Origin of the sequence: Paenibacillus hunanensis (assembly GCF_034055775.1) — a bacterium.
In the GTDB taxonomy this organism is placed as follows: Bacteria; Bacillota; Bacilli; order Paenibacillales; family Paenibacillaceae; genus Saccharibacillus; species Saccharibacillus hunanensis.
The window spans coordinates 4,338,402-4,569,087 of the sequence record NZ_CP139194.1; the positions used below are offsets into that span (position 1 = coordinate 4,338,402).

Below are 230,686 nucleotides of genomic sequence, written 5' to 3' on the forward strand. Positions count from 1 at the left end.
CTGATTGAATAACAGCTGCCTGACTCCATAATCGACTGCGTACCTCACGGAATAGGATCGTTCCTTTTTTACGAATCGTGCGCCGACTGCGATAATTGCGCGCCACAAAATAGTAGATGATAAAGCCTAGAAATGGCACACAGTACGAAATGAACAACCAGGCTACTGCCTTGGTGGGCGAACGGAACTCTAGCAGTAGTATAATGCCACACTGGCTAATAAACAGAATACATAACAATAACAACCAGACCATGCTCAGGGTTCCTTCCTTTCTTACGTTTACCTGTTCGATCGATAGGATCTCTATGCCAACAATATCATATCAGAAATGCTGCTGAATCGGAGGGTTATTTGGCAATAGCTTATCATTAACATATAACCAACTTGGCGAGCTTGTGATACAGGGGGTGGGATTTGTATTGTTTGAGCGTTGGAATGAAATTGAAAATTTGTGTTTTGGAGGGGCACCACTCCGGGAAGGAATAAGGGGACGGACTCCCGTCTCGCACAGGAATCTACGGAGTAGGAGTCAAATGTAGATTCCCGTGCTCAAAAGGTTTCCTTTCCCCTTATTTCCTTCCCTCCGTTCCGTGCTGTTTTCAAACATAAGTATTCATATATACATCATTCCAGTTGTTATATGAATAATTGCTAAATGAAAAAAGCATCAGCTCCCATTTAAGGGAAGGCTGATGCCTTTGAATGATATTTTGCATTTAGAATCGCACACACGGTATAGAATAAGCGGTTGACATACTGCTGTGAATGAGCGTTATTATCGATGTCTAAGCTTATAACCTATACGTGCAGTTGTTGATTGATATATCGCTTCTCCTATCGATCACACTACCAATTCAGATACAACTTCAAACCGATATTCATTTCATAGCGGATCGATGATCATGCTATTCCATTCATATCTGGGCTGTGTGTCGGAGTGCTTTTTACGATTACTGCTGTACGGTTTCCTCGGTAGGCTGCATGCTGTCTTTTTCCAGCATGATGGATTGGCCTTCAGTGGTTACGGATTGACCGAAGAATTGCTTCAGCCATTTCAGAGCTGGGCGTTCTGTGCCGTTGCTATTCAGCAGATGGGTGTTTGGCTCCCATGTTTGGTTCTGGATATAGCCCCACAGGGTTACACCTTTTACAGAAGGGTGATTCCACAGAACTGGGAATTTTTCTTTGTAGCGTGCCAGCTGAGTCGCATCGTCACCGGACATATCCAGCTCGGATACGTAGATTGGCAAGCCTGTTGCACCGAGCTTGTTCAGCACGGTTGTCATGGTGCTTGTGGATACGGTATTCATATTGAAGTGGTGGCATTGGATACCAATACCATCAATCAAGCCGCGGCTTTTCAAAATGTTAATGATATTCACGTAACGATCTGCCAGCGCTGGATCACCGATTACGCCATACTCGTTAATTAACAGCTTGGAGTTCGGGAATTGCTGTCTCGCCTGCTGGAAGGACCAGATGATCCAATCCCAGCCTGTCGCACCGTCTCCGCCGATCGCATTGCTATAGGATGGCTTAGCATGAAATGGCTCGTTAACTACATCAACAAACGCGGATTTGCCATATTTTTGACCTGCCAGCTGAATCCATTGGGTTACCTCAGCCTTCTGTTCGGCTGCGGACAGATTTTTCACCCAGCTCGGCTCCTGACTTCCCCAGACCAATGTATGAAATTTGAATGGATAGCCTTTGCTCTGTGCATAGTTATATGCCATATCTGCCTGGCCCCAGTTCATCGAATTGCGATTGCCTTCAACGGCTCCCCATTTGGTGGAGTTCTCTGGAGTCACCTGATTCCAGTATGTACCGTAGCTGGACGGGACACTGCCGGCAATAATGTTACCTAGAAACTTACTGCCATTCGTGAGACTCGCATAGCTATACTCCGACATGAATGTGGTGCAGAGCACACCTGTCATCGCTACCGTTCCGATAACCTTCCACAGCTTTGATTGTTTAGACACTTTATTTCCTCCTCTTGGGTATGCTGATATTGGTTTGTCCACTCAGCAACAATTACCAAAATATGAGATAAGCGCTTACATTTGCAATATTAGCATCTCAGTACGCAGATTTCGCTATAAACATAACGACATATGTTGGGCTATTTGATGTTTATCATCGAGGAAATGGGGTTGTGGGATTTTTGTTGTGGATTGGATAATATGGAAGACTGTTTTTCGTAGAAGGCGGAGGTAAATTGGGGGTGATGGATTGAAGTTATTTTTCCGGAACAAAAAGCACTCGATCTGGCTTGTTCGTTTTATAGTATCGCATCTGTAAACATAGACATGTTGGAATTAGATGATCAGCAGCAAGGTTGATGGGTACTTTACCGTGAGGACTGGCGAGACTGAGCTATAAAAATAGTGAAGCATTATCAGCGTTTATTGACGTGCTGAATGATGGGTATTTTATATAATAAAATGAAAAAGTCACTCTGTATTAAAACGTAAGAGTGACTTGTTATTGAACATGTATGGGGCACCTCGGTATACAATTTGAGTACATGGACATGATGTGTAGATATCCTAACAGCTAATGACGAGACGAAACAGAGCGTGAGCGTAGCTTACGGTTTTGAGCACTAAGACGACTAATGCCGTAGATAAATAAAATCCAGATGAACACATACGAGATGATGAAAGCGAGACGAACCTGCCATAGCAACTGTGCAGTTATACCCATAACCATGCTTGGGATCAAGACCAAACCGACGATAATTAGCGTCCTCTTCATGCGATTATTACGTTGAATTATCGAATCAATATCTGAATAAATTTCCGGACGTGATTCAGGCTTATTCGCCTCGTACGGCTTACGCCACAGATACCAGCTATGTTTGCCGTTATTCAAAGGCTCCCAGCCCGCATCCTCGTATAGCATGATATAATCGTCATTCACTTCTGTCTGGTAATCAAACACATAACGAATCGTACGCGGCTCGCCCTTTTGAAAATAAAACCGCATCAGATTCGGCTTCACCTCCATCAGATGCCAGCCCTGCCGCTCCTGCTCCTCCAACCACTCCTCGATCTTCTCCGACTGCCAGATCCACCACCAGCGAAATACGCTTTTAGTGCTGCTCATCATTGATCCCCTCCATTTGCATTGCATTGTGATACTGCTCGCTAATTCGAGCAATCTCCTCGCGCAGTAACTCGCTACCAAGTTCTGTAGCGATATACGACTTACGCCGATTCTCTTCACCTACCACCTTGATCAGACCATCCTTTTCCATTCGGGACAGACTGCCATAGATCGTGCCTGCACCGAGCTTGATTCGTCCCTTGGTCAAGCTCTCCACGTCCTGCATAATGCCGTAGCCGTAACGAACCTTTTGCAACGTTAGTAAAATGTAAAAGGCGGTTTCCGTCATTGGCAAATAGCTTCGTATTTTATCGTTCATCCTGTCACCACTTTCATTCGCCCAACTATATCGTGGCGCGATATAGTGTATAGACTTACTATATCACGACGCGATATAGTTGAACAAGCTATATAGTGATAGATAGGGAATTGAATATTGTAAATGATCGTTGTGATGTAATCGTGAGCAGGTAAGTATATGTAGTATCAAGGTAGTGAAGCATGAGGGTAGTATGAGATGGAGGTAGTACGGATAGAGACAGTATGGATAAAGGTAGTGTGACAACAAAGGAGTACGGCACGAAGATGCTATACATCATAATCACACCAAAAAGCCTTCTGCATAAGAAACAGAAGGCTTTTCATTCATCCGTAACCGACAGCCGCCATCTATATGGACAACTTTATCGTACAGGTGAGCTTTATAACCTTGAACATGGATGACTATTTATTTCAGGATATCTGTGCCTATGCTATCGGGTCAGATGAGATTAAAGGCAATACGTATAGCAGTATGACCTATCTACTCGCTACACAAGGGCTCATATTGTCGTCACATCACCTGCCCAATCATCCCTTATTGATTAGACGACTACGCCATCATGCACGAACATCTCGTTTTGAGAACGAAACCCAGGAAATGAGTGCGAAGATAACGAAGTATACTGCCATAATAAATAGCGACCAGCCTACAGAGGTTACACCAAAGTTCCCTGTTGGATTGGAGAAATACTGTGTTAGATCGAGATTCGTGAACAGCAAATATTTCGTAATCCAGTAATCCTCCGGTTTTAAAAATGCGCGTAAAAGCCCCTTCGTAATGGTGCCGGAAAAATAGAGCAGCATCGATAATGTGATCGCTACAGCTGCGGAGCGGAACAAGGCAGACAGCATAAATGCAAATGTCGCTAAGATCAGCGCACGAATAAAGGAGTAAGCGATCAGCAGCAATAGATTATCTTCTAGTGAAGTTGCTGCCCCATACGGCAAGCTGGTCACGTTGCTCGAAAACAACATATACGATATCGCCAGATTAATCAGGGAGAAGAGCAGCGTTAAAATAAACAGGAAAATGGCCATCGCCAGAAACTTCGAGCATAGAATCTTCCATCGTTGCCATGGACGAATAAGCAATAGCTTGATCGTACCGCTCGTAAACTCACTTGCTACCGATTCTGAGGCAACGATGAGCATGAATAGTACCACCAGGAAAAACATCGCAAACGAGTCTTGAAACGCCATTAATGCAGGACTCGGATAATCGCCAAGCTTAAATAACAATAAGAGTGACGGTGACAAAACAAGCAGTAAAATGAGCATGACCCAGTTAGAGATGCGCAGTACAATTTTCAGCATTTCATTCCAGATGAGCTGGATAAAGTTAGTCATGGCGCACACCACCTTCGCGTGTCATCGCCAGGAATTGATCCTCCAGCGTCTGACGCATCGGCACGATGCCATATACGGCGATGCCTTGCTGCACAAGCTGTGCGTTCAAGCGAGCAATATCGGAGCGTGTCGCGCGGGCAACACAGCTAGTACCCTCGACATAACTACCTGGAATGAGGGCATGTACCTGCTCAGGCTGATCGGTATCAAAACGGACGGTGATGAGCTCCTCCGTAGCAGCTGCTCCAGCTCCTGTAGTCTGTCCGTGCAAATGACGCACATCCACCAATCGACCTCCATTAATGACCGCGACGGTATCACACATCAGCTCCATCTCAGATAGCAGGTGACTGGATACGAAAACAGTCGTTCCCTGCTCACGACTGAGCGCACGCAGATAATCCCGTAGTTCACGAATCCCCTGTGGATCAAGACCATTGGTCGGCTCATCCAGCACGAGCAGCCGTGGACGATGCAGCAATGCCTGTGCAACGCCCAGACGTTGTCTCATCCCGAGCGAATATGTGCTTACCCGATCGCGCACACGTCCACCAAGTCCGACAAAATCGACTACCTCGGCGATCCGTTCCTTTGTCACGCCTGGTGACATTCGTGCATAATGCATAAGATTCTGGTATCCGGTCATATACTTGTACATTTCAGGATTCTCGACGATCGCACCAACTTTGCTAATCGCTTGTTCAAAATGTGTGCGGATGCTTTGCCCTTCAATGCGAATATCACCTGAGGTCGGAGACATCAACCCAACGAGCATACGGATGGTCGTCGTCTTGCCTGAGCCGTTCGGTCCCAGAAAGCCAAATACACAGCCTGCTGGTACATCCAGCGTGAGATTATCAATGATCGTCTTTGAGCCTATTTTTTTCGTTACACCGCGAAATTGAACAACAGGCGCTGCAAGATGATCGATCGTGCTACCTGCTGTCGAATGGCTTGCTGTCGTTGCATCTGTACCACCAGCACCAGGCGCCGACTGGACAGATTGCGCTGGCGATCGCTGCTCACCTGCGGTGCGAGTTGCTTCGTTCCCATTCTTTTGCTGCATGGAGGAATGGCCTTCAGGTCTACCATCGGGTAACTGACATAAAGACCGTGGTTGCTTTGCCTGTATCGTCATCATCTAGCCCCTTTCAAATGCGTACTGTAGACTCGTCACAGCAAGAGTACGTATGTACATCAATGGTTTAACTCCTAATTCTCTTGCTACATCGACTGCCTTTCTATTCACCCTTTAGCTAAAACGCCACACGATCTAATGGTGCATCACGCACAGCAAGCCCTAATGCACGCCGACTACTCTACTCTCCCCTGCTGTAGGCTTCATTCGACCTCTCTCCTATTGCTCTACTACACTGTAGCGCCTTCATTGTAACACACCCTCCCCTTGATACAAAAAAGAACCCGTCCCTACGCAGCAGCTATCCCGATGATAGCCACCGCATAGAGCGGGTTCTAAATTAAATCAGCATTCATGATTAAATCATTAGCAATGGCGTCATCAACACTATTCAAATACTTCAAACAGTGCTAGTAACATCCCCAGGGCTTGCAGTAGATTACGCACCGGAGCGTGCCAGTTCACGCATATTGGCCTCGAAAGCTGCGAGCAGTGCTGCCTCGCCAGTCAGACCTTTTTCGTGAACTTTGCGGATTTGCTCGAGCATCCGTTTGTAGTCTTTCGGAATGACGCGAACGAAATCCTTCGATTGGTGTTCCCAATCTTCCAACACACGCTTACCTGCTTCACTACCTGTATAGGCTACATGCTGTTCGATCAAAGCCCGCAGCTCAGCGAGCTCGTCTGCGTCCTCGATATCTTCCAGCAGCACCATTTCCAGATTGCAACGACCGACGAAATCGTGACTTGGATCAAGCACATACGCGATACCGCCCGACATCCCTGCGGCAAAGTTACGTCCAGTCGAGCCAAGTACAACGACACGCCCACCGGTCATATATTCACAGCCGTGGTCACCCACGCCTTCAACAACGACCTTCGCACCGGAGTTACGTACGGCAAAGCGCTCACCAGCGATACCGCTAATATAGGCTTCACCACTTGTTGCTCCATACAGCGCTGTGTTACCGATAATGATATTGTCCTCCGCAGCGAATGTAGCCGCCGCGTCAGGCTTCACGATAATTTTACCACCGGACAGACCTTTACCAACATAGTCATTACAGTCGCCTTCGACACGAAGTGTAATCCCCTTCGGTACGAACGCACCCAGACTTTGTCCAGCCGAGCCCTTGAATGTAAACGAGATCGTATCATCCGGTAGACCCGCCGCACCATATTTGAGTGTGACTTCACTACCTAGAATCGTACCTACCGCACGGTCGACGTTACAGATATCCAGTTCAGCCTGAACTGCTGTACCATTTTCGAGTGCAGGGGCTGCGAGTGGTAGCAATTGACGCAGATCCAGCGTTTCCTCCAGCAGATGGTTCTGCTGCTGTACGTTGAAGCGCTCGCTGCCTTCTGGAAGTTGTGGCTGGTGCAGCAATACGGACAGATCCAGACCTTTCTTCTTCCAGTGCACATCGGCTGCGGTAGCATCCAGACAATCCAGACGACCAACCATTTCCTTCACGGTACGGAAACCAAGCTCTGCCATAATCTCACGCAGATCCTGTGCTACGAACTTCATAAAGTTCACGACATGCTGAGGATCACCGGTGAAGTTTTTACGCAGCTCCGGGTTCTGTGTAGCTACGCCGACTGGACAGGTGTCCATCTGGCAAACACGCATCATAATACAGCCGATCGAAACGAGTGGTGCGGTTGAGAAGCCATACTCCTCAGCGCCAAGCAATGCAGCAACCGCAAGGTCACGACCGCTCAACATTTTGCCGTCTGTTTCCAGTACGACACGGTCACGCAGATTGTTCATAATGAGCGTTTGCTGCGTTTCCGCCAGTCCAAGCTCCCATGGCAGACCCGCATGACGGATCGAGCCCTGTGGAGATGCACCTGTACCGCCATCATAACCACTCACCAGAATAACATCGGCACGGCCTTTAGCCACACCAGCAGCGATTGTACCTACGCCTACCTCGGACACGAGCTTCACGTTGATACGCGCACGACGATTCGCATTTTTCAGGTCATAGATCAGTTCTGCCAGATCCTCGATCGAATAGATATCGTGATGCGGAGGCGGCGAGATCAGACCTACACCTGGTGTAGAGTGACGAACCTCTGCTACCCATGGATATACTTTACGGCCAGGCAGCTGTCCACCTTCACCAGGCTTCGCGCCCTGTGCCATTTTAATTTGAATTTCGTCTGCATTGACCAGATAGTTCGACGTAACGCCGAAACGACCGGAAGCGACCTGCTTGATCGCACTACGACGAGAATCACCATTCGCATCTGGAATAAAGCGTGCAGGGTCTTCGCCACCCTCACCGCTGTTACTCTTACCGCCAATACGGTTCATCGCAATCGCCAGGCTCTCATGCGCTTCCTTACTAATCGAGCCGAATGACATAGCGCCTGTTTTGAAGCGTTTCATGATCGATTCAATGGGCTCTACTTCTTCCAGTGGCACCGGAGCACCATTAGGCTTCAGCTTGAGCAGGGAACGCAGTGTCAGATGCTTCTCGTTCTCGCCATCGACCAGCGCAGCGTACTTTTTGTACAGCTTGTAGTCGCCTGTGCGTACCGAATGCTGGAGCAGGTGGATCGTTTGCGGATTGAACATATGCTCTTCTCCATCATTACGCCACTGGTAGTCACCGCCGGAATCCAGCACACGGTCATTACCGTCCTTGTCTGTAAATGCACGATTATGCTGAGTCAGTGCTTCTACCGCTACTTCCTCCAGACCAATCCCGCCAATACGAGATGGTGTCCAGGTGAAGTATTGATCGATGAATTCCTGTTTCAGACCTACCGCTTCGAAAATCTGTGCACCACGGTACGATTGGATCGTGGAAATACCCATTTTGGACAGGATTTTCACAACGCCCTTGGTCACAGCCTTGATGTAATTCTTCACGGCTTTGTCATGCGAAATGCCGCGCAGCATACCTTGCTTGATCATATCCTGCATCGTTTCGAATACGAGATACGGGTTCACTGCACTGATACCGTAACCGAGCAGCAATGCGAAATGGTGAATATCGCGTGGCTCACCAGATTCCAGCAGCAGACTGACACGGGTACGTGTACCCTGACGGATCAAGTGGTGATGCAGACAGGCAACCGCCAGCAAAGCTGGAATAGCTGCATTTTCCTTATCCATGCCACGGTCGGACAGGATGAGGAAGTTGTGACCTTTGGCGATAACACGGTCTGCCGCTTCGCACAGGTTCACCAGTGCAGCTTGCAATCCCTCTGCACCTTTTGCTGCTTCAAAGAAGATCGGAATCGTCATGGCCTTAAAGCCCGGACGACGTACATGACGAACCTTGGCAAATTCCTCGTTTGATAAAATCGGTGTATTCAAAATAATCTGACGACAGCTCTCTGGCTGCGGATCAAGCAGGTTGCCCTCCGGTCCGAGCGATGTTGCCGTCGAAGTAACAATCTCCTCACGAATCGCATCGATTGGTGGGTTGGTTACCTGTGCAAATAGCTGTTTAAAGTAGTTATACAGACGTTGCGGCTGCTCAGACAATACAGCCAGTGGTGCATCGTAGCCCATAGAAGCCAGTGCTTCTGCACCTGTCGATGCCATCGGCTCGATAACCTTACGCAGCTCCTCAAACGTATAACCAAATGCCAGCTGTAGCTGCTGCACATTATCGTGATCCGGCTGAATCGCTTCAGGCGCTTCTGGAACATCCTCCAGATTCACGAGATGCTCTTCCAGCCATTCTGCATACGGATGCTCGGAAGCGATCTGTTCCTTGATCTCTTCGTCGGAAATAATGCGACCTTCCTGCGTATCGATCAGCAGCATACGGCCTGGACGCAGACGATCCTTATATAGTACATTTTCCGGTGCAATATCGAGTACGCCGACTTCGGAGGACAGAATAATACGGTCATCCTTCGTTACATAATAACGTGCCGGACGCAGTCCATTACGATCCAGAATCGCGCCGATCTGGATACCATCGGTGAACGCCATTGCGGCAGGGCCATCCCATGGTTCCATCAGGCAGCTATGGTATTGGTAAAATGCTTTTTTCTTCTCATCCATCGTATCGTGGTTACTCCACGGCTCGGGCACCATCATCATCGCCACATGTGGCAGAGAGCGTCCATTCAGGTACAGGAATTCAAGCGTGTTATCAAACATCGCTGTATCCGAACCATCTGGATTAATAACTGGACGAACCTTATCGAGATCACTACCAAATACATCGCTCTCAAACAGAGATTGACGTGCATGCATCCAGTTCACATTACCGCGCATCGTATTGATCTCACCATTGTGGATCATAAAGCGATACGGGTGGGCACGATCCCAGCTTGGGAAAGTGTTCGTACTGAAGCGGGAGTGAACAAGTGCCATTGCCGATTCAAATGCATCGTCGCGCAGATCAAGATAGAACTCGCCTACCTGAATCGTCGTGAGCATGCCTTTGTATACGACCTTACGACAGGACAGACTTGGTACATAAAACGTTTCGCCACCCGCTGCTTCCGCATAACGAATCTGACGCTCTGCTACTCTGCGAATCACATATAGCTTGCGTTCAAAAGCAAGCTCATCTGCATTACGCAGCCCTTCCCCACGGCCGATAAAAAATTGACGTACGACAGGCTTTGCCGCCTTTGCGGATTTGCCCAGTGTGCTATCATCTGTCGGCACGGTACGAGCACCGAGGAAAACTTGACCTTCCTGCTCGACAATGTCCTTCAGCAACGCTTCATGACGCTCACGCAGTTCCTCATCACGGGACAGGAACACCATCGCTACGCCATACTGACCTTTTTCAGGGAGTTCAAATCCATTAGCCTTGGCTTCCTTTACAAAGAAGGAATGCGGAATCTGTACCATAATGCCGGCTCCGTCACCGGAATTCGGTTCGCTTCCCTGGCCGCCGCGATGCTCCATGTTTTCGAGCATGGTCAGTGCTTGACTGACAATCTGGTGACTAGGTATGCCTTTGATATGCGCGGTAAATCCCATACCGCAAGCATCTTTTTCAAACTGCGGATCATAAAGACCCTGCTTCGGAGGTAAACCTGTAATGTTCATAATACGCAACCTTTCTATTATGAAGTGACTGTCAAGAGATGAGCCAGAGGACGGCCGGACGAAGATACATGCTTCTAAGGGTAGGGTATACAAAACAGACTGCTCATTCCATACAGTATCATCTACAATATTTGTACATATTGTACAGGACGGTGACGGAAGCAGCCTATGTTTGGATATAGGTTAGAAGTAACAGGCGAAGAATAAATATCCACTTTGATGAGATTCAAGCAACTTATTTAGCTATGTGATATTGCTGTAACCTTCGTTAGTTTTATACATTTTAACACTGACCTTACATGATGGCAATTCAAACTTTTTATATATGCGATAAATTATTATTTTGCGTCAAAGCATTAGTGTGATAACGCAACGCATTACATATAGTGTATGATTATACATTAAAATTAATAAATAATTCAATAGGTTAATGTAGCTTAAAGTACAGCATTCATCCAAATGGAGCAAATCAAACTAGTCTCTATATCCAAAACAAAAACGGACAGCCCTGTAAAGGACTGTCCGTTGCTGTATAAACTACGCTCAAAATAAATGAAGCACAAACGCATAGCATTCGCTCGCTGCATTCATAGACCCTAATGCGTTTTCATTACATGCCTATTCTAGCGATGACTTAATCAAACTTGATCAAGCACGATCTTTGCTTACTTTTGGAATGGAATGGTGAAAGCTTATCGTTAGTTGAATGATCGTTACTACAAGAGCATTCCAACTCGCTTCTACCACTCTTCACCCCATTCGCTTACAGCTCGACGCTTTCGCCTACTTTTAATGCGGTTCCCTTGATGCCCTTCGCTTCCAGTGCAGCGACGAATGCATCGCCATCCTGCTCGATCGGCGGGAATGTATTATAGTGTACCGGAATGATATGTTTTGCTTGTACCCATTCAGCTGCGTACAGTGCATCCTCAGGTCCCATTGTGAAAAAGTCACCGATTGGCAATGCCGCCACGTCGATGCTATTCATTTCACCGATCAGCTTCATATCCCCGAATAATGCAGTATCGCCTGCATGGTACAGCGTTTTGCCGCCCATTGTTAGCAAAATGCCTGCTGGCTCGCCAAGGTATACATTTTGTCCATCCAGCTCATTAGATGAGGAATGGAATGCCAGCGTGTATTTTACCTTGAATCCATCGAATTGCTTGGAGCCGCCCAGGTTCATACCGACCGTGTCTGCCGCGCCCTTCGCTGCTGCATATTGCGCCAGCTCCACAACTGCGATCACCGGGCAATTATTATTTTGTGCGATCTCTACCGTATCGCCAAAATGGTCACCGTGTCCATGCGTCAAGATGACCGCGTCCACTTGAATATCTTTTACATCAACATCGACTTGCGGATTGCCGGACAGAAAAGGATCGATAATCACCTTTTTACCGCCTTCTTCCACAAGCAGACAGGATTGTCCATAGTACGTAATCTTCATCGTTAAAGCACCTCCGCAATAAAATGAATAGTGTAGCCACCGTTTATTTTATCACCAAAATCGATAGATTTGTAACTTTGCAGGTGCCAGGTTGCTTATCGCTATACCAATTGCGCAAATTCGAACATAGCTGAAATGACTAGCTATAACAGGATCGAGGCTGAACGGGTGACTATCAAAGATCGCCTTCAACGCTATTAGCTTCATGCTGCGTAGCCTATACTTGCACTAGCGCTATCTGTATATGCGCCTAGCATAGCTATCTCAGAGAGCCTGCATACGCGAAGTTTCGAATCCTAGCGCTATCCGTATACATGTGCGACTAGCATAGCGATCTGTAAGAACATTCGACTAGCTCCTACACTTGTTAAATAATGATATTATTTGTAAAACGTATGATGTCCAATTTTCTTCACGACCGTCTGTGAATTTGGAATCGCAAAATCAGTCGCCAGTGATAGCGACACAAAATAATACGTATTATCAGGTACTTCCTTGTGTCCCTGTAGTGCTTCACGGACAGCTTTAACCGAGTCGGCATTAGGCGTCACGCGCTCAAAGCGACCATTGGATACAGGTGAAAATTGATATTTTTGATACAGTACACCTTTAATCGTGTCGGGGAAATTAGCGGACCGTAGCCGGTTCAAGACAACATTGGCAACTGCCACTTTGCCTTCGTACGGTTCACCTTCAGCTTCTGCCATAACAATTCGTTCCAGCATTAGCCGTTCTTTATCTGACAATGCGTAGGTCCAGGTTGCCTGAGCATGGCTATCCTGAGAAAGCAGCTTTGTCCGAGTAAAGTATAGTTTGGTGGGGGTGGTATTGCCGATCGCTGCATCTGCCGTGACCGCTGCGGCTTTATTAGCCTTCGCTTGTGCGGCTTGTGTGCGCTGTTGTTTGGCTGTTGCAGCCTGTTGCTGCTTAGCCAGTGTAGCTTTGTTCGCTTTTGCCTGTTGAATCAGGTTACGTGTATGCTTCTCATTCCAATCCATAAACGTACCTTCCGTACTGCTCCTGTCTTTTTGTGCATACGAAACAACACCTGCCGGCTGCGCACCCCACGCGGGCAGCTTAGTAAAGGATTGACTGTGTGTCGTATGTTGATTAGCCATCCAAAACGGAAGGCACATAACAAATATAAAAAGCACGCCGAGCAGAGGCGTAATCCACTGATTGCGTCTAATAAACTCCATGTTTTTCCTCCAATAACGTTGGCATACTCCAGTTCCTATGTAATCGTTAGACCTTCCATTTGAATACACCAACATCCAAATTTTGAATCATAAGCAAATTACATGAATTCTCGGACACACCCCGTATCCGAAAAAAAGAGCCAACTTGATAATCGATATCCGATCAACGGATACCCGGACAAGCATGACTGTCCGTGATGTAAAATTCGTATCGTTTCCCCTAAAAGAACACTGCCTTTTGCAGCACGAAGTATATTATTATAGTTCCATTGCTTTTGTCAAATTGACAAAAACAAGTTTTTAGAGTAGCTCGTCTCCTGTAAGCGGAAAACAACCTGCTAACTCATACATGGGAATCTGCCCCATTCGGGTGCAATATAAAGCGACCTGATCTACCTCCCAGGCAGCTGTCTGTCGCTGTAGATCCTCCATTGCAGGGGCTTGAAATGGTTCTGTTCCGGCATATTTTCGAGCGACTGTAATATGTGGATGATACGGTCGATTCTCCGCCTTATAGCCGATGACTTCACAGGCATGTACGATATTCTGCTGTAAGGCGCTGAGTGCTGAACGATCACCCTCCGGGTCAATCCACCATACACGCGGACGCTCTGGCAGACCAAAGTATCCTGCGTCACCTAACTGTAGCTGAAATGGTGAATGTGCTGCTACTGCGGCTGCAAGCGTCTGTGACAGCTCAGGCAATCGAGCACGATCCACATCCCCATAAAATTGGAGTGTAATATGAAAGTCAGCTGCGGCTGTCCATTTGCGAAATGTATAATGCTGCTGCATCCAAAGACTCCATGCTGTCAGGCGCTCCTGCGCCTCCCCTTTTACAGCAATCGCAGCAAATACTCGCTCTTGATCGATACCGGTTGCCACCTTCGACACTCCTTTCAACACAACTCATCATTGTTATTCGTCAGCCCTGCTGCTAATTAGCAAGCACATGAAGCTACGCTATCACTGGCTTGATTGGTGTAATTCTATATTATCCGAACACACGTTCTTGACGAATGCAAATAGTATACACCAATCTGACGCGAAGTGCAAAGTTTAACCAGAGCCTAAAATGGTTTAATACAAGCCCAAATTGGTGTAATCCATTCTGTTTGGTTCGGTTAGCCAAATTTGATATCATTTAAAGGGTAGCCGATTGTACGTACGGTTAGACGCATGAATCGATAACGTTCCTAATACGAGGAGGAGATTGTCCGATGTCCAAGATCGTTTTCCTGCAACATTTGAGCGAAAAACAAAAGCAGCAAATTGAGGCAGCCGCTCCCCATGATGAGATTGTCGCTATCCCTGTTAAGGAAGCAACCGAGCAGGATCTGGCAGATGCTGAGATCATTGTCGGCTGGTCACGAAAATTCCAAGATTTTATTTTATCACCGGATTGTGCGGTAAAATGGGTGCAGGCATGGTCTGCTGGAGTCGACAAAATGCCGCTGACAGAGCTGGAGCAAAAGCAAGTGCTGCTCACCAGCGCGAACGGGGTGCATACAATTCCGATTTCCGAGCAAATCTTTGCCTATATGCTAGCATTCAGCCGCAATCTGCATCAAGCGATTCGCAATCAGAGTCGGGCGCGCTGGGATGAGAGCGGGCGCTTTGGCGAGCTTCACGGCAAAACGATCGCGATTGTCGGTGCAGGTAATATCGGTATCGGTACGGCTCGTCTGGCTCGGGCATTTGGCATGAAGACGGTTGGTGTACGCCGTTCCGGTCAGCCGCTCGATGAATTTGATACGATGTATAGCATGGAGCAGCTGGACGAAGCACTTGGGGTTGCCGATGTAGTGGTGAATATTTTGCCACTGACAGAGCAGACACGGGGTTTATTTGATCAAGGACGATTTGCTGCGATGAAGCCGGAAGCTCTATTTATCAACGTTGGACGTGGTACGACAGTGCGCACAGACGATCTAGTAGCTGCCTTGCAGAACGGTACGATTGCTGGTGCAGGTTTGGACGTGTTCGATCCTGAACCATTGCCAGAGGATCATCCACTATGGTCGATGGAGCAGGTTATTATTACCCCGCATATTGCCGGTAGTAATGAGCATTATACCGACCGTGTGCTGGATATTTTCCTGACCAACCTGAAGGCTTATCAGCAGGGTGAGAAGCTGCCTGTTAATCTGGTGGATTATTCCAGTGGGTATTAAGCGATAGATGAACTTTTATCCTCTGCTGCATAGCTGCATCCAGAGTGGATAGCGATGGCAGGATACAATACGAATATAAAAAAGGCTCAATTCCTTTATATGGAAGAGAGCCTTTTTTTATTCACTTTTTTGTTTAAATGAAGCGAAGGAATAGCTAAGCGATCGAACTAATTCCAGGATATTGTATTCCCTTCCACTGAAATAGATCGTCTAACACAAAAGTAAATCTCTTTTGTTAGATTGCTCGCTATGACAGCTAGGATAAGCTTCCGCTTGCTCTCACCATCCGACCTCGGGAAAAGGTAGACTAGCGCTTTGTCATTCCATTCACAGAAATTAAAGCAGCTGGATCGCCATTCATTCTGCTGCATAAATATGACTTGCCAGTACGATTCATTTCTAATAGTAGATACCAGGTCAAAAAGCACTGTATTCGCCATAGCTTCTCGTAAAAATTCGATAGCTGGACATCACAAATTTGCTACCGTAGCCATATAAAAACAGTTCATTCTAACTGTCCAAGCTTGCATATATTCGCAAATCTTTTCTGTTCCATTATTACTTTTTCTACTCCACTATTACGAATGAAGCATGATGCGATATCTGCTCTATTCATGAAGCGACGGCATCGCCGATAACCATCTGGCAGCATGCTCGTATACATACATGCGCTCATCGTAGCGATCCAATGGACAGATCAAAAGTAGCTCATCTGCATCATATTCCTTCAATAATTGTTGCATCCGCTCTGGCAATGTATCCGGTCCACCTACAATCGGCTCAGGCATCTCTTCACCGATGGCGGCGAGTCCAGCCGGCGATTGCTTCCATTTTAGATACAGCTCCTGTGCTTGCTGTTCCGTTGCAGCGGCGATCACCTTCGTCGCCAGTATCACCCTTGCTTCGGTTTGAGATGGAGTGGACTGGAACTGTTCACGATACTGTGCAATTGAAGCTTGTCCATCGCTTGCACTCATAAAGTGACCAAACACATAGCCTGCACTATGCTCGGCTGCCAGCGTTGCGCTTTTCCGATTTGTACCCAGCAGCCATAGCTGCGGTGAATACTTGGCGACAGGACGTGCGATTACAGGCGCTCCTTCTACAGTATAGCGATCATCCAGTAAGTTGCGCAGATCACGTACACGCTCTGGCATCTCGGCAACATGAGCGAGATAATTACCGCTTAGTCCAATGGTGGCATGCGCTGAGCCACCCGGCGCTCGGCCAATACCAAGATCGATACGATCCGGGTACAACGCCGACAACATACGAAACGTCTCAGCTACCTTCATCGCACTATAATGGGGCAATAGCACTGCTCCCGAGCCAAGCCGAATCGATGAGGTGCGTACACCGATATGTGCAATCAGCACTTCCGGTGCTGTACAGGCAAGCTGTGTCATATCATGATGCTCTGATAACCAGAAGCGATGATAGCCCCACTGCTCAGCTGCAATCGCCAGCTGCACGGAACGCTCCAGCGCTTCCTCTGCCGAAGCCTGTTCTAATAGCGGCGACATATCCAGTATGCCCAGCGGAATGGGCTTATGATGATTCATGCTGCTTCCTCCTTCCGCTGCCGGTCCACCTTCAATCCACATCATAGATCGAGCCGACCTTCAGACCGTACAGCTCGTTATAAATTTTCTCAGCAAATGCATCCGTCATACCAGCGATATAATCAATGATCATCCGTTCCCATGTCCATACCGGATGATCGCTTGCCTGATCCTGCTCGAATCGTTGCAACCAATCCGATGGCATAATCGCCATAGACGTTTCCTGATCGATAAAGGCTTTCCATAGACGGCGAATAATCCATTCACTGCGTTTTTGCAGACGCTGTACGCGTAGATCGCGAATCATCGTCACCCAGGCGAAGCTTTTCAATACACTTACCGTACGTAGCATATCGTCATCCTCACGACCATTGCTAACGAACGTAATCTTTTTCCAATCGGCTTCATTAATTACGCCAAGCTGGCTTACAAAATGATTTACCCAGTATGCCTTAACCTCACGCCGGGTACGCGAATAATCATTCCCACAGGTCGGCAGCTTCTCGCGCCATACACGCAGGTAGGCAGTAAGCACCTCTTCTACTTTCAAGGCGATCCCATCATATTCCCAGTCCTTCCAGAACCAGTCCTCCAGCGTCATAATTTTCTCAATAATCAGCTTATGAATATGCGGATCATTCATAAAGTGCTCATGCACTTCAATCTTGCCTGCTTTGATGCCATCCTCCAGGTCATGTGCGGAATAAGCGATATCATCACACAGATCCATTAGCTGTGCTTCCAGCGTTGTTTTGCCATCTGGAATGCCCCAGCGATGACGGATATCGCGAATATATTCCCACTCACGCTCATATAGTCCCTTTTTATTATCTATACCTGAATACGGATACTTATTGATCCCAAGTAGCACAGCATCGCATAGATTCAACCCATCCAGATTCTCACGTTTTTCCAAAAACATGATCAGACGGAAATTATGAGCATTGCCTTCAAAATGCTCGTACTTCGCGCGCATCTCTCCATGAATACGCTCATACTCCTGTTCGGTCACCGATTTGCCGCGTAGCGCCTCCGTCGTTTTACTGGCGATCCAATCATCCAGAATGCTTGCCAGCACCTCTTCTCCTTTATGACCGAAAGGCGGATGACCAAAATCATGCGCGATCGAGGCACACTCTACCACTTCGGGGTGGATAATCAAGCCCGGATTGTCCGCCTGTTCCTCTCGAATCTCAGGATGGCGAGTCAGTAGACTTTTCGCTGCCTGCCGAGCGATCTGAGCGACCTCTAGAGAATGTGTCAGGCGTGTACGATAATAATCGCCTGTTCCCGCACCGAACACCTGCGATTTCCCCTGCAAACGGCGAAAGGTTGGCGAATGAATGAGTCGTGAATAGTCACGTTCATAGGCTTCACGCGAAGCCTCATGTTTATCTTCAGCATATTGACGATGCTCTCGCAGCGTCTTGAGTTGTGCAAATTTGTCCATGGCATTGTTCTCCTGTCAGTTCGGCATCCTATTTGTTCATAGTTGGAGTGATTATACACGCTTTTTGCATTGGCGAAAAGATTAATAAGCAAATCCGTCGCTGGATGAGATGTGTAAGCCTTCTCTTTTTAGTAATGAAAGCGATGGAATGGAGCGCGAAGGATCAGTATGGTAGATAAAGGCATCATTCCGTAGCTTACTTGTAATCCATATCTTTGGCGCACCTGTCTTCAAGAGATGGATGATGCTTAAAATGTATCATGGGCGAGCTGAAGCTGGTCGAACATGCAGGCTCATATTGTATTGAAAATAAAAGCCCTTTTCGTGCATGAAGTGCGTTCTATTTTTGCGTCTATATTTGAGCCTATATTATAGAAGAAAAAAATCCGGACCCATAGGCCCGGATGCTAGAAAATGATCGTATAGGAGCAAATTGACTCGGCATCGAAATGCTCTTGGAGCCGTCTAGCCGGGTACTATAATAGCAGAACATCAGACTGTATGTGCTTGCTTCGTCATGATTGTAACGTTACAATATCCTGCTAGCCAGCCATTGCGCCATCCGCCCATGATAGCGAAGATCAGCGATTTTTCAGCTTCGGATCGAAGGTATCGCGAAGTCCGTCACCCATCAGATTGAAGCCCAGCGAGGTGAGTAGAATACATACACCCGGGAAAATAACTGTCCATGGTGCCGTCTGGATAAATTGACGTGAATCGGACAGCATTTTACCCCATTCTGGCTCTGGCGGTTGTGCACCCAGACCAAGGAAGCCCAGACCTGCCGCTTCGATAATAGCTGTCGCTACGCCCAGTGTACCCTGTACAATAAGCGGCGTCAGACTGTTCGGTAAAATATGCCGGAACAGCAAACGCGCATCTCGCACACCGATTGCCCGTGCTGCAGTAATAAACTCCTCCTGCCGTAATGACAATACACGTGCCCGTACAAGTCTACCGTAAGTCGGTATATTAACGATCGCAATCGCATACAGTGCATTTTGCAGCGATGGTCCGAGAATGGCAACAATCGCAATCGCCAGTAGAATACCCGGAAAAGCGAGCAAAATATCAAATACGCGCGAGATAATCATATCGACCCATTTACCATAAAAACCAGCTACGATTCCAAGCAGCGTACCGATCACAATCGAGCCGATCACCGATAAAAAGCCGACCCATAAGGAGATACGTGCGCCATAGATCGTACGGGTGAAAATATCCCGTCCCAGATCGTCTGTACCGAACCAGTGCTTAGCGGATGGAGGCTGAAGCCGATCTGCTAGCACCTGTGCGGTATACTCGTATCCGGTAATCCACGGCGCGATCAATGCAAGGACAATAAACAATAGTACGATGATCAGCCCAACTACAGCGGTACGGTTGCGCATAAATAGGCGAATACCGTCGCGCCATGGGCCAGAGCGAACCATTTTGGCAGGTCTGTCTGATCCTGTACCCAGCGAAGCCTGTGTCATGGAATCACCTCTACTTGTACTGGATACGCGGATCAAACCATGCGTACAGAAGATCCACCAGCAGATTAATAAGAACGAAGATAAGCGCGATAATCAAAATACCCGATTGAATGACCGGATAGTCCCGATTACTGATCGCTTCATAAATATAGCGTCCGACCCCAGGCCAGGCGAAAATCGTCTCGGTCAATACCGCACCGCCTAGCAGCGAGCCTGTCTGAATACCGATAACTGTTAGCACCGGAATAAAAGCATTTTTCAGACCGTGTCGATAAATGACCAGAAATTGTGAGATGCCCTTCGCTTTGGCGGTACGGATATAGTCCGATTGCATGACCTCTAGCATACTGGAGCGTGTCATTCGTGCAATGACTGCCATCGGAATAGTTCCCAGTGCGATAGAAGGTAAAATCAGATGCTTGAGCACTGTCCATAGCTGCGACCATTGACCGGACAGCATCGCATCAATGACATAAAAGCCAGTAATGCTCTCCAGCGGATCACGCTGGTTCATCCGACCGATGGACGGTAGCCAGTGCAGCTTATTCGCAAAAATCCACTGCTCCATCAGACCAAGCCAGAAGATTGGCATGGATACACCTACGAGCGCAATCAGCATACAGACATAATCGAACCACGAGCGATGCTTCCATGCGCTAACAATACCGGCATTGACACCGATAATGATCGCAAACAGCATACTCGCAAATGTTAATTCAATCGTCGCTGCTAGATAGGGCCCGATCTCTTCTGTAATCGGCGCTCTTGTCCGAATCGAGCGTCCCAGATCACCTGTGATCAGATCACCCAGATACGCTGTGTATTGCTCTAACCATGGACGATCCAGTCCAAGCTGCTCACGAAGCGCTTGCTTGGACTGTTCCGTTGCCTTTTCACCTAAAATGGTATCTGCCGGATCACCCGGAATCGCATGGATGATCGAGAAAACGATCAGCGTCATTCCAAATAGTACCGGAATCAGCACCAGTAGTCTTTTTACAATGTAGGAACCCATATGGATGCTCACCCGCTTTGTGTTCGTTATACGCCCTGTCTAGCTGACGGAGCCGTGATTATTGCTCCATGTACACATCGGCATAAGGCTCAGAGCCGGTAGGCGATGGCGTATAGCCTTTCACCTTGGCGCTTGCAGCTAGCAGCGGTGTGGAGTGAACAAGCGGAATCCACGGTGCATCTTCTTTGACAATCACCTGTGCCTGCTCATACAGCTTGGCACGTGCATCCTGATCGGTTTCACGCTGTGCTTCAACAAGCAGCTTGTGGAATGGCTCGCTAGCATATTGACTGTAGTTGTTCCCACCGATTGAATCTTTATCCAGCAGTGGGTAGAAGAAGTTATCTGGATCACCGTTATCGCCTGTCCAGCCGATCATGTACAGATCGTCCTTCTCCCCTTTACTCAGATCATCCAGATAGGTTGCCCACTCTGGCGATTGAATATTCACCTTCACACCAATCTGAGCAAAGCTCGCTTGAATAACCTCAGCGACCTTTTTACCATCTGGCATGTATGGGCGAGATACTGGCATCGCATAGAAGGTCAGCTCCTGATCAATTCCGTTCGGGAAGCCTGCTTCAGCGAGTAATTGCTTGGCTTTTGCCAGATCATAGTCGTAGTCTTTTACATTGGAATTGTAGCCCCATAGCGTTGGCGGAATCGGGTTAATGGCCGCTTCTGCCTGTCCTGCATAAAAGGCATCGATGATACTTTTCTTATCGACCGCATGGTTAAGTGCTACACGTACCTTCGCATTATCAAACGGCTTCTTCGTCAGGTTAAAGCCGATATAAGCAACGTTAAATGGAGGGCGGTTGAACTTTTGCAGCTCAGAATTGCCTTCCAGTGTAGCCAGATCGTCCGGGCTCAGATCCTCCATCAGGTCGATCTCGCCATTTTGTAATGCATTGAAGCGAGCGGTGTTGTCTGGAATAGAGCGGATAATGACCTGATCCATTTTCGGCAGACCCTGCTGCCAGTAGTTCGGGTTCTTTTCCAGTGTAATCGAATCACTGCGTTTCCATTCCTTGAATACGAATGGTCCTGTGCCTACTGGATTGGACTTAAACTCAGCGCCTTCTTTTTCAATTGCGGTTGGGCTTGCAATCGAGAATGGAGGCATCGCGAGATTTTGCAGAAATGGTGCCTGTGGATGGTTAAGCTTGAACTCTACCGTAGAAGCATCAACCGCTTTCACACTTGCAATGATACGTGCATTTTCAGGGCCAAACATCGAATCATAGTAATCAAACGAGTCGCCCTCAAATTTATATTTACTCTTCGGATCGTTCCAGCGTTCAAAGTTGAAGACGACCGCTTCCGCGTTAAAGTCTGTTCCATCATGGAACTTCACACCCTGACGCAGCTTAAATGTATACGTTAAGCCATCTTCAGAGATTTGCCAGCTTTCTGCGAGTGCTGGTTCTACCTCTGTCGTACCGGACTTATAAGCAAGCAAAGGATCAAATACCTGCTGTGCGATCTTAATCGATTCGCCATCGGTTACGATTGCCGGGTCAAGAGCTGCCGAGTCACCGCCACGCCCCACAATAAGGGTGCCGCCAGCGCTTGCAGTCTCTCCCCCCTCTCCAGATGCTGCAGGTTCAGATGATGTGCTGCCGCCTCCACCACTGCAACCGGCAACGATCAAAGCAAAGGACAACATGAACACGACGACAAAGATTCCGTATTTTCTCAAATTCCTTTTCCCCTTTCAGCATGTAGATCTAAGTCTACCCTCCACAGATATACAATTTTTATGAATCATTATGTAATATTGTATGAATTCCAAATGGATGGAATAGACCGTAAGTGAATACAATGTACATTACATATCTTCTTTTGGCAACATATTTTACAACACTTCGTTTTATTTATACTTACTTGACTTCAAACGTCATATTATAACAGTAATTACCTAAATTATTCTATTTTAGATATAATATTTTGGATGTTGTGTTGTAATTTATACTCTCTTCTAGGTCATACATGGGGTGACATGGTGCGTATATTAAATTTTAATCATTATTTTTATGTATTTTATTCCATATATAGTGCTCCTAATCAATTTTTTTACATACTAAACCAATAAATCTATTCCCAGCGTTAATATAAAGCTGATAGAATGAATAAGAATTGATTCAAAAGGAGGCTTATTTTACTTATGTTCAAAGGCAAAACGGTTTTTGCACTCGCCATGTCAGCATTTATGACTTTCAATGCGGCAAGCCTAGTAAGCGCGGCAGCTCCCGCTACATTGACAGTAGACGGAATTAAGCAGCAAATGCAGCAGGATGCTGGCACAGGCACACATATTACACTGTTACATACGAACGACGTCCATGCTCATGCGGTGGAAGAATCTCCATCCATGGGTCTGGCGAAAATTGCAGGGCTGGCTGATCTGTACCGTGCCGCTAACCCGAATACACTGCTACTTGATGATGGCGATGCCGTACATGGTACTTCCTTCGCTACACTCGTACGCGGTGAGAGCATGATTCAGGTCATGAACAAAATGGGCTATGCTGCCATGGAGCCTGGTAACCATGAATTCGATTATGGCTACGAGCGCCTGCTGGAGCTTGCTAAAATGGCAAACTTCCCAGTAATCTCCTCCAATATTATTCAAAAGGATACGGGGAAAGCTCCATTTGAGCCGTATATTATCCGTGAAGTGGATGGCGTGAAGGTAGGTATCTTCGGTCTGGAAACACCGGAGACAGCGTACAAAACGAATCCGAACAACGTAAAAAATGTTGAATTCACCGATCCAACCGAAGCCGCTCGCAAAATGGTCACTGAGCTGAAAGGCAAGGTTGATGTGATCGTGGCACTCGGTCATATCGGTATGGATCAATCAACAGAGCAAACGAGCATCGATATCGTGAAGGCTGTACCTGGCATCGACGTATTCATCGACGGTCATAGCCATACGCTGCTCACAAATGGGCAGACGGAAAATGGTACACTGATCGCCAGCACAGGTGAATATGGCGAGCATCTGGGCGTCGTTGATCTGTGGGTTGACAAAGGCGCAGTGACTAAAAAAGAAGCGTACACGGTCGATGAGAAAGCCGCTGCCAATGTGACTCCTAATGCAGAGGTAGCGAGCCTGATCGATTCCATCAAAGCATCCCAGGAGCCGATCCTGAATGAGGTGGTTGCTCAATCTCCAGTTGCGCTTGAAGGCGCACGCGAAAAGGTACGCGCTGGTGAAACGAATCTGGGTGACCTGATCACCGATGCGATGCGTTCCATCTCTGGTGCAGATGCAGCGATTACGAATGGCGGCGGTATCCGCGCATCTATCGATGCAGGCCCGGTGACGAAGGGCGAGATCGTAACAGTGCTTCCATTTGGTAATCTGGTCATTTCCATTCAAGTTACAGGTAAAGATATTCTGGCAGCCCTTGAAAATGGTGCAACCGACTATCCAACACCAAAAGGCGCATTTTCCCATGTGTCTGGCATTACGTACAAAATCGATCCTTCCAAGCCTGCGGGCAGCCGTGTACATTCCGTAACGGTTGGCGGTAAAGCACTGGATCTCAACAAAACGTATAATCTCGCAACGAACGACTTCATGGTCGCTGGTGGAGACGAATACAAAATGTTCGTTGGTAAGCAGCAAACCGGTACGTACGGTACACTGGATGAAGCGCTGATCGAATACATGCAGAAAAATGGTAGTAAAAGTCTCACTTCTGGCAAACGCATTGTAGAAGCAGCGACGCCAGCAACAACACCGGCTACAGGCACACCAACACCAGGTAAGCCTGCAACGACACCAGCTAAACCAGCAACGCCTGCGAAGCCACCTGTCGTAGCCGATCCGATCAAGCCTGTACCTGCACCACCCGTATCCGGTGATAGCGATGTGTATGTAGTAAAAAGCGGGGATACACTGTATTCCATTGCTAAAAATCACGGTACAACATGGAAAGTATTGCGCGATCTGAACGACCTGAAAAATCCACACTGGATCTATCCAGGTCAGAAGCTGGAGCTACCAGCTGCATCGTAATGGGATGTAGATCGAGAAATGAAGATAAAATGGAAGAGTATGGGGAAGTGCATTGGAATAGTGAGTTTGAATATGAAGAAACGTATAGCTAGTTCTAGGCGCGACTGTATTCACTAAACTGAACGCGAATGCAACAAAAAGGCGATCCTGAGCTTTTCTGATGGATAGAGTTTCTATGGTAAGCGAGCAGCAGGTTCCTGTGACAGGAGTATATGCTGGTAGCCATGCCAAAGAGCGCTATCCCATTCGAAGAGCGCGGATCGCCTTTTATTTATAGTTGCTTCGTGCTTCGTGCTTCGTGCTTCGTGCTTCGTGCTTCGTGCTTCGTGCTTCGTGCTTCGTGCTTCGTGCTTCGTGCTTCGTGCTTCGTGCTTCGTGCTTCGTGCTTCGTGCTTCGTGCTTCGTGCTTCGTGCTTCGTGCTTCGTGCTTCGTGCTTCGTGCTTCGTGCTTCGTGCTTCGTGCTTCGTGCTTCGTGCTTCGTGCTTCGTGCTTCGTGCTTCGTGCTTCGTGCTTCGTGCTTCGTGCTTCGTGCTTCGTGCTTCGTGCTTCGTGCTTCGTGCTTCGTGCTTCGTGCTTCGTGCTTCGTGCTTCGTGCTTCGTGCTTCGTGCTTCGTGCTTCGTGCTTCGTGCTTCGCAAGGATTGTATTTGCCTTACATGCATAATGCAACGACTAATCTAGTTGCTTAACCCTGGCGAGTCATTCCATTTTTCGGATTGAAGGCTAGCTCAAACAGACCTGTTGCAGCAAGCCCTGCCAGACCACCGGACCATAGACGAGGGACAAGCGTCAGCTCCGTAAATGGATACGCTACCGCTCCAATCACAAGCCCTACGACAAGCCCGATCAAGGGCACCATATTTTTGGGCACATTAACGGTCGTCTTTACCAGCTGTACCAGTGCAAGCACCACTACGGCCAGTGTCGATGCAAAGGCAAGCACACTATTCAGCAGATCATTTGTCATGTTGTGATCCTCCTTGAACTTTTTGTTGGTTTATTTAGATCAGACCTTTACGGTCAAGCACTGTCAATAGGCGGTAAAAGTCGTAGCTTCCACCATCGCTTTCTTGAATGAGTCCAGCTGCTTCTGCCTTTTGAACGGCTTCGCTCGCCCAGGCTGGAATAGGCATCGCATGACTTTGCTCTACCTTTTGCAGACGCTGATCCACACCAGAAATGCTTGTTTTCAAAAGATCACGGCTATCTGTCAATGAAGCAATACGGTCGGATTGTGCTTTGACCATCGCTTGCAATGCAGCAAATGCTTGCTTCTCCTCTGTCGTCATCGGATTGTCACCTCCCTGCTGTCCTCCAGTAGCTGTCGTATAACGTGCCTTTAATTCATCCAGTGTTCCGCGATACACATTCACATCGACACCACCACGAATACCGTCCACCTGACCTGAATCTGTATATTGCCAGAAATGCCATGTCTTCCACGCTGGCGCATCGTCTGGAACACGTGTATTGCTGTAACGAGCGATCCATAGATCGTAGCCGCTGAGCGCAGAGCTGAAATTTTGAGCAAACGCATTACCTGTGTACACGATCGGCTTGCGCCCACTTAACCGCTCGACCTCCTGCAAAAAAGCAAGTGCAATCGTATCGATCGCACTTCGGCTCAGATTACCCGGATTATTTTCATAGTCCATCACCGGAGGCAGCTCAAAACGACTAGCCCCACCCGCAACCTGCAAGCGACTAACAAAATTAGCAGCCTCCAGCTTCGCATCCGCTACCGTCACTGCATTCACAAAATGGTAGGCTCCTACGAGCATCCCTGCCAGACGTGCCCCATTCACATTGCTCAAAAATTCCTGATCCCGGTAGCTCTTGCCTTCGGTCGCTTTGATAAACACAAACCGCTTACCGGATGCCTTCACCCGGCTCCAATCGATGCTACCCTGCCAGTGGGATACGTCGATTCCTTGTACCTGATTATCATTTCTCCCCTGCATACCGGCCTCTCCTCCCTTCCCAACTTACATCCTAATGATTGTAATTAACCTGCTATCCCATTGCGGTGGCAGGAAAGAAGACTTGTTCTTCCCTGCTGCATCATATTAAGATCGCTCTGATTCGTGATCACTCCGCTGTGTCTGATTCTGCTCTGACACCAATGGAACAAGCTCAGAGCTATCATTCGCAGCACTGGATTCACTTACTTCCGTAGGAGGCGGTGGCTCCTCCGATATAGCTGCCTCTTCCTCCTTCACTTTGACCGCTTCTGGCTGAGCTTCCTCGATCAGGTTTGGATTTTCCTGCGGTGTTTTTTTGGATTCAAAAATCTGCACCGCATTCCGTAAAATATCTGGCATCGGAAGCCCCATTTTGCCCATATTTTCAATGACGGATAATAGCTCGTTCGCCAAATAAAAAAAGACCACTGCATCCTGGAAGTAACGCAAGCTTCCAAGTGCCTGATCAATAAAATGGGCAATCGCTACAACGACAAAAATCGTAACCTTGCGGATGATTCCTTTAAAGCCAACACGGCTCTTCAGCTCTCCACGCATCCATGCGGCTGCCCACCCGGACAACCAATCTACAACGACAAGTAACAATAACAGATTGATCAACACATCCCAACCCCCAAACAGGTAGCCCGCAGCACCGCCAAACGCTGTCGAGACTATCTTGATGATTTGCGGCCAAGGCTCCCCCATCCCCTTCCTTCTCCTTTCGGTGTTTTATTTTAAAATTTATCCTCCAAATGCATATGCACTTGAACGTACAGTTATAGTTACAGTTCCGCTCGTATAAAACACAAAGCGAACCCCTCCAGATGGATCAAACCCTCCATAGGAAGAGGTTTTCCAGCTTCCTGTATCGCCTGCACTTCCCGTAGACTCATATGAAAAAACTCCAGCGCCATTAGTAAATGCTTGAAGCCCAGTAATATTAAAATATTGAATCGAGCGACTTGTATTAGAAAAATTAATAATATCTGTTCTTCTGCCTGCAGAATCAATTGCAGCTAATACAGCTGATGATGCGCCACCTCCTACTTGAATTGCAGCTATCCAGTGATAACCTTCATCGATCGATTTAGGTGCGACAGTAACTTTATTATAAAAGCCACCTGGTATTGTTAAAAATGTAGCCGCATTAGAAGATACAGACACATCTACTTCTTTGTATCTATAATTTGCGATACTTCTCAACTTAGAAATTAAAACGGACATGTCTTCACTTGTTGACGCACTACCTCCATTGGCATTAATCGCGTCAACAAGCTCCTGCTTCCGATTAACGCCAGATTGCTTTAAATTATTAATCTCATCCTTCAAAATTTTTGCAGATCCATCATTGTCATAATACTTAAAAGTCCCATTATGAAGAGCAGCTGCTTTACTTCCATTCGAGAAAAAGTCAACCCCACCATCAGCAAACCAATTCAAACCTGTATCACTGTCACCAACACTCAGAGTAAGGCTAGGTGCGCCTCCAAAGTTAGTCTGTGCATTCAACCACGTCTTATTGTTATAAACAATCAAGTCGCCGCCTTCGATGCCATTCTTCACATTGATTCGTCCTGTATCCGCATTGACCGCCATTCCTTTATCAAAATCCCAGTCAGCAGCATCTACTGTTTTGGACGGAGACAGATGCAATCGACCTCCAGTATTACCAGAGCTAGATGGTGCCTCCAAATGAGAGATCCAGCGCTTATTACCGGGACGATGCAGCGAAAGTGGAACGGCATTCGGATCGCTAATATTGATCGATCCTGTAACTGTACCTCCAGTCTTAGGTAATGCGGTATCCGAGACGGTTTTCAGCGCTTTGGCTGTAGGTGCAAGCGTTTCGCTCGTACTATTGGTTGCATTCGTTAGCTGTACAATCCCGGCTTGCGTGGTGCTAGCTGGAGGAACACTTACACTGTCCAGCTCATCCTGCACATGTTTAACAGCTGTATCGATCTTATCCCAGTTATCATTCAGCATCGTTTGGATATTGAATGTATCATTACCATCCGTTACCGGATCTTTTTTAAGCAAATTAAGATTTGGCGTATTGCTAGCCATTACACAGCACCTCCTGCAAATTTGGACAATGGGATGCTCTCCATGTCACTTAATGTTTTTACGAGATGAATCTCTTTGATTAATAGATAACTGAATTTGTATTCTACAGATAAATGAGCAGGCTTCAGTTCTTCGATAGCTTGCTTCAAATCATTCAAATTTGGCGGAATCCCATGTGTATCCACAAATTGAATCGTAAAGTTCCAGCGCTCAGGCTGAAAGCTCACCTGAACACGTCCGCCATCGTAAGCCTCCGCTACATTTTTCACCTGCGCGCCTGAGAACTTTCCTCCACCACGTAATTTCGATTCCACCACTGCACGACGCTGCTCCAAAGGCTTCGTTTCATCCGGTACAATCCCCAACTCCTGCTCCCAAAGATCGATTCCCCAGGTCGCCGTACGAACAAAAAACTGCTGGAACGTCTCATCCAGCGCATCATATAGCGCGTCCATTTCCGTACCTTTACGATCCATATCCAGACGCATGATGCGGGAACGTTCGTAATAAGCAGGCAAGTACGAGAATAGCTCCGCTCCCTTTACACTCGCAAAGGAAGCCGTACTCGGATCAAGTACCCTATTCGTGGTAATTTCCACATCAGCCATTGACCGTCACCGTCCCCAGCACAGCCACCTGGCTTGCGCCAATTTCGATATTTTTGTCGCTGATACCGTTGACGGTCAGGTTGGAGTAATCGATGATCGGCGGAATATCCAGTAAAATCGCTGCGATTCGTGTATAACGCACCAGCGAATCAGTAAACGCGAGCTGCTTGAGATAGCTCGTCACCCCTTTTTGGATCAATGCCTTTACACCTTCGAGGGTTGCATCACTTGCCAGTGTAAGCTGCACGCTAATATTGATCGCAACCTCCTCCGCTGGCATCACCGTGACGATCGGCCCTGCTGGTGCTGTGCCTTCACCCTGTCCATCCTGTGTAGGGTCGATATACTTTTGCACATTCGATACAATCTCTGCATTGGCTGCACGCTTATCTGTATCCAGCACATACATGCCGACCGTGCCTGGCCCCTTCCATAACGGAATCACCCGACTGGCACCGACACCTGCAATCTCACTTGCCCACTGCATATATTGCGCTTTGTTTCCACTGGTGCCCTGGTTACGTACCTTGGCATAGAAACGCTCTAGCAAAGAAATATCGCTCTCCACATCTGCACCGCCTGTAATGGCAGCAGGATTGGTCACTCCAGTTACACCATTGACCGCAGTCGATAAAATGGTAATCGTCCCCGTAGCGACATTACCTGCTTTACCAGCAACGAGTGCACGAATCGGTACGTCATCTGTACCCGATGCGTTCAGCACTACAGCAGCAGTCGTTTCGTATTCCTGCGAAGCCTCATCAGATACGTCATCAGCAGGCGTAGCAACCACTGTACCTGCTGGTATCGTTTTGCCTGGCTCACCTGCAAAGCGGATCGTTCCGGAAGCAGAGACTGCTGCGCGTCGAGTGACGCCATGCTCAGCAGCACGCAAGTCCAGCTCCTCCGAGCGATAGCTATCGTCCGTGCTCGCTGTGGTACTGGCAAAGCCGCGGCGCAGCAGCTCCTGCGCCCAGATCGCTGCCTCAGATAGCATAAAGGCGACCGGCGCTCCAGCGTCCCAAATAAAAGAACCTTCGGATTTGTCGATATCCGAAGGCACTTTGTCCAGCATACGCTGCATAATCTGTTCTTCTGTTTGTCCATCCAGATAATAAGGGAAATCTGCCAATTCAGATCACCTCGCTTTCCAAAATTTCAACATCGTCCTGTACACTCGTAATACGACAGGTCATCTGGCAATGATCTTCCGCCCAGCTAAAGGTAAACTGGTCTACTGAAGCTGTACGCGCATCGACCAGCAACGCTTCGGTCACCATACGTGTCAGTTCACTTTCCAGTACTGCACGTCCCTGACCTGTACCGATCAGCGTATCCAGCTCACTCCCGTAATCACGCGAATAGATCACATGCCGATAACGCGGCGTGAGCAATGCCTTATGGCACCACTGTACCCATGCTTCTTTGCCATCGGCAACAGCGACGCGTCCACTCGGTGTCATTACAAAATCACCTGCATCATAGTCATACCGCCAGCTACGTCCAAACTCAATATCATTACGATCAGCCGCCGCTACCGCCTCTTCATCGCCCCAGATAAAATCATCTGTGCTCGGAAATAAATTAGCCACCTGCACTCACCACCTTGCATACGATAACCACATCATTGCCGCTGTTCACACGCATGGCCAGCACACGGTCACCTGGCTTCAAGCCTTGCTGTACATGTAGCACCGTATCCTCCACCTCGGATTCATCAAATGCATAATCGCTTAGCGTAGCGCCTCCATGAAACGTACCCTGCCCTTGCGGATGCACACTACCTGTATAGATGCGTTGTGGCATTTGCAATAGACCTGGCAGCTCGGCGACCATATAATCCTGAATTTCATGCTTGAAGTCGTCCAGCTTCACACCCGATGCGGTCATTGTACCTAATACCGCACCCAGACCACTCACTGCCTGCTGGGTATGCTTGGACATTGTGGAACGCATCACATCAGCAAAATGTCCGTATGGATCTTTTTTACTCAAGATAATACCTCCTTCTGACATAATCGCGAGTTGCCAGCTCTAATGTCATGGTGCCAGGATTGCCCAGATCATGACTCACCGTCATCACGATCAGATTCATGCCGCTTAGTATGACCGCATCACCAGCGCGGATCGTATTGATATCCGGTGCGGTTACGTTAAATGTCTGCTGTATGCCCGTGAGCATGTTTTTGGCGTACTTTTTAGCAGCATCTGCGGTTTTGATCTGGTCATCGTTGACGAGCTTTTGTAGCGTACCAAACGTAGCGGTGTCTTTCGATTCTACAGCCAGTACTTTAGAGGGGACCTCTTTGCCATTAACAGCTTCATTGGCAGCAAGCACCTTTACTTTGGTGATCGCTCCTTCCAGTGTACGCATCTGAGTAAGATCAATAAGACGATCTAGCTCAATCACCTCACTATTGCTACCCAGCTCAAATAGCTCCAGCCCTCGGCTCGTCATACGGGGATGGAACATGGGACCACCGGATTTAGCAGTTTCTTTGAGATCAGCAAACATCATCGAGAAGATCGTTTGTGCCCGATAAACGGCTTTACCAAGCTTGGTTTTTGTATCTGGAATAGCACCAAGTGATATATTCCAGTCCTTCGCATACGTTTTGAGTCTCTGGGTCGCTGTCTGATCTTTAGGCAATAAATATTCATCTTCAGACTTTTCTAAATAAATCATGCGATCATAGATCGTCATATTTAATCGCTTACTACCACTATTCGCACTCTCGATCTCCCAGATCACACCAGGATGAAGAAGTGGATGAAGCGTCTTACTACCGAATGGAATGCCGCTAATACGAATTTCCATTCCTGGTGCTAATGCGGGCAAGCCCGAATTATTACGCACAACAAGTCGAACACTTGCCTGATACGCAATCTGGTCGATCGAATCACGCAAGCTAATCGTCTCAACAAGCGGCGTCACATCATATTTATCTTTGACGATAACTTTGTAGCTCATGAGGGCATCACCAGCTTTTGACCGGGCTTGATCATATTCGGATTACCACCGATTATTTTCGTATTTAGCTTATAGATCGCATTCCATTTGGAGCTATCTCCCAGCTCAAGCTTGGCAATTTTAGAAAGGGAGTCTCCAGTTTTAACTGTATAGTTTTTACCTGTTTGCTTGAGATCAGTACGAGTGCTAGATTGTCCGGTCTTTTTGCTAGAAGAAGCTTTCTTGGATTGCACCTTGGCGTCGCGCCATGTACGGAAGGTTAGATCAAAGTAGATATCGTCTGGCTCGCCGCCACGGAAGGTTGTATTGTAGGTAATGACATATACCGGGACGTTCACGCCTGTACCTGTAATCACAAGCTGTGCAGGACTTTTGGAAACGAGAAAACGATTCAGTTGGTTCGTCGCTGCCTGCGGGGTTGGCAAATTGCTATATCGGCAATAGGATGGATCATAATCTTTCGGAAAAAAGGAAGAAAACGTGATCTCCTTAATTTTATCGCCGAGCGTAAAATCAAACTCGCCATATTCTAGCATGTTGATCGTCTCATAGCCCTTGGAGCGAGAGATTGTCATTTCCTCTGGATTGACGGGGAAATGGAAAAAATTCCGCGTACCGTCGATCAAGTAGATGTCCATGGTGTTCCTCCTTTCATGGATAGATGATAGATTACGCCATGATTGGCTTCGCGGTTGTTCCACCTGAAGAATCTGGCTTGCGATTCTGAAGCGATTTTCTTAGCTCGCTTGCTACTCTTTGACCTACTTGCATAGCCAAAGCATCATAATCAAGCTCATTTTCTTTGACTGTAAGCTGTACAGCACCTGGTGGAATGGTAATCGAGACTGCATTCGTCACTTCTGCTTTAAAATCTTTTAACGAGCTTGAGATCGCACTCATCTGATTGGCATCAATTTGGATCGGCTGTGTCTTTCCTGTGGCATTTTGTACGGTAGCACTATTTACTGGTACTGCTGGCGCAGTTGCAGCTGTCATTGCTGTACTCGTTGCCGCAATTGCTGATGCTGCTACAGGAGCTTTAGGTACCACTGGAGCTGCTGCGGAAGCTTTTTTGTTATCAAACCAGCCACCAATTTTGCCTCCTAGCCATTCTCCTGCCGAACTAAGCAACATTCCACCAGCGATACTGCCTGCTGCGGTTCCAGCGACAGGAACGACAGAACCAAGCAATCCGCCGCCTACACTACCAAGCGCACCAGCGATCATTGAGCCAATTGCTGCCCCTCTTTCTTTGCCATTACTTGCTGTAGCAATATCTGCAATATCCATAATGGCACCAAGTGGACGAAATATTTTGCCTGCACCCTTTGCCAGACCTTTGCCTGCTTTCTCGGTAAAGCCTTTCAGACCATCCCAAGCTTTATTCATCTTAGGATTCTGAACTAAGCCTTTTAATTTATCCAAACCACCTGCAAAAATCCCTTTTTTATCTGTGCCATTACCGCCAAGAAATTCTTTGGCTTTTTTCCAGCCCGCGGTAGCGCCACCAGCAATTTTACCACCGAGATTTTTCAAACCTCCAAGTCCTTTAGATAATAAACCCTCTCTGTTATTACCAGCAGCATCACGTCCTCTACCAAAAAAACCTCCAACTCGCTCTCCAATACGACCTAAAAACCCGCCTAATCTACCGCCTCTTCCACCACGGCCACCGCCGCGATTACCGCCTCTTCCATTACCATTGCCGCCATTATTGCGTCCATTTCGATTGTTTCCGTTATTACCATTGTTTCTGCCATTGCCACCGCGACCATTTCTGGAATTGCGTCTACCATCATTGCCGCCACGATTGGAACCGCCACCGTTCCCTCCGTTACAACAACAGCAGCATTTCTTATTGCCATTTGCGGCGCGACCTGCATTGGAATCACCTGAACCTGATTCTCCACCTGAATCCTTATTTCGGAACATATTGAATAACTCCGCAATATTTTTACCAGCATCTACTATTTTATTGAAGCTATCGATGTACTCGACAATTTTCTTAAAAATATCGTCAACCGTTCCCCAGAATCCTTTAGGTCCATCTTTTGTACCCGATCCTGATCCTCCTGTTGCTGTAGCAGAAGCAGAACTCGAACTGGAGACGGCTAACAGGCTAGGATTGATAGTAATTGTTGCTGGTGGACTTGGAGGGATTTTCAAGCCCTTGATAAAGACGTCTAGTTTCTGTCTGACTGTATAATGTCCCGAAGCATGAATCGCTTCGTCGCGTATACTGCGCAGCTTACGTAATAGTCGCTCTATCGCTGGAGTTGCTTTATCATTTAACGTAACCGTTGGCATAAGGCGCAATCGGCTTAATTTAAGCGCAATCCGATACACATTGTCAAAATATCTGATAGTAAATCGTAATTCATTATTGAGCTTCATGATATTTTGGTACTGTATTCGACCTAATCGTTCACTGGCACGCTGAATCTGATCAAAATAACGTACAGTGGCTCTTAGCTCGCGATTACTTTTACCAAGATCTGTGATATCTATTGCCATCGTCTCACCTCCTGTAATTCATCTTCAGATTTCACTAGATATCGAATTATTTATAGGACTGTGCAATTTCATACATTTCCTCTTGTGCAAAAGCTACCAATAGCAGTCGTTCCCCACGAGGTAGCTTCCAAAATTCACCCGGTCGAAGATGATGACGCACCCACATGTGATACATCATCGTGGTAACTCCACCGGTATGAATTAGTTTTTTAAGTCTTCCAGCTCCACACCAAAGCCAGACAGTTCCAGTACCTTATCACCAACCGCATCCAGCTCCCCAGCCAGTAGCATACGACGTACCGCTTGCTCACCACCGGATAGTTTCAAACGACTCGTAATTCGAGGATCGCCCCAGCCGCTAAGCTCCAATTCTTTCACTTTCAATTGAGCAGTCGCTTCAGAGATCAACAGCGCATTGAAGGTTTCCATATCCACCTTCTCCTCCGTACGCCCCTTCACCGTCTTCCGCACCGTACAACGCTCCCGAATGCTATCCACCTTACTCGAAGTCAATCCACGCAGCGTCATCAGCATATCCAAACGCTGAATACGTACTGTTTCCTCTGGCAGTTTATCTGCTGCTTCAAACAGACTGTCCAAAATTTGTTCCTCTGACATATTTTCATTCAAGCTCATAAGTAAATGCCTCCCGTAAAATAATAGATATTGTATTAGCACAGCAGCCTATCCACTGGCAAGATAAAGAAAAGGCACAGCGATACATGGCAAATCCGCTTAGCTTAGCCGATCTGCTCTATCGTGTGCCATACCTTTTTCTCTATACATTGCTGTCGCGATCATACGCTACTGCCTATTCGACCGCGACTTTTTTCCTGCCCACTACAAGCTCCAATCAGTTCGCTACGATCGGATCAAGCAGCTCGTAGCCTTCAAATGTAAACGTGGTTTCCTCCGGTACTTCCTCGCCAGCTGTCCAGTTGGCAAGCTGGATTTTATCCGCCATGCAGCGGATCAGGCGTACGCGCTCGTGACCGTAGGATTCGGGATCGTCCAGCTTGGAGATGATGTCGAACTTCTGGAAGCCACGTTGAATCATATCGGACGTTACTTTGTAACCAGTCATCGTGCCAGTGCCTTTTTTCACGCCATTTTTGTGTACTTTCCAATCATTACCGACCAGATTCAGCTCGCGCTTTTCAATCTCCACGCTTGCTTCCAGCTTGTTAATATGTGTTTGCCACACACCATCGATGTGCAGTTGTCCATGTGTACCGAGAATTACTCTTGAAGCGTCCAGCATAGTTTGTTCCTCCTCAGGAATCGTTAGTATGGTTGTTGGGTATTGCTTTTATTGCGTAGATTCAATCGCCAGCTGTCACTGATTACTGCACGTAAAATGTGCCAAACAGCTGCTCCATCACATCCGTCAGCTTCACATTCCATTGCAGGAATACTTGATCTGCCTCTGGCTTCTGGACTGGCGCATCGCCATAGTAAGCTGGGTCAAGAATCACATCAAAGCCAGACGCTTCGATCACACTGCTCTGCGCCAGCAGACCGAGATAGTCCTTCATCGCACCGATCAGCGCGAGGCGACCTTCTTCTGTATTGTTTACCTTACCGATATAGGAGTCTTCGGCTGCACGCTGCAAGTCGCTGTTAATCGCATCCATTACGCGAATAGAGCGAATTTTCTTCCAGGCATTGTTCTGACCTGCACCTGGAATGACGAGACTGTTCACACCGCGCAGTGCCTTCACCTGACGACCATCATGGAAGAAGATGAATACACCATTTTTCACAGCCTGCTCCTGCTCAGAGCGTGTCCAGCGGCGAGTCACATCGTCGAATGGAGCGACATGATAGGTCGTCGATTCGTTCAGACGTTGACCAGCGATCAGACCTGCCACATAGGCGCTCGTTTGGGCAGAGCTATAATCAGTTGTACCAATTCGTACACCTGTACCAACGTTGATCACACCTTCATGGTTCAGCGCGAGCGAGCGTGTTGCTGCGGTTGTCGCTGCTTTGGAGGATACATCGTCCGCTACACTACCGCCTACCACCATCGTGATGCCTTTGCCTTCGCTACGTACACGTTTTACCCATGCCGAGAAGCTTTGCAGCAGTGCAGAATCCGCCGCAAAATCCAGTGCGAGTACGTCAAAATTTTCTGCTTCCAATGCTTCTTGAGCTGCAATGTAGTCCGCATTGATCAGACCTGCGTTACCGCTCACGCCACCTGCAAATGCAGCTGTTGCTACATTCGACAGCACGCCACCCGCACCCAGCACAGATGCAATCACATAGGCGTTATCAGTGTCGCCATTGATCTGTGAAGCAAAATCTGCTGCTGTACCGGAAGCCGATACATACGAGCGAAGCAGACGTGTGCCTTCATACAGGCGCAGCTCCTGCTTTGTGCTGTCCGCAATGCTTGGCTGTACAGTGATGCTAAAGCCATTACCGCGTGTACCGGTATATTTGGCCTCCAGCTTCAATACAGCTGTCGTATCTGCATTCAGACTGATGCTTGCAGCCTTTGCTGTATCGTCTGCCAGACGGTAAGCGAGCAGCTTTTTCGGGCCACCCAGCAGTGCCAGATAGAGCGAACCATATGCGGTTGCACCATTATCGCTGTCACCTGAGAATGTGGTCGTAATCGCTGTTTCACTACCAATTTCAACAAATTGCTTTTCCGGGCCCCAGTTGCCTTTGACCAGAACAACTACCGTACCACGGTCGCCGCCCTGAATAGCTGAAGCTGCTGCCGCCTGAAAATTCATATACAAACCCGGTAATACCGGTCGATTCGTGCTTTCCCAAGTTCCGCCTGCCATATTACTCCACCTTCGCTTTCATAAATTGTTGGATGTTTGTGTGTACTTCTTCAATCGTAAATGTGCGATCTGCTGCATCATGGAATACACCATGCATGACTTCCGGTTTGACGCCAAATGTCGTTTGCGCATACGGTAGCAGCTCCTGTAGCGAATAACGCGCCTGCTGCTTAGCCGATACCTCGGTCGTTACCGTCATGGAATCAACCTCATTTCTGTTCATAATCTCAAAAAGATGCTGCGGGTGCTGAGCAGGCACACGATCACGTTGTTTTGCGTCAATACGAATCCATCCGCGTGCACGCTGCCATAAACGATGGAGCATCGTATCCTTACTCATCCAGCACCGGATTCTGATGCACTTCGCGAATAAGCGGTGCATTTGGCAAATCACGAGATGTACGCCGGAAGAGGGTCAAACGAATTTGCCCATTCAAAAAAGCATCCGCCTGTAAATCCGCAGATGCCTCACCTACCGTCACATAACGGCGCTCTTCCTTATTTAGCGGCAGTTTTACCACTGCATTCAGCCGCTCTACCAGCTCGCCAGCGATACGCTTGTTCTGTTGCTCGCTGGTGCCATACACATGGCCAACCCACTGCTTACGCAGCTCAAAGGCAGATGTGCCTGCTGCTGTACTGCTCACCCCGGTCAACCGCCACAAAATCGATGGCGCTACATAACCGGATGGCCAGGCATCGTTATATAATGTCCAGCCTGTGCCCAGCTGCTCACTTGTCCAGCGATTAAGCGCCTCCAGCCAAGCATCGGTAGGTTCGTTCTGCTCGATTAACGATGTAGCTGTCGTTGTTTCTGTAACCGTAGTTGTATTTGACTCCGCTGCTGTCACCCTATCTTCTTCGCCTATTGGCTCTGGTACATACACACCAAAGCGGATCGGTCTTGTTAGCAGCGCGCCAGCCAGATCGAGATGATCGCTATCCGCTGCTCCTAGATATACACAGGTAAAGGCAGCTCCAGTATCGTCGACCAATCTTGTCTGATGTAGCTTACGAATCAATACATCACACCAGGCTTCCACCTGCTCCATCCCACCTGCTGTCGGTGCAGCGTATGGCCATATCTTCACAATCCGTCGGTAGCCTGCCCAGGATGACTTTTGCACTTCCTCAGCAAAGGTAATCACTGCACAGGGACCAGCGAGTACTGCCGTAACCGGTGGAATATCCAGTACCTTGCCCTGCCATGCTGGAATGAGCTCAGCCAGCTTCGCCTTCAGCGTTGCTCTGATCTTCGGAATCCTGCTCACCTCCTTTCTTGCAGATTCAAGCTTATACCACAAAACAGAAATGAAGCACAGTCGCAGCGTACCGCATTAAAAAGGACCAGCTCAATTGGCTGGCCCTGTACATTAGCGTATGTGCTTTCGGTGATGTGCTCCTTTGCTTCATTTCCGATAATATAATAATACACCGGTTCTCTCCTAATGGAGACGGTGTATAGGACGGAAAAAAGACGATTATCAGTGGAAGTATGCGAGATTATGGAGTGGGATTAGTGGGAAAAAGTAGCTGCTAGAACGACACGAAGTTACTGCTGATTTTGGGTACAAAAAAAGAGCTTCCAGCGCGTACGCCAGAAGCTCTTTCGGTGCATTTCAGTGTAATTAAGTCACATCCAATATCGAATATGCTAATAAGTATAACTATGGGGATAGATACATTCGGATCTGCTGATTATCCTTGAGTTAGATAGCCATCGTTTCATCTGATTGTGTAGCTAACGATGGAGCAGCAGCTTTAATCTGTTCATACGCCGCTCGCAGTTCTACTGGAACCGAATCCTCGGATCGGCGCCCTGCCTGCACAAGCGTCCAGTATACTTCGGCAAATTTCATTTTTGTACTATCCAAATCACTGACCTCCTTGAGCGATGAGCATCTCATATAATGATGCGATCAGCTCTTTATTATCCAGATCAGATTGCTCCAAGCGAGCGATTTTCTGCTCTGGTGTTTCGGATGCTACAGGCTGAAGGGCAGCGATATCTTCGGCAGACATACCTTCTGTCCAAGTAGCTTGGTCGAAGTCCCAGCGTGGTCGATATAGACCTGGTGGGACTGGTGTAGCAATAATGGCTCCTTTATTGTCTAATAAACAGACACCTGTAAAAGAATCTTCAACCAGTGTATCTTCGATGAAGTGACCTTGTTCGTCTACAAGCGGTGTAGCTTTCATAGTTGTAACCTCCTTAAGTTATACTAAAATTGATCCCAGCAAACGATACATATGATTTCGCGCCTTGACCCAATACGACATCTCCGTTAATGCGGGTTATAATCTCCACCAGTCCAAATGTTCCATCAGAAATTTTGTAAGTATAACTTGAAAAATGATTTTCTTGCTTCGGTCTATAACCATTGGGTAGTTTGAAAATAATAGTTCCAACCGACGTTACACCGTTCAAAGCCACACCCGTTAAACTAATCATATTATCTTTTTTTCGATATGCTATAGGATTCGTTGAATCTACACCCCACGAGTTTAATAGCGTAGGAGAAATCCAAGAAGGTAAAGAATCCTTTTCTACTTTTCTAGATTCAACAACAGAAATACGTCTTTTTGTACGTTGCATATCGCGAATAAGACCATCAATAATCGCACGTTCATTAATAGCCGTTGATCCGACAAAAGAAGTTGCAGCATAAGACTGGAGAGGTAAATAAGAAACCGAATACGTAGCATTGGAATCATACCGATCCATTGAGATTTGGGCCTGCTGCAATCCAAGTAAGTTAATAAAATTATTTGTAGGTAAATAGTTCCACGAATCGGGGCGTCCATCGCGATAGATTTGAAGGAAACTACGCACTCTATTTTTTAAAATGCTAGGTGTAATTGCGCCATTGATCCAAAAGGATGAACTACTTGGTTGAGGATTTGCAGTCTCTCGAATAACTAAGCCTGAACCAATCTCAATGATGTTAGTTCCCTGAATGAAGCTCATCGCGCCCTCTGATGCCAAAGGCTCGCTGATTACTGATGAGCGTTTGTAGATTAATTCATAAGGAGTTGTAATTTTAGAGACTCGATATCCATTTGGTATCACGACACTAGGAATATCCCCAGGTAAAACTGATACATTACCAGAGTAAGTTGACCCATCAAAACTCGCCAGCGGTGTCCATCTTTTGTTAGCTGCATTCGATCCGTTATAAACACCTAATCCATCGCTAGAGTTAGTAGAGGCATCATACATTTTCCAGCCGAAAAAATAGGCTTTAATTTCCGCAACACTTGGTGAATAATTATCTCCCCAACCGCTATCTGTATTGGAAATGGTTACAATAAAACTATTAGGGGTACTATCGTTGGCATCTAAAACGACTTGCTGATCCATCTTACTTGGAGATAGACCTTGATTTACACGCGCCAAAATAGAACCATCATATTTAAGCATATAACCTGTATCTTTTACAGGAGCTACTGGTAATCGTAGTCGAATCCATTTATAACCAGTGAAATCCGCACTCGTTATAATATTAATTTCTTCTCCTAAAAGAGGATAACGATAATAGAGAGAGTTTTTTACATACTGCCCATCCACACCTTGTTCCAACCGATCGCGTTCCACATCATTAGCTGGTACAGGCGACGCAAGTAGCTCTGTATCAAACGCTAGCATCGCAGCTACATCCGTTTTACTAGAAGATGTCCACCGAATCGTATACGGATTCTTTACGCCAGCTAACCCTTCAGTATATGGATACTGGGCTGCAACTTCATCTGCGGACAATGAAGACAAGCGCATATACTCTTCATTCGAGATTTCATAGACAGCCACTTCGTCAAAGTAAGCATATTGTCCACTTTGACCTTTTACTGCCATATAAGCCGAGATCGTATTATGTTTGGACTTCGTTCCATCATAAAGAGCAAAACAATTCACAAACCGATCTGTACTTTTAATTAAAGGACTGTTTTCTGCATAAGCTACAGTATCAGTAATCTGAAGATAAGCACCATCGCCAGATAAATTACCATTTTTAATCGCACCTCTAATTAAATATTTAGCTCCGTTCACACCTAGTTTAGGATTATAAATAGGAAGTCCTGCATAGCCTATTTCATTATTATTAATTGTTAGTTTTAATCCGTTAGTTCCAGAAACCTTATTTGTAGTATCCAGCGATCCTGTTGTACTGAAAAAAAACTTGGGTAATTGCTCAAAACCACCTTCTCGTCCAAGTAAATTCAATAGCATCCGCCCGGAAATCCCTGATAAATGAAACGGCGTATCTCGTTCCACCTGAATCGTCTGCGTACCTGGCTGCAATACCAGTTTACTCGTGGCTGGCGTGTCCAGACGTTGATGCAGATCGCCGAGCCCTGCTTCGATACGGTTCATATCCTGCTCGGTGACTGTATCATTATAGGTCCAATTGGTTTTTGCCTGATAATCCATGTTTAGGCTCCTTTCACTTCTACATATTGTTTGATAACCGTATCCGCTGCTAGGGGGATGAACACCTCGCTGCTGCCCAGCACTTCATTCGTCGCTGAACGCAGCTCTAGCAGGGTGACAGAGGTAATGTCTGCCGCTGGGATCAGATACTCCAGCTCGACGCGTTGATCTGTGACCCGTTTCACGGTAAAGGTGGTAATATCGTATTGCCCGTTCAGCGTTACTTTCGCAATTCGCTTATTCGTATAGCCCGCAATTTCTTGCAAATATCCAGTCTGTATCATATAATCTGCTGCTCCTCTCCCAGCCTGATAAATGGCGTACTGCCCAGCTTCCAGCTTGTGGATAGACGCGTCACACGTTCACTGGCGTATCGGTATGCCGTTTCCTGCAATGTGATGCGATCCTGCAGTGAGGTCTGCTGCACATATTTCAGATTCGCTGGCTTGATCGTTTGAACGGTATAATTGACCTCTTTGAAAATGGCTGCGTCGGTCAGGCTTGCCGTAATCGTCAATAGAAATTGCTGGATATCGACATGAGCGACTGCTTTTCCCTCACCAAGCAACTGATCCAGCTTTTGCTGTAGATAGCGAATCGTGAAGGGCGGCTTAGTCGTGTAGCGATTTACGATTCGGCGACGACGGAACTCCAGCGTTTCCAGTTGAGGATCCGCCTGAATCTGGAGTTGCTGCTCACGACGACGGAGTGCCTGCTCACTGGACGTCATGACGAACTGATCGGCGAGCAGCTTCAAGCGACTGGCCTCCAGTTCATCCAGCTCAAGCTCTTCTGTATCCAGCAAAGCGATAAACTCACGCACCGTATGGTAATAGTCTGGTTCATATTGCATTAGCCGATTACTCAAGGCTACCCACTCCTCCCCAGACAGCGATCTGCTCTGCTCCAAGTGTGATATTGCCTGCTTTTCCGTTGATTGTCGTATTGCTCACATCTGCAATTCCTTTGACACCTAGAATACGGGCATCCAGCTGACTTACACGAATGATGATCTGCTCCTGATTACGCCAATCTGCTGTGAGCGACTTGATGTAGCTGGACAACACCTCGTTCACATCCGCCTGAACCTGTCCGATCGTCGTGCCAGATACCAGCGTAAGCTTCGCACTAACCGAAATAACCACCTCTTCGACACCAGCGATCGTTACGCGATGGCCGATCGGTGCTAATCCCAGTCCCTGACCCTTATTCACCTCTGGATCTATCGCTGTCTGGATACGAGTGATCAATTCATTGGATGGCTTGCGACCATCGCTGGAAATAATCGTACATTTGACCGTTCCACCACCCTGCCACGCTGGAAATACCTTTACCCCACCAACGCCCTCCATGGCGTTAATCGTCTGCTTATAATCTGCAATATTCCCACCAAAAGGCTGTTCATTAATCGCCTGCAAATAGCGGCTACGCAGCGCTTCGTCATTTTCAGCATCTTCACCCGGTACCAGCACAGCATCCAGTGTAGCCACCGCTAAGCCAGCAATATAATCGAGCGGTAGCAGTGTGCCTACTGCGGTATTGCCAACCTCGCCCTTTGTTTCGCATTCCAGTGCATATTCACCTGCAGCCAGCCGTCCGGTCACTTTATAGATCAGCTCACCATTGGCAAGTCGACTTCCTACTGGAACCTCTGCTTTGGAGCCATCTGCTGTATAAAAGAGCCCCTTGCGCACTGCCACAGATGCTGCCTGCCGCTGTACCCCATACTCTGCTGTCCGACGTTCCAAATATTCGCCTGTCGCTGTATCCGCAAACGACAGGTTCGTCTGCACATCCAGCTCCGCATACATCTGAGCCAGCTCAATCGCCGCTGGCGCCAGTGCATCGTAAATGATGCTGCCTTCGCGCTTATCCATCTGATCGGATACACGAGCCAGCATTCGTTCCAATAATGCTTCATAGGTTTGAGTCTCATACATATGCTTAGCTCACCTCCTTCTCGATCTGAAATGATCCATACAGCGTCTGCACGGTAAAGCTAACCCGGATCTCATCTAATGATGCCCAGCTCGTACGAAAATCCAGAATTGCTTCAATGCGATCGTCCTGTAGCAGTGCCTCCGTAATGAGTCTACGAATCTCCGCACGCACGTACAGATGATCCTTACCTAAAATCGACTTCCATTCGATACCGTAGTCATTGCTATAAATGAGATGCTGATAGCGCTCTGTGCTGAGAATTTTGAGCACGGCCTGCTTAACTGCTTCCAGACCATCCACTTTGCCAGCGATGATGCCCCCATCCCAATCCAGACTATACGTGAGCCCAGGCATAACCGAAGTGGTGGTATCGATATCCTGATCGGGCAGCAATTGCATTCCTGTTGGAATCATGAGCCATTCACCAGCCGATCCAGTACTACATAGCTTTGTCCACCCTGCACGCGCAGCATCAATACACGATCATTGAGCTGCAAGCCCGTTTGGGTACCATTTTCCGTTTCTGTGCTTAACTTACTGATTGTCTCGGGAATGACGAGCACCGATGCAGGCAAAGTAAATCGCTGATCGATGTTCACTTCAAGCGGCTCTATACTGAGCACCGTGCCGTATACCACAGCCATCGGATTTGTATTGGATACTGCACCAAGACTCGCTTTGCGAATAATATCTAGCATCGTTACACCACCTTCACATCCAAGGACATCGTATGCTCTGCCCCTGAAAATTTATGAGTACATTCTTCAATCAGGTACACCTGCGTATCGAACTCCTCCAGCAAAATATAAGCAAATCGTCCCGCTCGCACCTTTACATCACCGATTGCATCGACGGATAAGGTTACTTGCTCACGGTTATACAGAGCCAATCTGCGATCAATTGCTTCTTTAAGCTGCGCTTCATTCCAATCATCTTCGGCTTTTTCGTACTTTTGCAGCAATCCCCATGCGCCGATATTGTTGCTATCTTTGCGGATAAACACATCCCGGTGTCCAGTTTCTTTATTATCCCGGTAAAACTTGATCTGGTTATATGTCTCAGAATCAATACTTTTCTTAATCGAATAATCGTATAGAAAGTGTCCCTTGCCCAGAATAACGGCTGGTTCGGTCTTCAAAATATCCTGTAATCGTAATTGCCCAAAATCATCGTAAAAGATGAGCAGTTGTGATTTGTAGGCGAGTGTTCGATCCAGCGCACCCATAATGATATCGAGCAGCTTTTTGTTGTCCTCCAGCATCGAAGGAATCGTATATGCTCCCTGATCTAGCTTGCCCACCTTGAGGTTATTTTTCACAGCAATCTGGCGGACGACTTCATCTGCCGTCACCTTGGTGAACACCAACGTATCGTTACCAAGCAGATAGCGTACCTGATCATATGCGGTAATTTTCAGTTGCTTATCTGTACCTGTGCTGATCGTGAAAATGTAACCATAAAAAAGGTTCGCTCCCTTATACGTGAAGCGAACCACATAGCCATTTTGCACCTCAAAATCCTTCCATTGATACAGCCCATCGCCAACGAGTGTAAATTCAAGCGAAGCGGGCTTGCCGATCCGACTCGTTTTCCATGTAATATCGGTGACGATCCCAGACAGATCCCACAGCTTGCCCTGCTTGTTATCGATATGCAGCCCGATCATGACGCCGCCTCTTTCTGCGGTAGCTTGATGACCAGACCGATCGGTAGCTTGCGTAGCTCGCTATCCTTGATGCCATTCAGCTTCTGAATCTCCTTGTATCGGCTACCATCGCCTAGATGCTTCTTAGCAATTTTCCAGAGCGAATCACCTGCGACGAGCTTGTAGGTTTTGGGCGTTTCCTTCGTATCCGTTCTCTTTTTGGTGACCGTGGTTGTCTTGCTATCCGTCTTCACCTTGACCTTGAGCGCACGGTAAAATACGTACTCCTTCAGCGATAGCTTGAATTGAATATCACCGGAGTCACCTGCCGCTATACTCCAGTCGAATTTCTCAATACTAACCGCCATATTGATCGCCATGAACGTTTCCTCCGAGTTGAAGCGCTCTAGCTCAAGCTTCGAGTTAGGTGCTAGCATGCTGGACAATGCCCGTTCTGGCAATTGTAACGCAGAAAAAACAAAACGGATGGGACGCTTCGTCTCCATCCATTTACGGATCATCTCGATATAGTAATAAGGCGTATGCAGCGTCTCTCCAACGACAAACGGATAGCGCTGTCCTGGGAAAAAGCTTTCCAGCGTGATCTCGCGTAGCTTATTCGGCTGAATCGAGTTGATCTCACCGAGATCGATAATCGTATAGCTTTTCCCATCTCCGCTGCTGTTGATTTCCAGCTTTTCCGGATTCACGGGCAAGCGCAGCACGTCCGCCTGGTTGTTATACGCCAGAAAAAAACCATATTCCTCCATCTTACGTGTACACCCCCTGTGCCGTCGAAACGAATTCCTCTTCCAGCTTACGCCCAATATGCCCAACGATCGTATCTAGATCGGCGCCGCTGTTAATATCACCCGTCGTCATCTGCACCGTTGGAGTGAGCGTGACGAAATGCTGGATCGCCTGCATTTCAGCGAGGTCGCGCATCATTTTAAGGTCTTCGCTGGAGATGTCGACCGTATCGTCAACGGAACCAAGACTGTTCACGTGATTAACGGTATCAACATTACCATTGTTAGTATTTACGTTATTGGATGGAGCATAAGCACTTCCACCAGTCATTGCACCCACATTCGCTGTTGGTGACTTGATCTTATCTCCATTCGTGACAGCTGAGCCTGTATAATTACTCAGCTTATCCTTCATTCCGTTCGTACCCTGAGTGAACTTGTTCGCAAAGCCACTACCTGCATTATATCCCGCTTTTCCTGCACCGGCTAAGTCAGGGTTGATATCTGGTACTTCCATCTGGAAACGTTGCTTCATTTCTTTGGGAGCTTGCTTTTCCAGCTCACCCATCATTTTGGCTATACCATCACTTGTACTATGGAAGTCTGTTCCTTCTAGCAGATTGATCGAGCCCCAATTTGTACCGAAAAGTTTATTAAAGTACGGCAGCACCGAGTTAATCCCTTTAATGACGCTATTCATCGCATTTGCAACAAGTGAAGTAAAGCCATTCGCAAACGACTCTACACCTTTCACGAGCGAGAGCAGCATATTCAAAAAGCCCATTCTAAAATCGAATACTTTTTGCTGTACCAGGAAGAGCGCATCATACCATAGGTTCACAAAAAAGTTGACGACTGTAGCGACAGCGACCCAGATCGCCATAAAAGCTATTCGGAATGCTTCACCTACTACGTATACCGCGCCAACGAGTGCGCCCATCATTTCAGCACCTGTCACGCCCATTTGCTGCAAAATATAAATGACGATCGCGATAACAGCTACAACTAGCAAAATAGGCCATGTCATAATTAACCACTCTGCTACGACAAGACCGAGCTGAATAATGATGGCTGCCAGCAGAACAAAAGCAATCGCACTAAGTATAGGCGCAATAATGTTCCAGTTTTGTTGAATGATCGTTGCCAGATAGAGTAAACCATCCACCAGCATGGCAATCACATTCGCGACGATAAAGAACCCATTCGCCATCGCTTGAATGATGACCTGAAATTGATCAGAGGCAAAGGCAGCATTTAAAGCATCCAGTGCGGGAGCCAGGGCAGCAAGTGCTTGTGTCCCCATTGTAGCCAACACATTATTATAATTATTCGTTAGCTGCGTCCACTTGGCGATTGGAGAATCCATCATCGTCTCGAACGCTTGCTGTGTATAGCCCTGCTTATCCATCAACATATCGAGCGATTGAATATAGCCGTCGATATCACCGGATTTACCTTTTTCAGCCAGTCCTGCCTGATCCATGCCTGTTCCAGATATGCCAAATGTGCTATTTAACGCCCCCGTATCTCCGCTCATGCCACTCATCAAAGCTTGGACAGAATCACCGTAACTTTTACCAGATATTTTTTGCAATCTTCCAGCCATTTCATTTAGCTTATCAATCTGACTTTCACCTGCGGATTGCTTTAGAAAAGATAAGGAGCCGTTTAATACTTCAGTCGGATCCATACCAGAAGCGAGCGCACCCTTTTTGTACTTTTCAAACAAGTCTGTGCCTGTCTTGCCGCTACCTGTAGTCACAACAAATTTGCGCCGCATATCATCATCCTCGGCTGCGCCAGCCAGAGAATCCTTCGCCAGACTAAAGCCTGACGACATCAACTGATTCGCCATATCAGCTGCCTGTTTAACATGCTTTTTGATTGTTTCCCATTTCTTAGCTTGTTCGCCGGCGACCTTTGTTGTATCTTCGGTTTCCGATTTTAACTTATCTTGCGCATTGGTCGTATCCTTCACTTCATCTGTAACTTTTTGCTGTGCAACCTGAGTCATGTGAAGCGTGGTATTGTAATTATTTTGCGTAACATTCAGTTGGTTCAGCGTATTGTTCACCGTTTGAACCGTATGATTCACCTGTGAAAAAGAGTTGCTAATATTATAAACAGGCATATTAATCGTAATATTGTTCAACGCCAGACTGATCTGCCTTGAAATACTTACTGATAAGCTATTGCTAAAATTCCCGAGAAACTGCGCCATTACATTCGCCATACGTTCACCTCCTCTTCCTCTTATCCTTTGCGTGATGATCGGGCCTTCCGCTCCGCCTTCTTCTCCGCCTCTACCCGAATTGAGATCATCGCGTAAATCGCTGCGCGTTCGCGAGTCGACATGTTCATCAGTTCGTGCGGAAGGATGTGTAATTCGTGGAGGGCGTAGTAAGCAAGGTTGGCCTCACTATCGCCCCCGTTGATTAGTTTTTTACTTCATTGACCAGTTCGTTCATATCACGGTTGAAGCCGTTCAGCTCCTGCACGCGCTCGCCGAGAGCGGCGAATTCGCCTGGCAGTAGCATTTTACGAAGCAGCGATTCAGCCCCCATTACACCATACGATTTTTGCAGCTCGGCATTTTTCAGATCTGGATAGACCACGCTGGCACTCATCAGCTTTGCCATGTATTCATTGGGCTCGATTTCTGGCGTGTACATCCCATTTTTGCCTTTAACTTTACGTGTTGCTGCTTTGCGGCATTCCTGGTTCTCATCCTCCGTCATGCTGCGTAGCTGCCATGCTACAGGTGCACCATCTGCATCTTTAAAACGTGCCGATACGATAAAATCCTCTGTTACATCTGAAGCTACATTTTGTGCAAAAAACAAACTCAATTCACTCATGGGTAATTGCCTCCTGATTTATGTTTTAGATAAAAGTAAATAACATAGCGGATATGCTGCTGATTCTCATGACATTGCACGGATCAGAGCATATTCGCTATATCTAACAATCTATATCTTTTAATGTTTTTATTATGTTGTTAAAAGAATTTAATTTCTGTTCATAACCCAAGCTTAGTGGTGACTTCATCTTATGTCACTGGGTTGTCTACAGCTTTCAATTGCCACAGGCTATTACCTCTGAACAAACTTCGCGAACATATACGTCCACTTCATCGAATCAAGCGGAATCTATCCCGTAGCATCAGAACACCGAGATTCAACCCACTCTTACTGCACCGGAGCATTAAACGCCTGGTTAATATCCACACCATCAAAGGTGAAGGCAACCTCTTCTTCCAGCGCGTCGGACTCTGTATCCAGTGAAGCCATGATCACGCTATCCAGATTGACATCGCGCAGGATGATCGTCTGGTAGCCAATGCTGGACGTTGGATCTTCGTTCGTTACCTCGATATCGAAGTACGTGTCGACACCTGTTTTCATATAATCGAGCATCATCTGACGGAAGCGAGACGTCATATAGAAAATGGTCATCGTACCGGAGCCAGACCAGCCCGTTGCTTTATGCTGTACACCGCGGCGACCGAGTGTTTTCACTTCTGCTTTTTGCTTTTCCACGGTAGCTTCCAGTGTTTTGATATAAAACATTTCCTCTACCTGATTGTTAATCGTTGCAAATGCGCGGCCTTCCTGACCGGAAATAGTGTCTTTTGCCTTCAAAAATGTCATCTTAAACCACCTTCACTTTCATGTATACTTTTTCCACGGAATCGACCGGCTGTACATTCAGCTCAACCACAATGCTGTCGCTCTCATTACCTGCGGTTACCGTAATATCCGATTGAGCATCAAAGTTTTGCACAGCACCGATATTTTGCAGATCATTCAGATACGCCACACATTGCGAACGGAACAGGCTACGTCCATCGGTATTATTGTTCACCTTGCCGATAAAGTATGATTCGAAAATACGCTTCATATCGTTAGCGATGCTATCCAGCACGCGAACGACACGGTTTTTGGCAAAATGACGTGCCTTTTCCGGTGTGTACGATACGAGTGTATTGATATCCTGCTCCACCACTGCACGGTCATTGCCAGCGGTAAATACGAACTCACCCTTTTGCAACGCTGCTTCAGTTTCGGAATGAGTCAGCTTGCCGTTCACATCGATTGCATCATCATATGCAGTATAGGTCAGTGATGCATTCACAGCTGCGCCAGCTGTAGCGCCGGTTACCCATGCTACCGTTTGCTTGGCATCCAGCACCGTACCATCGCTCAGTACAACACCATTTTTGACACTGATCACGCCTTCTTGATCCGCATTCGGATAGTTGGCGAGCACCGCCTGTACCTTTTTACCTTCCGTATTACGAAGACGTTTGATATACGCTGCATAGACCGATTTCAGCGAAGCATCATCGGAGATCAGGCCTACCGTCTGAAATTCGAGTGCTTCCAGCTGTGCGAGATAAGCAGTATGATCCGCATTCGTTGCTACCGTGCTGATACCGCCAGTGAGTGGTGCACCTGCTGTAGCGACCAGCTTGCCTTTACCAGAAAAATTCACATACGCATTGGCAGTAAGCTGCTCCACATCGCCAACAATTTGCGTATCCACCGCTGCACCATCCAGCAGAGTGATCACATCGAATAGATCCTCATCGTTGATGTTCTGCTGTACAACGATTGCCAGCTGATTACCACGTACACCACCATAACGAGCGGTCGCCGTAAGCGGCGCAACTGTAGCAGCTGCCGCTGTACCATCGTTCAGACGGTAGACGATCAGCTTGTTCGCACGCTTGAGTGCTTCACGGATCAGCAGCATTTGCGGTGCAGTGTAGTCATAACCGAGTGTTTGCAGCGTATTATCGCCAGCTACAATCGTAATCGGCTTTTTAGACACGCCCCAATCCAGATTCAGCGCCAGACTTGCTGTACCACGCTCACCAAGCGTACCTGGCAATTGTCCTTCTGATACAAAATTGATATAGACACCCGGTCGAATTTTGTTTTGTGTTGTATATGTTCCTCCAGCCATTTAGTTGGCCTCCTTATTCATAAATTGCTCCAGCAGATGCTGTGCTTGCTCCATCGTATACATCTCGTCTGTCTCCAGCAGTCCAGCCAGCACGTCCTTTTCCAGACGTGTGAATCGGTCTGCCGTCAGAAATTGCTCTTTGCGGTATGCTACCGCCTGTTCTTGTTCACTCATCATGCTCAAGCTCCTTTACTTACATTGTCGTGTAATAGCCCATTCGATTAACGTACAGACGAAGCATGCAGATGCTGATCCATTGTGCCCATCAGCACACCTGATGCAGCTGGCTGTACAGTTCGCACAGGATATGAAATGCGCATACGCGGCACACCATCATCGGTATCCCAGCGAAGCTCGCTTGCACGACATAATGTCTCGCCGCTCCCGATCGTTTCCAGCGCTTCAAATAAGCCCTCGATCTGTTCATCCGCATACCGATGATTCAGCGGCACATAACGAATCTCCAGCGTGTACACACGCACAAATCGATCGCTACGCTCTCTTGTAAAATCAACCGACACCAATCGATATTCCAATCGTGGCTGCTCCGATTCCTTTTGCTCCGCACGATTAAATGGAACATCCGGAAACCGTGTCGCTAGCGACGCTTGCACCAGCGTAATGAGTTGCTGTGCAGTCATAGCAGATTCCTCCTTTATGGGGAAGGATGGCACCTCACCTCCTTCAACCAAATTTGTCGAAAAGCGAGTGCTGATCGCCTGCGTTCCTTTACTCCACCCAGACACCAACCTCCATCCCTATGAATAAGATGATGTGTCTGTATCATGAGGAATACGGTGTTGCTCGTTTTCCGATACTACAATCTTATCCTGTTTTTCCCCTAACGGAGACGGTGTACCGGACGGAAAAAGGACGATTATCGGCGAATATACGCGAGATAAAAGAGATCATAGGTTGCCAAAAAGCAGGTGCTACCATGCTCTGCCTGCTTTTTTGTAGAAAAGAAAAAAGAGCCTTCGGTAAAGGCACCGAAAGCTCTTTTAATATAAAGCTGTTGTAATATATGGCTAGCTACACTTCATTCTTCCAGCTACACCGCCGCTGGCGCCTGACTCAAAAACAAGCTCGAATACAAATAAGAGATCATCCCAAAAATCGGAATACACCATAGCACCATCGGCGACTCAAACGCATCGGGTAATGGCAGTGCGCTCATAACAATTCGTGTTAGCAGCAATGCCGCTATATTAAATAGAAGAAACTGAAGCAATACACGCCGAATATTGGAACGAATCCAGCTGTTCAGCGGTGCAAGCACGATCAGACCGTAGCTTACAATCGGAATAAAGAAAAGCAAAAACAGCATCAGCTGCTCTCGCAAACTAACCGTCTCCAGCACCATCGTCTGCTGCAAGGCAAAATTCAAATAGATCGCTCCAAACAATCCGACCAGTAGCGACACAATCGTACTATCAAACAGCCAGGCACGACGGACATATGTGGACCAGGTGCGTTCTGATCCAGATGGGGTAGTGGCAGGCAATTCACTTCTCACAGAACAATAACTCCTATCTATACATAATTATGTAGATTGTACAATGTATTTTTACCATAAAATAACATAAATTAACGAAATATGCTATCCATTCTCCGATTATGGTGACTTTTTACCCGTACAGTATCTTTCTCTCTATGTGTACATAACCGGAGCATACATGCTTCGAATCAGATAAATAAAAAGACTGCCCGGCTTCTGGGCAGTCTTTCCACTTCTGCAAACAGAGTATTCTATTATAACGAGCTGCAACTCATATCCGTACGGCGCGCACGCTTCTTCGCTGGTGCCAGTTCATCCAGACGAATCATACTGCTATCGGCAAAAGCAAGTGCCAGCTTATAAAAGGCTTTGCTACGAATTTTTACGTAGGTGTCCTTGCTGATCGGTGGATCAAACAGATGACTGTACACTTTGTAATCAAATACATCATCCTGCTTCAAATACCGTTCACGAATGAGTAGCTGCTCCCGCTCACTCAGGCGAGCCACAATCGCCTCCACACGTTCGCAATAGGCACGTCGTGCCGCAGGTGTATCTACATTATAAATGGCTGCGCCAGCGGTCGGATCACTGGTGACATTGGTTGGGCCATGCATTCTCGCTTCGTAAGAAGCAGTAAGGGATGTTTCACGAATTTCAAATGTGATTGTTTTATAAATACGATATTTTTCAAATACAGCCTCCACAGCAGTACGGGTCTGACGGCGGTCTAGCTCGGGTAGGGAAATCATCGGGTTCATTGTACAACACTCCTTTGGTGTGATAAGTGGGGCTAGCATAAAGGAACGGTCAGAGATAATGGATACTAACGATATCTAACTTTGCCTTTTGGCAACAAAAACACAATAGCTTGGTGGACGATAGACGTTTTAAAGCTTAGTTTCCATCATCTCAATTCCATTTTTTTGGTAGTGTTCGTATTTTGTTCGCATTTCGTATATTTAAGATATCATGTCTATTCATTTTCGTAAACCGCCAAATTCAGCAGTTTTTCCCATTCAATCCTTCATTTACTCTCTTTTCCTCACTCGATTATGCCTTTTGGCAAAGAGTACATTTCCAATGTTTACCTAATGGCAATAATGGGGTATAGTTAAAGAAGGAAGATATACGGAGCTGGAACGGATCATTTGTCATATACAGCTTCGATATTGCAGTCTACGGTGCAAGAGGCCGGGAGAAAGGATGTTTTGTCAGTGGAGCAATCTTCATTTGGACTATATTTGAAGCATATGCGTGAACAGAAAAAATGGAGCATTAACCAGCTGGCAGATGCAGCCGGTATTAGCACCTCCCAAATCTCGCGCATCGAAAATGGAAAGCGCGGTGTTCCTAAGCCACAAACGATTGAAAAGATCGCTGGTGCGCTGGGCATCTCGTATGCCGAAATGATGGATCATGCCGGATATTTGCGTCCCGAAGAGCATACACAGATTCCGGAGTGGGCAAGCTCTCGCGATAAGCGTGATTTTAAAAAGATGCTGGAAGAAGACGGAGAATTAATGTTCGATGGCGTTCCACTGGATGAAGAAGACAGACAGCGGATCAAGGATGTGCTGACCGGACTATTCTGGGAAGCCAAGCATATGAACAAGCGTAAGCCGGTAACCCCTGCTCCCAAGGAAAGGCGTGGCTCCTGATCAGGCAAGTGATGTGCTTCTGTCATCATCCTGTCCACACTACTCCCTACCGGATGCTTTAATCCTAATGCTTAATCGAGGTGAATGATACCGATGGATGATATCGCAGCCAGGCTCGTACATCAATACAAGACCAATTGCCCTTTCGAGATTGCTACCGCGCTCGGCATACATATTCGCTACATGGACCTCGGCAAATCCACCAAAGGGCTGTACTACGCCAAGCTGAGACGACGCTTTATCGTCATTAATCAGGGACTGTCCGAGCAATGGCAGCGCTTCGTATGTGCTCACGAATTAGGACATGACCGTCTGCACAAGGGACTTAGCCGCTTCTTTTTAGAAGAGCACTCTTATTTCTGGCCGGGCAAGCTGGAGCGGCAGGCGAACTCATTTGCGATTACGCTTCTAACGACAGGTCGCGAGCAGCGTGATGATGAGACGCTGGAGGCATTTGCTATGCGTACTGGCATTCCACAGGAAATGCTATATTTTTTTGATGTTTGATCGAACATATGTTCTTTTATTAAGGAATAACCCTGCTTTTCTACTCGTAGTCTGCTGTGCAGATGCGTTGTAGAAGGGCAGGGTTTGCTCGTTTGGTTACGCCTGTTATGCTGCTGTCTTGAGGTTTGTAGCGGTTAATCGAATTACATGTATAGTGCTTTTATAATGTCATATGCTATGAACAGCAACCATTTTTAGAAGAAATAAAAGACCTTCTCCTTGTTAAAAACCTTGTTAAAAAGGTATAATCCCTTCCCTCTTCAGCCACCTGTTAACTTCGGTAGAAACACCAATCCCGTAATAATAATCGTCAGCAGGATGCAGACATTTTCTACGGCAGAGCCTTTACGGGTGCCGGTGCTCATCAGGTTGAAGCGTAGTCGCCATTTGAGCGGTGGCAGCAGTCGCACGCCGCGGTTGGTGAGTGAGTCGGCTAGCAGGTGAAGCAGATACGATACGCCGCCAGCAAACCAGATGCTATTGCCAGTATGGGCGGTGGTGCCATATAGTAGGGCAGTCCAGGCTGCGGTTCCGTAAACTGTGTGGGTTAAGCCGCGATGTGGTAAAAAGGTACAAATGATCAGCAGGCTTCCACCCATGTAATTCCATGGTGAAATCTCTCGTCCATATATCATAATGCCAACTCCGATCAGGCACATGACAACCTTGCGTAGAGATCGAAGCGGCAAAAAGGCGACAAATACTACAGCAACCGCGATGCCAAGATCCCATGGCATACCGAACAGACCTTTCCACAAAATCCAGACCACTGCTCCCAGCATAATCGTCTGAAGGATGCGCAAAATCGGCTCAGACAATGTTTTGGAAACGAGAATTGAATTAGGCTCGTCGATATCGGGTAATAATGAACTGACGGCAGCGGCAACAACGGCAGCGGATGTAACGGGAACGCCTGCCATTGTCATAATCGAGACAGTTAAGCCTGTACTAATGATGAAGTGGGATTTACCCATCATGATGCGATATTCTTCCCTTCTGTACTTTTGTAAATCCGCTGTTTTCATTCCATTAACGTTGTGTTAAATTTTGGAAAATGGTATAGCTAACGCTTTGCTTTGTAGTATCGTTAATCTATACCCGGATGATTCCCAACATTGATCCGGATTCACTACATGACCGGGCACACAGTCCGGCACATAAGGAGAGCTTTTTATGAATCCATTACAGCATTGGCGACGCATCATACCGGTTATGATCGTATCTTCACTATTACTCAGCGGCTGTAGCCTTTTAGGCACGCATTCGGTAGCTGAACAGAATCCACTGACACGCAAAGGCGGAGATCATCTGTCGATGATCAAGCTATCGCAGCCGAATATAACTCATGCCAGAGCTGCACAGGAATATCCACTTCCGCCTGAACAGCTGATTAACAATATCAAAGATGGTAACTACGAGCTGATCTACTCTCAAACTTCCGATCAATTTAAGCGCGAAGTAAGCTGGGATGCTTTTTTAGATACATTACAAGCGTTTACCGGAGATGGATCTATGTATACATTGTCTTACAGTAAGCAAGAACAAAGCAAACTTCGCCAGCTCTGGACGAATACACAGCATCAAAAGGGAATTGTTGTCGTATTCGCTGAGCATCATCCGAAGTATCCGAATCATACAATACTAAACATGCGTGTAGGGAAACTGACGCCAGCAGGCGATAATATTCAATAGTTCATCCTATTCCATCTGGATCTGTATGATCTTCATAGCGTATCATATCAAACGATTCCTACTCTTACTCGTTCATCTGGCAGGCAGGGACATACCTGATCGATTGAACCTCCGCAGCGCGCGACGACTGCGAAACACATAGATGGATCATGATATGTAGAAAGCTAGCGAACAGCTATTCGTATTATAGCACATACGTTCGCTTTTGTGAAAAAGAAAACGCCGATTTTTGCACATCCATGCAAAATCGGCGTTTTTTCTACTTTCTATACGTTGCAGCTGCCATTTAGCCTTCCAGAGCAGCAGGACTATCCAGCTCACGCAAGCGCTCCATAATACGGCGCTTACGATACAGCATGCGACCTGCCTCTGCAATGCCATCCAGTGAATTTTTATTAACGACTGAGCCGAACAGAATACCTGCAACCGGAACCGCCTGAAATAGCTTGCGCCAGCCAAAATTATCACGGTATGTCGTTACGACCTCACGCCAGCCCTGAATTTGCGAAAATACCTCTTTACCTGTATCCGCCTTTTCAAAGTTTGCTAGCTCCTGTAGTACAGCTTTTTTGCCTACCACATCTGAGGAAGCGAACTGCAAGCATTTGAGAATAAACAGACGCTCCTGCGGATCAGCAGGATAGTAGCCGTAACAAAGCGCAATTTCCTGTAGCACCTTTAACGAAATACCGATCATGGCTGGAATATCCGCAGCAATGGTGAAAATTCCACCGATCCCCGAAGCAGCTCCCTCGATCGCTGCCAGATTAGCACGGCTGCGAGATAGATCGAGCGCTGTATCATCCATTACCCGAAGCGGCAGACGAGCTACATCCTTAGGCTTGAGCTCCGCATCCGGCTGTCCGCTCGCCTTGGCAAGCTTTTTCATCATCGCTTTCGGAGAGATCAGATAGGAACCGCCTGATTGGATAAAGCGTCCAATTTCATTCAGAGCAACCCCCAGCTTATCACGAATAAATTTGGGAGTTAAGCGATCCAGCACAGCAAATGGAATACGTCCGATTCGATCCAGCCATGATGAACCGTTCTGTTCCTTCTCCCATTTGGCTATCTGCTGTAGCTCCTGCTCCAGTTGTTCCCGTGTCTCCTGTATCTCCATATCTGATCCCTCCAGCTTTCTCAATTCATAGTCTATGCTAGCTTGCCCTATTCGAGCTTTTTATGACTATTATACTCAAGCTGGCGACTTGAAACACGTGCTTGACCCTGCGAGATGCTATTTTATTTAGATAACTATACGTAACCATTCCATGCATACAAAAAAGACACAGTGCCATAAGCCTGCGTCTTGCGTGTTATTGGTATGATACTGCCATAGAGCGGCAGAAGTATAAAAGATCATCGTATGCCGCCGATTAAGCAGTTGGCGCAGTCGGTTCCTGGTCAATCAAAGATGCAGTTGTTTCATGATCACGAACAGGTGCGTAGGTTACGCTGTCGATCACAAGGCCTTTACCTACAGGCTCGCCGTTTACGGTAATCATGACTTTTTTGAAGTTCGATTCAAAGTTTGTTTGATGCATAGTGTGTCACTCCTTGCTGTTATGGTTGTTTTTGTTGTTGGGAATGGATCATCGTTATTTTCTACGAACGATCCGACTGTATATAGTGTCGTTGATCCTGTAACCACAGGAATCAAAAATAGGAAAAGTAATGTGTGAATCGCAACGCATGGACGAGAGCTATTCACATTGTTGTTCAGGACAAATAGCTATTACCCTGTCTTATTCCACTTTAAACATAGGCACGCTAGCTATAGATCATTATGCCATCTAATCTGACCTCAGCGGGCCAATCGATAACAGATGCCATCGATACATGTAATCCCAATGATAGAAAAGATGACTGCATGGAAGATTTGGTCTACTTTACTCTAAAATTTGGTTATTGTCAACGTTCTATTTGGTATTTTTTTGATAAAAGTTTCAAATTCGGCACCTTTTCTGTGTTTATTACGTATATAATGACGGTAATTCAAAACAGATATGCCTTTCATTTGATTATCCTTTGTTTCCTGTACGACGTCTTCTTGTACTACGCCCGATTCTTATTAGCCATAACTACTATACAAATGAAATGTCGTGCTAGGCGATTCTGCATCCTGTATTGATCTGAACGTAATATTGATAGAAGGATGCCCTACAGCAGCTTGACTACTTTTTACTACTGATCGCTACGATATGACTGTATAGCTTATTCTTACTACTTACTGTACAGCTTATTTTTACTATTTTACTGTACGGCTTGATGAACCTATCCGCATCGCCCTATATTCATGCACTACACACCGAAGGAGGAACGACCACACGAATGAAATATAAACGCCTGATGCTGTCCGCCCTCATTACATTGATGCTGACAAGCACCGGTATACTGCTGGATCAGTCCACAGCTCATGCCGGTTGGTGGGAAGATTATAAAAATGGAATCCAGAGCTTCACCGAGCTACCTCAGGAAGTGAATCAGCTCAAGCAGAATTATGATCAAGCGATGACGCAGTTAGATGAAGCCAAGCAAAACATGCAGGCATTTCGCGATGAAAATACACGTCTCGCCGAGCAAAATGAATTACTCGCCCAGACGGTTAAGCAATTGCAGCAAGCGGAAGCCGAACGTGCAGCAAGTGCCCGCTTCTGGAAAACGCTGCTGTTCTCCGCCATCGGCCTTGTGCTACTCTGGTTCGTTTTCACCCGCCTTGTCCGCTTCGGACTACGCCGCCGTTAATGCTACGGCGGTTTTTTGCGCGGTGCTACTGCCGATTGGGTAGATAAATAACAATAGATGATCCATTCATTACTCTCATTCAATCCATGTATTGTATTTCAAGGAGGTTAGTCCGATGCAACTGGAATGGCAGCAATCTGCAACACTCCCACATGGCGGTCAGGCGATGATCGTAAAGCTAGCTGAAGCCGAAAAGCTGCATATGCTGCATCCGGGTCAGATTATTGCTTATGAAGGACCTTCCGCAGGGCGCAATGATCGCCTGATGGATGTGAAAGGCATGTATCGCAAACGCAATCTGATTCGCGCCGACTTTACCGGGCCTTGCCGCTTTGTCAGCTCGTTACCACCGGGCTTTAATCTCGTCCCGATTCGCATCGATGCTGGTAGTGATCTACTGTATGATTTTCGTCATTTGTTCTACTATACCGCTGGGATTACGATGCAAACCCGTCTGCTCAAGCTAAAAAATATATTGATCACACGCGATATTATTAAAGTAAAGTTCGGCGGCGAGGGCGAGATTGGCCTGCTCACTCGCGGTGCAGTCGTCGAGCTGGAGCTACATCCTAACCAGCCGATCTATGTCGACTCACGTAGCCTGCTCGCTTATCCCGAAAATGCTGATCTGCGACTTAGCGTCTATGGTAATCATCTTGCCAGTCAGCATATGCATTATCAGTGGGCGATTACGGGTAGTGGCTCTGTTCTGCTGCATAGTGGTCACGATCATGGTGAACTGGAGGAGCATCTGGAGGATAATAGTCTGTTCAAGCGCATTTTACGTGAGGTGATTCCATTTGGTGGCATTTTCATTAAATGAAGTTTTCCGAAACTATGAAGTTTTGCTAAACCATTTCTGAGTTGTTGCTGAAGCTTTGATGATTCTGCACTTTATTCGCTGTCGATGCTCTATAATCTTCTTATACCTGACATGAACCATACACAATAGCGGTTCCTTCTATTCTCATATGCAACCATGTTGTTAATGAGCTGTCAGGAACGAATGGCTGGAGTGATCCAAGCAGTCATACCAAGCCTATATTGTTTCGCTTCATGGCAGGTTCCAATCCTATACTATACACAGCCTGGAGGAGATAGAGATGACTTCGATTAAACAGCTTTCATTGTATACGGCCGAGCTTGACCGGATGCTAGCATTTTATACGAATATGCTTGGTGCGCAGCATGTGCATGAGCAAGCAGATGCGTTTACGATCCAGCTAGGAGCATCACAGATTCAATTTCGTGCAGCAGCTGATGAAACAAAGCCCTTTTACCATATTGCTATCAATATCGCGGCAAACCATTTTCAAGAGGGAAAAGCCTGGCTCAGCGGCTTTGGTGAATTGCTAACGGAAAATGGTGAAGATCAGGCATACTTTCCTTTCTTTGACGCGTACTCCTGCTATGTAGAAGACCCGTCTGGTAATATTATTGAACTAATCTCGCGTCAGCAAGCTGCACCTGTACTGGATAAGCCCTTCTCAGCGGATCAGCTACTAAGCATCGGTGAGATCAATATAACAACCAGCGATGTAGAGCAAGCTGCAACGCGATTAAAGCAAGCAGAACTGCCTGTACAGCTAGACCAGATTGAGCCAGCAGGCTTAAATTTTGTCGGTGATCAGGATTTGTTCCTGCTACTGGGTCCTCCAGGACGACGCTGGTTATTTTCAGAACGCGTAGCCGTGATCTATCCGTTACAGATGGAGCTGGATAACGGCGCCAGTCTGGCGATTACAGAGACAGGTGAACTGGTGATCTAACTCACTTATCACTCGCTGTCCATCAGCAATCGCTCCTATGGATCATATAGATGTAAAAAGCCGAGCTTCGTAGCTGAACCATTACAGGTTGTACGCACGAAGCTCGGCTTTTCTATACAGATCACTCTAGCTTTTACACTTTTACATATCCTTTTACATAGCATCCATCATATCTGCTTGTAACTAACACGATACCGTATCTACTCCAGATCAGAGCAATCCAGCATTTACTTTTTCATCGTCCATACATTAAACTTCGGATCGACAAGCTTGTTGAGCAGCTTGAACTGCGTCTGGTCAATATACGCAATTAGCAAATGCTGTCCCAGCGCCATATACACAAATTCACGCTCTCCACCACGCTGGCGATCCAGCTGAATAATACGATCAAAAAACGATTTGTCGACCCATTCGCTGTAATACTGCACGTCCCATTCTACACGCTCACCGCCATGCAGGAAGCTGAATAGCACGCGTTCCTGCTCATGGTCAAGGCAGCTACGAACATGGCTTATATCCAGTTGTCCGCCTGTCATCGCCACCATACGCTCAGCAAGCTGGCTATACAGATCGGTATTTTCTACAGCTTGCAGATCGACGTACCACAGCTGGTCGCTTGGATAGGCACAGTCTGGATCTGCATCTTCTTTACACACCTTTTCGCCAAGCGAAATTAGCAGGTGCGTATACGGCTTTTCCTCATACCAGGACAGCGAATTGCCAGCTACAACCTGCTCCATGTCCATATCTGCCTGGAGATGAATTCCTGCTTCCTGTAGCTTACTCCATTGCTCAGCTAACGGAATCGTTTTATTGCGAAAAAAACTGATCATTACTAATCTCCTCTCTGGACAATCTATCAGATTGGCATTCTTTAACGTCCCTTTTCGTCGCGCTTCCACTATTCCAGTGGTACTAAGGTGCCGTACCACTCGTTCGCATCTATTGTGTTGTTCGCCAAATGTTTGAAGTCATGGATATCTACACCACTGTAATATAGCACCCCTGTGCATCCATCGATTCGATTTGCCTCTACCCTATATGGGCCTTCGTTATCATAACCGATAGGAGAATACGAATACAAGCCAATCATTCAGATGCTTCCTTGTCCCCATAGGAAGCTCGTTTTGCCTCATCGCTTCTCATTTTATTAGAGTGTCCCTTTTGCGTATCATCCAGGTATTACTAAATATACAGGGCATAGGCTATAAAATCCTGAGTCTAAAGACTCCATGCTTCAAATTTTGAGGATATTTGTCATAATGTAGCTACACACAAATGCAAGTGCTAGTCATATATACCCACGATATTTTCAATTGAAAAGCTAAAAAAGCCCGTAATACAGCATTTTTTTGAAACATAATATCTTTTAAACGTCGATAATTAATTTAAAAGTAAGCTGTTACATCGTTGTTTCTCTGCTATTGCTAAGTAAGGTAATCAAACCTTTAGACTCATGTCTTTATACCCTATTATTAATGTGAGCATGCATAGGTAATGAATATGTAAATGGTAATATAAATAGCTGCTTCGCTGTACATACAACGAAAGCAGCTACGGTAGGGTTTAACTGTTGTCGGATTCATCCGATGAAGAACGATAATCCTTCGGCTTATGCTCTTCTGGCCCCGTGTACACTTCCCAGATTGCCTCGATAATACGGTCAAATTCATCGTCATCTTCCTCGATGATCTGCTCCACCGCTTCAATCTCTTCTTCCTTGCCGGACTCGTTTAGAAAATGCAGGCTGTAATCCCAATCATGTCCACGCTTGGAGAACAGGGTCAGCTCATACGGCTGTGTATGTCCTTCTACCTCAAGCTCTACCCGTCCAAGAAAGCCCTTTTCCGGCTCTTCCAATCGTTCTAACTTCGGCTGACGAATATGAATAGTTGCCATTTCGCTTCCGCCTTTCTGTATGGTTGTATAGTTGTTAGTTATAAGAAATATCGTCTTATATGTTTTTACACAGAAAAAATCTGTCGATTCTCCTATGTCAGTGTACTCTAGAAAGGTGATATGGGCAATCGGTATAGAATTTTACGATGCAGAGCAAATTTAAACAAACACAAAACATATTCAATCAATCTATCTCTATAAATAAACTTTAAACAGAATGTTCTGTGATTTTCTATTAGCATTTAAATATTGGTTCGTTCTACTTCATACCATTTTAATGTAAACAATTCCTTTGGTACATTAGTAGAAAGAAAGAAATGATAATCTAAATATCTACGAAGTTGTCCAAAAATCCGATCCCCATATTCAGTTAATTGCACTTTCCAATGAGCGCTAGCATAAGCTTTTCCTTGTTGCACACCGTCTACTACCTCTTCCCAGCTATAACATATTCCTACTTCAATATGTCTCGAAATAAAATCACAATATTTCTTTGTAATTCTAGGATCGGGATCTTTCCAAGTCTCTGTATCATATAATAATTCAAAGAAAATCCCTTCAATTTCATTTTCAAGAATAATATTCACAAAATCTTCTGTAACTAAAGTAGTATATATTGATTCAGGAATACGAAAAATATGGGGTTGACCTGAAAGCATCCATCGATTCTGATCAAACACATATACTTCGTAATATCTTAATAAATCCAGAATTTCGTTTCGTTCTGATATAGATTGACCATGATTAATAACATCTACTATGTTCAATATATTAATTACATAATAATCATACTTTAAATGTTGTACAGGAAGAATTTGTACCTGATGACCGATTAAAGGCATGACTAGATCAACAATATCTTTTCTCCATAAGGAAGACCCACCCGTAAAACTCGCAAAACCTGTATGTTTACCTTCTGTTTCAGTTTCCACCTCAAATGATTTCCAGTCATTTATAGGTTCTCCTTTGAGAAGTTCATCATCCAGCTCATCTCCATAGCTTTCATGCTTTAAAAACTGCATAATCGATACTTCACCTAGGTACATTTTATAAAATTTCACCAATATTTACTCCTTAATTCATATTCAACATATGTCTGAAAATCACATAAACACAATAATTATTCAAACCTATTTGCTGTTCTTAGATAATATAATTCTCAAGCCGTTCATACAGACTCACATATTCCACAAATTTCATGTAGCAATTTCTTTCCATTTAAGATCAAGCAAAATAGGAGGAATATACAGCGGTTCTACAAAATCATATGTTAAATCGTCATTCAAACTTCCTAGCAAAAGATTCTGATTAGCATCATATCGAATCTTCCAGCGGTCACTGATTAAGCTTTTGCCCTGTTCCAGACGCTCCACTGCTTCCGACCAGCTTAAAATTAATTGTGGATCTTTGTTAATACTAAGAATAGTTTCGTTATAGGCTAATTCAACTTGTTCGTAATCAACTTCAGAATCCCAAATGAGCTTAAAATTAGGACCGCTTATAGAATGGCTTTCAAGAAATTCCTTAAATTGATCTGTAGCAAAACAGATTTTATTGGATATATCTGAAACCTTAAAAATTTTCAATTCTGATTCTATATCAAATATACGCTCATTAAATATAATTTTATCGTAATCAATAAACGTGCCTCGCTTGGAATATTTACGACTTGATTTTTCTTCATCTATGCAATTTACAATATTTAATACATTACAAATATAGAATGTAGTATTGTCTTTGGGATCAGACGGCTGGTAATCTAATGGAAGAAACTCTACTTGATCTCTTAAAAAAGGTTCTAGCAATGCTTTGGTTTTACCACTAACTACTGGAGCTTTTAATAAAAAAACAGCAAAATCTTTTTTCTTTCGCTTTCCTCCCTCAATTTCTACTGGTATAGGAGTCCATGAGTCTACTAATGATCTACCATCAATTTCATCTAATATAGCTGGAAACTCTTCTCCTATAGTCACTAAACCTAAATTATCTTCATTATTCCATAATTCCCAAATACGCATAATCAGACACCTCACCCTTCATATGTAATGTCTTCCTTCACCAACTTATCTACCAACCATATCACTACGTACATCGGTTATTTTTCATCAAGTTATTAACTTCTACCTATTCCCCTCTAAATTCCGACTTTCACCTTCCATCTGCACGCAAATATGCTATACTGGTTAAGCGGTTTTTCAAAGCCGCATCCTGAACAGAAGAAAGTCCGTCGTTGCTTCTATTAGCTTCTATCTAATATAGAGACAATGCGGGAGAGGTTCGCGAACTCCCTCTATAAAAAACTAAAACCGCCTTGGACGGTATAAGCTGGCGAAATGGCATGGTCATTTTTCGGCTGTACAGGCAAGGTCTGTTTTTGCATTTCTGTTTTACGTGCTTGAAATGCCTATAGACAAGGTTCATGAATCTCTCGCTTCCCGAAGGACGACAGAGATAGTTAATGGAAGATACTGTTACCGTGCAGGCGATCCGTTCGCATCATAACAGGGATTGCAGATGGTCAATGCCGATCTGCAATTAATCACCACGGCTCTATATCGAGTCTTCTTCCGTGCTATGCTCACCGATACCCTTTTAAGGAAATGGAGAGATTTTTTTATGCTTAAAAATGAAAAAGCGGTTGTCGTATTTAGCGGCGGCCAGGATAGTACAACATGCCTGTTCTGGGCGAAAAAGCAGTTTGCTGAGGTTGAGCTGGTCACCTTTAACTACGGTCAGCGTCATAGCGCAGAGATCGAGGTTGCCCAGCAGATTGCGGAGGAGCAAGGCATGCAGCACACGATTCTCGATATGAGTCTGCTGAATCAACTGGCACCGAATGCACTGACTCGCTCGGATATCGAAATTACGCATGAGGAAGGCGAGCTCCCAAGTACATTTGTCGATGGACGCAATCTGTTGTTCCTGAGCTTCGCTTCCATTCTTGCCAAGCAAAAGGGCGCGCGCCATATCGTAACCGGTGTGTGTGAAACCGACTTTAGTGGTTATCCAGATTGCCGTGATATTTTCGTCAAATCACTGAATGTGACACTAAATCTGTCGATGGATCATCAGTTTGTTATTCATACACCACTGATGTGGATCGACAAAGCCGAAACGTGGAAAATGGCCGATGAGCTGGGCGCATTCCAATACATTCGCGAGCGTACGCTCACATGCTATAACGGCATTATTGGCGATGGCTGTGGCGAATGTCCGGCGTGTAAGCTACGCAAGGCAGGTCTGGATAAATATCTGCAAGAGCGTGCAGCCGCGGCTCCCTTCAAACGTGCCTCGATTGAGCTGGACGATTCGGATGCATCCACATCGGGAGGGTCTGCACGATGAGTCAGCCTGGCCCATTTCGCATTGTTGAGAAGCTACAGCAGTATGGCACAGACATTACGCATGAGCAGCTACGCTACCATCGTAAACGCGTGCTCGTTAATAAGGAATTCACGTTCGATGCGGCGCATCATCTGCATGCTTATGAAGGCAAATGCATGAACCTGCATGGACATACGTATAAAGTTATTTTTGGCATTAGTGGTATTCCGTCTGCCAATGGCATTGTCGTCGATTTTGGCGATATCAAAACGATCTGGAAAGAGCGGATCGAGCCGTATCTAGATCACCGTTATTTGAATGAAACGTTACCACCAATGAATACGACTGCTGAAAATATGGTCGTATGGCTGTTCCAGCAAATGGAGCAAGCGTTACAGAGCGAGCCTTATGCTGGACAGGTCGAAGGTGGACGCACGGAATTTGTACAATTGTATGAAACACCAACAAGCTATGCCGAAGCAAGACGGGAGTGGATGTACGAATGAGTAAAGTATGGGAAGAACCACGTCCAATCGCTGATTGTACAGAACGATCGGTTTCGGAAAAGGAGTCGGATCTAGCTACGCATTCAACCGCTACCGTTATCCATGAGAACGATCCTACTGTCGATACTTCGACTGAACGTAACCACCCGTCTATGACAGAGGGTCGTGCTGCTCGTCCAGCTAAAGCTTCTGCTGCTACCTCTATCCCGGTACTGGAGATTTTCGGACCGACGGTACAGGGTGAGGGCATGGTGATCGGACAAAAAACAATGTTTGTGCGTACGGCTGGCTGTGACTACCGTTGTAGCTGGTGTGATTCCGCATTTACGTGGGATGGCAGTGCCAAAGACCAGATTCGCAAACTGAGTGCGCAGCAGGTCTGGGAAGAGCTGCAAGCGATCGGTGGCGATCGTTTTAGCCATGTAACGATTTCTGGGGGCAATCCCGCATTGCTCGGTTCGATTGGTGAACTGGTACGCCTGCTGCGTGCCAATGGTATTCGTACCGCTGTAGAAACGCAAGGCTCGCGCTGGCAGGATTGGCTGCTCGGTATCGACGATGTCACGATCTCGCCGAAGCCGCCAAGCTCAGGTATGAACACGGACTTTACCGTGCTGGACGATATCATTAGTCGCCTGAGCCGTAGCCCGGTTGAATCGATGATGCAGCAGATTATGTTTGCTGACGATGACGAGGATAGCGGTGAGCTACGCGCCTTGAATCAGCAGGTCAGTCTGAAGGTTGTCATTTTCGATAAAGCCGATCTGGACTATGCCGAGCAGGTGCATTTGCGCTATCCTTCGCTTCCTTTTTATATGCAAACAGGGAATCCCGATGTGCTGCGTGAGGAAGATGATATGGCGGCATCGCTACTGCGTCGCTATGAGTGGCTGATCGATCAGGCAATGGAGCGTCGTTCGTTTAACGATGCGCGTATTTTACCACAGCTGCATACGCTCGTGTGGGGCAATAAACGCGGCGTATAGATAATTGACATACAAAGGAGCTTTTAACGATGACAGGAAGACAGCAAGATGAGATGAAAGACCTGACACTGCTTGGCAATCAGGGAACAACATATACCTTTTCGTACGATCCGAGTGTGCTGGAGAGCTTTGATAACAAGCATCCATATCGCGATTATTTTGTAAAATTCAATTGCCCGGAGTTCACCAGTCTGTGCCCGATCACAGGCCAGCCGGACTTTGCTACGATCTATATTAGCTATATTCCCGATGTGAAAATGGTGGAAAGCAAGTCGCTCAAGCTGTATCTGTTCAGCTTCCGCAATCATGGGGATTTCCACGAGGATTGCATGAATATTATTTTGAACGATCTGGTGAAGCTGATGGAGCCGCGTTATATTGAGGTTTGGGGTAAATTTACGCCGCGTGGTGGGATTTCCATCGATCCGTATACGAATTATGGTAAGCCGGGCACGAAATATGAGCAAATGGCAGAGCATCGGATGATGAATCATGATATGTATCCGGAGACTGTGGATAATCGTTGATTACTTTGGTTTTGGGCTTTGAATTGGCATGTGTGATGTGAATAGATTGGGATGAATGATGAGAACCACTGCTCTTGAATGGAAGAGTGGTGGTTTTTGTTTTGCCATGATAGTGAGGGGGAATGTGAGGGCGGTGGTTGGGTGTGGGATGGATTGTGGTCGGTTGGGATGAGGATCACTCCGGCAAGGAATAAGGGGACAGGCTCCCGTCTCGCACAGGAATCTACGGAGTAGGAGTAAATGGTAGATTCCCGTGCTCAAAAGTCGCCTTTTCCCCTTATTTCCTTGCCTTCGTTCTGTGCGGATTTCAACTTAAACATTACGTTCTAAACCTGAACTAAAATTTATATCAAATTCATCTTCACATTCAAACTCACATTTTCATATTTACCTTCACATTTACATCCACATCCGTACTCGTATTTAAGAGTCCAAGACTGCATCTGGAAGTTCAAAATTACATTTAAATTTCCAAAATCACTTTTAAAGCTTATAAACCTACATCTACCTATATGCAAGAATTTAAAACTAAGTATGAAAAGTTAAACTTGCTTGCCAGAGTTCAAGCTTGTGGGTAAACCATATGGTTGCATCTCTTGTTAGTAATATCCTTAATAGCACAAATAGTATAAATAACATAAACAGCATTGATATTCATGTTGGAATATTGCAATTTCATGTAAGGATGATGATTAGCAATTCTGGTCTAGTTTGAAGTTAAACGGCATTGTTACTCATAATGTATACGCGTTATGATTTACCCTTTTCTCTTATCATTTTAGGGTTGATTGTACGCTATCGTACGATTGTAAAATTACATATTTTGTATTTCACCTCTACTTTTGAGCTGGAAATTATGTTCGCTATCTCTCTTAGTTTCTTCTACTTTTATAAACCTCTCTTTTCTAATTATCTATCAAAATCGGTCATATACATTCAAAAACGATCATATTAACGTGTTTATTCAAGATTAATATTAAATTTTGAACATATGATATCTATTTTATCTCTATCCTCTTTTTGTTATCGCTTCCAGTTAATATTTCAAATTTTAAGTGTTGATTTTACTTTTTATGGTAATAAAATAGAAATGTACTCTTTTCCATATTTACATGTAAATACAGAAAAAGAATTTCGGATGGGAAAGTCCTGATCGCAGGAAAAGACAAATGAAAGAGGAGATGGAGAGGTTGAGTACAAAGACAGCAAGTGTGAACAAACATGAGGTATCTACAGAACAGGCGGTATCGCCATCCGGTATGGCAGGAGCGACAGCGAACGCTACATCGGTATCTTCGGCATCCGCTTCGGTTGCTGGAGTAGCTACTGCTGAAGAAACAGGTAAAGGTAATTTACACATGCCCAATGAGCATCAAGCGAATATCGCTGCTGCTGCGCCAGCGGTACAACAGCACACGACAGGTGCAGATATGGTTGTAGATACGTTGATCGCACAGGGTGTGGAATATGTATTTGGGATTCCGGGCGCTAAGATTGACCCGGTTTTTGATGTGCTGCAAGAGCGTGGGCCGCAGTTGATCGTATGTCGTCATGAGCAGAATGCAGCCTTTATGGCGGCGGCTGTAGGTCGACTGACAGGCAAGCCGGGCGTATGTCTGGTGACTTCGGGGCCAGGCGCTTCGAATCTCGTTACGGGACTGGTAACTGCCAATTCAGAAAGTGATCCGGTTGTGGCGCTTGCTGGTGCGGTGCCGCGTAGCTCCAGTCTGAAGCGTACCCACCAATCGATGGATAATGCCGGGCTATTCGCTCCGGTTACTAAATATAGCGTTGAAGTTGGTCACCCGGACAATGTTGCCGAGGCGATCACCAATGCCTTTCGTGAAGCTTCCGCTTCGCAGCCAGGTGCAGCTTTTGTGAGTCTGCCTACGGATGTGCTGCTCAGTGAAGCGAAGCCATTTCATTTTCAATCTTCACCTATGCCACAGCTTGGCACTGCTCCGGCTGTGCTCATTGATGAAGTATGTCAGCAGATTCGTCATGCCAAGCTGCCTGTACTGCTGCTCGGCATGAAGGCAAGCGCGCCTGAGGTGACAGAGGCGGTTCGTGATCTGATTCGTCATACGGATCTGCCTGTCGTTGAAACGTTCCAGGCAGCGGGGGCCATCTCGCGTGAGCTGGTCGATCATTTCTACGGACGTGTCGGTCTGTTCAGCAATCAGCCAGGCGACCTGTTGCTACAGCAAGCCGATCTGGTGCTGACGATTGGCTATGATCCGATCGAGTATGATCCTTTCCAATGGAACAAGGATGGTCAGCGCCGCGTCTACCATCTGGACAATCGCAAAGCCGATATTGATCAGGATTATCAGCCACAACTGGAGCTGATCGGTAATATTGCGATGAACGTAAAGGAATTAACACCGAAGCTGCACGGCCTGCGACTGGGTGCAGAAGCACAGGCGATCCTGTCTCCACTGCAAAATCGACTGAATCAGGATGATCTGAGCTATACCTCTTCCGGCGATAATCGTGTACATCCACTGTTCTTCATTCAGACGCTGCGTAAGCTGATCGGTGATGATGTGACGGTTACGTGTGATGTAGGCTCGCACTATATCTGGATGGCGCGCTACTTCCGCTCCTACGAGCCGCGCCGCCTGCTGTTCAGTAACGGTATGCAGACGCTCGGTGTAGCATTGCCATGGGCAATCTCTGCTGGACTGGTGAATCCGCACGAGAAGGTCGTTTCCATTTCCGGTGACGGTGGCTTCCTCTTCTCCTCGATGGAGCTGGAAACAGCTGTCCGCCTGCAAACACCAATGGTGCATATCGTCTGGAACGATGGAACGTATGATATGGTTGCCTTCCAGCAGGAAATGAAATACGGACGTACCTCCGGTGTTCATTTTGGCGAGGTGGATATCGTGAAATACGCTGAAAGCTTTGGCGCGAAAGGCATGCGCGTATATGAGCCAGGCGAGCTGGAATCCGTACTGCGTGAAGCACTACAGCAGCAAGGCCCTGTCGTGATCGATGTACCAATTGATTACAAAGACAACATTAAGCTCGGACAGAAGCTACTGCCAGGTACAACGAACTAAATTAACGAAGTTAGCCTGATCTCTTATGTGGAGGTCAGGCTAACGACCGTATTCGATCAAGGATCTGTAACTAAAAAAGGAGCGAATCAACATGAGTAACCATACCGTATATCAAGCATCTACCATGGTCGCGCTACTAAGCGGACTGTATGATGGCGCGATTACGTTTGATAAATTACAGCAATATGGCGATTTTGGAATCGGTACCTTTCATCAGCTGGATGGAGAGATGATTGCCTTTGATGGTGATTACTATCATCTGTATCCGAACGGAACCGCGCGGAAGGTGGAATTGCAGGAGTCTACACCTTTTTCAACCGTGACCTTTTTCGAGTCAGAGCAGACGTTTGAGCTGAATGGAACTTTTACACGTCAGCAGCTGGAGCAAATATTGAATGATCGTATCTCCAGCCCGAATATTTTCCATGCGATTCGGATTGAAGGTACATTCCGTGAGGTGAATACGCGCACGGTCACTCATCAGAGCAAGCCCTACAAGCCATTTGTTGAAGTGACCAAATCCCAATCCGCCTTCCACTTTGAACGGACAAACGGTGTGATTGCAGGCTTCTGGACACCCGCGTTCGCGCAGGGAATTGGGGTCGCTGGATACCATTTGCATTTTATTAATGAACAGCGTAATGGCGGCGGTCATGTGCTTGATTTTGTCGTGGAAAAATGTAAAATTTCCATTTGCAGCAGTGAGCAATTCAATCTGCTGCTGCCTGATGATGAAAATTATCTCAAGGCCGATCTGCATACGCCGGATCTGGAGCAAGCGATTCTGACCGCAGAAGGTGCTGGCGTAGGCGTTTGAGTGTGGTAAGAGCTGTAATAAGAATGTGTGCGTCCTGATAGTAAGATAACGATAAATAGACGAAGCCCCTCTGTGATGATGCGGAAAGGGGCTTCGTCTATTATTTTTCGCCGTGTACTGTTTACTGTTTAATGTTTACTTTTTGCTTTTTACCTTTTGTTGTTCATATTTCAATGATTGCTTTTAGCCTTTGGATTTGTTGCTTTTTGACTCCTTGTGTTCGTTGAATTGAACTCCTACGTGAGCCTTTGCGCCTGTCTACCTCATCACGGTGCGATCTCTGCTGCTTGCTCCTTCGTGATACCAATCTGCTGTCCCATCGGCTCGCCTACGATGCCAAGCTCCCTCGTATACACGACACGTCCACGGCTGATCGTCTGCTCCACCCGGCAATGCAGCTCGCGCCCGATATACGGACTATGCTTATGACGATAATACAGCTGCTCCTGCTCAATTCGGTAATTGGTCTGTAAATCAACCAGCACCAGATCAGCATCTGCACCGATACGAATTTCACCCTTTTGTGGTAACAGTCCAAAGCGACGTGCTGGCTCCCATGATAGCAGACGAGTCAGCAATGTCAGCGGTAGATCACGACGTAGATGTCCTTCTTCCAGCATCAGCTCCAGCGAATGCTGAGCGCCAGAGATCCCACCCCATGCGTCGAAGATGTTACTTGCTTCGGTTTTCAGGGCAGATGGACATGGAGAGTGATCAGAGGTGATCATATCGATCTCGCCGCTGGCAATACATTGCCATAGCTGCTCCTGCTGCGCTGCACTTCGTAAGGGTGGCGCACATTTGGCAGCAGCGCCGATCTGTTCCAGATCGTGGTCGGTTAATGCAAGATAATGCGGGCACGTTTCCAACGTGACATCCATACCTTCTGCGCGTGCTTGCTGGATCATGTGAACAGCCTCTGCACTGCTAATATGTACAAAATGCAGTCTACAGCCTGTCTCCTGGGCATAGCCCAGTGCCTGCTGCACAGCTGCCACCTCAGCAGCGATCGGACGCGAAGCTGTATAATCGGCAGGTGAAAGGCGCTGCTCTTCCAGACATGCCATAGTAAGCTGCGATACGATCGGCTCATATTCTGCATGTAAGGCAAGCACCTGTCCGGTGCGAGCAATACGCCGCATGCCTTCTAACAGCGTCTCGTCATCCACATTACGAAATGCTTCTTCATCCGGATCACCAGGTGCGGACATGAATGCCTTGAATCCGCATACGCCTGCCTCGGCAAGCGGCTCCAAATGCTCTAGCTTGCCCGGCACCAATCCACCCCAGCAGGCATAATCGATATAGGTCGCATTCGCTGCTGCGCTGATCTTTTGCTGTAACGCATCCACAGTGACGGTGGGCGGAATACCGTTAAGCGGCATATCTAAAAAGGTCGTACAGCCGCCTGCTGCCAGTGCACTGGAACCTGTCATAAACCCTTCCCAATCTCCAAGCCCCGGTTCATTCAAATGGACATGCGCATCGATCATGCCTGCCATCACATGCAGTCCAGTCGCATCAATGATCTGCTCTGCCTGTACTCCGTCATCCGAATCGAATGCTCCAATATAAACGATTTTGCCCTGACGAATACCAATATCACAGCGCTGAATCGTCTCCAGAAACACAACCGTTCCACCTACAATGATCGTATCCAATCTTTTCATATCCAGCACGCTCCCATCTATCATTTATATTGTGTCCCTGCTGTAGTTGTGGATAAAATAGACGAATTGCCACTTGCCATATGACTTGCTTATACGCCCATTTGAATGTTTAGCAGACTGACCGCATGTAGCAGCATACTATGTACATCAATGCGTTTTTGATTCGATGAATAGATGATTAGAAAAGAAAGCGATGCCGTAGCATCAGCATCGCTTCCTTCTCCTTCATCAGGATATCCTCATTTATTTCGATATCCATACATTCAATATCCGTTATGGTTATGTCCATCCGGTGGATCGCTGTCACTTCCATTAAAATCGCTTAGCATCGAATCGTTTATAGCTTCGATCATACGCTAGCTCATACGATTCTAGCTCTTCCCTTTACAACGGATTATTTAAATTCCGCTTTGATCAGCGAAGGATCGACTTCCTTCAACAGACTCAGATCATGGTACGATGCTGGCGCCGGAATCGAAGTGATGTTACCAACAGACAACAGATAGTTACCAACTGCTGCACCATTGCTTCCATTTACATACGAATCATCCACGTCCATCGAATACACATTACGCTTCATGATCTCTGTCAATTCGGCTTCGGACAAATGCAGCTCTGGTGCCAAAATTTTGATTGCGTCCGCACGATTCTCATTGATGTACTTGGTCGCTTTTTCCAGTGCACGCAGAATCGCTTTGATCGTATTCGGATTTTCCTGCAAATACTTGTCGGTTACCTGCATGGTCGTATGTACGCTCATCCAGTTCACATCGCCTTTTTTGTCAGGAAGCTCGCTCTTGGTACCACTGAACAAAAACTTGCCGCCACCCTGAATCGCTTTGGTGATAAAAGGTTCCCATGCTGCCATCGCATCGATCGAGCCATTTTGCAGCGCAGCTACCGCGTCGCTTGGTGCCAGATTAACGAATTTGATTTTGCTAACGTCTACGCCGAGCTCCTTGCCCATATTATCGATAGCAATCTTCACATCGGCTCCATTCGGGATACCGATCGTTTTGCCTTCCAGATCCTTCGCGGAATTAAGCTGGAGCTTCGCCGAGCCTACGACTGCCTGTGTACCTGCGATCTGTGCCAGTGGCGCTACGATTTTTACATCGATGTTGTTGGATTTTAAAATAATATCCATAAAGTTCGTTTGCACGCTCACCGGTGCGCTACCACCCGATACCATCGGGCCAATATCCGGGCCGCTCTCGATCAGCTTGCTTTCTACATTCAAGCCTTCTTCTTTAAAATAGCCCAGCTTGTCTGCGATAATCTGCTGGGAGGAAATCTGCGCATCCCGTACACCGACGAGCGTTACATCCGTTTGCTCCAAACCGCTGCTTGCGGAAGCAGATGGGTTCGCTCCTGCATCCTTATTACTTGCTCCGCCGCCTGAACATGCTGTGGCTACAAGTGCCACCATCGCTACCCCTGTTATCATTTTGAACCAGTTTGTTTTCATATCCTTACCCCTTCCAAATGGTTATATGTGTACATTTATATGGATACCGGCTGGGTGGTTGGTGCGTTCTGTGGTGAGGTGGTATGCATTTTGAATTTGAGTGTGCAAGTACAGATGTAATCAAGTAGACGCATGTATATTGGATATCGATAATCTGTTGTTAGAACCACAATGTATATGTTTGTATACATCTTTCACTTGCTATCATTTACTTAAATGCTCTTCGATGCTTATTTAACCTCGTGTAGGTTTAGCCTTTTCGACGGCTTGTCCCATGCCGCCTTTGCGCCAGCCGAGGACACGGCGTTCCAGGAGTTTGAGTAGCATAGCGAAGATGCTGTATTCGATGCCGATCAGGATGATCGCGACGAACATGTTGGTCACTTTAAAGTAGTTGCGGGCATCGACGATCATGTAGCCAAGACCGGAGTCGGCGCCCATCATTTCGGATACGATCAGGGCGGAGAAGGATAGACCTAGACTGATTTGCGCGCCGATGAGTAGATTCGGTACTGCGGACGGGATCATGACTCTGGTAAATACCTGGCGCTGGGAGGCACCAAGGCTAAGCGCCGAACGGATCAGTGTGGACGGTACGGATTTGAAGCCATCTACAGTGTTAACGAGTACCGGGACGAATGTTGTCCATGCGATAAGCATAATTTTCGGAAATTCGCCGATGCCGAACCAGATAATGAACAGGGGCAACAGTGCGAGCGAAGGGATTGGACTGATGAGTGTCAAAATCGGTGATACCCAGCGCTCTAATGTAGCGAATTTGCTAATAAGTACGGCTAGCATAACAGCTGCAACGGAGCCGATCGCAAAGCCTGCAAGAATGCGGCCCGAGCTCGCCATGATGCTATCGAGAATAACGCCTGTTTTCGCAAGTGCCCAGCCATCATGGACAAGTGTAGATGGTGCAGGTAGAAATAACGGATTGAACATTTCGATCCGCATATTCAAGCGGGAGAAGGCTTCCCAGACGACGAAGAATAGCACGTAAGGCAATGCGCTTTTCAGGAATGACCAGTCGGCTTTTTTACTACTCTTGGATGTAGAGAGCAGTGTCGCGCCTGTAGCTGGCTTCGTTTTGGTTAACACGTTCGGTACTTCATTCATACTAATGCCTCCTCTTCGTCTTCCATTAGCAGTCGTTCGATCTTTGCCATCATTTCGCCAAAGCCTGGTGTCTCAAAGGTACGTGGATGCTGTAATCCCACTTCGAATATCTCCGCAATCACCCCATGCTTCATGACAACAATCCGATCTGCCAGATAGACAGCCTCGCTAATGCTATGGGTAACAAATAGAATCGTCGTTTTCAGCTTTTCATAAATGCGTCTCAGCTCACGCTGCATTAGATCACGAGTGAGAATATCCAGCGCCCCGAACGGCTCATCCATCAGCAGCACTTCTGGATGACTGGCAAGTGCACGAGCGATCCCGACACGCTGCTTCATACCACCGGACAGATCGGCTGGATAATGAGCGGCATACGCATCCAACCCTACCATTTTCAAAAAGTCCATCGCCATCTCGCGTGCCTGTGCTTTCGGTGTACCCTGTACCTCTGGCCCGAAGGATACATTTTCCAGCACTGTACACCACGGAAACAGTGCATGATCCTGAAATACCATCCCGCGTTCTTTGGCAGGCCCCTCGATCGCCTGTCCATTCATTTCGATGATTCCTGAATCGGGAAACATGTAGCCAGCGACCATATTCAGTAGGGTCGACTTGCCACAACCACTATGACCGAGAATACAGATAAATTCATTATCATGAACCGTCAAATGAATATCCTTCAAAATCGTCCGTTCACCAAAGCTTTTCTGCACATTATTTACTGTTAATTTCATCTCTTCACCTCTTATAGATGTGGTATGCTTCCATACTGTGCATCGATTGGCGACAATATGGCATCCAAGATTGTATACAATGTTGTGCACAATGGTACTGATGAGCCTATGCTCTTGATTGCTTTGTCATTGTCCATCTATCGTAGAATCAGCTACTCCCTACACCGCTGCGTCCACTTGCAAATATATCCGTTAAGGAGAGCGGTCGTTCATACTGCTCCTCGAAGCGAAGCGCCTGCTCGATCTCATTCAGATGCTCCAGCATCAGCTGTTCAGCCCTATTCACATTGCCTTGCCGAATCGCATTTAAAATAAGCTGATGATCATCACAGCATTTCGTCTTCTGTTCTCCATAGAGCGCGATAATGACATACGATAGTGAAACGAGTTCCTCCAGATAACGATAGTAATAGCTATTGCCCGAAGCCTCTGCTAATCGGAGATGAAAATCGCCTGTAATCCGAATCGCTTCAAAGATTCGTCCACCATGCTGTGCCTCATGCTCCTCTTGAATAAGACTTGCCAGCAGCTGGTACTGTTCATCCGTTAGACTGGCACACACCTTGTGTACGATCGCCACCTCAATCACTCGTCTCATTTCGAACACTTGCCTCGCTTCGTGGATCGTAGGACAGGAGACAAAGGCTCCTTTATATGGAATGATCGTGACCAGCTTCTCTGCCGCCAGTCTGCGTACCACATTGCGAACCGGTGTCCGACTCACTCCAAATGATTCTGCCAAGGCTTCTTCGACAAGCTGCATATTCGGACGCATCTTCTGCTCCATGATCGCCTGCTTGATTGCTTGATACATTTCTTGTTCTTGTTGACTGGCCATATCGTATCCCTCACGATCCGGGTTGCATGTAGTTGTGATTTAATGTTTGGTTTTATTACATGGATTATAGGTCGATGTCATTTTATAAGTCAATATAGTTCACATATATAATCGTTATTTTCTATAATCATGCACTATGGAAACGGATTTGTTTTGTTTATTTGCTAAAAATAATGATTATGTAAGGTATTTTTACTTTAGTTCCGTATGATGAATAGGTTTGTTTTGAGGAATAAACGGATATTTGAAGGAATAGCGTAGTCATGAAAAGGGAAGAGAGTTCACTCGTATTTTGTTTTTTATGTTAGGTAATATTACATATATAATGATATGCACTTGAGATGACCTACACTTAAATAATTTACATCGAATATTATTCTCATCTTGCATAATAAATCGCTCGTCTATGCGCTCGTCCATAACATAACTTGCCTTTAATCCATAAGATAACTCGCCTGTAGCTTATTCGTTCAAGTGTTCTTTTAGGCTCCGAGCCTATCATTTCTTCTAGTGTCTCCTTCTTTTCTTCGTCAGTTATTCATCCCCTTTTAGCTAGAACAATAACAACGGATTGACTGTATAGGCCATCTGCCACTATTTTCTCCAGAATCATGTATGTAAAAATATGCTTATTTTTCTTGTTCTAAATCTGCGAATTTTCATTTAAATCCAAACTATTTTTGATATACTAGAAGCTAATTTCTGGTTGTTGTTACCACTTTTCGCCCTATTACATACTATAAAAATACAAAAGGAGTCCTGTACGTGTCTTCAAGCAGTTTGCCCAAAACGAGTACGACACCGCCATCCGCGTCAGCCTCGGATGCGAAGCGCACGATTTTTAGTGTGCTGCTGGCAATCTCACTGGTTCATTTGTTCAATGATTCGATGCAGTCTGTTATTCCAGCCATTTTTCCGATTTTAAAGGAGACGATGCAGCTAAGCTATACGCAGATTGGGTGGATCGCCTTTACGATTAACTTTACCGCTTCCATTATGCAGCCGTTTGTTGGATTGTTTTCAGATAAACGTCCTACGCCTGCCCTGCTTCCGCTCGGTATGGCATTTACGTTTACCGGAATGCTGCTGCTTGCACTGGCACCTAGCTATACAGCGGTGCTTGTCGCTGTTGTGTTTGTTGGACTTGGTTCCGCTGCCTTTCACCCGGAAGGCTCGAAGGTATCCAATCTGGCAGCAGGGAACCGCCGTGGGCTTGCCCAGTCTATCTTTCAGGTAGGCGGTAATGCCGGGCAGTCGCTGGCACCGCTGCTTACTTCGCTGATCTTTGTACCGTTTGGACAATTTGGTGCCATTGGGTTTACCGGGGTTGCTGCGGCAGGGATTATCGTACAGATTTTCATTGCGAGATGGTATAACGGAACACTGAAAAGTGGGGCTTTAAGCAAAAAAGCTCGTGTAGCGAGAGCGATCAAGCCGGAGCTGAAGCAGCGAATTCGCTTTGCTATGGTTGTACTTATTCTGCTCGTCTTTATTCGTTCATGGTATGTATCATCGGTCGGTAGCTATTATAGCTTCCTGCTGATTGATCAATTCAAGGTGGGCGTAGGTGAAGCGCAACTGTATGTGTTCCTGTTCCTCGCTGCTGGTGCAGTTGGAACCTTCTTCGGTGGGCCACTTGCTGACCGCTTTGGTAAACGTAATCTGATCTTTATCTCGATGGCAGCAGCTGCACCACTTGCATTGCTTCTGCCTTATGCGAATCTATTATGGACAGGCATATTGCTTGCCTGTGTAGGCTTTATCGTAACCTCCAGCTTCTCCGTTACGGTGGTATATGCGCAAATGCTGGTGCCCGGACGTATCGGTATGGTATCCGGTCTGATCACAGGGCTTGCCTTTGGTCTTGGCGGGATCGGCGCACTGGTGCTGGGCAATATGATCGATGCTATTGGCATCTCGCCTGTTATGCAGATTTGTAGCTTCCTGCCTATTCTTGGTCTGCTCACCTTCATGCTTCCTTCAGATCAGAAGCTGAGTGAATGGACGGATGGCGCGTCGGATTGATGAACGATTAAGAAGTTATAATAGAATAGCTGTCATTCTAAAGCTATGATAATGAATATTACAGTGATGGATATTGAAAGGTGTATGCTTAGCCTGAGAAAACACGCTCGATCTAAACCCATCCTATACTGTATCTATATCTTGGCTAACATGAATACCAAAATCGCTAATATCAGCATGAAAAAGCCCCCGTTCCTAGGAACAGGGGCTTTTCGCTATTCTATCTCGTAACGCTAGAGTTCGATCGATTCCTTCATACTGAAGTGACCCGTCTTGCCCAGCATTCATCGATTATTGTTGTGCAGAAGCAGCAGATGCGCTAGAAGCGGAGCTGTTCGCGATATAGCCTTTGCTCATCGCGTCTACTTTTGCTTTTTGTACATAATACTGCATGCTTGTCAGCTCAGCTTTTGCTTGGGTAGCATCCACTTGATACTGATATTTTTGCAGGTCGTACTTCGTTACAACACCAGCGTTGTAGCGGATTTGCATATTCACGCCATCTACCGCTGTATCCTGTGCTTCACGTTGTGCAGTTTGTACGGCTTTGTACGCTGTATCCATATCTTGCAGGTTCGACTGGATTGCTTTCGCATAGGTTACTTTACCTTGCTCCAGTTGTTGTGCTGCGATATCGGTTGTTGCTTTGTTCGCTTGCTCCTGGAAGCTGTTGTCGGTGATCGCTTTTTCTTCGTCCTCACGAGCTTTGTTCAGGCTGTTGCCAAGCGATTGGATCTGGTACGATTTGCCGAGCAGTGTGTCTGCATCAACCGTTGGTACTGGATCAAGCTTCACTTCCAGCGGCTTGAGCTGGATGTTAGGATCGTACACGATACCCAGATCGTAGCACAGTGTGGACAGTGTTTCCTGGTACGAGTCTTTCAGCTTGGTCAGGTTATCCTGTTCAGCTTGTAGAGCACGATTCGCTTTGTCGATATCCTCCTGTGTGCCGGAGCCAAGGCTTTGCAGAGTTTGTGCACGCTGTACGTCGCGTGTCAGCACCTGAATGTATTCCTCAGACAGAGCGATTTGTTTTTGAGTCGACAGCAGCTGTACATATTGTCCAGTCATTGCCAGACGTGTACCTTCTTTGGCTTCGTCCACTTGAAGCTGTGTGTTCAGCTTCTGGTTGTCCAGATCACGAATATTGCTGTCCAGTGTCTGTCCTGTTTGGGAGCTTTGAGCCAGAGATACTTCATTGCTGCGATTCGTCGTTACATATCTTAGACCTGGTGATGCGTTCAGGTAGTCAACATAGTTCAGACCGAGGCTGGCATTTTGTTGATCCAGTACACGGTATTTCAGTTGCAGCAATTGCAGATTGTACGAATCATTGATCGCCAGATCGATGACTTTATCAAGGTCAAGGCTATCGACTTTTTTCGGTGTACGCACACCGGAGATTTGAGATTGTGGCGTCTCTACTCCTGTAGCGTTAGCAGCAGGTGCTGCTGGATCTGTAGTAGCAGGCGCAGTAGTTGTTGTTGTAGGAGTTGCAGTTGTAATTGTGCTATCCGCAGCATGTACGAGTGCAGGCTGTGTTGCAGCCAGCATAACAGCGAATACGGATGCACCGACCATTGCTTTTTTCATTGTACAAATTCCTTCCTTCATGTATTTCAGCGAACCGATTACCGACAAATGATACGATCCTCAAAAACAGTTAGTAATACTAATAAAATTAATTTAGCATTCCTAACAAAATAAATCAACCTCTAACCGCACACTCTTCCAAATTAAAACAAAATAAAAAGGTAGCTTATTGTGCCACCTTCCATTATATAGAAGTATAATGTATAGAACCAGGTTTCATTGTATAATATTGGTAGCTAATCCTGCATCCTATGCACAAGATGCTAGATAGCATCGTACTGGACAGCTCATCATCTTCATGTTCTTGCTTGTACAATTCCTTTCACCATTGCCACTCAATTAACAGCACGGCTGTCACAACAAGCACAATAGCGGCTACAAGTAGCTGGGTACGCTCACTGGATATGGACGGCTTGACGGCAAAATCTCTCGGCTGATGTGTCTCTGCATACATTCCTTCCGGATCATGGTGCGGATCATCGCCCGTTTTCATTAGTCATCCCCTTCTTTCCATATTCTGTATACCAATTATACACGAATTTCTGCTGACGTTCACAATCTTTTCACAAAATAATCCTGCCTTTTTCTGGAATGCTTTTCTATCCGTCTTACTCATCTACATTTTCTGCATACATCACTTTTCTACATATATAAATGTATGATCGTTTACTACGCCAACATACCTGTATCGAAATTCAGATGAAGAGGTTGCGAGCACTTCCTTAAATGGCTATGCGTATTTTATTTTTCCAATTAATTCCTTTGCCTCCGTTCCAAGACTGATTTGTTAGATGAACAATCTCAACCCATGGATTGAGTACACTTTAAGTAAGGATTGATACAATTGACAAGTAGTCTGGATTAATTCTATAATTCAGCCATGAACTAGAGAGTATAAAAAAAACTGGAGAGTTTAGAGGGGGAACCTGTAACATGAAAAGAAGTTGGCCTCTGGCCATTACAGCAATGTTGCTTGCTGGAAGTCTGACGGCATGTTCAACAGCAAATAATGCTGCTGTCGAGCCGGCAACGACGACCGTTGAAGTGACAACGGTCAAGGAACAACCGCTTGATGCGGTCTATGACCTGTCCGGCACACTTGCTGCATATGATCAAACACCAGTATCCTTCCGCATCAACGGAACCGTCGCTTCGGTGAGAGCTGATGTTGGGGATCGCGTCAATAAAGGAGCTACGCTGGCAACACTGGACACTGCCGATCTGCAGCTTCAGGTTGAAAATGCTAATCAATCGGTTGCCGCTGCAGCAGCGTCCCTGTCGAGTGCCAAGGCATCGATGACCAATGCACGAGCAGGCCAACAAGCTGCCGCTGCGGGTGTCGCGTCTGCAAGTGCACAGCTCGAAAGTGCAAAAGCAAGTCAGCAAGGCGTACTTGATGGTGCACGTCCACAGGAACGCGCTCAAGCACAAAATGCAGTCAACAAAGCTCAGATCGCCTATGATCAAGCTAAAACTGCTGCCACCCGCGCACAAACTCTTTTCGATAATGGTCTTCTTACTCAACAAGAAAAGGAACAAGCAGAAACGACACTGGAAAATGCTCAAGCTGGTCTCAAGGATGCTCAGGAGCAGCTCTCCCTCACCCTCGCTGGTGCGAAAAACTCCGATCGTGCTTCTGCTGCCGCTGCGGTCAAGCAAGCACAGGTAGGGATTGAAAATGCACAGGCTAGTGTCGCTCAAGCGAATGCCGCAGTCGAGCAGGCGAACGCTGGGGTCGAACAAGCGCAGGCTAGCTATGACCAAGCAGTCATTTCTCGTGATACGGCACAGCTTAATTTGACTCGTGCTGCTATGCAGGCTCCGGCTTCCGGTACGATTTTGACCAAAGCGATTTCGGAGGGACAAACGGTAAGCGCAGGTACAGAGATGTATACGATCGGTGAGATCAATCGCCTGAAAGTACTGCTGCCTGTACCGGATAGCGAGATTAATGAGTGGCGTGTAGGTCAGCAGGTTAGCATTAGCCTGTATGACGCCGTTCGCACAGGTAAAGTAACTCGTCTATATCCACAAACGAACGAAAATACAGGCTCGATCAGCGTTGAAGTTGCGATCAGCAATCCGAATCTGGACTGGAAACCAGGTCAGGTCGTGAATGCGTCTCGTCAGGCTTCTTCCGAAACAGGGCTGCTCGTTCCTGCTCAAGCTGTCGTTAGCTCCGGTAGTGAGCCTTATGTATTCAAGGTTGTGAATAAGAAGGCTGTAAAAACGACTGTGAAGCTGGGCAATCTGTACAATAATAACTATGAAGTGACCAGCGGTCTGAAAGTGGGCGACAAAATCGTAACACGTGGTGCCGACCGTCTCTTCAATGGTGATGATCTGAAGGTAAGTGAAGCTGCGACAACAAACGCTAAGGGTACGAACGGTAATGCCCAGTCGGGTGCAGCTTCAACCGATGCAAACGGTGAGGCAAGCGCCAATGATTAAGTATTTCGTTCAGAAACGTAAAATCACATTATTGTTCTTTGTGATGCTCATTCTGTTCGGACTGGTACAGCTTGGTCAGATGCCGAAGCAGCTGATGCCGGATATCGTGATCAAAACTGCAATTGTTACCACTACGTATGCAGGCGCCAGTCCAGAGCTGATGGAGCAGACCGTTACCGAGGTGCTGGAGCAAAAGATCAAGGAGGTCACCAACCTCAAAACGATCTCCTCCACCTCAAGCAACGGCGTTTCCTCTATTACAGTTCAAGCGGAGGATAATGCCAATGCCAAGGATACATGGAATGAGCTACGCCGTAAGGTGGAGGATGCACAGGCAGAGCTACCTGCCGATGCAGACAAGCCGACGGTTAATGATAATCTGACACAGACCTTTGTCCAATCGTTCGCGATTTATGGCAAAACAAAGCAGGATATCTATGCACTGAGCGATCTGATGAACACATGGCGTGATCAGCTTCGTTCTGTACCTGGTATTACAAATGTAGATATTCAGGGTATTCCAGATCAGCAGGTACGTATCGATGCGAATATGTCGAAGCTACAGCAATACGGCATTTCGTGGGAAACGGTAAGACAGGCGATCCAATCGGAGAATAACCGTGTACCTACCGGTAATATCACCTATCAGGATCGTAACTATCAATTGACCGTTGATAAAGCTACCGACTATAACACATTAAAAAATATCGTTGTTTCTCAGACTGATGCCGGTATTCCTGTCTACCTGAAGGATGTTGCCGATGTCGAGCTGACCAAAGAAACCGAATCGTACTTGAGCTATTACAATGGCGTTCCTTCGATCTCACTGGACGTAAGTAGCCAGACTGGCTCTGACGTACCGACGATGAACGAGCGTCTGACCGCGAAGATGAATGTTTTGAAAAAGACATTGCCTTCTAATGTCACCATGGTATCGCTATTCGCACAAAATGATGAGGTTAACCGGATTTTCGGTGATCTGATTCGTGAAATGCTTATCGCTATCGCTGCGGTTATCCTGATCTGTACGCTCGGTATGAACTGGCTGACAGCAGGCTTTGTTGCACTGGCGATTCCGATCTCGATTGCGCTGGGCTTGATCTTCTTGCCTGGTCTGGGCATTACACTCAATCAGATTACGATTGTCGGTCTCATTATCGTACTCGGGATACTGGTCGATGACGCGGTCGTCGTCAATGACAATATCGAGCGAAGGCTATCCACGCTCGGTGAAAGCCCGACCGATGCCGCTTTAAAAGGAACAAAGGAAGTCGCTATATCGATCATCACAGCGACACTGGCAACGATCTCTGCCTTCCTGCCGCTCATGGTATTGCAGGGTGATATGGGTGCATTTATTCGTCCGATTCCGACGATTATCTCGCTCTGTATGCTCGCCTCCATGATCATGTCGCTGACGATTATTCCTATTTTCCGTGAATGGTATGAAAATCGTCAGATCGAGCGTGGACGTCGTCGTAAAGATCGTCCGGCTGGTCTGCTCGGTAGACAAATTCAGGCAGTCAGCAATGGCTATGCGCATCGTCTGATGCCAAAAGTATTGAAGCGTCCAATGATCGTCGCGCTGATCGGTCTGGTCGTGAGTACATTTGCATATGGACTGGCAGCCTTCACACCGATCGAACTGTTCCCAACCTCGGAAGATCCGCAGATTACAGTCAATGTGCGTATGCCTTCCGGTACATCGCTGGAGGAAACCGATAAGGTCGTCCACAATATGGCGGAATGGCTGAAAAAGCAGCCTGAGGTTGAAAACATGGCATATGCTTCGGGTGGTGCGGCACCACAATTGTTCACTAACCTGAGCGTACTGTCCGGTAGTGGCTCCAGTGTCGGTCAGATTCTAATCACTGGACAGCATGGCATGAATGTAAAGCAAACGACAGACCGCTGGGCAGATCAGCTGGATAAGGACTATCCAGGTATCCAGACGACTGTAAGTGGTACAGCAGTCGGCGTATCGGTTGGTAAAGCGGTATCGATCCGCGTACTGGGTGATGATATCGAGGAAGTTCGTTCTCTGTCTAACCAGATTAAGCAAATTATTGGCGATACTCCAGGCACTTACGGCATTAGCGATAGCATGGGCATCGATAACTATGCACTCGACTTTGTCGTGAACAAGCAGGCGATGGATCGCTACAAGGTAACCTATTCTAACCTGACGCAAACGCTGCTCATGATGGGTAGCGGGATGAACGTAGGTAACTTCGATAATGGCGAAGACCTGATTGATATGAAGCTGTATATGAAAGGCTCTCAGACGGTTAGCCCAACCACATTGCTGCAACAGGTCAATGTGACTAACTCGGCAGGTACACAGATTCCACTGTCACAGATCGTTAGCCTGAAGCCAACATTTTCAATTCAACAGATCGGTCGCTACAATCTACAGCGTGTGAATACGATTGAAGCGGATGTGAATGGTCGTACCGCTACTGAGGTTATGCAGGATATTACACCGAAGCTGCAACAGATGAATTTCCCGGAAGGCTATACGTATGAGATTGGCGGCGAAACGTCCGACCAGGCGGATACATTCGGCGATCTGGGTAAACTGTTCGTTGTCGCGGTGTTCCTGATCTTCATTCTGATCGTCATTCAGTTCTACTCGCTCTCGATTCCGCTCATCATTATGACGACGGTCTATCTCGCAGCAGCAGGCGGTATTCTTGGTCTGTTCCTGACACGTACACCGATCGGCTTTATGTCCGTCATGGGGATCATTGCGCTTGCGGGGATCGTCGTACGGAACGGTATCGTATTGATCGAGTTTATCGAGGATGCGCGTCATGAAGGCATGGAGCTCAAAGAAGCTGTAATTCAAGCCGCTTCTGCTCGTTTCCGTCCGATCCTGCTCACCTCGCTAACTGCGATTGTTGGTATGATCCCGATTGCTACGATCGGTGAGCTGCTGTTCCGTCCACTCGGCGTTGTTATTATCTTCGGTCTGATCTTCTCGACCATCCTGACACTGTTCGTCGTGCCATCCCTGTATATGGTTGTCGCACGCTGGAAAGAGAAACGTCAGGTACGTAAGACAGAGCGTAAGCAAAGAAGACTGGAAAAGCTAAACGCTTCTCCAAAAGTGTAATTAAATAATCGATCGTGCTCCATCTACCCGCATTTCTCATTCACGGATTGCATCCGTGGCAAGCAGCATGCATAATACGGAGTAATGATCATTTAGCGAGCAAACGGACAGATTCATGTCCGTTTGCTCCATTTTCATCACCAAAATCAAACGAACGAGCATCTCATCTCGATGCAGATTCATATCGTAGAAAGCCAGGAGGAAGCGCCCTTGAAAACAAAGGAACAGGATATTATTGAAGCGGCGGTTCGGCTTTTCTCTGAAAAAGGATATACCGCAACCTCAGTCGATGAGATTGCCAAGGAAAGTGGCATGGCAAAGGCTTCGTTTTATAAGTTTTTCCAGAGTAAGGAAGATGTGCTCATTGCAACGGTCAAGGAGCATGGACGAACGATTAGTGAAACGATTGAACGACTGTATGCGGCAACCGATCAACCACCAGAGAAAAGACTCGCCAGCTTTATCGATCTACAGCTCAACAGCGTATTAGAAAGTAAAATTCATTCCATCATGGTTTCGCTCCATGATAAAAGCATTTTGCAAAATGAGAAGCTACTGCATGCTTGCCTGTATATTGAATATCAAACCAATCAGTGGTGCACCGATTGCTTGAATCAGATTTATGGGCCGAAGGTTGATCCATTTGTATACGATATTATTTTCATGGTACGAGCGATGCTCATGCAATTTATGTTTTTGCCGATCATCGGTATTCGACCACAGGTTCCGATTCGTGAATTGAGCGATATGCTCACCAAGCTGGTCGATCATATGGTTCACAATATGATTCAGACTGATTATAAGCCGGTATGGGATTGGTCAAGTGTGGACATGTCTCCGGATCAGATTGAGAAAAGCCCGGTGTTTCAAGGTATTCTGATTCATGAGGTACTGATCGCGATGAAGCGTACCCTGCACAGTATTGAGGTTGACGAGCAGGAGCGAGCTGAATTGTGGCAGGTGCTCGGTTCACTGGAGCAAGAGATCACACGGATGGAGCGACGCTCCGGTATGATTCGGGCATTGCTTGAGTTTCTCAAGGGGTATGCCGCGCTGGAGGAATATACGTTGAAGCTACAACGTGTGCTTTCATTGCGTGAAACGTAGGATTGTCGAGCACTGGATTGATGATGGATGGCTAGCGTATGTACTCTAATGATAAGTAATTTTTCTAACGTGCAGGACGATAAATAGGACGACGTTCTCCTTGTGATTGAGGGGAAAGTCGTCCTGTTTTTGATTATTGTTAGATTGTACCTTGTCGTATAGAAGCTAGAGGATACTGTCATGCTATTGTTCAGTGTATAGATGCAATGCAGCTGGCATCGCGTCACTGATACCTAATCGCTACCGTTCATTGCTCTCTATCATTCATTGCTCGCTATCGGGTAGACATCATTCGATATTTAGTCAGTACTTCTGGTTTATCATTTAGCGTTCATAGTTCACAGCTTATCATTATATAGCCTGGTTCAATAATTACTATTATTGTCACCGCACTGCTGCTCGTCCAGACGCGCTTTCATTTGAGCAATCGTACGCTCCAGACTGGTGATCGCCTCGGTAACGACAGCGCGATCTACGCCATTTTCAAGCGCACGAGCACGCGCGAATGCACGCTCCTGCTCGGCTGCGGCACGCTCGCGTTCCAGAGACGCCCGTTCCTTCTCGTAGGTCTGACGACGCTGTAGTTCATTATATTTATCCAGCAGATCGGTAATGATTTTGTAAAAGCGTTCATAATCCTGAATAACATCATCGAGGAAATAGTCGACCTCTTCCTGCGAATAGCCTCGCATTTTGGTCGGAAAATCCTTTTCATGAATCGTAAGCGCATCAAATTGGATGCCTAGCTGCTTGAATAGACGCTTCTGCTCTTCCAGCTTGCGCTGATAATTCTCATCTACAGCCATTTTCATCAATCCCCTCATTCCTGTTCGCGTGCCTTGAGCCGCTACTTTATCTGCTTATTAATGTATCACAAACGATGCGTTTGGCAAAATGTCCATACTTGCCTGATACTGCTCTTTTCATTAGCACTTGTTTGCGGCAAAATAAAAGCGGACACTGTAGTCCTTAATGATACAATGATGTAGTCCCTAATTGAAGCGAATACGAAGGATGTGCGATAGTATGTTTTTGAAAAAACAATCCGTACAGCGTGACGGGCGAATCTATACATATTATAGATTGGTAGAATCGTACCGTGATGCCGATGGCAATGCACGCCACAGGATAATCCGCTATCTGGGAAAGCTAGCGGATGAACAAATTATGCTCATCCGTGAGCAATTGAAAAAGCAGAATATCGACCAAGCGATTATCGATCAGATCCTACAGGGGGAGTATACTACATTAGAAGCTAGTACAACGCATGTGAACGATACGGATGATCATCATACATCTACATGGAGCACTTCCATTACATCCACCTCTCTCCCCCTCTGGATTCCAGTGTCGTTTACAAGTTTGCATTTTGATGCGGTGAACGGGCAGGAATGGAATGTAGCTGATGGAGATACCTTATTTTTTGTACATCAAGGTCAGGCTGATGTAACTATTCGTGGGCGTAAAATGGTCATGACATCGCAGCAGGTATTATCTTGCCCGGATCAAACTGGCGTGCATATCGGCAGCTTGGATAATCAGCCGCTGATGCTTCAGCGACTTGTTTTTCGTTCGAATGTTACAGCCACAACCGGGTTGTTCCCTATAGATAAGACGCTGAGTGATTCGCAGAGCACACCGATCATGCTACAGATTCAGTCCCCCGCTGAGATGCTACGATTGTGCAATGAGCTGGAAAATTATAATGTGAATATGACTTCCCACCATGCTCAGCAGCCTATCACAATGCTCGCTATGTATCGCTGCTTTTATGAGCTATTGCATCTGATTGCGCTGGAGACAGCGGGGGCAAAGCATGACGAACATTTATCCTTTCAGCAAATGCTTCAATATGTACGAACTCATTTCCGTGATGATCTGCGGCGAGATGAGCTAGCACGCAAGATGGGCATGACACCAGAGCACTTTTCACGGGTATTTCGCAGTCGTCAGGGATGTTCATTCAGCGATTATTTATCCCGGCTACGACTGCATCAGGCACGGCTGGAGTTGCAATTATCACAGACCAGTCTGGAGGAGATTGCTCGGCGTTGTGGATATAGTGATGTGCACTATTTTAGCCGTAAATTCAGGCAGCGCTTCGGGATGCCACCACGACAGTATATTACTGCGCCCAAGCAATATGTAAGCTGGAATATGCCACTAACTGCGATGCTGCTACAGCTAGGCATCGTGCCTATTGCCGGACAGATCGATATGGAGGTGCTACGCCATTTCCCAGAGCTGGTGAAGCTTGTCGAGCATGCAGTATTGCAGCAAGCGGAGGATGAGCATACGCAGACAGATAAGCAAGCGAATGTAGCAAGTGCAACGAACGTGGACAATAAGACGCATGTTCTCCTTCCTGCTCCTTCACTTGTTCTATTGCAGCAGCGGCAGCCTGATCTTGTCTTTGCCTATGACGATGATCCGCAAAGTGAGCAGCTACATATCTATGCACCAGTACAACGGCTAGACATCCAGCATTATAACTGGCGGCAACAATGGCTCTGGCTGGCAGAGCGAGTGCAGCGCAGTCCGCAGGCGCAACAATGGCTACAGCAATGGGATACGAAGCTACGAGAAGCAAGACAACAGATGCAGAGCTGGTTGGAGCGACGTGAAACGGTAGGCATCTACAAGATCGTATCAGAGAAAGTATATGTATATGGTAATTTACGTAGTATGGGCGGATCTCTTATCTATGATGGGCTCCACTGTGAACCTCCAGTACAAGTACGTCAGCAACTGATTGATACAGGGCGTCTGAATATAGAAGTATCACTGGAACAATTGCACCATTATGCGGCTGATCATATGATTGTGATTTATTATCCGATGGAGCATCAGAATGCAGCACAGTATGGAACACAGCGACAGACAGAGGTTCCAGTTATGACATCTCCACTATGGCAACAATTACCGGCTGTTCAATCAGGACAGGTGCATATGATGGATCGACATCTCTTTTACGGATTCGATCCACTTTCTCAGCAATTGCAGCTCCAGGCATGGATGGATAGCATCGCATCATATTTGTGATTGTAAGTTATCATCATTGTCCATAGACGTTCCTGCAACAGGTTGATATGATTCTATTTGATAATCATTATCAATTAGTAAATAGGAGGAATGAATATGAATAATCGGCTGTTTTCCCAATCAGCCTGTATGATAGCGTTAACGGTGATGCTATGCATGCTGCTCGCTGCCTGTGGAGCTCAAAACACTCCGGCATCATCTGATTCGGCTGCGACTACATCATCCAATGCAGCATCGACTGACACTTCCGCTACGCGAACGATTGATACGGCAAAGGGAAAGATTACGATCCCAGCACATCCGCAGCGCATCGTATCTACATACTATCATGGTACATTGATCGCGCTTGGTCTGAAGCCTGTTGGTGCTAACAAAGAATGGTGGATGGGCAGTCCGTTCTTGAAAGAACAGGAACAAGGGATCGAAGACGTTGGGGCACCTACATCAATGGAAAAGGTAATCGCGCTCCATCCCGATCTGATCGTTATCAACGACTTTGATGTGAAAGCCTATGATGAACTGAGCAAAATCGCACCTACGCTATATGTTCCGTACACTGCCTACAAAAATCCAAAAGAAGAAATCGAATTGTTCGGCAAGCTACTTGGACGTGAACAACAGGCTGAGGCATGGCTCAAGCAATACGATGAAACCGCTACGGCTGCACGTGCCAAAATTAAAAATGTCGTCAAACCTGGCGAAACTGCGGTGTTAATCAATGTACGTGAGAAGGATGTTGCTATTCTTGGCGATAACTATGGACGCGGTGGGTATGCATTGTATGATGGTATACAATTCAAACCACTGGACAATGTAAAAAAAGAAGTGATCGACAGCGGCAAGCAGATCTTACAGATTCAGCTTGAAAGTTTGCCGGAATATGCAAATGCCGATCATATCTTTATCTGCTTTAACGACGGCACGACCGAAGCACAGAAAAACACGATCCTAAATAGCTCAATCTGGAAAAACTTGCCCGCTGTGAAAAGTGGTCAGGTGTACGATCTGCCGTATGATACGTTCTCTTACTACGATCCAGAATCAATCGTAGGTCAGATGGGATTACTTGCAGATATGATTGTAGCTAAAAGTAAATAATGTTGCCGGCTAACAAGATTGCATAATTGGATAATGAACGCCTGTATCGTGTACTGACTATACTTTGTTTTGTATGATGTATTACGTATAGCTTATAACGGAATAGCCTGATCCTACGCATGCATAGAGGCGTTGGAATCAGGCTATTTTTAGGTCATCACTATGATTTATAGTAATAATCTGCGCACAAACTGCATGTATATCTACCTCAGTTGCTTGCTCTTCAATCTTATCCTTTAATTCCACCAATCGTTAACCCTTTAACAAAATACTTCTGGAAAAATGGATACGCGCATAGGATCGGTGTTAGCACGATCACGAGAATTGCCATCCGTGCGCCTTCGGCTGGAATCTGGGCAAGCAGCATATTGTTCGTTGCTGAGGTGGCGTTATTCGTGACAAAGTCGATATTCGATTGTAGCTTCATCAGCATGTATTGCAGGCTGACTAGCTTCGGATTCGTAATATAGAGTTGTCCGAGAAACCAGTCATTCCAGTACGTGACGAGTGTGAATAAGCCGACCGTAGCCAGTCCTGGCTTGGATAGTGGCAGGACGATCCGTCCGAAAATATACCATTCTCCTGCCCCATCAATCCGTGCTGCCTCCAGAATAGCTGTCTCAATTGACTGCTGCATAAACGTACGTAAAATAATCACATTAAACGCACTGAGCGAATACGGCAAAATCAAAATCCAGAATGTATCCGCCAGATGCAACACATTCGTATTCACAATATACGAGGGCACCAATCCACCATTGAATAGCATTGTGAAAAAGAGTAAAAATGCCATAATATTACGATAACGAAAATCACGACGGGACAGCACATAAGCGAACAGCGAAGTTACAATCAGGCTAAATAGCGTCCCCATAGCGGTGACGCCAATCGTCACATAAGCCGACTGCACAATCTGCTCGCCATTACGGAAAATATAGCGATATGCATCCAGACTCCACTGCGAAGGCCAGAACTGATAGCCTTTTGCCGACAGGCTGGCTTCACTCGTAAAGGAAATGGCATACACGAGTATAATTGGAATGATGCAAATCACCGCCAGTACGGTCAGAAGCGTATGAAATACCATATTCCAGCTACGTGGAAGCTGGTTGAATCGATTGGATGTGTGCTCCATGCTACAACCCTCCTTTTAGAACAATGCGCTGTCACGATCGACTTTTTTGACAATCCAGTTCGTGAGAATGACAAGTACAAAGCCGACAAACGACTGATACAGCCCTGCCGCCGCGGTCATTCCATAGTTGCCCATCGTAACGAGTCCGTTGTAGACATACGTATCGATCACCTGCGTCACTGGATAGAGCGCACCGGAGTTATACGTTACCTGATAAAAGAGTCCAAAATCTGCATAGAAGATTTTGCCGATGCTCAAGATCGTCATGATGATAATGATCGGGCGCAGACACGGTAGCGTAATGTAGCGAATCTGTTGCCATTTATTCGCTCCATCAATGGTCGCTGCTTCGTAATAGTCGGGCGAGATGCCTGTTACCGAAGCAAGGTAAATGATGCTGTTATAGCCGACACTTTTCCAGAAAAAGACGAAGATAAGGATATACGGCCAATATGTCATATCCGTATAGAAGTTGATCGGATGAAAGCCCATATAAGAGAGCAGCTGATTCACAATACCTTTATCTGCACTCAAAAAGGCGTAGAAAATAAGCGCAACAATCGTCCACGACAGAAAATACGGCATGATGAGAATCGTCTGATAGGTCTTCGATAAAAAGCGGCTACGAATCTCATCCAGTATAATCGCCAGCGCTACCGATAGAATCAGTCCAATGACGATAAAGACCAGATTATACAGCAGCGTATTGCGTGTAATCAGCCAGGCATCGCCTTTGAACAGGTACTTAAAATTATCGAACCCGACCCATGGACTGCCTAAAATCCCGTCATAAAAGTTATAGTTTTTGAATGCGAGAATAACGCCGAACATCGGCATATAGTTGAATAGCACCAGCAGGATCAGCGCAGGCAATGCCATGACGAATAGCGCCCCGTGCTTGCGTAGCTCATACAGAAATGTCATCGTCTATCCTCCCTGTAATCGTAGATGTTGGTAGGTTGAAGCTCGCCCGTTGATCGATCTGTCCTTAGCTGTACGGTTACGGTTACGGTTACGGTTACGGTTACGGTTACGGTTACGGTTACGGTTACTGGCGATTTTGAAAGTAATACTGGCGGCAAAAGCAAGGATAGAACGAGCCCTTCTGCTCTATGTCGCTTTTTACTTCCTAACAGCATAAGGGGCGGAAGGTTTGCTTCCGCCCCGCATTGCCATGGATGGCTCAATTTCGCCTATGACTTCGTCTGCTCGGACTTCCACTGATCGTACTGGGATTGCATTTCACTAATAAGCTCGTCCACACCAGCATCCTTGAGCTTCTGGATGAACATCGGTAAATACTGATCAGGATTCACAGTTCCCCTGACAAGCGGCGGGTAAAATTGACTGATCACATTATTGATCGCTGCAATCTGCGTCTGTACCGGTGTCGTATCAAAGTTAAAGCCGAGCGCTGGCGATGGTGTATTATTGTCCTCGAACACCTTGAATTGCTCTAATGTATCCTTCGGATACGACTGATCATAATAGAAAATATTCACATTGCCCCACATCCAGCCATAGCCATAATCATAGTCCGGGTTGAGCGGATCAACGCCCTCGGCAGGCTTGATAAACGTTTTATCGACCTTGACGTAATCCTGTCCTTCGATCCCATGTACAAACATATTGGCTAACACCGGATCGGTGTACAGCAGATTGAGGAACATCATCGCACGCTCTGGATTTTTGGATGAGCGTGGAATCGCAAAGCCGCCGCCCTGCACGTCACTCGTCTCGATGACACCTTTACCGAGATTTTGGTATACGAGTGGATATCCAAGCTGTGCGCTACGCTTGTACACATAGTTCGGCGCATACAGCAGCGAGCCCGCGAATACCTTGCCTGCCTTCCAATCGCCTTCACTCTGATACTCGACATCCTTAGGCGTGTAGCCCGCTTGATTCCAGCGATAGGCTGTCTCTACGAACTCCTTGAACTCCGGCGTTTCGTATTGATCGAATATCTTATCATCAGAGCGCTTGTAGTATGGCTGATCGCCTACATTGATCACGCCAGGCAGATTCCAATCACCCGACATATGCTGAACAGGAATGGAGCGATACATGCCTTCCGAGCCATCCAGCGGCAGGATACTCGGATCCTTCTCATGCACTGTTTTTAGAATCGGCTCCATGTCCTTCCACGACTTGATGCTATTGGTATCGATTTTGTATTTTTCCACCATGTCCTTCCGCATCAGCACGCCTACCTGGTGGCCTACTTCCTTGTAGCTTGGTACAGCGTAAATTTCATTTTTAACGGTCATCCCTTTCCAGAGGGTATCCGGTATGGTCTTTTTTAAGTCCTGACCGTATTTGTCCATCAGGGAGCTGAGCGGGGTGAAGGCTTGCTTGGACACGTTGGACAGATAGTTATTCGTCCATGAGCTGGTGAAGACGATATCCATCGGCTGTCCTGAAGCGAGCATGACCGGAACCTTCGTCTCAAAGTCACTGCCTTCCATCGTGACCACCTTGACCGTAGCATTGATCTTTTCTTTTAAATATTTGTTGATCGCCTGCATGACGCGCTCCTGACCCTTCATCGGTGTCGCGTAGTTATAGAAAACTAGCTCTACAGGTGCCAGTTCACCATTAGCTCCTGTTGCCGAGCTGCTATCACTGGAGCCTCCACATGCAGACAATACAACGGACAATAACAGGATTACCGCCAGGCTCAGACACCAGGCTTTTGACTTGTGCAGCATTGCTTCATCCCCTTTTCGTCATATCCAAAGCTTGATCCCATGCCTTGCGTAATCCATCACTTCCATCGTTTGACCCATAGCTTATCCAGTATGATCGGGAGCAGGCTATGCTGCGCTCGTATCCAGATTCTCGCTCAATCTATGCCCATTATCGCTTCCATCAGATCGCTAATAGATTACTAATTCGTTGTTTGTAGAATCGTAATCTGTATAGGTGATCGCAAACATAGATATGAATAGAGCAGAGCGGACGAATGCTAGAGATATCATATGCTCTGTTCATCGTTTATCCGCTCCGCGCTATATCACCAAGCTTGAACGTTAACTGGACGTTGATCCGTGCTTGATTCATCGGAAGTGATGTGCTGGTTGTGTGTATTGCTCTTAGCTTTATTATCATGTACCTGCCGTGATAGAGGTAGCGTACTTTTTTTAGATAAGGTGTATATTTTTTAGGTAAGCGTTATCTTCTATCTTTTAGTGGAAGTGTAATGATAGCTTTCATCACTTCATTTACATATTCAAAATGTAATCCATAGCGTGCATCGGCATAATGCAGGCGGATACGCTGATGCACATTGCTAATGCCAATCCCATCTGAGCTGGGCAGGCTGTCCTGCTGCTGATTTAAATAGTCGTTGAGCTGGCTGATATTGCCACCGGGCCCATTGTCCTCAACGATTAACAGCACTACAAGCGGTGCTTTACTCGCTGTAGATAGAGTTGCTAGAGTCGGTAGAGCAGCTATATCCATATCGGTTACTGGAGGAACGAGCATCGTAGCCGCTGGTGAAGCTAGTTCTTGATCTTTTGTTTGCTCTTGTGTTTGTGTTTGTGTTTGTTCTTCCTCTGACACAATCCTTGCCCGCAACGTGATTTGTCCCTGTCCAGCTTGTCGCTCCGTACCGTGCTGAATCGCATTTTCAATCAATGGCTGAATGATAAACTTGGGCACACGATACAGATGCAGCCGCGGATCAATATCGTAGGCGATATCAAAATTATTGCCATACCGCATTTGCTGAATACTCACATAATTGCGCACATGATCGATCTCCTGCTCCAGCGGCACCTGCTCGCCTGGCTCACGGATGCTATAGCGCAAAATTGCCGCTAAGGAAGATACCATCGTAGCGATATCATCCTCGCCACGAGTGAGCGCCATCCAGTTGACTGAATCCAGTGTGTTGTAAATAAAATGCGGATTAATCTGCGCCTGTAATGCCTTTAGCTCTGCCTGCTTTTCCCGCTCTCCACTACGCATCACATCATCCACCAGATCGTTAATCCGTTGCATCAGATTGTTAAATTGGCGGTATAACACGCCCACCTCATTCGTCTCTGGCGGCTCAATAAACACATCGATTGTCGATTCATCCTTGATGCCCTTCATTACTCGTGCCAAGCGAATAATCGGACGTGCAATGCTATTAGAGACGAGTAGTGTCAGGATCGCGCTGACGATAATCACGAGCGCTGTAATGCCAACAATCATATAGCGAATAACGGATAACTTCTCCGTCACTTCACTGTAGGGAATTAACGCAACCAGATTCCAGCCCCATTTGAGTGGATACAGATCGGCAATATAACGAATCCCGTTGTAACGCAGATCGGTGCTGCCTCCTACATCGGTATATTCCAGCAGCGGCGCAAGCTGTCCTCCCTCGGTAATCTGCACGCCAGGCCATGAGCGATCATTGCTATACAGCACCCGATTGGTCTGATCCACCAGCAGCATCCGTGTGCCTGTGGTGAGCTGCGAGCTTTCAATCTGACGACCAAATTCATTTTTATCGATAGCGATCACGACAACGCCCATCTCGTTATTGCTATTCATAACGAGCGGATTACGTACCTGCTTCGCTACATACACATGCTCCTGATCGCCTGCCGCGTAGAAAATATTGAGCGTACCCTGTAGCTCTACCGTCCGCTTGTACCATGCTTCGGTCTTCGCCAGCTCCGGACTGAAAAAGCGATTCCCTCCACCCATATCAGGTAGACTGCTCAATAGCTGCAAGCCCGTCACAGGCAAGGTATTTACTACCGGCGAACGACCGCTGACAAAGAAAAGCGCTGAGTACGAGTTCACCACGCTACTCAGCGGCACATCCAGATATTTGATAAACTGCTGATTCATAATATTCAAATTCCGATAGCGCTCAATCTCATCTGTAGCCGATTCGTTTAAAATATCGGCAATCGTTTTGTCAGTCGAAAAGTAATAGGTCGCCTGATCAATGCTCGTCTCCACTGTCTGAATGTTGTTGCGGCTTTGCAGCATGATATTTTGCTGATCCTCTAATAGCTGCTCACGCATAATACCAGTGAACACCATATAGAGAATGCCACTGGATAATAGCGCCGATAGCGTGATCACACCGATAAAAAGAACTGCAATTTTTCCGCGAATGCCTCTGCGATCAAGCCAGCCGAGCATGCGACTGCGCAGCCTCATGGACGTCCACCACTAATCGGCGCTCCATTCAGATATAGATTCCGATATTCCGATGGGGTCATGCCTTCCTGCTTTTTGAACACTCTGGCAAAATAATGGGCATCCTGAAAACCGAGCTGCTCGGACACCATATAGACAGGTATGGCTGGATGCAGCAGCAAGCGACGCGCCTGCTCCATTCGAATGCTCGTAATATAGCTGCCCAGCTTCATACCTGTGCTCTGACTGAATACAGCACTCACATAAGCAGGAGAGCGGTTCAACTGATCTGCAATGCTAGCGAGTGATAGATCCGGATCACTCATATGCTCCTGCACATGACGCTTCACATAATCCACGAGCACATGCTGCCGATCATCTCGCTTTTCGCTGGCATGCACCAGCATGCTCTCACATTGCTGACAGATCCATGCGATCATCTCTGCCGGTGTTTTCAGCTCCAGCAGACGATGCAACTGCCCATCCAGCTCGCCAAAGGCACGCTGATGCCCCTGATCAATACGTTCACCAAACTCAAACAATAGATTAAGCACCCGTACACAGAGCGCCTTAATCTCTGCTGGTGGCAATTCCGCCGCTAGCTGATGATCGAAAAGCTGCCTAAAAAAAGGCATGTCGCCCGTTTGCAACGCTTCAATGCAGCACTGCTCCAGCTCTCGTCCAAACAGTGATGTATAGTGATCATGCTGCTGATGCTTACGCTCAGACAGACCGCGGATATACTCGGTAAGCTGTTCAATATCAGTGCGTGTGATCGGCTTGACGATATAGCGCTGCACGCCATACTGCATCGCCTGACGAGCATACTCAAAATCCTCATGTGCACTGAGTAGCACAATCGCGGTATCGATCTGTTGTTCATGAATCTGGCGGCACAGCTCCAGCCCGTCCATGATAGGCATCTTAATATCTGTAATAATCAGATCAGGATGATGATTCTGCGCAATCTCAAGCGCTTCGCTTCCGTTACGCGCTTCTCCAACAATATGAGCGTTCAATTGCTGCCAGGGAATTATCTGGCGCAAGCCTTTTGTTACAATGATATCGTCGTCCACTAGCAATACTCTCATGAGGGTCACCTTCTGTCGAATATGGGTTAGTTGTCAGACATGGGCAATGGGTTGGAAATGAATTGTTCATATTTTAGCGCTTTTTGGCGAATGATGGCAATAGTTCTGACATCCTTGATTATGTTTTACGACATCTAAATTATCTTTGATCGGGATATGTTAGTTGATGTGGAAGATAGACACCACTCCGAGAAGGAATAAGGGGCGGACTCCGGTCTCGCACAGGAATCTACGGAGTAAAATCATAATGTAGATTCCCGTGCTCAAAGGTCGTCCTTCCCCCTATTTCCTTCCCTCCGTTCCGTGCGACTCGCATTCAATTGCTTATATTTGACAGTTCACGTCCATGTATTTCCAACTATAAGATTTGGCTCCTCAACTTTAAAATCTTACGAACTTCAATTCAAAATCTGATCTATTGCATCTCACGAAAAATGTAACCGTCTTATAAAATAAGTGACTCTGATATATAACAGCAATATTCACATTTAGAGTAGTTGGTTTAACGTGGTCAGTTTATTAATAGTTTCATAACTTGAATGCGATTTATTTGAGTTATGAGGCTAGTTATAGTTCTTCACAGCAGAGAGAAGTGGTAGCAGCATATCTCCTAAGAAACGATATTTTATGTGTGCCATGTACATGTACTCATTTATTGATTAGGATGCTGGTTGTTGATTGCTCTGATTCTTAGATCGAAATGGTAGGCATGACGATAAACAAAAAATCAGCCTGTGTTCAGGCTGATTTGGGATTGGTGGGTGGGAGGATTTTTGCTGATTTGTATTTAATAATGAGCAAGTGATTGCATATATTGCATATGCTTGGATTATTCTTTTACTTTTTGGCTTTGTTGATCTTCATGCTCAGCTTGTATGCAAACGGAATACATGTGCGATGGGTGCTTTGTTTTCATTTACAGCTGTTGTTGGCAGGTCTACCTCGATTCCTTGTTCTGTCTGGCGGAAGGTCAGGTTGGTTAGCACTTCTTCGCCTAGCAGGTCGATGGATTGGATTTGGGCTTGATAAGGAATTAGGTGTATGGAGGGTACGGGTGTATCTTCGTTTGAATACAGGTAACTGGCGTATACACGTTGCTCGGCAGCGCGTTCGGTGAATGCCCAGTTGTCTGTATAGACGGGCTCGCAGCTGCGCGTTTCATAGACGGCTTCGCCATAGGTGTTCAGCCAGGCGCCGAGTCCTTTGATGCGTGCGATAGCTCCGGCGGGTAAGCGTCCGTCGGGTTGGGGGCCTACGTTTAGGGCGAGGTTGCCGCCTTTGGATACGATCTCCATGAGCATGTGGACGAGCTCGCGTACCGATTTGTACTCGTCCTCATAGCGGAAGGAGAAGGAGGTCCCCATCGTGACGCAGCTTTCCCATGGAATCGACATCGCATGCTCCGGTACGGTCTGCTCAGGGGTGACAATATTCTCGTACGCACCGCCTACGGTACGGTCGGCAGCGAGTAGCCATGGTTGGTGCTCGCGCATTCGGTCGACAATTTCGCCGAGTCGAATGTCCTGCCCGCCTTTGCCTGGACGAACCCAGCCAGCATCCAGCCATAACACATCAACGCGTCCGTATCGGGTCAGCAGCTCTTCGATCTGCTGATGGGTAAATTGTACAAACTCCTCCCACAGCCACGGATATTGATGCGGATCATAGCTCGGTCCGCGCCAGCTATGATCGCCGCGCTCCATGCCATCTGTCCAGTAATAAGGAGTATGCCAGTCTGCTTTGGAAAAATAAGCCGAGATCGCCAGCCCCTGCTGACGGAAGGCTTCGAACAGATGTCCGACGATATCCGCATACCGATGCTGATGAAACGGCGTCTCCTTGCCCGTAATCCGATAATCGGTCGTATATGTATCCCACATACAGAAGCCATCATGGTGCTTGGTCGTAAAATTTAGATAGCGAAAGCCGCCTTCCTTCGCGAGCTCAGCCCATACATCGGGCTGGAAGCGAATTGGGTTAAAGGTACGATTCAAGCCGAAGTATTCACGCTTGAGCTGCTGAGGGTCAGGCTGCCAGTCGATACCATCACGTGACCAGTCTCCATCGTCATCGCTCAGTGCCCACGATTCAACGACACCAAGCTGTGAATAAGGCCCCCAGTGCATCATCAGCCCCAGCTTCTGATCTTTGAACCATTCCAGACGCTCCAGTATATACGGGTCTTCTGGCTTCACCCATGATTCTTCACTGCTATAATTATGAACGCCACCCTGTACCTCCAATAGCTTGTCGAGCTGCTGCTGTTCCTTCTCCGTCATCTGCTGTTCACTCATCGTATGACCTCCCTATTCTTGTTCATCCAATAGCTGTTATACAAGGATTACAGACTATGCACTTATTTCCTTCGGGAACATTTTGCGATTAGGTGGAATATTTTTGGATACCTGCTTTTATGTCTACGATTATGTGTCGAGCAGTCCCTTTTTCATTGCTGTATAGACCAGATTGGAAAATAAGCTATTCGACCATGCAAACCACGGCCTTGTAAACGTATGCGGATCATCTGCATGAAAGCCCTCATGCATATAGCCGGTATCTGCATCCGTTGCTTCCAGCATATCGATCATCGCCAGCATTTCCTCATCCGTGGATGCAGTTAATCCCTGCATCGACAACCCCATATGCCATACATAGTCCGGTGGAGTGTGCGGACTTCCCATTCCGCTTGCCGCTTCACCTTCAAAATAAAAGGGATTTTCCGTACTCAAAATAAACTGACGGGTTCGCAGATAGGTCGGATCATCCGGCGCACAGTAGCCCAAGTAGGGCATCGACAGCAAACTTGGCGTTCCTGCATCGTCCATCAGACAGTAGTTACCAAAGCCATCCGTTTCATACGCATAGATCAGTCCATGCTGTGGATGACGGTACATGCCATACAGCTCAATCCCATGCTGTACCTCTTCCTCCATCACAGCCAGCTCCTCAGCAAACGCCATATCCCGATAGACGAAGCGTACCATCTCCTGCATCTGGCGCAGACAGACGACAACAAACATATTTGCTGGAATATTGTAATGCAGCTCACACGCATCATCGCTTGGACGAAAGCCTGACCAGATCATACCGGTATAGCTTACCGGCATGCCCATGCCGCGATTACGAATCGTATCAATCGCCGGACAATTGCGGCGGGTAAAACGATACGGCGATTCCTCCATATGACGCTGCTCTGTCCGCCACAACTCATAGATCGTACGCAGACCTTGCTTAAAGCCACTATCAAACAGCTCGGTGCTGCCGCTTGCCTTCCAGTAATGATAGGCAAGCCTTATCGTAAAGCAGAGCGAATCCAGCTCGAATTTGCGCTCCCATACCCAGGGGCCCATCTCCGTCTCATCCGCCGGATCCCAGTGCCAGTCATTGGCGGTCTCGTTAAAGGCATTCGCATATGGATCGATCGATAAATAAAACATATGCCGCCGAATCAAGCCGCTAATAATACCCTGTAGCTTCTCATCCTCACCACATAACGGCACATAATGCATCAATTGCTCCACTGAATCACGTAGCCATAGCGCTGGAATATCTCCTGTGATCACAAAGGTTGTGCCATCGTCCAGTAGCTTGGTTGTCGTTTCCAATGTGTTAGGAAAGCAATTACGAAATTGCTTCGCCAGCTTCGGACGATGCTGAAGGCGGCGATCCGCTTCCTCCAGCACCGCCTTCACCGCATCTGGTAATTCAAACGATGTCATCGTAATATGAGCCATATTCTGCGTCATGGGTTATTCACTGCCTTTCCATTTCAGCGTTTTGATCTCGTATGGTTTGAAGGTTAACTCTAATCGACCCGCCTGTGTTTCCAAACGTTGCTGCTCGTCTTCCAGCAGATTGGTCAGTAGCCAGTACCCTATTCCGGTATGCCCATTCGAATTAGCAGATGGCATCGTCAATACTGCTTTGCTCCGACTACCGGAAGATTCGTACAAACGGAAAATCGTACCCTCACCATCCTCGGCAGGCTTGATCGTATCGAGTACGACGTGCTTGCTGTTGAAATGCAGCAGGGAAACACCTGCTGGTTTCGGATGTGATTGGTTAGCATGCGATTCAAATGGTATCGATGCAGGTGGAACTGCTGATGCTTTCGCAGTCGTAGATGATTGGAAAGGTGTTGCGTTTGGTATGCCACCGATCGATTCCGTATCACGATTAGAGATGTTTGAACGAGCATGTACATCCGATACAGAAGATGGTGTCTGATCGCTTTCACTGGTATGAACCGGGGCAAGCAGGCGTACAGGCACCTGCTGATTCAGTTCAGCGGCTGCACGCACGATATGCGCCTCGCGCCAGTTCCCACCATGTGGCAATAATGAATACGTGAATTCATGCTGTCCGATATCTGCTGCATGATCCGGCCATTTTGGAGCGCGAAGCAGCGATAATCGCATATGTCCATCCTTGATGTCATAGCCGTATTTGCAATCATTCAGCAGACTTACGCCGTAATCACCCTCAGATACATCTGCCCAGCGATGCCCGCATACCTCGAATTGCGCGCGCTCCCATGATGTGTTGTTATTCATCGTCCGCTCCAGCGCGCCAAACGGAATCTCATATGTCGCCTGCTCGGCAATCAGATCAACCGGAAAGCTGACCTTGAGTAGCTTATGACTTTCCTGCCAGTCTACAGTCGTCTTAAAATCAATTCGCCGATGCGCCGTGTACAGATATAGATCCTGCGTAATCGTGGAGCCGCCAATTTCCCAACGGAAACGTAAAATATCTCCCGTGCTTCCACGCATCACAACCTGAGAAAAAAGTAGGTTCGCACGTCCTGCCGATTGCGCTGCAAACTGTGGATCGATATCCCAAGCATCCCAAAGCGTTGGACGGTCATGATAATAGCCAAATACATTTCCAGCATGCTCTGGCTTGAGCACCTCGCGCTCATATTCCTTGTCATAGAGCGAAGCTACCTCACCCTGCTCATTAAAACGGATCGAATAATACGGTGTCTCCCATACGGCAGGCACCTCTGCACCAAGCACGATATCTGCTGGGCTGCGCACCTCATCCTCATGCTCGTATTCGTGCAGAACGGATGCACTCGTTTCAGCCACCTGCTCGGCTTCGCGCAGCCAGATCGTGGTATAACCAAAGGCTGGAATCGACGGCACATGAATACGCAAAATAAACTTTGCTGTCGCTGACTGCTCGCTTTTAGATGGAGGGGTCGCTGTAGACTGCTCCAGTCCTTGCGATTCTGCTGGTTGCTGCACGTCTCCATTGGCATGATGTATTTGCGCTTGTGCCGAAAGAGCTTCCGAAGGTGCTGTCGCTTTGGATGTTAACGCCTGTTGCACTCTTTGCATAGGAACAAGTCCGGGTAGCTTTTCACGTGCTACGCTAAAGCGAGCAGGTGGTGCTTCTACAGGCTGTGGCTCCGGTTCAGCCAGCTCCAATACGACAACGTCGCAGGATAACCTTTGTCCCTGCTCATCAAAGGCAGCTAATCCGTGCAGTTCATCCCCACCCGCAATCTCAATCCAGTCGCTGCGTTCCCAGCCTAGACTGTTGAATACGACATAGGAGATACCTGTTTGTGCAGGTTGGTCTGTGCTTGTCGCTGTATCGGTTATTGCATCTGCCGCTTTATCTATATTCGTGCTGATTTCTGCGTTCGTAGGGCTTGCCGAATCAGTAGCTATATGGCGATTACGATCATTTTGCAAAATCGACTGTGTCCACATATCGAGTGCCTGATCAAGCGCCGTCTGCCCGATACGCAAAATCTCCTCATACTCCACATCCGATGTGCGATACACCTCATGGATCGCCGACCCCGGCACAATATCGTGAAATTGATTTAGCATAATGCCCAGCCAGCCCTGCTTGAACAACGCAGCAGTGATCGGCTGTTGATCCACATCATCGCCGCGATGTAGCAATAACGGACTTACCGAATACGTAGCAGCTTCGGCATCATGCGCTGCTGCCTGACCGGAGACAGTATAGGGCTGCGTAGATGAATTAGGCTGAATTTCACTCTGTCCAGTACGTTCTGCTCCATGATGATCCGTATCGCCTGTCGCCAGACTGCTTGTGCCAAGTCGCAGCATCGCCAGTCGCTCCCATATTTCTGCTTCACGATATAAAATCTCCGCTTTGCGATTGTAGCGCTTGTTCCAAGCCTGCGTCGTATACGTGCCACGATGCAGCTCCAGATACAGATCGCCTCGCCATACAGGCAGTTCCGGCTCCTGCTGGCTAATATGTTCAAAAAATTCCTTTGCCGTGCCAAACTCTGCCTTCGGTTGACCGATCATCCACTCGGCATGCTGTACGTATTCGACCATCGGCTCGGTCACACCGCCACCGCCATCACCATGTCCATACAGCAGCATTTGCTCTGGATGCACATCCTTTTGCCGAAACGATTGCCAGTGCTCATCGATATCCTTGACTGTCGTCGATTCATTCACACCATGGTTTAGATAGGACAATACTGGCGTGCCATCGATCCCGACCCATTGAAACAGATCATAAGGGAACACATTCGTATCATTCCAATTCAGCTTGGTCGTCATAAAGTAATCGATCTCTGCCTGCCTTAGCAGCTGAGGTAACGAAGCGGCATAGCCGAATGTATCGGGCAGCCATTCAATCGATGAGGTCTGTCCAAACTCCTCCCGATAAAAGCGTTGCCCATACAGCAGCTGGCGTGCCAGCGATTCGCCGCTCGGAATATTCAGATCTGGCTCAAGCCACATGCCTCCAACTAGCTCCCAGCGTCCTTCGGCAACGTATTGCTTGATTTTGACGTACAGCTCCGGATAATGATCCTTTACATAAGCGAATAGCTGAGGCTGACTCTGGGTGTAGACAAACTCTGGATATTGCTCCAATAGCGTACACATCGTTGAAAACGTACGACTCGTCTTGCGCACTGTCTCCCGTACCGGCCATAGCCATGCCAGATCGATATGCGATTGCCCGACCATAATCATCCGGCCATTCGTCTCCGTATCCGGCGCATACTTGCCTACACGCTCACGCAGCAATTGCTGTAGCTGCTCCCATGGCTGGGACATATGCCATGATTCCTCCGGTAAGTCATAGGCAATCTGCATGCATTCCTCTAATGCTTGCTGAATCTCATTACGGCGTAGCTCGCCTTCTGGTAAACGCTGTGCCGCATCCCTGGCTATTCGAATACTGTGCATCAGACTGCGTAGTCCGGCATTGATCTGCACAATACTGGAGGTAAAGCCATGTAATGGCGCGACGAACTCCGGTTGTCCATTCAGCGGATCATGCGGCTCAGGAATCGGATCATATAGCTCGATCTCGATATGCAGCGGCTGACCGATATGACTGGCACGAAGCGGAACAAAGGTGTGATTTTTGTCCAGTCCATGGTAATGCTCGCCGTTGATTTTTAGCAGCCCTTCTCCACCTCCTGCGTCAAACAGAAGTGCGGCAGGCTGTTCTTGCCATTCGGCTGGAACGTTGATGTTGGTTTCCAGCATATACGTTATGCCATGTGTGCTTTTGAGCGTCCCATCACTTGTCGTGCGTGGGGATAGCTGCTCATATTGCCCTGCGGTCACATAGCGTACCTCTTCAATCGTCCATTGCTTCAGTTCCACTTGCTCCAACCACTGTACCTCCGCGAGATGCTTGAGAAATCGTTCAATCCGATGCATACGAAACGAGCCTCCTGTGTACCTGATATCAGGTGTATTCGTAGTGTGTTGTGGTGATGAATGGGATGACTATTTTGCTCTGATCGGGCAGGCGATCGTTTGCCTGAGTCGATCGGTAAACTTAACGGCATTATGCTATAGCGTGGGTGAGGGGTGCAATATGTGAGATATGATGGCATATGTTTAATATGCGCATTTTGGAGTTGGGGGTACATCACTTCGGGAAGGAATAAGGGAACGGACTCGGGTGGAGCCGCGGGAATCTTTTGGATTGGGGAAGGAATGAAGATTCCCGCCCCTCCAAAGGAGTCCTTTTCCCTTATTTCCTTCCCTTCGTTCCGTGCGACTTGCAACATCCGAAATGCGGGCGGGCTAGCAGGATAGTTTTTGATTGATTAATTACATGCTCCAAGATTGCAGAGATTAGAGATACAGTTAGTTTGGATATTTGATTGAATAGTATTGGGTTGGAATAGGATTGTTAGGTTCATTTTTTGCTCTGTGTCTGTGTCTGTGTCTGTGTCTGTGTCTGTGTCTGTGTCTGTGTCTGTGTCTGTGTCTGTGTCTGTGTCTGTGTCTGTGTCTGTGTCTGTGTCTGTGTCTGTGTCTGTGTCTCAAAAATTATAGTGGCTATTATCATGGTGTGACGGTGAATGTTATTGTTTTTCCTTCTGCGGAGTTGGGGCCTAGTTGGATTCGGAAGGTGCCGGGTTCGATGGTTCGGTTTAGGGCTTGGTTTACCATTTCCAGATGTTCGGCGGTGATTGGGAAGGTGATGTGTTGGGATTCGCCGGGGTGGAGATGGATTTTTTGGAATGCTTTTAGTTGTTTGGCTGGGCGTGTGGTGGATGCGACGACGTCGGTGATGTAGAGTTGGACGACTTCGTGTCCTGCTCGTTGTCCACTGTTGGTGATCTGGATGCTGACGGTGGTTAGTATAGCTTGATCAGCCTGTGTAGCTGAGTTGGTAATGCTGGACAGGGCGATGGTTGCTGATTCGATGGCAGGCTCGCCGTACTCGAAATGGGTGTAGCTCAGTCCGTAGCCGAATGGGTAGGCTGGAGTCAGATCCATTTCCAGATAGCGCTTGCCTCTTGTGGCGCGTGCGTTGTAATAGACGGGCAGCTGACCGACATGGCGTGGGATGGACAGGGTAAGACGACCGGATGGATTCACGTCTCCAAATAAAATTTCCGCCAGTGCATGTCCGCCCTCTTGGCCCGGATACCAGGCTTCGATGATCGCATCGGCTTGCTCATCGATATGCGGCTCGGCTACAGGGCGACCGTTGATATAAACGACGATAAGTGGCTTGCCCAGTCCCTGCAATTGACGGAACAGCTCCAGCTGTGCGCCTGCCAGTGTCAGGTCTACACGGTCGATGCCTTCGCCGCTCTCCATATCGCTTTCCTCGGATTCGTGTACAAGCGATTGTCCGGTACGCAGGTCAATCGTGCCTTCGCCAAAATCACGCGCACTCGATCCGCCCAGTACGAGTACGATCGTCTCGGCTTGCGCCGCCACCTCAAGCGCATACGCAATTCCTTCCAGCGAGCCGTCCTTGATGCGGCAGCCCGGTGCATACAGCACATCCTCCTCAGCTAGATACGCACGAATGCCCTCCAGCGGCGTGACGATTTTGCCCGCTGGCTGCGGGGAAGTGTAATCGCCGAGCTGGTTATAGGGTTTATTCGCATTCGGCCCGATCACAGCGATACGTCCAACTGCTGTAGCATCGAGTGGCAATCGCTGTGCATCATTTTTCAGCAAAATAATGCCTTCGCGCGCCACCTCGCGTGCCAGCTCGATATGGCTCGGCGAATGAATAACGTCTGCTGCCACCTGTGGATCGACATACGGACGGTCAAATAAACCGAGCTTGAATTTCATTTCCAGCACACGTCCTGCCGCCTGATCGAGCTGCTCCGTGCTCACCAGACCCTGCTCTAACGCGGCAGGCAAATAACGGCTGAACATATAGCCGGACATCTCCAGATCAATCCCGGCAGCAAGTGAAATCGCCGTTGCCTGCTCGCCGGTCTCGACCACATTATGCCCATGATCCTGCATCAGCATATTCATCGCACTGGCATCGGTAATGACAAATCCATCAAAGCCCCACTGCTTGCGCAGCACCTCATCCAGCAAATAATCATTCGATGTACATGGTATACCGTCGATCTCGTTATATGCTGTCATGACAGAAGCGGCACCTGCCTCGACTGCCTTGCGAAATGGGTGCAAATCGACTTCATGTAGTTCACGCAAGCCCATATGTACCGGAGCGCCATTGCGTCCACCCTCGGATGCACCATATCCAGCAAAATGCTTTAGCGTAGCAATCACCCGATCCGGTGCTGCCAGTGACTTGCCCTGCAAGCCGCGCACCGCAGCAACAGCCAGCTCGGCTGCCAGATGCGGGTCTTCGCCATATGTTTCCTCAGTTCGTCCCCAGCGTGGATCACGCACGATGTCCAGTACAGGTGAATACGTTGCAACTCCGCCCTGGCTACGTGTTTCCAGCGCTACTGCTGCACACATACGCTCATATAGCTCCGGGTTCCATGTGCTCGCCGCCAGTAGCGGCACCGGATATACGGTCGCTCCAATCGCCATATGGCCATGCGAGCATTCCTCGCCAAACATGATCGGAATCCCCAGTCGGGAATGCTCGATCGCATATCGTTGGATCGTATTCAAGGCTTCCGCACCTTCACGCGGAGATAGCCCGGTTTCCAATGTGACCTCTGTCCACGGATCGGCACGAAGCGCTGCATAGAGCGCACCAATTCGTCCTTCACGTACATCCTGCTTAAACGCCTCGGTTAGTGTGATACTGCCATCTTCATTTTTCGTAAACATCTTCCAGCCAAATGGCTGTACCAGTTGCCCGATCTTTTCCTCCGTCGTCATCTGTGCCAGCAGGCTCTGAACACGAGCCTGTAGCGGAAGTGTTGCGTCCTTATAGCTCATCAATGAAGTCACCTTTTCCCTTTCGTGGCGCGATGCACCAAAATGTACAGGCGGTTGGGCTCGGAATGAATACTCTCTCCAGCCCTCCGTCACAGTGTAGTAGTTCGTTTCCGTGCCACGGATACCTGTTCGAAAATGATTAAAAATTTTATTGCTATTCATAAAAATAATTTTCAATATTCTTAAGAAAAGAAGAAAAATTTACACATATATCTCCTTATATAGATAATAATTTATTTTTATGGGATGAAAAGGGGTTTATTATGGAGTTTTATTTCGCTTTTTAGCTATATGATGCAATTTCAAAGAACTACTTTTCGCAAATTCTTTCATTCCTTTTCTCAAAATCACCGAAAAAAATTTTATTTTATAACATTTTTTATTCGTATAGGACGTGCAAAGGAAAAATATAAACAACAAAAGAATACGAAGACAGCGCATAAAAAAAGAAGCTGCGTATCCGAGGATCGCAGCTCCTTTCTCATCCAATGACTTCTATTTTCAAGCGGTTTCTATTTCACTCGCTTAATACGCCCAGTTACCTTTACGGAATACAGCCTCTATCGTACCATCCGGCAGCTCTCCATCGATATCCAGCTCTGCCGATCCGACCATAAAGTCCACATGCGTTAGGCTCACATTAGCGCCATGTGCCAGCAATTGTTCCTTGCTCATCTCCGTACCGCCCTCCAGATTGGTCGGGTACGAGCTGCCTAGCGCAAAGTGACAGGATGCATTCTCATCGATGCCTGTGTTATAGAAAATACGGTTCAGGTTTGAGATCGGGGAGTCATGCGGAACGAGCGCAATTTCGCCCAGATGCATCGCACCTTCATCCGTCTCCAGCAGTGAGGTCAGATGCTCCAGACCGGATACCGCGTCATATGCGGTCACTTTACCTTCACTAAAGGTGAGCTGGATGCCTTCCACTAAGCGACCGTTCAGATTGAGCGGCATCGTGCTCGTTACTGTACCATTTACGCCATTACGATGAGGCATTGAATAGACTTCCTCGGTTGGCATGTTAGCGATAAAATACGTACCGCTCGCATTCGAACCGCCTGCACTTTTCCACAGATGTCCTTCCGGTAGCTCCACACGCAGATCAGTGCCTGGCGCACGGTAATGCAAGCTTTTATAGCGTTTGCTGTTCAGACGCTCTTCTACCTTTTCCAGCTGCGCTACATGCTCCTTCCATGCAGCGACCGGATCATTATCCGGGGTTACGCGATTCATCATGAAGATCGCATCCCACATCGCGTCTACACGCTCGCTCTCTGGCAGATCCGCATACACTTTGTTTGCCCATGCTACGGTTGGTGCTTTCACAAGTGCCCAGCTAATACGGCTATTGCGCGTGTAGTCGCTATAGTTCTCATTCGCGATCGCGGCTGCCTTGACTGATTTGGACACTTTCCATGATTCAATACCGTTAAAGAGCTCTGGATTCGGCACCTTAATACGTAGAATCGCCCCGCCTTCAGCAGCGAACTTCTCCATCATATCGGCATGCCACTGAGGATAATAATCGAATGTATCGTCACCTGCATGTTCATAACGAATACGAGTGATCGCTTCATCATCCCAATCCACCATGACATATTTGGCTCCAGCATCATATGCTTCTGCAACGATACGACGCGTCAGCTCAGCCGTTTCCAGTGGAGCGTTAACGATAAGTACCTGCCCGGGTTGAATATTTACTCCAATCTGGACGACCAGACGGGCATATTTTTCAAGCATTTGTGTAAATGAGTTCATTACGATTCTCCTTTGGTGTCAGTGTATTCGCTCCGCACTCTTCTTAATTTCGCACAATCTAATGACTCACTAAAAAAATGTTCGCAATTAAAGTTTCATCATTAGTATTTCAGTTTATAAGCTAATGTGCGATCCCAATATGTAGTTCTTCAGGTCAGTCGGAGGATCAAGCCCTACTATTATACTCCTCTCGATCAGATAGCACTATCCCGCATTATATGTTTTCACTCCCATTGCTACACAAACCTACCACTAAAGGAGTCCACCCCACGCATGTACGAAAAAAATAAAGTGATGAATTGGCTTTGCCTGGTTACTGTTGCCCTGTCGTTTCTCGTTTTTGGTTTGCATCAATTCACTACGATCATCCCTATGCCCATGACGATGAACATGACAGAACCGATGAATCATATGGCAACGAGCAGTTTGAACACGCTACGCTATATATTACTGGTATTACCTTTGGCTTTGCTTGCTATCTCTCTTCTTCTATTTTCGCGTAATCGCGTTTCAGCGGCACTTCCAGTAATGAATACGTTGATCCTCACACTGAGTAGTATTGCATTGATTGCGGTAGGGGATGGACTGGTTGAATATCATTTTTCCGTCTTCATGGTCGTCGCCTTTGTCGCCTTTTATGATTCACTGGCACTTGTGCTGCTAACAACGGCAATCTTTGCGATTCATCATGTAGCAGGCTTTTTTCTATTTCCAGAGCTGCTCTGTGGACAACATGCGTATTCGTTCTCACTGCTGCTCATTCATGCCGTGTTTCTACTATTGACGAGTGCTGCGGTCAGTCTACTCATCGTCGCCAAGCAACGTCATACCCGAGCATTACAAAAACAAAAGGAGCAAGCAGATATATGGAATCGCACGGCGCTAGGCAACCTGACTCAAAGTGGGCAATATATGGATGAATCTGCTTCCACCCTACAAAGGAGCTCCAGTGCACTTGTTCATCTATCTGAAAATATCGCTAGCTCCATGCTATCTATTCGCACCAATGCAACCGACGAGCTATTACCTTCTCAGCAAAGAAGCGAGCAGCGACTTCAAGCGATCACAGCCGCTATTCACGAAGTAGCAAGCTCACTGGAACAGCTGCACGAAGCTTCCGACACTACCATTCGCCGTGCCCAGCTAGGAAATGAATCACTTGGCGAAATCACCGCGCATATGTCGGCGTTACAGCAGGATGTGAGCCAGATGGCACGTGGTATCCATGAAGTCGATGACAAGGCAAGCCAGATTAGCAGCTTCATCGATATTATCGCTCACCTCGCTGCCGAGACGAATCTGCTGGCATTGAACGCCTCGATTGAAGCGGCTCGTGCAGGGCAGCATGGACAGAGCTTCGCCGTCGTCGCTCAACAGGTGAAGAAGCTCTCCGTTGAGACGACCGGGGCGCTGGCACGCATGTCCTCCATCATGCAAGAGTTTAATGGCGCAACGACCAGCGCACTGGCGTCTTCCGAGCATGGCACACAGCGAGTTCAGCGTACGCTAACAGAGATTGAGCATATCCAGCAAGCGTTTCAGGAGATTGTGATCGCTACTGAGCTAAATGGTGAACAGACAGAACGCATTACACAGCGGATGCTGGAGCTAAATGAGCATGCCATTCATGTAAACGAAGCGACTCATTATGTGACGCAGATGATCGAGCAATCGCTGGATCAGCATGCAGCAGTGGATCATATTTTACATCAGCAATTAGAGCACAGCTCTGCCGTATATCAACAAGCGGAGCGTCTGAATAGTATGAGTGAGGAGCTACGTACACTGGTAGAACAGTTCAGTCAGCGTCAACAGGAGCAGGGTCAGTTGATGGAGCATGGCAACGCTACAGAGGATAGCTCTTCAACAGAGCTTGCTGAGATAATTTCATTGCCGCCACAGGGCGTTGCTTCTTGAGCGCGTTAGTATGAATAGAATAAATAGTTGAGCAATATTATAAAAAGCAGTGCGTTCTGTAGGAAGAAACGCATCTGCTTTTTATTTGCTTTATTATGATGTTTCACATTCGTTTTCCGACTGACTCCTACTCAATCCGAATTTGTCGCCTGAAGCTGTATCCACCTATTCACCAATCTCCGTAATGCCAGTATTTATAAACGGAGGCACCTTCTGCCCGTCCGTAATCGCAAGCAACGTGTTCATAATCGACTCGCCCCAGTGCTGTTCATTTTGAGAAATGATGCGTGTAATCTGTCCGTTGATAAGTGATTCTTGAACCGTGGGTGTTAAGCCGAGTGCGATATTGTACTGCTTCAAGCCTTTCGCCTTCCAGACGAGAATCGAGCTGGAGCTAGACACGGGATCGAGATTAATCAATGCGCTAAAATGCGGATGCGCACTGATCATGGCTTCTAATTGCTGTGTAGCATCTTCCTCTGTCCCATCATTGTTACGAACCTCTAACATATCGATACTTGTATGACTTGATAAATACTGCTTCAGCCCTTCTAATCGCTGACTCAGTCCGAGCATATGAGGCATGCCAGACTCTACAATGACCATGCCTTTACCATCGAGTAGCTTGCTGACCGATCGCCCTATCGTTATACCAGTTTGAACATTGTCGGCACCGATAAAAGCGAGTCGCTTACTATCTGGAGCATCGGACTCAAAGCAAATGACCGGTATGTCCTTGGCAACCGCTTTATCAATAACCTCTACGAGTGCCGCAGAATCGACCGGGTCGATCGCAATACCGTCTACGCCCTGCTTAATCATCATTTCCATAATACGAATTTGCTGTTCCAGATTGGCTTCATCTGGTGCTTGAACGATCAGCTTCACCGCATGATCGACACTAGCTGTTTTTAGATTTTCCGTAATAATCTCATACGTTGGATTCACCGTTGGATAAATAATGCCGAACACCAGCGGAGCACGATCGTTATCGGTAGCAGAAGGTGCAGTCTGCTTCGCTGTACTCGGCTGGCTCAAGGAGGTGCTGACACCCGTATTTCTTTCACAGCCGCTCAGTGATAACAGCATAAGCAGGCAGCCTAGCATAACAAGCAATAACACTCGATTCATAGGCGGTTTTCCCCTTTGCTCACTGGCACCTCCTGGTCGATCGAGCTATGCTTTCTGTATTCTGTAGGGGTGAGGCCTGTCACTTTTTTGAATAAATTTGAAAAGTAATGTGGGTCTTTGTAGCCCACCTGAAATGCAATTTCAAAGGTTTTATATCGGGTGAGCTTTAGCAGCTCCTTCGCTTTATTGATACGAATCAGGGTTAAATAATCCGTCATCGTTTGTCCGGTTTCCTGACTGAAAATTTTACTCAGATGGCTGGAGCTCACGGCAATCTGCTTGGAAATATCAAATAAGGATAGCTGATCGTCCTTGTAGTGCTGGCGAATATATAGCTTAACGGCATGAATCAGATCGCTATATTTGTCCGTACTCGCTTGCCGCCATTCCCATAGCTGCTGGAGCAGGGCTAACACATAGTGCTGACAATCGTCATGACTGGTAATGAGCTTGATCCGTTCTTGCAGCTCCGATAGCACATCCTCAGTACGGTGGCTCGTTTGGAAATGTTCTCTGGCAGCAGTGATCATTTCCAGCGTCAAATCATGCATCAGGTAATACGCATATAACGAATCCCAGTTTACACTGTCCAGTCTGGCTGTAAAGGAATGCACAAAGTCTGGTGCATCCTTAGGCGAGCCTAGCTTTAAAAAATCAAGCAGCCCATTTCGGTCTAAAATTATATTTTCATAGGAGCCATCGGCAGAGGCTTGCAGGAAAGCCTCTTTATTTTGCTGTAGCATCTTCCGCTCGATATTGTTCGCTTCTGCTTCCATGTACGATATATGAATGCCTTGCAGCCGTTCTTGCACATGCCCTGAGGAAAGCAGCAATTCACAGTTGAACTGTGCATGTAACGGAAGCTGTAGCTCATTGACTCGTGCTTGTAACGATGCTGAATCGTCTTCTAGCGCAGGGCATTTCATAATCAAAACGGTTTCTGTGCGGCTACGCTTGTACATAAAATAATCCAACTGCCCGCAAAGCTGCTGGTCTATCCATCGTCCAGCCTCCGAGCAGACTATCGGGTCTAGCTCCGGCTTCGCTGGATCAGTGGACGATAAGGTCAGAATCGCAACTGCATAATACGATGTCATGAGCTGGAGCTTCAATTGATCTGCCACCTTGATGGCAGTCGCTGTGTTGATTAAACCGCCGCACAGATCCGCAAAAAGCTTTTCCGCTGTATACGTTTCCTGTCTCTTTTCGCTCTCTTCTCGATCAATGCGCTCACTTACCGCATGAAGCAGCTGGAGCAAGTCCGACGCGCTAAAGGGCTTCAAGCAATAATCCGCCGCACCAAGACGCAGAGCAGTCTGCGCATAATGGAAATCATCGTATCCGCTCAGAATGATCACCTTGATCTGTGGGAATCGCTGACGCACGACAGCGCATAGCTCCAAGCCGTCCATAAAGGGCATTTTGATATCGGTAATCAGAATATCGGGCATATGCTGTTCAATTAACGGCAACGCCAGCTCGCCATCTGAAGCATCCCCACAATAATGAAAGCCTGCCCCTTCCCAATCGACACGCTCACGTATCGTTTCACGAATCAGAATTTCATCATCAACCAGCATGACCTTCTTCATGGATAAGCCCTCCTATGCTTGGGAATGCGGATCGAGACGGTCGTTCCTTCTGAGGCAACACTGCTCAATTGCACACCGTATTCTTCTCCAAAATACAATCGCAAGCGCTGATGCACATTCAACAATCCGAACCCTCCTTCATACGAATCATAATCCTCTGCCTGGACAGGATGATCCAGCTCATGCCGGAGCAATTCAAGTCGTTCTGGCGTCATACCTGCGCCATTATCCGTCACTGTTAATACGATCACCGCATCGTTTTCCTCATAGCCACTAATCGTGATCCATCCTTTACCTCTTTTGTTTTTGATACCGTGATAGATCGCATTTTCGATCAAGGGCTGTAGTGTCATATTTAGAATCGGATACTCTTGAAGCTCCTCGTCAATGTGTATATGATATTCCAGAATATCGCGGTATCTCATTTGTTGAATGATGAGATAGCTTTGAGCATGGGCAAGCTCGGTACGAATCGTCACCCAGTCCCTGCCTTTATTTAAGCTAAGTCGGAAAAATTGAGATAAGGCTTTGACGAGCTGAATCACGCTTTCCGATTTGCCTGCTTCCGCCATCCATACAATCGAATCAAGCGTATTGTATAGAAAATGAGGATTGATCTGCGCCTGTAGGGTACGCAGCTCTGCTTTTTGCAAAAGCTGCTGCTTCAATATACTCTGGTTCAGCAGCTGCTTGATTTTCTCCACCATAATATTGAAGCTCTGACCGAGATCCGAAATTTCATCATTGCCTACAGGCTGAACCTTGGCTTCCAGATAGCCTTCTGCTGTAAGTCTCATCTTATGCTTGAGTAGCTGAATCGGCTGGGTAAGTCGGTAGGTTAAGAAGAAATAAATAATGATGACGAACAAAATGCTCAGCATTACACTGAAAATAATAAGCTGCCGAATCCGATCCGCTTCGGATACGATCTCTTGCAGTGGCGCAAGACCAACAATTTTCCAGCCTGTCGTAAGTGAGGAGCTGAATACGACAAACCACGGCTTGCCTTCAGGATAGAGCACAAAGCTGTTACTTCCCGTTTGCTGTGCCGCAGGCAGATTCGCCAGCGCAAGCTCCTCCAGCTTCTGCTTATCCTCAGACAGCTTGTAGATCGGGTTGCCTGACTGATCGATTACACTGAAAAAGCCAGTTTTCCCGATCCGAATATGATCATCGAATTGTTTGATGAATGAGGCATTCAGATCAATAATGATGAAGCCGATCACTTCATGTGTAATACGCTGCTGTACGGTCGCAATAATCGAAATGACCTCGTCCTGAGGATACGTGAATCCATCCACATGATCATAATCGGATGCCATAGATGGCGGGATTCTGAGAATCATATCCGGATGCTCGGTTAGTGTCTGAAAATGGGGATTACGCAGAGGGTTGAGATTCGACTGGAATACACCTTTTCGTTCGCTGATCCCTTTACCATATAAATTGATAAAGCTAATATTCATCACATCATCGTACTTGTACGTATCCCGATAAAGAGCAAAGGTCTGCAAAATCTCCTTCGCTTCCGCATACGTCTCCGATTGTGAAAATAGAAAATGAATCACCTGCGGATTATTGCTCAGCTCCAGCAGTCGCTCCGTATCATCAAATAGATTATTAATGTTTCGACTTAGCTCATCCGCCTGTAGCATACTTGCAGCCTTGCTATATTCCGCAATCGATTCATACGATTTTTGATACGAGATAATTCCTACTGTAATTAATGGAACGGTTGTTAATACCGTGAACAATACGAGCAGCTTTATCCTCAGACTGGCCGACATCAGACGGATCAACCTCATAAATCATCGCACCTCATCATCTAAAATAGGGTTCACCCTATCTGTACGATGTACAAATGGAAGCCTACTTGTCAAGCAAAAAGAAAGCGCTATCAAAAAATTACACCTTTTAACAAAAATTATACACCTTTTCCCTCCAAATACGTATGCCCTCTCCTACAAAATGATAAAAACGAAAAAAATCAAAATAAATAACCAAATGCGTCAATATCTTCTCTTTTTGAAAGCGCTTTATAATCAAGGCATCACCAAACGAAGTGTACAACAAAAGGGGAGGAATAATGAATATGAAACGATTCGGGAAATTGAGTGCGGTTCTGGCATTAACATTCTGTATGAGCGTGCTGGGTGCATGTGCTAATGGCGGAAATAATCAGACAGGTGCTGCAAATGGGGGTTCTGGCACGCAAGCTGGAAAGACAATTACTCTGGGCTTCTCGCAGGTAGGCGCAGAAAGTGGCTGGCGCAGCGCCAACACCAAATCGATTCAGGATTCCGCTAAAGAAGCAGGCTACAACTTGAAATTTTCGGATGCTCAGCAAAAGCAAGAGAATCAAATTAAAGCCATCCGTTCCTTTATTCAGCAAAAGGTAGATGTGATCGCCTTCTCGCCTGTGGTCGAATCGGGTTGGGATACTGTACTGAAAGAAGCCAAGGACGCTGGCATTCCGGTCGTTCTGACTGACCGCGCGGTCGACTCTAAAGACACCTCCCTTTATGTAACATTCCTCGGCTCTGACTTTGTAGAGGAAGGTCGTAAGGCTGGGAAATGGCTGTCCGAGCAATACAAGGATACCAAGGAAGATGTGAACATTGTCGAGCTGCAAGGCACAACCGGCTCCGCTCCAGCCAATGATCGGATGGCAGGCTTTGCCGAGGTGATCGCAGCGAATCCTCATCTAAAGGTCATCGCTTCCCAGACAGGCGATTTCACTCGTGCTAAGGGCAAAGAGGTTATGCAGGCATTCCTGAAGGCGAACAAGGATATCGATGTGCTGTATGCACATAACGATGATATGGCGCTTGGAGCGATTCAGGCAATTGAAGCAGCAGGCTTAAAGCCAGGTCAGGATATCAAAATTATCTCTGTCGATGCGGTCAAGGATGGCATGCAGGCTGCAAGTGAAGGCAAGATTAATTATATCGTTGAGTGTAATCCGATGCTTGGGCCGCAGCTGATGAAAATTGTCAAAGATGTCGTGGATGGCAAATCTGTGAAGTCACGTATCGTAACAGAAGAAACCGCGTTCACCTCGGAGCAAGCTAAGGAAGCCCTGCCAAATCGCGCGTATTAATCCATTCGCGCACTGTTCATTTTGCCACTCCGGTCGCCTGGGTTGCTGCCGGAGTGTTTAATTTTAATCTCAACCTGAGGAGTGAATGCTGAAATGAGCACGCAGAAGCCCTTGCTTCAGATGAAGCAGATTCATAAACGGTTTCCAGGTGTTAAAGCGCTGACCAACGTAAGCCTGCGCTTGTTTCCAGGCGAGGTTCATGCACTGATGGGTGAAAATGGTGCAGGCAAATCAACGCTGATCAAGGTACTGACCGGCGTCTATTCGATCGATGAGGGCGTTGTCGAAATGGAGGGTGTGCAGGTTTCGATGCAAAGCCCATTAGAATCACAGGCTGCCGGAATCAGTACCGTATATCAAGAGGTGAATCTGTGCCCCAATCTAACGGTGGCTGAAAATATCTTTATCGGCAGAGAGCCGAGACGGTTTGGACGTATTCTGTGGAAGGAAATGAACAAGCGCGCACAGACCCTTCTAAGCGAGCGCTTGAATTTGCATATCGATGTGACCGAGCCGCTCTATATGTATTCGGTGGCTGTACAGCAGCTGATAGCGATTGCCAGAGCGCTTAATATTTCAGCCAAGGTGCTTATTCTGGACGAACCAACCTCCAGTCTCGACAAAAATGAAGTACAGCAGCTATTTCGCGTCATTGAGAAATTAAAGCGTGATGGGCTAGCGATCTTATTTGTCACGCATTTTCTGGATCAAATGTATGAAATCTCGGAACGGGTAACGATTTTGCGGAATGGCGAATTTATTGGCGAGTATATGGCGAAGGAGCTGCCACGGCTTGACCTAGTACTAAAAATGATCGGCAAAGAGCTCAATCTGCTGGAGCAATTGCCACAGCTGGTGGAGGATCATGAAGCGTCTGCGAATGAAACCCTCGTAACCGCAGAAGGGCTGGGGCGCAAAGGAGCAATCGAGCCGTTCGATCTGTCGATCCGTAGAGGCGAAGTTGTTGGCTTAGCAGGCTTGCTTGGTTCAGGTCGCACCGAGACGGCTCGCTTATTTTTCGGAGCGGACAAACCGGATTCTGGCACCTTAACATTCGCCGATGGCGGTTCAGGAGTGCAAACACCACGAGATGCTATCAATCATCGCATCGCCTTCTGCTCTGAGAATCGTAAGACAGAGGGCATTATCGGTGATCTGAGCGTAAGGGAAAATATCATTCTAGCCTTGCAGGCGAAGCAGGGGATGTTCCGTACTATTTCTCGCAAGCAGCAGGAGCAATATGCGGATGAATATATTCGTATGTTGAATATCAATCCTCCTAATCCAGAGCATCTGATCAAAAACTTGAGTGGTGGCAATCAGCAGAAGGTGTTGCTTGCTCGCTGGCTACTCACCTCTCCGCAGCTATTCATTCTCGATGAACCGACACGCGGCATCGATATCGGCGCCAAGGCAGAAATTCAGAAGCTGGTGCTCTCTCTATCGCGTCAGGGAATGTCATTCCTATTCATTTCCTCAGAGCTGGAGGAAGTGCTGCGCGTAAGCGATCGCGTTGCAATCCTGCGTGATCGTCATAAAGTAACCGAGCTTACAGATACGAATATGAGCCAGCAGCAAATTATGCAGGCCATCGCAGGAGGTTAAGCAGGATATGAGCAAAATCTATAAGCACCATCTGTTCTGGCCGCTATGCGTGCTAGCTGCACTGCTGCTGTTCAATCTACTTTATTCGCCCGATTTCTTTTCGATTACGATGCATGACGGTCATTTGTACGGTAGCTTGATTGATATTCTTAATTTTGGTGCTCCGCTTATGCTGGTCGCGATTGGGATGACGCTTGTCGTAGCTACGAAAGGAATTGACCTTTCGGTCGGCTCGATCGTAGCGATATCGGGCGCAATTGCCTGCCTGACCATCAGTAAAGGAACCGATCAGAATGCGCTCGGATTAGTCACCTTCTCGATTCTGCTAGCTGTAGGTCTATCGATTATTCTGGGTGCATGGAACGGTCTGCTCGTATCGGTTGCCGGCATTCAACCGATTATCGCCACGCTCATCCTGATGGTTGCTGGACGCGGAATTGCACAGCTTGTCACCGATGGGCAGATTATTACGGTAACGAGTAGCAGTTATTCGTATATCGGCTCCGGTTCATTGGCTACACTGCCTTTCTCTATATTCGTGGTAGCACTAGCACTGGTGATTGCACTGCTGTTAACTCGCAAAACATCGCTAGGCTTGTTTATCGAATCGGTTGGCTGTAATCCAACTGCCAGTCGAATGGCAGGCATCCGGGCAACTGTAGTTATTTTCGCGGTTTATATCTTTTGCGGTGTGTGTGCCGGGGTTGCTGGCTTGCTGCTCAGCTCCAATGTATCCAGCGCAGATGGCAATAACGCGGGGCTATGGTATGAGCTAGATGCGATTCTAGCGGTCGTTATCGGTGGAACCTCCCTGAATGGTGGACGCTTCTATCTTGCTGGTACCGTCATCGGCGCATTGATTATCCAAACGCTGACCACGACGATCTATATGATCGGTGTTCCACCCGAGATTACCCTCGTCGTGAAAGCCTTTGTCGTGTTAGCGGTCTGCCTGATTCAATCCGAGACATTCCGCTCGTCTATCGTCTATCGCAGGCATAAAAGACAGGATACAATGAAAAAGGAGGTTGCCCGTCGTGTCTCTTAATCGCAAATACATTCCGATTGTCGTCACGATCATGCTATTTCTCGTCATGTTCGCAGTGGGTTCTTTTCGATATACCGGGTTCTTCTCGTTTCAAGTCCTGATGAACCTGCTAATCGACAATGCATTTTTGCTGATCACCGCTGTCGGTATGTCGTTCGTCATTTTATCAGGTGGCATTGATCTATCGGTCGGCTCGATCATTGCACTTTCCACGATGATTTCCGCCAGTCTCGTTCAGCAGCATGGATGGTCACCAGCGATCGTTATTCCGCTCGTACTGATGATGGGCGCAGGCTTTGGCAGTGCGATGGGCGCGATTATTCATTATTTTAAAATCCAGCCGTTTATCGTGACGCTAGCAGGTATGTTCATGGCTAGAGGGCTATGCTATGTGATCAGTATCGATACGATCACAATCGATCATCCCTTTTATACAACGATGGCACAGACGAAAATCCCTTTACCGGGTGGCAATTCCTTATCGATCAGCGCTGTAATCGCTTTGATCGTAGTTGTGATCGCAATCTATGTCGCTCACTACACTCGCTTCGGTCGCAATGTGTATGCACTCGGTGGCAATGAGCAGTCTTCACTGCTGATGGGACTTCCTGTAGCACGTACGAAAATTTTAGTTTATACTCTGAGTGGATTCTGTTCAGCACTTGCGGGCGTGGTGTTCACGTTCTACATGCTGTCAGGCTACGGACTGCATGCAGTCGGCTTTGAGCTAGATACGATTGCTGCTGTCGTGATCGGCGGTACGCTGCTGACAGGCGGCGTAGGGTATCTGCTGGGAACGTTCTTCGGTGTTATGATTCAGGGCATCATTCAGACTATTATTAGCTTTGAAGGTACATTAAGCTCCTGGTGGACGAAGATTGCGATTGGCTTGCTGTTATTTGTTTTTATTTTGCTACAGCGTATGTTAAGTGCTAAACGCTCGGCACAGAAGCAAGCATAGATTAAGGTACGATATTTTACTTCGCAAAAATTATTTTTTTATTGAACCTCGTGTTAGGAGATCGCTAACACTGGAGCTGTACGATATTTTGCTTTGCAAAAATCATTTTTTATTGAACCTCGTGTTAGGAGATCGCTAACACTGGAGCTGTACGATATTTTGCTTTGCAAAAATCATTTTTTATTGAACCTCGTGTTAGGAGATTGCTAACACTGGAGCTGTACGATATTTTGCTTTGCAAAAATCACTTTTTATTGAACCTCGTGTTAGGAGATCGCTAACACTGGAGCAGTACGATATTTTGCTTCGCAAAAATCACTTTTTATTGAACCCCGTGTTAGGAGATCGCTAACACTAGAGCAGTAAGCATTGGGAAACAGGCGGGTGTGTTTCCCAATGTTTTATTTCTATTATTTTATTTATATTCTATTCTGTTTAAATGATAACGCTATCATTATGAAGGAGGCTCAGTATGAAATGGGTGAAGTGGTGTCTGCTGCTTGTACTGCTACTATCCGGCTGTGATGGAGGAAGTCAGCAATCCAAGTCAACGACGATTCCAGCGGATGAAGTATCTGTCGTCACTGATTATGATTCGTCGATCCAGCCGACAGCGACGAAGCCGATTGTGCTGGGCTTTTCTCAGCTAGGCTCGGAGAGTACGTGGCGAGAGGCGAACACCACCTCGATCAAGGAAGCGGCGAAAGAAGCGAATATTACATTGATTATGACGAATGCGGAGCAGGATCAGAAGAAGCAATTTGAGGCGATTCGTTCCTTTATTCGACGGGATGTGGATATTATCGCGATTGCGCCGGTCGTTCAAACGGGCTGGGAAGGTATTTTGAAGGAAGCTAGAGCTGCTGACATTCCGGTTATCATCATTGATCGCTCGCTACATGTGAACGACAGCTCGTTATATGTGACCTTCATCGGCTCTAACTTTTATGAGGAAGGTGTCAAAGCATCCAAGTATATGATCGATCGCATGCGTCATCAACCGGGCAAGATTCGTATCGCCGAGCTGCAAGGCACCGTCAGCTCCACCCCTTCGATCAATCGCGGCTTAGGATTTCGGCAAATGCTTAAAGCTCATCCACGCTTCCAAATTACACAATCAAAGCCAGGAAACTTCACCCAGAGTGGCGGCAAACAAGCGATGCAGGAGTTTTTGCGACAGCCTCGCAAGGACTGGCCTCAGGTGCTATTCGCCCATAATGACGATATGGCGATCGGAGCGATTGAAGCGATTCAGGAGGTCGGCTTGAAGCCTGGTAGTGACATTATCATCATCTCTGTAGATGGCACACGCCGTGCATTTGAGCAAATGGTGCAGGGACATATTAATGCTGTTGTGGAATGTAATCCATTGCTCGGCCCGCTCGTGATGCAGGCAGCCAAAGAAATTATGGCTGGTCGCACCCTGCCCAAGCGGATGATCACACCGGAGGATATTTTCACGCAGGAGCTGGCAGCACGAGAATTGGAAAATCGGAAATATTAGTAGAAGATGTTCGCTTTTCTGGAAGTGAGTATGCTGTGTCTGGCAGATACTTTTTCCGAGCTTTTTCTAAATGTGGATGCCGTCGAATCCCCTCTATCTTCGTATATCCTCTTCTGCGTTCTATATGTGCCAATAATAAAGCAGATGATCCCCTCTATTGGAGTGAGGGATCATCTGCTTTTGTGTTTGTATAGGTATAGATAAACGATCAATTATGCCGACTCACGCAGTGGAGCCGTCGTCTGCTTGAGCCAGCTTGTACGCCATTTGCTTTGCATCATGGTCAGCAGACCGAGCGCACAGAAAGCCACAACTCCTAGCACGATGAAGCCAGGTGTATATGAGCCTGTCGATTTGTACAGATTACCGAGAATGAGCGGCAACGCATAGCCACCCAGTCCACCTGCTGCGCCTACAATACCTGTAACCAGACCGATCTCATTGGAGAAGCGCTGTGGTACGAGCTGGAACACCGAGCCATTGCCTGCACCCAAACACATCATGCCGACAAACAGAAGCGAAACAACAACCGCCAGTGGTGGTAAAAAGGACACACAGATCAGCATCGCTCCTGCACCGCCATACAGATACATCAGCATGCGTGTACCGCCGATTTTATCCGCTAGATAACCGCCTACCGGACGGAAAAAGCTGCCCGCGATCACACAAATGGTGGCGATATCTGCCGCATGCACCGCAGACAAACCATATTGAGCATTGAAGAAAATCGTCAAATAATTTGCCAACCCTACAAAACCACCAAAGGTTACACAATAAAAGGCACAGAACACCCAGGCATCGCGCTGCTTCAACACAGATGCGTATTGCGCCATCGTCTTCGGCGCCGGACGATTCGGGCTATTTTTCGCAAAAATACTAAAGTAGATAAACACGATAATCATTGGAATCATCGCCAGACCAAATACAATCTCCCAGCTACCGAAGTGCTGTGCAATCCGATTGGCAAACAACGTTGCGAGTACGGTTCCGCTATTACCCGCACCTGCAATCCCCATCGCCAGCCCCTGATGCTCCTTCGGATACCATTGACTTGCCAGCGGTAGTGCCGCCGCAAATGAAGCACCCGCGATACCGAGTAGCATCGCTACGACATACAGCTGATCCAGCGATTGCACCCATTGCCAGCCGAGTAAAAGCGGTACGAGAGTGAGTAGCATCCCGATCTGTGCTGTGCGTTTGGGCCCGATATAGTCCGACAGAAAGCCAAGCACTAGCCGCAGAATCGAACCGCCCAGCACGGGCAACGCTACAAGCTGTGCCTTCTGCACCGGATCCATCGGATAATCCTGAGCAATCACTACACTCAGCGGCCCGATCATGCCCCAGATCATAAAGCTGATGTCAAAATACAAAAACGATCCGAATAACGTAGGCTTATGCCCGCTCTTCCAAAAACTTTTTGCCTCCATCCATCCCACTCCTCTTTGTCTTGGCGATGATTCATAAGCGCTGATGGAGCTGAATCGCACAACCAACCTCTATCCAGTCCATCCATATCCGCAAAAAAGCCGCAATTCACCCTGGAGTCCAGAGCGAAATTGCGGCATCTTTGCCTGCAACAACCACATCATTGTGATTGTTGGTGTGAGCTTATGAATCACCGAACAGTGAATTTGATTCAAATTATAGGAATAAATTCATGATGTGTCAACTTTTTTAACCAATAAAAAATAAATAAATATTTTACGTTATATTAATTAACATTAAACTATAAATATACGTTATACATATGATTGCGATATTCCGTTGGACTCAGACCTGTGTAACGTTTGAACATACGGCTAAAATGTTCAGGCGATTCATAGCCAATCTCGTATGCAATCTCATCCCTTTTTTTACTCGTTGTGCATAGCAAGTGCTTGGCTAATTCGATCCGAAGCTCGGTAATATACTCCCATAACGTCTGATTCATTCGACGGCGAAAGATTAAGCTCAGATAGCCTGTACTAAAATGAATGTCTTTAGCGATGTCGTGTACCTGAAGATTGGAACGCCGATAATGACGATGAATATAGGCTAAAATACGTTCAAATATCATATATTCTGCACGGCGATATTTCCACTGTTCATACACGATGCACACATCCTCTCTACACAATATATAAAACGGGCTTTATTCACATAAAGACGGCTTAACACTACCTCGACTAATGAAATGCTTACACTCCAGGTTATTGTAGGTCAAAAATAGCCTTAAACGTTTTGCCTTTCGCTTTGTTTACATTCACTGTAAACTGAATCGTTGGACTGGATGAATCCACTGTAATGCCTGTATCGACTATAGACTTGACCGCAGTACGATTGATTTGCACCCTGATCGTTCCTGTATTGGATTGCGTTGGATCACTGACCGAAACATACAGCTTGTTTGCTTTCTCCTGGATCATCACCGATGCTTTTTTGTTGACAGTCAGTCCATCTACTGTCTGTACCGTATCCGTCCAAAAGTTAGCGCCGAGTAGATTTAACGTCTTTTCCTTTACCGCTTGAACTGCACTAGAATTGGCACGTACCTCAATATCAGGCTGTGCCGCATAACTTGCCATCTGAACAGCTGATTTGCCCGGTAATACAACATATTGATAGCTCGCATCAATTGGATTACTGCCTTGATTCATCCATAGTGTCATGTAATTGCGCGTAATGGCGGTTGCTGGCGACTCGGGACGTGAATTGATCTGTTTCCAGTTGCCTGTACGTGCTTCTCGCTTCGCCTGTAATGTCGTTGCTACTGGGAAATAATAACCGATACTAGCCCCCGGCAGATTGCTGCCAAGGTGTGCCCAGTTCACATTCGTCAGCGATTCATTCCAGCCCAGTGTTGGCGCATACACCTGTCCATTGACAGTAAAGCTATTATTTCCCTGTGCATTGAGCTTCCGATTTTCCACGATCGTCTCAATTGGAGCATTATCGGTACTTTGAATACCTGCACCGAGCGCGACCAACTCATCATCGAACATAAACCATGATTTCCGAGCTTTTAAAGTATGATCGGAATATTGCAGATCCATACCAGATATTCCATATTGATCGTTCAGACTCGTGCCGCCTGTCCATGTATTCACACTTGTATGCCGGGTAGCAGGTTGCTGAGATACAACCGTTGTTCCTGGCAAACGGTACGCATCAACGGTCGGCCAATAATCATCGCTGTATTGCGCTAGATCGCTGTTATATAGACTTGTCATTCCGGTAGAGGTATACCATGCTTTTCCGTTCTCACTATTAATCGCTTCATAGCTGGCAATTCGATTTGAATACATGGCGAGTCCCCACGTATAGTTCCCCTGCTGCTGAATCGCTCGATCCATCGCACTGAACTGTTTATACAGAATCAGATTGCTGGCTGGAGCAATCGACGTATCATTCATTAGAGCCTTCGCACGCACAATAATGGGAATGGGAGCATCCTGGTAATACGATAAATACGTATCATTGGTCATCCACGCTTTGAGCATACGGCGAAAATCCTGTGCCTTCGCTTCGGGTGCAACCTCGGTCAACAATAAAATACTATTCATCACCCGATGTCCAGCCACATGATCCTGCTGGTACGAACGGGAAATTTCTCTGCCTCGCACCATATCCATAATCGCCCCATTGTACATGAGCGGTTGATACGAATTATAGACCCAGTCCCACACATTCGACTGTAACGGATCTGTAACTTGCCAGTTCGATCCATGGAGCAATGTCATTAATGTGCTCACCGACGAGAGTAGATCAATCCCATATCCACCTGTATAGGGGATATTGGCGTGCTGAATAAATGAACCATCTGTATAAAATCCATCGCCTGTCACCGCGTATTGAAAAATAGCAGATAATCCATCACGGGCACTTTCAATTTTGGCGCTATCCTTCACAAGAATGCCTCGAATCGCTACGACCATCGCTTTCCATGCTCGGTTGGCTCCGGTTAAAGTGACTGTTGGCGAGAAGTGCTCCACACCACTCATATAATTGGTAATCTGCGTGCTACTCAAATCGTCATACATGAGCACAACAGCATCATTCAGCTGTAGCGGAATACCGATCTGCCAATCCCACCAGTTGCTCGTCCCGCTCGGTGTCGTTGTCACATGTTCGTTATAGCGCGTGCTGTACATATAATCTAATCCATTCACAATATCCGATTGGAGGTTCGCATTACCATATACAGACGTACCAACCGTCGAATACGCAAGCGCCATTACCTTTAATCGTTCATAAGAGGTACGAATCTGTGCTGAATTGCCTACACCAGACGCATCTTTCCACAAATATGTCCGACCTGTCACCGTGCTCATCGACTTCCAATAGCTATCGGCAGTGAGTGATAGCTTGGATAGCGCCTGCGCCAGATCAGGATCACTTGTAGACAGATTATTTCCTCCAGTCAGCATCGCACGATGTTTTTCACGTAATTGGTCGAAGGCATCGGCTGCGTATGTTTTTGGTGCAGTGATGCCGATACTGGTGAACAGCAAAATAAGGCAAAGGAACATATAACTCATTTTGATACGATTACTTTTTTCATTGGCTATGTTCATGTTCTTTCACTCCTTGGATTGAGATTAAGTAAACCAAACAGATAGGGATACATCATCGTTATGTCTGAATACATCATGGTGTGTGAATGACGCAACCTCTATGCTGATGAAGTACAATTCATTTTCATTTTCAAAAGGAGGATTATGGATGATATTTAACAAGCAGATGAGGCAGCGCTGTAAAAGATTATCAATGATCAGCATGGTCATGATACTGATCGTATCCAGTGTAGCGCTGACCCCAGGAAAGCAGCAGATTGCTAAGGCAGAACCTTCTATTCAAGTAGTAGTCAGTCAAGCCGGATATAGTGCCTCAGATTACAAAAATGCACTGGTCGTATCCGACACCGTTTTAACCGATACGTATTACCAAATTGTAAGCGTTACAAATGCAGTCTATTCCGGTACCATGACGAACGAGGGCTACTACTGGAACAAGTATGTGTACTCGATTGATTTCTCACAAATCACAACTCCAGGCACTAGTTATACAGTCAGGAGTAATGGAGTGTCCTCTTATTCATTCCCAATTGCAACGAATATATGGAGTAATTATCGAGATGAAATGACAGCCTTTTATCGTCTGCTGCGTTCTGGCGTATCGACAGAGGCTGCTTATCCTGCTGGCTATAGCAGTGTTGCTCCTTCTGCCAAGCTGTACCACGGTGCCGGACATCTGGACGATGCCAAATCAGCAGATGGTACGAAGCACTATGATCTGACTGGTAGCTGGTATGATGCAGGTGATTATGGAAAGTATGGAGGAAACCAGTGGGTAGGCGCTGAGATTGCGCTTGCTTATGTGCGCTATGCCAATCAGCCTGCTGTGCAATATGATAATGATCATAATCAGATTCCAGATCTGATTGACGAAGCCATTTTCGGTAGCGATTACCTGGTCAAGTATGCCGATCAGCTGAATGGAGAAATGTATAATTTAAAAAATAATGCTGCCTTCATTCATCCAGAGAAAGCGACCGATAACATTCCGAATACAGCTGATGATCGTAAACTGTCTGATCTGAGCGTAGGTGGATCTGCCAAATCTGCTGGTACGCTTGCAGCTACAGCAAGGGCCATTCGAATCGCGATTGCGAACGGCGCCATTCCAGCCTCCAAGCAAGCAGATATGAATACGCTCTCAGATAAGTATGAGGCAGCTGCCATCGTCTTTTACAATTACGTAGTTGCTCATCCTGATGGACCTATTGGCTCCTATTCTACAAGAGGTGGTATTCCCAATTCAAAGCTGCTCGCTGATGTAGAGCTGTATCTGCTGACTGGTGATGCAACTTATAAGAATGCAGCTTCTGCAACGATTATGGGAATGGATGAACTGGATGTCACATCAACCAACTATTGGGATATGAGTCCACTTTCTATGGCTGAGCTATATCCGGTGGCTGACTCTGCTACCCAAACACATATCCACGATCTGCTTAAAGCACAAGTGAATTATTTCTTATCCTCTATGGACGATACGCCCTATCATGTGCTCAACCAGTTCAAAAATTTTGGTGTGAATGAACCTCATGCTTCGTATTTGGGCGACATGATGAGATATTATGAATTATTTGGTGACCAAGAGGTGCTGGATGCTGTACTCAAAGGAACGTACTGGATTTTTGGTGAAAATCCTTGGAATATTAGCTGGGTATCCGGTATAGGTAATGATTATGTCGATTTCCTGCATACCCGATTTGATGAACAAGCCAATACAGCCAGTGGTACAGGTATTGTGTTACCTGGTGCGATGGTAAGCGGCCCCAATATCAAAGATACAAAGGATAAAAATAGTGTCAGCCCCTGGTATCAGGATCGCTCTCTATTCAACGACGATACAAGTCAGTGGCGCTATAATGAATTCAGTATCAGTATTCAAGCAGGCTTGTTATACACCATTATGGGCTTAAGTGCGACTGATCGTACTCCAGTTCATTCTAGTGACGCCCCCGTTCCGTTTACCATATTTTCTCCAACGATTGGTGATCGGGTACGTGGAGAAGTGACACTATTCGCCGATACCGATCCACGACTTCGTGAAGCTCAGTATAGTCCAGCAGGTACAGCAAATGGATTTCAAGCGATGACTGTACAGGCTGATGTATACAAAGCTGTGATCGATGAAAGTAACAGCGTTCCCTACTTCAATCGCCGTGTCGATGTGCGTGCACTCGATCAACAGGGCAATCGTACCTATAGCTCCACTCATTATATGGTTGCTCCACCATTACCTGATCCTTCATCTCCGCTACTGTATGACGACTTTGGTGGTAATGGTTCATGGGGAGGCTCTTCGACAAATGCAACATGGGTGAACTGGTACAATCAAAGTCGCGGCACAGGAAGCTTTTCCAAAGTTACCGTTGATGGTCGGACAGCAGGCAAATTCTCACATGTACCTGTGACCGTGGATTCTGCCGCCAAGTTCCAGCCGTGGCATGATACGGTAGATCTGACGGGCTATCAATACTTGAATGTCACACTCAAAAATCCAGGCGCTCCTTCTGTTCGCACACGTATCGAAATTTCCGACAATAACAAAACGTATAATCTGACGGGTGGATGGATAAATGTTCCTCAAGATTGGACGAAGTTACAATTCAATCTGAACACGCTATCCCCTGCCATTGATAAGAAAAATGTAAAATTAGCGATCTGGCTCAAAGAAACTACCGTTACCAATGGTGATATGCTGGTCGATGAGATTAGCGCAAGCAATATCAAGCGCGGTTCAGCCCCAACATTGACGAAGGGTACGATCAATCAGACTTCGGGAGATTCGGATACGCCATTTACATTTGATGTGACCTATACGGATGTAGACAATGATCCACCGCTCGCAGTCGAACTCTTACTGGATGGCGTGATTCACACGATGACTGCAACCGATTCAGCAGATACAACCTACACCGATGGCAAGATATACCGATATACGACCAAGCTTCCACCAGGTCAACATTCGTATTACTTCCATACGACCGATACCTTTACCAATGCAGTCAGTACTCCTGTACAGCAGCAACCATCGGTCAATCATCCGTGAAGCTTAGATCGTGACTGACTCCATCTCATCCTTATAGCTACAATCAACTAAGATATCATTGACTTGTAGCCACATCTTTTGACAAATGAATACCGAGGCAGGTCAGATCTGTTGTCATTCATCGACTACGATCTGATCTGCTTACTGGTATACCATTCTTTCAGCGGAGAAGGTGGTGGATTCAGGCTGCCCCAGCTTGTTGCATGCTCACTCAGTCGTAGCTGTAATACGCCTCCGACGATCAATTCAGAATGTGAAATCCATGCGCGATCAAGTGGCGTATTATTCCAGATTGCTTCAGCGATATAACGCGGTTTCGTTCCGTCACCAGCCCCTATACTGCCAATAATCTCAATCGTAAACGGGATCGTTGCACCCTCTTCACCAATCTGTATAATCGAAGATTGGAATAGTGGCGGTACGAGAAAATAGATATCCTGTCCCATCAGCGGATACAGTCCAATCGACGAGCAGATATAAAAGGCACTCTGACAGCCCATATCCTCATTGTCACCCAGCCCATCACGTGCCACTTGAAAATAAGTATTCAAGCATTCTCGCACACGATCTGCTGTTCGATCTGGTCGCCCTGCATATATATACAAATACGGAATATGCAGCATCGTTTCCTTGGAATAATAATGCCCTTCTTCAAAGAAGGTATCCAGATGCTTCACAAATGCCCCCGTTCCCCCATGACGCTCGATTAGACCAGCAAAATCATGATGGGTATGAAATGACCACTGCCAGCTTGTTCCTTCATAGAAATACGGATCATTCCAACAATCCGGTAAACAAACTGCTGGATCAAATGCCTCCGCCCATGTGCCATCCGAATCTTTTGGAGCAAAGCAGCGCTGCTGCTCATTCCACAGATTCCATAGCTTTTCTGAGCTTGTATAATAGCGCTCTGCTATGTCTGGCTGACCTAGCGATTGTGCTAACCTACCAATACACCAATCCTGATAGGCATATTCCATATGACGAGAGACACTATTTTTCTTCACCTTCGTCGATACATAACCTAACGACAAATAATCATCTAGGTGCCGTCCATACATCCATGTATCCGGTGAATACTGCTCGTTATTTTTGCGCATTTGTAGTAAGGCTGCTTCATAGTCAATACCAGATAGCCCTTTGAGCTTCGCTTCATTGAGTAAAATATCAGCTGAGCTTCCACCTTGAATCATCGCGCTATGTCCAGCAATCCATGCATCTGGCAACCAGCCTGTATGGGCAGCTATATCAAGCAAGCTATTCAAAATGCCTCTTTCCAGCTCTGGATCAATTAAAGTTAGCAGCGAGTTGGCATTTCGCACGCTATCCCAAAGCGCATAAATATCAGTATATTGACGCACGCCAGATACCCATCCATCATATTCATCATCCACGCCCAGATCAGAAGGCATACACCATAGCCGAGTCAAGGAGGTGTATAGCAATCGGGTATGCCGCTCACTTCCTCCTTCTACCGTGATCCGATCCAGCTTCTGTTCCCAACGATTACGTGCCTGTTGATGAATCACATCAAATTCCGCTGACGCTTCTCTCCGTAAGCTCTCACGTGCCTTGCCGATGCTAACATAGGAGATGCCGACCTTGATCTCTACTGTTCCACATCCTGCAAAGCTAGCAACTGCCCGGCAATCCTGACCATCAATAGAACGTTGCTGCACAAACTGACCGTTCTCCACAAGCACACATGCGGTAGCTGGTTGCTGAAATTGAATCGAAAAGTACACGGAATACGGATAATCATGTCCCCAGCCTCCGCGAAAATCCGATCTCCCTACCAATTCGCAATCAGATGCCTGCTCCAGGTAACCACCAATACACAGTCCCGTCGTCTCACCCGGCTGAGCACCGTCTACTTGAATCACAGAACTTGCATCTATTAACACATGAGGAATGACTCCTGGCTGAAATGTATAACGATGACAGCCCGTACGCGCGGTGCTTGTCAGCTCTACTCTAATATCACCAGGCATCAGCGTAACCCTGTAATACCCTGCTGAGGCTGTCTCGTTCTCGCGTTCATATCCTTCGGTAGGAACGCGAAGATCACCAGTGAAGGGAAGGATACCAACATTGCCGTATCTTCCTCCTCCACCTGTACCACTCACATGGGTATGACTGAACCTGATGATCGGAAGTGAACTCGCATAACCATGAGATAACTGCGGCGACGCTGTATCTGGTGATAACCGAACGATGCTATTGGGCAGATACGGCCCGCATAGACAATTGTTTTCTCCATCCACGCCGATAAAAGGATCTATCCAATCCACCTTTGCTCTATCCATCGACAATGCTCCTCCGTTCACCAAAAAATATCAGTCTTTCCCTTCAGCTTGCCTAACGCCTCTACAAAGAAATAATCACCGTAAATAATCGGTACCTCTATCTCAGCGCCCGCTGGAACACTAGCGGTGCCTCTGATAAGCAACGCTTCTTCCTGTTCATCCTCCGGTGTGTATTGTTGGAATAGCACCTGCAACGTCATGATCGCATGTTCACGATAATGCGTAGCACGTGGATCATGCTGCTGTTCAAGCAGGTAGGCAAGCTCTAATAAACCGCTTGCTGCACAAGCAGCAGCTGTAGAGTCCTTGATGTGAAGCTGTTCAGCTGGAGCACGGAAATCCCATGCGGGTACGCGCTCTATTTCCGTCTGGCTGATCCAATAATCTGCTACAGCCAGCGCCGTATCCAGATATCGCTGCTGTTCTGTATAGCGATATCCAATCGCAAAGCCGTATATTGCCCATGACGTACCACGTGACCATGCTGACTCCGGCGCGTAGCCCTGTCCTCCAAGCGCTTCTACCCGTTCACCAGTCTCTGGATCAAAGCGCACAATATGATAGACTGATCCATCAGAACGAACGAATTGCTTGATCGCCATATCACTATGCGCCATCGCCATATGTTTGAAGCGCGGATCACCGATCGTTTCACTCGCCCAGTACAGCAATCCGAGATTCATCATGCAATCAATAATGGCAAGACCTTCGCTGCCTTCGAATAACCATGCGCGTATAAACTGTCCTTTAAGATTGAAGCGACCTGCCAGATGGCTTGCCGCGATCAACGCACGACGACGAGATAATGGATTATCCGTTAATTTATAATTAGCAACAGAGGACAGACTCCATATAAAGCCATTATCATGATGAAGCTTCTCAAACTCATGCAGTAGCTCATCCAGTTGTTCCTCGCATTCTTCAGCGTGCATGCGTGCTTCTGCATCACCCGTTTCATGGAAATGCAGCCATAGCAATCCCGGCCAGAAGCCATTTGTCCAGCATTCCAGCTCACGAGCATCATATTGTCCATTAAATGAAGCGTTAGGAAAACATGCGCCAATCCGTTGTTTCATCTTGTCAAGCTTTCTGTTTGTATAGTTCCAGGCTTGATCCAGCCATTCTGTTTTCTGATTAATCATCGTTATGCTCCTTTTAATAAATTAGCCTTTGACAGCTCCAATCATTACACCTTTGACAAAATACCGCTGCACAAATGGATACACACATAAAATAGGTAAGGTGGCTACAACGATCGTCGCATATTGAAGTGTCGCGCTCACCTGTACAATCTGATCTGCTGCCGTCGTTCCCAGCATCAAGTCGGTCGAGTTGGAGATTAGAATCTCACGTAAGATCAACTGCAAGGGGAACAGTTGCCGATCTTTGAGGAATAAGGATGCGTAGAACCATCCATTCCACTTTTCCACCGTATAATATAGCGCCATAACTGCCATAACAGGCATACTGAGTGGAATAATAATACGTGCAAAGATGGTAGGATGATTCGCTCCATCAATTTTTGCCGATTCCTCCAGACTATCCGGAATCGCCAGAAAAGAGGTGCGCATTACGATCAAATTAAAGGTATTTACTGCAAATGGAATAACGAGTGACCACAGTGAATTCATTAATCCCATGCCTTTCACGACAAGATAAAATGGGATCAATCCACCTGTAAAAAACATTGTAAATACAATTAGAAAAGTGAAAAAAGGATTCCAGTATACGTTTTTGCGAGAGAGTACATACGCGGCGAGAGAGGTCACGGTCATATTCAATACCACACTCGCACAAACTACAAATAATGTATTCACATAGCCCTGCACAATAGAAGGATTAGCTAGCACCTTTGTATACGCTTCCAGATGAAAGCCATATGGAAGTAGAAGCAAGCCAGAGTGTGCCATCATCCGTGAGCCATCACTAATCGAAGCGATCAACACATAGTATAGTGGATACGCTGTTAGCAGAACTAAAACGACCATAATCCAAATGATTACCCAATCAAACATTCGTTCAGACCATGAACGCTTCATATTTCCCCTCCTTCTGTCACTTACCAGAGGCTATTTTGACTTACTCTACGGCTAATGTAATTCGCTGCCACTAGCAAGACGAGATTTAAAACAGAATTGAAAATACCGACTGCGGCACCATAGCTCCAATTGAACTCAATTAAGCCTTTTCGATACACATATGATGAGATAATATCGGCAGTATCATAGATCGACGAATTGTATAACAAAATGACTTTTTCAAAGCCCAGATTAAACAGATTGCCCATGCGCAAGATGAGCATGATCGTGATCGTTGGAAGCAGACCTGGCAACGTAATATTTAGCATTTGTCGCCAGCGTCCGGCACCATCAATACGAGCAGCTTCATATTGCTCCTGATCAATAGAGCTTAATGCCGCAATATAAATAATAGATTCCCAGCCAAATCGCTGCCAGATTTCAGACACGACATAGATCGGGCGAAAGTAAGCTGGGTTTTGTAAAAGCGATGTATCCGTACCGCCCAGCCAGACTATAATCTGTGTGATCAAGCCGCCGCTATTCGTGAAGTCTTTTACCAGTCCGCAAATAACGATCAATGAAATAAAATAAGGCATATACGTGATCGACTGCACCCAGCGCTTGAATGTGCGATTACGTAACTCATTAATAAGCAATGCCAAAATAATCGGGGCTGGAAACTCAAAGATGAGCGTGTTCACACTAAGCAGCACCGTATTTTTGAAAATTCGCCAGAAGTACAACCCCTCAAAGAAATCCCGAAAGTTCGCCAAGCCAACCCACTCGCTACCTAGAATGCCATTCGCAGGAGAATAATCTTTAAAGGCGATGATGGTTCCATACATCGGGCCATATTGAAAAATAATATAATAAGCAAGCGCTGGTAGAATCATCAGGTATAACCAGTAATTCAGCTTGAAATCTTTGCGCAGTCGTATCGCATAACTGTCTGTGACTGAACCGCCTGTTCTGCCGCGTACTTTAGCAGGCTTGGAACGACGATATGAATTCGTATCCGATGTCTGGTTCATAACCTACTCCTTTCTTAGCTGAATGCATATCATCACTCAGCGTTTGTTATAACGATCTAACGCAGCCTGCTGAATCTCAATAGCTCGGTCAATATTCAAAACTTTTAGTTTTTGCAAAAATTCGTCGTACGAGTCAATCGGCTCCGTACCGAGTACGATTTTGATTGTCGTTTCATCAACCAGTGTATTCACTTCATTGATGATCTGTGAAAATTCTGCGCTTTCCTCTGCGGTTGGTGAAATCGGTGGCAATTGATATTTGTCTACATCTGTTTTCATCCATGTTTGTACCGCTGCTTTTTGCTGTGGTAGTGCTGCATATTGCTCATAATAGCGCTTGTCTTGGATTGTAGGACCACCTGTTGCTCGTGTATACAGCGTTAAATTTTGAGCATAATTGTCCTTAATCAAGTTCGTATACGTTGGATAACCATTCTTTATCGTATAGCTGACGCCTTCCTGACCAAAGTTGAAGAACAATGCGCCTTCCTTGCTATAACCATAGTCGAGTAACTGAACGGCTAATTCTGGATTTTTGCTATTCGGCGAGATCGCAAAGTTTCCACCTGCGGGTGCCGAGAAGTCCTTCTGTCCAAACATAGGCGTATCGCCTTTATGCAGTACAGGGTATGGCGCTCCAACCAGATCCGCCTTCGGATCTTGCGCCTTTAACGCCGCAAGCCATTTACCAATTCCACCTCCGGCTAATCCATAAGATGCGCCCGATTTGCCTGAGGTCATATTGGCATCCCGAATTTTACCGTCCACGGTAGCAATATCCTTATCCAGCAAGCCTTCGGTATACCACTGATGCATCGTCGTCAGGAAATCTTTGAAGCCTGGCTCCATAGGTCCAAATTTCACTTTACCATTTTCCATATAGAAATCTCGCTTCACACCGAATGCGCCATAAAATGCACCCGTTTGTAGATCATCGAATAATCGTGGCGTGCTGACAAAGGTTAGTGGAGCAGTCGCTCCTTTTTTTTCCTTAAATGCAGTTAGTACAGTGTGCCATTCATCAATCGTGGTTGGAACCTTAAAACCAAGCTCATCCAACCAATCTTTACGTAAAATCAAACCGCCGTATGTTTTTAGGTAATCATCGCCACGAATGAATGGAAATCCATAATACGTGCCATCATCCGTTTTGATCTGCTTATCCACTTCAGGATGTTCTTTTAAGTATTGAGTCAGATTCGGTGCATATTTGGCAAATAGATCATTCAGCTTCATAATATTGCCGTCACGGATTGCTTTCTCGGGTCCACCCGGATAGTTTTGCAGAAAGTTCCATTCGATGATGTCCGTATATTCGCCAGAAGCAAACATCATATTCAATTGTTCATTCGCCTGATTAACTGCGGGTAAGACATACTTTTCCTGTACGCCTGTACGTTTGGCCAGCTCCTGTACAAAAGGGAACTCTTCTAGCGTAGACTTCACGGCGAGCTGCTGTGCAAATGGCGTTGAATCGGTCCAACGAGTGAGTACGATATCCGTTTGAATTGGATAGGAGCCGATCTTATGAGTCTTCGCGTAGTCTTCATCGGTTTTACCTGCTGTAGAGGATTGTCCACTTGAACAGCCCGCTAATAATAGCACGATTGACAGTAATCCCAATGCCCATGCCCGCCCTCTTTTGAATGAATGTGTCATTCTATTCCTCCTTGTTATATGGTTGAAGTAACACTTGCATTAGAGACGGATATACCGCAACTACCCGGCTTAAATGTAAGTGCTTACAATTGATATTTTGATAGATAAATCTACAATTTCATATACTCAATATGTCCAAAATGATATTCAATTTGAGGTTATAGCCCGGGAAATAGCGGATATCACAGAGTTTATGTCATATTGCGATATTGCCCGGGTGTGATGCCTTCGATCTTTTTGAATATGCGAATAAATGTATTGAGGTTCTGAAAACCAGCCTGACTCGCTAATTCCTCTAGTGGTATCCGTTCCTCACGTAATAATAGCTTCGCCTTCTCAATTCGGGTCTGATTAATATAGTCAAGTAACCCTTCACCCGTATGATCGCGAAATAACTTCGATAAATAAGTCGCTTTCATATCAAATGATTCGCCGATCATCGTTATATTCAGATCTGGATTGGCATAATTACGATGTACGAACTGTCTTATTTGGTTGGCAAGCTGCTCCATATCTTCACTTCGATTTTTCTGCTTGTTCTGTTCTTGCTTTGAGGCTGTATGCATACACACATCCTCCAACATGTACAAAAGGAGTTGTTTCATCTCCTTTACCGTACTTGCCCTGGTCAATGTCTCAATGGTCTGCTGATGACGACTCAAAAATACGTCCTTGCTATCACCTGACTCAATCATACTCTTAATAAAAGTGCCGATTAGATCAAACATCAGACATTTAGCAAGCTCCAGTGGCAATACCGTCTCATGCAAATTGCGCTCTACAATATCTTCCAGCAATTCGCGTGCTTTAACAGCATCGCCCACCTTCATATCATTTAATAATTGTCGTTCAATATGCAGGGGGAAATAATAATCATGGCTTTCCTGTAGTAGACGCTTTTGAGATAACTGTTCATATATCAACATATCCACATCATCTGCCACAAATTTATATTCCATCGCCACCGTTGCTTCTCGGTAGGCTTCCGCAATCCCTTCTATACCGCGGTGAATACCACTAACTGCAATCGTTAGCTCTGCTCCATATTTTTGTTTTAAAAAAAGCTGGGCTTGTTGTATACGCGCAATTAATCGCACCATCCCCTCATCAGACTCCGAATACTGAATCAGACAAGCCGTTAACTCGTCAACTTCGGCTAGATGAACCGGGCACTCCATCGCAATCATCTCCTCTAGCACATTGCTACAGATAAAATGCAGCAGGCGATTCTGTTGCTGCTCCTCCATATCTGCTGTCTTCATATGAAAAGCAGAACTCTGCTCGATATAAATGAGTAGAACAACAAACGAATCCGCATCTTTACCAATGGCTAGCGATTCTATAATTTCTTCGGTTGTCACCTGATCGCGTTCATCTATCTTGCCCTTGAGGAGCCTTGCTATAAATCCGCTACGTAACTGACTTTGCTGTCGATTCATACGTTCACTAATTCGATTATTTTCCAGCAGTGTATGAGATAGATGATCTTCAATCCAGATCAATTCATTACGATCCATCACACTCTGCTTGTTCACTCGTGTATTAAGCAAGCCGATCATACGATGAATCGGACGATAATTGCGCCGCAAAAATAAATACGTTAGCAATAGCCCACCTAACAAACTAACCGCTACGCCGTAATACATCAGCCGCTGAACGTCATTTGCTTCCTTACGTACGATTCGTTCAGGCACAATACTCACATAGGTTAGATCCGAATTACTGGAACGAATAAAATAATATCGTGCAGGTTCTCCGCTCTGATCGCTTTCGATATATCCTTTTTCTCCACTGAATTTCGCAAATTCCTTCTGAATGGACTGTCCTACTTGATCGGAGATAAGTGTACTGCCATCTCCGGTTAAGATCGATATTTTACCATCACCAAAACCACGAATACCTGAGAGCGCCTTCAATATTTGTTGCTGATCGACCATTACGACAATGGAACCAGTCGCTTGATTATGCAAATCTGCTGGTAAATGACGAATAAAGGTAACATAGTGCTTGGTCAAACCAGATTCATAATGAGCAGTCGTCGTTACAAATTGTTGCCGCTTGGTTCCATGAATGAGCTCCTTCCATTGTTTAAATGATATTCCACCCCCATCATATAGATCTTGATAGGCCATCTGAGCCGATTGGGACGTGGAAGGTCGTATCACTGTATCTGCTGGTGCCCAATAGATGAAAAAATCGTCCAGCGTTGTATATGTAGAACGAAATAGTTTTAGATTTTGAGCGACTTTATACAGCTCGTACTGATAATCGCCACGAGCAAAAGTACCCGAGTATAGTAAATTTTGTACATTCACATCACCGTAAATTTGAATGGTTAACCGCTGAATCAAATCTACGCGATTATCTACCGTCTCTTGCATTTGCTGCAATAGCGAGTCATTTGCCTTTTCGGTCTGTTGTTGTAGCGCTTTGACTGTCTCGTGGTATACCCATCCGCTAAGTAAAATAGGCAGCAATAGCACCACCATATACGATACAAACCAGGCTACGATCACACTACTGCGAAGTGTACGCCACTTTTTCAATCTCATGCATTCATCCCCTTTTTGTACAACGGGTCACATCTTCACTCGCCTACTCAAATAACTATTGTATAGGCTATTATCTCAAAAGTTCTACCATAACCTGTATTCAAAATATACAAATCAATCATCATTTTTTTGATTTCATATCCATTTTCCTATTCCGATTGGGTTTGGAGAATTGAATACGATCACCATGCAAAAAGAGATGACTCCAAATACAGATTTATATTTTACAATAAGCAGTTTGACTGCTCGGTCATCATATTCTTATTTAATTTACACTATCTATTTTGTTCAATATTGAACATTAATGTATCCAAAAATAATTATTTTCTTATTTTTCGTATTATTTTGAACATTTTTGTGTACATTTCGTGATCATTTGACTAAAATGAAAGTGAATCCAACCAGCTTTTAATGAAAAGAGGGATATTATGGAAGCGGTGCTTCGGAATCTGTTTCAGTCCCTGGCGAAGAATCCATCGGCGAATCGTATGGCGAAGAAGTATGGGCTGCGGTTTGGAGCGAAGCGGTTTGTGGCAGGTGTGACGATCGATGAAGCGGTGCAAGCGGTGCGGCAGTTGAATCTGGATGGGCGGCTGGCGACTCTGGATCATCTGGGGGAATTCATCTCAACGCGGCAGGAAGCACAGGAGTCATTGGACATGTGTCTGGCTACACTGGATGCGATTCATGAGAGCGGTGTCAAATCGAATCTGTCGCTCAAGCTGACCTCGCTTGGATTGGATATTGATCGTCAGCTCTGTCTGGATAATATGCGGCAGATTGTTGGGCGGGCGCAGCAATATGGCAACTTCGTCCGCATTGACATGGAGGATTATTCGCATTGTCAGCCTGCTATCGATCTGTATCGCGAGCTGCGCAAGTCATATGACAATGTGGGCATTGTGCTACAGGCGTATCTGTTCCGCACCGAACAGGATGTGGATGATCTGAATGAGCTTCATGCGAATCTACGTCTGGTCAAAGGGGCGTATAAGGAGCCTGCCACCGTTGCTTTTCCAGCGAAGGAGGATGTGGATGCGAACTACCGCAAGATCATTGTCCAGCATCTGACGCATGGTAACTATACCGCAATCGCTACCCATGACGAGCAGATTGTCCAGTTTGTTAAAAAGGAAGTCGCTGAGCGTGGCATTCCGCTGGAGCAATTTGAATTCCAGATGCTCTATGGAATTTGTGAGGATTTGCAAAAGCGGCTCGTTAAGGAAGGCTATAAGGTACGCGTGTATGTTCCTTACGGACGTGATTGGTTTGGCTATAATATGCGCCGACTGGCAGAGCGTCCTGCCAATGTCTGGTTTGTGATGAAAAATCTATTTCGCTAATTGCATCTCGCTAATCACATCAAAAAGCCGCTTTACCGTATGTACGAGCGCATAAGCTCACGACATGGGGCAAAACGGCTGATGCTGGATCACACGATCTCATCTTTCTAAAGCTTCTCATTTAGGAATGCATTCTATGCTACGAATCCATTCCATGCTTACTCATCTTGTTGTACAGCGTACCGCGCGAGATGCCCAGCATACGGGCGGCGATGCTTTTGTTACCGGACGCCTTGCGAATCGCTTCTTCAATCCGCTGCTTTTCTTCTTCATCCGTAATACGAGCCTTCAAGCCTTGATGCTGGATTACCGGTTCCTCATTATGGCTACGACGGATCGGCACATGCACTGGTGCAGAAGAAGGAAAATGCAGTAGCTTTTGAAAAGCATCTGGCAGCAGCTCTGGATTCAATTCATCGCCATCGCTCAAAATGACGCAGCGCTCAATAACAGCGCGTAATTCCGCTACATTACCAGGCCAATCATACCGGGCAAAGGCGAGCATCACATCGGGGGTTGGCTTCGGTAACGGTCGATGGTATTGCATCGCAAATTCGCGTAAGTACATGTGTACCAGAATCGCAATATCCTCCCTGCGTTCACGCAGCGGTGGTACAGCAATCGTGACGATTCCGAGTGCATAGTACAGCTCGGAGCTGAATTGTCCACTCGTGACCAGCTTCTCCAGATCGTGGCGGCTGGCGGCAATAATACGCGCATGAAGCGGCAATTCCTCCTGACCGCCATAGCGGCGGAACAGACGTGTTTTCAAGGCACGGTATAGCTTATTTTGCATCTCTGGTGTAAGGCGATCAATCTCATTGAGGAACAGCGTTCCTTCGCCTGCCTGCTCTAGCTTACCGGCTTCCTGAATATCCTGATTGGAATACGTACCACCGATAAAGCCGAACAGCTCGCTATCCAGCAAGCCCGGTGGAATCGCACCACAGTTTACACTTAGAAATGGCGCATCAGCATGAGCACCTGCCAGATGAATCGCACGCGCCAGCTGTTCTTTGCCAGAGCCTGTCTCGCCATATAGCAGTACAGGCGTATTCAGCTCAGCGACCTTTTTACCGATCCGAACGACCTTGCTAATGCTATGACTCTGTCCATCCAGCAGTGTAAACGGATCATTGCTACGCGGCAGTGTCTCATGAATGCTCGCCTGTGCGGTCGATAGCTCCTGATTGAGCTTAACGAGATGCGTAATATCCTGCTCGGATGCGAGCCCGCCTACGATGGTACCGGAAGCATCCATGATCGGTGACGCATTGATCAGTACATGCGTGCCTTCGGACGACTGATGATACATGTTGCGTACTTTGCGACCTTTATCCAGCACATGCAGCAGCATCAGTGATTCGGGATCAAATAGCTCGTCAATCGTGCGCCCGATGATGCGCTCATGCGGAATATGATACATTTGCGCGGCAGTATCATTCCAGCAAATGACCGTACCATCTCCATCCACCGCAGTGACTGCATCGGTTACAGTATCCAGCAGCGCATTCAGGTATTGCTCAGCACGCTGCTTCTGACGGAGTAGCTGAGCTGCCAATCGTTTCGCACATAGCCAGCCCTGCGGCGTCCCATCTGCACTTGTTACGATCATCGGACGAGCTAACGAGGTCGGCAATTGCGCTAGCGTCATATATGTGTAGCTAGCATCCTGCCAGTTCGCAGGCTGAAGCACCGCAGAGGGCTCAAAGCAGCTCACACCAGCAGCCAGATCACCATGCCATTGACGCCAGAAGCGCAGATCTGTTCTCGTAAACACATAATGCTCCATCCCCTGCTGGAGCCATACTGCTGGTTCGGATTCCAGCAGATGCAGCAGGTCATCACGATCATGCTCGGGCTGTAGCTGTGTCCATTGCTTCTCTATTTGAAGCTGTTCATTATTGAACATGATAACCTCTCACTTCATGTTATTTTGTATTCATTTTACATGAGCGCCTGTCCGGTTACAACCGCTTCAATGCTTGTCAGTATAGTAAAATTACCGTTCTCACGCTTTTCGTACATGTTTTGTTCACTTGCCCTTTGTTCACTTACCAACCGAATTGAACAGTGATGGTCGATAGGCTATCCGATGCTTGCCCATTTTGAAAGGAGAACTGACCATGAATAAAATGACGGATATCAAACCTTTTGCGAATGAGCCATTTACTGATTTTAGCCAGCCTGCCCATCGTGATGCGATGAAGGCTTCACTCCAGCGGATCACGCAGCAGCTAGGACGGAAAATTCCGCTGCATATCGGATCGGATACAATCTTCACCGACGACGTGATCACTTCGATCAATCCAGGGCAAACAGATCAGACGATCGGACTGGTGAGCAAAGCCAATCAGCAGCTTGCTGAGCAAGCGATGCAGACCGCGCTGGAAACGTTTGAGCAATGGAAAAAGGTGCCTGCATCCGAGCGTGCCGACTATCTGTTCAAAGCAGCAGCACTTATGCGTCAGCGCAAGCATGATTTCTCCGCGATGATGATTATGGAATCCGGTAAAAACTATGCCGAAGCAGATGCAGATACAGCGGAAGCGATTGATTTTATGGAGTTCTATGCACGGGAAATGCTACGTCTGGACAGCATCAATGAAACGCAGCCGTTAACGCCAGTCGCTGGTGAGCAAAACCGTCTGACCTATATTCCGCTCGGTGTCGGCATCGTGATCCCGCCGTGGAACTTCCCACTCGCGATCTGTGTCGGCATGACGACAGCAGCAATCGTATCCGGCAATACCGTGCTGCTCAAGCCAGCCTCCACCACACCGGTAATTGCGCATATGTTCGTCGAGTTGATGGAAGAGATCGGCTTGCCACCGGGTGTTATTAACTATGTACCAGGCAGTGGCGCTGAGGTTGGGGACTACTTGACGACCCATCCAAAGACACGCTTCGTTAGCTTCACTGGCTCCAAGGAGGTTGGTCTGCGCATTAGCAAGCTATCTGCCGATACCGCCGATGGTCAGATCTGGATCAAACGTCTTGTCGCTGAAATGGGCGGTAAAGATGGCATCGTCGTTGATGAAACGGCAGATTTGGATGCAGCAGCGCAAGCGATTGTCGCGTCTGCCTTTGGCTTTCAGGGACAAAAATGCTCCGCAGGCTCACGCGCAGTCATCGTGCAATCGGTATATGATGAAGTCGTACGCAAGGTTACTGAGCTGACAGGCAAGCTATCAATTGGTTTACCTGAGGACAACTATCCAGTAGGGCCGGTGATCGATCAAGCTTCCTGCGATAAAATTATGAGCTATATCGAGATTGGCAAATCCGAAGGTCGTCTGCTCACAGGGGGACAGCGTGCAGAAGGAAACGGCTACTATATCCAGCCAACCGTTATTGCGGATGTGAAGCGCGATGCACGTATTATGCAGGAGGAAATTTTCGGCCCTGTACTGGCACTATGCCCAGCAGCAGACTATCGCGAAGCTATCGATATTTACAATGATACTGAGTTTGGCTTGACCGGGTCTTTCTTCTCCAAGGATGAAGCACGTATTGCCGAAGCACTGGAAGTGATGCATTGCGGCAATCTGTATATTAATCGGAAATGTACAGGCGCGCTGGTCGGAGCGCATCCATTTGGCGGATTCAATATGTCGGGGACAGACTCCAAAGCAGGTGGGCATGATTACTTGCTGCTGTTCACGCAGGCGAAGCTAACTTCGCGCAAGCTGGGGTAATGGACGGCTTGGCGTTGAGTGCTCATCGCTGAAGGATATCTAGCAGATGCTTAGTTAGCACATAGCTAGCAGTGATCGGGTACAGACTGACATCAGTAGGCAAGGTACGTTGGATTAGAAATGATGTCGGGTATTAAAATTAAAACAGCGTTGCATCCTTTGAAAGTAGGAGGTGCAACGCTGTTTTTGGTTATGATTCGCTTTATGGACGACTTTACAAATGGCTTTAAGAATTTTTTTATGAATTGCCTCATCAATTGATTCGTAAGTTGATTCGTAAATGGTAGTAGCTTATAGCAATAACTCCATCGCTGCGCGCTCTTGATGTGCAATTTCTACTAACAGCTCGGAGGCTTGCCGCAGGGGTTGCTCTTCGCCTGTTTTGCCTGCTTGATCGATCAATGTGGAGACATCTACCCATAATGGAGCGATCTGTACGAACGTATGATAAGCTTGCTCGATTGGAGAATCAGCCAGAAGATCGATGCATTCTCGCAGGAAATCCCGATATAGATTCCGAAATAAGGCACCTCCTGTTCCGGCTCGCTCCATCAGCATAGCCGTCAGGCAGAAGTGATACTCGATATCAGTTGTGCGTGCCTGCCAATTCCGTATTTCTTTGCTCATTTTAATAATGCCTGCATTGCCGATATTGCGTATGGGAGCGTTCAGGTAGCTAAGGGCATTGCTGGTGAGCGCTTTGCGGATCACGGGCGCAAGCGGTGGTACTGGGTGTATCGATTCCAGTGTAAAGGAACGATTGCGCGAGCTCATGAAGCCTTTGGCGCTTCTGGCGGCAGACAGGCTGGTGCGTTTCGTTTGGACTAAGCCGCCCTGTTGCCTGGTATCTGCCATATAAGCATTCTCGTCATCAAAGCCATATATCACTGCATAATGACCAGCAAAATGAACCTTGTTTGTAAAATAATCAAGGTAATAGGAATCTAATTTTAATGCGACTGGGATTCCGCGTTCGATAGGAGCCTGTACGTGTTGCCACGCTTTGGAGATGGATGACGTTTCGTGTACCTTGATCGTTAATCCAAGTCCTTCGGCAAGGCTGGTGATCAATGTATCTGGCTTCGTTCTGCCGCCGATAAAAGGAAATTCCATCGCTTTCGAATCCCAATAGATGAATCCAAGTCCTTGCCCGAGCCCGAACAGCATCGGCTCCGACAGATGGATACCCGCATGCTGCAATATATTTCCAATTGCAGTTGTCTCGCAATGATCGCCCTCATATGGTGTAAAGCCATCAATCATCATCGTCCGATCGCCCCTCACCCTCATATGCTCCTCACGTCTACAACGCTGGCTGCAAGCCCTGCTCGATCCAATCCTCTCGGGTTGGCCCATATATGCTCGGCACGCGTAGCCCAGCCTGACGCATCAGCACAGACATTTGTCCGCGATGGTGGATTTCGTGGGCGATCACGGCACGTAATGTTAATCCATTACTCCACGGTTCACCATACATGTCGCTTATGTCAGCGAGATTCGCATCGGTCCATTGCTGCTGAATAGCTTCCAGCAGTGCCTGCGATACCAGCCGATAAGCATTAGCAATTTGAACAGCGGAGGCAGGTGCCTTTTCCCCACCTTCGGGTGCAGCAAATACAAGTCCGGTACGGGATACCATCTCATGAATCGTTGTCGTGATGTGCCAGCCGATCTGTCCGAGCGGTCGGATATTCGACTCACTTCCTTGATCCAGTGAAGCATCTGTAAGTGCATCAAGTACACGCTGCGTGCATGCTGATACACTGCTCCATTCGTCTACAAAAGCCTGAATTGTCGTAAACATCATATTCCTCCTCTGGGATAGCGCCATGAATCAGCGGGATATAATCCCATTGTAAAGAACCTCCACTGACATCTGTGTGTCAGTGTTTTGTCGTATACAGCGCTACAATTTGCTGCGCTTTTTCTTTGACAATATTCGCAATGTGAGGGGGCTCTATAATACGCAGACTTGCCCCGTAGCTGAGCAGCATGTGATATAGCCAGCTGCCTTCCGGTTGTCGTGAGTTGATCAGCAGCGTTCCGTCGGGCTGGGTGCCGATCTGCTCAGCACCAAAATAATCCTCTGCCTGCGCACGTGCCTCCGGCTGTAGCTGCAAAATCAGATTCACGTAATGAGACGAGCCTTGCTCAGCCTGCCCATAGCTAAGCGTCATAACGGGTTCCGGTCGGCGTATAAAGGACTCGGGTAATTGCTCCATTTCCTTCATTCGAGATAAGCGAAAAATACGAAATTCCTGCCGTAGCAAGCAAAACGCATGCATATACCAGCTAAAGCCTTTCATCACGATCGTCATAGGCTCTACTGTGCGCGAGGACAATCGACTCTGCGAGTCGGTATAGACGAAGCGTAGCAGGCTCCGTTGACGAATGGCGTTGCGAATCGAGTGAAGCTTATCCTTGTCCCTACTCGTGCACCATGGATTGGCATCGATGACAAACTGATTGTTCAGCTCATTCAGGGTAGTGTGCTCTGATTTGGCTACAAGCGCGCCTACCTTGTCCAGCAGTACACTGGTTTCCTGCTCGCCAACGCCGACGGAGATTCCTTTCAAACCGATAATGATCGATTGCAATTCCTCGATTGATAGAAACTGTCGATCCAGTCGATATTGATCCATAATCTCATAGCCTCCATTTGCACCGGCATGAGACAGAATAGGGATACCTGCCTGAGTGATCGTTTCTACGTCTCGATAGACGGTTCGGAGTGAAATTTCGAAGCGTTCGGAGAGCTCTCTGGCGCTAATGCGTTTGCGATTGAGTAGCAGCATGGTGATGGCGAGAAGGCGATATAGTTTCAACTGAATGTGCTCCTTTCGTGTACTCTGTCTATGGCTTGAAGCAAAGCGATGCAATTCAATTCAATTCAATTCAAGGATGAGTATGATCTACAGTGTGGGGCTTGCAGACTCCACTTCAGACCGGGAATATGCCAACGACCTTCGGTTAAGCCGGGATACTTGAATGGTGGGTAAGCGGTTGTATCCCGGCTTAAAGGGCGGTCTTTTGGCATATTTCCCGGTCTTCCGTTTGGCGTAGGTTGGTATTATGGCGTTCTTGCAATTGAATGTATAGCGCTCCTGTAGTTGCTAGATTACGTTTGGGTTTACATTTTGGAGTGCGCAAGCTAAGACGTAGATGTACATGTTATAGATGTATATGTCGTTAGATTACAGGATGATTAAAGTTTGGATTAAGATTGAGTTTGGACTGAGCTTCACTTTGTTGGGTGTGAGATTGAGTTTGTGATTGTTTGGATTGAATTTTGTTTTGAGTGTGTTCGCTGGCGCTTCCTCTAAGTTTTGTAAGGAGTCCGTATACGTTATGATCGTGTTTTGAATTCATGGTGTCCCTGCTGGATACAGTTTTGCTATAGGTTATGTATGTACTCTGTATATGTTTTGTAAAGATTTCGTAAAGGGTCTATAGGCTTGATTGTCCTGTGCTATGATCGGTGGGATATGGGATGTATGGTAGGGAGTCTTTCTTTATTTTATCGCGTGCAGATGAATCTGCAATACATATAAAAGGGGCTATGGCATGGAGCTTAGGAATGTGGAGCTACAGAAAGGGCGGCAAGGGCGAATAAAGCGGCTGCTGGAAATTGGGATGGTGTCGACTCGGCTTGGGCTGACGTCTTTTGGGGGACCGATTGCGCATCTGGGATATTTTCATGAGGAATATGTGCGGCGGCGGAAATGGCTGAATGAGCAGCAATATGCGGAGTTGGTGGCACTGTGTCAGTTTTTGCCGGGGCCTGCGAGCAGTCAGGTGGGGATCGGTATTGGGGTAATTCGTGCAGGCATACTGGGAGGCATCGTGTCCTTTTTAGGATTTACTTTGCCTTCGGTTATTGCGCTGATGATATTTGCCTTGATTGTACAGCAGGTGTCGGTAGAGGGTACAGGCTGGCTACATGGATTAAAGCTAGTTGCGGTTGCCATTGTCGCTCAAGCTATTCTCGGCATGGCACCTAAGCTCACACCTGATCTAAAACGGAAAGCAATCGCTTTGCTCGCCATGGTGGCAGTCTTATTGTGGCAAACGGTGTATACACAGCTTATTGTTATCGCATTAGCGGGCTTGATCGGATATATCGTCTATCGACAACAAGCTGTCGCTTCAGCTGAAGGTATTCACTTTCCGATATCACGCACAATTGGCGTGACTTGTCTGCTCGCATTCTTTGCCTTGCTAGCTCTATTGCCTGTCTTACGGGAGCTAACGTCGCTGCACTGGGTAGCGATGATCGATCGCTTTTACCGTGCGGGCTCGCTTGTATTTGGTGGTGGGCATGTTGTGTTGCCGCTGCTGGAACGTGAATTTGTACCCAATGGACAGCTTAGCGAGCAGGCTTTTCTGGCTGGATACGGGGCAACGCAGGCGGTTCCGGGGCCGCTTTTTACGTTTGCTGCGTATCTGGGCACGGTGATGGAAGGCTGGTCTGGTGGAATCATAGCGACGGTAGCGATTTTCCTGCCTGCCTTTTTGCTCGTGCTTGGTGCACTGCCATTCTGGAATGATCTGCGCCATAATGCTGCGATTCAGGGAGCCTTTATGGGTGTAAATGCCGCTGTAGTAGGGATTCTGATCGCTGCCTGGTATGATCCGATCTGGACCAGCTCTATCCGCCAGCCGATCGATTTTGCATTTGCAGCGATTCTATTCAGTATGCTTGTATTCTGGAAGCTACCGCCCTGGATGGTGGTTATTGCCGGAGCCGGTGGTGGCTGGCTTTTATCGTTAATTATTCACAATTGAGTTCACTTATCTGACATGAAAATTAAAATAAAGCTGAATCCTAAATTTTACGTCAATTATATTGACACCAAACAACCAATCCGTTACTGTTAATGTAGATTTCGTGCACACAATGATGTGTGTAACGATACATGCGGCAATGACGCCCTTTTTCCATTGGTATGCTATGCGCACCTGCGTATCCTAGCGATCTGGAAAAGGGGCTTTTTTCATTTTCTGATATAGCAGATGACATGATACAGGACAGATAATGATACAAAACAGATAGAGACATCGGTACACGAGCCGATTGGATAAAGGAGGTCAGCCTGATGACTGCCCGTTTGGTTGTGATTGGCAATGGTATGGCAGGTATGCGCTGTGTAGAGGAAATCATACGGATGGCACCGGATCGGTATGAGATTACTGTGTTTGGAGCTGAACCGCGTCCGAATTATAACCGAATTTTGCTCTCCGAGGTGCTGCATGGTGATCGGCAGTTTGATGATATTGTGCTGCATTCACTGGATTGGTACGCGCAGCACGGCATTACGCTATATATGGGCGAAATGGTCTCACTGATCGACTCTGCTCGTCAGGTCGTTCGAACCGCTTCTGATAGGGAGGTCGGCTATGATGTGCTGATCATCGCTACAGGCTCGGTACCCTATATTCCACCTCTACCCGGTTCGGATAAAAAAGGGGTAATCGCCTTCCGTACCTTTGACGATTGTGAGCAAATGACCGCCTATGCACAGCGTTATCGTAAAGCGGTCGTGCTGGGCGGTGGTCTGCTGGGGCTGGAAGCCGCACGTGGACTCGTACAGCTCGGTATGGAGACTCATGTCGTGCATAATGCGCCTTATTTAATGAATCGACAGCTCGATGAATTATCTGCTACCTTATTGCGTCGTGAGCTGGAGGAACAGGGGATGCAGTTTGCCCTGAACCGGCAGACGGTTCGTGTGACAGGTACGCATCGTGCACAGGGATTGCGCTTTGAGGATGGGGAACGCTTAGCTGCCGATCTGGTCGTGATGGCGGTTGGCATTCGTCCTAATATTCGACTTGCTCAGCATAGCGGGCTGGCGACTCATCGCGCTATTATCGTGGATGACTGGATGCGTACGAGTATACCCAATGTGTACGCGATCGGTGAATGCGCTGAGCATCGCGGCATTAGCTATGGATTGGTCGCCCCACTCTATGAGCAAGCCAAAATCGTCGCCGCTCATCTATGCGAGCAGCCAACGGCTCCTTATGCTGGCTCTCTCCCCTACTCGCAGCTCAAAATCTCGGGTGTTCAGGTGTTCTCCATCGGCGATATCCAGTCACCGCATAGTGAAACCCTTGTGCAGCAATACGATGGTGTAGCTCGTACCTATCGCAAAATCACTGCTACACACGGACGCATGAGTGGAGCTGTTTTATACGGAAATACCGCTGAAGGTGCTGCACTGGTCGATATGATCAAGCAAGGCGTATCGACCGAGGAATGGTTAGAGCGTGAGCAAGCGGCTATTTCAGCACAGGGACAGGCTCATGATCCTGCGGAAGCAGCAGCAATCACACTTGCTCCACAATCTATCGTATGCGCCTGTAATGCGGTGAGTAAGCAGCATATTCTGGATGCGATACGCCAGCATGACCTACAAACGGCCGATGAGGTCAAAGAATACACCCGTGCGTCCGGCTCCTGTGGCGGCTGTCGTCCTACTGTGGAAGCACTCACTCGCTGTAGTGCAGCTTGTGAACAGGCGGCTAGCAGCGGATTATCGATCGAAACAGAAGCACAGCCTGCGGTAATCGCTACCGTCTGCGATTGCCTTCCTTACACTCATGCAGAGCTGCGCGAACAGGTGCTGACATTAACGTCTACATCGCAATGGCAGAGCCTGTTCGCCACTGCAAGGCAGTCGTCTCTTTCTAGCAACAGGGGCAGCTCTGATCGTAATAATCGTGACCAAGCTACCGATTCCAGTCTAGCGACGGGCACCGAGCATTACTCCATCACCAATAGCCAGCTAGCGGGTAAAAGTAGCGATGCGCAATTCCCCACTCGCTTGCCGTTATATGTAATACAGACGCTACTCACAGCACTTCCCGCCGCTACAGAGCATACCGGCTGTGAGCTGTGCTTGAATGCTGTTCGCTACTATGCGGATGTAGCAGCTATGCAGGATATGGATACGTCGTCTTATCGCTCAGCTGCTATATCCATCATCGATAACGACATGCCCAATCCATCGCATCCTTATGTCAATATTCCGATCGCCAGGGCAACAACAGACTGGCTGGCGTCCATGTATACCGAATGGGAGCAGCATATTCTCCCTCACCCCCTTCATATCGTGACCGAAGCAACAGGCGTCACTTCGGAAGCGATGGTGCGCATGGCGGATCTCGGCATTCTTCCTTCACCGGATGGCTGGGAGCTATATGCGGGTGGTTATGTTCAGCCACTCCATACCGGACAGCTTATCGGTGAAATGGAGCACTGGTCAGATGTACTGATGCTACTGGATGCCTGTCTTCATTATTATGTTCACACCGCTTATTATGGCGAAGCGATGTATGAATGGCTGGAACGCTTTAGTGTGCTGCATGTGCGTGAGCACGTACTACGTAGCCTGTATGAGCCGACTGCCGAAATGTCCGCGATGAAAGGAGCCCAATCCGATGCAGACACAATGTCCATTTTGCAGCGTACAATGTAAAATCACACTTCATCCGCCCCACTCTTCTCCATCTCCTATTTCTGTGATCCAAACAGGAGCGCTTGCTACAGCACTCTCAATGGAGAACTGGCAAGCTGAGGGACATCCCAACGCTGCCTCTCAGGGACGCTTATGTATTAAGGGTATGAATGCCCATCAGCATGCGCTGAATGGGGATCGACTGCTGTATCCGCTCATCCGCCGCGACGGTAAGCTTGTACGAGCTAGCTGGGACGAAGCGCTTGATCTGATCGCGGTACGTTTTCGTGAAGCGATGCAGCAACATGGACCAGATATCATCGGTGTCTATGGTGGTGGCTCGCTGACCAATGAAACGGCTTATTTACTTGGTAAATTCGCTCGCATTGGTCTGGGCACACGCTATATCGACTATAATGGACGCTTTTGCATGTCGGCAGCCGCCTCTGCTGGTACCAAAGTATTCGGTGTCGATCGCGGACTCACCTTCCGTTTGCAGGATATTCCGATCGCTCAGTGCATCATTCTCGCAGGCACGAATATTGCGGAATGTCAGCCTACGCTGCTGCCTTATTTTCACGAGGCGCGTGCCAATGGTGCACGCATTATTGTGCTTGATCCGCGTCAGACCGGAACAGCAGCCATTGCCGATCTGCATCTCCAGCTCAAGCCGGGTACAGATGCATTACTCGCGCTCACGCTATTGAAGCTGATCATCGATAATGGCTGGACAGACCAAGCCTTCATCGCCCAGCATACGAACGGCTATCATGAGCTTGCAGCGTTACTGGATGGAATCGAGCTGGAGCAAACGGCGCAACAATGCGGCATTCCAGCAGCACAGATCGTACAGGCAGCCGAATGGTACGGCACCGCTGAAACAGGAATGATCCTGACCGCACGCGGCATCGAGCAGCAGACAGACGGTCATCTGGCTGTACGCTACCTGCTCAACCTCGTACTCGCAACTGGCAAAATCGGTCGTCCTGGCTGCGGCTATGGCGCCGTAACCGGTCAGGCGAACGGGCAAGGCGGGCGCGAGCATGGGCAAAAGGCAGACCAGCTCCCCGGCTATCGCTCGATTGAAAATGAATCCGATCGCACCTATGTCGCCTCCGTCTGGGGCGTCGAGCCATCCGAAATTCCGGGCAAAGGCGTATCTGCCTATGAAATGCTAGAGCTTGCTGATCAAGGCCTACTCCGTATGTTATTCGTGATGGGCTCCAATCCGGTCGTGTCCAATCCGAATATTCCGTTAGTACGTCGCGCTTTGGAAGGGCTCGATCTGCTCGTCGTTGCCGATCTATTCCTGTCGGAAACGGCACGTATGGCGGATATTGTTCTACCTGTCGCTTCCTTCCTCGAAAATACAGGTACGCTTACGAATCTGGAAGGTCGGGTGCTGCTACGAGAAGCTGTTATGGAGCCACCCGGTGAAGCAAGACAGGATTGGTCGATTCTACATGCCATTGCCGAGCGACTGGGAACGGGACATTATTTCCATTTCGATTCAGCTGAAGCGATCTTCAACGAGCTTCGGCTGGCAAGTCGCGGCGGTCTTGCCGATTATTCCGGTATCACCTATGATCGTCTGCGTCAGGAAGAAGGCATTTACTGGCCTTGCCCGGATGAAAGCCATGCTGGCACACCGACGATGTTCCAGCAGCGATTCGCCCATGAGGATGGAAAAGCAATCTTCACTGCACTTCCACATCAATATGTGCGCGAGCAGCCATCCACTACGCGCCCACTTCTACTTACCAATGGGCGTGTGCTATCCCATTATCTGACTGGCGTGCAGACACGTCGCAGCCCGACACTTGCCGCTCGTGAGCTACAAAATTTTGTAGAAATTCATCCAGCCACCGCCAAACGATATCGACTCAAGGAAGGACAATGGGCAGAGCTCGAGTCTGCGCAGGGACAACTTATCGTGCGCTGCCGACTGAGCGAGCAGATTCGCATGGATACTCTATTCGTCCCGATGCACTGGGGCGGCAAGCAAAATGTAAATGAAGCCACTCCACCCGAGCTAGATCCCTTTTGCAAAATGCCGGGCTTCAAGTTCACACCTGTAACGATTAGGCCGTGGCAGCCAGAGCGTTCGCTATTAAAATAGGTAACAGTGCATGGACTGATATCTCTACCTAGCCCGCTTAATCGGCTCCGAATCCGAATAAAAATTATATGACCAATCGAATAGGAATAATCGAAAAAAGCAGACCCGTCTATAATGGCTGGGTCTGCTTTTTGTAATGCTATTGCTGGGTACAATGGTTAAATAAACTATAGCGGTTTTGCCGCTGCATATCTTAGTCTTGCATCAAGCATCATTCATCGTCTTATAATCGAGCTCATAACCAACGTATAGCCCGATCTGAATAGCTCCTACATTAAATATTGATCGGTAAGCGTAGACTCCGTTTCGTTTATACATTGAAAACAAAATAGCATTACGATCTAGTATAGCATCGTAATTTCCCATCATTTCATGTATGCTAAACCTATACGTAAAAGTTATAGCGCTTTAACATTCAAAATACCATGTGTATATGAAAAGCCTGTCCAGACTACGATCTATACAAAGGGTGATCCCACATCGCATGGTTATCCTTCAGGAGGAAGCAAAATGGTGAATATTCGCAGAGTACATATCGACGAGCTGTCGATGGCAGCAGAGCTGGCTAATCAGGTTTTTTGCGAAACCGGTGAGCCGTATATGGGTACCGCCTTTCCGACATTATTTCGCCCCGGCATCACTCATTCGTACGGGGCATTCGATGATACAGGGAGATTGGTTTCGTTTATGGGATTGGTGCCAGTCTCCATCGCGTCTGGCTCAGAGAAGATCAGCGCCTTTTCGATTGGTGCGGTATGCACCCATCCCCATTATCGAGGACAGCGACTGGCTGGGCAGCTACTGGAACGATGTCGGCAGCATGCGATCGATGCCGGAGCTTCGGTCATCTTCATCTCTGGCGATCGCTCGCTATACACACGGGTGGGCAGTCAATTTTTCGGACGGATTCATCAATTTGAGCTAACGAGAGAGCATGCCCATATCGAGCCATCTGGTCTTTGGGAATTACGAGAGCTGGAACTACGCGATCTATTTGCGGTGTATGCGTACCTTCAACATCCAACCGCACATGTGGAAATGAGCATTAGTGAAATGCAGCAAATGCTCGGCGCCGAAGCGATGGCACATGTGAATCAGCAGCAGCAAAAAGTACTGGTCGCCGCGACATCCAATGGGATTGCTGGTGTTGCCATTGTATCTGTGCCCCATTCTTCACAGGACGACCAGCATCCATCCGAGCAGGACACTACGTCCCGCACAGGCTCGATCATTGAATGCGCAGGTCGGCCTGATGCGGTAGGTGAGCTATGGCTGGAAGCAATTCGACGTTTTGAGCTATCCTCCCTGACGGTTACGGTTCCGTGGCAGGATGAGCCGATGCTGGCAGTAGCTCAAGCCACAGGCGCTTCCTCCACGACCATCCGTAATGGCGGCACCGTGATGATTGTCAACGGCGGTGCGCTCGTCGCTCAGACCGGATTACTCGGTGATACAAATGATTGGGCTCCTGTCCATATGACGATCGATCATGAGGACGGTAGCTATACGGTTCATACGCCGACCGATGAATACAAGCTTACGAACGATGCCGAGCTGTGTTCTCTGCTATTTGATCCTGAATCGAATCTGCCTGCTGCTCAAGATGCAGCATTTACAGCCGTGCCATTACCTTATATGTATGGATTGTATTTTATTTAAATAGATTCTATGCTATGCCGTTCATACGGCATGATCCATATTGAATGCAAAACAGAACGTCCTCACTAGGAAACGTTCTGTTTTTGTATCTATGGCTTGAATATCACCGCTCGACGATCTGCTAGTTGAACCTATAGAGACTGAACAGTTACAGAGTGCACTATATAGGCTAACTATTTGTGGATCGAATGTAGATGACTCAAATAGAAATGTATATCCTGACATAACAACGCTATAATAACAGTGAGAGAGTCACTCCGTTTCTGGTTAAATCAATAATAGTGTAATGAAGCAACTGATCAAGCTGCGAAAAGAAGGAAGGAACGTTCATGACGAAGGACCGAAGCATTTTGACGGACTATGTGCGAGAGCACTGGTACTATTATCTGCTGGCTGTCGCTCTGATCATCGCCTCCAATATCGCACAGGCTGCTTTGCCACGAGTGCTCGGCCAGTTCACTGATGCGTTACTCGCTGGTGGCATTCGCTACGATATGATCGTGCGATACAGTCTGATTTTGGCGGCAATTGGCATTGCCTACAATGTATTGTTCGGCGCTGGACAGTTCTCCGTGATGCGGCTCGGACGCAAATTCGAGTTCGCTATGCGACAAAGTCTGTTCCGCAAATTCTCCACACTCAGTGAGCATTATTTTTCAAGACAAGGAACAGGCAAGCTACTCAGTTCCATGACGAATGATGTGACCTCCGTACGTGAATCCATTTCCAATGGTGTCACCATGACGACAAATGCGATCTTTCTATTTCTATCCTGCGTTGTCATGATGCTGCTCAGCCACATTCCACTGCATCTGATCGTGATCTGTATCGTTCCGATGATCGCCATCCCTTTTCTCGTCGTCTACTTTGGCCCGCGTATTCGCAAGCGTTCGATGAATGTACAGGAGTCCCTTGCGGTAATGACGGATTCAGCAGAGGAACAATTGCGCGGTATTCGCGTGACCAAGACCTTTGCGATTGAGCCAACAGCACGAGAGCGCTTTGGTAGTACGGTAGATCAGATCAAGGATAATCAGCTGCATCTAGTACGTATGTCGTCGCTATTTCAGGCAGCCGTTCCATTTCTCGGTGCGCTGTCGCTTGTCATTTCGCTGCTGTATGGCGGTTATCTCGCGATACAGGGGAGCATTACGATCGGTAATTTTATCGCGTTAACCCTTTACCTGCGCATCATGTCGGGCCCCTTACAGCAGATTGGTAACGTGATCAATATGATGCAGCGCTCCGGTGCCTCACTGGATCGGGTCAATCGCCTGCTGGGCGAACAGCCGGATATTCAGGATAACGAGAACGCTCAACCACTGGCAGCATCACCGAATCTGGAGCTCAAGCAGCTTTCCTTTACGTATCCAGGCAGTGAGCGCCCTGCGCTCCAGGACATTAACCTGCATATTGCCAGCGGACAAACGCTGGGCATCGTCGGTAAAACCGGCAGCGGTAAAACAACGCTCGTCAAGCTATTACTACGCATCTATGATCCACCCGCGGGAACGGTGCTTCTCGGCGGCACCGATATACGCGATATCTCTATTCATAGTCTGCGCTCACGTATTGCCTATGTGCCACAGGATGGCTTTCTATTCAGCACGACGATTCGCGACAATATCGCCTTTAGTGATCGCAGCATTCCCCTAGAAAAGGTTGAAAATCATGCTCGTCAGGCGATGATCTATGAACCTATCGTGCGCTTTCCAGACCAGTTCGATACTCGGCTCGGCGAGCGTGGCGTGACCCTTTCCGGTGGACAGCGGCAACGTACCAGTCTCGCACGCGGTCTTGCCAAGACGGGGCCGATTCTTATTCTGGACGACAGCATGAGTGCAGTCGATGCAGTCACCGAGACAGGCATTCTCGCTAATCTGGTACAGGAGCGTAAGCAGCGCACGACGCTGATCATCTCCCACCGGATTAGCGCGGTGAAGCAAGCGGATCGCATTATCGTGCTGGATGAAGGACGAATTGTGGAGCAAGGCACGCACCAGCAATTGTTGGAACAACGGGGCATCTATGCATCCATGTACCAGCTACAGGAAGAAGGTCTGTACTATGAATGAGTCCCGCCCACATGAACCCAACGCAGCAACGTCTACAACGACCAAATCGGCTTCGCCTTCGCGCTATGAAGCCTTGCGAGCAATTCTACAATATGCACGTCCGCACAGGCTTGCATTTATCGGTTTATTTTTTACAACGATGCTGGCGATTGCCGCCGATCTGCTACAACCGTATCTGGTCAGTATCGTTATTGACGATCATATCGCAGTTGGTAATAGTGGCTTGCCGTTTCTGATCGGTATGGCGCTTATCTATCTGGGACTGGCTGTGATCAGTCTGATCTTCACCTATGTACAGAGCAATCTGCTACAATATGCCGGACAGCATATCGTGGCAAGTATTCGTAAGGATCTATTTGCGCATATTTCTAAAATGTCGATGAGCTTTTTCGATCGTTCCAGCAGTGGCGGTCTGGTTACGAATGTATCGAGCGATACAGAGACGATCAGCCAGTTTTTCACGCAGGTGCTGCTCAGTCTGATTCGTGACGGTATGATGCTCGTGTTTATTATTTATTTTATGTTCCGACTGGATGCTACGCTTGCCTGGTATTCGATGCTGACGCTACCGATTATTGCGACACTGGCAATTCTATTTCGCAAACGGCTGCGTCAAGTATATCAGCAGGCACGTAGTCGGCTGTCCCGACTGGTCGCTTTTACCGCGGAAAATCTGTCCGGTATGGGACTGATCCAGATTTTCCATCAGGAAAAGGAACAGACTCGCCGCTTCACCGAATTCAACAGCGACTACTGGGAAGCGAATGTACAGCAGCTCAAATCAAACGTGCTTTTCAACCGTACCTTCGATGTACTCGGTAATATCGCGCTCGTGTTGATGGTCTGGCTCGGCGGGGTCGCTGTATTTAATCGGCAAATGGAGGTCGGGGTGCTGTACGCGTTCATCAGCTATATCCGCCAGTTTTTTCAACCGATCAACCAGATTACGATGCAGTGGAATACATTTCAGTCCACCATCGTATCGATGGATCGCATCTGGCGCATTTTACGGCTGAAGCCTGAAATTGCTGATCCAGCACCGGATAAAGCGAAGTCACTTCAACCGGAGCAGGTACGAGGCAAGGTTGATTTTAACCGGATTACCTTTGGCTATGAGCAAGGGCAGCCCGTATTGACCGAGCTCGATCTGCATATTCGTCCAGGTGAAATGATCGGAGTGGTCGGCACAACAGGTGCAGGTAAAAGCACATTGATCTCACTGCTCAATCGCTTTTATGATGTATGGGAAGGCTCGGTGAAGATCGATGATATCGATCTGCGCCAGATTCCGCAGCAGCAGCTACATCGTATCGTTGGCTTAATCCAGCAGGAACCCTTCCTTTTCTCTGGCTCCATTATCGATAATGTGCGGATGTTCCAGAGCGATATTAGCCGTGAGCAGGTGATCGAGGCATGCCGCTTTGTCGGTGCGCATGAGATGATCGAACGGTTGCCGCAGCAGTATGATTCGGTGCTGTCTGAGCGCGGAAGTGGCTTGTCGGCAGGAGAGCGACAACTCATCTCCTTCGCCCGGATTGTCGTATTCAAGCCGAAAGTGCTTATTCTCGATGAAGCAACTGCTAATCTAGATTCGCATACCGAGCAGCTTGTACAACAAGCGCTACAAACCGTCTCGCGCGGACGCACCACCATCGTTATTGCTCACCGTCTGTCAACGATCATGCATGCCGACCGCATTCTGGTGATGGAGCATGGCCGCATTGCTGAGCAGGGTACCCATGCGAAGCTGCTTGCACAGGGTGGTATTTATGCGGAGCTATATCATCATGCACGTCATAGTGCGGGTACAGCTGCCGAGGCATGAGTCTGCTGTTGCCTGACCCCATGGAATAACTGCTAGTACGATAGTAATCCATCTGCTTTGTACTTGTTTGCTCCGTAATTTTCTATTTTTGTATTTTTCTACTTGGTATTTGTGTGCTTCATGCTGTGCTGCTTCGTACCTGTACTTTGCAAAATTGAAGATCGAACAATAATTTGTAGTTATTGAGATTACAAGTAGGATTAGATTAATGATATATAGTATTAGCCTATACAGCATCAATCTCTACAATAACGAAGTCTACGTATAAAAAAAGCCTGCTTTTTCCGAATCGTTCCTGTGTATGAGTGATACATACCGGAATGTGGAAAAAGTAGGCTTTTTTTCATTATTTACGACCAAGACCGCTGACTGTTTTATTCACGCCCGTAACAACTGTTTCTACGATATTCGTATTTGTTGGTGTCGTTGTTGTACTGGTAGTTTTAGTTGCGCTTGGTGCTGTAGTAGAGGTGCTGGATGTTGTGGAGGTAGATGTTGTCTGGCTGGTTGTTGTGCTTGTTGCTGTCGGTGTAGTCGTTGTACTTACAGGTGACGATGTGCCCGTGCTCGCTGTTGTTGTCGTTGGCGCAGGGCTGATTGGGCTAGTTATTGATGTGCTACCTGTGGTTACGGTACTACCTGTAGAGGATGTACTCGTTGAAGTTGTTGGCACACTAGCCGAGCTCGTAGTCGTTACCGGAGTTGCCGTTGTGCTAGTCGTAGATACAGGGCTATTCGTTGTTGATGTGGATGTGCTGCCTCCTGACGTTGTCGTTGGGCTTGAATTGACCGTTGGTACCGTCGAAGTTGTTGGTGCTGCTGTCGCTACTGTACCCGAAGTCGTTGTTGTAGCAGGGACAGGAGTAGTTACAGGAGCCGTCGTTCCTGTCGTTGTTGATGTATTAGTCGATCCCGTTGGCGTCACCGTTACTGAGCTATTGACCGTTGGAGATCCAGCTATTTCAGTCACTGGTGCTGTAGTCGGCGCTACTGTGCTTGTTGTCGGTACGGATACGGTGGTATCACCTGCTGGTGTACTCGCTGTTGTCGAAGCTGTCGATACTGGCGCTGGTGTTGGCGAACTAGTCGATGCTGATGGAGTCGTTGTTCCTGTTGCTGGACTAGCTGTTCCTGAGGAAGAATTCGTTGTCTCAGGTGCCGATGTGGATGTCGTATTACCCGCAGTCGGTGCGGCTCCATTCGCATCATTCGTAGCTGCTGGAGTTGTTGGGCTGGATGAAGTAGTCACTGGTGCTGGTGCTGGTGTTGGTGCAGCTACATTATCAGCAGATTCATTCGTAGCTGGCGCCACATTAGGAGCGGCTACAGAATTACTACCATTCGCTGCTGTGGACGAGCTTGTCGTCGATGCATTTGTTGATGTACTCGCTACGGCTGGTGATGGGGAAGCAGCTGTGGTACTGCCTGTTCCAGCAGTCGGCTGCACTGTCGTTTGTACGGTTCCTGTCGTCGCTGTAGCTACCGAACCACCATTTGCCGGGGTTTTCACTACGCCTACCTGTGCTCCGTTGGCAGTCTGATTCATCGTAACCTTATAAATGACAGCATTTGTAGGAGTCGTAGCATTAGGGGCTTGAGCAGTTTGAGTTGCATTAACTGGCTGACCGATGCCCATTTGCTCTGCTATTTTTTTGCCATATGTCATCTCAACATATTTATCATATGACTGCTTGCTCATCTCCAGCTTCAGCTGATGTAGCTTTGAGGATACGGTCATCTGTTGCTCGCTGCGATCTACCTGAAAGCCCTTTTGCATCAAGCCGCGTACCGTTTCATCGAAGTTCTCCTTTGTCAGCGCAATGCCGTGTTGCTGTCCAATTTGGAAAAATCCATGCCCGGTCAGTGTCTTCTGCATTTGCTCATGCACTAGATCGGTTCTCTTTTGCTGACTTTCATAAATCTTGTCCAGATCCTTTTCCCGCTGCTCTTTATCAAGCATATCCTGCTTATACTTTTTATTATCCTCCATCTTCTTCTCAGCTGGACTCTGATTAGTAGCTGAACTGGCATCTTTAGATGCTACAGAGACGGAATCTGATTTATCCTGCCACCGACTTGTTCCTGTTGGATAAGCTGTGTACGCATTGGAAGGGGTTGCATACGAAGTTGTTGTGATATTCATCGCGGCTCGCTCCTCACGTGGTGAATGATCAGGCTATATGACTGGACGACAGAGAGGTCAACAGAACGAGGTATTTATTACTCAACAATTATTCATACATTTAAGGAATAATATACCATATTTATTGGTTATAATTTACTATTTATCCAGTTATCAAACAAGGGACTATTATACTATTAGAGGTAATTTTATCCAATTAATAATTATATTCATTTTTACGTTGTTAGGCGAATCAATTTGTCGAAATTTGTGATCGGTTTCATTGCGTTATGCTTGAACATGCAAAAAAAAGCCTGCTTCCAATGAGCGGAAGCAGACTTTCTTTTACCCTTATATAGCGATCAGTTATATTATCATCTAAGCTAAAATTAAACATCATTTCTTCCATTCCTATCTACTCGGAACGTATAATGATTCAGGAATAGCAGAATGCATATGCTATTTGATCAAGCCTGGAATGAGGTTGATCCCACCAGTGCCGCTGTTACCGCCACTTGTGCTACCACCTGTACCTGACCCACTGGATGAACTGCCGCCCGTTCCGGTAGGACTGCCACTTGATCCTGTCGTAGTGCCTGTTCCTGTTGTGCTACCATTTTCTGTCCCATTCGCAGGTGTCGTGCTCGTGCCGTTGCTGCCTGTCGAGCCTGCTGTCGTTCCCCCACCTGTGCTGCTTCCGGTTCCGCTGGTAGTCGTGCTACCCGTGCTGCCACTAGCTACTCCATTTGTAGAGGTACTACCAGTGTTGTCATTATCCGTTCCGCTATCTGGTGTAGGATTGCTATTACCTGTAACAGGCGTAGATGAAGATGGATCGGTGTTGCTTGATGATGAAGTGGCTGGTGTCGTGCCTGTGGATGAAGACGTCCCTGTGTTCGCTCCACCTGATGTAGAGTTTCCTGCTCCAGCTGTCGGCCGTGGAGTTGGCGCTGTTCCAGCAGGCTGCTGGGCTGAAGACGGCATCGTACCTGTATTCCCTTGAACTGGATCAACTGCTGGTGAATCACTCGCTGGATCGATCTGATCCTCGGTAGTAGTCGACCAGCGAGCCTGCTGAGACTGCACATAACGCATATACGAGTCCTTACTCACCTCAAGCTTGAGCTGATGCACTTTGGAGGAGATCGTCATCCGTTCCTCGTCTGCACTCACCTGAAAACCACGGTTAACCAGACCCTTGATCGTATCCTCGTAGTTATCCTTATTGATCACCAGCTGAGAGCCTGCACCGATCTGGTTATAGATACTTTCGATTAACAGGTCATGCGCAGCCTTGCTGCTATCATGTTGCTGCTGCTGTTGCTTCTCAAACAGCGTGTTCATATCCTTTTGTCGAACTTCTTTTTCCTTGTCTTCCTTTTTGTACTCCTCTTTCTTTTGTAGCTTTTGCTCCTCAGCAAGCTGTTCGCTTTGCTTCTGGTCTTTTACCTTCTGATCTTTGAGCTTTTGCTCCTTGGCTTTATTCGCTTGCACCTGTGGATCATCACGATCTTGTTCGGTTTTGGAACGATCCGGATTGGTAGAATCAGTGCCGTTGTTGCCAGCATAACCTTGCAAGTTGTTAATGGACGTATAACCAGGGCTTGAACTAATATTCATCGCTAATCTTCCTTTCTGACGAAATGAACAGGGCCCTGCTTGGAATTGTGCTTAATATTTCCATGATGGTATGCAAGTACATGGCAGCAAACGACAGTATACACCCTATTATTATAGTAAAAATTTACTATCTTACACCTGCTTGTACAAGGGTATTTAGACCTAGTTAAATACGCAACTTAATTAATTTATCGTCCTTTCTATATAAATGTCAAAAAGCCAGAAACCCTTTTCATGACGGGGCTTCTGGCTTTTTATACGATAGGATACAACCTTAGATTTATTCGATACCACCTAGCTGTAGCGAGCTTGATCGGTGAACAAGTATTAACTCTATTCTACAATGCCATGCTGTAATCGACAGATGCAGTCCGCCTATTAACGAGCCGACGAGCGTGCGGTCTGCTGATGCAACCAGTAGCGTACACGTTGTAGCACATCCTGCATATGCAGTGGCTTACTCATATAGTCGGTTGCCCCTGCCTGGATACTCTTCTCACGGTCTTCCTTCATCGCTTTAGCGGTAAGCACGATAATCGGCACATCGCTATAGCCATACAGGTTACGCACCGTTTTCATCGTTTCGTAGCCATCCAGCTCTGGCATCATAATATCCATTAGAATCAGATCGATGTTCTGATCCATATGCAGAATCTCCAGCGCATCGCGTCCATTTTGTGAGATAACGATGTTCATATTGTAACGCTCCAGCATACTGGTGAGCGCATAGACATTACGAATATCATCATCTACGATCAGAATCTTGCGACCACTTAAAATATCGGTTCCGCCTGGTTGTCCAGGCTGCGCCTGCTCTGCCGCAGATTCCTGACCGAGCGCGGCAAAGGACGAACGCTCTCTTGACGACTGTACGAACATGTCTCCCTCAGAGGAAGCATTGTATTCATAGCCATCAGCTGAGGATACAGAACCTTCCTCCATGAACACGGTACGATTCATATGCAGCGGCTCATTCATCTCAAAGATAGCATGCTCCGAATGCGGATCGGTGACCATACACGGAATATAGAAGGTGAAAATACTTCCCTCACCATACTTACTTTCCAGATGAATCGTTCCCCCTAGCAGATTAGCCAGCTGGGAGGAGATCGATAGTCCAAGCCCTGTACCGCCATATTTACGTGCGGTTGCTCCATCTGCCTGACGGAATGCCTCGAAGATCACATCGCGATTCTCTGCCGAGATCCCGATGCCTGTATCACTGACGCTAAAGGCAAGCATCGGCTGCGAGCTTTCGTAGCTGCTTGTCTGTACGCGATTGACCTTTTGTACCTGTAGCGTGACGCCGCCAGTCTGAGTGAATTTGAACGCATTGGACAGCAGATTACGTAGCACCTGCTGAATACGCATCTCATCCGAGTACACCAGCTCCGGCACATTCTCCTCCACTTCAACCTTGAAGAACAGCTCTCGCTGCACGGCGGTTTCGCGGAAGCTACGCTCCATCTGCTCCAGCATCGCTTCGATACTGATCGGATTAATCTCAATCTGCATTTTCCCTGCTTCTACCTTGGACAGATCAAGAATATCATTAATCAGATTCAGTAGATCCTTACCGGAGGAATGAATAATCGATGCGTATTCCTGCTCCTTCGCCGTCAGATTGCCATTTCCGTTCTCCGACAAAATCTGTGACAGGATGAGCATACTGTTAAGCGGCGTACGCAGCTCATGCGACATATTAGCCAGAAACTCTGATTTATAACGCGAGCTCACCTGTAGCTGCTGTGCATATTTGTCCAGCTCGACGGCAGTACTTTCGGCTGCCATCTTGCCATGTTCCAGACGCTCGTTCAGCATTTGCAGCTCTTCGGTTTGCATTTGCAGCTCTTCCGTCTGCGCTTGCAGCTCCTCCGACTGTACCTGTAATTCCTCGGATTGTGCCTGTAGCTCGTGATTTAGCGATTGCGATTCACGATACAGCTGCTCAACCTCCATACGCGTCATCACGGAATGAAGGGTTACTGCAAAAATATCAATTAACTGCTGTAACAGATGCTTCTGCTTGTCCGTCATAGGCTCCAGCAAGGCAAATTCAACGGCGGCAATTACACGACCTTCAAAAATGATCGGTGCAGCAATCATCGCCTGTAATCCGGTATGCCCCAGACCTGAGTTAATCGTACGCACATATTCATCCGACAATGGATGCAGCTCCAGCATACGACGCTCGATAATCGACTGTCCGGTCAAGCCTTCCCCCTGCTGTAATCGAGAAGCACCCAGCTCGGCATCAGACTCCGAAGCGGCAAAAGAAGCTGCCTTGATCCAATAGCCCTCTGCTGTTTTTCGATACACAATGCCATAGGGCGTGCCAAACCATTTGTTTCCTTTGGTCAGCAGCACCGCTGACAGGCTGTCCACGTCTGTCGCTTCCTGAAAACGTGTCGCCGCCTGAGCGATCTGATCCTTGACCCAGTTCTCATACTGCACATGATCCAGTAACTGATTCGCAGCATCGCCTAGCTCGCCCACCTCGTCACGAGAGGTTACATCGATTCGTGTTCTCAGGTTACCGCCCGTCGCGATACCGAGTAAGGTATCACTAACATCACGAATTGTACCTACAATCTGGCGTGCAATAAGTAATGCAGTCGCAATCGAGATGATCGCAAGCAGAATCCAAACACCGATCATCATCGTCAGCATGCGTTCATTACTTTGCGCGGCTGCCTCGATACGAGCACTCGTTAGCGCCTTTTCGCTATTGCGGAACGAATCGAGTTCCTGACGTAGCTGATCAATCTGCTGCTTGCCTGGATCGCTGGCAAAGAAGCTTTTGAGGCCAGCCGTATCGCCGCGCTGCTTCATCGTAATAGCAGGTGTTCCGGCATCCTTGATCCAGGTTTCGATTCCAGTACGGATCGTTTGTAAATTATTTTGCTGTAGCTGATTGCCTGCGACAAGCGCATACAGCTCGTTATAATCGCTCTCCCAACGAGAAACGGATTCATTATAGGGCTCCAGATAGCTCTCTTCACCGGTGAGGACGAAACCACGTTGTCCGGTTTCCATATCCAGCACATGCTTTTCCAGCATGTTGGTCAAGTTGTGAACTTCCAGATCATGATCATTGATGTATCGGCTTTCCTGTTCCAGCTGGTTCATACGCCCTGACATCATCGTCAGCACAATACCCAGACAGACAATGATCACGATATACCCGGCTACAATTTTAGTGCGTATTCCAAATTTTGCACCTTTCAGCACCAAAAGCCCTCCAGTATATAGTTAAATGCCAAGATTTTAATTCATAGATTCTATGCAATTTTATTTGGCTACCCAACTATTTTACTTTAAATTATCCGGTTTGCAAACGCAGAAAGGGCGAAACCGCGCACAATTGTGTTACACCATGCCTGACCGCAATTCCAGTCGTGCACGGTATTCCTGCGGCGTAATCCCTTCCAGTTCGCGAAACACACGAGAGAAGTGTCGACTGCTCTCAAATCCAACCTGCTCACCGATCTCACTGAGTCGATGATGTGGCTCTGCCAGTAGCTCCTTGGCACGCTCAATGCGTAGCTTTTTCAAATAAACGACAAAGCTTTCACCTGTATATGCTTTAAAAGCCTCGCTAAAATACGAGTAATTCAGCGACACATGATTGCTTACTGTTGCCATATTGAGTGGACGCGCATAATGACTGTGCAAATACGCTACCGCTTCCTTTAAACGATGATGCTCACTGTGCACGAGTCGAAGCTGTCCGATATATTCGTCCAGACTGAGCAGCAGACGCTCCAGATCGCGGCAATAATCATGAAAATAGCGATAATGCTCCAGACTACACACCCGGCGATACAAACGCAGCACCTCGATCGATGCCTCGCCAAAATGGCGAAATACCTCATCCAGCACATTCTCATTAATTAGCCGCACGGTGCGCTGTACCTCATTCAAACTGCGCATCCCTGTACCCGATAATCGGAATAAATGATGCACCATTCCACTAATTTCACTGCTTCGTCCTGTACCGAGCAGATTACCCAGCCTGCGCACATCCTCTTCTAGCTGTGCCTGCGGAATCTCAGCTTCTTGCAGCACAGGCTCATTCAGCAAATACATGCCCGGGCAAAAGAACCCGTATACTAATGCACGACAGGCTTGCGCGTAAGCCGTTTGTAGCTCACTGCGCTCCAGCTTACTGCTGCTAATACCTGCCCATAGCCCGGATACCTCACGACGTGCAGCCGCTCCTGCGAGTGCCTGTAGCAGACCGAGCTGCTCCTGACGGATCATCCAGACACGGCGTCCTTCTCGGTCGAGCAATTGCATTTCGTATGTCGCCTGCGTATGATCGGCAAGCTGACTGAGCAGCAGATCCAGCTCCTGCACCGCTACCGGATGCCCGTCTGCGGTCACGCAATTCCATACACAGACGATATACGGCTCCGGTAGCTGTAGCCACGTACATGCGTCGAGCTCACGTTTCGCTTCATCCGCAGGCGCTTCAAGCCAGCGTGATAGCTGCTCCTCCTGCCATTGACGTCGATACTGCTCGGCATCCTCCAGACGGCGAGATAGGGATTCCTTGCGTACAAGCTCATTTTCCAGACTTTCAAGCGCGGCAAATAGATCATCACGCCGAATCGGCTTGAGTAGATATTCGCGTACCTGATAACGAATAGCTGCCTTCGCATATTCAAAATCGTCATGACCGCTAAGCACGATCACTTCCGGCTGCTGCACAAGCTCACTACTGGCGCGTAATTGCTCCAGCATGGCGATGCCATCCAGCACCGGCATACGAATATCGGTAATGATAATATCGGCTGGTTGCTCACGAAGTGTAAATAGTCCTTCCTGACCATGTCTTGCACAGCGAATCGTATATCGCCCCGGAAATTGTCGCTCAATCATCACCTGAAGTCCATGCCGGATATTCTTTTCATCATCAATAATCAGTAGTTGTCTCATGCCGGATGTCTCCTCCTGCCAGAATGATTTTAGGCAGATGCAAGGATACGTCTGTCCCTTCCCCTGCACTGCTCTGTACATATAATCCATACTCATTACCGAAAAATAGTCGAATCCGCCGCTGTACATTCAGCAGTCCATAGCCATTCTGCTGCGACGCATGTACTGGATCAGCCGAAGTGCTGCTTCGCTGCTCGGTGAATGGCAATCCATTCGTTGACGCAGGAAATGGAGCTGAACGTTCCGCTGGCTCAGTATCGGATACCTGCTGTAGTCGTTCATTCAACTCCTGCATAACTGTGGGCGGCATGCCATAACCGTTATCCTGAACGATGATGCGTACCGTGCGCTCGTCCTCATCCTCTACACGGATACGTAGCAGACGCTCGCCCTGCTCTTCTTTCCAGCCATGCTTGAATGCATTTTCTACGATCGGCTGGAGTGACATTTTGAGTAGCTCCAGTTCATTGTAGGCGGCTGGGATATCGACCTGTAGCTGCACAGGCTCATCAAAGCGAATATTCATCACCTCAATATAATTGCGAATATGTCGCAGCTCCTGACTGAGCGTGACGTATTCGCCGCCCCATTTGAAGTTGTAGCGCATCATACCGCCAAGCGAGGTGAGTGCATCGGAAATTTGACGCTGATCCTCGATCTCGGCGAGCATTTTAATATTTTCCAGCGTGTTATACAGGAAATGGGCATCGATCTGACTGTATAGCGTGCGTAGCTCCGCTTCCTTCATTAACGCTTGCTTGCGTACCGCCTGTGCGATCAGTTCATTGATTGTGCCGCTCATCCGGTTAAAATGATAGGCCAGCTCGCCGATCTCACCGCCCTCCACCTGTACCATCGGCGGAAGCTCTCCCTTGCGCATCTGCTTCATCGCCTGTGTAAGTTTACGCAGGTTTTTGAGAATAATGGAGTTGGCGAGGTACGTAATGAGCGAGACGAGCACGATAAAGGCTACCGTTGCGATAATGATCAGATTGCGTGCGCGTCCGGTATCCTGAAGCATTTTCTCCAGCGAGACGACCTGAACAAGCTGTGCACCCAGACGTTCAAGCGGGATGCTCGTTAGCAGATAGGCTTGCCCATCTGCACGATATTGCGCAGAGCCGCCCTCAGACTGTGCGGCTGGATCGCGCAGCAGCTCTGTGGCTAGCCGGGTGTACCGATCCTCCGTTAGCGGAGGCGCAACATGGCCTCCCCCTCCATCGAGCAGTAACAGACGCGAGTTATCCTCCTGACTTTTGCCAAAGGTTTGCGGTGCCAGATCAGCTAGCCGCATATCCACCTGAATCACACCTGCATGATGCCCCTTCGGCAGCTCCAGCTCGCGTAGCAGCGATAGCTTGGGCGGATCAGGCTCCAACGGGCGACTGCTATCGTTACGATCCAGCGCTAGATCGCTGCGCTGCATATACCATGCCTCCCGATCACCTAATCCATGCACCTGAGCATACCAGGGAGCATCCGTAATCCGGCTTTCCTGTAAAATAATCGGCCAGATTTCGTACGTTTTCGGACTATTGCTGTACAAGCGCAGATGCAGAATCGACGGATTATTAATCTGGATTTGTGCAAGACGAGCATAGGAATTTTCGTTGAATTCGATCAGCTCCGCAGTAGGCTTATCCTGATTTTCGGTCAAATACTGAATGACCGCCTTATCGGATACCGCGAGCTGTGCAGCCCGCTCCATCGTTTCCAGCTGGGTTAAAATCGTCTGCTTTTCATTTTGCAGTGTGTCTATACTTTTCAGCCGTGTATCCTGGATATAGGTTGTATTAATCTGCTGGTACGAATAATACGAGACAGCTACGGTCGGCAGTAAAATAACAATAATATAAGCGGCAATCAGCCGACCTTGCAGTGGTATACTGTTTAATCGTCGTAACATGCCGCGTATCCTGCTGTGCAATCGATCCAAATGTGTAGCATCCCTTCCATAAATGATAAACGCTTACATTTCCAATTCTATTGTAACGCAATTGGAGGATCATTTTTTAGGAAAGCTTAAACATTTGGTGGTGCTTTTTATAGTAATCGATAATAAAATCACGCAGGCTCTCAGCAGAAGCGGATAACACCTTATTTTTCAACCAGAATAAACTGACCGAGTAGGTCGGCGACACATCGGCAATACGAATATAATGCAGGTTGAATTGGCGACATACGGAGATAGGCATTAGCACAACCCCTTGATTCACACTAATAATCTCTGTCAAAAGATACGAATCCACCTCGAAAATGCTATTCGGCACAAAGCCAGCACGTTCACAGATTTCTCGAATAAATTCGCTGTATTCGCGATTATCCGCTAACGAAATAAATGGCTCCTGCGCCACCTCGGATAACGATAGCTTCTGTTCATTCGCATACCGGTGATTCACCGGCAGCACCAGCACGATATCCTCATCGATCAATAAATGACTCTCAATCTCCTCGTCTTCCGTATGGCGACTGGCAATGCCCAGATCGATGTCCCCCTGCTTGAGACTGGCAATCATCTCATTGCGCATTTTGATCCCCTGATGCACCTTGGCATCCGGATAACGCCCAATATATTGTGTGATCAGCCGGGATAGAAACCGTGGATTAGAAATGGAAATTCGGATCGTATTCGCCTGAAGCTGCTCCTGCGCTTGAATCTCACGCTCGGCATTGTCCAGCTCGATAAAAATTCGGTTCACATGCTTGAGTAAAATCTGACCGGACGCACTCAGTTGAATATTGCGCCCCCTGCGAATGAATAGCTCTGTCCCCAGCTCATCCTCCAGCCTTTTAATCGTTAGACTCAAGGAAGGCTGTGTAATATGCAGCTGCTTGGCAGCCCTGGACATATGCTCTGTATAGGCGACCGTTTGAAAATATTTCAGTTGAAGTAGCTCCATTCTTCATGCCCCTTTCATTTATCTCAGTAAATGTATATATACTTTATGATGTATTGGAATATATGTAAATAAAGACGTAAAATAAAGCTATAGAAATCAAACTGCTACGGCAGAATACGGATCAGTGAAAGGAATGGTTTGAGTATGAAGATCGATATTAACAATACGTTCAAAAATTTTAACACACCACTCACTGCACCAGCTTATCCTGTTCCAACCTACAAATTTGTAAATCGTGAATACTTAAATATTATTTATCGCACCGATATGGAGGCGCTGCGTGCTGCTGTACCAGAGCCACTGGAAATTAAAGACCCGCTCGTCAAATTCGAGGTGATGTGGATGCCGGATGTATCCGGTCTGGGTGCCTATACTGAAGCCGGTCAGGTGATTCCGGTTCAGTTCAATGGCGAGGATGGCGACTACGTGCATTCGATGTATGTTGACAACTTCCCAGCGATCGCCAGCGGTCGTGAGCTGACCGCCTATCCAAAAAAATGGGGCGCACCAAAGCTATATATCGATTCCGATACACTCGTCGGCACCCTCGACTATGGTAGCCTGCGGGTAGCGACTGCAACGATGGGCTTCAAGCATTTTGAAATGGACAAGGAGCAGGCCAAGCAGGAAATCTGCCGTCCAACCTTTATGCTCAAGCTGGCAACCGATTATGAAGGTAATCTGCGTCTATGCGATCTGGTTCGTACACAGATTACAGATATTACGGTCAAGGGCGCATGGTCTGGCCCGGCACGTCTGCAATTGTTCGAGCATGCACTCGCACCGCTTGCTGATCTGCCTGTACGCGAGATCGTGTCTGCTTCGCATATTTTAACCGATCTTACACTCAGCCCGGCAACACCGGTATATAACTATTTGGAGCAAAAATAACGGGTTCGAGCAATCCGATTAGAACAATCAGAATCAGACGGAGTAACAATACAAATAGAGAAGGAAAGTAGCACCCTGTAGATTCAGCACCATTATAAGGAGGCAATCATCATGAGAATTGCAATTTTAGGAGCAGGCTCACTTGGAACGATCGTCGGCGCTTATCTGAGCAACGGCGGTATGGATGTTGAATTAATCGATACGTATGAAGCACATGTGCAGGCACTGAATGAAAAGGGCGCAACGGTTGTTGGTACGACTGAATTTACCGCACCTGTCAAAGCGATCACGCCACAGCAAAAATCCGGCACCTACGATCTGGTGCTGCTACTGACCAAGCAATTATACAATCAAGCTGTACTGGAGGAGCTACTACCGTTCCTGCATGAGGAAAGTGTCGTCTGCTCCCTGCAAAACGGCATACCGGAGCAAAGTGTAGCCGATGTGGTTGGTGAGCATCGCGTCATTGCAGGCTCGGTCGAATTCGGCGCTACCTTTATAGAGCCAGGCGTATCCCAGCTGACTACAGAATATACCCAGTTTAAAAAATACGCCTTCCAAATTGGTGAGCTGAACGGTGAAATGACCGAACGCATTGAGCAGATCAAAACCGTGCTTGATCATGTCGGTGGCACTCATGTATCTGACAATCTGGTCGGCACCAAATGGTCGAAGCTGCTGATCAATAATGCATTTAGCGGACTATCTGCTGCATTAAATGGCGAATATGGACATATTCTGGATGATGAGGTCGGCATTGTTAGCGCTGTGCATATTGCGGATGAGACGATCAAGGTGGGTCATGCCAACGGAATCCAGTTTGCAACGATGAGCGGCTTCGATATCGCTTCACTGGAGCTGCATAGCGCTGCGGATATTCCTGAGCGTGTGCGTACGTTCCGTACGATGATGGAGCCTTCTCGCCTGCTCAAAGCGAGCATGCTACAGGATCTGGAGAAACAGCGTAAAACGGAGATTCAATATATTAATGGTGTAGTGCCACAGCATGCTGTCGGTACGGGGATTGCAACGCCGTTTAATGATCTGGTCGTGAAGCTGGTACAGGAAGCGGAGTCTCGTCAGGGTGTGCCGACGTTTGAGGAGAATATTCGGCTGTTTGCACAGTTGATTGAGACGGAAACGGTGAAGTAAACTGCGGTGAAGGTGTAATGGCTATGAGATCGCTTGAAGTAAGAGGATTAGGAAACGCAATGTAGTTTCATTGGAGTCATGCTAGCTGGAATAGAGCTATGTTAAAGGCTTTTGTATAAAACAAGTTTGCTAACTGCGATGTTGAAGTATACATCATTGTACGATCTGAGTCGTTCTGTGCTAAGAAATGAATAACAATGAGAGCAACACCTGTGCGTATCATCGCGCGTACGGCGAACAGCCGCGCAACAATATCAATAAATAATGAAAGCAACCCTGCTGACCTAGAACTGGAGTCGGCAGGGTTGCTTTTTAGTATACATCGTTTCTTTATTGTTATTCTACACTACTTAACGAAGGACGATTATTGATCGCCTTTCAGCTTTTCCACATTCTTTTCATACTCTGCCTGGCGGTACGCCTGGACTTTATCAAAGCCGTATTCATCGCGCTTGGTCAGGTAGTTTTGGAAAATCTGATCAAACTCACTATCCGATGAAGCGAGCAGCAGCTGTGGCAGTGTTTTGCCCCATAGCTGTTCGATCTTCGTGTTGATGATGCCTTCTGGTGAATTGCCAGTTGGATCGAGCTGGTCAAATTCGGAGCGGCTCACCGTTTTGCCCTTTGTCCAGTCTTCCATTTGCTTGAATGGCTCGACGCTTTCTGGCTTCCACTGGTCGGTAATGTTGGTGTCCATCTCCATCCAGTACTTGTGGGAAGCACCATACTGGGTATCGAAGGCAGAACGATCACTATTGAGCAGCTTGAGCACTTCTGGCTTGAACACAGGCTTGTTGTTTACCATATCATACGTGACGCCTGGCTCGCCCATGTACAGATCACGCTGTCCTTCTTCGCTAATAATGTATTCGAGGAAACGAATAGCACGTGCTTTGTCCTTCACGTCTTTGGAGATCAATGTTAGCGTCCAACCAGAGATGCCCGGGCCACTCAATACAGGTGGGTCCATTTTCTCGTTAGATGGGCCATCGACTGCGATGTAGACGGAATTCGGGTCCTTCGCATATAGTGCATTTTGCTGCGTACCAAAGTCACTCCGCTGATACAGCATTGCAAAATAACGTCCCTGTGCAATTTTCTCCTCCATCTGTGCGCGCTTGTCGATGAAAATATCCTTTGCTAATAGCCCTTCCTGGTTCGCCTGACGCAGTGTTTTGAGCCATTTTACATATTCTGGATCGGTGGAGCGGTCATACAGCTTGCCATCCTTTTCCATCGGTACGTTGAGAAAATTTTGCAAATAGCTTTCCAGTGAGTAGTTGCCATTCTCGGTAAACTCGTGCAGACCGAGCGGAATGAGCGGCTGCCCGTTCACCTGTGGATACTTTTCTTTTGCCATTTCCAGTGCTTTCAGGAAGCCTTCCGGTGTCCGCATGTCTGGCTTGCCGAGCGCTTCGTACATGTCCTTACGTACAACAAATACCTGGTTGGACACATAGTTTTCGCCGTATTTTTTGAAGTCAGCTGGTGAGGAGGAAGCGTTCGGATAGCCATATACATTGCCGTCTGGCTGGGTATACCATGCCAGCTTCGCAGGATCAGTCACCTTGAAGAAGTATGGATCATACTGATCTGCCAGCTCATTCAGCGGCAGTACCAGCTTCCCTTCCATCATCTTCTTCACCGCATCCTCGCCCCATGCCAGTGTAATAAAGTCTGGCAGCTTACCGGACGCGATCATCGTGTTTAGTTTCTCGTTCTCATTCCCTGCTGGAACGATAAAGTTCACCTTAACGCCCGTCTTGTTCGTTACGTATTGGCTCGTAATATCCTTGCCCCAGTCGGTACCGGTGTACCATGAGAAATTCATATACCAGTCAAATGTAATCGGCGAGGTGTCCGCCTTCCAGCCCGGTTCGTTGGCAGATGCCTGCTTGACTGGTGTCTGGCTCTCACTGGCACTCTTGCTGCCCCCACCAAAATAGGAGCATGCTGTCGTCAGCGTGAGTAGTCCCGCCATCAGCGCGGCAATGGCTGGCTTGCGCCAGGAGCGTGTAGAGCGCTTGGTCATTTTTGGTTCGGTATTGCGCATGAATATAACCCCTTTCAAAATTAAGGTTTGTTTAAAGGTAGGCGCTTTTGAGCTTACTGTATCAATTGGATACTGCACGAACACAGCTTGTACATTTTATTTTATAATGATCCAAACCGGTGCCATAATAAGTACACCCTATTCATTTACAGCTCGTTATAACTCGTTCCACCGATCGGCTTGCTCGCGATACAAAATAAGCTAGAGCGTGATGTCAGCCCTTGATCGAACCGATCATCATCCCTTTTACAAAATACTTCTGCAAGAACGGATATACAAATACAATTGGCATCGTCGTAACGACCATCGTCGCCAGTTTGATCGATTGCGAGGTAACGGAGCGCGTAATACCGCCCGGCACGGCTGCCAGCATCTGGTTGGAACTGGATTCTGCTATGACCCGATACAGGTACGTCTGAATCGGTTGTAAGGACGTATCGTTCATGTAGATCATACCTGTGAAATAATCGTTCCACTGGTATACACCGTGAAACAATCCAATCGTAGCGACAACAGGCATCGATACGGGAAGCACGACACGTAGGAAGATCGACCAGTCATTTGCTCCATCGATGCGTGCCGCTTCTTCCAGTCCATCTGGAATTTCGCGGAAAAAGGTCATAAAGATGATCAGATCGAAAAAGCTGAACATTGCTGGAATAATGTACACCATAAAATTATCAAGCAGCTGTAAGTCCTTCATCAGCAGGAAGGTCGGAATCAAGCCACCGCTGAAAAACAGTGTGATCGTGCCGATCCAAATGTACAGCTTACCGCCAATCAGATCACGGCGAGATAATGCATAGGCGACCATCGCGGTGAACAGTACATGAATGACTGTACCGATAATCGTCTTGGCGACCGTAATCCACATCGCCTGCATAATACCTTCGCTCTGGAATACCGCTTTGAAGCTCTCCAGACTGAACATCCGCGGCCACCAGTAAATGCCACCGCGCATCGCATCTGTACCTTCGTTAAATGCATTGACCAGTACATACCAGATCGGATAAATCGTGACGAAGCAGATAAAGATCATAAAGATCGTATTGCCAATATCGAATATCATTTCGCCGCGGGTACGGCGGGATGAGGTTAGCATAGGGGTACACTCCTTTCATTTTTCACTCAAACTTTCTGTATATATCCTTCATATATCCTTCGCTTCTGTTATCTAATTTGAGCTAGGTTACAGTTTTGGTCTACGCTTCATAACCATTTCTTTTGTACGTTTCGTATACATCTCTTTTGTTAAGCTAGATTTGCTGAGCTAGACATACATTCTGTCCTCATCTTGCAGGCTATTCATCTAAAACAGTGACGTATTATTCAATCGCTTGGTCACCTGATTCGCGATAAGGAGCAGAATCAACGCAATTACTGATTTGATCAGACCGATGGCTGTCGAATACGAGAACCGTCCAGATAATAGACCTGTCTGGTACACGTAAATATCGATCACATTACTTGCGCTCTCATTGAGTGAATTGCGCAGCACGAGAATCTGGTCGAAGTTCGAATTGAGTACACCGCTGACCGCCAGAATGAACAGGATCGCGATCGTACTCTGGATACCTGGCAGGGTGATGTACCACATTTTCTGGAAGCGTCCAGCACCATCGATCGTAGCAGCTTCGTACATTTCCGGCGATACACTCGCCATCGCTGCCAGATAGATAATCGCTGACCAGCCAAGCTCCTTCCAGATGTCTGAAATGATGACGATGGCCCAGAAATATTGCGGCTCAGCGAGATACGAGATCGGCTGATCAATCAGATGTAGTGCTAACAAAATCTGGTTGATCACACCGACATCGGCGAGCCATGTGGTCAGAATGCCACCCAGAATGACCCAGGATAGAAAGTGTGGTAAATACGAGATCGTTTGGACAGACTTTTTAAAGCGGACCGAACGAATCTCGTTTAGGAATAAGGCGAATAGAATCGGTAGTGGGAATCCGATAAATAGCTTGATCAAGCTAATGCCTAGCGTATTCCGAATAACGTCCCTTAGATTCTCATCCTCCATAAAGGCTCGAAAATGCTCCAGCCCCACCCACGGTGCAGCTCCGATGCTATCGACGATATTAAATTCCTTAAATGCAATCACGATGCCGTACATCGGAATGTAGTTGAAAATGAGCATCCAGACGACACCCAGTAGCGCCATGATCTGTAGATGCCGCTGCGTATACAACCGCCGAAACCAGCGCCGCATCCGCCCAGCCGCTGTCGTCTTGGCCTGCGGACGCGACTCCGACCCGGTCTTCATCCCGGTTTCCATGATATCTCCCCCTTTTATATGTAAGCGATTACAATTATAGGTTTAATTATATCGATGGGTGAGATGAGCGGGAATGTCTCATTTTTCGTATTAGGTGTCTCATTTTTCGGGTTGGGGTTGGGTGAGTGGGTGGGAATTGAGAAGTGAGGGAAGTTATTGGAAGCTTAGGTGAGTGTGCAGGGTGATGATGGGAAGGGAAGGGCTGAGGCGTGTGGTTTGGAGGTAATGGGTATAAATATAATTCGCTGACCACACCATATCTTATATGACTCCTTTTTGCATCACGCTCATAATAATATTTTGTGACGCCTTGATCATATGAATGGTACTAAGTATAAATACTGGATAGGCTTTAAAAATGAGTCTAGTCCCGTTTTAACAGGTTTCATTTCATTACAAGTTGGTGTATCATATACATATAAAGAAAGCTCGCGGTGCGCTAACACCACGAGCTGGAATAATTGGTCGGCGGCTACGTCGGCATCGCTTACTCATAACTGTATAGCTACAAGAAAACCGCCGGATCAGGTCCTCCAACCCTTATGACCGGCGGTTTTTCTTGTTTTTGTGACGTGGCTGCTTTCTGGTCCACTTTTTCAGCAGATTCCCTACCTTCTCTGCATGCAGCAGTAGCTGGCATGCACCGGTAGCGATCATAAGCAGTTTAATCACAAGCTCAAGGTGCGACATGGCCTCACCTCCTTTCGGAGCGATGCCGTGCCGCTAACCGCCGAACATGTATTATTCCTCCCCTTATTGTATCACATTTCACCGATCCGCAGGACACCACTACACCATTGATCTCCAGCACAGATTCACTATCACCTAGACTATGCGGTAGAGCAGATCACTCATTACATCCTGGAACAGGGCGGTGTAGGATATAAGTCTACAAGATGGTTTCACCGTAGAACGCTTATAATGCCTACAATTCGGGCAGCTATTCTTCATCAGATATACAATGAAGGGAGTAGTTTTCGATCCATAACTCTATAACCATCGATACACTATTCCTTTAGTGGCTCCTTCTTTTGAACGTCCTGTTGCCGCAGTAATGTTCGGAATCGTCATGGACATACGAAGTAATCGCAGGGCTATTTGTCTCTTCTCATGCTTGATTTCTTGCTTTGTTCCCTTTACGAAAGCCACACTGCTCTCTATTTTTAGCCGTTTTCATCAAGGAGGCATGATCGTGCGGATATTTCTGCCTTGCCTCATATGGTATGCGTACTTCCTGATTCGGCTTAAACATGCTAATGTAGCAGTGGCTTTTTAATTTCGGTTCATTGATGATTAGCATCCTCCATTGATCGGGCTTGGGCTTTTCAGAAGCAACACGCTAATCTTGTGTAAGGATCAACTGTGTGCCTGCTGAGTCAAATAGTATCCATGCAAAAATAAGTTTTTTCCGCATACTTCATATTTAAGCAACTTTATAACAGTTACAAATACAACAAAAATGCCGAAATCGCTTATTTAGCAAAAAGCGCGAAATTCCTAGCGTTTAATGAGGGCTTATGATTCGTGCTTTTTCATTTTTTCGTGTTATTGTTTTGCATAAAAGCTTCTTTTACCTATAAACAAAAGACTGTAACAGCTCCGTTCATACGCTTAATACTTGCGCCTATATGAGGAGCAAAAATACCTTCATCGAATGCTTACAGGCTCGTAAGCTCTTTCAATCTACAATCCTTCATAAGAAATGACTTTACTCTTAAAAGGCCATAATCCATAAGGGCATATACCCTCAAAAGTGCGAAGAACCTCCCAGGATTTTGATGAGAGGTTCTTCGCACTTTTCGTTCCTATTCTTTTTCAGAGGTTTTTACACTCACCTAAAACAAAGAACCTTAATGGATAACACGCTGCGGTCTTTTCAAGTTTTGATTCATGCTCCCCTGTAAGGAGCGACCTGCGGTAACACTTACTTACAATCTGGCTGATGTCTTTCAATCCACGCTCCTGCGTAAGGAGCGACATTGCAAGAACAGCGTACAATATGATCAGATATACTTTCAATCCACGCTCCTGCGTAAGGAGCGACATTACCCGATTGAGCGTTTTAGTATCCAGTCTAGTCTTTCAATCCACGCTTCTGCGTAAGGAGCGACTTATAATTATGTAACAGACAAAGATTTATCGGGACTTTCAATCCACGCTCCTGCGTAAGGAGCGACTCGTTGCTTACGACATGAGCCTATTGCAATGAGCTTTCAATCCACGCTCCTGCGTAAGGAGCGACACGGTATTTTATCTGTGTAGTAATCAGATAGAAGCAACTTTCAATCCACGCTCCTGCGTAAGGAGCGACACGGTGAGCTGTCGTCATTGTATCGCCGCCGATGTTCTTTCAATCCACGCTCCTGCGTAAGGAGCGACTGGCGGTATAGCTCAAATTCTCTACTCTCTGGTGTCTTTCAATCCACGCTCCTGCGTAAGGAGCGACTGTACCCCTAAAAAAGCCTTACTCTGTAAGGGCTTAACCCCTTAAAAGTGCGAACCTCTAAATTATCGTATCTATTTTAACGTGAAAATACAATAAAAACCTCGAAAACCCTGATGTAGCAAGGGGTGCGAACCTCCCAGGGTTTTTATGGGAGCTTGGGGTTCGCACTTTTTCCTTACTATTCTACTTCCGATTTTTTCTTACTCATCTATAACAAAAAACCATAGCGGATAACTTGCTACGGTCCTTTCCAGTTTTGATCCATATTCCTGCGTAAGAAGTGACAGAATCCAAACAGCGAACGCATCCATGCTTACTCCTTTACATCCACACTTTTGCGTAAAGAACAACTCTAAAATTATATAGTTTGAGTTACCATATAATCTGCTTTTTCTTTACACTCTTGGATAAGGTTCGCGCTTCTTCTCTTTATTCTCCTCATCTAGTCTTCAATCGAAGTAAACGTTGGTTTGAGCCATCTTCTCCCAACCATGGATGTAGAACTCTCCCTTTAGCTCAGATCACATAAAACAAAGCCGCGTTCGATAAGAAATATCCTATCCACACGGCTTTGCTCTTCGGTATCTTATAGTTTAGTTCAGCGATTCGTACAATGTGGTAACTTCCTCTTCTGAAAGTCCTGTTGCCGCAGCAACGTCCGGAATAGCCATGGACCTACGCAGTAATCGCAGGGCCGTTTGTCGAATCCCTTGCTCGATTCCCTGCTCAATTCCTTTTTCCATCCCCGCCCGAAAACCGTACTTCTCTGCATTCTTTGCCGCTTCCATCAACGATGCCTGATCATGCAAATATTTCTGCCGTGCCTCATATTGCATCCGTGCTTCCTGATCTTGGCTCAAAAACTCCAACGTATCCATGGCTTTTTTCAATTTCGGTTCATTCATGGTTAGCACCTCCCATTGATCGGGTGTTGCACCCTTCAGAAACAATAGCCAATTCGCCAGTCCACCTTGTTCTACTGGAATCGACTTCGCATTCAGTTTAGGCAACTCCAAAAAATGAATCTCGATGTCATCTGTTAAAGCAATCCCCGTCTGATCTTCGCGTAAATGAAATACACTATGATACCGATCATTATCTAACAGTTCGAAATTTAAAATATTGATGGTAACACATCGTTGCAGCGTACTGTATGACTGTCCTTGCACCAGTTGAGACGCATACAACTTACTCCAATAAAACAAAGTTCGCTTTTCCATATCATAACGGTTAAAGAGCTGCATTTCTACATTAATCAGTTCACCGGCTATGGTCCGTGCATGAATATCCAGGATGGACTGTTTATCACTTGGTGAATCTTTATCCGTATACGGATTTAATAACACGATTTCTTGCAACAGCGGCTGGTTGGCCTCCTGAAAGGTGCGATTCAGAAAAGTTAGTAGCACATCTCGGTTTTCCTCACTACCAAAAATACGTTTAAACAAGAAATCATTTCGGGGATCAAGCAATTCCGTCATGATGCATCCTCCACAAACTCGTTTCTATTTTCCTCTGCAACATCAACATGAAGGTTCCATATCATCCTTGAGAAGATGGGCACGTTTAGTTATCTCCATTATAATTCGAAAATCAAAAGAGGGCAAAAACTTTGCGCCCCCATCTTAATAGCAGAATATCGTAACTACTTGGCGCTGCGAGGATGTTGAACTGTGGCAAATTTACGAGACACTCAGGTAGTTTATTTCATGCCCTTGTGTGAGGAACAATAAATGATGATCAAGAGTGTGGGTAAGTTTATGGCGTTTCAATCCATGGTCCTGCGTAAGGAGCGACACAGAAGAGGAAGAAGAGTTCTTTTCCTACGAACTTTCAATCCACGCTCCTGCGTAAGGAGCGACCCTACTGCGTTGGACACATCGCCCAGTTATCGACTGCTTTCAATCCACGCTCCTGCGTAAGGAGCGACAATTGCATAAGTCCTGATCCAATGACAGGCAGCAACTTTCAATCCACGCTCCTGCGTAAGGAGCGACCAGATCAGTGTTTCTTAACGTCTAATACAGATGGTCGTCTTTCAATCCACGCTCCTGCGTAAGGAGCGACCCCAGGTACAGTCCCGTCTCTTCGATAACTGTGCTCTTTCAATCCACGCTCCTGCGTAAGGAGCGACAAAGAGGCTTACCAGGCTGGTCTGATCATCGAACTTTCAATCCACGCTCCTGCGTAAGGAGCGACGTAGCTGCGCCGGACAGCACGCGGCAGCATGATCCTTTCAATCCACGCTCCTGCGTAAGGAGCGACGGCGGCGTTCCGGCAAACGCGTTACATTTTGCATCTTTCAATCCACGCTCCTGCGTAAGGAGCGACGCTGTCAACGTGGATTGGACAGATGGCCCGCTGCTTTCAATCCACGCTCCTGCGTAAGGAGCGACCCTCTATGGATCAGAGTCCGTTAAATGTCAATTCTTTCAATCCACGCTCCTGCGTAAGGAGCGACTCGATTTTTGAAGAAAGGGTGAAGCCCAGTGTATCTTTCAATCCACGCTCCTGCGTAAGGAGCGACGACAAAGAGCAGCGTGCTGAAGCAGCAGAGCAGCTTTCAATCCACGCTCCTGCGTAAGGAGCGACTGTACCCCTAAAAAACCCTTACTCCATAAAGGCTCGCACCCTCAAAAGTGCGAACCTCTTAAATAGACCTATCTAATTTAGCCTAAAAACACCCTAAAAGCCTCAAATCCCTTACACCGCAAGGGGTGCGATCCTCCCTGGGTTTTCATGGGAGCTTAGGGTTCGCACTTTTTCATTCTGTTGCTCTCAAACTCAGCTTAGGTGTTCACTACCATCCGTCCATACCCTGCATTGGTTTTTCCACCAATCCCTTCATGCACTAAAGTAAACTGGACAATCGATGCAGCTAGTGCTAGCCAATCTTTTGCTACAGCCGCTTCTCCTTCACAGCTCAGAACCACTCTATACGTACCTTGTGCATGAAGAAAAGGAACTGGCACCGGAGGATCATCATCTCTTGGTGCAGCATAAGACATTTCCTTCTTCTCTTCCTTCACTGAAATCTGATTATACCCCTGATGATGTGGCGTCAGCACATCTAATTGAATAGCATTTGCCGCCGTTTGAGGTGTAACCAGCGCATCATGAAACTGAATAAAGCCCGCAGTTTCCTGCGTACCAAATAATGTCGTATGCTCTATCCCTTTCTTGGCCAGTTTGTTGCGTGTATGGAGCTCTGCTAATTGATTCGCAGCTCGAACAGCCAGTCCTTTTAATGCGCTACCCGGCAGATACGGAACCCCATAGGTAGGATGTAGCGACAAATACGTTTCCAGCACCGAAGCCGTTCCATTACCGATCACAAGCGCTGAAGCAGGAGCAGTCGATACTTCAAACGTAACCTGCTCCTGTAATCCAAAGGCACTATTCTCGTAGTAACGATTAAAACACACCTCATAATCTTTTTCATACGACGTATTTTTAAATTGCTTCTTATATTGCTGTAAGGCGTCTTTATAAAAAGAACCTTTACTATCGCCCTCTTTGAATAACGCCTGAGCCATTGCATGTTCTCGGCCAGTCACATCATAGTGCGATTTGGTGAGTGCCAGGTACATATTCATACTTGCCCCTCCGAATCAGACATATCGTTACGTTGCTCTACCTTTAAAATCGCCTCAGCATACCGTTTAAACCAAACCGAAGCATTCAGTGCATTACGCGAAAGATATAGATATGAAGTTTGAGAGGAAGCACTGGATAGTACCTTGCCATGCCGATTTGCTAATCCAAGCCCCTTCTCCCATGTATCCATCTGTAATGCTTCTTTCATATGAGCTAAATACAACCGATAAGCATTAGGTTTAGCCTCGTTCGATAGTGCCGCCTTTTTGGCAAAGAAGATATATGCCAGCCGCAACCCGTTCGTTAACACCAACGACGGAAAACGATGGCATAACTGACCATACTCGTTCACCAGATCAGCATGCGAGTTCTTTACTTCTTGAATGCCCATATATGCTTGTTCTGCATAGTGATGCTGAGCCGATTGCATTAGCTCTCCCCTCCCGCCCGGTAATTCACTCTACCTTTACCTACGGTCGCATTGCCACCCATTTGAATCACCGTTTGAGTTTCCAAATGGCGAAGCAATTCATCTTTCGTAGTGGTCTTCTCCTGCACCGGTATCCGATCACACCACATCAGTCCATAAAATAGAGCTTCTGTCGGTACATACTCTTCATACCACAGTGCGCCATCTACAGTCGTCTTCGTTTCCTCGTTTAAGCGAATACGCGGCGTCACTTCACTACACATCGTGACTAGATATTGAAAGACTTCATCGGAAACAACAATACAACGTTCCACAAATAAACGCTGGGATTCGGTATCTCCAGCAAAGCATTGCTGACCTAGCCACGTAGCGAACGTATGCCATTCGGTATTCTTTTCCACAGTGCCGACAAATTCATCGATATATACCGTAGGTGAAGTGTTGGATACCTTATCAACAAGCTTGGAATCCTTTGTAATCCAAGCTTGTTCGGCTGTAAAGGTACTCATGTCTGGCATCGTCACATCGATTCCCATCGCCGTCGCATCTCGTTTGAAACGCTCCAGTACGAGTGGGCTTGTCACATAGGCAAAAATGCCATACCGACTGGCGACGGGAAATGCCAGCAATCGTCCATCAGAAAATACCACGGCACCTGCTAATTCATCCTCTGTCCCTTTGCCTCTACCAAAGGCTTGATCTACCCAGGCCACGTTACCCTCTGCCTGCTTGCTCTCCTCTTGCGAGATGAAGTGATTACGTAGAACCCCCTTCACCGTACTCCCTGGAATGAATGGCCACTCGGTGACTTTCTCTCGGATAATCGGTTGATCAATGATACCGACTCCATCACCAGAGCCAATGTGTAATGGGGATAAACAGTGAAGCCAATACCAGCGACTAGCATTATTCATGGATGATACTCCTTTACATATAAAATCGTAGGTTAGTTATGCTTCTATCTCAATCCGAATTATAGGTCGGGATGCCGCCATACACCCCAGAGTGCTAATCCACAGCCATCTTCTTGATCAAATGCTTCATGGCGGCGATTCGTATCCGATATGGATTGCAGCCACATCGCTTTGGCTAACTCAGCCGGATTGCCTTTTACACCTTGTGCATCTTCGATCACCTCAAAGAAATACACACTGCCTGCTGGAACCATACGGCGAATCGCTTTTTCGTGACCTTCCCCTTTATACGGTTTTGTAGATGTCGATGGGACAGTAGCCTGATCTTTTGCCATCGTTTTCTCCATACGCCAACCCGATACCGCTTCCCACCGCGGTACACAAGCCCAGCGTAACCGCACCCGTAAGGTTGTGTTGAACAATTTTCCAAACGAATCATTGGATTCCATGTCTTCATTCAGCCAGCTCGGGAGCCAGCCCCGACGGAAATAGGCAGGGGTCGCTAACACGATCCGAAAATACGATTGATTTTCCAGTGCTTGTGCGACTTCTTCCGGGCAGTTCCATCGATCTTCAGGCAGCGTATGCTCTTCCGTAAAATGGGCAAGGCGGCGTTTGCCACCCATCGGATGAAGTTCAGACAACCCTTCACGCCACTGTTCTTGTTCTGGCAGTATCATTTCAGCCTGCAAGGTCAAATCTTTAGGGAGAACAAGCGATTGAGTGTTAAACAATTGTTGGTCTTTAGCTCTGGAGGTGAGCAGATCATGCTCAATATGGGTTCGTTCCTCTTTCTGAAATAAAGGTAAAAAAGTATGATTCTCTGGCTTCAGAGTAGACTTTTTTAATTCTTCTTGCCATGCTTTCACCTGATCCGCGTATTCGTTTCGGAATGATACGGTAGGCTGACTTAACCATCGGTACATGTACGCTGCACTCACATGGGTTGGCTGTTTTGATGCTAGTTTGTATTCTCCGCTCTTTGCTTCGGTCACTTGAGATACAGCAACCTTCGGTAACCAGAGATCGTCATAGAGTCCCATTTTACCCGTGCCGAAAAACCCGCTATCTTCATCGGGCTTTGGCTGCGGTTCAACGGGCTGAATATGCAAGTGTTCTCCATTTTCATACACCTGCGCATCTTGAGGCACGGCAAAATACATCTGATCCTTCCATACATACACCGGACCCCGAATTTTTGTTTTCGTCAATCGTTTATAATTGGTAGAAGTTCCTTCAGAAGCCTGCGCTCGTTTAGTTAGCAGGGTGCGAATGGAACCTGCGAGTACGCTAGGAGAAATATTATTTAATGTATGTGCACGAATACCCGGTGTACGAGTAAAGGGGCGTCCATCGCGAATCATAATCGGATCAAGGGGTTGGACTCGGATGAATGTCTTCATGGGCTGCGCGTACCTCCTCTAGCTGAATCGTCAAAATAAGTTGCTCGGTAAGTTGTTGTAACCGAAGCAGTGGATCAGGCAATGCGATGGAAGAATCTCCATGTCCGTTGAACAGGTCAAGTAGTTTAGTACGGAAGGCTTGATGCAGCTCTTCACTTATCGATGTTGGCTTTTTCTTCACAGCCAGACGTCTGATCTCGTCATGTAATACCTCGTGCAGAACGGAATCTTTATGTAGCCACGAAGATGACTTGGCTAACTGGCGATAGGTAATGTACAGATTGCGCAATTCATAGGCCAATTGCGTCGAGAAATAACCCTGACGGAAATCGATCAGTAAGCCTATAAGCGTTCCAACCGGATCACCGTTAAAGGAAAGCGACATCTGCAATTGGTCGCCTCCGCCGCGTTTATGAACATGGATCGCTAAAGAATTCCGCTGTTGTTTCGCATGTTTCTCAGCGGCCTGTGCCCACTGGCGTACTTCTTCTAGCGGCTCTAACATGTGTACAATGACCATACCGACAGATAGCGTAGCGGATTGTCCCGTTGTATTAGAGGAAACGTTCTCCTGAAATGCCTGGCGTAATCCTTCTGCGACTTGAAGACAGGTATGCACAGGGACATACGCCATCACATCGTCGCCGCCGCCATAGATCAGTTGACCCTCACACTTAGCTATAATCTGCTTAGCTTGTGCTGAGAAGGCAGATAGTTTTTCAGAAAATGTAATATGTTCTTCATCATTTTGAATGGATCGAAGCATATGTCCCATACGGTCACCATCTGCGACGATAAAGGCATAGTACGGTGTAGGTTCTGGAATACGTCGATAGAGGTCGCCCAGCCACTGATTAATCTGCTGCGCCCACTGTTCTTTTTCTTGAAGGTTGCCTTTTGTATGTTCATCGATATACTCTTCGACGCGACGCGCATAAAATAGACGCGCATCCAACGGCTCCTTGAGTGTCGAGCCCGCCAATAACTTCTCTCCTATGTAGGCGTTTACTTTGCGCTGGTAGGCATGAACGAGTTCAGAAGTGGCTGCATCCTCAGTTAGGCGATGTTGAAAAGGAAGAAAGGCCATTTCACACACAGAAGGAAACGTATGTTGATCCGATAATGCCGTTTTCATTCGCTTTACGATGGATATCGCATCCAATTGCTCATTCTTTTTCACGCCTAAGCGAAGGAGTTGTTGCTGTTGTTTGGCAGCTTCACCATCATGACGTGGTGTTAACCACACCGATTCTCTACCGCCATCCAGTGTGGATTTTACTTCGCCATACAGTACACCGGGTTCATTTTGTCTGAAATCCCGCAAGGTTTTGCGAGCGGTCATATCATGCTCTACTTGAGCTAGCGTCTCCGCATAGGAGGAAGCGTCTACATCGTACCGTCTCCATACCGCGTAATACTCGATCAGATCGGCTACCTGTCGATCCCAGGTGTTTTCTTTAATCAGACCCTCTACTTGAGTACGGGCTTGCTTCACATGCTCCATCCAGACACCACTCATCGCGTGTCTGACGTTAAAAGCTATGCGCTGCGGGTCTACATCTGATCCGATAATACCGAGGATACGATTAGGCGCACTTCCCCGATCGGACGCAGTAGCTGTAGACAGAACGGGATAAACGACTTTTCCTCCCAGCTCTTGAAACGCCGTCGCGCCTGCCCAGCTCAGTTCAGATAGCAGGTGTGAACCAAACCAGAGGTCCCTTGTACGCCGAGCCTGAGCGATAAATTCTTGAACGGGTCCGATGGAGAAAAGCATCATGATTTTCTGTTGGTGGAATGCTGACAAAATGCTCTGACCTCCTTACTGTTAAGAAAAGCATCGATGGCGGAAGAATAGCCCAGGATTGGATTTTCTTTATAATTGATGGTTGGGTGATCCGATGATGCAGGATAGATATGTTTGGCTGTAATCCTTAATTCTTTTAAACGATTTTTGACTGCGTCCCAATGCTGTTGTTGCTTTAACGTTCGCGTTTTTGGTGTCTTTTGGGATGGATTTAAATGGAGTTCTACTTCCTCAAGTGGCGGTTGATTCAGAACAATGATCGCGCTAAACCCTTGTGTTGGACTCACAGCAATCGGTTTAAGGATTAAAGGCGAAGCTAATCTCGTTTTACCTTTGGGCAAGAGCTGTGTAGGATAGGGATCTGCATTTTCCGAAAAAAAGATATCTAATTTAAGCTTAGAATCTTGCTTAAATTGAGTATTGATAGGGAGCCCGAATTGCGCTCTCGGGAACGCTATCAACGCTTTACTTTTGCTTTCCGGGAATGGAGTATCGTGATCTGTCTCTTTCATTCCCATCACATGACGTAGTACATCAGGCTCCATCCACGCAGATCGACCCATACGGTTACTAGAGGCTTTCCTTTGACGAAACTTTTGGTATGCTTCGATGATATTTTTCCATGCTCCAAGCTCGAATTCACCTTTGACTTTCGTTTCCAAAATAGGTTTGGCCTGACGCGAAACGGTAAATGTACCGCTGAGTATTGGCCACTCTCTCTGGGTATCCTCCATCTGAAAATCGGATTGGAACGTATGTAACTGTTGCTCTAACCATCGCATCAGTTCATTGGCATTCATTCTCTCGGTTGGAGAAAAGGATGTACAATATAAACTGCCGCATCCACGCCGAGTTCTCATCCCTATTCCACCAAAATTGATCCATCCCCATAACGCTGCATTGATATCTGTCTCTAATTCACTAAGTGGAGTAACGTTAGAGGTATATTCTATACACAGTGTGAATCGTCCATCCTTCAGACATTTCTCCCTAGTTAGTTTGTCCTGAAATACATAGCGAGGATATAAAGAATCGCTTTGAGGATGTACAAACCCTTGTACTTGCTCTACCCACATTTTGATGGGACTGGCGTGATCGGTATCTCCAAAAATCTCGACTTCGCGCTTGCGCAGATCATAGGCATTTGTAAACGCAGCGCCCCGGATGGCACGCCACCAGAAACGAAGTTGTCCGCGGATAGCACTTATACGAATGGGATGATTCTTATCCACTTCACCTGCTTGGTATCCGCCACCAAATAATAACGTTACGAGGTGAATATCATACTTCACGATCGGATATACTGTTTTCGTTGTTGTGGGAAGTGATTTACTTTCCTGAGGTAACGAAGGTAATTTTCGCAAGGATGTCATTCTCCTTTCATTTATGATGAGCCTAGTTCAATGACTGGGTTTGTAAAGCAACTTCTTGAAATGCTTTAGCATACGCAAAATGAGGGAACAACATAGGATTATTAATCAGCATCAGCAATTGATTAAGCTGAAAGTTAAGCGTAAGGAGCGGATTATTCGGTATTCTAAGGTCAGCAAGCGTATTGTCCAAAGCCACTTGCTCCTCATTAAATTTCAGCTCTGGATGACTCTTAGTCATTCCTTCAAATAATGCAGGGGTAGTGGGATGCAATTTCAAGATTTCTTCGCCTTCTTGTTGAAGAGGTAATCCATTTAACGTATCTCCCCACCAACCTAAGCTCTTATTTTCGTTAGGTACAATAACTTCAAACAACGTATCTTCCTTCGGCTGTTTAAGTATCACAAAATCAAAGCTACCTTGAAGATTCGTGATATGATTTTGGATCGTTGTATCTTTGACTTTGGTTAAATTGGTAGCCAAGATACGAATCGGCCGTGATTTTTTCTGCGTGGGGTTTGTAAAGCCTACAGAATATCCCGATAGGGTTCGAGCAATGCCGGATGCTTTAGGTTCTAATTGTGTAATACTGTCTGCCCAAGTGATCAAAGCTTCTTCATCCACATCAGTGCTTTTACATTCAATCGCTACGACAACAGCTTCAATCGGAATAAATTTAAGCGTGTTGTATTGAAATACATATGGCGTGTACTGATCGTCATAGATCGCAATGTCGACTTCGCGAGATACTCTTTTTTCGGAATCGATAATCAGGACGCCTTGTGCAATAGAATATTTGAGTGGAATGATACTCCGAAAAAACTTGATCCACATTTCCTCTCGGTAATCACCAGTCAACCCACCATGCACAGCCGCAATATTAATTTCTTCAACCATGGTCTTGTTTAAGTAGCGGTAGTTCTTTTCGATTTGCTCGAATACTTGCTTATCCTTACTAGAAGAAGTCGCCATCACCTGATTCCTTTCTACTATATGATGTATAAAAGTAATAAATATACATAGTAAAATATAACTACCATTTTTACTGATTATAGTAAAAAGAACTCGAATAGTCACGTTATATTTACATCATTGGTTCCTAGCTCGGTTCAAAGACCTTTATATCTTGGAAAATAAAAAACAGACCGTCGATGAAGCGGTCTGTTTTTTACTGATTTATAAAGGGTACGTATGACTTCGCTGCTCTTTTCAGTATAAGGAGCAACATGCAATACTCGACGGGACTATTCATGGTTGTACACTTTCAATCCACGCTCCTGCGTGAGGAGCGACTCTCTGTATGGCAACCAATATATCACCACTTATACTTTCAATCTACACTCCTGCGTGAGGAGCGACGGGGCATTAAGCCCCTCACTGTTGGTTTAAATTACTTTCAATCTACACTCCTGCGTGAGGAGCGACCGCTTGTTGTAGGTGTAATAGATTGCACATGTACTTTCAATCTACACTCCTGCGTGAGGAGCGACCGAACTCAAAAGCTATACATTACTGGAATGCCTACTTTCAATCTACACTCCTGCGTGAGGAGCGACATCTTAGTTCACAAGCAATTCAAGATATGATGAACTTTCAATCTACACTCCTGCGTGAGGAGCGACTGGAAAAGCGACAAACAATATATCGAGTCGCTACAACTTTCAATCTACACTCCTGCGTGAGGAGCGACGCGGCAGAACGGACGACGATTCAAGGATAACGACGAACTTTCAATCTACACTCCTGCGTGAGGAGCGACTGTACCCCTAAAAAGGCCACGTCCTATAAGGGTTCTCACCCTCAAAAGTGCGAACCTCTGTATTGACCTTATCGGATTCCACCTAAAAACTCAATAAAAACCTCTAATCCCTTATCCAGCAAGGAACGCGAACCTCCCAGGGTTTTCATGGGAGCTTTAGGTTCGCACTTTTTCGTTTCTTTTCCTCTAAAGAAATTCTTTACTCTTGTATACAACAAAGGACCGTGACGAATAACTCGTCACGATCCTCTCATGCTTTTAATCCATCTACGTAAAGAGCGACTCAATTGTGTGAAGTCTCCAAGCGGTACGATTACCTTTCAATCCATACTCCTGCGTAAGGAGTGACATATGACGAAAGCAGATATGTTTGAATTGCACCGACTTTCAATCCACACTCCTGCGTAAGGAGTGACCTGGAGGTACCTACACTTTTAGCCTATGGACAGACTTTCAATCCACACTCCTGCGTAAGGAGTGACTTCGTGCTGATGCACATATTCATGGAAGTTTTACTTTCAATCCACACTCCTGCGTAAGGAGTGACTTTACCCCCAAAAAGGCCACGTCCTATAAGGGCTCTCACCGTCAAAAGTGCGAACCTCTGTATTGACCTTATCTAATTCCGACTAAAAACTCAATAAAAACCTCTAATCCCTTATATAGCAAGGAGTGCGAACCTTCCGGGGTTTTAATGAGAGCTTCAGGTTCGCACTTTTTCGTTTCTTTTTCTCCAAAGAAATGCTTTACTCTCGTATACAACAAAAGACCGTGAAGAATAACTCGTTACGGTCCTTTCCTGCTTTTAATCCATCTGCCCTGCGTGAGGAGCGACAATGACAGATATTATGGAGCATCTCGGCCTTAATCTTTCAATCCACACTCCTGCGTGAGGAGCGACCACAATGATTACAGCTATTAAACTTTCTACAACCTTTCAATCCACACTCCTGCGTGAGGAGCGACTCTCCAGTTTCTTGAAATTTTTCCATAACTTCACTCTTTCAATCCACACTCCTGCGTGAGGAGCGACCCACCATACACAGGGCCGAGCAGTTTTGCGCTTAACTTTCAATCCACACTCCTGCGTGAGGAGCGACTGTACCCCTAAAAAGGCCACCTCCTATAAGGGTTCTCACCCTCAAAAGTGCGAACCTCTGTATTGACCTTATCGGATTCCACCTAAAAACTCAATAAAAACCTCTAATCCCTTATATAGCAAGGGGTGCGAACCTCCTAGAGTTTTTATGGGAGCTTCAGGTTCGCACTTTTTAATTCTTTTCAGTTCATAGTACTCTATACAATATCTATTATGAAATGACACAAGCAGGTGCTTCCCCTTCTCACTTTCCAGACGCTCTGGTTTATTATAGAGGTGTAAATATAGCTTATGATACGAGAAAGATAAATTGGCTAGCAAATACGTTGGTAATCGCTGATAATATTATAAGCATATCCTAAGAAAACTGCCGAACTGGGTTTATCAACCAGTATGACCAGCGGTTTTTTTTGTTTTCGCGACGTCCTTACCTGGGACACTTTTGAGTAGATCGCGGATTTGTAGCCAAACTAGCAGAAGCTGGTTAACAATGTAGAGCGAACTTAGAGCAAGGGTAATAGAACTTAAAAAAAGCTGCTGTCTGTACTTACAGACGGCAGCTTGAGATAGCCTAGCCTCTTTTAAAAATGTCCTTAACAAAGGAATTCAGATATTGAACATTTTTTAGCTTATTGGCGTTTAATTGTATTTGTTCTTTCTTTTGTAGGCATTTATAATCATGTAAATAATTCCTCCAATGATTAGGGCAGACACTAATGCAAGAAACAATGCAGCCACAAATGATTGGATTACATTACCAATTGAAATATCATTCACCATTACATTCAAACTGTAAAGTAGCACAAAAATAATAAACGTTATCCAAAATGATTTAGAAGAAAAGAACTTAAGCATTATTTCACCTCACTTTAATGAACTTCTTTATTGTAAAGAATGCCTCCATTCTTATCACCTTCAAGGTATAAATTAACATATACATCTTGAATAGTGAAGCCATATCCTTTTATCTCTGCTCCCCAATGGAAATTACCAGATGCGTAAACTCTAGATTTACCGTTGCCTACACTTCGTACACCTTTGTCCCAATTACTTACTTGCCATGTAGAAGCTAATCCTTTGTTATACCAGGCATCTACCAAATGCCCATTTGAGTTCGCACCATTATAAGTAAAATAGCCCTTAACTCCGACTTCAAAAAGCTTCATTCCTAAAATATTATTACCTTCATAAGTCCATGTCTTAATATCTGTTTGTTTGCTCGCTTTGGCAAGAGCATTCACTCTAATATTGGAATCCTGCAATACATTAGATTGGTCATTTTCGCTTGATTCTATAAAGTAAACAGGACTATTTGTAAAAATAATTTTTACTCCATTTGAAATCTCATGCTCATTGAAATTATTCTTTTCTATGTTTTCTTCCATATAAGCAATAAAATCCTGATCTGGATTAGTGGTACCTTCATACTCAGGTAAAGATGTTTTTTTGTTTTGCTTAGCATAGTATGCTGCAACGATATCCTCATTTATAGGATTTTCATTAAAATATGTCGCAATTCCATTTTCAGCTTCTTCTTTGGTCTTAATATTCAAAGACTGAAGATAGACTAGTAAATTTTGTTGAATAGCTTCAATACTGCTATTATCTGAATCTGTGTTTGATTCTGCATTGACTGGATTAATCATAATTAGTGCTACTAACAAGAAACTTAAAAATGCTAAACCTACTTTCTTCATTTGGTAAATCCTCCTAAATTAACTTTTGCGAAGACTGCTATGGAATATATATAAAATATGCTTTGTAAGCTCTTTAAAGAAAATAGATGTTCAAAGCATATGTGAATAAAATAAATTGAATATAGATATCTGTAATTTACAACGCCCACTATTTTACCACAAATGGAATTAAATTTAAATATTCTTATGAATTATCAATAATTACTGCTCACTGAAATTCTTCGTTTTAATCGTTCTTATTTTGAGAAAGAGATTAATTTAATAAATATAAAGAGCTCTCTTCAGCCAATTAGATGACTGAAGAGAGCTCTTTATTTATACATAGAATAAGCACGTAACTAAAACATATTAAGCCATCACTTCAAACTCGTACCTTTATTCTTATTATAAATATCAAACGCTACTGCCAGCAGCAATACCAGACCTTTAATGCCCTGCTGCCAGTCGATTCCGAGTCCGATCAGGGACATACCATTGTTCAGTACGCCCATAACGAGACCGCCGATAATAGCGCCGAATACGGTTCCGATTCCGCCAGCTGCGGATGCGCCGCCGATGAAGCAGGCTGCGATGGCATCCAGCTCGAAGTTGGTGCCTGCGCGTGGAGTCGCTGCGTTCAGGCGAGCGGCGAAAATCAGACCGGAGACTGCGGCGAGTACGCCCATGTTGACGAATACCCAGAAGGTGACCTTTTTCGTTTTGACACCGGACAGGCCAGCTGCTTTTTCGTTACCACCGATGGCGTATACGTGACGACCCATCACGGTACGGTTCATCACGAACGAATAGATAATGATGAGCAGGAACAACAGGACGAGAATCGTTGGAATCCCTGCATAGCTTGCCAGTACGAATGTAAACAGGTTGATGATCGCGATCACGAGCACCAGCTTACCGATAAACAATCCCTGTGAGCCGGTATCAAAGTTATACTTGCGCTGTGCGGCACGACCGCGTAGCTCTGTCCATACATACAGTACCGATAGAGCGATACCTGCGATAATCGCGACGATATTCGTTGCCGCATTCGTAAAGTCAGGTACAAAGCCGGAGCTGATCTTCTGGAAGCCATTCGGGAATGGCGAGATCGATTGACCTTCCAGTACGATCATCGTCAAACCTCGGAACAAGAGCATCCCGGCTAGTGTGACGATAAAGGCGGGTATGCGCACATACGCAACCCAGAAGCCCTGCCATGCACCGATCAGACCACCGATGACGATGGACAGAATAACTGCCAGCACCGGGTTCATTTGCCAGTTGACCATGAAGATCGCGGAGATGGCTCCGACGAAGGCGGCGATGGAACCGACAGACAGGTCGATATGCCCGGTGATGATGACGAGCACCATCCCGATCGCGAGCACGAGGATGTAGCTGTTTTGCAGGATCAGGTTGGTGATGTTAATCGGCTTGAGCAGCAGTCCTCCTGTTAAAACCTGGAACAGCAGCATGATGAAAATGAGAGCGATGATCATACCATATTGGCGAATATTGCCTTTGAATAGGCGGCTGAGTCCGCCTTGCTTGTCCTTTTCTTTGACGGGCTTGCTTAATGTGGACATGGGTGTAGCTCCTTTCAACTGTTATGTTGGGTGGATGGGATTGGAAGCTTCGCATTCGCACGTTGGAGGCGCTACGGGAAGGGATAGGGAACGGGCTCGGGTGGAGCACCGAGAATCTACGGATTAGGAGTGAATGTAGATTCTCGGTGCTCCAAAGTCGCCCTTTTCCCTATTCCCTTCCCTTCGCTTTGTACGAGCGAAGAAGTACCAAGTCCCCTCCAAACATGGGGGTGGCCGGGAAGATTGGATGTATGCGTTCGTTCTGCGCGTTTATGGCAGGTTTTTAAATTACAGTTGTTGGTTTGTGGTTGTATTGGATACCACGGTTGGATGCTTTTTGGTGTATATCGTTTTATATTTTATTTTGAACTGTTGATTTTTGCATTGGTTTTGGTTTGACATGACGTTTCTACAGGCTTACAGCTTGGTGGTGTTACACCTTTGCTTTATCGCGGGTCATGTAGGCCATTAGTTTTTCCTGGGTTGCTTCTTCGCGGGTGACCTCGCCGGTGATTTGGCCGGCGTTCATGACGTAGATGCGGTCGCAGATCCCTAGGATTTCGGGTAGTTCGGATGAGATGACGATGATGCTTTTGCCCTCATCGGCGAGCTGGTTGATGATGGTATAGATTTCGTATTTGGCGCCGACGTCGATGCCTCGGGTTGGTTCGTCGAGGATCAGGATGTCGGGGTTGGAGAAGATCCATTTGCCGAGTACAACTTTTTGCTGGTTACCGCCGCTCAGGTTGCCTGTTTTTTGCAGGATGCTTGGCGTTTTGATCTTCATGCGTTTGCGCATGTCTTCGGCGACGAGTACTTCCTCGTGTTCGTTCACGACGGTGCCACGCGAAAGGCGTTCCAGTCCGGTTAGGGAAATATTACGTTTGATATCGTCCATCAGCACGAGTCCATAGTGCTTGCGATCCTCGGTGACGTAGGCGAAGCCGTTGTTGATCGCCTGGGTGACGTCGTTGTTGCGAATTTCTTTGCCGTCCTTGATGAGCGTACCTGAAATATTTTTGCCATACGAGCGACCGAAGATGCTCATGGCCAGCTCGGTACGACCCGAACCCATCAGTCCGGCGATGCCGACGATCTCGCCGCGGCGTACGTTCAGGTTGGCGTTATCGATCATTTTGCGGTCGGCGTGCTGTTCATGGTAGACGTTCCAATCGCGTACTTCGAGCGTTACGTCACCGATGCGTGGCGTGCGCTGCGGATAACGATGGGTTAGGTCGCGACCGACCATGCCGCTAATGATGCGATCTTCGCTCACCTCATCTTTTTTCATATCAAGCGTCTCAATCGTCTGTCCGTCACGCAAAATGGTAACGGAATCGGCGACCTTGGCGATTTCGTTTAATTTATGCGAGATGATGATACAGGAGATGCCCTGACTCTTGAAGCCGAGTAGCAGCTCCAGCAGATTCTCGCTATCGTCTTCATTTAGTGCGGCTGTGGGCTCGTCGAGAATGAGTAGCTTTACGCGTTTGGAGAACGCTTTGGCGATCTCAACCAGCTGCTGCTTACCGACACCGATGTTCGTTACGAGTGTGCCGGGTGGTTCACTCAAGCCGACCTTGTCGAGTAGCTCACGCGTGCGCTGCATCGTTTCGTTCCAGTCGATCACGCCGCCTTTTTTGCGTTCGTTGCCGAGGAAAATATTTTCGGCGATCGATAGATATGGAATCAGTGCTAGCTCCTGGTGGATGATGACGATCCCGAGTTCTTCGCTGTCCTTGATGTTGCGGAACTGGCAGGTCTGGCCTTCGAAAATGATGTCGCCGTCATAGCTACCGTAGCCGTACACGCCACTCAGCACCTTCATCAGTGTGGATTTGCCAGCGCCATTTTCGCCGCAGAGCGCATGAATCTCGCCCTTGCGTACTTTCAGGTTCACGTTCTCCAGTGCCTTGACGCCGGGGAAGGTTTTGGTGATGCCTTTCATTTCCAAAATGATGTTGTCGGGCATGGGTCTATCTCCTTTCATTGGCTTGAATGGGTGGCAGTGGTGCGTGTTGCAAGGAACCGCTATGGGAAGGGATGGGGAACGGGCTCGGGTGGAGCACCGAGAATCTACGGATTAGGAGTGAAGGTAGATTCTCGGTGCTCCAAAGTCGCCCTTTTCCCCATTCCCTTCCCTCCGCTCCGTGCAAAGGCATCCATGCCGTTTTCTGCGCGGGGGCAGGTAATTCAAAGGATTTTGGGATTTAGGAATCTGAGATTTGAAGGCTTAAAGATTTTATGGTTAAAAAAACTAAAGATTTACAGATTTCGATGCTTTAGAGATTGATAGGTTTTAGGGATTTAAGGCATTTTAAAGTCTTGTATATCATGCGTACTGTAATAGCCAGGGTATGTCTGTTATGGGCTTTGGTGTGCACGACATATGTGACGTATCAGGAAAAAGTAGACTTCTTTTTACCAATGGTAGTTTGAGCGAGAATTCGGCTTGTAGTGCCTGGTTGCAGACAGAATACAAGCACGTTGATCTCTCTTTTACTTCGCTGGTGCGTTGTTGCCGTATACTTCTTGCTCGGTGTAGTAGTTGCTGCCAATGATTTGTTCTTTGACGTTTTCTTTGTCGACGGATACCGGGTCGAGCAGGTAGGCTGGGACGACCATGACGTTGTTGTTGTAGGTTTTGGTGTCGTTCACTTCGGCTTTTTTGCCTTGCAGGATGCTATCGACCATGCCGACTGTTTTTTCGGCGAGTTTACGGGTGTCTTTGAAAATGGTCTGGGTTTGTTCGCCAGCTACGATGGATTTGATCGAAGCGAGCTCGGCATCCTGTCCGGTGATGATCGGTAGTGGTTTGTCGGCGGAGCCGTAGCCTACGCCTTTTAAGGATGAGATAATTCCGATGCTGATGCCGTCATATGGTGACAGCACAGCGTCTAGCTTGTCGCTACCGTAGTAGGCGCTTAGCAGGTTGTCCATCCTCGCCTGGGCGAGTGAGCCATCCCAGCGTAGGGTGGCGATCTGTGCCATTGTGGTCTGTTTACTTCGGACGACGAGTTTACCGGAATCGATGTATGGTTGCAGTACAGACATGGCACCGTTAAAGAAGAAGTAGGCGTTGTTATCATCCGGTGAGCCACCGAACAGCTCGATGTTGAATGGGCCTTTGCCTTTGTCGAGTCCAAGGCGCTTCTCAATATACGATGCTTGCAGTACGCCGACCTTGAAGTTATCAAAGGTCGCATAGTAGCTTAAGTAAGGTGTGTTCATGATCAGGCGGTCATACGAGATCACCTGAATGCCCTGCGCGTGGGCTTTGCCGATCACGTCGGTCAGTGTGTTACCGTCGATCGCAGCGACGACGATTACGTCGACTTGCTTGGTGATCATGTTCTCAATCTGGGAAATCTGGTTTTCGACCACGTCCTCGGCGTATTGCAGGTCGGTTTTGTAGCCTTTGGACTGGAATAGCTTCACCATGTTATTGCCGTCCGCTACCCAGCGCGCCGACGATTTGGTCGGCATGGCGATACCGACATAGCCTTTCTCTCTGCTACCTGCACTGCTTTCCGCCAGATTGCAGGCACTGAGGGTGATCATCATCGCAGCGATCAGCAGCAGGATAAGTCCCCTTTTCATTACGGATGCTCCTTTCGTGAATATGCTGCAAGCAGCATGGTTTGGGAATGGATATGAGGCGTTGCAGAAGCAGGATGATGCTGTCAAGTTGGATGCGTGTTGCTTCTGGTTGTGCCGTTCGAGATGTTTTGGTAACGCTTTCGTAAATTAGGATAGCATTGAGATGGAAGTGGTGTCTTTTCGTTTATTTGACCTTTTTTATAAAAATCGGACTTCATTTTTGTAAATTCGTATTCTGTTGCAATAATTGTTTATTTGTAGCAACCGAACTTCATCCCATACAACAAATAGCCCTGAATGAGCGCTACAGCTAACTCAACCAGGGCTAGTTTAAAATGAAATGATCTTATTGATTGTTTTGCCATTCGCAACAGCTAAATCTCACAACAGACAAATTGTAGTCAAATTTGATCCAGCTCAAATTCCTTCTTATTCCCATACCCCCAGCTTAGCGTAAGAGTACCCGGTAACTTCTTATCCATGAATTGTATGTAGGCTTCATTGGTCATCGCAATCGACAATCCATATTCGCTATCGGAACCTCGCTTAATATCAATAAGCACAGCTTCATTCGTATAATATAAAGAAGTCATTGAATCTGAAGGTTGAAATGTTACCTGAACATTACGTATCCCTCGAATCCAGGTATGGTTTCGGATGTCTAGTGATAGATGCACCATTGTATAGTCTGAATAATCGCGATCTTTCCTATATTGATGTAGCAAATAATGATTAGAGTTCATAAAATGCTCTGCATCTTCTGTGGCATACTCGCTAAATCCCGAACTTTTTTCTAAGGATTCTGCTGTCAACGAGGTCAGCTTCATAGAGGGAGGAAACAATGCAAACGTAGTAAATCCCAGCACAGCTTCCGTCATGAAATAAAATAATATAACAGATACCACAATTTTCTTGAACATCGTTACCTCTGTATCTCATAGTAGGGATATATATTTTGCTTAACCGTTCTACTTTTAATTATTAGATCCATTCTGTCATACTTCATCTACAATTGTAAAATAAATGGAGGAATTCACCATGAAACTAGAACGCCTCATCTCCATCATCTACAAGCTACTCAATCACGATGTCCTATCCGCAAGCATGCTAGCAGAGGAATATGGCGTATCGGCGCGGACGATCTATCGGGATATGGATACGATCGGGGCGGCTGGGTTTCCGGTAGTATCACATCAGGGAAGCCAGGGCGGCTACGGGATGATCGATGGCTATAAGCTGGATAAAAGTCTGCTCGGTTCTCACGATGTCGCTTCGCTCATTACGGTGCTGCACAGTCTGTCAACGATGTTCGAGGATACACAGGTGCAGGAAACGATCGAACGGCTGCAAAGTATCGAGAATATTCACCAGCTACCGCGGCTTGATATCAATTTTCAGTCGTATCATACTGACACTCATCTGCTACAGCTACTTCGTCAGGCGATTGCCGAGCAACAGGTCGTGCAGTTTGACTATTTCAATGCCAATAATGAACGCACCACTCGCGAGTTGGAGCCGAGTCGGATTTATTTTAAATACGGGGCATGGTATGTGGCTGGCTATTGTCGCTCCCGGCAAAGCGTCCGCGAATTCCGATTATCTCGCATGCTGAGTACGGTGCTACGAGACCAGTATTTTACGATACGACAGCATGAAGTTCAATCGAATACAACGGTACATACAGAACAACCAGCCACTTCATTGCAACCGGAGCAACCGTTCTCCCATACAAGCACAGAGGTTGTTATTGGTATCAACCAGGATGCTATTGCGAATGCACTCGATCAATTCCAGCACGCCGAGCGTCAATTCCACTCCGATGGTAGCATGACTATTCGCATCCTTCTTCAGCAACCGAAGCAAACGAAATGGCTATATGGCACATTGCTTAGCTTTGGCGAGAATGCCGAGGTGCTGCATCCGCCAGAGGTGCGTGCGACGATGAAGCAGAAGCTCCATCAGATGCTAGAGCGCTATGAGTAAGATAAGCCGAAACTCCTTTAATTCCATCTCTCAAAATTCACTTCATATTTCGTGATACACTTCGCAAATATGACAGTCTGTTGTCATACTTCCTTTGCTATACTCGGTTTGTAAATAGTATTCATTCTACATATCCAAAGGAGAGCTGATCTATGAATAGTACAACCAGCAATATGCTACGTTATCACCACTGGGCAAATGAAACCCTTCTGGCACGATTGCAGGAGCTGCCTGCTTCCGTATTTCACGAGGAGACACTAAGCTCCTACCCGACCATCTCGGCGACACTTGCTCATCTATATGTGGTCGATCATATGTGGTATCTGGTGCTAAACGGTATGGAAATGGTAGATGCATTGGAGCAGAGTCAGCCGTTAGTACCGATAGGCAACCAGTGGGATTTATCTGAATGCGCGGCTCGTCTGACTGAGCAGGCGCAGCAGTATACACAATGGATCGACCAGACCGATCTATCACACAAGCTTGTCGTGAACAATCCGTATGCCGGTGCGCGCGAGCTATCGCTGGAAGAGCTGGTGCTGCATCTGGTCAATCATGGTACGTATCATCGCGGCAATATCACGACGATGCTACGCCAGCTCGGATATTCTTCGGTGATGAACGATTATATTCTGTATCTGTACCAGCAGCCACAGCAAGCGTCATCCGGTTCGCTTGATTCCGTTTGATGCGCTGATCGTCATCTTGCATATAGGAGCAATATTAGCTAGATACGCTGAAATAATCGTTTGATATCCATTCCTTCACTAACCTGTTCAAGCTAATCTAAACCTCTACAATCGATCCGTTGCCTAGCCCGGTATGCTCCCCATACTAGCCCAATAAAACTGCATCAATCGCGGAAAGGAGCTACTCCACATGTCTACAGAACCCATTTTACCGATCACTTCACGAGCAGCGTGGCGCGAATGGCTGCATCTGCATCATGACGATACCGCCTATTGCTGGATCGCTGTGCGTATCCAGGCTGCGGACGATGTGCTCCTTTACCTTGATGCGGTAGAGGAAGCATTATGCTTTGGCTGGATCGATGGCGTGAAAAAGAAAACACCTGACGGCGTACTGGCGCAGCGGATGTCGCCAAGACGGCGCAACAGCTCATGGACCGAGCTAAATAAGGAGCGTGTTCGCCGACTGGAACGACTTGGACAGATGACAGCCGCTGGACGACGGGTATTGCCTGATATGGACATTGAGCATTTCGTCGTGGATGCGGAGATTATGGAGCGGCTACAGCGTGAGCCTGAGGTATATGCGCACTTTATCGCCATGCCTGAGTTATATCGCAGAATACGGATCGATAATATTCAAAATGTTCGTCACCAGCCGGAGCTGTTTGCTCGCAGGCTGGATACATTGATCGAGCACACGCGGGTAAACCGGATGTATGGACAATGGCATGATCATGGACGATTATGGAATGAATCGGACAGTGAGAATTGAAGAAAGCCAGCTAACCCTACATATGTAGAGGGTTAGCTGGCTTTCTTATATAGATCGTACCATTAACTCAAGCTAGCAATTCCTTTAAAATCAGACCCCTGATCTAGTGGAGACGATAGCTCATGACAACGTACTACCTGCTCACCCTGTAGCTCAAAAATCGCTATCAGCTCGACCTGTCCATGCTTGCCGCTCTTCTTCTCCACATCGACAATATAGCGGAGGGTAGCGGTCTGTATAGGCTCATCATAGGCATAATGCGTAAACGGTGAAATTGCAATCGACCGCACCTCCTGCCGTAGCATACGAACATGATGCTTAAACTCATCCAGATTACTCCGTACACCATCGGTAACCTGCACATAATCAGGGGCAAAATACCGATCAATACATGTATCATCCATCCCAATGACTACATCGCGATACATTTTATTTAAAAATACCAGTGCTTCCGATTTGCTCAATTGCTTGTTCATTGTATCATCCTCCATGGATAGAAAAGTTATGATTCCTGCGATTCATCAGCCCTGTATGGCTGTAAATAGTGGAGCAGAAGCAGATGCTAACACGATCAAAATATCTACTATAAAAGCCATCATATATATGCTGCCCATGCATGCAAAAATCGAATAATCGTAGTCAATTCTGACTCATCAAACTGACTGAACAGCTGCTCGTATTGCTCTACTAAACGGCTATGCAGTCGCTCATGAATCGTAGCCAGCTGCTCGCCTGCTGGTGTAAGCGTGTAATAGACTTCCTTCAGATTCTGAGGTCTGCGTACTTCCCGAATCAGCTCATGCTTGAGCAGGATCGCTGTCGCCTTGGTAACCGCTGGTCGTGAAATACGTAATTGCTCAGCCAGATACATATTGTTGGCCTCGCCCTGCCTCTGTAAAATCGATAGCAAATGTAGCTGCGTAATTGTCCATTTATGAGAAGGCACGTCCATTTCTGCTGCCATTTGTTCAGCCAGCTGTTGTTGCCGCTGCACATTTTGCTCGCGCTTGAGCAATAACTGCTCTACTGCTTGAAATGCTTGTTTTTGCATCGCATCCATCTATCTTCCTCCTATTATAATTAACCGGTTAATAATTATAGTTTACTGGTTAATTATATATCCGTCAACTGTGCTTTTTTAATTGGATTGCCCTGATTCCGTCAATTCCCTTGTCTGCCCAGGCTATAGCTTACAAATAAAACAAGCCAGCCTGTCCATCCACGCATTTCCTAATCATGTGAATGGGCAAACTGGCTTGCTATCGATCAAGATAGCTATGCTGTTAGGTGATGAGCTGCTTTTCACTCATCTACGATTACTAATTCATATCAATATATACGCTCACAATGGCTTCTCTACCGAGTCAAATCAACCCCATACTCATATATCGCTCACCATTGTCCGGCGCGATACACAGTACCTTCTTCCCTGCGCCAAGCCGCTTTGCCTCCTGCACTGCTGTCCATACCGTTGCTGCCGAAGATGGGCCAAGCAGTAAGCCTTCCTGCCTTGCCAGCTCCTTCATCATCGACAAGGCATCCTCATCCGCAACCTGTACAATCTCATCATAGATCGACGTGTTCAGAATCGCAGGCACAAAGCCCGGGCTTGTACCGACCAGCTTGTGCGGTCCCGGCTGACCGCCAGATAGAACAGGCGAGCCCTTCGGCTCCACGACCATAATACGCAGATAAGGCAGATGCTCACGCAATGTCTCCCCTGTACCGGTAATCGTTCCGCCTGTACCCGCAGAAGCGACAAATGTATCCAGCTTACCTTCCATCTGCTCCAAAATCTCCAGTGCTGTCGTATGCCGATGTGCATCTGCATTAGCAGGATTGTCGAACTGCCTTGGCATATAGCTGTTCGGAATTTCACTTAGCAGTTGCTCTGCCTTGCGGATCGCACCGGGCATTTTCTCAGCCGCAGGAGTGAGCACAACCTGTGCTCCATACGCTTTTAAAATGCTAATCCGTTCCTGTGACATATTATCCGGCATAACGAGAATCGCTCCATATCCACGTGCAGCGGCATTCATCGCCAGTCCAATCCCTGTGTTGCCACTCGTCGGCTCAATAATCGTACTGCCAGGCTGTAGCTCGCCCGACTTCTCCGCCTGTATGATCAGATTCAGTGCTGCACGATCCTTTACACTGCCGCTCGGGTTAAAATATTCCAATTTGACGTATACATCCGCCCATTCCGGTGAAGCTAGACGGTTTAATTTTAAGACCGGTGTATCTCCAACAAGTTCACTAATATGTTGTACTACTTTGCTGTCCATGGATAATGCTCCTTTAATTTATACATAGCCTTGCGGATTGGCGATTGATAGCTATGGGTTAGCGTATCCTTTTGTACCCATATCACGGCAATCAGCGTTAGTTGCCGATCGCTAATGCCACCTACTATAATAGGGTTGTCTTCTTCTCCAGCTCCCGATAATACTCAATCTTGTCGCCAATATTATGCAGATGGGATTGTAGTAGCTGAAGCTGCTGCTCCAGCTGTGCATGATGCTGTTCTAGCATCTCGCGGCGTGCGGATGCGGTCATGTCGCCCTGACTACGCAGCTCTGAAAATCGCTGCATTCCTGCAATCGGCATCCCTGTATCACGCAAACGCAGTAAAAATTGCACCCAGCTCACATCCTGCTTATGATACACTCGATATCCCTGCTCATTACGCTTCACGTCACGTAACAAGCCAATTCGCTCATAATATCGAAGCGTATGCGCACTCAGTCCAGTTATAACCGTCATTTCCTGTATTGATAGTGTGTTTTCCATACGTTTACTATACCATACTGCGTTTGGAGAGAAGATGTTGACTAACGCGGTCGGAAACTATATTTGCATGTAACCTACACCTACACCTACACCTACACCTACACCTACACCTACACCTACACCTACACCTACACCTACACCTACACCTACACCTACACCTACACCTACACCTACACCTACACCACAATATTTTACGAAATTGTCTCTGACGCTACACCTGCAATATTATCGTTTGTAAATTCCCCCTTGCCTTTGAGCGCGCTCTAAGCTCTATGCTAAATAAGTCGAAGCAAGCTGTAGCGCTAATCTGATCGGTTCTGTCTATCATTTCTGATCTGTCATGCCCTATCTCTTCTTAGCTTCACCATCTATTAAGCAGGAGGTCTATTCATATGAATAAGCAAACACAGCACGTTACAGGTAATGAAGAAAGTCGGTACGATCGCGGCTGGAACAAATTACGTTCTATGCACGGCGAGCTTGGAGAACAGGTCATCGCTTCCTTTCAGGATATCGCACCTGACCTTGGCAAATATGTGATCGAGTACGCCTTTGGCGATATTTACTCACGCCCAATACTCGACGACCGTCAGCGTCAACTCGTAACGATCGCTTCTCTAACCACACTTGGTGGCTGCGAAGCCCAGCTTCGTGTACATGTGAACGCCTCTCTGAACGTAGGACTAACACCAGCCGAAATCTCCGAAGCGATCATTCACTGCTCTCCTTACACTGGATTCCCGCGTGTGCTGAATGCAATGACAGTAGCAAAAGAAGTGTTTCAGCAACGGGGATTGTTACCACTAGCTTGATCGCACGATCATGAGACTGGATGGCTTTATAGGATCAGGAATAGATAAAAATCAGCTTGGACGTAGAACAGATGGAGTGCAGACGTGTTGTTCAAGCACACGCAATTCAAGTTCAATGCCAATCCGAACTACGATACAAGCATATGTAACGCATATGATGCTATTTTAATGAGAGTAAAGGTTAATGTATCTACATGATCGTCAATTAGATTAATATAAATTGGTTTACGGAGTCTGCTGTATCTAATCGCTAAGATGGGTATAGCAGGCTTTTTTGTGTATTGTACTGGCTTTTACATACTAAATAGATGTGACGAAAAATCACCTCTTCTATACATCTTCCATACCTATAACTTCCTACATTTATTCCCAATAACACACAAACTTCTTTACAGAAAACTTATACCTGCATTATAATCATTTACGCACCGTTACCCTTTACATTAAGTAAACCATACTTAACTTGTACAATGTCTGGTCACACAAGCGACGAATCTCCATCTATACCAGCACGAGAATCCATCCTATCCCAAACATAGAAGCCGCCACACTTCGAACAATAAACGGATTCATCGCAGCTAATCTTGCGCATTATCACCTATTATTCTCTACTTATCCACTACATTAAAGGAGCTTTTCCAACATGACAGATTCATCTCCACTACGTTCCGGGCGTGGCTTTCCGCTCGGTATTTTAATGCTCAATTTATTTATTGCCCTGCTTGGTCAGGGGATGGTTATTCCTATTTTGCCGCAGTATTTGCAGGAGTTCGATGCAGCCGGAACAGCGGCAGGCTATCTGGTAGCTGCGTTTGGTGCGGCACAGTTTATCTTTTCACCGATTGGAGGACGCATGTCCGATCGGTTTGGGCGGAAACGGATGATCCTCGCCGGGTTATTTTTGACGGTGATCTCGGACTATATTTTTGCTGTATCGTATAATCTGCCTGCCCTGTATATTGCACGCTTTATCGGCGGAATCGGGCTGGGCATTATGGTGCCTTCGGTGCTCGCCTATGTCGCTGATGTGACGACGCAGCAGACACGCGCTAAAGGCATGGGCTATCTCAGTGCCGCAATGAATCTTGGCATGGTGCTCGGTCCCGGGCTGGGCGGCTTGATCGCTACGTATGGCATTCGAGTTCCATATCTGGTAGCAGCGGCGCTTGGCTTAGTCGCCACAATCATGACGCTATGGCTCAAGGAAACACTACCACCAGAACGCCGAACAGCCGCGATTCAAAGTAGCAACAAGCCGCAAACCTCCATGCTCCAGCAATTAGGGCAATCGTTCCACCGATCTTATTTTCGCTATCTGCTACTCATTCTGGTGATGACCTTCGGCTTGATGACCTATGAAACGGTCTATTCGCTCTATGTTGAGCAAAAGTATGGCTTTACCGCCTCAGAGATTGCGATCATTATTACACTTGGTGCCATCGTCGGTATTGTCGTGCAGGTCTGGCTGCTGGATCGCGTCATCCGCTGGCTGGGTGAATATCGTCTGATTCGGCTATCGCTGGTCGTTACGGCTGTTGCACTACTACTAATGCTGATCCCGGTCAATCTGGGATATTTGCTAGCCGTATCGGCACTCTTTTTCGCATTTAATGCCTTTTTACGACCTACAGTGAACACTCTGCTTGCCAATCATGCAGGGGACGATGAGCAGGGCTTTGTTGCTGGATTGAATACAACGTATGGCAGTATCGGTAGCATTATTGGCCCGGTCGTAGCTGGTACACTGTTTGACAAACATATCGAGCTTCCGTATATTGTGGGAGCTATCATTCTTATTGCTACACTTGCACTTGTGCGCGAAACGTCTGCACGCCAGACCAGAAGCAAGCCAATATCGACGGACGATCATGCTTCCTAATCTAATCGTCCGCTATCAAAGGAAGGTTAAAGATGAGTGAACAGGAATCCTGGCACCAGCATGTACGCAGCCAGCATCGCGATGAGCTAATTCAGGCAGGACAGCAGCTATTTTTACAGCACAATTTTCCGGATATTCGGGTGAACGATATTTGTAAGCTCGCTGGAATCAGCCGTGTCACCTTTTATAAGCATTTTGATGATATCAATGAAGTTGTATTTGAAGTACAAATGCGCATTTTGACGCATATGACCGATTGGCTGGTGGCCGCCGATCAACCAGAGCGCACAGGCTTTGAGCGCTTGAAGTCAATCTTGCACAGCTGGGTTGATTATGCGCGTCAGCATGGTCAGGAACTGCGTTTTATCGTACTGTTCGATCTGTATTATGACGGAATGCAGATCAAGGATGAGCTGCGTCAGCGATATGAGCAATTCGTGTACGAGGGGCAAAAGAGCGGCTTTCTACTCGATCCGCTACAAGCAGGCATAGCCGATGGCACACTGTTCTCCCAGCTTGATCCCCACCGTACGGGCGCTCTTATTTTCCAGACGATTATGGGTGTGCTGCAACGTCTGATTCTCAGTAATCACCAGAATCACTTTCAACCGAATGCGCTGGATGAGATGGATCTGCCAGTGATTACGATGCTGCTGCACTATGTTGCTTCGCCGCCTGAGGTATAGATATAGATATACGTGTCCAGACGATGCGCCCATACAAGTACATTCACGTCATATAGAGAGTGATTCAGAAGCTAGAGTAGCATCGTTCCGACAACATGGAGCAGGACTCCGCAACTAGAGTAACACTGTCCAATAACGCAGAGCAGGATTCGACAACTAGAGTAAAACTGCCCCAATAACGCAGAGTATAATTCGGCAACTAGAGTGAAACTGCTCCGATAACGCAGAGTATAATTCGGCAACTAGAGTGAAACTGCTCCGATAACGCAGAGTATAATTCGGCAGCTACAGCATATCCGACTGCAATCGCAGCAATGGTTTAGAGAAAAACAAATATGATGCGCTCCAATTCGGATTAGTCGGTTACTATACTTTGGAAAAGACCTTGAATACAGCTCGTTCAAGGTCTTTTTTGCTATAGATTGTTGGTATAAGGAAACAGTTTGCTGTTGTATGCTGGCGCGATTGAACATTCGTAATTGAATACGGCTTACCTGTGTCGCATCCTTATAGGCGTGGCATCACAGGCGGCACATCGCCAGCTAGTGCATTCTGCTCAATTTCAAAGCCGAGGTCTTCGATCATCTGGTAATCAAGCATCGCTTCCTGCCCCGGTGTCGTCAAATAATCGCCGACAAAAATAGAATTAGCAGCGTAAAGCGCCAATGGCTGCAATGTACGCAAATTCAGCTCACGTCCGCCAGCAACCCGAATTTCCTTGGTCGGACAGATCAAGCGCAATAATGCCAGAATACGTAGTCCTCGCATCGCAGGAGTATGCCCCTGATTAGCAAGTGGTGTGCCTGCAATCGGATTGAGAAAATTAACCGGAATCGAATCTGCATCCAATTCACGAAGTGCAAAGGCAAGCTCGACAAGCTGTTCATCCGTCTCGCCCATTCCGGCGATAAATCCAGAGCACGGTGACATGCCGCTCTGCTTTACATGCTCTACCGTCTGCTCGCGCTGCTCATAGCTATGAGTCGTCGTAATATTGTCATAATGATCACGGCTTGTGTTCAGATTGTGGTTATAACGATGTACACCAGCCGTTGCTAGCTGATGCGCCTGTTCATCGTTTAATAATCCAAGACAAGCACAGATTTTCAGTGGCATTGTGGCACGAATCTCCTGTACCGCTTCCATCACCTGTTCCAGCTCACGCCCACTCGGACGTCTACCTGAAGCGACAATGCAATATGTACCTGCTTGACGATTCATCGCTTCACGCGCACCAGCTAGCAGTGTTTCTTTGTCCAGCAGGCTGTATTTTTGCACAGGTGCAGTGGAAACGATCGATTGGGAGCAATATCCGCAGTCCTCCGGGCATAGTCCACTTTTGGCGTTGATGATCATATTGAGCTTGACTCGTTTACCATAGTAGTGACGACGAACTCGGAATACGGCTTGTAGCAGAGGGAGCAGCTGATCGTCGTCGGATTGCAGTATGGATAGCGCTTGCTGGTGGGTGAGTTGGTGTCCGCCCAGGGCAAGATCGGCAAGCTGTTCCCAGTTCGTAGTGACGGTAGATGAATACATGGATAATCGACTCCTTTCAATTGTTAACCAAATAATATAAAATAGGTTAACAATTAATTCAGGATTCGTCCAGATTCTTTTTTAAAATGCTGCGCAGTTCGCTTAGCTGGTTATACCGACGCATTGAAGAAGTAGACCGGTTCACAGATAATAGGATAAGTCCTTGAATATCTAGCGCTAGGCGAGCTTTGGATAGGTTTCGTGATACAGTTTTACAGTTACATAGGTGTCTACCAGAGCAAGCACTGACTATAATGTAGCCATACAACACATACACATATACTCTTTTATAAACAGGAGGTCTACGATGAAGAAGCTACACCATTCCAAAAAGCAGAAAATTCGCGGCTGGAAAAGACGGAAGCGCAGTATTCAGCTGTGGCGGCAACAGATGCTAGAGCTGGATATGGAGACGGTTCGCAGCGAAGACTTTGATTATGCGAAGCTATGGATTTACCCGTTCTACTCCATTTCTCCTATCGATCCGCCGCATTGGTTTCAGCGGCTGCTGCTAGGTGAGATGATCGATGTATATGCTCACTGGCAGAAGCAGATGGAGCTGGAAAGGGAGCCTTTTTATTTGAAAATCTGGCTGTATGAGCCGAACTTCATCCTATCGCAAATTGTCGTCGCCTATCGAAGCAGACTGCATTTCTACGATGAGCATTTTCAACCTGCACCGACGGCAAGCCCCTTCCCTTTTGCAGCTACAGGCGATCTTGCAGAGAAGCTATCCAAGCTCGATTGGCAGCTATGTATTCAGGAGGAATTGTATTGGAGCAATGAGCTGCAAGACCATATAGACAAAGGGCTTCGCACGGAGGCTGAGGTACAGCGCTTGATCGACCGTGCATATGCTACCGAAACGATGCAGTACGGTGGCGAGGAGCAGACGGTGTATAAGGTGCGGATTGGCGATGTGTGGCTGGGAACGTGGAAGACAGATTAATTTTACCTGAGTAAAGCTATTCATGTACTGGAATGGTGGCAGACATGTGTTTGCTTTTTTATGCCCAGCCATCACCCATGAAATGAGATTTTGATCGATCCAACCTCTACATTTCAATATACATTCAAGCCTATCTTTTAAATATCGGAGGTCTATACTTATGAAAATCTACAACAAGCTTGTTCGTGATCGAATACTAGAAATTATTGAGGCAGATGGCAAAAAAGCTAATCTAGAGACCATGAATGATACAGACTATCTTGTAGCGCTTAATAATAAGCTGCAAGAGGAGCTGGATGAGTACAACCAAGATAACGATATAAGCGAATTAGCCGACCTGATTGAGGTTGCCTATGCGATTATTGAACATAAAGGAATGAGCATTGAACAATTTGAACATATTCGACTCCAGAAGCAAGCTGAGCGTGGTGGATTCGCAAACAAATTATTTCTGCGTAGTGTTGAAGACTAAGACTAATCCGCTCCTGGCAAACGCCCTGGAGCTTTTTAAAATTAGAAGCTATTGGATCATAAAAAAGCAAAAAAGTCACTCTGCTGGCGACTTTCCTTGATCAACAACACAATATCAGGCAGACAGACGCCTGATCTGTTGTATGCGTTCAAGAATCGTTTATCCACGTCCAGAGTGACTTTTAGGTCTATTTTATTCAGCGATGATCCGTTCACTACCTATTAATTCAACGGCTCCCGCTCCGCCTGCTCCCGATCAATACCCTTCTCCTTCAGCGCAGGCTTCAGCTCATCCTTAGCCAGCTTCCACAGCGGCACCCCGGTACGATACGCCGCCCTTGCATTCAAATGCCCTGCAATCGGTGCCGTGACAAATACAAACAGAATCGCCAGCAGAATCCGCATACTCGGATACCCATCATAGATCCAGAAGAACAAAAAGGCGCCGACGAGCACGAACAACACGCCGAGCGTTGCACTCTTGGTCGCTGCGTGCGCACGCAGATACACGTCAGGGAAACGAATAATACCGAACGCGCTCAGCACACTGAGCACCGCGCCCGCTACGATCAGAATCGCGATGACAGGCTCACCGATCGTCTGTACGATCCCCATCATCCCCGTCGTCTCCGCTCTCGTACTCATGCTCGATCACCACCCCTCGTTCGATATATTTGGCAAATGCTACGGTTCCGATGAAAGCAAGAATCGCTACCAGCAGCATCACTTCCAGAAATGCCTGTGTATCCAGCATCATCGATAGCACCGCGATCATGGCGATCAGATTCACACCAATCGTATCAAGCGCAGTAATGCGGTCGGTCATGGAAGGCCCTTTGAGCACCCGGTACATACAACCAGCGATCGCCAGCGACAGTAGCACAAGCGTGATCGTCATTGCCATTTGCAATATGGACATTACCGGGTCACCTCCTTGATCGCCTTTTCAAACGTATTGCGAATATTGCGCGATAGCTCTTCCTCATCCTTAATATCAATGGCATGGATATAGGCGAGATGCTGCTCCTGAGATACTTCAATCAGTACAGTACCCGGTGTGAGCGAGACGAGCGTAGATAGCAACGTTAGCTCCCAGTCGGACGTAAGATCCGTCTCATAGGTCAGAATACCGGGATTAATGTCTAGCTTTGGACTAATAATATAGCGCAGCACGACCATACTTGATTTGAATAACTCGGAGAAAAATAAGACAAGCAGCTTGAATGCTGCCCACAGCTTACGTCCATAAAATGGCTGCGGGAAAAATCGTTGTAGACCGAAGATAAGCAGCAAGCCGATCAGATAACCGACAATAAAGTTAAGCCCATTCCATGTTGTATTCAGTGCCATCCAGACGAGTGCAATCACCAGATTCAGTATAATTTGAAATCCCATCGCTTAACCGCCTCCCAATACAGCCTGTACATACACGGCTGGTTGTACAAGCACAGACGCCGCATCAGCAACATAGGTCTGAATCCAGCCAGCGCCCAAGCCGATCGCGATCACGAGCACGAACAGCACCGAAGCCGATGCCATCAGCGATTTGGGACGAAATGCTCCCCAGTGATGATCCAGCACATTCTCGCTCGCATCCGGCAGTAGGCTCGGATTGCCTGCCTCCGTAATCCACTCACGATACACTTCATCCGGCACATGTCTCTGATCATCGGCTAGCGGACGCTCCTTGCCCCAGAAGCCAAGCATGAAAATACGCATAACCGAGTACAGCATCACCAGACTCGTAAGCAAGCTCAAAATCGTCAGCGTATACCAGCCACGCTCAAACCCACCCTGCACAATTAACAGCTTACCGACAAATCCACTTAACGGCGGTACACCAGCTAGGGCAAGCGCCGAGACGAAGAACATCCAGCCGGTCAGCGGAATGCGCTTGATCAGACCGCTCATCTGCTGCAAGCGCGCTGTACCTGCGACTCCGATCATAATCCCTGCCAGCATGAATAACAGCGCCTTGATGATCATATCGTGCAGCATATAGAAGATCGCGCCTTCCAACCCTGCACGATTCGCTGTCGCCAGACCGAAGGCGATCAAGCCGACACCTGCGATCACATTGTAGGCCAGAATACGATTCACCTCGCGATATGCAATCGCACCGACCACACCAAGGATCATCGTTGCGATACCTAGCCAACCGATCAACGTATACACAAACCCCATATCCTGATAAAAGATCAGCGTAAATGTACGCATGATCGCATACAAACCTACCTTGGTCAGCAGTGCCGCGAAGATCGCGGTGACGACGGTTGGCGGCGAGGTATATGGCCCTGGCAGCCAGTAGAACAGGAACAGACCTGCCTTCAAGCTAAATACAGTCAGCAGCATGAGCGCAATCACGCTCAAAATCCCACTTTGCCCGACTTCGGTAATCCGCTCGGACAAATGCGCCATATTAAGCGTCCCTGTCGCTGCATACAGATACGCCATCGTTGCCACGAACAGCGAGGACGATACGATATTGATCAAAATGTATTTGAGTGTCTCACGCAGCTGACGCTTTGTTCCACCTAGCACAATCAGCGCATACGATGAGATCAGCATGACCTCAAAGCAGACAAACAGGTTAAACAAATCCCCTGTCAAAAACGAACCATTCACTCCAACCAGCAAAAATTGAAAAAACGGATAAAAGTGATGCTTCTCCCGCTCTTCCCCAATGCTCGCAAACGCATAAAACAAGCATACCGCTCCGAGAATCGAGCTGGTCAGTACGAGTAGCGCGGCGAACATATCGGCAACCAGCACGATACCATAGGGAGCGACCCAGCCGCCCATTGGCAGAATCTGAATGCCGCTCTCATGTACCTCACCAACGAGCACCACGGCAATACCAACACAGAGCAGCATCGAGATCGCTCCCACGATGCGCTGGAAGCGAATATGGCTTCGTCCGAATATTTGCAGCACCGCCGCAACCAGTGGAATGAGTAGTGGGAAAATCAATAGATTATTGGCCACCTTTGCGCTTCACCTCCTCCATATCGTCCGTTTTCAGACGAAGGTAAGAGCGGTACGCCAGTACGAAGAAGAAGGCGGTAACTCCAAAGTTAATCACAATTGAGGTCAGAATGAGCGCCTGTGGTAACGGATCGACATAGGAGCCGGATTCCTCACCTAGCAGCGGCGGTGCACCTGTCTTGAGTCCCGACATCGTCATCAGTAACATATGCACCGCATGGGTCAAAATCGAGGTTCCCAGAATAATCCGCAGTAGACTGCGCGACAGAATCAGATATACCGCTACTGCAAACAGTATCCCTACAGCAATCGACATCCATATTTCCATATTATCGATCCTCCCCTATTTGCAAAATAATCGTCATCGTCACGCCCACTACAGTCAGGAACACGCCCAGATCGAAGATCATCGCTGTAGCCAGCTCTGTCTTACCGAGTAGCGGCAGCTCCACATAAGCAAACGTATGACTCAGGAAAGGAACGCCGAATAGGAAGGAGCCAATCCCCGTCATATAGGCAATTCCAAGACCCGTCGCAATCAGATCACGATAGTCAATCGGGATCACACGCCGTGCCAGCTCGACATTAAAGGCAAGTGCAAGCAGCACCAGTGCCGAGGCTGCCATCAGACCACCGATAAAGCCACCGCCCGGATTGTTATGTCCGGCGAAGAACAGATATAGCGCAAAAGTAAGGATCACGAACACAATTACCTTTGTCCCTGTAGCAAGAATGACGTCATTACTTTTGAATAGATTCATATTTTTAGAGATCGTCTGGGCTTCCTTACGCGTGCGTCCGACAGGCACACTTGGCGCAGGCTCGATCTTTGGCTTCACATAGAGCACACGCGCTCCGGTATCTCGCACCTTCATTTGGAGCTGGATCATCGCATAGATGCCGAGCGCTGCAATACCGAGCACCGTAATTTCCAGGAAGGTATCGAAGCCACGGAAGTCGACCAGAATCACGTTAACGACATTATCGCCACCGCCGAGATCATGACTGTTTTTCACAAAATAACCTGAAATGCTCTCAAATGGACTGCTTCCACTTGCAGCGAGCGCTACAAAGGTCATCACCACACCTACACCGACTGCGATCACACCATTCAGCCAGCGTGAGCGCTTCGTGCTCACTTCACGCCGCAATTCAGGCATATGGTAGAAGCAGAGCAGGAACAGCACAACGGATACTGTCTCGACGATCATTTGGGTGAGCGCCAGATCCGGTGCGCGGAACAGAACGAAGAACATCGTTACGATGTAGCCTACTGCGCCCGTCATAATGACCGCAATCAGACGTTGACGGGCAAAGGGCACCGCCACTGCCGCTCCGACAAGCATAATCAGTAATACCGCCTCGTAGATCGTAATCGGTGCCGATCCTTCGGTGTTGAGCGAGATGCCCTGCGCACGAAGTAACCCAACCCCAATCAGACCGATCAAGAAGACAAAAATATACACCAGATAGTGATGCACTGATCCGCTCATATAGCGCAGTGTGAAGCCTTTGGACAATCGTTCGCTATAGTGAAGCACACTATCATACAGATGATTCAGCGTGAGACGTGCTGGATAACGATTGTAGATTCCTTTCCAGCGTGGCAGGAGCTTATACAGCAGCGTACCGAGTACAATCACGCCGATCGTCATCCATAGCGCTGGCGTGAAGCCATGCCAGAAGGAGATATGCACATCGAAATGTCCGCTTGCCGGCACAATGCCAGGCAATATTGCGCGCATCGCAGGCTCAATTAGACTATTAGATAGTACATTCGGCACAAAGCCCAGCACAATGACGAGTAGCGCCAGAATAGCAGGTGGTAGCAGCATTCCCCAGGCTGGATCATGTGGCTTGCCATCCAGCTTGTCCGGCTGATAGCGCCCACCAAATGTTTTGAAAATAAAGATCATACAGTAGACGAATGTGAACACACTACCGAGAAAGGCAAGGATCGGGAACAACACACCCCACATTTGCAGACTGAAAAAGTCCGCATGGGTTAGCTCCATCATCGCTTCCAAAAACATCTCCTTGCTCAAATACCCATTAAACGGCGGAATGCCTGCCATCGAGAAGCCGCTGATACATGCCATCGTGAACGTGATCGGCATCATCGTCAAAATGCCACCCAGCTTACGCATATCACGCGTACCGGTTTCATGGTCGACAATACCAGCAACCATAAACAGCGCACCCTTAAAGGTCGCATGGTTAATTAGATGGAATATCGCCGCAGTCGTTGCACCTGCATAGAGCAGGGATTCTTCACCCATGCCCATATGCACAGCCGCCGAGCCAGCGCCAAGCAGCGACATGATCAGACCGAGCTGCGATACCGTCGAATACGCAAGCAGCGCCTTCAGGTCAGTTTGCCGCACCGCCATGATCGAGCCATAGCACATGGTGATGATTCCGCCCAGTGATACAATCCAGAACCATTCGACCTGTCCGGCGAAAATCGGGCTAAAGCGAGCGACCAGATACAGACCTGCCTTGACCATCGTAGCCGAGTGCAAATACGCACTGACTGGCGTTGGTGCCTCCATCGCATCTGGTAGCCAGATATGGAATGGGAACTGTGCCGACTTTGTAAAAGCACCGATCAGCACCAAAATCATAGCGAGCAGGAATAATGGATGATCGCTAATATTGCCCAGCAGTGAGATCGTTTCACGAATACTCCATGTATCGGTCAAGCTATGCAGCAGTACAAAGCCTGCCAGCATCGCGAATCCGCCAAGCACAGTGATCAGCATCGATTTGAGCGCTCCATAGCGCGACCGATCCCGTTCATACCAGAAGGCGATTAGCAGGAAAGACGATATGCTCGTCAGCTCCCAGAACGTATAGAGCACGATCATATTATCCGATAATACGATACCGAGCATAGCACCCATGAACAGCAGCAAATACAGATAAAACCGATGAATCGCTTCCTGCTCCGGATCGAGATAGTAAATAGAATATAGAACAACAAGCGCGCCAATCCCTGTAATCATTAGCGCAAACAACAGCGCAAGCCCGTCCATATACACCGTAAAATTAATACCTAGTGATGGCATCCACGGCAACGTAGACACCCCTGCAGTTGTCTCACGAACAACCGGCAAATACGTCAACAGTAATCCAAATAACACCACTGGCACGATCAATACGAACCAGCCGGTATGTATCATTTTGAATCGTTTACGAATGACAGGCACGAATGCAGCAAATAGAAATGGAGCCATAATAGCAGCATGTAGTACAGACACTCTCCTAAGCACCCCCATATTCAAAAGGTTAGTCAGCAAGCAATCCAAGTCCTTGCCTGCATAATACAAACGTCTATGATCTTATAGTACCCATAAATGCACCCTAACGAATTATGAAGCGCCAAAATGACGAGATATGGCAGAATTCCGAAAAAAGACAAAAAGGAGCCTATGATGACAGGCTCCTCCGGTGTTGCAATTATATAGTTGTAAGCAGACTTCACTGCGTATCATGACACGATCATATTCAACAGCATCGTATGGGTTCCGATAAAAGTAGACGACCAATGTGCTCGTCGTTATCGTCCCTTACTATACTATAAGCTCAGCTTGCTGGCAAGCCAATAGGAACAGCTTGACCTATCATGAAAAAGTTCAATCCAGGCCATTAGTGAGCAATTTTTTCCCGTCGATATCGATTCGGTGCGACGCCCATTACCTTTTTAAAGGCCGTGCTAAAATAGTGCTGGGACTCATATCCAACTAGCTCCGCCACCTCCAAAATCGTACAATCCCGATCCGCGAGCAAATGCGCTGCTTGCTGAATACGCACATGCACCAGCAAGTGGATAAAGGACTGCCCTAGCTCCCGTTTCATCGTACGGCTCAAATACGTTGGCGATACCTGCAAATGCTCTGCCAGCGACTCCAGCGTGAGCTGTGGATCGGCATAATGCTCCTGAATATAGGCACGTGCGCGACGAACGAGCGGCGATAATAAAAGCTGTCCATCCAGCATTCGCTTGGCTGTAGTATACACCGAGCTAATCGTTTCAAGTCGTAACCCGGCTTGCGTCTCCTGCTCATGTGGCGCTTCTTTTGCTGACTGCTCCGCTTCACTGTTCACAGGTCTAGCCATAGCAGCTAATTCAATTTCACTAATTGATGCAGAACGATGGAACGGAATACTGGTAGGATTAGCCGCTTGAAGCGGCTCATGATCCTCGATCATCGCCTCCTGCTCCACAGGCTGCACATGTGCCTGAATATGCAAGCTAATACAATCGCGCACCGCTGCCACGATTCGTTCAGCTAGATCATGCTCGGGCTGACGCCACAGACACAGTACAATCAAGCCCGATCGATCACGGCAGACTGCCAGTGGAATATGCTGTACTAGCTCAGCGGCAATATTTCCAATCGCAAACTGTAATAATTGACGATCGCTATCCTGTAACGGTGGTCGCCCCTCCGCGATACCCGACCAGCGCAGCAGTAGTAACGCTGCCGGTGGCTGAGCGGGTAAGCCCAGAAATTGTAGCTGATGCGCAATCTCCTGCTCGGATAACCGTCCATGCAGCCAGTCCAGACAAAATTGCTCACGCAATAGCGGAATATTACGCTGAATCTGGTCTGTCGCCTGCTTCAAATAACGCTCCTGCTGCCAGTCTCCCGTCAGCTCTGTCGCAATCTGAGACAGCACCTTGCGCAGATGCACCGGATCGACGGGCTTGAGAATATAATCCTTTACCCCGAGCCGAATCGCTTCCTGTGCATAGCTAAATTCATCATGTCCGGTAATGATAACAAATCGACATTCCGGCTGCGCCTCGCGAATGCGCTTGATGAGCGTAATTCCATCCATAAACGGCATATTCATATCGACCAGCAAAATATGCACAGGCTGCTGGAGCGCCAGCTCCAGCGCTTCTTCTCCATCCTCCGCCTCTGCTACGACAACCATGCCCAGCGCATCCCAATCTACCGATGCCCTTATTCCTTCGCGAATAATAAACTCATCATCAGCAATCATAACCTTTAATGCTTCATTCATGATGCTCCTCCTCCTGACGGATTAGCGCTACCGGGAACTGACGCAGTATCGGCTGAGTCACCATTACCGCTGTCCCTCCCTCTGGCAAACGCCGCAGTGTCAGTCCATAACGCGTGCCATAAGCAAGATGAATACGCGCCTGAATATTCAGTAAGCCATAGCTTCCAGCTGGCTCTGGTCCACGGCTTTCCAGTGTAGTCAGCGGCTGCTGTAGCTGTGCCTCTAGCTCTGCCAGTCGTTCATCGGTAATGCCTGCCCCATCATCGGTAACCGTATAGACGAGCAGATCATCCTGCTGCCGCGCCGAGATCGTGATCATGCCCGGCCCGCGCCGTGCACGAATCCCATGATAGATCGCATTTTCCACCAGCGGCTGTAAAAGTAGCTTGATCACATACACCTCATGCAGTGATTCATCGATATCCATCGTGTAATTCAGCTTGCCTGCATAACGGGTCTGCTGAATTTGCAAATAGCTACGAATATGCTCTTCTTCGTCTGCCAGTCGAATCATATCGCTACCGCCACTGAGTCCAATACGGAACAGACGTGATAACGAGCCGACCAGCTCGGAGATATCCTCAGCACCCTTTTTACGAGCCATCCATTGAATCGTATCGAGCGTATTGTACAGAAAATGCGGACGTATATGCGCCTGTAGACTGCGCAGCTCAGCAGAACGCTTTTGCTGCTCCTGCCGTAGATTCAGCTTCATCAGATTGCGTATTTCATTGATCATCCGGTTGAAGCTACGTCCTAGCATACCAACCTCGTCTCGTCGATCATTCATATAACGAGCAGTCATATCACCAGCTTCTGCTTTTTGCATTAGGGCAGACAGGCGATGAATCGGACGCGAGATCGATTGGGATAGCCCATACGAAGCGGTTAATCCGACAAAGCAAACGATAAACAGAAAGATCACGACATAAAAGCGAATCGCCCTTGATTCGGCTACTGACTCGCTAAGTCGGAATACACCGACCGTTTTCCAGCCTGTATAGTCGGATGTCGTATACACAAGCTGCACCTGCTGTCCTTCCAGCTCACCGGTAAAGACCGATTGCTTGGCTCCGGTCAATGAAGCAGCAAGACGGGCAGGCATAGCCTGCTCTAACGGCCCCTTCGGTGCATAGATCGGCTGCCCGACCGCGTCGGTGACCATCAGATAGCCAGTTTTACCAAGTCGTACATCCTTAGCAGCCTGTGCGATCACGCGCAGCTTCAGATCAATCAGCACCACACCTGTTACTTTGCCAGTACGTGGGTCATTCAGTGCGCGCGCCACAGAGATCACTTCGCTGTCCAAATAATTTGTATGACTGGTCACATTGCGTCCGGTTGGATGCCCGACAATCGTAAACAAACCCTGCTTTGCTGCCGCATCCTTGTACCACTGCTCTTCGGTCAAGCTGCGAGTAGCATCGCGTGCATACATTTCATTACTAATATAGTCACCATTCCGGTTCACCACGAGCATACCTGCGATTTCAGGATAGACGGTTGTAAAGCCCTGTAGAAATTGCCTGATCCGATACACTGACGTGCCGGATAATCCCTCTGTTATCGTTCCATCCTCTGGCTCAGCATCGCTCAAATTACGCGGATTCGCAGTCGAGTTCGCCGACATAAACTCTTCTACTGTCGGATCAAAGCCGATCAGATACGTAATGCTCTGCATATGCTCCATATACGTATCCAGCGTCTGGTTCACTTTACCGATCAACTGGAATGTATTGTCGGTCACCTGATTTTCAATAATACGATCCGATGTCCAATTCACCATCACACCGAGCAGAATCGCTGGTAAGATGCCGACCAGTAAAAACAGAGCAATCAGCTGGTCGCGCAGGGGTAGATGATGCGGATGATACTGGCGCCAATCCTGACGTAGCCAACGGCGCAGTCGTTCGATAATGCCTGGCTTATTTAGCATAATAATCGCTCACATTATCCTTCGTCACCACGGAGACTCCAGTATCGACTCGAACCGGTACAGGGGATACGATACCACTCAGTGAGGGTGCAGGTACCGTCAAGCCATGATGCAGATGGAATAGATATTGTAGTGACCAATAGCCCATATTCCATGTACCCTGCGCAATCGTCGCATCAATCGTCCCGGTCTGGATCATATCGAGTGTTTCTTTATTCGTATCAAAGCTAATAATAACGGGCTTGGTTGACTCGGCTGATGGTGATGCAGCAGGCTGAGTTACAGGCTGATTGGTCGACTGCACCTCTGATCCAGCTGCCTGATTCGTAGTCGCTTGCTCGTTAGCTGCATTGTCGTTAGAGCTAGCGGTAGCGCTGCTGCCTGATCCATTCGTCTGTGCCTGTCCTTGCATCCACTGCTCCACTGCCGAGCCTACGCCATATGCTCCTGTTGCCTCGGTAATGAATATACCTTTCAGCTTTGGATACGTCTTGAGCAGCTCGCTCGTCTGCTGCTGTGCTAACACGGCATCGCCCTCGTCATTTTTGACAGCAACGATCTCCATTCCTGGATAGCTCTGCCGAATACGCTGCTCGAATCCAGCCGTCCGATCTTTATGATTTTGCTGATTCGCCAGTGTGATAATCGCGATCTGTCCGTTATTGCCGATTCGGGTCGCCATTTGCTCGGCTGCGATGCTGCCGGCATTCTGGTTATCGGTAGCGAGGAATGAATATGAGCGGCTACCCGGTGCTTCTGCATCGAACATAACGACCGGAATCCCCTGATCAACCGCCTTGTTCACCGCCTGTACGAGCAGCGGCGAATCGATGGCTGAGATCGCAATGCCAGCGGGCTTTTTCGCGATCGCTTGCTCGACGATCATCGCTTGCTCGCGCGCATCATAGCGAGTAGAACCTTGATACTCGACCGATACGTCCAGCGCTTCGGCGGCATCCTCAAAGCCTTTTAATCCACTTTTCCAATATTCAATGCCCGATTGGAACGTGATCATCATGTATTTTTCGTTAATATCTCCCTTCATCCCCTGCTCACTCCAGGCAGAGGACGATTCCTGCACCTGGTACTGTACAATATAAATGATCAAGGCTACGACCAGTGTAATGTAGATCCATAGCATCTTGCGCATACAAGCCCTTCCCTTCAGCTCCTAATGATAACATTCTGCATGTGGAACAACATTTAATATAACGCAAATCAGGTTTTAAGAAAACGCTTTATATGTATTTGAGAGCAATAATATCCGTATGTCAAAAAGCAGCCGTTCGTACCCGCTCATAGCGGAACAAAGCGACTGCTTGTTTGCTTGTTTATTTTGATACATAGTGGGACAAGATGATCGATGCCAGTGTCATCCACGCCCCCCTCAAGTTCCACTGCTCCAATCCAGACGCTGACTCGGATGCTCTGGTAAGCGTGAAGCGATGAGCTGCTGTACAGCCGGATGTGGCGAACTCAGCAGTGCAGCTGCCGAATCGGCAGTGCATACAATCTGTCCCTTATCCATCACCAGCATGCGGTCACTGATCGTTAATGCAGCCTGAATATGATGCGTAATAAATAGATAGGACATTCCATAATCAGCACGTAGCTGAGATAGTAGCGTTAGAATTTGCGTCTGGTTCACCATATCTAGACTGCTAATCGCTTCATCCAGCACGATCAGCTTCGGACGCAGAGCGATTGCTCGTGCGATATTAATTCGTTGTAGCTGTCCACCACTAAAAGCGGCTGGACGCTTATCCGCATCAGACGCTTGCAGGCCCACCTGCTCCAGCAGTTCAGCAACGCGGCGCTTCTGCTCCAGTGCACTCAATCGCTCATAGTTACGCAACGGCTCGCCGATAATCTGCCCTGCACTCATAAGTGGATTCACTGCCGAATAGCAGTCCTGAAATACTGCCTGCACCTCGCGCCGCATGTGATGCCGTGCGCGCCGATCACGAGCATACCAATCCTGACCAGCAAAGGAAATCCGTCCGGCAGTTGGACGCTGTAAGCCAAGAATGATTTTGCCCAGCGTACTCTTGCCTGTACCGCTCACACCGAGCAAGCCCAGACACATGCCCGGCTCCAGTGTGAAGGAAATGTCCTGTAGCACCGGAATAGCTGGCTTACGCCATAGCCGTCCGCCCGCCGCATAGCTATGACTCACCTGCGATACATCAAGCATCCCGCTTCCCTCCCTGCTCCTGCTCCTGCTCCTGCTCCTGCTCCTGCTCCTGCTCCAAAGGATGATACGCCGTCATACGAGAATCCAGCAATAGCCGTGTGTACTCATGCTGTGGGTCGTCGAATAGCTGCTGCACACTGCCCTGCTCTACAATCCGTCCATGACGCATCACCGCGACATCATCCGCCATCTGAGCGATCACACCCAGATCATGCGACACAAGCAGAATTGCAGTTCCACATTCTCGCCGTAGTCGATCCAGCGCCCGGAGTACCTGTAGCTGACTGACCAGATCAAGCGCAGTAGTCGGCTCATCTGCAATCAGTAGCTTCGGCTTCAGGCACATCGATAGGGCAATCATAATCCGCTGTAGCATCCCACCACTAAGCTGAAATGGATACTGTCTCAGCAACCGCTGCGGATGAGGTAAACCCATACTGTCCAGCCCTTCAACGGCTATACGAAGCGCCTGCCGTCGTGACAGAGTCCCATCGTGCGTACGCAATGTCTGTACAAATTGCGTTCCGATCGTATGCAGTGGCATGAACGCATTCATCGGATTTTGCAAAATTGTACCGATCTGCGCCCCACGCACGCGTCGCATCTGGTGCTCTGAATAGGCTGTCAGCTCCTGCCCTTGCAAACGCACCTGTCCTGAGCGCTGCATTTGCGTCCGATGTAGCAGCCCGAGGATCGCGTGGCAGGTGAGTGACTTGCCACTGCCACTCTCGCCGACAATACCAAGCACTCGCCCCGCTTCCAGCCGTAGATGAATGCCTTGCAGCAAATCGAGCTTACCGGATGTCGTACGACATTGAACTGCAAGGTCTACCGTTTCCAGCACAGGGTTAGCCTGCGCAATGATTGCACCTGTCATATGTAACTCCTTTCCAGCGATTAGCGCCGTTCGATTCCATATTTGGTAGATAATGCTTCACCGAGTAGATTAAATAGGACAACGACGATTAAAATTAATAGCCCCGGATAGATCATCAGCTCTGGATGACTGCGAATATACGCCGTACCTTCATGAATCATCGCTCCCCATTCTGCCTGTGGCGGCTGTACGCCAAGACCAAGAAAGGACAACGCCGAGATATCCATAATCGCCCAGCCCATTTCCAGTGTACCGACGACCAGAATCGGTCGCTGCACATTCGGAATGATATGCGTGCGAATAATGCTCCATGTCGATGAACCGCTAATGCGTGCCGCCGCGATAAAGCTCTGCTGCTTCAAGCTCACCACCATATTGCGGCAAATGCGCGCATATGCTACCCACTGCACAAGCAGCAGGGCGAGCAGAATCTGCAATAAGCCGGGGCCAAATATACCGACTACTCCAAGCACCAGCACCAGATGTGGAAATGCCATCACCCCTTCACAGAAGCGCATCAGCATACTATCTATCCAGCCACCTACATAGCCAGCAATCGCCCCTACGATCAAGCCAACACCAACCGATACGATAAAAATAACAAGTGCAAAGCCCAGTGATACCTGTGAGCCATACAATAAACGGGATAATGTATCTCTGCCCAGATGATCCGTACCGAGCCAGTGCGCTGTCGAAGGTGCCTCCAGCTTATGCAGCAGATCGACCTTCACCGGATCATGCGGTGCCAGCCACGGCGCGAGCAGAGCTGCCGCAAATAACAGCACAAGCAGCAGTGTACAGATACGAATGGTGATGTTTTCATAGCCTGCGAACGTCCATTTTTCTCTCACTGCTCCGTCTGTCCCTTCAAAGAAATTCGTGGATCCATCCATAGCTGGATAAGATCAACCAGCAGATTGCAAATAATAAACAGGCATGCTGCCAGCAGTACATAGCACTGGATAACCGGAATATCCCGATTGAAGATCGCTTCCACAAAATAACGTCCCAGACCGGGCCATGAAAATACCTGCTCCACGATAATCGTTCCTGTCAGCAATCGCCCTACATTCATACCAATACTGCTAATCAGCGGCATCAGTGCCATTTTTAATACATGTCTTAGCATAATCGTGCGCTCATGCAAACCGCGCATTCGTCCGTATTGAACATACGTTGCCTGCATCTGATCCAGCATGCTGGCACGCAGCAAGCGTGTATACAATGCGATCAATACGAGCGAGAGCGTGATCGTCGGCAGCACCAGATTCGTCCAATCGCCGCGTCCTTCCACCGGAAGCCAATCCAGCTTGACGGCAAAAAAGAAGATCAGCAGATAGCCGAGCCAGAATTGTGGAATCGATGCACCCAGATAGGCAATGACACGGCTTAGCATATCGATCCAGCTATTCCGATATACCGCCGCAGCGATGCCGAGCGGCACACTAACGACAATCGATAGCAAAATGCTGGATAACGCCAGCTCCGCCGTTGCTGGAAAGCGTGATACAATCTCCTCCCACACCGGCTGATTCGTCAAATACGATGTACCAAAATCAAGCTGAACCAGTCGTCCTAACGTATGTACATACTGCACAATGAGTGGCTGATCCAATCCAAATTCATGCCGCTTTTGAGCCAGCACTTCTTCAGTCGGATAAATATGCGCGGCAGTTAAATACGCCTCTGCTGGATCAACCGGAGAAATATGAATAAGTGCAAACGTCACCAGTGTCGCAAGTAAAACAATCGGTACGACTGCTAGCAAGCGTCTGCCAATATATTCGATCATGGGTGCTTTTCCCTCCTGTCGTTTGCCATCTGCACGTTCTATAGTAAGGGGATCATGGACGCGATACACGGCAGTCAAGCATGGACAAGCCAGTAGCATTCCGGTGTGAACCCGATGCTCCTGACTTGCCACCATGCCTGCCGCCGTGTGGTGTACAAGTATAATTTCCTAATCGTTCGGTATAATCAGTAGAAAAAGCTCCAGCCTCATCGCTTTATGGCTGACTCAATGTGATACCGAAGAATGCATTTTCATCGCGGTTCGCTGGGAAAGCGAAGGAAGCGATATTTTTATGATAAACAGCTGTCTTTTTCACATACGAAATCGGTACGATCGCAGACTGCTCGTTCAACGTGCTCAGGATCGAGTGATACAGCTCCTGACGCTTCGTTTCATCCGTGGAGGATAATGCTT

Annotated in this window: 178 protein-coding genes, 3 CRISPR repeat arrays and 1 riboswitch (2 of these 182 only partly in view); of the genes, 45 read left to right on the forward strand and 133 right to left on the reverse strand. The window is 47.2% G+C overall.

The window, feature by feature from the left end:
• From cls to thpR, 10 genes are all read right to left on the reverse strand, one after another.
• A protein-coding gene (gene cls / locus SK066_RS17660; RefSeq protein WP_188773579.1) for a cardiolipin synthase crosses the window boundary here: on the reverse strand, positions 1–253 show its start. Its footprint begins 1,178 nt before the window's first position; the window shows 253 of its 1,431 coding nt (coding positions 1–253); it begins with the start codon at positions 251–253; the stop codon falls past the left edge of the window.
• A gap of 697 nt (positions 254–950) precedes the next feature.
• Positions 951–1,940 carry an endo-1,4-beta-xylanase gene (locus tag SK066_RS17665; protein ID WP_320544914.1) on the reverse strand — a complete coding sequence of 330 codons (990 nt, stop codon included), beginning with the start codon at positions 1,938–1,940 and terminating at the stop codon, positions 951–953.
• A 619-nt stretch (positions 1,941–2,559) separates the two neighbouring features.
• Positions 2,560–3,114, reverse strand: coding sequence for a DUF2812 domain-containing protein (locus SK066_RS17670; protein ID WP_320542440.1), 555 nt, complete (start codon positions 3,112–3,114; stop codon positions 2,560–2,562).
• A complete protein-coding gene (locus SK066_RS17675) occupies positions 3,098–3,430 on the reverse strand; it encodes a PadR family transcriptional regulator (protein WP_188773577.1) in 333 nt (110 codons plus the stop codon). Before SK066_RS17675 ends, SK066_RS17670 begins: the two co-directional genes overlap by 17 nt.
• Before the next feature lie 560 nt (positions 3,431–3,990).
• Entirely contained in the window at positions 3,991–4,779 is a 789-nt protein-coding gene (locus SK066_RS17680; RefSeq protein ID WP_320542441.1) for an ABC transporter permease, read from the reverse strand.
• Complete coding sequence (locus SK066_RS17685; protein ID WP_320542442.1) at positions 4,772–5,920, reverse strand: ABC transporter ATP-binding protein; 1,149 nt, start codon at positions 5,918–5,920, stop codon at positions 4,772–4,774. The genes SK066_RS17680 and SK066_RS17685 overlap by 8 nt, the downstream gene beginning before the upstream one ends.
• A 436-nt stretch (positions 5,921–6,356) precedes the next feature.
• Complete coding sequence (gene gltB, locus SK066_RS17690) at positions 6,357–10,958, reverse strand: glutamate synthase large subunit (protein WP_188773574.1); 4,602 nt, start codon at positions 10,956–10,958, stop codon at positions 6,357–6,359.
• Positions 10,959–11,721: 763 nt separating this feature from the next.
• Positions 11,722–12,408, reverse strand: a complete 687-nt coding sequence (locus SK066_RS17695) for a metal-dependent hydrolase (RefSeq protein ID WP_188773573.1) — start codon at positions 12,406–12,408, stop codon at positions 11,722–11,724.
• 380 nt (positions 12,409–12,788) lie between these two features.
• Entirely contained in the window at positions 12,789–13,607 is an 819-nt protein-coding gene (locus tag SK066_RS17700; RefSeq protein WP_320542443.1) for a cell wall hydrolase, read from the reverse strand.
• Between the two features lie 300 nt (positions 13,608–13,907).
• Complete coding sequence (gene thpR / locus SK066_RS17705) at positions 13,908–14,492, reverse strand: RNA 2',3'-cyclic phosphodiesterase (RefSeq protein WP_320542444.1); 585 nt, start codon at positions 14,490–14,492, stop codon at positions 13,908–13,910.
• A 335-nt stretch (positions 14,493–14,827) separates the two neighbouring features.
• Between thpR and SK066_RS17710 the strand changes: the two genes are divergently transcribed.
• Positions 14,828–15,781, forward strand: a complete 954-nt coding sequence (locus SK066_RS17710) for a D-2-hydroxyacid dehydrogenase (RefSeq protein WP_320542445.1) — start codon at positions 14,828–14,830, stop codon at positions 15,779–15,781.
• Positions 15,782–16,389: 608 nt separating this feature from the next.
• Here the strand turns inward: SK066_RS17710 and SK066_RS17715 are convergent.
• From SK066_RS17715 to SK066_RS17735, 5 genes are all read right to left on the reverse strand, one after another.
• Positions 16,390–17,343, reverse strand: coding sequence for an MsnO8 family LLM class oxidoreductase (locus SK066_RS17715; RefSeq protein ID WP_320542446.1), 954 nt, complete (start codon positions 17,341–17,343; stop codon positions 16,390–16,392).
• A gap of 31 nt (positions 17,344–17,374) precedes the next feature.
• Entirely contained in the window at positions 17,375–18,793 is a 1,419-nt protein-coding gene (locus SK066_RS17720; protein WP_320542447.1) for a deoxyguanosinetriphosphate triphosphohydrolase family protein, read from the reverse strand.
• 581 nt (positions 18,794–19,374) lie between these two features.
• Positions 19,375–20,271: an ABC transporter permease gene (locus SK066_RS17725; RefSeq protein WP_320542448.1), complete on the reverse strand. Its 897-nt coding sequence runs from the start codon at positions 20,269–20,271 to the stop codon at positions 19,375–19,377.
• A gap of 10 nt (positions 20,272–20,281) precedes the next feature.
• The gene (locus SK066_RS17730) at positions 20,282–21,286 is read right to left on the reverse strand and encodes an ABC transporter permease (RefSeq protein ID WP_188773566.1); all 1,005 of its coding nucleotides are present in this window, start codon (positions 21,284–21,286) and stop codon (positions 20,282–20,284) included.
• Positions 21,287–21,344: 58 nt separating this feature from the next.
• A complete protein-coding gene (locus SK066_RS17735; RefSeq protein ID WP_320544915.1) occupies positions 21,345–22,955 on the reverse strand; it encodes an ABC transporter substrate-binding protein in 1,611 nt (536 codons plus the stop codon).
• A gap of 498 nt (positions 22,956–23,453) precedes the next feature.
• Here SK066_RS17735 and SK066_RS17740 point away from each other — a divergent pair, with 498 nt between their 5' ends.
• The gene (locus SK066_RS17740; protein WP_320542449.1) at positions 23,454–25,316 is read left to right on the forward strand and encodes a 5'-nucleotidase C-terminal domain-containing protein; all 1,863 of its coding nucleotides are present in this window, start codon (positions 23,454–23,456) and stop codon (positions 25,314–25,316) included.
• Between the two features lie 685 nt (positions 25,317–26,001).
• Here the strand turns inward: SK066_RS17740 and SK066_RS17745 are convergent.
• The 35 genes from SK066_RS17745 to SK066_RS17915 form a co-directional block, all read right to left on the reverse strand.
• Positions 26,002–26,283 (reverse strand): holin, encoded by a 282-nt coding sequence (locus tag SK066_RS17745; protein ID WP_320542450.1) that lies wholly within the window; start codon positions 26,281–26,283, stop codon positions 26,002–26,004.
• 34 nt (positions 26,284–26,317) lie between these two features.
• Complete coding sequence (locus tag SK066_RS17750; RefSeq protein WP_320542451.1) at positions 26,318–27,277, reverse strand: glycoside hydrolase family 25 protein; 960 nt, start codon at positions 27,275–27,277, stop codon at positions 26,318–26,320.
• Positions 27,278–27,382: 105 nt separating this feature from the next.
• Positions 27,383–27,985, reverse strand: a complete 603-nt coding sequence (locus SK066_RS17755; RefSeq protein ID WP_320542452.1) for a phage holin family protein — start codon at positions 27,983–27,985, stop codon at positions 27,383–27,385.
• A gap of 36 nt (positions 27,986–28,021) precedes the next feature.
• A complete protein-coding gene (locus tag SK066_RS17760; RefSeq protein ID WP_320542453.1) occupies positions 28,022–29,347 on the reverse strand; it encodes a phage tail protein in 1,326 nt (441 codons plus the stop codon).
• On the reverse strand, positions 29,347–29,955 hold the full coding sequence (locus tag SK066_RS17765) for a putative phage tail protein (protein WP_320542454.1): 609 nt from the start codon (positions 29,953–29,955) through the stop codon (positions 29,347–29,349). Before SK066_RS17765 ends, SK066_RS17760 begins: the two co-directional genes overlap by 1 nt.
• Complete coding sequence (locus tag SK066_RS17770) at positions 29,948–31,087, reverse strand: baseplate J/gp47 family protein (protein WP_320542455.1); 1,140 nt, start codon at positions 31,085–31,087, stop codon at positions 29,948–29,950. The genes SK066_RS17765 and SK066_RS17770 overlap by 8 nt, the downstream gene beginning before the upstream one ends.
• Before the next feature lies 1 nt (position 31,088).
• Positions 31,089–31,547 carry a DUF2634 domain-containing protein gene (locus SK066_RS17775; RefSeq protein ID WP_188773557.1) on the reverse strand — a complete coding sequence of 153 codons (459 nt, stop codon included), beginning with the start codon at positions 31,545–31,547 and terminating at the stop codon, positions 31,089–31,091.
• On the reverse strand, positions 31,540–31,911 hold the full coding sequence (locus SK066_RS17780) for a hypothetical protein (RefSeq protein WP_229685585.1): 372 nt from the start codon (positions 31,909–31,911) through the stop codon (positions 31,540–31,542). The genes SK066_RS17775 and SK066_RS17780 overlap by 8 nt, the downstream gene beginning before the upstream one ends.
• A gap of 31 nt (positions 31,912–31,942) precedes the next feature.
• Positions 31,943–32,926 carry an XkdQ/YqbQ family protein gene (locus SK066_RS17785; protein ID WP_320542456.1) on the reverse strand — a complete coding sequence of 328 codons (984 nt, stop codon included), beginning with the start codon at positions 32,924–32,926 and terminating at the stop codon, positions 31,943–31,945.
• A complete protein-coding gene (locus tag SK066_RS17790) occupies positions 32,923–33,564 on the reverse strand; it encodes a LysM peptidoglycan-binding domain-containing protein (RefSeq protein ID WP_320542457.1) in 642 nt (213 codons plus the stop codon). The genes SK066_RS17785 and SK066_RS17790 overlap by 4 nt, the downstream gene beginning before the upstream one ends.
• Before the next feature lie 31 nt (positions 33,565–33,595).
• Complete coding sequence (locus tag SK066_RS17795; RefSeq protein ID WP_320542458.1) at positions 33,596–35,440, reverse strand: hypothetical protein; 1,845 nt, start codon at positions 35,438–35,440, stop codon at positions 33,596–33,598.
• 46 nt (positions 35,441–35,486) lie between these two features.
• Entirely contained in the window at positions 35,487–35,618 is a 132-nt protein-coding gene (locus SK066_RS17800) for a hypothetical protein (RefSeq protein ID WP_320542459.1), read from the reverse strand.
• A 23-nt stretch (positions 35,619–35,641) separates the two neighbouring features.
• Positions 35,642–36,076, reverse strand: coding sequence for a phage tail assembly chaperone (locus SK066_RS17805; RefSeq protein WP_320542460.1), 435 nt, complete (start codon positions 36,074–36,076; stop codon positions 35,642–35,644).
• A 217-nt stretch (positions 36,077–36,293) separates the two neighbouring features.
• Entirely contained in the window at positions 36,294–36,701 is a 408-nt protein-coding gene (locus SK066_RS17810; protein ID WP_188773551.1) for a phage tail tube protein, read from the reverse strand.
• 82 nt (positions 36,702–36,783) lie between these two features.
• Positions 36,784–38,241 (reverse strand): phage tail sheath subtilisin-like domain-containing protein, encoded by a 1,458-nt coding sequence (locus SK066_RS17815; protein ID WP_320542461.1) that lies wholly within the window; start codon positions 38,239–38,241, stop codon positions 36,784–36,786.
• A 1-nt stretch (position 38,242) separates the two neighbouring features.
• The gene (locus SK066_RS17820) at positions 38,243–38,566 is read right to left on the reverse strand and encodes a YqzN/YkzM domain-containing protein (protein WP_320542462.1); all 324 of its coding nucleotides are present in this window, start codon (positions 38,564–38,566) and stop codon (positions 38,243–38,245) included.
• A gap of 7 nt (positions 38,567–38,573) precedes the next feature.
• Positions 38,574–39,512: a hypothetical protein gene (locus SK066_RS17825; RefSeq protein WP_320542463.1), complete on the reverse strand. Its 939-nt coding sequence runs from the start codon at positions 39,510–39,512 to the stop codon at positions 38,574–38,576.
• Between the two features lie 438 nt (positions 39,513–39,950).
• Positions 39,951–40,115 carry a hypothetical protein gene (locus tag SK066_RS17830; protein WP_320542464.1) on the reverse strand — a complete coding sequence of 55 codons (165 nt, stop codon included), beginning with the start codon at positions 40,113–40,115 and terminating at the stop codon, positions 39,951–39,953.
• Between the two features lies 1 nt (position 40,116).
• Complete coding sequence (locus tag SK066_RS17835) at positions 40,117–40,440, reverse strand: hypothetical protein (RefSeq protein ID WP_320542465.1); 324 nt, start codon at positions 40,438–40,440, stop codon at positions 40,117–40,119.
• 13 nt (positions 40,441–40,453) lie between these two features.
• Positions 40,454–42,667 (reverse strand): hypothetical protein, encoded by a 2,214-nt coding sequence (locus SK066_RS17840; RefSeq protein WP_320542466.1) that lies wholly within the window; start codon positions 42,665–42,667, stop codon positions 40,454–40,456.
• Positions 42,668–42,669: 2 nt separating this feature from the next.
• Positions 42,670–42,951 carry a ketopantoate hydroxymethyltransferase gene (locus tag SK066_RS17845; RefSeq protein ID WP_320542467.1) on the reverse strand — a complete coding sequence of 94 codons (282 nt, stop codon included), beginning with the start codon at positions 42,949–42,951 and terminating at the stop codon, positions 42,670–42,672.
• Complete coding sequence (locus SK066_RS17850) at positions 42,948–43,535, reverse strand: putative phage tail protein (protein WP_320542468.1); 588 nt, start codon at positions 43,533–43,535, stop codon at positions 42,948–42,950. Before SK066_RS17850 ends, SK066_RS17845 begins: the two co-directional genes overlap by 4 nt.
• Positions 43,528–44,607, reverse strand: a complete 1,080-nt coding sequence (locus SK066_RS17855) for a baseplate J/gp47 family protein (RefSeq protein WP_320542469.1) — start codon at positions 44,605–44,607, stop codon at positions 43,528–43,530. Before SK066_RS17855 ends, SK066_RS17850 begins: the two co-directional genes overlap by 8 nt.
• A 4-nt stretch (positions 44,608–44,611) precedes the next feature.
• Complete coding sequence (locus SK066_RS17860) at positions 44,612–45,022, reverse strand: DUF2634 domain-containing protein (protein ID WP_320542470.1); 411 nt, start codon at positions 45,020–45,022, stop codon at positions 44,612–44,614.
• Positions 45,019–45,306, reverse strand: a complete 288-nt coding sequence (locus SK066_RS17865) for a DUF2577 domain-containing protein (RefSeq protein ID WP_320542471.1) — start codon at positions 45,304–45,306, stop codon at positions 45,019–45,021. The genes SK066_RS17860 and SK066_RS17865 overlap by 4 nt, the downstream gene beginning before the upstream one ends.
• 2 nt (positions 45,307–45,308) lie before the next feature.
• Positions 45,309–46,274 carry an XkdQ/YqbQ family protein gene (locus SK066_RS17870; RefSeq protein ID WP_320542472.1) on the reverse strand — a complete coding sequence of 322 codons (966 nt, stop codon included), beginning with the start codon at positions 46,272–46,274 and terminating at the stop codon, positions 45,309–45,311.
• The gene (locus SK066_RS17875) at positions 46,271–47,023 is read right to left on the reverse strand and encodes a LysM peptidoglycan-binding domain-containing protein (protein WP_320542473.1); all 753 of its coding nucleotides are present in this window, start codon (positions 47,021–47,023) and stop codon (positions 46,271–46,273) included. Before SK066_RS17875 ends, SK066_RS17870 begins: the two co-directional genes overlap by 4 nt.
• A 1-nt stretch (position 47,024) precedes the next feature.
• Positions 47,025–49,235, reverse strand: coding sequence for a phage tail tape measure protein (locus SK066_RS17880; RefSeq protein ID WP_320542474.1), 2,211 nt, complete (start codon positions 49,233–49,235; stop codon positions 47,025–47,027).
• Between the two features lie 202 nt (positions 49,236–49,437).
• Positions 49,438–49,860 (reverse strand): phage tail assembly chaperone, encoded by a 423-nt coding sequence (locus tag SK066_RS17885; RefSeq protein ID WP_320542475.1) that lies wholly within the window; start codon positions 49,858–49,860, stop codon positions 49,438–49,440.
• A gap of 330 nt (positions 49,861–50,190) precedes the next feature.
• Complete coding sequence (locus SK066_RS17890; protein ID WP_320542476.1) at positions 50,191–50,652, reverse strand: phage tail tube protein; 462 nt, start codon at positions 50,650–50,652, stop codon at positions 50,191–50,193.
• Position 50,653: 1 nt separating this feature from the next.
• On the reverse strand, positions 50,654–51,970 hold the full coding sequence (locus tag SK066_RS17895; RefSeq protein ID WP_320542477.1) for a phage tail sheath family protein: 1,317 nt from the start codon (positions 51,968–51,970) through the stop codon (positions 50,654–50,656).
• Positions 51,971–52,147 carry a hypothetical protein gene (locus SK066_RS17900; RefSeq protein WP_320542478.1) on the reverse strand — a complete coding sequence of 59 codons (177 nt, stop codon included), beginning with the start codon at positions 52,145–52,147 and terminating at the stop codon, positions 51,971–51,973.
• 44 nt (positions 52,148–52,191) lie between these two features.
• Positions 52,192–52,611: a phage tail terminator family protein gene (locus SK066_RS17905; protein WP_320542479.1), complete on the reverse strand. Its 420-nt coding sequence runs from the start codon at positions 52,609–52,611 to the stop codon at positions 52,192–52,194.
• Between the two features lie 410 nt (positions 52,612–53,021).
• The gene (locus SK066_RS17910; RefSeq protein WP_320542480.1) at positions 53,022–53,486 is read right to left on the reverse strand and encodes a hypothetical protein; all 465 of its coding nucleotides are present in this window, start codon (positions 53,484–53,486) and stop codon (positions 53,022–53,024) included.
• 236 nt (positions 53,487–53,722) lie between these two features.
• Positions 53,723–54,229, reverse strand: coding sequence for an ArpU family phage packaging/lysis transcriptional regulator (locus SK066_RS17915; RefSeq protein WP_320542481.1), 507 nt, complete (start codon positions 54,227–54,229; stop codon positions 53,723–53,725).
• 456 nt (positions 54,230–54,685) lie between these two features.
• Here SK066_RS17915 and SK066_RS17920 point away from each other — a divergent pair, with 456 nt between their 5' ends.
• A complete protein-coding gene (locus SK066_RS17920; RefSeq protein ID WP_188774013.1) occupies positions 54,686–55,129 on the forward strand; it encodes a helix-turn-helix domain-containing protein in 444 nt (147 codons plus the stop codon).
• 93 nt (positions 55,130–55,222) lie between these two features.
• Positions 55,223–55,636: an ImmA/IrrE family metallo-endopeptidase gene (locus SK066_RS17925; RefSeq protein ID WP_188773546.1), complete on the forward strand. Its 414-nt coding sequence runs from the start codon at positions 55,223–55,225 to the stop codon at positions 55,634–55,636.
• 260 nt (positions 55,637–55,896) lie between these two features.
• Here the strand turns inward: SK066_RS17925 and SK066_RS17930 are convergent, their stop codons facing one another.
• Positions 55,897–56,613: a metal-dependent hydrolase gene (locus tag SK066_RS17930; RefSeq protein ID WP_188773545.1), complete on the reverse strand. Its 717-nt coding sequence runs from the start codon at positions 56,611–56,613 to the stop codon at positions 55,897–55,899.
• 196 nt (positions 56,614–56,809) lie between these two features.
• On the opposite strand from SK066_RS17930, the gene SK066_RS17935 reads away from it, so the two are divergent.
• Positions 56,810–57,328 (forward strand): hypothetical protein, encoded by a 519-nt coding sequence (locus SK066_RS17935; RefSeq protein WP_320542482.1) that lies wholly within the window; start codon positions 56,810–56,812, stop codon positions 57,326–57,328.
• Positions 57,329–57,614: 286 nt separating this feature from the next.
• Here the strand turns inward: SK066_RS17935 and SK066_RS17940 are convergent, their stop codons facing one another.
• Both SK066_RS17940 and SK066_RS17945 read right to left on the reverse strand, forming a co-directional pair.
• Complete coding sequence (locus tag SK066_RS17940; RefSeq protein ID WP_320542483.1) at positions 57,615–58,448, reverse strand: EcsC family protein; 834 nt, start codon at positions 58,446–58,448, stop codon at positions 57,615–57,617.
• 256 nt (positions 58,449–58,704) lie between these two features.
• Positions 58,705–58,872 (reverse strand): hypothetical protein, encoded by a 168-nt coding sequence (locus tag SK066_RS17945; RefSeq protein WP_188773542.1) that lies wholly within the window; start codon positions 58,870–58,872, stop codon positions 58,705–58,707.
• Positions 58,873–59,659: 787 nt separating this feature from the next.
• Between SK066_RS17945 and SK066_RS17950 the strand changes: the two genes are divergently transcribed.
• From SK066_RS17950 to SK066_RS17960, 3 genes are all read left to right on the forward strand, one after another.
• Complete coding sequence (locus SK066_RS17950) at positions 59,660–60,073, forward strand: hypothetical protein (protein WP_188773541.1); 414 nt, start codon at positions 59,660–59,662, stop codon at positions 60,071–60,073.
• Positions 60,074–60,188: 115 nt separating this feature from the next.
• Positions 60,189–60,896 (forward strand): AIM24 family protein, encoded by a 708-nt coding sequence (locus SK066_RS17955; RefSeq protein ID WP_250342875.1) that lies wholly within the window; start codon positions 60,189–60,191, stop codon positions 60,894–60,896.
• 280 nt (positions 60,897–61,176) lie between these two features.
• Positions 61,177–61,842, forward strand: a complete 666-nt coding sequence (locus tag SK066_RS17960) for a glyoxalase (RefSeq protein ID WP_320542484.1) — start codon at positions 61,177–61,179, stop codon at positions 61,840–61,842.
• A gap of 227 nt (positions 61,843–62,069) precedes the next feature.
• Here SK066_RS17960 and SK066_RS17965 read toward each other — a convergent pair whose 3' ends face one another.
• The 4 genes from SK066_RS17965 to SK066_RS17980 form a co-directional block, all read right to left on the reverse strand.
• A complete protein-coding gene (locus SK066_RS17965) occupies positions 62,070–62,675 on the reverse strand; it encodes a hypothetical protein (RefSeq protein WP_320542485.1) in 606 nt (201 codons plus the stop codon).
• Positions 62,676–63,408: 733 nt separating this feature from the next.
• Positions 63,409–63,741 (reverse strand): hypothetical protein, encoded by a 333-nt coding sequence (locus SK066_RS17970; RefSeq protein ID WP_320542486.1) that lies wholly within the window; start codon positions 63,739–63,741, stop codon positions 63,409–63,411.
• A gap of 242 nt (positions 63,742–63,983) precedes the next feature.
• Positions 63,984–64,802, reverse strand: coding sequence for an imm11 family protein (locus tag SK066_RS17975; protein ID WP_320542487.1), 819 nt, complete (start codon positions 64,800–64,802; stop codon positions 63,984–63,986).
• Between the two features lie 135 nt (positions 64,803–64,937).
• Positions 64,938–65,759 carry an imm11 family protein gene (locus SK066_RS17980; protein WP_320542488.1) on the reverse strand — a complete coding sequence of 274 codons (822 nt, stop codon included), beginning with the start codon at positions 65,757–65,759 and terminating at the stop codon, positions 64,938–64,940.
• Between the two features lie 248 nt (positions 65,760–66,007).
• Positions 66,008–66,051, forward strand: a riboswitch (PreQ1 riboswitch).
• Positions 66,052–66,357: 306 nt separating this feature from the next.
• On the opposite strand from SK066_RS17980, the gene queC reads away from it, so the two are divergent.
• The 6 genes from queC to budA all read left to right on the forward strand — a co-directional run bounded on the left by queC (position 66,358) and on the right by budA (position 72,966).
• Complete coding sequence (queC, locus tag SK066_RS17985; protein ID WP_320542489.1) at positions 66,358–67,086, forward strand: 7-cyano-7-deazaguanine synthase QueC; 729 nt, start codon at positions 66,358–66,360, stop codon at positions 67,084–67,086.
• Positions 67,083–67,571 (forward strand): 6-carboxytetrahydropterin synthase QueD, encoded by a 489-nt coding sequence (gene queD, locus SK066_RS17990; RefSeq protein WP_250342883.1) that lies wholly within the window; start codon positions 67,083–67,085, stop codon positions 67,569–67,571. Before queC ends, queD begins: the two co-directional genes overlap by 4 nt.
• 152 nt (positions 67,572–67,723) lie before the next feature.
• Positions 67,724–68,557, forward strand: coding sequence for a 7-carboxy-7-deazaguanine synthase QueE (gene queE / locus SK066_RS17995; protein WP_320544916.1), 834 nt, complete (start codon positions 67,724–67,726; stop codon positions 68,555–68,557).
• A 29-nt stretch (positions 68,558–68,586) separates the two neighbouring features.
• Positions 68,587–69,084, forward strand: a complete 498-nt coding sequence (gene queF, locus SK066_RS18000; RefSeq protein WP_320542490.1) for a preQ(1) synthase — start codon at positions 68,587–68,589, stop codon at positions 69,082–69,084.
• A gap of 1,358 nt (positions 69,085–70,442) precedes the next feature.
• Positions 70,443–72,149, forward strand: coding sequence for an acetolactate synthase AlsS (alsS, locus tag SK066_RS18005; RefSeq protein ID WP_407673830.1), 1,707 nt, complete (start codon positions 70,443–70,445; stop codon positions 72,147–72,149).
• A 91-nt stretch (positions 72,150–72,240) separates the two neighbouring features.
• Positions 72,241–72,966, forward strand: a complete 726-nt coding sequence (budA, locus tag SK066_RS18010; RefSeq protein ID WP_320542491.1) for an acetolactate decarboxylase — start codon at positions 72,241–72,243, stop codon at positions 72,964–72,966.
• A gap of 266 nt (positions 72,967–73,232) precedes the next feature.
• On the opposite strand, the gene SK066_RS18015 is transcribed toward budA, so the two are convergent.
• From SK066_RS18015 to SK066_RS18035, 5 genes are all read right to left on the reverse strand, one after another.
• Positions 73,233–74,636, reverse strand: a complete 1,404-nt coding sequence (locus SK066_RS18015) for an allantoinase (protein ID WP_320542492.1) — start codon at positions 74,634–74,636, stop codon at positions 73,233–73,235.
• A 394-nt stretch (positions 74,637–75,030) separates the two neighbouring features.
• Positions 75,031–76,083, reverse strand: a complete 1,053-nt coding sequence (locus SK066_RS18020; RefSeq protein WP_407673831.1) for an ABC transporter substrate-binding protein — start codon at positions 76,081–76,083, stop codon at positions 75,031–75,033.
• A 255-nt stretch (positions 76,084–76,338) separates the two neighbouring features.
• The gene (locus SK066_RS18025) at positions 76,339–77,226 is read right to left on the reverse strand and encodes an ABC transporter permease (protein WP_188773528.1); all 888 of its coding nucleotides are present in this window, start codon (positions 77,224–77,226) and stop codon (positions 76,339–76,341) included.
• Positions 77,223–77,966: an ABC transporter ATP-binding protein gene (locus SK066_RS18030; RefSeq protein ID WP_320542494.1), complete on the reverse strand. Its 744-nt coding sequence runs from the start codon at positions 77,964–77,966 to the stop codon at positions 77,223–77,225. The genes SK066_RS18025 and SK066_RS18030 overlap by 4 nt, the downstream gene beginning before the upstream one ends.
• Positions 77,967–78,114: 148 nt before the next feature.
• Positions 78,115–78,804, reverse strand: a complete 690-nt coding sequence (locus SK066_RS18035; protein WP_188773526.1) for a GntR family transcriptional regulator — start codon at positions 78,802–78,804, stop codon at positions 78,115–78,117.
• Positions 78,805–79,569: 765 nt separating this feature from the next.
• On the opposite strand from SK066_RS18035, the gene SK066_RS18040 reads away from it, so the two are divergent.
• Positions 79,570–80,829, forward strand: coding sequence for an MFS transporter (locus SK066_RS18040; protein ID WP_407673694.1), 1,260 nt, complete (start codon positions 79,570–79,572; stop codon positions 80,827–80,829).
• A 291-nt stretch (positions 80,830–81,120) separates the two neighbouring features.
• Here SK066_RS18040 and SK066_RS18045 read toward each other — a convergent pair whose 3' ends face one another.
• A complete protein-coding gene (locus tag SK066_RS18045) occupies positions 81,121–82,422 on the reverse strand; it encodes a TolC family protein (protein ID WP_320542495.1) in 1,302 nt (433 codons plus the stop codon).
• Positions 82,423–82,744: 322 nt separating this feature from the next.
• Positions 82,745–82,915, reverse strand: a complete 171-nt coding sequence (locus tag SK066_RS18050) for a hypothetical protein (protein WP_250342888.1) — start codon at positions 82,913–82,915, stop codon at positions 82,745–82,747.
• A gap of 440 nt (positions 82,916–83,355) precedes the next feature.
• On the opposite strand from SK066_RS18050, the gene SK066_RS18055 reads away from it, so the two are divergent.
• The 3 genes from SK066_RS18055 to SK066_RS18065 all read left to right on the forward strand — a co-directional run bounded on the left by SK066_RS18055 (position 83,356) and on the right by SK066_RS18065 (position 89,095).
• Positions 83,356–84,873, forward strand: a complete 1,518-nt coding sequence (locus SK066_RS18055) for an efflux RND transporter periplasmic adaptor subunit (protein ID WP_188773522.1) — start codon at positions 83,356–83,358, stop codon at positions 84,871–84,873.
• On the forward strand, positions 84,866–87,988 hold the full coding sequence (locus SK066_RS18060; RefSeq protein WP_320542496.1) for an efflux RND transporter permease subunit: 3,123 nt from the start codon (positions 84,866–84,868) through the stop codon (positions 87,986–87,988). The genes SK066_RS18055 and SK066_RS18060 overlap by 8 nt, the downstream gene beginning before the upstream one ends.
• Before the next feature lie 210 nt (positions 87,989–88,198).
• Entirely contained in the window at positions 88,199–89,095 is an 897-nt protein-coding gene (locus SK066_RS18065) for a TetR/AcrR family transcriptional regulator (RefSeq protein WP_320542497.1), read from the forward strand.
• Between the two features lie 365 nt (positions 89,096–89,460).
• On the opposite strand, the gene SK066_RS18070 is transcribed toward SK066_RS18065, so the two are convergent.
• Positions 89,461–89,901, reverse strand: coding sequence for a DivIVA domain-containing protein (locus tag SK066_RS18070; protein WP_320544919.1), 441 nt, complete (start codon positions 89,899–89,901; stop codon positions 89,461–89,463).
• Between the two features lie 220 nt (positions 89,902–90,121).
• Between SK066_RS18070 and SK066_RS18075 the strand changes: the two genes are divergently transcribed.
• Together SK066_RS18075 and SK066_RS18080 are read left to right on the forward strand one after the other, a co-directional pair.
• Positions 90,122–92,137, forward strand: a complete 2,016-nt coding sequence (locus SK066_RS18075; protein ID WP_320542498.1) for an AraC family transcriptional regulator — start codon at positions 90,122–90,124, stop codon at positions 92,135–92,137.
• A gap of 96 nt (positions 92,138–92,233) precedes the next feature.
• Entirely contained in the window at positions 92,234–93,235 is a 1,002-nt protein-coding gene (locus SK066_RS18080) for an ABC transporter substrate-binding protein (protein ID WP_320542499.1), read from the forward strand.
• Positions 93,236–93,464: 229 nt separating this feature from the next.
• On the opposite strand, the gene SK066_RS18085 is transcribed toward SK066_RS18080, so the two are convergent.
• From SK066_RS18085 to SK066_RS18130, 10 genes are all read right to left on the reverse strand, one after another.
• Positions 93,465–94,370, reverse strand: coding sequence for a carbohydrate ABC transporter permease (locus tag SK066_RS18085; protein WP_188773517.1), 906 nt, complete (start codon positions 94,368–94,370; stop codon positions 93,465–93,467).
• 15 nt (positions 94,371–94,385) lie between these two features.
• Positions 94,386–95,294, reverse strand: a complete 909-nt coding sequence (locus SK066_RS18090; protein WP_188773516.1) for an ABC transporter permease — start codon at positions 95,292–95,294, stop codon at positions 94,386–94,388.
• Between the two features lie 269 nt (positions 95,295–95,563).
• Entirely contained in the window at positions 95,564–97,081 is a 1,518-nt protein-coding gene (locus SK066_RS18095) for an ABC transporter substrate-binding protein (RefSeq protein ID WP_188773514.1), read from the reverse strand.
• A gap of 463 nt (positions 97,082–97,544) precedes the next feature.
• Positions 97,545–99,542 carry a cache domain-containing sensor histidine kinase gene (locus SK066_RS18100; RefSeq protein WP_320542500.1) on the reverse strand — a complete coding sequence of 666 codons (1,998 nt, stop codon included), beginning with the start codon at positions 99,540–99,542 and terminating at the stop codon, positions 97,545–97,547.
• Complete coding sequence (locus SK066_RS18105; RefSeq protein WP_320542501.1) at positions 99,539–100,612, reverse strand: response regulator; 1,074 nt, start codon at positions 100,610–100,612, stop codon at positions 99,539–99,541. Before SK066_RS18105 ends, SK066_RS18100 begins: the two co-directional genes overlap by 4 nt.
• Before the next feature lie 866 nt (positions 100,613–101,478).
• The gene (locus SK066_RS18110; RefSeq protein WP_320542502.1) at positions 101,479–102,906 is read right to left on the reverse strand and encodes an alpha-L-fucosidase; all 1,428 of its coding nucleotides are present in this window, start codon (positions 102,904–102,906) and stop codon (positions 101,479–101,481) included.
• Positions 102,907–103,035: 129 nt separating this feature from the next.
• On the reverse strand, positions 103,036–104,358 hold the full coding sequence (locus SK066_RS18115; protein WP_320542503.1) for a glycoside hydrolase family 125 protein: 1,323 nt from the start codon (positions 104,356–104,358) through the stop codon (positions 103,036–103,038).
• A 3-nt stretch (positions 104,359–104,361) separates the two neighbouring features.
• Positions 104,362–108,288: an alpha-mannosidase gene (locus tag SK066_RS18120; RefSeq protein ID WP_320542504.1), complete on the reverse strand. Its 3,927-nt coding sequence runs from the start codon at positions 108,286–108,288 to the stop codon at positions 104,362–104,364.
• 636 nt (positions 108,289–108,924) lie between these two features.
• On the reverse strand, positions 108,925–111,261 hold the full coding sequence (locus tag SK066_RS18125) for a glycoside hydrolase family 3 N-terminal domain-containing protein (protein ID WP_320542505.1): 2,337 nt from the start codon (positions 111,259–111,261) through the stop codon (positions 108,925–108,927).
• Positions 111,262–111,786: 525 nt separating this feature from the next.
• Positions 111,787–113,022 (reverse strand): aminopeptidase, encoded by a 1,236-nt coding sequence (locus SK066_RS18130; protein WP_320542506.1) that lies wholly within the window; start codon positions 113,020–113,022, stop codon positions 111,787–111,789.
• A gap of 273 nt (positions 113,023–113,295) precedes the next feature.
• Between SK066_RS18130 and SK066_RS18135 the strand changes: the two genes are divergently transcribed.
• Positions 113,296–114,939 (forward strand): methyl-accepting chemotaxis protein, encoded by a 1,644-nt coding sequence (locus SK066_RS18135; protein WP_320542507.1) that lies wholly within the window; start codon positions 113,296–113,298, stop codon positions 114,937–114,939.
• A 165-nt stretch (positions 114,940–115,104) separates the two neighbouring features.
• On the opposite strand, the gene SK066_RS18140 is transcribed toward SK066_RS18135, so the two are convergent.
• Genes SK066_RS18140 through SK066_RS18150 form a run of 3 tightly spaced genes read right to left on the reverse strand, consistent with a single transcriptional unit; the run spans position 115,105 to position 119,467 of the window.
• Positions 115,105–116,070 (reverse strand): sugar ABC transporter substrate-binding protein, encoded by a 966-nt coding sequence (locus SK066_RS18140; RefSeq protein WP_320542508.1) that lies wholly within the window; start codon positions 116,068–116,070, stop codon positions 115,105–115,107.
• Positions 116,067–117,662, reverse strand: a complete 1,596-nt coding sequence (locus SK066_RS18145) for a response regulator (protein WP_320542509.1) — start codon at positions 117,660–117,662, stop codon at positions 116,067–116,069. Before SK066_RS18145 ends, SK066_RS18140 begins: the two co-directional genes overlap by 4 nt.
• Entirely contained in the window at positions 117,659–119,467 is a 1,809-nt protein-coding gene (locus SK066_RS18150) for a sensor histidine kinase (protein ID WP_320542510.1), read from the reverse strand. Before SK066_RS18150 ends, SK066_RS18145 begins: the two co-directional genes overlap by 4 nt.
• A 287-nt stretch (positions 119,468–119,754) precedes the next feature.
• On the opposite strand from SK066_RS18150, the gene SK066_RS18155 reads away from it, so the two are divergent.
• The 5 genes from SK066_RS18155 to SK066_RS18175 all read left to right on the forward strand — a co-directional run bounded on the left by SK066_RS18155 (position 119,755) and on the right by SK066_RS18175 (position 125,880).
• The gene (locus SK066_RS18155; RefSeq protein WP_320542511.1) at positions 119,755–120,762 is read left to right on the forward strand and encodes an ABC transporter substrate-binding protein; all 1,008 of its coding nucleotides are present in this window, start codon (positions 119,755–119,757) and stop codon (positions 120,760–120,762) included.
• Positions 120,763–120,855: 93 nt separating this feature from the next.
• Positions 120,856–122,367, forward strand: coding sequence for a sugar ABC transporter ATP-binding protein (locus SK066_RS18160; protein ID WP_320542512.1), 1,512 nt, complete (start codon positions 120,856–120,858; stop codon positions 122,365–122,367).
• Positions 122,368–122,374: 7 nt separating this feature from the next.
• Positions 122,375–123,415, forward strand: a complete 1,041-nt coding sequence (locus SK066_RS18165; protein WP_320542513.1) for an ABC transporter permease — start codon at positions 122,375–122,377, stop codon at positions 123,413–123,415.
• A complete protein-coding gene (gene yjfF / locus SK066_RS18170) occupies positions 123,405–124,376 on the forward strand; it encodes a galactofuranose ABC transporter, permease protein YjfF (RefSeq protein WP_320542514.1) in 972 nt (323 codons plus the stop codon). Before SK066_RS18165 ends, yjfF begins: the two co-directional genes overlap by 11 nt.
• A gap of 472 nt (positions 124,377–124,848) precedes the next feature.
• Positions 124,849–125,880, forward strand: coding sequence for an ABC transporter substrate-binding protein (locus SK066_RS18175; RefSeq protein ID WP_320542515.1), 1,032 nt, complete (start codon positions 124,849–124,851; stop codon positions 125,878–125,880).
• Positions 125,881–126,092: 212 nt separating this feature from the next.
• Here SK066_RS18175 and SK066_RS18180 read toward each other — a convergent pair whose 3' ends face one another.
• The 3 genes from SK066_RS18180 to SK066_RS18190 form a co-directional block, all read right to left on the reverse strand.
• Entirely contained in the window at positions 126,093–127,310 is a 1,218-nt protein-coding gene (locus SK066_RS18180; protein WP_320542516.1) for a nitrate/nitrite transporter, read from the reverse strand.
• 299 nt (positions 127,311–127,609) lie between these two features.
• On the reverse strand, positions 127,610–127,975 hold the full coding sequence (locus SK066_RS18185; protein ID WP_320542517.1) for a helix-turn-helix domain-containing protein: 366 nt from the start codon (positions 127,973–127,975) through the stop codon (positions 127,610–127,612).
• 97 nt (positions 127,976–128,072) lie between these two features.
• On the reverse strand, positions 128,073–130,436 hold the full coding sequence (locus tag SK066_RS18190; protein WP_320542518.1) for a polysaccharide lyase 8 family protein: 2,364 nt from the start codon (positions 130,434–130,436) through the stop codon (positions 128,073–128,075).
• Positions 130,437–130,584: 148 nt separating this feature from the next.
• Here SK066_RS18190 and SK066_RS18195 point away from each other — a divergent pair, with 148 nt between their 5' ends.
• Positions 130,585–133,482 (forward strand): glycoside hydrolase family 9 protein, encoded by a 2,898-nt coding sequence (locus tag SK066_RS18195; RefSeq protein WP_320542519.1) that lies wholly within the window; start codon positions 130,585–130,587, stop codon positions 133,480–133,482.
• A 125-nt stretch (positions 133,483–133,607) separates the two neighbouring features.
• Here the strand turns inward: SK066_RS18195 and SK066_RS18200 are convergent, their stop codons facing one another.
• The 6 genes from SK066_RS18200 to SK066_RS18225 all read right to left on the reverse strand — a co-directional run bounded on the left by SK066_RS18200 (position 133,608) and on the right by SK066_RS18225 (position 143,051).
• Entirely contained in the window at positions 133,608–135,788 is a 2,181-nt protein-coding gene (locus SK066_RS18200; protein WP_320542520.1) for a GH92 family glycosyl hydrolase, read from the reverse strand.
• Between the two features lie 17 nt (positions 135,789–135,805).
• Positions 135,806–136,930, reverse strand: a complete 1,125-nt coding sequence (locus SK066_RS18205; protein ID WP_320542521.1) for a glycoside hydrolase family protein — start codon at positions 136,928–136,930, stop codon at positions 135,806–135,808.
• A 21-nt stretch (positions 136,931–136,951) separates the two neighbouring features.
• Entirely contained in the window at positions 136,952–137,827 is an 876-nt protein-coding gene (locus tag SK066_RS18210; RefSeq protein WP_188773491.1) for a carbohydrate ABC transporter permease, read from the reverse strand.
• 20 nt (positions 137,828–137,847) lie between these two features.
• Complete coding sequence (locus SK066_RS18215) at positions 137,848–138,702, reverse strand: ABC transporter permease (RefSeq protein WP_229685580.1); 855 nt, start codon at positions 138,700–138,702, stop codon at positions 137,848–137,850.
• 174 nt (positions 138,703–138,876) lie between these two features.
• Positions 138,877–140,499 carry an extracellular solute-binding protein gene (locus SK066_RS18220; protein ID WP_320542522.1) on the reverse strand — a complete coding sequence of 541 codons (1,623 nt, stop codon included), beginning with the start codon at positions 140,497–140,499 and terminating at the stop codon, positions 138,877–138,879.
• 191 nt (positions 140,500–140,690) lie between these two features.
• Positions 140,691–143,051 (reverse strand): response regulator transcription factor, encoded by a 2,361-nt coding sequence (locus SK066_RS18225; protein WP_188773488.1) that lies wholly within the window; start codon positions 143,049–143,051, stop codon positions 140,691–140,693.
• A 428-nt stretch (positions 143,052–143,479) separates the two neighbouring features.
• On the opposite strand from SK066_RS18225, the gene SK066_RS18230 reads away from it, so the two are divergent.
• Entirely contained in the window at positions 143,480–144,394 is a 915-nt protein-coding gene (locus SK066_RS18230) for a proline dehydrogenase (protein WP_320542523.1), read from the forward strand.
• Between the two features lie 139 nt (positions 144,395–144,533).
• Here SK066_RS18230 and SK066_RS18235 read toward each other — a convergent pair whose 3' ends face one another.
• A complete protein-coding gene (locus SK066_RS18235; RefSeq protein WP_320542524.1) occupies positions 144,534–146,306 on the reverse strand; it encodes a sigma-54 interaction domain-containing protein in 1,773 nt (590 codons plus the stop codon).
• A gap of 214 nt (positions 146,307–146,520) precedes the next feature.
• Between SK066_RS18235 and pruA the strand changes: the two genes are divergently transcribed.
• Positions 146,521–148,092, forward strand: a complete 1,572-nt coding sequence (pruA, locus tag SK066_RS18240; RefSeq protein ID WP_320542525.1) for an L-glutamate gamma-semialdehyde dehydrogenase — start codon at positions 146,521–146,523, stop codon at positions 148,090–148,092.
• Between the two features lie 291 nt (positions 148,093–148,383).
• Here the strand turns inward: pruA and SK066_RS18245 are convergent, their stop codons facing one another.
• The 3 genes from SK066_RS18245 to SK066_RS18255 all read right to left on the reverse strand — a co-directional run bounded on the left by SK066_RS18245 (position 148,384) and on the right by SK066_RS18255 (position 150,917).
• Positions 148,384–149,358, reverse strand: a complete 975-nt coding sequence (locus SK066_RS18245; RefSeq protein WP_320544920.1) for a BtrH N-terminal domain-containing protein — start codon at positions 149,356–149,358, stop codon at positions 148,384–148,386.
• A 37-nt stretch (positions 149,359–149,395) separates the two neighbouring features.
• A complete protein-coding gene (locus tag SK066_RS18250; RefSeq protein ID WP_320542526.1) occupies positions 149,396–149,899 on the reverse strand; it encodes a DinB family protein in 504 nt (167 codons plus the stop codon).
• A 76-nt stretch (positions 149,900–149,975) separates the two neighbouring features.
• On the reverse strand, positions 149,976–150,917 hold the full coding sequence (locus SK066_RS18255) for a helix-turn-helix transcriptional regulator (protein WP_320542527.1): 942 nt from the start codon (positions 150,915–150,917) through the stop codon (positions 149,976–149,978).
• A gap of 739 nt (positions 150,918–151,656) precedes the next feature.
• Here SK066_RS18255 and SK066_RS18260 point away from each other — a divergent pair.
• From SK066_RS18260 to SK066_RS18285, 6 genes are all read left to right on the forward strand, one after another.
• Positions 151,657–152,877, forward strand: coding sequence for a chromate transporter (locus SK066_RS18260; RefSeq protein WP_320542528.1), 1,221 nt, complete (start codon positions 151,657–151,659; stop codon positions 152,875–152,877).
• Positions 152,878–153,188: 311 nt separating this feature from the next.
• Positions 153,189–155,573, forward strand: coding sequence for an FAD-dependent oxidoreductase (locus SK066_RS18265; RefSeq protein WP_320542529.1), 2,385 nt, complete (start codon positions 153,189–153,191; stop codon positions 155,571–155,573).
• Positions 155,536–157,671, forward strand: coding sequence for a molybdopterin oxidoreductase family protein (locus tag SK066_RS18270; protein ID WP_320542530.1), 2,136 nt, complete (start codon positions 155,536–155,538; stop codon positions 157,669–157,671). The genes SK066_RS18265 and SK066_RS18270 overlap by 38 nt, the downstream gene beginning before the upstream one ends.
• A gap of 510 nt (positions 157,672–158,181) precedes the next feature.
• Positions 158,182–159,330 (forward strand): GNAT family N-acetyltransferase, encoded by a 1,149-nt coding sequence (locus SK066_RS18275; protein ID WP_320542531.1) that lies wholly within the window; start codon positions 158,182–158,184, stop codon positions 159,328–159,330.
• Positions 159,331–159,659: 329 nt separating this feature from the next.
• A complete protein-coding gene (locus SK066_RS18280; RefSeq protein ID WP_320542532.1) occupies positions 159,660–161,405 on the forward strand; it encodes an ABC transporter ATP-binding protein in 1,746 nt (581 codons plus the stop codon).
• Complete coding sequence (locus SK066_RS18285) at positions 161,398–163,230, forward strand: ABC transporter ATP-binding protein (RefSeq protein ID WP_320542533.1); 1,833 nt, start codon at positions 161,398–161,400, stop codon at positions 163,228–163,230. Before SK066_RS18280 ends, SK066_RS18285 begins: the two co-directional genes overlap by 8 nt.
• 346 nt (positions 163,231–163,576) lie before the next feature.
• On the opposite strand, the gene SK066_RS18290 is transcribed toward SK066_RS18285, so the two are convergent.
• From SK066_RS18290 to SK066_RS18315, 6 genes are all read right to left on the reverse strand, one after another.
• The gene (locus SK066_RS18290; protein ID WP_320542534.1) at positions 163,577–165,373 is read right to left on the reverse strand and encodes a hypothetical protein; all 1,797 of its coding nucleotides are present in this window, start codon (positions 165,371–165,373) and stop codon (positions 163,577–163,579) included.
• Positions 165,374–165,811: 438 nt separating this feature from the next.
• Positions 165,812–166,972: a hypothetical protein gene (locus SK066_RS18295; protein ID WP_320542535.1), complete on the reverse strand. Its 1,161-nt coding sequence runs from the start codon at positions 166,970–166,972 to the stop codon at positions 165,812–165,814.
• Between the two features lie 378 nt (positions 166,973–167,350).
• Positions 167,351–170,203, reverse strand: coding sequence for a CHASE3 domain-containing protein (locus tag SK066_RS18300; RefSeq protein ID WP_320542536.1), 2,853 nt, complete (start codon positions 170,201–170,203; stop codon positions 167,351–167,353).
• 138 nt (positions 170,204–170,341) lie between these two features.
• Positions 170,342–171,913 carry a response regulator gene (locus tag SK066_RS18305; RefSeq protein WP_320542537.1) on the reverse strand — a complete coding sequence of 524 codons (1,572 nt, stop codon included), beginning with the start codon at positions 171,911–171,913 and terminating at the stop codon, positions 170,342–170,344.
• Positions 171,891–173,819 (reverse strand): sensor histidine kinase, encoded by a 1,929-nt coding sequence (locus tag SK066_RS18310; RefSeq protein ID WP_320542538.1) that lies wholly within the window; start codon positions 173,817–173,819, stop codon positions 171,891–171,893. Before SK066_RS18310 ends, SK066_RS18305 begins: the two co-directional genes overlap by 23 nt.
• 106 nt (positions 173,820–173,925) lie before the next feature.
• Positions 173,926–174,813, reverse strand: coding sequence for a LysR family transcriptional regulator (locus SK066_RS18315; RefSeq protein ID WP_320542539.1), 888 nt, complete (start codon positions 174,811–174,813; stop codon positions 173,926–173,928).
• A 144-nt stretch (positions 174,814–174,957) separates the two neighbouring features.
• Between SK066_RS18315 and SK066_RS18320 the strand changes: the two genes are divergently transcribed.
• Both SK066_RS18320 and SK066_RS18325 read left to right on the forward strand, forming a co-directional pair.
• Positions 174,958–175,704, forward strand: coding sequence for an acetoacetate decarboxylase (locus SK066_RS18320; RefSeq protein ID WP_320542540.1), 747 nt, complete (start codon positions 174,958–174,960; stop codon positions 175,702–175,704).
• Positions 175,705–175,815: 111 nt separating this feature from the next.
• Positions 175,816–176,856 (forward strand): ketopantoate reductase family protein, encoded by a 1,041-nt coding sequence (locus tag SK066_RS18325; RefSeq protein WP_320542541.1) that lies wholly within the window; start codon positions 175,816–175,818, stop codon positions 176,854–176,856.
• 364 nt (positions 176,857–177,220) lie between these two features.
• Here the strand turns inward: SK066_RS18325 and SK066_RS18330 are convergent, their stop codons facing one another.
• The 17 genes from SK066_RS18330 to SK066_RS18410 form a co-directional block, all read right to left on the reverse strand.
• Positions 177,221–178,909, reverse strand: a complete 1,689-nt coding sequence (locus tag SK066_RS18330) for an extracellular solute-binding protein (protein WP_407673697.1) — start codon at positions 178,907–178,909, stop codon at positions 177,221–177,223.
• 214 nt (positions 178,910–179,123) lie between these two features.
• Entirely contained in the window at positions 179,124–180,011 is an 888-nt protein-coding gene (locus SK066_RS18335) for a carbohydrate ABC transporter permease (protein ID WP_320542542.1), read from the reverse strand.
• Positions 180,012–180,218: 207 nt separating this feature from the next.
• Positions 180,219–181,193: an ABC transporter permease gene (locus SK066_RS18340; protein ID WP_407673698.1), complete on the reverse strand. Its 975-nt coding sequence runs from the start codon at positions 181,191–181,193 to the stop codon at positions 180,219–180,221.
• 540 nt (positions 181,194–181,733) lie between these two features.
• Positions 181,734–181,883, reverse strand: coding sequence for a hypothetical protein (locus SK066_RS18345; RefSeq protein ID WP_320542543.1), 150 nt, complete (start codon positions 181,881–181,883; stop codon positions 181,734–181,736).
• Positions 181,884–183,139: 1,256 nt separating this feature from the next.
• Positions 183,140–183,639: direct repeats of the CRISPR family, unit length 32 nt; unit sequence CTTTCAATCCACGCTCCTGCGTAAGGAGCGAC.
• 593 nt (positions 183,640–184,232) lie between these two features.
• Entirely contained in the window at positions 184,233–185,120 is an 888-nt protein-coding gene (locus SK066_RS18350; RefSeq protein ID WP_320542544.1) for an Rpn family recombination-promoting nuclease/putative transposase, read from the reverse strand.
• A 284-nt stretch (positions 185,121–185,404) separates the two neighbouring features.
• Positions 185,405–186,231: a CRISPR direct-repeat array (repeat unit 32 nt; unit sequence CTTTCAATCCACGCTCCTGCGTAAGGAGCGAC).
• Between the two features lie 197 nt (positions 186,232–186,428).
• On the reverse strand, positions 186,429–187,235 hold the full coding sequence (gene cmr6, locus SK066_RS18355) for a type III-B CRISPR module RAMP protein Cmr6 (RefSeq protein WP_320542545.1): 807 nt from the start codon (positions 187,233–187,235) through the stop codon (positions 186,429–186,431).
• The gene (cmr5, locus tag SK066_RS18360) at positions 187,232–187,666 is read right to left on the reverse strand and encodes a type III-B CRISPR module-associated protein Cmr5 (protein ID WP_320542546.1); all 435 of its coding nucleotides are present in this window, start codon (positions 187,664–187,666) and stop codon (positions 187,232–187,234) included. Before cmr5 ends, cmr6 begins: the two co-directional genes overlap by 4 nt.
• A complete protein-coding gene (gene cmr4, locus SK066_RS18365) occupies positions 187,666–188,580 on the reverse strand; it encodes a type III-B CRISPR module RAMP protein Cmr4 (protein WP_320542547.1) in 915 nt (304 codons plus the stop codon). Before cmr4 ends, cmr5 begins: the two co-directional genes overlap by 1 nt.
• A 59-nt stretch (positions 188,581–188,639) precedes the next feature.
• The gene (cmr3, locus tag SK066_RS18370; protein WP_320542548.1) at positions 188,640–189,983 is read right to left on the reverse strand and encodes a type III-B CRISPR module-associated protein Cmr3; all 1,344 of its coding nucleotides are present in this window, start codon (positions 189,981–189,983) and stop codon (positions 188,640–188,642) included.
• Positions 189,952–191,790, reverse strand: coding sequence for a type III-B CRISPR-associated protein Cas10/Cmr2 (gene cas10, locus SK066_RS18375; RefSeq protein WP_320542549.1), 1,839 nt, complete (start codon positions 191,788–191,790; stop codon positions 189,952–189,954). Before cas10 ends, cmr3 begins: the two co-directional genes overlap by 32 nt.
• Positions 191,760–193,154: a type III-B CRISPR module RAMP protein Cmr1 gene (cmr1, locus tag SK066_RS18380; protein ID WP_320542550.1), complete on the reverse strand. Its 1,395-nt coding sequence runs from the start codon at positions 193,152–193,154 to the stop codon at positions 191,760–191,762. Before cmr1 ends, cas10 begins: the two co-directional genes overlap by 31 nt.
• A 31-nt stretch (positions 193,155–193,185) precedes the next feature.
• Positions 193,186–194,133, reverse strand: coding sequence for a DUF6602 domain-containing protein (locus SK066_RS18385; protein ID WP_320542551.1), 948 nt, complete (start codon positions 194,131–194,133; stop codon positions 193,186–193,188).
• Positions 194,134–194,422: 289 nt separating this feature from the next.
• A CRISPR array of direct repeats spans positions 194,423–194,921; the repeat unit is 32 nt.
• Positions 194,922–196,888: 1,967 nt separating this feature from the next.
• Positions 196,889–197,716, reverse strand: a complete 828-nt coding sequence (locus SK066_RS18390) for a hypothetical protein (RefSeq protein WP_320542552.1) — start codon at positions 197,714–197,716, stop codon at positions 196,889–196,891.
• A gap of 356 nt (positions 197,717–198,072) precedes the next feature.
• Positions 198,073–199,281 carry a multiple monosaccharide ABC transporter permease gene (gene mmsB / locus SK066_RS18395; protein WP_188773468.1) on the reverse strand — a complete coding sequence of 403 codons (1,209 nt, stop codon included), beginning with the start codon at positions 199,279–199,281 and terminating at the stop codon, positions 198,073–198,075.
• A gap of 433 nt (positions 199,282–199,714) precedes the next feature.
• Complete coding sequence (gene mmsA, locus SK066_RS18400) at positions 199,715–201,253, reverse strand: multiple monosaccharide ABC transporter ATP-binding protein (protein ID WP_320542553.1); 1,539 nt, start codon at positions 201,251–201,253, stop codon at positions 199,715–199,717.
• A 527-nt stretch (positions 201,254–201,780) separates the two neighbouring features.
• Positions 201,781–202,881 carry a multiple monosaccharide ABC transporter substrate-binding protein gene (gene chvE, locus SK066_RS18405; RefSeq protein ID WP_320542554.1) on the reverse strand — a complete coding sequence of 367 codons (1,101 nt, stop codon included), beginning with the start codon at positions 202,879–202,881 and terminating at the stop codon, positions 201,781–201,783.
• Positions 202,882–203,282: 401 nt separating this feature from the next.
• The gene (locus tag SK066_RS18410) at positions 203,283–203,801 is read right to left on the reverse strand and encodes a hypothetical protein (protein WP_320542555.1); all 519 of its coding nucleotides are present in this window, start codon (positions 203,799–203,801) and stop codon (positions 203,283–203,285) included.
• Positions 203,802–203,919: 118 nt separating this feature from the next.
• Between SK066_RS18410 and SK066_RS18415 the strand changes: the two genes are divergently transcribed.
• The 3 genes from SK066_RS18415 (at position 203,920) to SK066_RS18425 (ending at position 206,328) form a co-directional block, all read left to right on the forward strand.
• Complete coding sequence (locus SK066_RS18415) at positions 203,920–204,864, forward strand: helix-turn-helix transcriptional regulator (protein WP_320542556.1); 945 nt, start codon at positions 203,920–203,922, stop codon at positions 204,862–204,864.
• Positions 204,865–205,016: 152 nt separating this feature from the next.
• Positions 205,017–205,553 (forward strand): DinB family protein, encoded by a 537-nt coding sequence (locus SK066_RS18420; protein ID WP_320542557.1) that lies wholly within the window; start codon positions 205,017–205,019, stop codon positions 205,551–205,553.
• 190 nt (positions 205,554–205,743) lie between these two features.
• Complete coding sequence (locus SK066_RS18425) at positions 205,744–206,328, forward strand: YdeI/OmpD-associated family protein (RefSeq protein WP_320542558.1); 585 nt, start codon at positions 205,744–205,746, stop codon at positions 206,326–206,328.
• A gap of 62 nt (positions 206,329–206,390) precedes the next feature.
• Here the strand turns inward: SK066_RS18425 and SK066_RS18430 are convergent, their stop codons facing one another.
• The 4 genes from SK066_RS18430 to SK066_RS18445 form a co-directional block, all read right to left on the reverse strand.
• Positions 206,391–206,804, reverse strand: a complete 414-nt coding sequence (locus SK066_RS18430; protein WP_320542559.1) for a nuclear transport factor 2 family protein — start codon at positions 206,802–206,804, stop codon at positions 206,391–206,393.
• 119 nt (positions 206,805–206,923) lie between these two features.
• Positions 206,924–207,388 (reverse strand): MarR family transcriptional regulator, encoded by a 465-nt coding sequence (locus SK066_RS18435; protein ID WP_320542560.1) that lies wholly within the window; start codon positions 207,386–207,388, stop codon positions 206,924–206,926.
• 304 nt (positions 207,389–207,692) lie between these two features.
• A complete protein-coding gene (cysK, locus tag SK066_RS18440; protein WP_320542561.1) occupies positions 207,693–208,613 on the reverse strand; it encodes a cysteine synthase A in 921 nt (306 codons plus the stop codon).
• 124 nt (positions 208,614–208,737) lie between these two features.
• Positions 208,738–209,118 (reverse strand): MerR family transcriptional regulator, encoded by a 381-nt coding sequence (locus SK066_RS18445; protein ID WP_320542562.1) that lies wholly within the window; start codon positions 209,116–209,118, stop codon positions 208,738–208,740.
• 392 nt (positions 209,119–209,510) lie between these two features.
• On the opposite strand from SK066_RS18445, the gene SK066_RS18450 reads away from it, so the two are divergent.
• The 3 genes from SK066_RS18450 to SK066_RS18460 all read left to right on the forward strand — a co-directional run bounded on the left by SK066_RS18450 (position 209,511) and on the right by SK066_RS18460 (position 212,495).
• A complete protein-coding gene (locus SK066_RS18450) occupies positions 209,511–209,930 on the forward strand; it encodes a carboxymuconolactone decarboxylase family protein (RefSeq protein WP_320542563.1) in 420 nt (139 codons plus the stop codon).
• Positions 209,931–210,573: 643 nt separating this feature from the next.
• Positions 210,574–211,809 carry an MFS transporter gene (locus SK066_RS18455; protein ID WP_320542564.1) on the forward strand — a complete coding sequence of 412 codons (1,236 nt, stop codon included), beginning with the start codon at positions 210,574–210,576 and terminating at the stop codon, positions 211,807–211,809.
• A 32-nt stretch (positions 211,810–211,841) separates the two neighbouring features.
• The gene (locus SK066_RS18460; RefSeq protein WP_320542565.1) at positions 211,842–212,495 is read left to right on the forward strand and encodes a TetR/AcrR family transcriptional regulator; all 654 of its coding nucleotides are present in this window, start codon (positions 211,842–211,844) and stop codon (positions 212,493–212,495) included.
• A gap of 507 nt (positions 212,496–213,002) precedes the next feature.
• Here SK066_RS18460 and bioB read toward each other — a convergent pair.
• Positions 213,003–214,034, reverse strand: a complete 1,032-nt coding sequence (bioB, locus tag SK066_RS18465; protein ID WP_320542566.1) for a biotin synthase BioB — start codon at positions 214,032–214,034, stop codon at positions 213,003–213,005.
• A gap of 307 nt (positions 214,035–214,341) precedes the next feature.
• Here bioB and SK066_RS18470 point away from each other — a divergent pair, with 307 nt between their 5' ends.
• Both SK066_RS18470 and SK066_RS18475 read left to right on the forward strand, forming a co-directional pair.
• Entirely contained in the window at positions 214,342–214,983 is a 642-nt protein-coding gene (locus SK066_RS18470) for a hypothetical protein (RefSeq protein WP_320542567.1), read from the forward strand.
• 160 nt (positions 214,984–215,143) lie between these two features.
• A complete protein-coding gene (locus tag SK066_RS18475; RefSeq protein WP_320542568.1) occupies positions 215,144–215,455 on the forward strand; it encodes a nucleoside triphosphate pyrophosphohydrolase in 312 nt (103 codons plus the stop codon).
• A 221-nt stretch (positions 215,456–215,676) separates the two neighbouring features.
• Here the strand turns inward: SK066_RS18475 and mnhG are convergent, their stop codons facing one another.
• The 14 genes from mnhG to nikA form a co-directional block, all read right to left on the reverse strand.
• Complete coding sequence (gene mnhG / locus SK066_RS18480; RefSeq protein ID WP_407673700.1) at positions 215,677–216,099, reverse strand: monovalent cation/H(+) antiporter subunit G; 423 nt, start codon at positions 216,097–216,099, stop codon at positions 215,677–215,679.
• Positions 216,044–216,373 carry a Na(+)/H(+) antiporter subunit F1 gene (locus SK066_RS18485; RefSeq protein ID WP_407673701.1) on the reverse strand — a complete coding sequence of 110 codons (330 nt, stop codon included), beginning with the start codon at positions 216,371–216,373 and terminating at the stop codon, positions 216,044–216,046. The genes mnhG and SK066_RS18485 overlap by 56 nt, the downstream gene beginning before the upstream one ends.
• Positions 216,373–216,849 carry a Na+/H+ antiporter subunit E gene (locus SK066_RS18490; protein ID WP_320542569.1) on the reverse strand — a complete coding sequence of 159 codons (477 nt, stop codon included), beginning with the start codon at positions 216,847–216,849 and terminating at the stop codon, positions 216,373–216,375. Before SK066_RS18490 ends, SK066_RS18485 begins: the two co-directional genes overlap by 1 nt.
• A 3-nt stretch (positions 216,850–216,852) precedes the next feature.
• Positions 216,853–218,439, reverse strand: coding sequence for a Na+/H+ antiporter subunit D (locus SK066_RS18495; RefSeq protein WP_320542570.1), 1,587 nt, complete (start codon positions 218,437–218,439; stop codon positions 216,853–216,855).
• Complete coding sequence (locus SK066_RS18500) at positions 218,429–218,767, reverse strand: Na(+)/H(+) antiporter subunit C (protein WP_188773450.1); 339 nt, start codon at positions 218,765–218,767, stop codon at positions 218,429–218,431. Before SK066_RS18500 ends, SK066_RS18495 begins: the two co-directional genes overlap by 11 nt.
• 1 nt (position 218,768) lies before the next feature.
• Positions 218,769–221,699 (reverse strand): Na+/H+ antiporter subunit A, encoded by a 2,931-nt coding sequence (locus SK066_RS18505; RefSeq protein ID WP_320542571.1) that lies wholly within the window; start codon positions 221,697–221,699, stop codon positions 218,769–218,771.
• 388 nt (positions 221,700–222,087) lie between these two features.
• Positions 222,088–223,473 carry a response regulator gene (locus SK066_RS18510; protein ID WP_320542572.1) on the reverse strand — a complete coding sequence of 462 codons (1,386 nt, stop codon included), beginning with the start codon at positions 223,471–223,473 and terminating at the stop codon, positions 222,088–222,090.
• Complete coding sequence (locus tag SK066_RS18515; RefSeq protein ID WP_320542573.1) at positions 223,466–225,409, reverse strand: cache domain-containing sensor histidine kinase; 1,944 nt, start codon at positions 225,407–225,409, stop codon at positions 223,466–223,468. Before SK066_RS18515 ends, SK066_RS18510 begins: the two co-directional genes overlap by 8 nt.
• Positions 225,399–226,559, reverse strand: a complete 1,161-nt coding sequence (locus SK066_RS18520) for a substrate-binding domain-containing protein (RefSeq protein WP_320542574.1) — start codon at positions 226,557–226,559, stop codon at positions 225,399–225,401. The genes SK066_RS18515 and SK066_RS18520 overlap by 11 nt, the downstream gene beginning before the upstream one ends.
• A 237-nt stretch (positions 226,560–226,796) precedes the next feature.
• Positions 226,797–227,603, reverse strand: a complete 807-nt coding sequence (gene nikE, locus SK066_RS18525; protein WP_320542575.1) for a nickel import ATP-binding protein NikE — start codon at positions 227,601–227,603, stop codon at positions 226,797–226,799.
• Positions 227,596–228,480, reverse strand: a complete 885-nt coding sequence (locus SK066_RS18530) for an ABC transporter ATP-binding protein (protein WP_320542576.1) — start codon at positions 228,478–228,480, stop codon at positions 227,596–227,598. Before SK066_RS18530 ends, nikE begins: the two co-directional genes overlap by 8 nt.
• Positions 228,481–228,500: 20 nt before the next feature.
• Positions 228,501–229,373, reverse strand: a complete 873-nt coding sequence (gene nikC, locus SK066_RS18535) for a nickel ABC transporter permease subunit NikC (protein ID WP_407673702.1) — start codon at positions 229,371–229,373, stop codon at positions 228,501–228,503.
• Positions 229,328–230,272, reverse strand: a complete 945-nt coding sequence (nikB, locus tag SK066_RS18540) for a nickel ABC transporter permease subunit NikB (protein WP_320542578.1) — start codon at positions 230,270–230,272, stop codon at positions 229,328–229,330. Before nikB ends, nikC begins: the two co-directional genes overlap by 46 nt.
• A gap of 214 nt (positions 230,273–230,486) precedes the next feature.
• A protein-coding gene (gene nikA / locus SK066_RS18545; protein WP_320542579.1) for a nickel ABC transporter substrate-binding protein crosses the window boundary here: on the reverse strand, positions 230,487–230,686 show its final stretch. It continues 1,435 nt past the right edge of the window; only the last 200 of its 1,635 coding nucleotides appear in the window; its start codon lies beyond the right edge, outside the window; its stop codon occupies positions 230,487–230,489.

Bases quoted from the DNA above. Each gene is read 5' to 3' on its own strand.
- SK066_RS17665 (WP_320544914.1), bottom strand. From the start codon at position 1,940: ATGACAGGTGTGCTCTGCACCACATTCATGTCGGAGTATAGCTATGCG.
- SK066_RS17670 (WP_320542440.1), bottom strand. From the start codon at position 3,114: ATGATGAGCAGCACTAAAAGCGTATTTCGCTGGTGGTGGATCTGGCAG.
- SK066_RS17675 (WP_188773577.1), bottom strand. From the start codon at position 3,430: ATGAACGATAAAATACGAAGCTATTTGCCAATGACGGAAACCGCCTTT.
- SK066_RS17680 (WP_320542441.1), bottom strand. From the start codon at position 4,779: ATGACTAACTTTATCCAGCTCATCTGGAATGAAATGCTGAAAATTGTA.
- SK066_RS17685 (WP_320542442.1), bottom strand. From the start codon at position 5,920: ATGATGACGATACAGGCAAAGCAACCACGGTCTTTATGTCAGTTACCC.
- gltB (WP_188773574.1), bottom strand. From the start codon at position 10,958: ATGAACATTACAGGTTTACCTCCGAAGCAGGGTCTTTATGATCCGCAG.
- SK066_RS17695 (WP_188773573.1), bottom strand. From the start codon at position 12,408: ATGAAGATTACGTACTATGGACAATCCTGTCTGCTTGTGGAAGAAGGC.
- SK066_RS17700 (WP_320542443.1), bottom strand. From the start codon at position 13,607: ATGGAGTTTATTAGACGCAATCAGTGGATTACGCCTCTGCTCGGCGTG.
- SK066_RS17710 (WP_320542445.1), top strand. From the start codon at position 14,828: ATGTCCAAGATCGTTTTCCTGCAACATTTGAGCGAAAAACAAAAGCAG.
- SK066_RS17715 (WP_320542446.1), bottom strand. From the start codon at position 17,343: ATGAATCATCATAAGCCCATTCCGCTGGGCATACTGGATATGTCGCCG.
- SK066_RS17720 (WP_320542447.1), bottom strand. From the start codon at position 18,793: ATGGACAAATTTGCACAACTCAAGACGCTGCGAGAGCATCGTCAATAT.
- SK066_RS17725 (WP_320542448.1), bottom strand. From the start codon at position 20,271: ATGACACAGGCTTCGCTGGGTACAGGATCAGACAGACCTGCCAAAATG.
- SK066_RS17730 (WP_188773566.1), bottom strand. From the start codon at position 21,286: ATGGGTTCCTACATTGTAAAAAGACTACTGGTGCTGATTCCGGTACTA.
- SK066_RS17735 (WP_320544915.1), bottom strand. From the start codon at position 22,955: ATGTTGTCCTTTGCTTTGATCGTTGCCGGTTGCAGTGGTGGAGGCGGC.
- SK066_RS17740 (WP_320542449.1), top strand. From the start codon at position 23,454: ATGTTCAAAGGCAAAACGGTTTTTGCACTCGCCATGTCAGCATTTATG.
- SK066_RS17745 (WP_320542450.1), bottom strand. From the start codon at position 26,283: ATGACAAATGATCTGCTGAATAGTGTGCTTGCCTTTGCATCGACACTG.
- SK066_RS17750 (WP_320542451.1), bottom strand. From the start codon at position 27,277: ATGCAGGGGAGAAATGATAATCAGGTACAAGGAATCGACGTATCCCAC.
- SK066_RS17755 (WP_320542452.1), bottom strand. From the start codon at position 27,985: ATGGGGGAGCCTTGGCCGCAAATCATCAAGATAGTCTCGACAGCGTTT.
- SK066_RS17760 (WP_320542453.1), bottom strand. From the start codon at position 29,347: ATGGCTAGCAATACGCCAAATCTTAATTTGCTTAAAAAAGATCCGGTA.
- SK066_RS17765 (WP_320542454.1), bottom strand. From the start codon at position 29,955: ATGGCTGATGTGGAAATTACCACGAATAGGGTACTTGATCCGAGTACG.
- SK066_RS17780 (WP_229685585.1), bottom strand. From the start codon at position 31,911: ATGCGTTCCACAATGTCCAAGCATACCCAGCAGGCAGTGAGTGGTCTG.
- SK066_RS17785 (WP_320542456.1), bottom strand. From the start codon at position 32,926: ATGAGCTACAAAGTTATCGTCAAAGATAAATATGATGTGACGCCGCTT.
- SK066_RS17790 (WP_320542457.1), bottom strand. From the start codon at position 33,564: ATGGACATCTACTTGATCGACGGTACGCGGAATTTTTTCCATTTCCCC.
- SK066_RS17795 (WP_320542458.1), bottom strand. From the start codon at position 35,440: ATGGCAATAGATATCACAGATCTTGGTAAAAGTAATCGCGAGCTAAGA.
- SK066_RS17800 (WP_320542459.1), bottom strand. From the start codon at position 35,618: ATGATGTATCACATGTGGGTGCGTCATCATCTTCGACCGGGTGAATTT.
- SK066_RS17805 (WP_320542460.1), bottom strand. From the start codon at position 36,076: ATGAGCTTGAATGAAAATATGTCAGAGGAACAAATTTTGGACAGTCTG.
- SK066_RS17810 (WP_188773551.1), bottom strand. From the start codon at position 36,701: ATGCTGGACGCTTCAAGAGTAATTCTCGGTACACATGGACAACTGCAC.
- SK066_RS17815 (WP_320542461.1), bottom strand. From the start codon at position 38,241: ATGGCAGGCGGAACTTGGGAAAGCACGAATCGACCGGTATTACCGGGT.
- SK066_RS17820 (WP_320542462.1), bottom strand. From the start codon at position 38,566: ATGCTCCATCGTTTATGGCAGCGTGCACGCGGATGGATTCGTATTGAC.
- SK066_RS17835 (WP_320542465.1), bottom strand. From the start codon at position 40,440: ATGAAAGCTACACCGCTTGTAGACGAACAAGGTCACTTCATCGAAGAT.
- SK066_RS17840 (WP_320542466.1), bottom strand. From the start codon at position 42,667: ATGGATTATCAGGCAAAAACCAATTGGACCTATAATGATACAGTCACC.
- SK066_RS17845 (WP_320542467.1), bottom strand. From the start codon at position 42,951: ATGATACAGACTGGATATTTGCAAGAAATTGCGGGCTATACGAATAAG.
- SK066_RS17855 (WP_320542469.1), bottom strand. From the start codon at position 44,607: ATGTATGAGACTCAAACCTATGAAGCATTATTGGAACGAATGCTGGCT.
- SK066_RS17860 (WP_320542470.1), bottom strand. From the start codon at position 45,022: ATGATTCCAACAGGAATGCAATTGCTGCCCGATCAGGATATCGATACC.
- SK066_RS17865 (WP_320542471.1), bottom strand. From the start codon at position 45,306: ATGCTAGATATTATTCGCAAAGCGAGTCTTGGTGCAGTATCCAATACA.
- SK066_RS17870 (WP_320542472.1), bottom strand. From the start codon at position 46,274: ATGATCGGGCTGCATATCGATAACAAGCAGGGCAAGCTGTGGGATCTG.
- SK066_RS17875 (WP_320542473.1), bottom strand. From the start codon at position 47,023: ATGGAGGAATATGGTTTTTTTCTGGCGTATAACAACCAGGCGGACGTG.
- SK066_RS17880 (WP_320542474.1), bottom strand. From the start codon at position 49,235: ATGGCGAATGTAATGGCGCAGTTTCTCGGGAATTTTAGCAATAGCTTA.
- SK066_RS17885 (WP_320542475.1), bottom strand. From the start codon at position 49,860: ATGAGTGAATTGAGTTTGTTTTTTGCACAAAATGTAGCTTCAGATGTA.
- SK066_RS17890 (WP_320542476.1), bottom strand. From the start codon at position 50,652: ATGACATTTTTGAAGGCAAAAGACACTATTTCCGGTCAGGAAGGCCGC.
- SK066_RS17895 (WP_320542477.1), bottom strand. From the start codon at position 51,970: ATGGCTGGAGGAACATATACAACACAAAACAAAATTCGACCGGGTGTC.
- SK066_RS17900 (WP_320542478.1), bottom strand. From the start codon at position 52,147: ATGATGAGTGAACAAGAACAGGCGGTAGCATACCGCAAAGAGCAATTT.
- SK066_RS17905 (WP_320542479.1), bottom strand. From the start codon at position 52,611: ATGACTGCACAGCAACTCATTACGCTGGTGCAAGCGTCGCTAGCGACA.
- SK066_RS17915 (WP_320542481.1), bottom strand. From the start codon at position 54,229: ATGAACCCGATGATTTCCCTACCCGAGCTAGACCGCCGTCAGACCCGT.
- SK066_RS17925 (WP_188773546.1), top strand. From the start codon at position 55,223: ATGGATGATATCGCAGCCAGGCTCGTACATCAATACAAGACCAATTGC.
- SK066_RS17930 (WP_188773545.1), bottom strand. From the start codon at position 56,613: ATGATGGGTAAATCCCACTTCATCATTAGTACAGGCTTAACTGTCTCG.
- SK066_RS17935 (WP_320542482.1), top strand. From the start codon at position 56,810: ATGAATCCATTACAGCATTGGCGACGCATCATACCGGTTATGATCGTA.
- SK066_RS17940 (WP_320542483.1), bottom strand. From the start codon at position 58,448: ATGGAGATACAGGAGACACGGGAACAACTGGAGCAGGAGCTACAGCAG.
- SK066_RS17945 (WP_188773542.1), bottom strand. From the start codon at position 58,872: ATGCATCAAACAAACTTTGAATCGAACTTCAAAAAAGTCATGATTACC.
- SK066_RS17950 (WP_188773541.1), top strand. From the start codon at position 59,660: ATGAAATATAAACGCCTGATGCTGTCCGCCCTCATTACATTGATGCTG.
- SK066_RS17955 (WP_250342875.1), top strand. From the start codon at position 60,189: ATGCAACTGGAATGGCAGCAATCTGCAACACTCCCACATGGCGGTCAG.
- SK066_RS17960 (WP_320542484.1), top strand. From the start codon at position 61,177: ATGACTTCGATTAAACAGCTTTCATTGTATACGGCCGAGCTTGACCGG.
- SK066_RS17965 (WP_320542485.1), bottom strand. From the start codon at position 62,675: ATGATCAGTTTTTTTCGCAATAAAACGATTCCGTTAGCTGAGCAATGG.
- SK066_RS17970 (WP_320542486.1), bottom strand. From the start codon at position 63,741: ATGGCAACTATTCATATTCGTCAGCCGAAGTTAGAACGATTGGAAGAG.
- SK066_RS17980 (WP_320542488.1), bottom strand. From the start codon at position 65,759: ATGCGTATTTGGGAATTATGGAATAATGAAGATAATTTAGGTTTAGTG.
- queC (WP_320542489.1), top strand. From the start codon at position 66,358: ATGCTTAAAAATGAAAAAGCGGTTGTCGTATTTAGCGGCGGCCAGGAT.
- queD (WP_250342883.1), top strand. From the start codon at position 67,083: ATGAGTCAGCCTGGCCCATTTCGCATTGTTGAGAAGCTACAGCAGTAT.
- queE (WP_320544916.1), top strand. From the start codon at position 67,724: ATGACAGAGGGTCGTGCTGCTCGTCCAGCTAAAGCTTCTGCTGCTACC.
- queF (WP_320542490.1), top strand. From the start codon at position 68,587: ATGACAGGAAGACAGCAAGATGAGATGAAAGACCTGACACTGCTTGGC.
- alsS (WP_407673830.1), top strand. From the start codon at position 70,443: ATGCCCAATGAGCATCAAGCGAATATCGCTGCTGCTGCGCCAGCGGTA.
- budA (WP_320542491.1), top strand. From the start codon at position 72,241: ATGAGTAACCATACCGTATATCAAGCATCTACCATGGTCGCGCTACTA.
- SK066_RS18015 (WP_320542492.1), bottom strand. From the start codon at position 74,636: ATGAAAAGATTGGATACGATCATTGTAGGTGGAACGGTTGTGTTTCTG.
- SK066_RS18020 (WP_407673831.1), bottom strand. From the start codon at position 76,083: ATGATAACAGGGGTAGCGATGGTGGCACTTGTAGCCACAGCATGTTCA.
- SK066_RS18025 (WP_188773528.1), bottom strand. From the start codon at position 77,226: ATGAATGAAGTACCGAACGTGTTAACCAAAACGAAGCCAGCTACAGGC.
- SK066_RS18030 (WP_320542494.1), bottom strand. From the start codon at position 77,966: ATGAAATTAACAGTAAATAATGTGCAGAAAAGCTTTGGTGAACGGACG.
- SK066_RS18035 (WP_188773526.1), bottom strand. From the start codon at position 78,804: ATGGCCAGTCAACAAGAACAAGAAATGTATCAAGCAATCAAGCAGGCG.
- SK066_RS18045 (WP_320542495.1), bottom strand. From the start codon at position 82,422: ATGAAAAAAGCAATGGTCGGTGCATCCGTATTCGCTGTTATGCTGGCT.
- SK066_RS18050 (WP_250342888.1), bottom strand. From the start codon at position 82,915: ATGAAAACGGGCGATGATCCGCACCATGATCCGGAAGGAATGTATGCA.
- SK066_RS18055 (WP_188773522.1), top strand. From the start codon at position 83,356: ATGAAAAGAAGTTGGCCTCTGGCCATTACAGCAATGTTGCTTGCTGGA.
- SK066_RS18060 (WP_320542496.1), top strand. From the start codon at position 84,866: ATGATTAAGTATTTCGTTCAGAAACGTAAAATCACATTATTGTTCTTT.
- SK066_RS18070 (WP_320544919.1), bottom strand. From the start codon at position 89,901: ATGGCTGTAGATGAGAATTATCAGCGCAAGCTGGAAGAGCAGAAGCGT.
- SK066_RS18075 (WP_320542498.1), top strand. From the start codon at position 90,122: ATGTTTTTGAAAAAACAATCCGTACAGCGTGACGGGCGAATCTATACA.
- SK066_RS18080 (WP_320542499.1), top strand. From the start codon at position 92,234: ATGAATAATCGGCTGTTTTCCCAATCAGCCTGTATGATAGCGTTAACG.
- SK066_RS18085 (WP_188773517.1), bottom strand. From the start codon at position 94,370: ATGGAGCACACATCCAATCGATTCAACCAGCTTCCACGTAGCTGGAAT.
- SK066_RS18090 (WP_188773516.1), bottom strand. From the start codon at position 95,294: ATGACATTTCTGTATGAGCTACGCAAGCACGGGGCGCTATTCGTCATG.
- SK066_RS18095 (WP_188773514.1), bottom strand. From the start codon at position 97,081: ATGCTGCACAAGTCAAAAGCCTGGTGTCTGAGCCTGGCGGTAATCCTG.
- SK066_RS18100 (WP_320542500.1), bottom strand. From the start codon at position 99,542: ATGAGGCTGCGCAGTCGCATGCTCGGCTGGCTTGATCGCAGAGGCATT.
- SK066_RS18105 (WP_320542501.1), bottom strand. From the start codon at position 100,612: ATGAGAGTATTGCTAGTGGACGACGATATCATTGTAACAAAAGGCTTG.
- SK066_RS18110 (WP_320542502.1), bottom strand. From the start codon at position 102,906: ATGAGTGAACAGCAGATGACGGAGAAGGAACAGCAGCAGCTCGACAAG.
- SK066_RS18115 (WP_320542503.1), bottom strand. From the start codon at position 104,358: ATGACGCAGAATATGGCTCATATTACGATGACATCGTTTGAATTACCA.
- SK066_RS18120 (WP_320542504.1), bottom strand. From the start codon at position 108,288: ATGCATCGGATTGAACGATTTCTCAAGCATCTCGCGGAGGTACAGTGG.
- SK066_RS18125 (WP_320542505.1), bottom strand. From the start codon at position 111,261: ATGAGCTATAAGGACGCAACACTTCCGCTACAGGCTCGTGTTCAGAGC.
- SK066_RS18130 (WP_320542506.1), bottom strand. From the start codon at position 113,022: ATGAACTCATTTACACAAATGCTTGAAAAATATGCCCGTCTGGTCGTC.
- SK066_RS18135 (WP_320542507.1), top strand. From the start codon at position 113,296: ATGTACGAAAAAAATAAAGTGATGAATTGGCTTTGCCTGGTTACTGTT.
- SK066_RS18140 (WP_320542508.1), bottom strand. From the start codon at position 116,070: ATGAATCGAGTGTTATTGCTTGTTATGCTAGGCTGCCTGCTTATGCTG.
- SK066_RS18145 (WP_320542509.1), bottom strand. From the start codon at position 117,662: ATGAAGAAGGTCATGCTGGTTGATGATGAAATTCTGATTCGTGAAACG.
- SK066_RS18150 (WP_320542510.1), bottom strand. From the start codon at position 119,467: ATGAGGTTGATCCGTCTGATGTCGGCCAGTCTGAGGATAAAGCTGCTC.
- SK066_RS18155 (WP_320542511.1), top strand. From the start codon at position 119,755: ATGAAACGATTCGGGAAATTGAGTGCGGTTCTGGCATTAACATTCTGT.
- SK066_RS18160 (WP_320542512.1), top strand. From the start codon at position 120,856: ATGAGCACGCAGAAGCCCTTGCTTCAGATGAAGCAGATTCATAAACGG.
- SK066_RS18165 (WP_320542513.1), top strand. From the start codon at position 122,375: ATGAGCAAAATCTATAAGCACCATCTGTTCTGGCCGCTATGCGTGCTA.
- SK066_RS18175 (WP_320542515.1), top strand. From the start codon at position 124,849: ATGAAATGGGTGAAGTGGTGTCTGCTGCTTGTACTGCTACTATCCGGC.
- SK066_RS18180 (WP_320542516.1), bottom strand. From the start codon at position 127,310: ATGGAGGCAAAAAGTTTTTGGAAGAGCGGGCATAAGCCTACGTTATTC.
- SK066_RS18190 (WP_320542518.1), bottom strand. From the start codon at position 130,436: ATGAACATAGCCAATGAAAAAAGTAATCGTATCAAAATGAGTTATATG.
- SK066_RS18195 (WP_320542519.1), top strand. From the start codon at position 130,585: ATGATATTTAACAAGCAGATGAGGCAGCGCTGTAAAAGATTATCAATG.
- SK066_RS18200 (WP_320542520.1), bottom strand. From the start codon at position 135,788: ATGGATAGAGCAAAGGTGGATTGGATAGATCCTTTTATCGGCGTGGAT.
- SK066_RS18205 (WP_320542521.1), bottom strand. From the start codon at position 136,930: ATGATTAATCAGAAAACAGAATGGCTGGATCAAGCCTGGAACTATACA.
- SK066_RS18210 (WP_188773491.1), bottom strand. From the start codon at position 137,827: ATGAAGCGTTCATGGTCTGAACGAATGTTTGATTGGGTAATCATTTGG.
- SK066_RS18215 (WP_229685580.1), bottom strand. From the start codon at position 138,702: ATGATTCTACCAGCGCTTGCTTATTATATTATTTTTCAATATGGCCCG.
- SK066_RS18220 (WP_320542522.1), bottom strand. From the start codon at position 140,499: ATGACACATTCATTCAAAAGAGGGCGGGCATGGGCATTGGGATTACTG.
- SK066_RS18225 (WP_188773488.1), bottom strand. From the start codon at position 143,051: ATGAGATTGAAAAAGTGGCGTACACTTCGCAGTAGTGTGATCGTAGCC.
- SK066_RS18230 (WP_320542523.1), top strand. From the start codon at position 143,480: ATGGAAGCGGTGCTTCGGAATCTGTTTCAGTCCCTGGCGAAGAATCCA.
- SK066_RS18235 (WP_320542524.1), bottom strand. From the start codon at position 146,306: ATGTTCAATAATGAACAGCTTCAAATAGAGAAGCAATGGACACAGCTA.
- pruA (WP_320542525.1), top strand. From the start codon at position 146,521: ATGAATAAAATGACGGATATCAAACCTTTTGCGAATGAGCCATTTACT.
- SK066_RS18245 (WP_320544920.1), bottom strand. From the start codon at position 149,358: ATGATGATTGATGGCTTTACACCATATGAGGGCGATCATTGCGAGACA.
- SK066_RS18250 (WP_320542526.1), bottom strand. From the start codon at position 149,899: ATGATGTTTACGACAATTCAGGCTTTTGTAGACGAATGGAGCAGTGTA.
- SK066_RS18260 (WP_320542528.1), top strand. From the start codon at position 151,657: ATGGAGCTTAGGAATGTGGAGCTACAGAAAGGGCGGCAAGGGCGAATA.
- SK066_RS18265 (WP_320542529.1), top strand. From the start codon at position 153,189: ATGACTGCCCGTTTGGTTGTGATTGGCAATGGTATGGCAGGTATGCGC.
- SK066_RS18270 (WP_320542530.1), top strand. From the start codon at position 155,536: ATGCAGACACAATGTCCATTTTGCAGCGTACAATGTAAAATCACACTT.
- SK066_RS18275 (WP_320542531.1), top strand. From the start codon at position 158,182: ATGGTGAATATTCGCAGAGTACATATCGACGAGCTGTCGATGGCAGCA.
- SK066_RS18280 (WP_320542532.1), top strand. From the start codon at position 159,660: ATGACGAAGGACCGAAGCATTTTGACGGACTATGTGCGAGAGCACTGG.
- SK066_RS18285 (WP_320542533.1), top strand. From the start codon at position 161,398: ATGAATGAGTCCCGCCCACATGAACCCAACGCAGCAACGTCTACAACG.
- SK066_RS18290 (WP_320542534.1), bottom strand. From the start codon at position 165,373: ATGAATATCACAACAACTTCGTATGCAACCCCTTCCAATGCGTACACA.
- SK066_RS18295 (WP_320542535.1), bottom strand. From the start codon at position 166,972: ATGAATATTAGTTCAAGCCCTGGTTATACGTCCATTAACAACTTGCAA.
- SK066_RS18305 (WP_320542537.1), bottom strand. From the start codon at position 171,913: ATGAGACAACTACTGATTATTGATGATGAAAAGAATATCCGGCATGGA.
- SK066_RS18310 (WP_320542538.1), bottom strand. From the start codon at position 173,819: ATGTTACGACGATTAAACAGTATACCACTGCAAGGTCGGCTGATTGCC.
- SK066_RS18315 (WP_320542539.1), bottom strand. From the start codon at position 174,813: ATGGAGCTACTTCAACTGAAATATTTTCAAACGGTCGCCTATACAGAG.
- SK066_RS18320 (WP_320542540.1), top strand. From the start codon at position 174,958: ATGAAGATCGATATTAACAATACGTTCAAAAATTTTAACACACCACTC.
- SK066_RS18325 (WP_320542541.1), top strand. From the start codon at position 175,816: ATGAGAATTGCAATTTTAGGAGCAGGCTCACTTGGAACGATCGTCGGC.
- SK066_RS18330 (WP_407673697.1), bottom strand. From the start codon at position 178,909: ATGCGCAATACCGAACCAAAAATGACCAAGCGCTCTACACGCTCCTGG.
- SK066_RS18335 (WP_320542542.1), bottom strand. From the start codon at position 180,011: ATGCTAACCTCATCCCGCCGTACCCGCGGCGAAATGATATTCGATATT.
- SK066_RS18340 (WP_407673698.1), bottom strand. From the start codon at position 181,193: ATGGAAACCGGGATGAAGACCGGGTCGGAGTCGCGTCCGCAGGCCAAG.
- SK066_RS18345 (WP_320542543.1), bottom strand. From the start codon at position 181,883: ATGTCGCACCTTGAGCTTGTGATTAAACTGCTTATGATCGCTACCGGT.
- SK066_RS18350 (WP_320542544.1), bottom strand. From the start codon at position 185,120: ATGACGGAATTGCTTGATCCCCGAAATGATTTCTTGTTTAAACGTATT.
- cmr6 (WP_320542545.1), bottom strand. From the start codon at position 187,235: ATGAATATGTACCTGGCACTCACCAAATCGCACTATGATGTGACTGGC.
- cmr5 (WP_320542546.1), bottom strand. From the start codon at position 187,666: ATGCAATCGGCTCAGCATCACTATGCAGAACAAGCATATATGGGCATT.
- cmr4 (WP_320542547.1), bottom strand. From the start codon at position 188,580: ATGAATAATGCTAGTCGCTGGTATTGGCTTCACTGTTTATCCCCATTA.
- cmr3 (WP_320542548.1), bottom strand. From the start codon at position 189,983: ATGAAGACATTCATCCGAGTCCAACCCCTTGATCCGATTATGATTCGC.
- SK066_RS18385 (WP_320542551.1), bottom strand. From the start codon at position 194,133: ATGGCGACTTCTTCTAGTAAGGATAAGCAAGTATTCGAGCAAATCGAA.
- SK066_RS18390 (WP_320542552.1), bottom strand. From the start codon at position 197,716: ATGAAGAAAGTAGGTTTAGCATTTTTAAGTTTCTTGTTAGTAGCACTA.
- mmsB (WP_188773468.1), bottom strand. From the start codon at position 199,281: ATGTCCACATTAAGCAAGCCCGTCAAAGAAAAGGACAAGCAAGGCGGA.
- mmsA (WP_320542553.1), bottom strand. From the start codon at position 201,253: ATGCCCGACAACATCATTTTGGAAATGAAAGGCATCACCAAAACCTTC.
- chvE (WP_320542554.1), bottom strand. From the start codon at position 202,881: ATGAAAAGGGGACTTATCCTGCTGCTGATCGCTGCGATGATGATCACC.
- SK066_RS18410 (WP_320542555.1), bottom strand. From the start codon at position 203,801: ATGTTCAAGAAAATTGTGGTATCTGTTATATTATTTTATTTCATGACG.
- SK066_RS18415 (WP_320542556.1), top strand. From the start codon at position 203,920: ATGAAACTAGAACGCCTCATCTCCATCATCTACAAGCTACTCAATCAC.
- SK066_RS18420 (WP_320542557.1), top strand. From the start codon at position 205,017: ATGAATAGTACAACCAGCAATATGCTACGTTATCACCACTGGGCAAAT.
- SK066_RS18425 (WP_320542558.1), top strand. From the start codon at position 205,744: ATGTCTACAGAACCCATTTTACCGATCACTTCACGAGCAGCGTGGCGC.
- SK066_RS18430 (WP_320542559.1), bottom strand. From the start codon at position 206,804: ATGAACAAGCAATTGAGCAAATCGGAAGCACTGGTATTTTTAAATAAA.
- SK066_RS18435 (WP_320542560.1), bottom strand. From the start codon at position 207,388: ATGGATGCGATGCAAAAACAAGCATTTCAAGCAGTAGAGCAGTTATTG.
- cysK (WP_320542561.1), bottom strand. From the start codon at position 208,613: ATGGACAGCAAAGTAGTACAACATATTAGTGAACTTGTTGGAGATACA.
- SK066_RS18445 (WP_320542562.1), bottom strand. From the start codon at position 209,118: ATGGAAAACACACTATCAATACAGGAAATGACGGTTATAACTGGACTG.
- SK066_RS18450 (WP_320542563.1), top strand. From the start codon at position 209,511: ATGAATAAGCAAACACAGCACGTTACAGGTAATGAAGAAAGTCGGTAC.
- SK066_RS18455 (WP_320542564.1), top strand. From the start codon at position 210,574: ATGACAGATTCATCTCCACTACGTTCCGGGCGTGGCTTTCCGCTCGGT.
- SK066_RS18460 (WP_320542565.1), top strand. From the start codon at position 211,842: ATGAGTGAACAGGAATCCTGGCACCAGCATGTACGCAGCCAGCATCGC.
- bioB (WP_320542566.1), bottom strand. From the start codon at position 214,034: ATGTATTCATCTACCGTCACTACGAACTGGGAACAGCTTGCCGATCTT.
- SK066_RS18470 (WP_320542567.1), top strand. From the start codon at position 214,342: ATGAAGAAGCTACACCATTCCAAAAAGCAGAAAATTCGCGGCTGGAAA.
- SK066_RS18475 (WP_320542568.1), top strand. From the start codon at position 215,144: ATGAAAATCTACAACAAGCTTGTTCGTGATCGAATACTAGAAATTATT.
- mnhG (WP_407673700.1), bottom strand. From the start codon at position 216,099: ATGAGTACGAGAGCGGAGACGACGGGGATGATGGGGATCGTACAGACG.
- SK066_RS18485 (WP_407673701.1), bottom strand. From the start codon at position 216,373: ATGTCCATATTGCAAATGGCAATGACGATCACGCTTGTGCTACTGTCG.
- SK066_RS18490 (WP_320542569.1), bottom strand. From the start codon at position 216,849: ATGGGATTTCAAATTATACTGAATCTGGTGATTGCACTCGTCTGGATG.
- SK066_RS18500 (WP_188773450.1), bottom strand. From the start codon at position 218,767: ATGGAAATATGGATGTCGATTGCTGTAGGGATACTGTTTGCAGTAGCG.
- SK066_RS18510 (WP_320542572.1), bottom strand. From the start codon at position 223,473: ATGAATGAAGCATTAAAGGTTATGATTGCTGATGATGAGTTTATTATT.
- SK066_RS18515 (WP_320542573.1), bottom strand. From the start codon at position 225,409: ATGCTAAATAAGCCAGGCATTATCGAACGACTGCGCCGTTGGCTACGT.
- SK066_RS18520 (WP_320542574.1), bottom strand. From the start codon at position 226,559: ATGCGCAAGATGCTATGGATCTACATTACACTGGTCGTAGCCTTGATC.
- nikE (WP_320542575.1), bottom strand. From the start codon at position 227,603: ATGCTTGATGTATCGCAGGTGAGTCATAGCTATGCGGCGGGCGGACGG.
- SK066_RS18530 (WP_320542576.1), bottom strand. From the start codon at position 228,480: ATGACAGGTGCAATCATTGCGCAGGCTAACCCTGTGCTGGAAACGGTA.
- nikC (WP_407673702.1), bottom strand. From the start codon at position 229,373: ATGGATGGATCCACGAATTTCTTTGAAGGGACAGACGGAGCAGTGAGA.
- nikB (WP_320542578.1), bottom strand. From the start codon at position 230,272: ATGATCGAATATATTGGCAGACGCTTGCTAGCAGTCGTACCGATTGTT.